This is a genomic window from Streptomyces sp. NPDC059499, assembly GCF_042749285.1.
Classification (GTDB): Bacteria; Actinomycetota; Actinomycetes; order Streptomycetales; family Streptomycetaceae; genus Streptomyces.
Genome location: NZ_JBHYTT010000001.1, coordinates 283,990 through 512,231 on the forward strand (window position 1 = coordinate 283,990; position 228,242 = coordinate 512,231).

Genomic DNA, 228,242 nt, shown 5'->3' on the forward strand with positions numbered 1-228,242 from the left:
CGGGCCGTGCCGCACTCAGCTCCCGTACGAAGGAGGTCAGTTGCGGTGCCGCTTCGGCGGCCCGTCCCGGGGTCAGCGCCCCCGGGCTCACCGTGACCGGTGTCCGGTACCCGAGCCAGGCGACGACGGCCGACCCCTTGCCCAGCTCCCGCAGGAGCGCCTCGGCATCGCGCCGTAAACGCCAGTAGTGGTCGAGGTCGACGCCGGCTCCCGGTACCAGTACGGCGATCCGGCCGGCCCGCGACAGATCCCCGAAGACCTCGGCGCTGCGGCCGCCGTCGCGCCCGTCGAACGCCAGGAAGTGCCGGGCGGACCCGGCCATGTCCCGCAGCGAGGCGGCACGTTGCCGGTCCCCGTTCCGGGCGGCCATGTCCTCGGCGGCCCGGATGCCGTCACGGTTCGCCGCGTACCGCGCCGCCAGCACGCCCGGGGCCGCGGTGCCCAGCGGGCCGAGGGCCGCGGGGGCGGGTGCCGGAACAGCGGCGGGGCGGGCCGCCCCCGACACCGGCAGTGCCACGGACGCGGTGACGAGCGCGGAGAGCAACGCGCGACGCAATCGGCTGCTGCGTGGGCGGGACGCCATGGGTGGTCCTTCCGTACCGGATGTGCCTGATGAATCCGGTACTGAAGTTATGGACCGCCCCGTGTGGTCGGCGTCCCGCTGAGGAGCGCACCTGTCACGTAGTTCTGGAGTACTACGAGTAGGGGGTGCCCCGCCTCCCGAACCCCGCTACGGGCGACGCCGGGGCTTGCCGCGCTTGGCGCCGCCGGACGCGCCCCGGGGGTTCTTGCCCGTCGCCTTGCCGGCTGCGGGCTTGCGCGGTGCGCCGCCCTTCTTCTCCGGGCGCTTGGCCTTCGGCTGCGGGGGTGTCGGGGGGCGGCCCCGGGTGCTGTTCACGGTCCGCCCGCGGACGATCCCGATGAACTCCTCCACCAGGTCGGTGGTCTTTTCCTCCGGCCAGGACAGGGCGATGCGCGACTCCGGAACGTCCGACAGCGGCCGGTAGGTGAGGTCCTTGCGGTGGTGCAGACGGGCCAGCGACTGCGGGACGACGAGCAGCCCCACCCCCGCCGCCACGAGCTCGACGGCGTCCTCCGTCGTCGCGGGGCGCTCGAGCGCGGGACGGCCCGGCGGGCGCTCCCACTCCAGGGTGTCGTCGAGGGGGTGCAGCACGATCTCGTCGGCGAGATCCGCGGCAGACACCTCGTCGACGGCCGCCACCAGATGGTCCTTGGGGACCACGACCACGGTCGTCTCGGTGTAGAGGGGGATCGCGCTGAGATCCGTACGGTCGACCGGCAGGCGCACGAAACCTGCGTCGGCGTCGCCGCCGCGCAGCACACCGGCCGCCTCGGCCGCGGGTACGCCCACGAGGGTCAGCGGTACGCCGGGCAGCCGCTCGTTCCAGATCCGCACCCATTTGGTCGGGGTCACGCCCGGGACGTAGGCGAGCCGGAACGAGGAGGGGGTTTCCGAGCCTGTCACTCCGCCAGGTTACCGGCCGTGGTCGGAGGCGGCGCACATGCTCGATACCCTGGACAGCATGACGTCGCACCAGACCACCCAGACAATGAAGCCCGCCACCGCGGCGAAGAAGCTGGGTGTGTACCTCGAAGCCACCCCCGCCGAGTTCCAGGAGGGCGTCGTCTCGCGCAGCGAGCTGAACGCACTCCAGGCCGATCCGCCCGAGTGGCTGCAGGAGCTGCGGCGCAACGGTCCGCACCCCCGGCCCGTGGTCGCTTCGAAGCTGGGCATCTCCATCGCCGGCCTCGCGCGGGGCGGAGTCACCGAGCCGCTCACCACCGAGCAGATCGACGCGCTCAAGGACGAGAGCCCCGAGTGGCTGCAGAAGGAGCGCGCCACCCAGGCCGAGGTCCGCAAGGAAGCGATCCGCATCAAGGAGAAGAACGCGGCGCGGTCCGAGGAGTCCGGCGACCCGCGTTCCTGACGCGTGCGGGGGCGGTGACGGCCGCCGGGTCCCGAGGCGGTGAGGAACCCGGCCGCCCCGTTCTGCTCCCCGCTCTGCGCCCCGGTGCAGGCCGCGATCGTCGCCGCCGTCGTGGCCGCCACGACCTCCGGGTCCGCGCCCGCCGCGGCGAACGCGGCGCCCCGCCCGTGGCGGAACACCGTCCGGCCGTCGTCCTCCGGCGCGAGCCGCACCTCGACCTCACCGAACCCCGGCTACGGCCCGAACAGCCAGGACACCCGCAGGCGCTCCGGCGGTACGCACCCGAGGATCTCGCCGCCGGCGCTCCCCTCCGGCTGACAGCGGCCGCCGGCCACGGACTCCCCGCGCACCGGCAGGAACCACCGCGCGATCCGCCGGGGCGAGGTCACCGCGTCCCCGACCTCCGCGACCGCCGCCTCGTAGGTGCGCCGCAGCAGCACCGTGCCGGCCCACCGCGCCCCGGCCTGCCGCGTGCCGACCTCGCGGTGCACCCGGTCGATCCCGTCGACGATGCCGCTCATGTCCGCCGACTTCCTCTGCCGGTCCGCCCCCGCTCGTACATGGACAGGACGGCGCTCAAGCTGCACATCTTTGCATAAAAGTGCGGGCCAGCGTATAGTCATGCCATCGACGAGGAGGCATTTCGATGGTGGTACGTGCGGCAGTGGCTGGAGCGAGCGGATACGCCGGCGGGGAACTGCTCCGCCTGCTCCTCACCCACCCACAGGTCGAGATCGGCGCCCTCACCGGCCACTCCAACGCCGGACAGAAGCTCGGCGCCCTGCAGCCGCACCTGAGGCCGCTGGCCGACCGGGTGCTCCAGCCGACCACGGCCGAGGTACTCGCCGGACACGAGGTCGTCTTCCTGGCCCTGCCGCACGGGCAGTCGGCCGCCGTCGCCGAGCAGCTCGGTGACGAGGTGCTCGTCGTCGACATGGGTGCCGACTTCCGGTTGAAGTCTGCTGCCGACTGGGAGAAATTCTACGACTCCCCGCACGCGGGCACCTGGCCGTACGGCCTGCCCGAGCTGCCCGGAGCCCGCAGCGCGCTGGAGGGGTCCAAGCGCATCGCGGTGCCCGGCTGCTACCCGACCGCCGTCTCCCTCGCGCTCTTCCCGGCGTACGCCGCCCAGCTCGCCGAACCGGAGGCCGTCGTCGTCGCCGCCTCCGGCACCTCGGGTGCGGGAAAGGCGGCCAAACCTCACCTCCTGGGCTCCGAGGTCATGGGCAACATGTCCCCGTACGGCGTCGGCGGAGTCCACCGGCACACGCCCGAGATGATCCAGAACCTGAGCGCGGCAGCCGGTGAGCCGGTCACCGTGTCCTTCACGCCGACCCTCGCGCCCATGCCCCGCGGCATCCTCGCCACGTGCAGCGCGAAGGCGAAGCCGGGCGTGAGCGCGGAGTCCCTCCGCGCCGCCTACGAGAAGGCCTTCGCGGACGAGCCGTTCGTCGACCTGCTGCCCGAGGGGCAGTGGCCCTCCACCGCGGCCGTGTACGGATCCAACGCCGTCCAGATCCAGGTCGCCCACGACGAGGCAGCCGGCCGGATCATCGTGATCAGCGCCATCGACAACCTTGCCAAGGGCACCGCGTCCGGAGCCCTGCAGAGCATGAACATCGCACTCGGGCTGCCCGAGGACACAGGTCTTTCCACCATCGGAGTCGCACCGTGAGCGACGCACGCGCAGCCGCCGGGCTGCGGGAGACGACGAGGACCGCGCCGCCGCGCAGCGCCGGCGGAGAAGCGAACGAGGAGATGCAGTGAGCGTCACGGCAGCCAAGGGATTCACGGCGGCGGGCATCGCCGCCGGAATCAAGGAGAGCGGCGGACCGGACCTGGCCCTCGTGGTCAACAACGGGCCCCGCCGCGCCGCCGCGGGCGTCTTCACCTCCAACCGCGTCAGGGCCGCCCCCGTCCTCTGGTCGGAGCAGGTCCTCAAGGGCGGCGAAGTGACCGCCGTCGTCCTCAACTCCGGTGGTGCCAACGCCTGTACCGGCCCCCAGGGCTTCCAGGACACCCACGCGACCGCCGAGAAGACCGCCGAGGTCCTCACCGGTCACAGCGCGGGCGAGATCGCGGTCGCTTCGACCGGACTGATCGGCCTGCTGCTCCCCATGGACAAGCTGCTGCCCGGCATCGAGAAGGCCGCGGCGGCGCTGAGCGAGCACGGCGGTGAGAAGGCCGCCATCGCCATCAAGACGACCGACACCGTGCACAAGACCGCGGTCGCGAACGGCGACGGCTGGACCGTCGGGGGGATGGCCAAGGGCGCCGGCATGCTCGCCCCCGGCCTGGCCACCATGCTGGTTGTCCTGACCACCGACGCCGACGTGGACGCCGCGGGTCTCGACTCCGCGCTGCGCGACGCGACCCGCACCACCTTCGACCGGGTCGACTCCGACGGCTGCATGTCGACCAACGACACCGTGCTGCTGCTCGCCTCGGGCGCGAGCGGAATCACCCCCGGGCAGGCCGAGTTCGCGGCCGCTGTCCAGACCGTGTGCGCCGACCTCGCGCGCCAGTTGATCGGTGACGCCGAGGGCGCTTCCAAGGACATCCGGATCGAGGTCATCAACGCCGCGACCGAGGACGACGCCGTCGAGGTGGGCCGCAGCATCGCCCGCAACAACCTCCTCAAGTGCGCCATCCACGGGGAGGACCCCAACTGGGGCCGTGTCCTGTCCGCCATCGGCACCACGAAGGCCGCCTTCGACCCCGATCAGCTGAACGTCGCGATCAACGACGTGTGGGTCTGCAAGAACGGCTGTGTCGGCGAGGACCGCGACCTCGTCGACATGCGCTACCGGGAGGTCAAGATCACCGCCGACCTCGCCGCCGGCACCGAGACGGCCGTCATCTGGGCCAACGACCTCACCGCCGAGTACGTCCACGAGAACAGCGCGTACAGCTCATGAGTGCCGCGAGGAAGCACACGGCGCTGCCGAAGGCGCAGATCCTCATCGAGGCGCTGCCCTGGCTGACCCGGCACAACGGCAAGACCGTCGTCATCAAGTTCGGCGGCAACGCCATGATCGACGAGGAGCTGAAGGCCGCGTTCGCCCAGGACGTCGTCTTCCTGCGGCACGCCGGTCTCAAGCCCGTCGTCGTGCACGGCGGCGGTCCGCAGATCAGTGCCCAGCTCGACAAGCAGGGCCTGGTCAGTGAGTTCAAGGCCGGTCTCCGCGTCACCACGCCCGAGGCCATGGACGTCGTGCGGATGGTGCTGGCCGGCCAGGTCCAGCGCGAGCTCGTCGGCCTCCTCAACCAGCACGGCCCGCTCGCCGTCGGCATGACCGGCGAGGACGCCCACACCATCACCGCCACCCAGCACCGCCCGATGATCGACGGCGAGTCCGTCGACATCGGCAGGGTCGGCGAGATCACCGCCATAGACACCGGAGCCATCCAGGCGCTGCTGGACGACGGCCGGATCCCGGTCATCTCCTCCATCGCGCGCTCCGCCGAGGACAACCACGTCTACAACGTCAACGCGGACACCGCCGCCGCGGCCCTCGCGGCCGCGCTCAACGCCGAGACGCTGATGGTCCTCACCGATGTCGAGGGCCTCTACGAGGACTGGCCCAACAGCGACGACGTGATCAGCCGGCTCACCGCCACCGAGCTGGAGAAGCTGCTGCCCGATCTCTCCAGCGGCATGGTGCCCAAGATGCAGGGCTGCCTGCACGCCGTACGCAACGGCGTGGAGACCGCCCGCGTCATCGACGGCCGGGTCCAGCACTCGATCCTGCTGGAGATCTTCACCGACGAGGGAATCGGCACGATGGTCGTGCCCGACGCACAGGACGGCGCGCCGGCGGGCCCGCACGACGACGTACACATCGAGCCGCGGCCGCACGCGCAGGGGGAGTCATGAGCAACGAGCAGTTCTCGCAGCGCTGGCAGGCGGCGCTGATGGACAACTACGGAACACCGCAGCTGTCCCTGGTCCGCGGCGCGGGCGCCCGCGTGTGGGACGCCGACGGCACCGAGTACCTCGACTTCGTCGGCGGTATCGCGGTGAACGCCCTCGGCCACGCACACCCGGCCGTCGTCGAGGCCGTCTCCGCCCAGGTCGCCTCGCTCGGCCACGTCTCCAACCTCTTCATCGCCGAACCGCCCATCGCGCTGGCGGAGCGCCTGCTCCAGCTCTTCGGCCGGACGGGCAGGGTCTACTTCTCCAACTCCGGCGCCGAGGCGAACGAGGCCGCCTTCAAGATCGGCCGGCTCACCGGGCGCAGCCACATGGTCGCGACCGACGGCGGATTCCACGGCCGGACCATGGGTGCGCTCGCCCTGACCGGCCAGCCCAAGAAGCGCGAGCCCTTCGTGCCGCTGCCCGGAGACGTCACCCACGTGCCGTACGGCGACGTCGAGGCGCTCCGCGCCGCGGTCACGACCGACACGGCCCTCCTGATCATCGAGCCCATCCAGGGCGAGAACGGTGTCGTCGTACCGCCCAAGGGCTATCTGGAGGCCGCCCGGGAGATCACCCGGGCCACCGGCACGCTGCTGGTCCTGGACGAGGTGCAGACCGGGATCGGCCGCTGCGGCCACTGGTTCGAGTACCAGGCCCACCAGGGCGTCGAGCCCGACCTCGTCACCCTTGCCAAGGGCCTCGGCGGGGGACTGCCGATCGGCGCGACCGTGGCCTTCGGCGCCGCGGCCGACCTGCTGAAGCCCGGCCAGCACGGCACGACGTTCGGCGGCAACCCGGTCGCCTGCGCCGCCGGTCTCGCCGTTCTGGACACCCTCGCCGCCGACGGCGCCCTGGACGACGTGAAGCGGCTCGGCGAGAAGATCAGGGACGGTGTGGAGGGGCTGGGCCACCCGTTGGTCTCCCACGTCCGCGGCTCCGGCCTGCTGTTGGGCATCGTGCTCACGGAGCCCCTCGCACCGCAGGTGCAGAAGGCGGCCCAGGAAGCCGGACTCCTGGTGAACGCTCCCGCCCCCGATGTCGTGCGGCTCATGCCGCCACTGATCATCGGAGACGCCGAGGTGGACGCGTTCCTGCGCATTCTGCCCGGAGCTCTCGACGCGGCCCACGGGGACGGACGATCCGGAGAATGAGGCGACGACGATGACCGAGGCGCAGGAATCCGAGCACGGCGGGCCGTCGGTGCCACAGACCCGCACCGCCCGCCACCGGCGGATCGTGGACATCCTGAACCGGCAGCCGGTGCGCTCACAGAGCCAGCTGGCCAGGCTGCTGGCCGACGACGGGCTGAGCGTCACCCAGGCGACGCTCTCCCGGGACCTGGACGAGCTCGGCGCGGTGAAGATCCGCAACACCGGCGGCGAGCTGATCTACGCGGTGCCCAGCGAGGGCGGCTTCCGTACCCCGCAGGCACCGCTCGGCGGGTCCGCGAAGGAGGAGCGGATGCGCAGGCTCTCCTCCGAGCTGCTCATCTCGGCGGAGGCCTCGGCCAACCTCGTGGTGCTGCGTACGCCGCCGGGCGCCGCCCAGTTCCTCGCCTCGGCCATCGACCAGGCCGAACTCCAGGCGATCCTCGGCACGATCGCGGGTGACGACACGCTGATGCTGATCAGCCGTGACCCGAACGGCGGCCAGGCGCTGGCCGACCACCTGCTGCGGCTCGCCCAGAACGAGCGCTGAGCGACTGCCCGTCAGTAGCGCGTGATCGCGGTCGGGCCGGACTCGGTCCCGACCGCGATGTGCGGACGCCCGGCCGGCTCCGCCCAGGCCAGGATCCGGTCCATGTCGGCGGCCGGAACGGAGACGCAACCGGCTGTCGCGCCCTTGCCGTTGACGTGGAGGAAGATCCCGGCACCCCGGCCCCGTACCGGCCGGTGGTAGTTGAAGCCGATCACGAGCGCACGCGCGTACTGCGTCCCGTACGTCACCAGATGCTCGGCCTCGTCCGCCCGGCAGTCCGCCGACAGCGGCTCCACCCAGCGGTTGTACGCGCGGGACGCGTTGTCCTGGCACCACCACGAGCGCTCGTTGACCAGGCGGTACGGATAGCTGGTCCCGGCCGGGGCGGCAGCGACGCCGAAGGCGTACGGCAGGTCGTACAGGCCGGTGGGCGTGGTGTTCGTGCCCTGCGTACGCGCGGCACCCTCGGTCAGTCCGTTCGCCCCGAAGCGGGCGGGCGCGGAACCCGCACGGACCCATGTGCCCGACCGCCGGTCCCACCACGTGACCGTGCCCGTGGTGGAGTCCGTGTCCGGGGCCTCGGCGGTGATCAGCTGGCTGCCGCCGCCCGTGTCGGCCAGCCGTTCAGGGAGGGGCGCCGGTTCTGCCGGCCGGGCCGCGAGGGACGCCAGCGCCAGCAGAACCGACACGGTCACCAGGGATCTGCGCATGTTCCGGACCGTACGGCCCGCGGCGGCACGGCCCCACCGCGCCTGCGCCGTACGGCCCAGTGCCTCACCCCGCGGGCGCTGCCGGCAGGGCGGGCAGCGGCAGGGGAAGACCCGGCAGCCCGTCGATGCTGGTCGCGATGTGCTCCTTCTTCCCGAAGTACGCGCTCAGGCTGGCGTCGTCCTCGCGTCGGAAGCGGTCGGCGTGCAGGGAGCGGTCCTCGTCGTACGCCATGAAGGGCACCCCGTATCCGCAGCTGTCCCGGATCAGTTCGGCCGTCACCACGATGATGGCGCGCAGCCCGTGCGACGCCGGGTCGACCGAGGGGAAGTGGCCGAGCAGGGCCGGGAACCGCGGATCGTCGCGGAAGACCGGTTCACCGCGGCCGTGCACGCGCACGATGTTCGGTGGCCCTTGGAAGGCGCACCACATCAGCGTGATGCGCCCGTTCTCGCGCAGGTGGGCGACGGTCTCGGCGGTGCTCCCCGCGAAGTCGAGGTAGGCCACCGTCCGTTCGTCGACGACGGCGAACGAACCGCTGACGCCCTTGGGGGAGAGGTTCACCGTGCCGTCGGCGTCCAGTGGGGAGGTGGCCGTGAAGAAGATGTGCTGCTCCTCGATGAAGGTCCGCAGCCGTCCATCGATACGCTCGTACGTTTTTCCCATGGAATGAAGTATCCGTCGTCGGACGCCTGTTCCCCTGGTGTTTCTCACCCACCGGAGCTGAAGGGCGGCAGCGGCTCGTAGCGCGCACGCTGCGCCTCGTGGGCGACCTCGGGGTCCTCGTCGTCCTCCATCGCCGCCAGTACGCGTTTGCGCAGAGCGAGGCTGTGGGCGCAGAGCAGGCGGAGTGCGCAACGCCGCACGTGCTGGGGGCGGCCGGGGGCGACCAAGGAGGCCAGCCACTCCTCCGGGACGAGCAGGACGTACGGGACGAGCGCCTTGAAGGCGGTGCGCACCACCGGCGGATGCGGGTCGTCCATGGCGGCCATCAGCTCGCCGGGGGAGACCGCGTCCAGCATGCGCAGGGCGGCGAGTGCCGCGGCGCGCACCCGGCCCTCCGGATGTGCCGTCAACGGCCGCAGCAGGGCCGTCGCGTCGGGTGCTCCGGACTCGGCCAGGCCGAACAGGGCTCCCGGCGGCAGTCCGGAGGCGGCGCGACCGGCGCACATCTCGTGGTAGAGCTCCCCCGGGTCGCGGCCCTCCAGCCGCAGGACCAGGCGGGCGGCGGAACGCACGCGGGCCGACTGATCGACCAGGCGCGACTCGGCCTCCGGGCCGCGTTCCGCCCGGTGCAGGGCCATCACCGCGGAGGACCGCGTGACGGCCGAGGAAGCGCCGAGCAAGGGGTCCAGGAGCCGCTCCGGATCACCTGCGGTGACCTGCGCGAGCAGCTTGTCGGTGCACCGATGGCGGACGACCCGGTCCGGGGCGGTGAGGATGAGCTCGGTCAGCCCGGCGGGCGTGAGCAGCTCCTCCTCCAGGGCCGCTCGCGCCCCGCGGACCCGGACCTCCGGCGCATGGCTCGCGCAGAGCAGTCCCGGCAGTCCCGGCAGGGGTCCCGCGGCGGCCAGGACCCGGTCAAGGGCCCAGCCGCCGTGCGGGAACAGGGTCAGGTGCAGGGCCAGGGGCATCAGGTCCGAGGGCTCCGCCTCCGACGCCTGCAGGGCCGCACGCATGATCCGGCGGGCCCGCTCCCGTACCCGTACGTGACGGTCGGCGCAGCGGATCAGCAGCAGGGGCAGGAGAGGCGGCTGCCCGGGGGTGAACGCCAGCGCGGCCTCGCGGACCTGCCACCGGCAGTGGCAGAGGGCGATCGCGGTCTCCGCTTCACGGGGCGGGAACTGCGACCAGGTGACGTCCTTGGCCTCCTCGTCCCAGCGGGGTGCGCTCGACCAGTCGACCGTCCCGCGTCCGCCCGTACGACGCTCCCGGGGCAGGGACTCCAGCGGCGGGACCCCGCTCTGCCGCGCGGTCTTCGACCGTATCCGCCGGTCGAGGTCGACCCATGCCTGCGGATCGGTCGTGTCCATTGCCGCGGCCAGGGGCTTGCCCAGCAGGAGCCGGTCCTGCGGGGAGAGGTACAGCGTGGGCGACAGAGGGATCACGTTCCGCATGATCCCAGCCTAGGGATCGCACGCGCCTCCCACCAGCAGCTTTGACAAACCATACAGAGGGCTGCATAGTTATGCCTACCAGTGACTGCACCGCACAGGGCTTCATCGGGATCCTCGGCCTTTCCCGAAGATCGCGGCCACGTGCGACCTCGTCCGATCCCCGAGTCACCCATCGCCTCCCCTCCGTACGCGTGCGGGGAGGCGGTCGCACATCCCACCCTTGCACTTCCCGAGGAGCACGCAGTGAGCAACGGCACCGGCAACAGCGACGTACGCCTCTGGGGCGGCCGTTTCGCCGACGGACCCGCCGAGGCGCTGGCCAAGCTGTCCGCCTCCGTCCACTTCGACTGGCGGCTCGCCCCGTACGACATCGCCGGCTCCCGTGCCCACGCGCGGGTGCTCAACAAGGCCGGTCTGCTCACCGAGGACGAGCTCGACCGCATGATCGCCGGCCTCGACTCGCTCGAAGCCGCCGTCGCCGACGGCTCGTTCACCGGCACCATCGCCGACGAGGACGTCCACACCGCGCTGGAGCGCGGCCTGCTGGAGCGTCTCGGTCCGGACCTCGGCGGCAAGCTGCGGGCCGGCCGGTCACGCAACGACCAGGTCGCCACGCTCTTCCGGATGTACCTGCGCGACCACGCCAGGATCATCGGCGGGCTGATCGCCGGACTCCAGGACGCGCTCGTCGGGCTGGCCGAGGCCCACGCCGACGTGGCCATGCCCGGCCGTACGCACCTGCAGCACGCCCAGCCCGTCCTGTTCGCCCACCACGTCCTGGCGCATGTGCAGCCCCTCATCCGGGACGCCGAGCGGCTGCGGCAGTGGGACGAGCGGACCGCGGTCTCCCCGTACGGCTCCGGCGCGCTGGCCGGATCGTCCCTCGGGCTCGACCCGGAGGCGGTCGCCGCGGACCTCGGCTTCGAGCACGGATCCGTGGCCAACTCCATCGACGGCACCGCGTCCCGGGACTTCGTCGCCGAGTTCGCGTTCATCACCGCGATGATCGGCATCAACCTCTCCCGGATCGCGGAGGAGATCATCATCTGGAACACGAAGGAGTTCTCCTTCGTCACCCTCCACGACGCCTTCTCCACCGGGTCCTCGATCATGCCGCAGAAGAAGAACCCGGACATCGCCGAGCTGGCCCGCGGCAAGTCCGGCCGTCTCATCGGCAATCTGACCGGCCTGATGGCGACCCTCAAGGCCCTCCCGCTCGCGTACAACCGCGACCTGCAGGAGGACAAGGAACCCGTCTTCGACTCCTGCGACCAGCTGGAGGTCCTGCTCCCCGCCTTCACCGGCATGATGGCCACGCTCACCGTCAACCGTGAGCGCATGGAGGAGCTGGCCCCGGCCGGCTTCTCGCTCGCCACGGACATCGCCGAGTGGCTGGTCAAGCAGGGCGTCCCGTTCCGGGTCGCGCACGAGGTCGCGGGCGAGTGCGTCAAGGTGTGCGAGCAGCAGGGCATCGAGCTCGACGAACTGACGGACGAGCAGTTCGCCAAGATCTCCGAGCACCTCACCCCCGAGGTGCGCACGGTACTCGACGTGCCCGGCGCGCTCGCCTCCCGCGACGGCCGCGGCGGCACGGCCCCGTCGGCCGTCGCCGTCCAGCTCGCCGAGGTGAAGGCCGACCTGGCGACGCAGCACGCCTGGGCGACCGCGCGCGGCTGATCCGGCGGCATCGCGGGCTACGTTGGTCGGGCAGGTACATGAAACCGACCAGGAGGAGTCCGCGATGCCCTTCGCCCGCCTGAACCGAGCGACCACCCCGACCGCCCACATCGGGCTGGGCCTGGCCGCCGTCGGCAGGCCCGGTTACATCAATCTGCACCGGGACCGGGACCTGCCCGCGGACCGCAGCGCGGACGCGCTGCGCTCCCGCACCCACGACCTGCTGGACGCCGCCTACGCGCAGGGCGTCCGGTACTTCGACGCGGCCCGCTCCTACGGCCGTTCCGAGGAGTTCCTCGCCGACTGGCTGACCGCCCGGCCCGAGGTGACGGACGTGGTCGTCGGCAGCAAGTGGGGCTACACCTACACCGCCGACTGGCGCGTCGACGCCGAGGCGCACGAGGTCAAGGACCACAGCCTCGCCACGTTCGAACGCCAGCGCGCGGAAACGGCCGGACTGCTCGGCGAACGGCTCGACCTCTACCAGATCCACTCGGTGACCGCCGACAGCCCGGCACTGAGCGACAAGGACCTGCACGCACGCCTGGCCGCGCTGGCCGCGGAGGGCACCACCGTCGGTCTCTCCACCAGCGGTCCCGCCCAGGCCGACGCCATCCGGGCCGCCCTTGCCGTCACGGTGGACGGCGAGCCCCTCTTCGGTACCGTTCAGGCCACGTACAACGCGCTGGAGACCTCAGCGGGGCAGGCGCTCGCCGAGGCGCACGACGCCGGACTCACCGTCATCGTCAAGGAAGCCATGGCCAACGGCAGGCTCGCCGGGACCGAAGCCCCCGCCGTCGTCCAGGAGATCGCCGCCGAGGCCGAACTGGGCGCGGACGCCGCCGCCCTGGCCTTCGTGCTCCACCGGCCGTGGGCGGGCGTCGTCCTGTCGGGAGCGGCCACCGTCACCCAGCTCGCCGGCAACCTGCACGCACCCCTCCTCGACCTGGACGCGGACCGGCTGGACCGGCTCGACGCCCTGGTGGAGGAGCCTGAGGCGTACTGGCGGCACCGCTCCTCGCTGCCCTGGAGCTGAGCCGGCATCACGCCCAGGCGGCGAGTGCGTCGAAGTCCGCCCGCACCAGCCCCACCCGGGGATCGACCGGACGCAGCAGCGCCCGCCCCGGGTGGTGCCCCGCCACCCAGCCCGTGTCGAGGTCCGTGATCTCGTCGTCGACCCAGGCGAACGGCCTCCCGGCCGCGTACTCGACGACGTACCGCGTCTTCCAGTACGTCCCGTCCGCGGTGGCGTCGTGCATCGCGGGCCAGTCGATGTACGGCAGCGGGGGAAGCCCGAGGCGCGGGCCGATCCACTCGTTGGCCTCGTCCCTCCACGTGGTCGCCCAGACGAGCTCGTACCGGTCGGTGAGGGCCAGCAGTTCGTCCCCGTGCCCCGGGTTGATCAGGACCGGCAGCGCCGGCCCCTCCGTCCACCCCGTCGGCCGCATCGTGTACCGCCGGTAGCCCTCCGGCGGTACACGGCGGGACAGCGCCGCGTAAGGATTGAGCGGCCCGTCGATGTCGATCATCAGCAGCGGCTTCATCGCCTCATGGTGCCCGCTGCGACCGTCCGACGGGGCGGGGTGGCGTCAGGAGCTGGGTACCGGCCCTGAACTCGCGGGAGCGGAGGGACAGCGGGCACCTCGACAACTGCATCGATCGTCGGAACTGCCCGAGCATGCCCGTCGACCATGCCGCCGCACCGCGAACTCCGGGAACCCCGCCGGAGCGATCAAGCCTTCGACGGTACCGCTGCCGGGCCCCCCTGCGTCGGTTCCCAGGCTGCCGCGCACAGGGACTCGGACACGGCGGACGTGTAACGGGCGGCGGAGAGCCAGTGGGCGGCGAAACCGTCGGTGTCGGCGGGGAGGAGACGGCCGAAGGGGTCGCGTTCGCGTTGGGCCGCAGAGGCGCACAGGGAGGCGAGAAGGCCGGCGGCCGTGGGCAGGCCCGCCCGGCGGAGACGGCGGGCCTCGGCGGAGACATCACCGAGCATGCCGAGGGCGGCCCGGCCCGCCGGGACAGTCTGTTCGACGCGACGCTCCAGGAGGTGCAGGGGCGAGTGTGCGCCGGCGTTGCCGGGCTCGGGCAGAGCAGGGTGCGTGCGGGCGTCCGGCACGGGAAGGTCGGCGCGACGCAGACGGTCGAAGCCGAGGTCGACCGTGCCCTCACCGGTGGGGTGAGAGCAGGCGAGGAGGGCGAGCCTGGGGTGCAGCGCGGGTACCAGGCGGCCGATGATCCGCAGCCGTGCCCCCGGAGCACCGGCCAGCAGCATCAGGTTGTCCCGGTGGGCCAGCGCGGGGTCGTCGTCGGCGACCGCGAGCCGGACAGGGACGCCGTCGCACCATGCGAGCAGACAGGTGCCGCCCGGCTCCCGTACGGCGCCGCGAAGTTCGACGTCGAGGAAGAGCAGGTCGCTGCCGCCGCCGTCCGGGTCCGCGTAGCGGGAGGTGGACCGCAGGGCCCGGGCGGCCTGCTGGGACGGCGGCGTCTCCCACAGGGCGGCGAGCGGCGGCTCCGTCCACGCCGCGCCCCGGGCGGTGACGGCCTTGACGCCCTTCCCGGCGCCCAGCCGTCCGTCCGGCGAGACTGTCGCCCCCGAGACCGCCAGACCGGCCCGGCCCAGCTCCCGGTGGGTGAGCGCGCTCTCCCCGAGGCGCACGGCCCGGTCGGCCACGCCCAGGGCGCGGCCGACTCCGCCGGGGGCCACGTCGCCGACCGTGCAGAGCCGGCCGCCGGGTCCGGCGACCCAGGTGCGGACGCCGCCGTGTCCCGAGGCGGTGACCACGGGTTCGGTGAACAGGCCGTACAGGCGCAGCGAGCCGTCAGGGCTGTAAGGGCGGCGTGCCCGGCCCCTGACGGCATCCAGCTCCGCCCCGGACGCGGTCCCCACCCGGTGTGCGGTCCCCAGGAGTTCGGCCAGGGCCGTGACGAGCTCGGCGGTGCGGTAGGACGGGTCCCCGGCGCGGGCCGCGCGCAGCAGCGTGACGACGGACAGCGCGGCGCCCGCGGCGCGCGGCAGTTGCTCGAGCCGGGCGGTGTGCGCCGCACGGAGGAGTGAGGCCTGGGCGACGGCGCCCGCCCCGTCGACGCCGGCCTCCAGCACGGCGGCAGCAGCCGACCACAGGGCGTCGGCCGCGGCGCGTTGGGCCGGGCCTGCCACGTCGGGTGCGTGGACGGTGGGGGTGTCGATGCAGTTGTCGGTGCTGGTGCTGGTGCTGGTGCCGGTGTCGTCCGGGTGCGGTGCGAATTCGGCTGCCTCCGGGGCCGGTTGCCCGGCGGGCTCGGGGGCCGAATCCGCCGTGGGGGCGGCGCAGGCGGCGGCCGCGCGGTGGACGCATGCCGGGGCGAGGAGGCAGCCGCAGGTGATGCCGTCCGCCGTCGCCACCACGCCGCCCGGGGCGTGCAGGCGCAGATCGGTCTCGTCGTCGACCGCGATCGTCACGGTGTCCCCGTCGCGGTGCGCCGGGCGGGCTCCGAGCTTGGCGACCGCCGCGTCCAGCCGCTTGCGCAGCCGGGGCGAGAGGTTTTCCACCAAGGTGGCTGTGACCTCCGGCGCGACGGGTGGCAACTGGGCGGCGGTCATGCGGTCTTCTCCCCTATCCAGCGGGCCAGTTCGAGTGGGCTGAGTGCTGCCACGGGCATACCGGCGGCCACGACCTGGCCCGCGACCCCCGTCGAGTAGCGGGGCCGGCCCGCGTCGTCGAGACTTGCGCACCCCAGGACGTGGCAACCCGTGGCCACCAGGGCCCGCACCTCGGCCAGCAGTCCGCCGAGCGGAGCACCCTCCTCGAAGTCGCTGATGACGACGACGAGGGTGCGGGTCGGCACGGTGATCAGGCTGCGCGCGTGCCGCAGCCCGGCGGCGATGTGGGTGCCGCCGCCCACACTCACCTCCAGCAGGAGGGAGAGGGGATCGTGCACATGGCCGGTGAGGTCGACGACCTCCGTGGAGAAGGCGAGGAAGTGGGTACTCAGGGTCGGTACCCCGGCCAGCACGGAAGCGGTCAGCGCGGACCAGATCGTGGACGCCTCCATGGATCCGGAGACGTCGGTCACCAGGATGAGGCGCCAGTCGGCCGACCGGCGGGCGCGGCTGCGGAACACCGGCTTCTCGGGGATCACCTGGACCGTACCGTCGACCGTCCGGCGGGCGGTGGCCAGATTGGCGCGCAGCGTACGTGGCAGGTCCAGCCGACCGCCGGGGCGGCGGGTGGGCCGGGCCAGCATGGTGCCGGTGAGGGCGGGCCGCAACCGGGTGGCGAGCTGCCGGGTCAGTTCCTCGACCAGCCGGCGGACCAGGGGCCGGAGCGCCGCGAGACGCGCCTCGGGGAGCCCGCCGGCGTACCGCAGGACCGTGCGGAGCAGTTCCACGGAGGGAGTGGCGGCCGCCGGGTCGATCTCGGCGAGGACGTCCTGCCGGCCGGTCGCGGCAGCGGTGGCGAGGACCTCCTCGCGGATGCCCGGGCCGAACAGCGCGGCCAGTTCCTCGGACCACTCGCGGGCGCCGGGAAACGACGCCTCGCGGCCGCCGCGCCGGCCGCCCCCCTGACCGGGACCGGGCATACCGCCGCGTGATCCCTCGCCACGTCCCTCGCCGTACAGCTCGTCCAGAGCGGTCGCCAGTCGGGCCGCACCGGACGGAAGTTGATCGGGGCGCCGGCCGAGTACGAGCCGCCACCGGTCGGTGGGCGCGAGGGTCCGCGCGGGGGTGGCTCCGGTGAGGCGGGCTTGCGCCGGTACGGGGACGGCGGGCGTGTCCGCCCCGGTGGAGGGTGTAACGGCGAAGGACGTCGCGGTGGCGGGCGGCGGGAGTGCGGTGGGGTCGTCCGGCTGCGGCGGGAACCGGTCGTCGTGCGCGGGGGACGGTACGGGCAGGCCGAGGCCGGCCAGCAGCTCGCGGGCCGCGAGGTCGGCGGCCGTGCGGGCCGCCAGCGCGGCGGGGTCGTCGGCGTCTAGGTCGTCCACGCGTTCGCCGAGACGCTCCTCGACGGTGTCCAGCAGCCGGTCGCGGGCGGCCGGGCTGAGGGTGTCGAAGCCGCCACGCAGGGCGGGAAGCCGGGTCAGGAACGCGGCGTCGTCGAGCTCGACCACACGGTGCAGCAGCGGGTCCAGGGCGCCGACTGCGACGGTCAGGAGCGGGCCCGCCGCCGTCAGGACACCGGTGAGGCGGGCGGTGAGCGCGGCCCGGGAGGCCCCGTCCACAGCTCCGTCCACCCAGGAGGCGACGCGCGTCCCGAAGACCTCGGCATCCTCGTGGCCCGTGAGCACGCGGACGGCCCCGGCGGCCGCGGCGATCAGCGGGGTGCCCTCGGCGGCCAGCCGGACGAGGGCGTCGGTGAGCCGGATGCCGCCCAGACGGTTGGCGCGCTGGGCCAGTTCCAGCAGGGCGCGGGCGTCGCCGGGCTCCTCGGATCCGGTCAGGCCGTCGACCTGACGGACCGCCGCCGAGGTCAGGAGTTCCGCCGCGTGCGCGATGCGGGCGGCACGGGCGGAAGCGGTGGCGGTGAGGGAGGCGGTGACCTCCGGCCCTTCTGTGGCCTCTGTGGCCTCGGAAGCCGACGGGGCGTCGGGGGCGGCCAGGCCCGGCAGGTGGCCCGCGCCGATACGTTCCAGGAGGTCGAGCCCGGTGAGGATTTCGGGAAGGGTGGCGCTGGAGGGGAGCACGGCCGCCAGCTCCGTGAGCCGTTCGTCGGCCAGGGAGGGGAGTCCGCACTCGGCGGCCTCCGTGAGACCCCGTACGACCTGGGCGGCCGTGGGGCCGCCCTCCGCGCGCTCGGCCGCGTGCCGCTGCCGCAGCACCCCCTCGGCCGCCTGGGCCGGGGTGACACCGCGGGCCCCGGCCGCGGTGAGCATCGCGGCCGTCGCCGGGGTCCACCGCACCTGCCAGCGGGTCGTCAGTCCTGCTGAGCCCGCAGCCCCCGTCACCCCCTGTTCCTGGGCGTACGGGATGCCGCACACCGTCATCCTGCGCAACAGCAGTTCGCGCCGCCCGTCGAGGGTGGAGCGGGCCGGATCCAGCCGGAGGTCGCGCGGCGTCCTCTCGTGCGCGTCCCCCGGGCCGGGGAGCGAGAGCGCCGCGGTCTCGGCCTCAACGGCCGGGCCCAGGCCGCTGCGCGGAGCGGCGGGGGCGGGCCGTCCGGTGCGGGCTCCGACAAGTACACGTTCGAGGGCCTGTGCGACCGCGCGGCCCGTGCCGTAGGTCTCACCGCGCCCGAGCACCGTCTGCACGGCCTCCAGGAGTTCGCCGCGACCGGGGGCGGGCAGGCCGCGCAGGCGCGCCAGGTCCCCGGCGACCCGGACGACCTCCCGGCCGTCCGCCGGTCCGTACGGATGGCCCTGTTCGCGCAGGGCAGCGCAGACACGGACCGCGGTGCGGACCAGCGCCTCGTTCAGCGCGGCCGGGTCCCCGGCGGCGTCCAGGACGATGTGCTGCCACTCCGGGTCCCGGATGCCGGCCGGGTAACCGGACCGTGAGTCCAGAAGCGGGTACGTGTACGGGATCAGGGAGACCGTGCACGCCTCCGTCGAGGCCGCGCCGGTCGCGTGGCCTTCCGCGTCCGGGTCGCGGGGGGCGGCGGATGCGTCCGGCTCGCTCGGGGCAGGTGCCCCGACGGCTCCGGGGGCGGACGGCAGCAGCGCCGGGGTGTGGAACGCTCCCACCACCACGGCGGGCCGCCGCCCGCTCGCCAGAGCCTCGGCGACATGTCCGCGCATACAGGCCTCGCGCACCAGGTCCGTGTCGTCCACGCCGCCCCGTGCCTCGGTCTCGTACCGCAGCGCCCAGCCGGTGAGGAGGGCGGCGCGGCGGAGTGCCTCGGGTGTCGATCCGGGTGCGGGGGCCTCCACCAGCCGGTCCCACAGGTCGTCGCCGTCGCGGCCGGTGAGCCGGGAGCGCAGGGCGTCGGACAGGCCGAGTCCCTCCCCCCGCCCGGGCGCGGAGGCGGTGCCCGGGCGGGGGGAGGGAGCGGGGGTGCCCGGCCCGCCCCGCGCCCAGGCCCGGTCGGCCAGCGGCAGATCGCAGGCCACGGCCGGTACCCCGTTCCGTGCCGCCCAGCGCAGGGCGACCAGTTCGGGAGAGAAGTCTGCGAACGGATAGAAGGCAGGCCCCCGTTCGCCCGCCGCCCCCGTCGTGTCGGCGGACACGGCGGCCAGCGCCACCGGAGCCTCGGTCTCCTCGTGGGCGAGCCAGCCCAGCCAGGGCTGGAACTCGGCGGGCAGTTCGACGAGGAGGACGTCGGGAGCCGCCTCGTCCAGGAGTGCCGGGAGGGCGGCCGCGAGCGAGGGCGCGTGGTGGCGCACCCCGATCAGGAAGGGCAGCCCGGGCCCGGCCGCGGCGAGGGCCGCCACCGCGGCCTCCGGGGTGGTGGGCCCGGCTGCAGTGCCCTGCGGAGCACCGGCGGGTGACACCTCGGTGCCGGGTGGCGCATCAGCAGTGGTCGGCGCCTCGGCGGTGGCTCGCGTGTCCGGGGTGGTCGATGCCTCGATGGTGGCCCGAGGGGGCGCGTCAGCGGTGGTCGGCCGGTTCATCCGTCAGCTCTCCAGCACCGCGCGAAGCTCCCACAGGGCACGCCAGGTGGCCGACCCCTGCTCCGCACGCCGGCGCACCGGCCCGTCCCAGTACCCCAGCAGCCGTGCCGCGTCGGCGGGGTCGTCCTTGCGCACGACGCCGAGCAGATGGCCGGGCAGGAGGGAGAGTACGTCCCGGTCGCCGGGGAAGTAGGCGGTGGCCAGGCCCAGAGATCCCGCGACGGAGACCGCTTCCGCCGTGCTCATCACCGTGGAGGGGCGCTCGACCTCCCAGCCCTCCACGGAACGGCCCTCGCGCAGGTCCCGGAAAGCGGTGACGAGGGCTTCGAGGACGGCGTCGTCCACCTGGTAGGCGGCCCCCGACCGTTCGACGGCGGCGCGCGACTGGCGCCTGACGAGCGCCGTCTCGGCGTCCACGTCCCCGATCGGGCCGACGGTCTCGAAGTTGAAGCGCCGCTTCAGCGCGGCGGACATCTCCGAGACGCCCCTGTCCCGCAGGTTGGCGGTGGCGATGAGGGTGAACCCGGGAGCCGCGTGCACCTGGGAGCCCTCGCCGCCCGCGAGTTCGGGCACCGAGATCCGCCGCTCGGAGAGTAGTGACACGAGCGCGTCCTGGACCTCGGGCAGGCAACGGGTCACCTCCTCGACACGGGCGACGGCGCCCCGGGTCATGGCGGTGAGCACCGGGGAGGGCACCAGAGCCTGCTCGGTGGGGCCCTGGGCGAGCAGCAGCGCGTAGTTCCAGCCGTACTTGAGCTGGTCCTCGGTGGTGCCCGCGGTGCCCTGCACGGTGAGCGCGCTGGTCCCGCAGACACCCGCCGACAGCAGCTCGGAGAGCATGGACTTGGCGGTGCCGGGTTCGCCCACCAGCAGCAGTCCGCGCTCCCCGGCGAGGGTGACCACACACCGTTCGACCAGGGCGCGTTCGCCGACGAACTTCTGATCGATCACCAGGCGGCGCGGCACCCCCTCGCCGGCCTGCGCGGACTTCGGCAGGCCGAGCGCCTCGCCCGCGCTGCCCATCACGAAGGTGACGACGGCGCGCGGGGTGAGCAGCCAGCCGGGCGGACGCGGCCCCGAGTCGTGGGCGGCGAGGAAGGCCAGCTCGATGGCGTACCGGTCCTCGGGCAGGGTGACCTGGCGGTTCTCCGGGCCGGAGGCGCCGACGGGGCGCGGTGCCGGGACCCCGCCCGTGGCGGTGTTCCCGTTGGTGGTCGTGATGTCGCTCGTCATCGGCGGCGGCCCTTCCGGGGTGCGCGGGTGTCCAGTTCTTCGAAGGCGGGGGCGTCGCCGCCCCTGACCCGTGCCCAGGCTGCGGCGAACAACTCGGGCACGGGGATGCCCGGCAGGGTCCGGGCGGACCCTGCCACGGGGTACAGCTGTTCCTTCCAGGTCTCGAGCGGCAGGCCGGGGGTGCCGCGTTCGAGCCAGCCGCAGGGGAGGAACAGGGTGCGGCCGGCACGGGAGCGCTTGGCCTCCACCACGAGGTCGGTGGCGGCGAGCTCCGCCCGGGCCTTCTTGATCCGTGCAGGCTTCCACTCGCTCCAGCGGACGCAGTTGCGGTCCGTCGGGTCGGGCAGGGCGAGCAGCATCAGGTACATGCCGGCGGCGTCGGCGCTCAGCCCGAGGGCCCCGGCGGCCTCGGCCACCAGGTCCGGCACCGCGCGCGTCGGGTCCTGGGCCGGGTGGTGCGGGGTGCCGTCGGGGGCGCCCGCCGAGACCAGGGCCTCGGTCTCCTTGCCCAACAGGGTGCGCAGGGCGAGGAGTTCACCCACCCGGTGCTGCGAGACGATGCCCTCGACCAGGCCGAATGCCGGGTCCTCGGGGCCTTCCAGGAAGGCCGGGCGGATCAGCAGCTTCTCCTGACTGCCGTGGCCTGCTGCGAGGAGCAGCGCCGCACCGACCCGGACCAGGCCGTCGGGCCCCGCACCGCCGGACTCGGGAAGCTGGTGGGCGGCCCTGACCACGGAGCCGATCGAACCACCCGCCTCGGTCCAGTCCAGCCCGAGCTCCAGCACCAGGTCCGGGTCGGCGAGGGCACGGCGCAGGGCCGCGAGCCCGACGGGCAGGTGCGCCCGCAGGGGGTGTCCGTACGGCAGCGTGTAGGCGAGGGTCCGCAGCGCGGTCAGGGCGGAGGAGAGCGAGCCGTACGCACTCACCCGGCGCAGTCCGGCCCGGCCCGTGCCGTCCTCGATGAGGGAGTCCCGGCCCAGCCAGGTCCGGGAGCCCGTGTTGAGGATCGCGTCGACGGCGCCGGGCGTGGTGCCCGACAGGTCGAGGTCCAGTTCTTCGGGGACGCGGACGAGGGAGGCGAGGCGTGCCTGCCAGACCTCGGCGGCGGCCCGGACGTCCGGGCCCGTGGACCACAGCTCGGCCGGGTCGGCGGGCAGCAGCGCCTGGAGCAGGGCCTGACGGTCGGCGCGGGGCAGGGCGTTCAGCCTGGCCTGGGCCGCCTCGAAGGCGCGGGTCTTCGCCCCGAGCAAGGCGAGCGCCTCGGCGCCCGGCTCCTCGACCGCGGCCGACACCAGGACGGCGGACTGGAGGGGACCGATCCCGGTGGCCGTGTGGAAGGCCTCGGCGGCCTCGGGACGCCAGGGTGCCGGGCGCTGTTCCCGTACCAGGGCGGTGAGCCGGGTGAGCCGGTCGAGGGCGATGCCCTGCCGGTGGACGTGCTCGTGGTCCAGGGTGAAGCCGGGGACGGGGCCGAAGACTCCGGTGGGGTCGTGGTCCAGGGCCAGCCAGCGTGCCGCGTCGTTCCGGGCGTTCCGGCCGCGTTCGGCGATGACCACGACGGTGCGGGCACCCTTGCGCAGCACCTGGCCGAGGCGGTGCACGGCGTCGTGGGGTTGCCCCTGCCCGGGTGTTCCGCCGACGTACGGCTCGATGAGTTCCACCTGCCGGACCGTGCCCGCCGGGTTCGCCAGTGGGCCCTCGGCGAGCGTGTCGAGCAGGACCACGAGGCCGGCGCGGTGCTCGGGCGAGGTGGTCGCCGAGGCTGCCCGGTAAGCCAGTTCGGGCAGCTTGTCGAGCAGGGAGATCCAGTCCGGGGACCGACCGGGAACGGTGTACTCGTCCCGCTGCCAGCCGTCCGCGAGGGTGGACGGGACCTTTGAGTACACGGGCGGGCCGAATGCCGGCTTACCGCCGAGGACATGGTTGACGGCGAGGATCTGCCGGATCGCGGTCCATCGGCTTTCCCCGCCCCACCAGCCGTTCATCCGCTCCGAACCCCAGGCGGTGGCGTGCTGCAGGGTCTTGTCGTCGCCGTGCTCGGGCGCGTGATCGAAGAACATGCCCTGGGTGCGCGCGGCGTTCACGGGCGTGGCCGGCTGCACGGGCTTGGGCTGTTCCAGGTACCGGGCGGCGTCGGCGGCGCGGTCCACCGCGCTCCGGACGAGCGCGGTGACGCCCGCGAGGAGCCGCGCGTCGGACACCTCGGGCAGCGCCTCGGCGACGGCCTCCTGGCTCAGTTCGCGCGAGGAGGGACCGGTGTACTCCTCGGCGGCGCGGAACGCCTCCAGGTGCCGGGCGACCGCGGTGGCGACCGCAGTGAAGAGCTCTCCCGCCCGGGAGTCCGTCAGGTTCCGCAGTGTGATGGAGCCCTGCTCGTCCCTCGGCCGCAGGGCGTGCCAGTAGGCAAGGGGAGGGACATAGGGGGTGCCCACGGCGCCGTTCCCGCCGGAAGAACCGGGAGTGACGGACCAGAGACTTCCGCCTGCGCCCTCCGCGTCCGCCGCGTGGGCCGCGACGATTCGCCTGTCGAGACTCATGACGGGGCGTGATCCGCCGGGGAGGGTGAGGGCGCCGAGCGGCACCGGGGAGCTGCCGCCGGGCAGCGGGTGCGGCAGGGTCACCGTGTGGCCGTCGGGGGTGCCCGCGACGGCCCGGTGCCCGTGCGCGGGTGCGGGGGTGCCCGGTTCGGCGACCGTGCGGCGGACCCAGCGGCCGAGGACCGTGCCGTCCGTGCCGAACGGTGTGGTCTCCAGGCCGGGCTGGACGGGCAGCACCTGGCAGTGCTCGGTGAGCAGCCGGGTGCCGTCCCGCACCCCGGAGCGGAGGAAGGCGGGCAGGGAGGCGCGGCCGTGCGTGCCACTGACCGGGTCGTACTCCAGCCACACCCGCTGCGTGCCCTGGTGGCCTTCCCGCCAGTGACCCGTCCCGTCGGACAGGACGGCACGCTGCGCAGGGAGGGAGGTGTCGCCGGCGTGCAGGGCCTTGGCGCCGGTGGCGCGGCCCCCGCCGGGCAGCGGCAGGCAGACCTCGTCCGAGGCGTTGGAACTGCCCCAGCGGGGGACCTGCTCGCCGCCGACGGTGAACACCTCGGCGGGGCGGTGCGACCAGTAGCCGCGCTGCTTGCCGTCCTCCCACCAGATGACCAGCAATTCGCCGTCGACGTAACGGAAGGCAGGCGTCCGCCACTGGTCGACGGTGGCGGGCAGCCGCAGGGTGTGCCGCAGCAGGACGCCTTCCGGGCCGACGACGACGGCCCGTTCGAAGGTGTTCAGGATCAGCGCGGGCCAGGCGCCGGTGACACCGACCCCCTCCGACCGGTTGCGCCGCTGACGCGTGGCGCCGGCCTCCGCGGCCAGTGCGTCGTACGTCTCGTCCAGCGCGGGCCAGCCCAGTTCGTCGAGGACGCCGGTGCGCAGGGTCGAGGCGAGCAGCGGGAGCACGCTGTGGCCCTTGAGGAGCCGCACAGCTTCCGGGGCGACCTCGGTGACCACGGCGCGGTACGCCGACAGCTTGTTGTAGGCGGTGTTCAGCCCCGGGAGCCCTTGTGCGGCCGTGTACTCCTCGGCGCAGGCGGTCAGCCACTCGCGCAGGACCTCGGAGAGCACCGGATGCGCCGCCATCTTCGCCTTGCCGGTGTCGTCCAGACGCTGGTCGTGTCCGCCGCCGAGGTCGCCGACGGTCCGGCTCAGCAGGGCGCGGAAGACCGGGCGTTCGGCGACGGCGGTGAGATCCCGCGCCCCGGGTGCGGTGTCGGTGAGCCACTGGCCGAGCGCGAGGGCGGGGCGCTTCGCGGTGCCCGTGTCCTGGTCGTCCGGCTCGGCGACGGGGACGCCGGAGGACAGCAGGAGGTCGAGGAGGTCCAGGTCGGCGGTGCGCAGCCAGCGGCCCTGGAACACCTCGACGGGGCGCGCGTCGGCGCGCAGCCGGTCCGCCATCCGCGCGGCCAGGCCGAGGGTCTGCGGGCTGCGGCCCGGGGAGGCCTGGTTGCGCCTGCGGTGCGCCTCCCAGCGGGCGAGCCAGTCGGCGGGGGAGACGGACGGGTCACCGGGGGCGGCGGAGCCGGAGGTGCCCGGGAGGGCGGTCAGCAGGTCCTCGGCACCGGATTCGGCCAGCAGTGCGAGCCAGCCGTGTTCGCCGTCCGTGTCTCGGCCGCTCTCGCCGAAGGTCTCCGGGAAGAAGCCGAGGAGCCGGGCGCGCACGGCCGCATCCTGTTGGGCGAGGGTGACGAGCGCGGGGCCGTAGGCCGTCCAGAACGAGGCGGGGGCGCGGACGACTCCCGGGGATCCGAGCAGATCGGCCACCAGCTCGCGCTCGGCGGCCTCGCGGTCCAGCCCGGTGGTCTTGATCAGCGCGCGCACGTCCTGCGGCAGCGCCGCGTAAGGGGGCATGCCCGCGGCACAGCGCTCGACCAGCAGACGGCGGAACTGTGCCCAGGCGTCAAGCGGTGCGAGCCGGGCCACCAGGTCCCGCACGTACTGCCGCAGTGCCTTCACGGTCAGGGCGCCGGCGAAGGCGAACTCCAGGAAGACGGCCCGCTGCCTGTCCTCGTCCACGACCAGCCCGTGCACCCGCTCGGCCTCGCGGGCCTTGCCGAAGAAGGAGGCGGCGTAGCTGGTGTTCTCCGCCTCGAGGAACAGGCGCGCCACCTGCTCGTAGTAGGTGGGGAGGAAGTGGGGGACGGCCCGGCCGAGCCGGGTGCCGAGTGCGTCGAAGCCCTCCTTGGCCGCTCCGGCGCGGGACTTGGCCTGTCGGCCCAGCCGCTCGATGTCCTTGACCAGGGCCAGGGCGTGGTGCCCGTTGGCCGGGTCGTTGACCAGGGCCCAGGCCGGGAAGCCCAGCGTCTCGCGGCGCACTTGGCCCACGACGGGGGCCTCGTCGGTCCGGGCGAGCCCGAGGAACTCCAGGGCCAGGTCCTCGGCTTCGCCGAGCGTGCCGGGCACGAGCCGGACCACCGTGCGGTCGCCGAGGGCGGTGTGCGTGTAGGTGCGGGCGGTCAGCGTGTCGGCGTCGTCCCGGTCGGTGGTACCGGCGGGGAGGACCGCGCCCGCGTCCAGGAGGGCCGCCGCGCGGGCCTCGGTCGCGGGAGCGGAGGTGTCTTCTCCGCGAACCTGGGCGGGGAGGGACACGGCACCCGGTGCTGCCGTGTCCCCTGCCGTCGTGTTCACGTCGTTGTTCGTCGTGGTGGTGCTCATGCCGCCCGCTCCTCGTTCTCCACGTCGCGACCGGCGTAGAGCGCCGCCGCCATGCGCATGCCCTCGGACCACGTGACAGGCCCGATCTCGGCGGCCGTCAAGGCGCGCCCCGCGGGGTCGGTCCAGCCCAGGGAGCCCGTCTCGGTGCCGTACTCGTCGTATCCGTCGTGCTCGCCGATCCAGATGCGGGCCTCGGCGGTGGCGCCGTCCTCGACGACCGGCAAGACCGCGTATCCGCCGCGCGACCGGTACCCGAGCTGGGTGACGCGGCCGTGCAGGAACCGCAGTTCCTTGAACACGCCGCCGGCGTAGGTGTCGACGGAGGTGGTGTTCGGAGCGAGGCCCGGCGGGCGGTGCCACACTTCGCGGAACAGCTGCTCCACGTTCTGGCGCACCCCCAGCTCGACCGCGAACTCCCGCAGCTCGTCGAGGTCGTCGAGCAGGACGGGGTGAGGCACTCTGACGACGTCCGGGGTGATGCGGACCGTGTCGCCGTCCAGGTCGACGAGGCCCAGGCCGCGCGCGGGGTCGACATCGCGCAGGAAGCCGGCGACCCCGCCGTCCGTGCCGGTCACCACCACGTCCCGCAGGGCCGCCTGCCACGCCGGGTCGGGCCAGACCTGTGCGAGGACGGCTGTGGGGACGGGCAGCGAACGCACCATCCACTGCTCGACGTCGGTCAGGCACCGGCGTTCGTGCCGCTCCAGCCACTCGGTCAACTGCCGGAGCCCCACGACCGCGGGGTCGTCCTTCAGTTTGGCCGGGACGGACTTCAGCGGTCGGCCCTTTCCGTTGCGGCACACCACCTTGCCTGCCTCCAGGGCGACTTCGTAGTCGCCTGCCGGTACCCACCCCATGCGCTGTTCTCCCCGTCGTTCCGGACGCCGCCGCCCTGGCGGCACACTGATGAGACCCGTCGACGGCAACGCACCGTGACGAGTGGGAGAGACTCTAGGCGTACCCAGTGACAATCAGTTCGGGTCCCGTCCGCCCGGTCGTACGGCCCGCACCACCGGCGGCGGGAACCGCCGGCAGTACGAGTGGCACGTCTGCCCGATGCCGCCGTCCGACGGGGCGGGGCGGCGTCAGGAGCTCGTGAGGATGACGAGCTGCTGGGTCGCCCGGGTCATGGCGACATAGCGGTCGACCGCTCCTTCGACGCCCTCGCCGAACTCCTCCGGGTCGACGAGGACGACCAGGTCGAACTCGAGCCCCTTCGACAGCTCCGGGGTCAGCGACCGGACACGGGACGTCGAGCGGAACGCCGGATCGCCGATGACGCAGGCGATCCCTTCGGCGTGCTCGGAGAGCCAGGTGTCGAGGACCGCGCCCAGCTCCGAAGCGGATCCGTGCACGACGGGGAGACCGTTGCTGCGGATGGAGGTCGGAACGTTGGCGTCCGGGAGCACGGCCCGGATGACCGGCTCGGCCTCCGCCATGATTTCCTCCGGCGTCCGGTAGTTGATGCTCAGTGAGGCCAGGTTGACCCGGTTGAGCCCGACCCGCTCGAGCCGCTCCTGCCACGACTCCGTGAACCCGTGCCTGGCCTGGGCGCGGTCCCCGACGATGGTGAAGCTGCGGGACGGGCACCGGAGCAGCAGCATCTGCCACTCCGCGTCCGTCAGTTCCTGGGCCTCGTCCACCACGACGTGCGCGAACGGGCCGGCGAGCAGGTCCGGTTCGGTGCCCGGCAGCGCGCTCTCGTCGATCAGGGAGTCCTGCAGGTCCCGGCCCTGCAGCATCCCCAGCGCGCCTTCGCTCTCGTCGATCACCATGTTCTGCAGCATGCTGGTGATGGACTCGGCCCTGCGCTCGCGTTCGTCGGCGACAGCGGCCTCGTTCCGACGCCTGCGCCGCGCCGCCTCGGGGTCCCCGACCCGCTGTCGGGCCGCGTCCAGGATCGGCAGGTCGGACACGGTCCAGGCCTGGGCGTCGGCGCGCTGCAGACGCTTGATGTCATCGGGGCCGAGCCAGGGAGCGCACTTGCGCAGGTAGGCGGGTACCGACCACAGGTCTCCGACGACGTCGGCCGCCTCGAGCAGCGGCCACGCCCGGTCGAAGGCCGTGAGCAGTTCCCTGTTCCGCAGCAGCGACTTGCGCAGCAGGTACTCCGAGCCTTCGCCCTCGTACTTGTCCATCAGGATCGTGAGCAGTTCCTCCCAGACCAGGTCGCGCGCCTCGTTGTGCGGGGCACCGGGTCCTGCCGCTTCGAACGCCACGGCCCAGTCCGCGGCGCTCAGCCGGATGTCGGACCACTGGGTCGTGACCGTCATCCCCTCGGTGGGCGGCTCCTCGTAGAAGCTGACGGCCGTCTCCACCGCCCTCACCAGGTTCGCGGACGACTTCAGGCGGGCCACCTCCGGATCTGTCTCCACGGCCGCTGCGGCTCCCTCGGTGACCAGATCCCGCAGGGTGCAGGTCTGCACGCCCTCCTCCCCGAGGCTGGGCAGGACGTCGGCGACATAGCCGAGGTAGGGCTGGTGCGGACCGACGAACAGGACGCCGCCCCGGCGGTGACCGAGGCGGGGGTCGGAGTAGAGGAGGTAGGCGGAGCGGTGCAGCGCGACGACGGTCTTCCCCGTACCCGGACCGCCGTCGACGACGAGCGCACCACGCGATCCCGCGCGGATGATGGCGTCCTGGTCGGCCTGGATGGTGCCGAGCACGTCCCGCATCTTCGGCGACCGGTTGCTGCCCAGGCCGGCGATGAAGGCGGACTGGTCGTCGAGTGCGGCGTGCCCGGCGAAGCCGTCCGGGGTGAACACCTCGTCCCAGTAGTCGCTGATGCGGCCGCGCGTCCAGCGGTACCTGCGACGGCTCGCCAGCCCCATCGGGTTGCCGTGGGTCGCCCCGAAGAACGGCTCGGCCGCGGGGGAGCGCCAGTCGATCAGTAGCCGGCTTCCCGAGCTGTCCGTCAGGCCGAGGCGTCCGATGTACACCGGCTCGGAGGTGTCCGCGTCGACCATGTGCCCGAGGCACAGGTCCATGCCGAAGCGACGCAGTGTGCGCAGACGGGCGGTCAGCCGGTGGATCTCGGAGTCACGGTCCATGGCCTGCCGGCCCACCCCGCCGGGCGTCCTCCGTTCGGCGGCGAGGCGGTCGGACAGTTCGGCGATCGACTGCTCGAGGCACTCCGCGATGGCCGCGAAGTGCCGCTCGTCGCCGGCGATCAGTGCCGGGTCGGCCTTGGGGGAGAGACGGTCGGGAAGGTCGAATGCGCTGGTGGTCAGCGGGTTCACGGCGTTGGCTCCGATCTGAGGTCGCTTGCAACCGTTGCGCGCAGCAAGGTGCCTGGACCGGCGTGAAGAATCTGGTGTCCGTGGCGGGCGTCGGCCACCAGGGGGTGTTGAGGTCTCGTGCTGTGCTCTGTGCTTCCGGGTTCCGGGCCCGGCGTTCCCGGGTGGCTCACGCGGACATGTGGTGCCGTTCGCCGGCCACCCGTCCGGCCCAGTACGGCCGGGGTACCACCGACGGAGGTGCGCCGACCCGGGCGGCCGCCACCGCGAGTCCCGCCGGCGGTTCGGCACCCCCGCGCGATCCACACGCAGACGACAACACGCGCACGTCGTGGCTCCCTCATTTCCGCAGGTACAGGCTTCGGCGGATGATTCTGCGGCATGACGGGGGCCTTGCCGCAAGGCCCCCCGTGCGCTATATGTTGAGAGTGGAAAGGAGTGGGTACTCCTCTTTTCCCCCCGCCGTCCGCTCCGGACGGACAACCTCCTCGCGAATCCGCGGTGTGCAGCCTACGAGCGTACGCCGGTGCCTCGGCCCAGGAGAAACTCCCGTCGGCCCACGGGTGCGGCCGCGTATCAAGAAGTCGTTCAAGAAGTCGTTCATGATGATCCGTACCGCCGCGGGCTGCGACACGACGCGACCCCAGTGTGAGACATTGGTGTCTCATTTGGGTTAGTGTCGTCTCATGACTCTCGACCGTGAGCAGGTGCTGCGCAGTGCCGCCGCACTGCTGACCCGTAGATCCACCGCCACCATGGACGAGGTCGCCAAGGCCGCAGGCATCGGCCGCGCCACCCTGCACCGCCACTTCGCCGGACGGGACGCGCTGGTCAGGGCGTTGGAGAACCTCGGCATCCAGGAATTCGAGGCCGCGCTCGACGCCGCCGAGCTCGATGAGGGAACCGCCGAGGAAGGCCTGCGACGCCTCGTCGCCGCCGTCGAGCCCGCTGCCGGGCTGCTGTCCTTCCTCGTCAACGAGAACCAGCTCTTCGAGGGCGATCAGGTGAACGAGGGCTGGAACCGGCTCGACGCCCGGGTCTCCGCCTTCTTCAGGCGCGGCCAGGAGCGCGGCGAGTTCCGGATCGACCTCACACCGGCCTGGCTGACCGAGGCCCTGTACGGGCTCATCGGCACCGGCGCGTGGGCCGTACAGGCCGGGCGCGTCGCCGGACAGGACTTCCAGTACATGATCGTCGAGTTGCTGCTCGGCGGAGCACGCCGGAGCGTGGAGAAATGACCAGCAGCGAGCACCGCCCCGGCACCTCGGACGGCCGGTTCCACCCGGGACGGTGGATCGCCCTCGCGGTCCTTGTCCTCGCCGTCCTGCTGGTGGCCGTCGACGCCACCGTCCTCGGCCTCGCCACCCCGTTCCTCAGTGAGGACCTCGAACCGACGGCGACCCAGTTGCTCTGGATCGGCGACGTCTACTCCTTTGTCATCGCCGGACTCCTCGTCTCCATGGGCAGCCTCGGCGACCGCATCGGCCGCAAGAAGCTCCTGCTGACCGGGGCCACCGCCTTCGGCGCGGTCTCCGTGCTCAACGCGTACGCGAACAGCGCCGAGATGATGATCGTGGCCCGGGCGCTGCTGGGTGTCGCGGGAGCCACCCTGATGCCGTCCACGCTCGCCCTGATCCGCAACCTCTTCCACGATCCGCGCGAGCGGAGCTTCGCCATCGGCATCTGGGGTGCCATGGCCTCCGCGGGCGCGGCGGTCGGCCCCGTCATCGGCGGTGTCCTCCTCGAGCACTTCTGGTGGGGCTCGGTCTTCCTGATCAACCTGCCGGTCATGGCGGTCCTCGTGGTCGTGGGAATCAAGATGATCCCGGAGTCGAAGGACCCGGCGCCGGGGCCGTGGGACCTGCCCAGCGTGGGGCTCTCCCTCATCGGCATGGTCGGCGTCGTGTACGCCATCAAGGACCTGGCGGCGCACGGCATCAGCTGGGCCGTCGCTCTCGCAGCCGTGGCCGGTGTGCTCGCCCTCGTCTGGTTCGTACGACGGCAGTTCCGGCTCCCGTCACCCCTGCTGGACATGCGGCTCTTCCACCACCGGGGCTTCTCGGGCGCGGTCCTCGCAGACCTGCTGACCATCCTCGGCCTGTCCGGCCTGGTCTTCTTCCTCTCCCAGTTCCTGCAGCTGGTCCAGGGGCGCAGCCCGCTGGAGGCCGGACTCGCCGAACTGCCCGCGGCGATCGGCGCGGTGACCGCGGGGCTGCTGGCGGGCCGGGCGGCCCGCCGCTTCTCGGTCCGGTCCGTCGTCGCGGGCGGGCTGGGGGCGATCGGGCTGTCGCTCGCGGTCGTCACCCTCATCCACAAGGAGACCGCGTATCCGCTGATCGGAGCTCTGCTCCTGGTGGTCGGCGTCGGCGCCGGATTCTCCTTCACCGTCACCGCCGACGTCATCCTGTCCAGCGTCCCCCATGAACATGCCGGCTCCGCGTCCGCCGTCTCCGAGACGGCGTACGAGCTCGGCGCGGCCCTCGGTATCGCGCTGCTCGGCTCCATCGTCACCAGCGTCTACCAGGGCTTCGCCACACCGGAGGGAGTCCCGGCGGCCACCTCCGCGGCGGCCCACGAATCACTCGGCGGTGCGGTGGATTCGGCCGAGGCACTACCCACCCAGCAGGCGGAGGCACTGGTCTGGGCCGCGCAGGAGGCGTTCGTCAACGGGCTGAGGGTCGCCGCGGGCGTCGGCGCCGCGGTGCTCCTGGCGACCGCCGTATCCGCGTGGTACCTGCTGCGCGGCCAGAAGCTGGAAGAAGGCATCGTGCCGGACAGCACGTCGTAGGGCGTTCACGCCGGCCACAAGGTCCACCCGGGCGGCGGACACACGAAAGGGCCCGTACCCCCGCCATCCGGGGGTACGGGCCCTTTCACGCCGGGCGCGGCCGGATCAGGCGGCCTTGGCCTTCGTTGCGTACATGTCGACGTACTCCTGGCCGGACAGACGCATCACCTCGGCCATCACCGAGTCCGTCACCGCCCGCAGCACGTAGCGGTCGCGGTCCATGCCCTCGTAGCGCGAGAACTCCATCGGCTCTCCGAACCGGACCGTCACCTTGCCCGGGCGGGGCAGCCCGGCGCCGCCCGGCTGCAGCTTGTCCGTGCCGATCATCGCGAACGGCACCACCGGCGCACCCGTCATCAGCGTCAGCCTCGCGATGCCCGTACGGCCCCGGTAGAGGCGGCCGTCGGGGGAGCGGGTGCCCTCCGGGTAGATGGCGAAGGCGTTGCCCCCGTCCAGCACCCGGCGGCCGGTCATGAGGGCGGCGACGCCTCCGCGGCCCCCGTCCCGGTCGACCGGGATCATTCCGCAGCCCGTGAAGAACCAGGCCATCAGCCGGCCCTTGAGGCCCTTGCCGGTGACGTACTCGTCCTTGCCGATGTAGAACACCGGCCGGTCGCAGCAGATCGGCATGATCATCGAGTCGATGAACGTCAGATGGTTGCCCGCGAGAATCACCGGCCCGGTCCCCGGAATGTTCTTGGCGCCTTCCACCTGGGGGCGGAACATCAGGCGCAGGATCGGTCCGAGCACTGCCTTGATGACCGTGAGTCGGGACAACGCATCCTCCGGTGTTGTGGCCGGGCCGGCCGGGTCGGGAGTTTTAAGGGTCTGTGCAGGTGAGGACGATACTCGCGGGTACCCCCGAATCGCACATCGGGTTCACCGAGTGGATACGCAGTGTTGACGTGTGTTTCCGCCATGTTCGTCCACGTGCCGCCCCACCGATGGCGTAGCTGCCTACGATCAAGCCACTCGAGCCTCTCGTACGGATGGGGCCGGGCTCGCGTGCCCCATTACCTCGTCCCCTCGTCGTCGGGCAGCTCCTCCGCCCCACGATCCACGGCACCGGACCCCGGCCCGATCCGGCCTGATCCAAGCGGAAGACCCGGCTCGACAGGTGCCGGACATCACATGCGAGGAGTACACATGACAGAGCGTGCGCAGGGTCCCGGCCGGCGGACACTGCTGGGAGCGGCCGTCCTCGGTACGGCCGCCCTCGGATCGACCGGAGCGGCGAACGCGGCCGAGCACGGCCGGGCCGCACAGGGCGGCGGGCACGGCTCCTACCGGGACCTGCCCGTGCCGACCGTCATCGGCCACCGCGGCGCCAGCGGCTACCGGCCCGAGCACACCCTCGGCTCCTACCAGCTGGCCCTGGACATGGGCGCGCACATCGTCGAGCAGGACCTGGTGCCGACCAAGGACGGCCACCTCGTCTGCCGCCACGAGAACGACATCACCGGCACGACGGACGTGGCGGACCACCCCGAGTTCGCCGGCCGCAGGACCACCAGGACGGTCGACGGGGTCACCCTCACCGGCTGGTTCACCGAGGACTTCACCCTCGCCGAACTGAAGACGCTGCGCGCCAAGGAGCGGATCCCCGGCACCCGCCAGGAGAACACCCTCTACGACGGCCGCTGGGAGATCCCCACCTTCGAGGAGGTCCTGCGCTGGGCCGACCAGGAAGGACGTCGGCGCGGCAAGCCCGTCTGGCTGTACGTCGAGACCAAGCACCCCACGTACTTCCGGAGCCTCGGGCTCGGTCTCGAGGAGCCGCTGGCCCGGCTGCTGCGCCGTCACAACCGGCACCGCGCGCACTCTCCGCTGATCCTGCAGTCCTTCGAGCCGACGTCCGTGCAGCGGCTGTCGAAGCTCGTCGCCACGCCGCGCGTCGTCCTGCTGTCCGGACCGAAGGAGCGGCCCTGGGACTTCGTCGAGGCGGGCGACCCGCGCACCGTCGCCGACCTTGTGAAGCCCGCCGGGCTGACGTGGATCGCGTCCTTCGCGCAGGGCATAGGCCCGACGCTGGACCTGGTCATCCCCAAGGACTCGGCGGGCCGGCTCACCACACCGACCACCCTGGTCCGGGACGCGCACGCGCGCGGCCTGATCCTGCACCCGTACACGATGCGGAACGAGAACTCCTTCCTGCCGGCGGACTTCCGGCGCGGCACGGACCCGAACGCGTACGGCGACGCCTTCGGCGCCCTCCGCACGTACTTCGAGGCCGGCATCGACGGGGTCTTCTCGGACAACCCGGACACCGCGCTGCTCGCGGCGGCCGACTTCGCCGGGGATGCCTCCGGGCACTGACCGCCACCGTCAGCGGCCCGGCCGGGATGCCCCGGTCGGGTGGAGCTCCCCGTGCACGGCAACCGGCTGTGGACGGGGAGCGTTGACGGGGCATGACGCTCCCCGATCAAGCTCCCGCGGCCCGCGGCCCGCTCACCCCGGCCGCCGTCGTCCGGGCCCTGCTCCCGCTGGTGCGCGCGGAGGCGACGGCCGAGGCCCCGGCCGCCGAGATCGATCCGGCGGACCTGGAACAGGCCGTGTGGCTGCGGCTGCTGGAGCGGCCGGCGGGGCAGGGGGCACCCGAGGATCCCGCCCGCTGGGTCCGCGCCGCCGTACGGGCGGAGGTGCGCCGCGCCCGCCGCAGAGCGCGGCGCGAGCGCGCGTACACCGCGGGCGAGCAGCCGGGAGACTGGAGCGGCTGCCCGGAGCGCCTCGCCCTGGGTGCGGACGAACGCCGGGCGCTGCGTGCGGCAGTGGACCGGCTGCCCGGGCGGTGCCCCCGGCTGCTGGCGGCGATGCTCGCTCCCCACGATCCGACCTACCGGGAAATCGCAGGGGAGTTGGGTATGTCACAGGGCAGCTTGGGCCCGATCCGTTCCCGATGCCTTGGATGTCTGCGCAGAATGCTCGCGGCGGAGGTTGTAGCTCCTGAAGTGCGGGGATAGGAGCGTTAGGCAACCGGCGGACCAGGTGAGCGGGAGGCATGCACACATGGGCATGAGCGTGACCATCTCGGCGGCGACAGCACAGGACGTCGAGCAGATCTTCAAGCTTCAGTACCTCTGCTTCCAGAGCGAGGCTGAGCTCTACGGCAACTATCGGATCGACCCACTCATCCAGACCCTCGAATCGGTACGCGGCGAAGTCGCCACGGACCTGGTGTTCGTGGCCCGGCTCGGTGAGGAAGTCGTCGGTTCGGTACGCGGCTTCACCGACGGGGACAGTACGGGCCTCATCGGCAAACTCTGCGTCCACCCCCGGCTCCAGGGGCACGGCCTCGGCGCACGTCTGCTGCGCGCCGCGGAATCGGGCCTGGCCGACGGGCGTTCGGCCAGGCGCTTCCGGCTGCACACCGGCGAGCGCAGCGAGGCGAACCTGCGGCTCTACAGCAAGGCCGGTTACTCCAGGGTGGGCAACGCCACCGGCGAGGACGGCGTCCGTCTGATCCTGCTGGAGAAGGACGCTGCCGCACCGGCCTACGTGGCCAGTGCCTGAAGGACCGCGGCAGGCCTGACCGTCAGGCGATCCGCGCGCGGCGCAGCCAGATCATCCCGGTGACCGGCAGGATCACCGGGATGAACAGGTAGCCCATGCCGAAGTCCGACCACACCGTGGCATCGGGGAACGCGGACGGCTCCAGCAGGGTCCAGGTGCCGATGACCAGCACCCCCGCGAGCTCGGCGGCGCAGCACACCAGCGCCGCCCTGCGCGCCTTCTCCCCGCCCCGCACCAGCGAGTACGTGATGAAGCCGTAGACGACGGCGGCGACGGCGGACAGCACGTAGGCCAGCGGCGCCTTGTCGAAGTCCAGGATCATCTGGACGATCGAGCGGGACGCGGCGGCCACGGTGAACACCCCGTAGAACCAGACCAGTACGCGTCCGGGCCCGGTGCCGAGCTCGAACTGCGGCTTCGGGCCCGCGGGTACGGGGGAGACGCCGGAGTCCCCGGTGCGGTCGGTGTCGGTCACGGTCAGTTTCCCCAGATGTCGTAGAGCCGTACTTCGAGCACGGCCAGCACGACCGCGCCCGCCGCCACCGTCACCGAACCCCAGCGGGTCCGCTCGCTCAGCGACAGGAAGCCCGCCGCGGGCACGGCCGCGAAGGCGCCGATCAGATAGGCGATGAAGATCGTCATGCCCTGGTCGGGCCGCTCACCCCGGGCCAGCTGCACGATCCCCACCAGCAGCTGGGCCAGCGCCAGCACGGAGACCACGGCCATCCCGATGAAGTGCCAGTCCTTCGTGGGCTGGTCCCGGTAGGCGGCGTGACCGCACCAGGCGGCGAGGGCGAGCGCGGTCACGGCGACCGCGACCGTCAGGGCGTCAAGCATGCAGTGAGGGTATTACGGGCTCCCGGCCCCGCTGCGTGCGGCCCCGACCCCCCGGGCGGGCGCCGGCGTCCGGACCGGCACGGCGTCCGGACTTCGTGGCCTTGACCACAGCAGGCGCCCGGCAAGGGCGGGCCGGGCACTGCGGAGGGGGTAGGCGGTACTTCGTATCACCGCAGGTCAGAGCGGTGCTCGCGGGGAACGGGACCGGAGGCCGAGCGTCGCGTACCGACCATCCACGGCTGTCCGCTATCCGGACAGCTGGATCTTCCGGAACGTGACGTCTGTTTTACTTGGGCCCATGACCACGACGAGCTGCCGCATCCCTGCGACCGAGGCGATCACCACGCCCGGTGCTCGTTGTATGTGTCGAATGCGCGCCTTCTGAGGGCCCCCGCCTGAGCCTCGCGCCCCGAAGCGAGACCGAGCCCGCGCCGTCCGTAGCCAACGGATCGAGCCCGCCCGGGCATGTGCCGCGCCCCCGTCCACCGACGGGCCCGGCCGTGCCGAGACTCCCACGGTCGACCACGAGACCACCGAGAACAGTCTCTTCAGACGAATGCCCCGTGCCCGGCGGACACCGCGCCGTGCACTCGACAGTGACGGAACCCCCCTGTGATCACCACTTCGGGCCTCACGAAGGTCTACCAGTCACGCGGCCGTGAGGTCACGGCCCTGGACGGCGTGGACCTCCATGTCCGCGAAGGCGAGGTATACGGCGTCATCGGACAGAGCGGCGCCGGAAAGTCCTCCCTCATCCGCTGCGTCAACCTGCTGGAACGCCCCACCGCCGGCACCGTGACCGTGGCCGGCCAGGACCTCACCGCCCTCGCGGGCCGCGGCAAGCGGGCCGGCAAGGAACTGCGCGAGGCGCGCAGCCGTATCGGCATGGTCTTCCAGCACTTCAACCTGCTGGCCTCACGCACCGTCCTCGGCAACGTCGAGCTGCCCCTGGAGATCCTCGGCGTCTCCGGCCAGACCCGCACCCGCAAGGCACGCGAGCTCCTCGACCTCGTCGGACTCGCCGACAAGGCGAAGGCCTACCCGGGCCAGCTCTCCGGCGGTCAGAAGCAGCGTGTCGGCATCGCCCGCGCCCTGGCCGGCGACCCGAAGGTGCTGCTCTCCGACGAGGCGACCTCCGCCCTCGACCCCGAGACCACCCGCTCCATCCTGCAGCTGCTGCGCGACCTCAACCAGGAGCTCGGCCTCACCGTGCTGCTCATCACGCACGAGATGGACGTCGTCAAGACCATCTGCGACTCGGCCGCGCTGATGAGGAAGGGCCGCATCGTCGAGTCGGGCACCGTCGGCACGCTGCTGGCCACGCCCGGTTCGGAGCTGGCCCACGAGCTCTTCCCCGTGGGGGGCACGGCCTCCGGCCCCGACTGCACGGTCGTCGACGTCACCTTCCACGGCGAGGCCGCGGCCCGGCCGCTGATCTCGCAGCTCTCCCGTACCTACAACGTCGACATCTCGATCCTGGGCGCCGCGATGGACACCGTCGGCGGCCGTCAGATCGGCCGGATGCGCATCGAGCTGCCCGGCCGGTTCGAGGAGAACGTCGTCCCGATCGGCTTCCTCCGGGAGCAGGGCCTCCAGGCCGAGATCGTGGACGGCGGCCCCGTCGGCACCACCACCGTCCCCGCACAGACCCCCGCCCCGCTCACCAAGGAGGTGGCGAAGTGACCTGGTCCGAAATGCAGCCACTGCTCACCCAGGGAACCATCGACACCCTCTACATGGTGCTGTGGTCCGCGGTCGTCACCGTCCTCGGCGGACTGCCGCTCGGCGTTCTGCTGGTCCTCACCGACAAGGGCGGGCTGCTCCAGAACACCGTGGTCAACAAGGTCATCGGCGTGATCGTGAACATCGGCCGCTCGCTGCCCTTCATCATCCTGCTGATCGCCCTGATCCCGTTCACCACCTGGGTCGTCGGCACCTTCATCGGCCCGTCGGCGATGATCGTGCCCCTCGCCGTCGGCGCCATCCCGTTCTTCGCGCGCCTCGTCGAGACGGCGATCCGCGAGGTCGACCACGGGCTCGTCGAAGCCGTCCAGTCGATGGGCGGATCCATCCCCACGATCGTCCGCAAGGTCCTGCTCCCGCAGGCGCTGCCCTCGATCGTCTCCGGTGTGACCACCACAGTCATCGTGCTCATCGGCTACTCCGCGATGGCCGGCGCGGTCGGCGGCGAAGGGCTCGGCTCCAAGGCCGTGACCTACGGATTCCAGCGCTTCGACAACCAGTTCATGCTCATCACCGTCGTGCTGCTGATCGTCATCGTGACCCTGATCCAGCTGATCGGCGACGGAGCCGTACGCCTGCTGGCCCGCCGGGGCCGCACCACCTCCTGACTTCTCCTCCCCAAGAAGCCCGAACTCCTTGTCCGGGCGCACCACCATCACCACCGGAAAGAGGCACTCTTCGTGCGTAAGAACATCAAGATCACCGCTGCAGCCGCCGCCACCGCCGCCCTCGCCTTCGGCCTCAGCGCCTGCGGTACGGACTCCGACCCGGCCGCCAAGGGCGAGACCGGCGCCAACGCCGACACCTCCAAGGCCCTCGTCGTCGCCGCGTCCCCGACGCCGCACGCCGACATCCTGAACTTCGTCAAGGAGAACCTGGCGGACAAGGCGGGCCTCAAGCTGGAGGTCAAGGAGTTCACCGACTACGTCCTGCCGAACACCGCCACGGAGAACGGCCAGGTCGACGCCAACTTCTTCCAGCACAAGCCGTACCTGGACGACTTCAACAAGAAGCAGAAGACGCACATCGTCCCGGTCGTCAACGTTCACCTGGAGCCCCTCGGCCTCTACTCGAACAAGATCAAGGACGTCAAGGACATCAAGGCCGGCCAGACGGTCGCCGTGCCCAACGACACCACCAACGAGGGCCGCGCGCTCCAGCTGCTCGCCGAGAACGGACTGATCACCCTCAAGGACGGCGTCGGCACCAGCGCCAAGCTCAGCGACATCACGGACAAGAAGGGTCTGGAGTTCAAGGAGCTGGAGGCCGCAACCGTGCCCCGCGCCCTGAACGATGTCGACGCCGCCGTCATCAACGGCAACTACGCCATCGAGGCCGACCTGAAGCCGGGCAAGGACTCGCTGGTGCTGGAGAGCGCCGACGACAACCCGTACGCCAACTTCCTCGCCGTCAAGGAAGGAAACGAGAAGGACGCCCGCGTCCAGAAGCTCGTGAAGCTCCTCAACTCCGACGAGGTCAAGAAGTTCATCGAGGACACCTACCAGGGCTCGATCGTCCCCGCCTTCGGGGTGCCCGCCAAGTCCTGACCCTCCGGGGCCACTTGCGTCACGAGCCCCGCACACCCCGCCCGGGGTGTGCGGGGCTCCGCCGTGCGGACCCGGCCATGCACATCAACGGCCCGATGCTGCATGCTGTGCCTTTACACGGTCTTCGGCATGGAGCTGCGCATGAATACCACCTTCCCGTCCATCTCCATCAGCACGGACAGGTTGGTGCTGCGCCCCTTCGACATGGCGGACGTCCCCGCGTACATCGAAATGATGAACGACGAGCTGGTCACCGCCTGGACCGATGCGCCACACCCCTACACCCAGGTCGACGCGGAACGGTGGGTCCGCAGGATCGCCCCCGCCGAGCGCACCCAGGGCAACGGCATCGTCTTCGCCGTCACCGAATTCCTCACCCAGCGCCTCGTCGGCTCCGTCCGGCTCCTCAACACCGACTGGCGCACCCTGGCGACCGAGGTCGGCTACATCACCGCCCCCTGGGCGCGGGGCGAGGGCTACGCCACCGAATCCGTCCTGGCCCTCGCCGAGTGGCTCTTCCGCGACCAGGGCTTCGAGCGCATCGAGCTGCGCACGCCCGCCGACAACACCGCCTCCCAGCAAGTCGCCCAGAAGCTGGGCTGCATCAGCGAGGGAGTGCTGCGCAACGCACGGATAGCGCGCACCCGGACCGAGAACGGCACGGACGGCGGCTGGACGGACATCAGGACCGACCTGATCGTCTGGGGGCTCCTCCCGGAGGATCTCGAAGGCGTCGCCGAGCAGCTGGCCGACGCGGGCGGCTACGGCACCTACAACGACTGGAACTGAGGGCCTCCTCCGGACTCCAGGAAGCCGCTGGCCGGCCCTTGGTACGGACCGGATACGCTCACCCTTGCTCCGCCGCTCCCGCGCAGAGCCCACGCCTGCGACACACCAGGAGACTGACGACGATGGCCGACCGGGTCACGGTGATCGGCTGGGACGGCTCGCCACTGACCAGAGCGGCAACGGCCGCGCTCTCGGCCGCCACGCTCGTCGCCGGAGCCGCACACCATCTGGCGCTCCCCGAGGTCCCCGGGAGCGCCGAACGGATCCGCCTCGGCAGCATCGACCTGGCCGCCCGCAGGATCGCCGGCCACCGCGGCAGCGCCGTGGTCATCGCCGACGGCGATCCCGGCTTCTTCGGGGTCGTACGCACCCTGCGCGCACCCGAGCACGGCCTGGAGGTCGAAGTCGTCCCCGCCGTCTCCTCGGTCGCCGCCGCCTTCGCCCGCGCGGGAATGCCCTGGGACGACGCAGAGGTCGTCGTGGCCCACCCGCGCACCCTGCGCCGCGCGGTCAACGTCTGCCGCGCCCACCACAAGGTCGCCGTCCTCACCTCGCCGGGTGCGGGACCCGCCGAGCTCGCCCTCCTCATGGAAGGCGTCCACCGCACCTTCGTGATCTGCGAGGAACTCGGTACCGAACGCGAACGGGTCACCGTCCTCACCTCCGACAAGACCGCCGACCACACCTGGCGCGACCCGAACGTGGTCATCGTCATCGGCGGCGGGCCCGAGAGTCCCGCCACGGGCGCCTGGATCGCCGGCCGTGAGCCGGTCCCGCCACGGGGAGCCCGTGGCTGGGCCCTGCCGGCCGGCACCTACGGCCCCGTCGGGGCGGAGCCCGGCGAGGGCGAGTCGCCCGGCCTGCGGGCCGCCCAGCTGGCCCGCCTCGGCCCGCGCACCGGCGACCTGGTCTGGGACATCGGCTGCGGCGGCGGCGCCCTCGCGGTGGAGGCCGCCCGCTTCGGCGCGGCGGTCCTGGCCGTGGACAGCGACCCGGACGCCTGCACCCGTACGACGGCGGCGGCCCGGACCTTCCAGGTCCCGGTCCAGGTCGTCCACGGCCGGGCCCCGCACGTTCTCGAACGCCTGCCCGAGCCCGATGTCGTACGGATAGGCGGCGGCGGCGTTCCCGTGGTCACCGCCGTCGCCGCCCGCCGCCCGGAGCGCATCGTCACCCATGCCTCCACCCGGGACGAGGCCGAAGCCCTCGGGGCGGCACTCACGGAGAACGGCTACACCATCGAGTGCGCACTGCTCCAGTCCGTCGAACTCGACACCTCCGACTGGACCGAGCGTGAACGGTCCGTCGTGTTCCTGCTCTCGGCGCTCCGTTCCGACCTCGCCCCCTGAGGTGCTCGCCACGGAGCGCGAGGTAGGCTGACCGATTGTTGTACCGCGCCCGGCCGTTCGTCGCTTCGTTCGTCAATGTCCGGAAAAGTGGCCCGTTTTGGTCCGCGATGTGGTACAGCGAGACCGGGGGACGCGCAACGTGGCGCAGTCCACAGCGAGCCGTGACGGAACTGCGTGTCGCGGCGGCGAACGACCGCGAGAATGTATAGCTCCGCGCGCGTTTCGTGCCGCGCGGCGAGCCCGCTCGTTCTTGTTGACGAGCACCGGCGTGCCGTGGTTCGGGCATCCCGGGCGAAGGGCCGAAGGAGCACTGACGATGGGCGAGGGGTACGCATGACTGACACCGGCCAGATCCCGGGCGAGGGACTGCCGGAGAACGCAGGCATGGTGGCGCAGCCGGGCATCCCCGCTCCGGACGCGTACGCCTACCTCGACCCCTCCGAGCACGCACCCGAGGACGAAGACCTTCTGCTGATGCCCGCGCCCCAGGGCGCCTGGAGCGACGCACCCGCCGCCCCGGCACCGGCGCCCGCGCCGTCGGGTCTGCCCGAGCAGTCGGCAGGGCAGCAGTCCGCCTTCCAGTCGCAGCACCACGCGCATGTGCCGGCGCAGGGTCAGCCCCTGTACGCCGCCGAGGCGCAGACGTCCACGGCCGGCACCCACGAGTCCGGAGGCCGTGACTCCGGCTCCGTCGACCTCAACGGGGTACGGATTCCCGCCCCGGCCCCGGTGCAGACTCCCGTCCAGGTCCCCGTGGCCGCCCAGGCCTCCGCCCCGACGCGGCGCCCACTGCACCGAGGCCCCGCCTCGGGCGACGCTCCCTCCTACGGCGGTTCGCCGAGCGGCGGCGTCGTGCGCTCGCTCGCCGACCGCGGCCCGGCCGGTGCCCCGCAGAGCCCGATGCCCGCACGGCACGCCGGGCCGCCGACGACGGGTCCCGAGTACTTCGACATCCCGGCGGACGACCAGGCCCCGCTGCCCGGCCCGCAGCTGGGCGAGATCCCGCCCCAGCTCGGCGACCCGTGGGGCGCGCAGGCGCCCGAGCAGGCCTTCCGGCCCGAACCCGTCCCTGCCGTTCCCGCAGAACCGGCCGCCCCGGAACCGGCCGCCCCGGAACAAGTGGCCCCGGAACCCGTGGCCGAGGCGGCACCGGAGGTGCCCGCGGAGGCGCAGACCGGGATTGCCGGTCTGCCTGACGGGGGTGCTGAGGGAATTTCCCTCCTGACGCCCCTGGACGCGCCGGTCGAAACTGCCGCAGCCGAGCCCATGGGGCAGTTCGTGCCGGTGGAAGGCTTCCTCCCGACGACTCCGCACCTCGCCCCGACGCCCGCTGCCCCGGCACCCGACCCCGTACTGCCGGAAGCCGTTGCTCTGACGGCCGAGGAGGTCCGGCCCGACGAGGTCGTCGACCGGGAGCCCTTCGCGGTCGCCCCGGCTGCTCCGGTCGCGTTCGAGCCCGAGGCGGCCCCGGAACCCGTGGCGCCGACCGAGCCGGAGCCCACTGCTCCCGTGGTGGCCGTCGACCCCGTACCGGTGGACGCCCCCGAGCCCGAACAGGCGGTCGAGGAGCCGGACGTCGTCGCCCCGGTCGAGCCGGTCACCGTTGCCGAACCGGCCCTCGTGGCGGAACCCGTCGCGCTCGCCGAGCCGGTTGTCGAGCCCGAGCCCGAGCCGGTTGCCGTGCCGGACCCCGAGCCGGCCGCGCTCGTGACGCCGGAACCCGCCGTGGAGTCCGAGCCCGAGCCCGTCGCGGAGCCCGTCCCCGTACCGCAAGCCGAACTTCCCGTGCAGGCCGAGGCCGAACCGGGCACCGGACCGGAGATCATCGAGACTCCCGCCCTGGAGGCCCCCGCCGTGGGTGCTCCGGCCACCGAACTCGCGGGCGGCGCGGCGCCCGAGGCCGTGACGACGGACGCCGAGCCCCGCAGGGCCGAGGGGATGTCCGCGGAAGAGGCTCCCACCGGGGCCGTGGTCGCCGAGTCGGCCCCCGAGCCCGTCGAGCCGTCGCCCGTGACCCCGCCCGCCCCCGGCTACGACGACGCCGAGCGCGAAGCCGTCCTCAAGGTCATCCGCGAACGCCGCGACATCCGCAACGGATTCCGCAGCGACCCCATCCCGCACGAGGTCCTGCTCCGTGTGCTCGAAGCAGCGCACACCGCACCGAGCGTCGGTCACTCCCAGCCCTGGGACTTCGTGGTCATCCGCTCCGCGGAGACCCGCCGGTCGATGCACGAACTGGCCCAGCGCCAGCGGGAGGCGTACGCCAAGTCGCTCCCCAAGGCCAGGGCCAAGCAGTTCAAGGAACTGAAGATCGAGGCCATCCTCGACACTCCGGTGAACATCGTCGTCACCGCGGATCCCACCCGCGGCGGCCGCCACACCCTCGGCCGCCACACCCAGCCGCAGATGGCCCCGTACTCCTCGGCGCTCGCCGTCGAGAACCTGTGGCTGGCCGCCCGCGCCGAGGGCCTCGGAGTCGGCTGGGTCAGCTTCTTCGACGAGCGTGAGATGGTCCGCGCCCTCGGCCTGCCCGATCACCTCGAAGTCGTCGCGTACCTCTGCGTCGGTTACGTCGACGAGTTCCCCGAGGAACCCGAGCTGATGCAGGCGGGCTGGTCCAAGCGCCGCCCGCTGTCCTGGGTCGTGCACGAGGAGACGTACGGCCGCCGTGCCCTGCCGGGGGAGGAGCCGCACGACCTCCTGCAGGACACCATCGCGAGCATCCGCCCGCTGGACGCGAAGGCGCTCGGCGAGGCCTGGGAACGCCAGAAGCGGATGACGAAGCCCGCGGGCGCGCTCGGCATGCTGGAGATCATCTCCGCCCAGCTGTCCGGGCTCTCGCGGATCTGCCCCCCGCCGGTTCCGGAGCCCGCCGCCGTCGCGATCTTCGCCGGTGACCACGGGGTGCACGCCCAGGGCGTCACGGCGTGGCCGCAGGAGGTCACGGGCCAGATGGTCGCCAACTTCCTGGGCGGCGGAGCCGTGTGCAACGCGTTCGCGGCCCAGGTCGGCGCCGAGGTCTGTGTGGTCGACGTCGGAGTCGCCTCCGACCTGCCCTCGACACCCGGCCTCCTTCCCCGGAAGGTACGCCCGGGGACGGCCGACTTCACGACGGGCCCCGCGCTCACCCGCGAGGAGGTCCTCGCGGCGATCGAGGTCGGCATCGAGACCGCGCGGGACCTGGTGGCCGCAGGCAACAAGGGCCTCCTCACCGGTGAGATGGGCATCGCCAACACCACCGCGTCGGCGGCCCTGATCTGCGTGTACACGGGCATGGACCCGGCCGAGGTGACCGGGCGGGGCACCGGGATCAACGACGAGATGCACGCCCGCAAGGTCGATGTGGTCCGGCGCGGCCTGGAGCTGCACCAGCCCGACCCGGCCGACCCGATCGGCGTGCTGGCCGCCGTCGGCGGCCTCGAGCACGCCGCGATGGCGGGCTTCCTGCTGGGTGGCGCTTCGCTCCGCACACCCGTCATCCTCGACGGTGTGAGCGCGGGCGCGGCTGCCCTGGTCGCCCGTGCGATCGCCCCCGAGGCGCTCGCCGCCTGCATCGCCGGACACCGCAGCGCGGAACCGGGCCATGTCGCCGCCCTCAACAAGCTGGGCCTGCGCCCGCTGATCGACCTGGACCTCAGGCTCGGTGAGGGCACGGGCGCCCTGCTCGCACTGCCGATCGTGCAGAGCGCGGCCCGCGCGATGCACGACGTGGCGACGTTCGACTCGGCCGGAGTCACCGAGAAGTAGCGGGCACCGCACCGCGGGAGTACCGGTCCCACCCGGTGGGACCGGTACCGCCTGTGCGGGAACGGCCGGGGAAGGGCGGAGTCCCTTCACCGGCAGGGCGGGCAGGGAACGGGCCCGCCGCGGGCGCCCGGACCGGACCCCGCACCGCCCACCGGCCCCCGCCCCCACCACCCCGTATCGTGGTTCCACACGTCACAGCCACACGTCACAGCCTCATGTCACAGCCGCTCCACCGCCGCAGCGGCCCGCAGCACACCGCACCCTGCGAGGAGCCCGCACCGCCATGGCCGAGCACGACGATCACCCTGCCTACCCCGTCGGACTGCGCCTGACCGGGCGCCGCGTCGTCGTAGTCGGCGGCGGCCAGGTCGCGCAGCGCCGGCTGCCCGCCCTCATCGCGGCCGGCGCCGACATCACCCTGGTCTCCCCGTCCGCCACCCCGTCGGTCGAGGCGATGGCGGACGCCGGTGAGATCCGCTGGGAGCGCCGCCGGTACGAGGACGGCGACCTCGCGGACACCTGGTACGCCCTGGTCGCGTCCAGCGACGCCGCAGCCAACGACGCCGCGTCCGCCGAGGCGGAGCGCACCCGCACCTGGTGCGTCCGCAGCGACGACGCGGAGGCGGCAACCGCCTGGACACCGGCCACCGGCCGCAGCGAGGGCATCACGGTCGCCGTCCTCACCACCACCTCGCAGGGCCGGGACCCGCGCCACTCCGCCGCGGTCCGCGACGCGATCGTCGAGGGCCTGCGCGACGGCACCCTCGCCGCCCCGCACCACCGCACCCGTGCCCCCGGCGTCGCGCTGGTCGGCGGCGGTCCGGGCGACCCCGACCTGATCACGGTCCGGGGCCGGCGCCTCCTGGCCGAGGCCGATGTGGTCATCGCCGACCGGCTCGGTCCCCGCGATCTGCTCGACGAACTCCCGCCGCACGTCGAGGTGATCGACGCGGCGAAGATCCCGTACGGCCGCTACATGGCGCAGGAGGCGATCAACCAGGCGCTGATCGACCACGCCAAGGCGGGCAAGGCCGTCGTCCGGCTCAAGGGGGGCGACCCCTTCGTGTTCGGCCGCGGTATGGAGGAGGCCCAGGCGCTCGCCGCCGAAGGCATCGCCTGCACCGTCGTCCCCGGCATCTCCAGTTCGATCTCCGTACCGGGGGCGGCCGGCATCCCTGTCACGCACCGCGGAGTCGCCCATGAGTTCACCGTGGTCAGCGGGCACGTGGCCCCCGAGGATCCGCGCTCACTGGTCGACTGGGAGGCCCTCGCGCAGCTGCGCGGCACCCTCGTCCTCCTGATGGCCGTCGACAAGATCGGCGCCATCGCCCGTGCGCTCATCTCCCACGGCAAGTCCCCCGACACCCCGGTCGCCCTGGTCCAGGAGGGCACCACGGCCGCTCAGCGCAGGGTCGACGCGACCCTCGCAGACGTCGGGGAGCGGGTCGTCGCGGAGGACGTGCGTCCGCCCGCCGTGATCGTCATCGGCGCCGTCGTCGGCGTCGGTACCGGCCCGGTCACCGGTGGGGAAGCATCGTCCCGTGGCTGAACTCATCACGATCGACGACCCCGACGACCCGCGGCTGAGCGACTACACGGGCCTCACGGACGTCGAACTCCGGCGCCGCCGGGAGCCCGCCGAAGGTCTCTTCATCGCCGAGGGCGAGAAGGTCATCAGACGGGCCGCGGACGCCGGGTACGAGATGCGGTCCATGCTGCTGTCCGCCAAGTGGGTCGACGTGATGCGCGATGTCATCGACGAGGCCCGCGCACCCGTGTACGCGGTCACACCGGAGCTCGCCGAACGCGTCACCGGCTATCACGTGCACCGCGGAGCGCTCGCCTCCATGCAGCGCAAACCGCTTCCCGACGTGAGCTCCCTCCTGGCCCCGGAGTCCGGGAACGTCCGCCGGGTGGCCGTCTTCGAGGACATCGTCGACCACGCCAATCTCGGAGCGGCCTTCCGCAATGCGGCAGCACTCGGCGTCGACGCCGTCCTCCTCACCCCGCGCTGCGCCGACCCCCTGTACCGGCGGGCGGTGAAGGTGTCGATGGGGTCCGTCTTCCTGGTCCCGTGGACCAGGCTCGGTTCATGGCCCGAGGACCTCGACCTGCTCCGCTCGGCCGGCTTCACCACGGCCGCGCTCTGCCTCAGCGACCAGTCGATCACCCTGGACGCCCTGGCCGCACGTCGGTACGAGAGGCTCGCGCTCGTCTTCGGCACCGAGGGGGACGGGCTCACCCCGGCGGCGCTGGCCGCCGCGGACGAACACGTCCGCATCCCCATGGACGCCGGAGTCGACTCGCTCAACGTCGCCGCGGCCTCGGCCGTCGCCTTCTACGCGACGCGTCCCGTCTCCGCCTGACCGGACCGCGCCCCCTGCTGATCCGCGGCCCGGTACGCGTCGTGGGCCGGGGACGGCGTGCCGCCCAGCCCTTGCGAGGGGCCCTGGCAGCCCTGCGCGGCCGCGATCCCCAGCGCCACGAGCAGGGTCACGACGACGAACACGACGAGCCGCTGGCGCAGCAGCCGTGGATTGGCTGGCCGCCGCTTGCCGCCCTTCCCGGCGGAGGTCGTCCGGACCCCGGGGCGGGTGCCCGGACGGCCGTTCGTTCCGGTGGTGCCCTGCGGACGCTTCCCGGAGTGCCCGGTGCCGCGCGCCGCCTGGGGGCGTGAGCCACCGGTACGGGGCGCCGCCGAGCGCGACGACGAGGGACGCCCGGCCGCGGGACGGGGCGCCGGAGTGGGGCCGGCCGCCGCACGCCGGGTGTGCTGCTCGGTGTACGGGCCGTCGAGGAGACCGGTCGGCCGGTCCAGCTCCTGCTCGGCCCGCTGGGCGGGCGGCCTGCGCTCCTGCAGTCCCTGCGCCTCGCGCGCGGCGATCTCCTTGAGCCGCATCGAGAGCTGCAGCGTGCTCGGCCGCTCCTCCGGGTCCTTCGCCAGACAGGCGCGCACCAGCGGAGCGAGCGCGTCGTGCACCTCGAAGAGATGCGGCTCCTCGTGCACCACGCGGTAGAGCATCACCTCGGAACTGCCGTGCCCGAAGGGCGAGTCGGCCATCGCCGCGTACGCCAGGGTGGCGCCCAGCGAGAACACGTCGGTGGCGGGCGTCACCGCGGCGCCCCGCACCTGCTCGGGCGCCAGGAAGCCCGGCGAACCGACGGCCGTCCCGACATGCGTGAGCGTGCTCGCCCCGGTCGCCCACGCGATACCGAAGTCGATGATCCGGGGGCCCTTGGGGGAGAGGAGGATGTTCGACGGCTTCAGGTCACGGTGAACCACCCCGGCCTCGTGCACCGCCACCAGCCCTTCGGACAGCGCCGCACCGATCGAGGCCACCTCGGCCGCCGACAGCGGCCCCTCCTCGACGACCTTGTCGTGCAGCGAAGGCCCCGGGACGTACTGCGTCGCGAACCACGGGCGGTCCGCCTCCAGATCGGCGGCCACCAGACGCGCCGTACAGCCGCCGCGGATCCGGCGGGCGGCGGACACCTCGCGCGCGAAGCGCGAACGGAACTCCTGGTCCTCCGCCAGATCAGGCCGGATCACCTTGAGCGCCACCCGCTGGCCCCTGCGGTCGGAACCCAGATAGACCACACCCATGCCGCCCGCGCCGAGCCGCCGGTGCAGCCTGAACGAGCCGACGACACGCGGGTCCTCGCGCCGGAGCCGCATCATCGCCATCGTCTGCCCATCCCCGCTGCCGGTCCGCCTGACGAGGCACAGCTTACGTACCCGTGGCGCGGCGCGCTCAGAGGCCGCGCCCTCGCCGGCCCATCGATTGTCAGTGCCCGGTGAGAGAATTGAGGAGTGGTCAGGGAGCCGGAGATCCAGGCCCTGTGGCCCGTGCGAGATCTCAAAGGACCGTCGCAGAAGGGGGATTGGATCAATGAAGGGCGATCGCGTGGAGATAGTCGTGGACGCGGGAGACACGACTCGGACGTACGAGGTGGTGGCCTCCAGGGCAGGCCGCCGGGTGGAGACAGCAGTCCGTCGAGGGGTGGTCGAAGTGAGCGAAGTCACCCGAAGTGGATCAGTTGTCCGAACCGCCCGCTTCATGGCGACCAGGGTGCTCGCCCTGGTCGAACAACCGGTACCGAGGGAGGACGATTCCGAGCGTCCCCTCCGGGAAGACCCCAAGGCCTAGCGCCGCGTCTCCACCCAGGGGAGTACACCGAATGCCGACGGCTCATCCTCCGGGAGGCCCGGTATTCGGTACGCGGGCATGACGCCCGAGGGCTTCCGCCTCCCTAATGTTGAAGTCAAGCGGCGGGCGCAGAACTCGTCCCCCGAGGTCGAACGCCCGCCGCTCCGAAACAGGTCAGGAGAGGAACCATGGCGGACACGGCAACGCGGACCATGATCCGCGCACAGGGACGCAGGGCCTACGCCTCGTTCGGTGCACGCCCGTCCGGTACGCGCCACCCCCTGGTGGCGACAGCCATGGTCCTTCCCCTGGCGGCCCTGCTCGTAGTCGTCTTCGGCGGCTGGGACGCAGTGGTCACACAAGCGTCGTCCGTGGGCGTGATGCTGGGGCGCTGAGCGGCGCCCCGGGTCCGGAAGAGCGGTCCGGACCAGGACATCCGGCCAACAACCCCGTGGGGACGGGGGTGCGGCGGACGGCAGCGTTTGTCCGGCCAGCTGGGGAGCTGGCCGGACATCGCGCTGTCCGGACCCCTTCGGGCTGCCGGGCGGCCTCCGGCCGGGCGCCCCGTACGCTCGTCGCCGGGACCGGTCGCAGGGCCGGCCGATCACCGCCGGGGGAGCCGAACCGATGACCACCACCCCTGTCGCACGCGTACTGGGCGACCTCGCCCACGCCGGCGGCCGTGCCTGTGCCGCCGCGTGCGACTGCCCGCCGCCCCGGGTGCTCGCGGACCGGCCCGACGGAACAGTGGTCCGCAGGGGGCCGGTGGTCGCCAAGGCGCACGCCCCGGACACCGACCGGCCGGACCTGGCGGACCGTCTCGCCCTGGCCGCGGCACCGCTCCTCACGGGCGTCCTGCTCCCGCCCCTGCCGGTCCCCGCACCCCGTCAGGCGCCGGAAACCGCGGCGCGCCGCCCGGCGCCGGGCGCGCCCCCGGCTGCCCTCCTCGGGATGACGCCCGACGGCCGCCCCGTCAGCCTCTGGCCGCACGGCGAACCCGTCGACCCCTCGGACCCCGACGCCGCTCCCTGGGAGGAGGCGGGCACCCTCCTGGCCCGGCTGCACCGCACCCCGCCGCCCCATCCGCTGCCGCCCATGCGCGGACCCGCCAAGGCCGCCCGGGCCGTCGCGCGGATGCGTGCCGCCCGGCCCGGCGACCCGGACACCGCTCCGGTCCTCGCCGCCTGGCGCGGCCTGCCCGCCTGGGCCCGTGACGAGGCGCCGTCCACCGGGCTCCGGGCCCGCTTCGTCTGCCACGGAGACCTGCACCTCGGCCAGCTCGTCCGCCACCCGGCCCCGAACGGCCCCTGGTTGCTGATCGACGTCGACGACGCGGGCCTCGGCGACCCCGCCTGGGACCTGGCGCGCCCCGCCGCCTGGTATGCGGCGGGGCTGCTGGACCCCGAGGTCTGGCTGCGCTTCCTGGACGCCTACCGGGCCGCGGGCGGCCCCGCCGTACGCGCCGAGGGGGACCCGTGGCCCGACCTGGACGTCGCCGCGCGCGCGCTCACGGTGCAGACGGCGGCGCTCGCCTTCGCCAAGTCCGCGGCGGAGGGCCGAAGTCCGGATGAGGTGGAACAGTTGATGATCGACGCGTGTGTCCGAATTGCGTCCCTCCCGCCCGAGTTGACACCCGAGCCCTCGTCGTAGGGTGAACCGACTGCCGCCGGGCATGCATTCCGGCGACATCGAAACGACGGTGAGGAGCCGGCCCGATGATCCAGTGTCCCAAGTGCCACGCCCAGATGAACACGTACAACCGCAACGGTGTCCAGATCGAGCAGTGCACCGGCTGCCGCGGCATATTCCTCGACTACGGCGAGCTGGAGTCCCTGACCCGCCTCGAGTCGCAGTGGTCGCAGCAGGCCCCGCCCGCTCCGCCCGCCCCCCAGGCGTACCCCGCCGCCCCGCAGGCGTACCCCGCGGCCCCGGCTCCCGCGTGGGGTGCGCCGCACCAGGGGCACCACGGACACCACCGCCAGAAGAGCTTCGGCCGGATGCTCTTCTCCTCCTGAATCCCTGCGGGGCCCGGGCGCGTTGCGTCCGGGCCCGTCGCGCCGCATTGCATACCGTCGACGAAGTTCGGTTTTGATCTAGTCATGGGCATGATCGCTGCCTAGAGTGCGGGGCCATGAACTTCCTCGACAGGTCCCGAACTGTCGCACCCCCGGGCTGGAGCCGCTGGCTCGTGCCACCCGCCGCGCTCGCCGTACACCTCTCCATCGGACAGGCCTACGCCTGGAGCGTGTTCAAGCCCCCACTCGAATCCGCCCTCGGGCTGTCAGGCACCGGAAGCGCCCTCCCGTTCCAGCTGGGCATCGTGATGCTGGGTCTCTCCGCGGCCTTCGGCGGCACCCTCGTCGAACGCAACGGTCCCCGCTGGGCGATGTTCGTCTCCCTCGTCTGCTTCTCCTCCGGCTTCCTCGTCGCCGCCCTCGGTGCGGCCACCGGCCAGTACTGGCTCGTCGTCCTCGGCTACGGCTTCATCGGCGGGATCGGGCTCGGCATCGGCTACATCTCCCCGGTCTCCACCCTCATCAAGTGGTTCCCCGACCGCCCCGGCATGGCCACGGGCATCGCCATCATGGGCTTCGGCGGCGGTGCCCTCATCGCCTCGCCCTGGTCCACGGGCATGCTCGAGAGCTTCGGTACGGACCGCTCCGGCATCGCGAGCGCCTTCCTCGTCCACGGCGTCGTCTACGCGGCGTTCATGGCGCTCGGCGTCCTCCTGGTGCGGGTGCCGCCGGACGGCTGGCTCCCCGACGGCTGGGAGCCGAAGCAGGAAACCCGCAGGCTCGTCACCAACGCCCAGGTCTCGGCGCGCAACGCCCTGCGCACACCGCAGTTCTGGTGCCTGTGGGTGGTCCTGTGCATGAACGTCACCGCGGGCATCGGCATCCTCGAGAAGGCCGTGCCGATGATCCAGGACTTCTTCACGGACACCTCCACCCCGGTGTCGGTCTCCGCCGCGGCGGGCTTCGTCGCCCTGCTCTCGCTGGCCAACATGGGCGGCCGTCTTCTGTGGTCCTCCACCTCGGACCTGATCGGCCGCAAGAACATGTACCGCGTCTACCTCGGTGTCGGCGCGCTGATGTACGTGATGATCGACCGGCTCGGCAACGACTCCAAGCCGCTCTTCATCTGCTGCGCGCTGGTGATCCTCTCCTTCTACGGAGGAGGGTTCGCGACCGCTCCCGCCTACCTGAGGGACCTCTTCGGCACGTACCAGGTCGGAGCCATCCACGGCCGGCTGCTGACCGCCTGGTCCACGGCGGGCGTACTCGGTCCGCTGATCGTCAACAGGGTCGCCGACGCGGGGGAGCGCGCCGGACACAGCGGACCCAGCCTCTACACGACCTCCCTGACCATCATGATCGGGCTGCTCGTCATCGGCTTCGTCGCCAACGAGTGCATCCGCCCCGTCCATCCGCGCTTCCACGAGACCCCGGAAGGGAGCAGCCCCCGTGTCCACCAGGAGTCGTAAGCCGCTCATGGTCCTCGTCTGGCTCTGGGTCGCCGTGCCCTTCGGCTACGGGCTGTACGAACTGGCCCGCAAGGCCACCCAGCTCTTCACCGGCTGACCGCAGGACAACGACGAAGCCCCCGGTCGTCGAGACGACCGGGGGCTTCGAAACGGTGCGCGATACTGGGATTGAACCAGTGACCTCTTCCGTGTCAGGGAAGCGCTCTCCCGCTGAGCTAATCGCGCAGGGTGACCCTGCGTGTACTGCGTGCGCGATACTGGGATTGAACCAGTGACCTCTTCCGTGTCAGGGAAGCGCTCTCCCGCTGAGCTAATCGCGCGGGGGTCCTTGCGGACCGGTGGACGATACTGGGATTGAACCAGTGACCCCTTCCGTGTCAGGGAAGTGCTCTCCCGCTGAGCTAATCGTCCTTGGAGGTGGAGACGGGATTTGAACCCGTGTAGACGGCTTTGCAGGCCGTTGCCTCGCCTCTCGGCCACTCCACCAGGGATGGGGGTTCGGGAAGATCCCCCACCTTCTGCGAGCGGACGACCAGGTTCGAACTGGCGACCTCAACCTTGGCAAGGTTGCGCTCTACCAACTGAGCTACGTCCGCTTGTCATTCCCGTTCGGCTTGCGCGTCCCGGTGACGTGTTGAACTCTAGCGGATTCCCGGGCCAGCACAAAAACGCGTTTGCGCAGCGTGCTGCGCTGCCTCCGCCCCGCCGCAGGTCACCGTGCACCGTTCTAGACTCACCAGAGTGCACGACCTAGCTCCCATGGCCCGCTTCGGCGGCCTCATCGCCTCAGGCCTGCAGGATGTGACCAGCGATCCTGCGGCTCTCGAATCATCCGGTTTCTGGGCCGTATCCGCCGATTTCGAGGGCCGTCTCGTCTGCGCCCGCTTCTCCACCGTACGGACCGAGCAGGTGCCCCTTCCCGTACCCGGGGCCTGGCGTGGCCCGGCGCCGCAGGACTGGATCTCATCGCTCGACGAGGACGCCTACAAGGCCGGCGTACGGCGGATCCGTGAACACATCGCGGCGGGCGAGGTCTACCAGGCCAACCTCTGCCGGGTCCTGTCCGCACCGCTGCCCGGCCCCGCCGCCGACGTGGACGCCCTCACCGCCCTGCTCGCCCGCGGCAACCCCGCCCCCTACGCGGGGACCATCCGGCTGCCGGCCCAGGGCGTCGAGATAGCCACCGCCTCCCCGGAGCTCTTCCTGAGGCGCGACGGCCGGATCGTCGAGTCCGGGCCGATCAAGGGAACCGGGCGGACCGAGGGCGATCTGCTGGAGAAGGACCACGCCGAGAACGTGATGATCGTCGACCTGGTCCGCAACGACCTGGGCCGGGTCTGTGCGACCGGCAGCGTGAGCGTCCCCGATCTCTGTGTGGTGGAGAAGCACCCCGGACTCGTCCACCTCGTCTCCACCGTGCGCGGCCGGCTGGCCGACGGCGCCGGCTGGCCGGAACTGCTCACCGCCGCGTTTCCGCCCGGATCCGTCACCGGTGCCCCGAAGTCCAGTGCGCTGAGGATCATCGACGCCCTCGAGACAGCGCCGCGCGGTCCGTACTGCGGAGGGATCGGCTGGGTCGACGCGGACAGGGGCACCGCGGAACTGGCCGTCGGCATAAGGACCTTCTGGATCGACCGCACCGACACCGCGCCCGTGCTGCGGTTCGGTACCGGAGCCGGCATCACCTGGGGGTCCGACCCGCAGCGTGAATGGGCGGAGACCGAGCTGAAGGCGTCCCGGCTGCTCGCTGTAGCGTCGGGCGCCTACGAGGAGACAGGAAGGACCGCGTCATGAGGATTTGGGTCAACGGCGAACTCCGGGACGCCGATGACGCACGGGTGTCCGTGCTCGATCACGGACTGACCGTGGGGGACGGCATCTTCGAGACGGTCAGGGTCGCCCACGGCCGCCCCTTCGCGCTGACCCGGCATCTCGACCGGCTGACCCGCTCGGCCCGTGGCCTCGGTCTGTCCGACCCCGACCAGGACGAGGTCCGCCGCGCCGCGGAGGCCGTCATCGCGGCCAACCCCATGGCGCTCGGCCGGCTGCGGATCACGTACACCGGAGGCCTCTCACCCCTCGGTTCCGACCGCGGCGACGCGGGGCCCAGCCTCGTCGTCGCGCTCGGCGAGACGTCACGCCGTCCGGACAGCACAGCCGTGATCACCGTTCCCTGGACGCGCAACGAACGGAGCGCGGTGGCAGGGCTCAAGACCACCTCGTACGCCGAGAACGTCGTCGCCCTCGCACGCGCCCACGAGCGGGGCGCCTCCGAGGCGCTCTTCCCCAACACGGTCGGGCAGCTCTGCGAGGGCACCGGATCCAATGTCTTCGTCGTGCTCGACGGCCGGATCCACACCCCTCCCCTCACCTCCGGATGCCTTGCCGGGATCACCCGCGCACTGGCCGTGGAGTGGACCGGCGCGCAGGAGACGGAACTGCCGCTGGACATCCTCGAAACGGCCGAGGAGATCTTCCTGACCTCCACGCTCCGCGACATCCAGGCCGTCCACCGGGTGGACGGACGGGAGCTGCCGGGCGCGCCGGGGCCGGTGACGGCGAAGGCGATGCGGATCTTCGACGAACGCGCGGGCGACCACCTCGATCCCTGAGCCCGTCCGGCAAAAACAGGTGACGGACCGAGGACGAGCGGATAGAACACCCCTGATGACCACGACCCTCCGGCCGACCGGGCCGATCCAGCAAGGCGCCGACGGCGCACAGGAACGCACGTACGACGTGTGCGACAACGGGCGTCCCGTCGGTTCCGTCGGCGTCTCCACCGATCCGGTGTTCGGCGCGTCGGCCGGGATAATCCGGTCGCTGCGCATCGAGGAACCGCACCGCAGGCGGGGCCGGGGCACCATCGCCGCCCTCGCCGCGGAGGAGGTGCTGCGCAGCTGGGGCTGCACCCAGGTGCGGCTGGTGGCTCCCGCGGACAACGGGGCCGCCCGGGGGCTCGGGGCCGTGCTCGGCTATACCGAGCGCAGCCGGAACATGGTCAAGGAACTCCGGCGGACGGCGCCCGCACTCCCGGACGGCGTCACCGGGCGTCCGATGAGCGGCCAGGAATTCGCCGACTGGGCGAGCACCAGCGTGGAGACGTACGCGCAGAACTGGATCGAGCGCGGCGTCCCTGAGGAGCAGGCCCGGCGGAAGTCCGAGACCGACCACGCCACGAACCTGCCGGACGGTCTGGCCACCGAGGGCATGCACTTCCACGTGCTCGTCCACGGCGGCGACGTCATCGGCCATGTGTGGGTGGCGCGGCACGAGACACCGCAGGGCGAGGCGATGGGATACGTCTTCGACGTCGAGGTCCGCGGAGAGTACCGCGGACACGGGTACGGCCGTGCGCTGATGCACCGTGCCGAGGACATCACGCTCGACTCGGGGCTCGGCAGGCTCGGCCTGCACGTCTTCGCGTCGAACACCCCCGCGCTGCGGCTGTACGAGTCGCTCGGTTACGAGCCGACCCAGTACAACCTGGCCAAGACGTTGTAGGCGGCCCTCCCCACCGGACCGCGCCCCCTCGCCATCGGACCGCGGCCCGTCGCCGCCGGGCGGACCCGACGTCAGCCGCGGTCGGCCAGCAGACGGTCCGCGATCTCCTCGATCCGCTCGCGCAGACCTTCCTGGCTCTTGCCACCGTCCAGCCGCTCGTCACCGATCACATACGTCGGGGTTCCGGTGACCCCGATGGCCTTGCCCTCGGCCTGGTCCGCGTCGACGATCAGCATGTGCCGGCCGTCGATGAGCGCGGTGTCGAACTCCTCGGCGTCCAGCTCCAGTTCACGTGCCACATCGAGCAACACGGGTTCACCGGTACGGGCGAGGTCGGCGGTGCGGGCCAGTACCGCCTCGATGTACGGCCACCCCTTGCCCTGCTCGACGGCCTCCTCGGCCGCCTGGGCAGCGGCGTACGCGTGCTTGTGCTTCTCCAGCGGGAAGTGGCGCAGCCGGATCTCCAGCCGGTCGCCGTAGCGGGCGCGAAGGGCGTGGACATCCGAGAGGGCCTGATGGCAGTCGGGGCACTCGAGCTCGCACCAGATGTCCAGGACGACCGGGGCTGCGGGGGTGGAATCGCTCATGGGATCAGTCTTTCAGGCCGGACCTCCGCTTCCCAATCGGGACCTGGGGAGGACCGCAGCCCTGAAATGTCCCTGATGTGGCCCGGGACCGTGGCCCCAGAGCCGCGACCGGTGCAGGATGGAAGGGACGTTTCCCGATGTGCTGGAGGCACCGATGCTTGCCGAGACCATCTGTTCCGCGGTGTCGGCGGCAGGCCTGGGCATCGCCGCGATCACCGCGTACCGCAAGCGATTCCTCGCGGCGACCAGGATCGCCGCCTACTCGCTGGTGCCTGTCGGCCTCGTGATGACCGGTGTCGTCGAGTGGTTGTCCGACATCGTGTTCAAGCCCAGCGTCTGGCTCGGCTTCGGGCTGCTCGCGCTGGCGTGGCTCCTCTTCATGACCACACGGGCGGTGGAGCGTCGTAGTGGCTCCACCCGCAAGGAACGCAAGGCCGCGCGGGCGGCGTCGCAGGGCGACGCGGTCTCCCCGGCCGCGTCGACACCCTCACTGACGTCCGCGAACACGACGCCCCGCCCGGAGCCCCGAGCGAAGAAGGAGCCGCAGGGGGCCGCCGCGCCGGGCGAGGACTTCAGCGACATCGAGGCGATCCTGAAGAAGCACGGCATCTGACAGGGCGCACCCGGCGCTGTGTGACGCTGCCATGATGGCTGCATTATGAATCGATTCATGGCTGGAGGCGAGCGCGAGCCGCTCGTCTCCGCTTCGCGTATCGGTATATTCGGGGTTGCTCCGATCCGATCTTGACGGTATCCGGGGATGGAGCTAGCGTCCCGAACGGATTGAAACAATTCATTCCTGGGCCGCAGGGCAAGGACGACGGGCCGGCGGATCCAGCCGGATGACGTCGGCAGGACAGGGATACGCCGCGCCGATGCGCGGCGGCCGGACGCATCAGTGGGGCAGGGCAAGTGGGGCGTGTGGCAGGGATCAAGGATGTGGCCCGGCAGGCCGGAGTCTCGGTGGGCACCGTCTCCAACGTGATCAACCGCCCCGAGGCGGTGCTTCCGGACACCCGGGCCCGGGTGCTGGCGGCGATCGAGGAGCTCGGTTACGTACGCAGCGAGTCGGCCAGGCAGCTCAGGGCGGGCCGCAGCCGGATCGTGGCCCTGCTCGTCCTCGACATGGGCAACCCCTTCTTCGTCGACATCGCCCGCGGCGCGGAACGCGCGGCCCGGGACGCCGGCCTCGGCGTGATGGTGTGCAACAGCGGCCAGAGTCCGGAGGAGGAGGCCGAATACCTCGGGCTCTTCGCCGAACAGCGCGTCTGCGGGGTGCTCGTCACCCCGGCCGACGCCACCGGCGGCAACCTCGAGGCGTTCGCCCGCCACCGGATTCCGTACGTGCTCGTGGACAGGGTGGCCCCGGGTGCCGAGACCTGCGCCGTCTCCGTCGACGACGTACGCGGCGGCAGGCTTGCCGTGGGGCACCTCGTCTCGGCGGGGCACCGCTCCGTCGCCTATGTCAGCGGCCCCGGCGACCTGCACCAGATCAGGGACCGCCGTGAGGGCGCCCTCGCCGCCCTCGCGGAGGAGGGACTCGGTCCCGAGGCCCTCGTCGAGATCCCGTCCGACCGCCTGGACGTGGCGGCGGGCCGGGACGCCGGGGCACGGCTGCTCGGCCTCGTACCGCGCCCGACCGCCGTCTTCTGCGCCAACGACCTGCTGGCCCTCGGTGTCCTTCAGTCGCTCTACGCGGCGGGCGTCCGGGTGCCGCAGGACGTCGCCATCGTCGGTTACGACGACATCGAGTTCGCCGCGGCGGCCGCCGTGCCGCTGACCTCGGTCAGGCAGCCCGCCGTGCTCATGGGCAGGATGGCGGCGGAGCTCCTTCTCGAGGAGGCGGACGACGTGGACGGCAGCCATCGGCACCGCAGTGTGGTGCTCCAGCCGGAGCTCGTCGTACGCGCGTCCAGCGCCGCTCCGCGCTGACCCGCGGGCCGTGCCCGGAGCGGGGTCCTCGGGGCGTGGGCGACGGGTGCGAATGTGTGACGGGGGATCGGACGCCGGAGCGAATCCATGCCGTTTGCGGAGGGTGAACTCCCCGTGCGATAAAGCGTGTTGATCGCCAACAGGGGTGCCTCTGCGTCATGATCGCCTCGAGATGGTGGACACATACCGGGGCGAGGCCCCCGCACCCCCTGCCGAAGAGCCGCGTGGCTGCCTCTTCGCGCTGTCCCAGCCACCCCTGATGATCTTTCTGACGGTGATCGGCAGTCTCCTGCTGATGGCCGCGCTGCATGATCTTTTTCTGCTGTGAGCGGGCACCGGCATCCGCGGCCGCCGCTTCGCCCGCCACCCTGCAGGGGCCCGTCAGGCGCGTGCGGCGACGGTCAGCGCGCCGCTTCCCTGCGCCGTGCCCGGTACGCGGCGACATGGAGCCGATTACCGCAGGTGCGGCTGGAGCAGTAGCGGCGCGAGCGGTTGCGGGACAGGTCGACGAACGCGCGCCGGCAGTCCGGCGCCTCGCAGCGGCGCAGCCGCTCCTGCTCGCCCGCCACGACGATGAAGGCCAGAGCCATGCCGCAGTCGGCCGCGAGATGGTCCGAGACGGAGGCGTCCGGCGCGAAGTAGTGGACGTGCCAGTCGTAGCCGTCGTGGTTCGTGAGCTGCGGGGTGGTACCCGCGGCGGCCACCAGCCGGTTGACGAGTTCGGCAGCCGTACGGGCGTCGGGCGCCGCGAACACCTCCGCGAACAGGCTCCGCACGTCCCGTACGGCGCGCAGGTCCTTCTCGCCGAGCTCGCCCACGCCGCTGATGAGATGGCGCTCCGCGAAGTCGTAGAGCGCGTCGACGTCGGGGAGTCCGTCGGCCGGCTCGCTCTCCGGCGCGGTGTTCACCAGATCGACCACCGTGTCGAGGGCGATCCGGGTGTCGTGTGGGATCAGCACGCTTCGCTCCCTGGCCTCCGGCGGGCGGGTGCCCGCCGATGCCGGGTGACTCTACTGGCTCGGCGAAGGCGCCACGGGCCCGGTAGGGGCTTACGGGCGAGCGGGAGGGCCTTTGCAGGTCGGCTGAGCCGCCGAAGCGCGTGACGGCCGTCTGGCGGCCCCGGTGGTCACTCGACGGTCACTCGTGAGTCGCTTCGGTACCTGTGGGGCGTGTGGGGGGCGTGGGGTCGCCAGGACGGGACCGGACCGGACCGTCGGTCGTGGGGGACCGCGTGACCGGGACCGCCGCGTCAGGGGACCGCGGGACCGAAGCCGTCGTGACCGGGAGACGCGCAGCACGGAATCCCGGTGCCCCCGGCGCGCGCCGACGCCGTCGCCGCGGTGGGTTCCGCGGCGGCGGCGTCGGTGTCTGCCGTATGAGGTTGTCCGCGCGACGCCGTCTCCCCGAGTCGGACGGCGTCCCGCAGCTCTCGGCCTGGCTCAGCTCTCGGCCAGGATGTGTGAGAGCTCCGTATCGAGATCGAAGTGACGATGCTCGGTGCCCGGCGGAACCGCGGCGTCGGTCCTCTTCAGGAACGACTCCAGGGCCCTTGCCGGAGCTTCTAGCAGGGCTTCTCCCTCCGGGGAGCTCAGTGCGATGCAGACGACGCCCTGGCCGTGACTACGTGATGGCCAGACACGGACGTCTCCGGTGCCGGTGGGCCGGTGCAGCCCCTCGGCAAGGAGGTCACGGGCGAAAACCCACTCGACCGTCTCCTCCGCTCCGGTGTGGAAGGTGGCGTGCACGGCATAGGGATCGGCCGTGTCATACCGCAGGCCCGCGGGTACAGGCAGTGAGGACTCGCTCGACACAACGAGGCGCAGGTGCAGCTCGCAGCTGACCGTGGTGTTCATAAGCGCCAGGGCCTTTCGCTCAGTGTGCGCTCGGGGATTCGCACGTCGGCGAAATCGACATGCCACCTACGGTGGTGTTGTAAACCCCTCTGACCTATTTGTGATGCTTCGGGCGTGTTGTGGGGCGGTGTGTAACTTTGGGTGATGCGTCCATTCCAGTGACCCACACCGTTCGGGTAGGTTGGGGTTCATGAATGCGGAGAGTGACGAGCGGAGCGAGGTCGCCTCACGGCCGGCCGCGGAGTCCGCGACGGGGGATGCGGCGAAGACCGAGAGGGAGCTGGGCTCTCGGGCGCCGGGGTTCATCAAGGCGTCCCGGCTGTTGCATGTGAGCTGGCAGGTCGGCATTTTCGTCGTGGGCCTCGCGGTGGTCGGAGCGGGCATCGTGATGCTGCCGCTGCCGGGCCCCGGGTGGCTGGTGATCTTCGGAGGCATGGCGATCTGGGCGACGGAGTTCGTCTGGGCGCAGCTCGTCCTGCGCTGGACCCGGCGCAAGGTCACCGAGGCTGCTCAGCGCGCCCTCGATCCCAAGGTGCGGCGGCGCAACATCATCCTCACCACGGTGGGGCTCGTGATCATCGCCGTGCTCGTGGGGATCTACGTCTGGAAGTTCGGGATCACCATGCCGTGGAAGATCGAGCAGTGACCCGTTGATGGTCCGGAGGCGCCGCTGACATGGGGTAATGTTTGCGGTGCGCCGGGGCGATTAGCTCAGTGGGAGAGCGCTTCGTTCACACCGAAGAGGTCACTGGTTCGAACCCAGTATCGCCCACCCCGTACCGATGGCCCGGAAGCTTCACACGAAGCTTCCGGGCCATCGGTGTTTTCGCATGCAGGTGTTCGGCGGGCCGGGCATTCCGCCCCGGTTGTTCGGCGGGCCGGGCGTTCCGCCGATTTTCGTCCGAACCGTTGACGAGCCGGGTGCCGCTCCTTACTTTGACCCAGCAAGCGCTTTCTAAAACGATTCAATGCGATGGTGGGGGCAAGAGATGTCTCGGAACAACGGCATGGACCGGCGGCAGATGCTCAAGCTGGCCGGCCTCTCGGCGGCCGGTCTCGGACTGACCGCAGCCGGTTGCGGCTCGGGCGGAAGCGGCAGTTCCGGGGGTACGGTCACCATCCGGCACTCCTGGTGGGGCGCCGACGACCGGGCGAAGAAGGTTCAGCAGTGCGTCGCCCTCTTCGAGAAGAAGCACCCGAAGATCAAGGTGAAGACGGACTTCCAGCAGTACCCGGACTTCTGGAAGAAGTTCAACACGCAGGCGGCCGGCGGCAACCCCCCGGACGTCATCCAGAACGCCGTGACCTTCCTGCGCAAGTACGAGGCGAAGAACGTCCTCCTCGACCTCCACCCCCAGGTGGAGAAGGGCAACCTCAGCCTCGACGGCTTCCGTTCCGGGCTGGAGAAGTTCGCCGAGGTCGACGGCAAGCTCCTCGGCGTGCCGGTCGGCAGCAACTCGATGGCCCTCGTCATCGACGAGAGGGTCTACGAGAAGGCCGGCATCGCCCCCGAGATCGGCTGGACCTGGGACGACTGGTACGCGGGCCTGCAGAAGATCAAGAACGGCCAGAAGATCGCCGGCGACGCCGGACCGCACGGCGTGATGTACCTGTACGACCTGATACTCCGCCAGAACGGCAAGGCGTTCTTCACCGAGGACGGCATGGGCTTCGGCGAGACCGAACTCCTGCCGTACTGGACCGAGGCGCTGGAGCGGGTCAAGTCGGGTGTCTACGCCGACCCCAAGAAGGTCGAACAGATCAAGCCCGCCTCCGCGACCGCCAAGGGACTCTCCGCCGGAGAGTTCACCTGGGACAACTTCTCCGTCCGCTACAGCGCCGAGGGCAAGAGCAGCTACGGCCTCGCGCCCATCCCCAGCACCGACGGCAAGAAGACCGGCCAGTACCTGGGTTCGCTGATGCTCAGCGGCACGGCGCGCACCAAGCACCCGGCCGAGGTGGCCACCTTCATCGGCTTCATGACCCACGACCCCGCGGTCGCCAGGATCATGGGGTACGACCGCGGCGTACCCGCCACCACCGCCCAGTTCGAGGCCTACCAGCCCACCGACGCCCCCAGCAAGGCGATCGCCGCGTACGAGTCCGCGATCGCCGGCGCGGGCATCCTGGAGCCCATCACACCGCACCCGGCGGGCGCCGACGTGATCGAGGCGGCCTTCCTGCGCATCTCCGCCGACCTCTCCCTGGGCAAGGCCTCGCCGAAGGACTCCGTGAAGCAGTTCTTCTCCGAGGCCAAGACCGCCCTCGCCTCGAACTGAGAGGGGCCGTGGTGACTCACATCCAGACCTCCTCGGGCGCACTCGCGCCCGGGGACGACCGGTCCGCGGAGAAGCGGACCGGTCCCGTGGGAAACGCGCCGCCCGCCGGCCCCGAGCGGGCCGGCAGCCGCGAGAACCTGGCCGGCTACCTGTTCATGTCGCCCTGGATCGCGGGCTTCCTGTTCCTGATCGCCGGGCCCATGGTGTTCTCGCTGTACCTCTCGTTCACCGAGTACAACCTGTTCGAAGCCCCGCGCTGGATCGGCCTGCAGAACTTCACCGACATGTTCGCCGACCCCCGGTGGCGCCAGTCGGTCAAGGTCACCTCCTGGTACGTACTGATCGGCACCCCGGTCAAACTGGCCGCCGCACTCGCCGTCGCGATGCTGCTCGCCCAGAAGCGGTGGGGCCAGTCCTTCTACCGGGCGGCCTTCTACGCCCCGTCCCTGATCGGCGCGAGCGTGTCGGCGGCCATCGTCTGGCGGGCGCTGTTCTCGGACGACGCCCTCGTCGACCGTACGCAGAAGGTGTTCGGCGTCGAGGTGGGCGGCTGGATCGGCGACCCCGGGATGATCATCTATGCGCTGATCGCCCTCACCGTCTGGCAGTTCGGCGCCCCGATGGTCATCTTCCTGGCCGGTCTCAAGCAGGTACCGCGGGAACTGTACGAGGCGGCCGAGGTGGACGGAGCGGGCCCCTGGCGCAGGTTCTTCCACATCACCCTGCCGATGATCTCGCCGGTGCTGTTCTTCAACGTCCTGCTGGAGACCATCCACTCCTTCCAGATCTTCGGCTCCGCCTACATCGTCAGCAACGGCAGCTGCGGACCGGCCGACGCGACGCTCGTCTACACCTGTTACCTGTACGAACAGGGCTTCGTGAACAGCCGGATGGGCTTCGCCTCAGCCATGGGATGGCTGCTGCTCGTCGCGGTGGGCCTGGTCACCGCCGTGCTGTTCTGGTCCCAGAAGCGCTGGGTGCACTACGAGGAGGGCGGCCGATGAGTCTCCTGCACGCAGCCGTACGACGCCGGGGACCCGGCGCGATCGCCTGGCACCTCGGTGCACTCGTCATCCTCGCCGTGGTCCTCTACCCGGTGGTGTGGACGATCGGTGCCTCGTTCAAACCCAGCGCGGACATCATCGGCGCCCTGGACCTGTTCCCGGCCGACCCCATCACGGACAACTACACCAGGCTCACCGAGGGCATCGCCGACATCCCCATCTCGACGTTCTTCCTGAACTCGGCCTACATCGCAGTCGGTTCGGTCATCGGCGTGGTGCTGTCCTGCTCGCTGACGGCGTACGCCTTCGCGAAGGTCCGCTTCGCCGGCCGCAACGTCATGTTCGCCATCATGATCGGCACCCTGCTCCTGCCGTACCACGTGCTGATCATTCCCCAGTACGTGCTGTTCCAGAAGCTGGAACTGATCAACACCTTCACGCCGCTGCTCATCGGCAAGTACCTCGCCACCGACGCCTTCTTCGTCTTCCTGATGGTGCAGTTCATGCGTGGTCTGCCCAAGGAGCTCGACGAGGCCGCGCGGCTCGACGGCTGCGGGCACCTGAGGATCTACTGGTCGATCGTCATGCCGCTCTGCCGGCCCGCGCTCATCACCAGTGCCATCTTCACCTTCATCAACGCCTGGAACGACTTCATGGGGCCCCTGCTCTACCTCAACGAGCCGGACAAGTACACCGTCTCCATGGGGCTGAAGATGTTCATCGACCAGGACGCCGTGGCCGACTACGGCGGCATGATCGCCATGTCGCTGGTCGCCCTGCTGCCCGTGCTGGCCTTCTTCCTGGCCTTCCAGCGCTACCTGATCGACGGCATGGCCACCTCCGGCCTGAAGGGCTGAGGCCGCCGTGACGACGAAGTCCCGCACCGCGGAACGCCGTTCGCGTGTCATGGACCGCTTCGGTCTGTTCTCCGAATGCCTGCTCACCGGCGTGTGGATCGCCGTCGCCGCCCTGCCGCTCCTCACGTTCCCCGCGGCCTTCGCCGCGGGGACCCGGCACCTGCGCCGCCATCTGGCGGGCGAGCAGGGCGGCTTGCGGGAATTCATCGCCGACGTACGCGCCGCCGCCCCCGGCGGCCTGCTCGTCGGCGTGTCCGTGTGGGCGGCCGCAGCCCTGCTGTGGCTCGACCTGTCGGCCGTACGAGCCGGGCTGCCCGGCGGCCCCGTCGTGGGCGCCGTCGGCATCCTCGCCCTGATCGGCTACATGGTCGCGGTCCTGCGCGCCGCCGCGTGCTGGGAGCCCGGCGACAGCTGGCGCTCCCTCCTCGCCGCCGCGGGCCGCCGCACGGTCCGCGACCCGGCCGGCTCCCTCCTGCTCGTCTGCGGGATGGCCGTCGTCGTGCTCTCCGGAGCCCTGGTGCTGCCGCTGGCCGTACCCGTCGTCGGGGCCGTCGCAGCCGCCGCCACCGCCGTAGAGGCACGCCGGCTCGCCCGCTGACCCCCCTCGTACCACCTTCTCGATGTCCCCCGTCCTCACGGAGAGAGGCACAACCATGTCCAGGATGCCCCGCAGAACGCTCCTGAAGGCCGCAGCGGCGGCCGGCGCGGCCGCCCAGGTCAGCTGGACCTTCGGCGCCACCACCGCAACCGCCGTCCCTGGCGTGGACAGGACCAACGAGCCCGTCCCCCTCACCTGGCTCGAGCCCGGCGGCCTCGGGGCCGCCCCCGGGTCGACGCTCGGTGTGCCCTGGCCCAAGGGGCAGTACGCGAAGGACCAGACGTTCGCGCTGGCCACCGAGGACGGCGAGGACGTCCCCGTACAGACCTGGCCGATCGGCTACTGGCCCGACGGCTCGCTCAAATGGACCGCTCACGCGGTCGGCCCCGAGGTCACCGCGAAGAAGTTCGCACTCACCACCGGGACCCCCGCCGCCCCGGAGAACAAGGTCACCGTCACCCGCGCGGGCGGCACCCTCACCGTCTCCACCGGGGTGATCACCGCCAGACTCGGTACCAACGGCTCCGCCCTGGTCAAGTCCGTCACCCGCGGCTCCACCGAAATCGCCCGCAACGGCCGGCTCGTCCTGCTGCGCCAGGGCGAGATCGAGGACGGCGACCAGGGCAACGAGAAGTACGAGCGCTTCGAGAGCGTCATCGAAGCCGCCGAGACCGAGCAGGGCGGCCCCGTCCGTGCCGTCGTCCGCATCGACGGCAAGCACCGCAAGGGCTCCCGCTCCTGGATGCCGTTCTCCGTACGGTTCTACTTCTACGCGGGCGCGGACTCCTTCCGGATGATGCACACCCTCACCTACGACGGCACGCAGGAACCCGGAAAGGCGAGCGGCGACTTCATCCGCGGCCTCGGCGTCCGCTTCGGCGTCCCGATGCGCGACGCCGCCCACGACCGCCACATCCGCATCGGCGGCGACGGCACCGGCCTCCTGCGCGAGGCCGTGAAGGGCATCACCGGTCTGCGCCGCGACCCCGGGGTCGCCGTGCGCGAGGCACAGTTCGCGGGCCGGAAGCTCCCCGACCCCGCCACCTGGGACCAGCGGGTCACCACCCGGCTCCCGTACATCCCCGAGTGGGGCGACTACACGCTCTCCCAGCTCTCCGCCGACGGTTTCGGGCTGCGCAAGCGCACGAGGAAGGGCCACGGGTGGATCCCCGCCGGAGGCGGCACGCGGGCCTCCGGCTTCGGGTACGTCGGCGGGCCGAGCGGCGGATTCTCCTTCGGTCTGCGCGACTTCTGGGAGAAGCACCCCGCCCAGCTCGACATCCGCGACGCCCAGACCGACGAGGCCGAAGTCACCCTCTGGCTCTGGTCACCCGAGGCGCGGCCCATGGACCTGCGCTTCTACCACGACGGCATGGAACAGGACACCTACGCCGAACAGCTCGAAGGCCTCAACATCACCTACGAGGACTACGAGCCCGGCTTCGGCACCCCGTACGGCATCGCGCGGACGAGCGAACTCCTCTTCTGGGCCAACGAGTCCACCCCCGCCGCCGAGACCCTCGCCCGGCAGGTCGACGCCGTACGCACCCCGCCCCAGCTCGCCGCGCCGCCCAAGCAGCTCATCACGGCAAAGGTCTTCGGCGGGCTCTTCGCCGAACCCGACCGGTCCACCGCCGCCAAGTCGAAGATCGAGGACCACCTGGACTTCCTCTTCACGTACTACAAGGACCAGGTGGAGATGCGCCGTTGGTACGGCTTCTGGGACTACGGCGACATCATGCACACCTACGACCCCACCCGCCATCAGTGGTGCTACGACGTCGGCGGCTACGCCTGGGACAACTCCGAGCTCTCGCCCGACCTGTGGCTCTGGTACGCGTACATGCGCTCGGGCCGCGCCGACATCTACCGCTTCGCGGAAGCCATGACCCGGCACACCGGCGAGGTGGACGTCTACCACCTCGGCAAGTGGGCGGGACTCGGCACCCGCCACGGCGTCCAGCACTACGCCGACAGCGCCAAGCAGCAGCGCATCGCGAACACCACCTACCGCCGGATGTTCTACTTCCTCACCGCGGACGAGCGCGTCGGCGACCTCATGCACGCCAATGTCGACTCCGACGAGACCTTCCTCGCCCTGGACCCCATCCGCAAGATCCGCACCGAGCCCTACACCCCCGACCGGCACGCCCTGTCCATCGGCTTCGGCACCGACTGGAGCGGCCTCGTCTCCGCCTGGCTCACCGAGTGGGAGCGCCGCGGCCCCAAGTGGGAGAAGGCCAGGGACCGGGTGCTGTCCACCATGGAGACGATCGCCGCCCAGCCCAACGGCTTCGTCCAGGGCGTCGGTCTGTACGACCTCGACACCGGGAAGTTCGCGATAGCCGAGAAGCCCGCGGTCGGTGTCTCGCACCTGTCGGCCATGTTCGGCCTGGTCGAGCTCAACGCCGAACTCATCGACATGATCGACATGCCGGAGTTCGAGGCGGCATGGATCGACTACTGCCGCTACTTCAACGCCACCAAGGCGGAACAGACCGCCCGCTACGGCAGCAACTTCGGCACCCTGCTGCTGTTCCAGGGCCATTCCCGCCAGGACGCCTACGCCGCCGTACGGACCGGGGACGTCACTCTCGCCACCCGGGCGTGGAAGCAGTTCTACAGCAGCGCCGACACCTGGGACTACAAGGAGACGACCGACTGGAGCACCCACAAGGTCGAGGGACCGACCGGACCCGTACCGGGCAGTGAAGCGGCCTGGGTCAGCACCAACTCCACCGCCCTGTACGGACTCGCGGCGATCCAGAACCTCGCACTCGTCGGGGACAGGATGCCTTAGCCGTCTCGACCCTCAGCGCATCCGGCCGAGGCTCTCCCGCACCCGGCGCGCGTCGCGCAGCCGCTGTTCGTACGTCGCCCCGAGTGCGAGCAGCAGCAGCCCGGCGAGCGCCGGGGGCGCCCAGCGGGGGAGTGCGTCGAAGACCTGGACGACATGCGGGGCCAGCTCGTGGAGCCCGACCAGGGCCAGGACCGAACCGCCGAGCACCAGGGGCGCCTGAAGCCGGAAGCGGGCGCCCGCCAGCGTGACCACGAGCGCCGCCACTCCCAGCAGCAGGGGCCGTAGCCAGTGCGGATCGACCCACGCCACCACGAGGCTCGGCGCCATCGTCATCGAGAGCGCGGGGCCGTACGCCACCCAGGAGGACGCGGCCGGGTCCGTGCGACGGCGCAGGTACCCGACCGCGAACGCGATCGCCGACACCGGCAGGGTGTACGCCTCCGGGTCCGACACCTCCGAAGCCGCGAGCCGCACCCACGCCGCCATCACGAACAGCGCCGCGGCCAGGTGCCCCGCCACCGGCCGGCGGTCCGGCCGCACCGCGGTGCCCGCGGCCAGCACCCCGCACAGCGCCAGCACCAGGGCCAGGAAGGGCGCGTCCGTCACCGCGAGCCCCAGGGCGACCAGCGCCGCGAAGGCCCCGGTGAGCTCCACCGTCAACGCCACCGCGGCCACCCGCAGCCGGGCTCCGAGCAGCACCGTCACCGCGGGAACGACCAGGACCAGAGGAGCCGTGTGCGGCGCGCTCCACCCCAGCGAGGCCCCCACAGCCGAAACAGGCACGATCGCGCACAGGACGGAGGCACCCGCGAGTACCGACCGCATCGCAGCCGCCCCCGAACGGGCCGCCGCACCCGCGAACAGCACCGACAGGCCCACGAACACCGCGTACGTGGCCGGTTCGGCGGCCAGCGCGAGCAGGCCCGCACTCACCGCGCCCACGAGCGCGCACACCAGAGCGGTGAGCGAGAGCGCGCCCGCCCCCTCTCGCACGGCGACCGCCAGCAGCCCCGTCACCAGCAGCAGTTCCACGCCCACCGCCAACGCGTACGGCACGTCCAGCACAGCCGGAAGCGTCAGTGCCGCACACCAGCCCAGGACCATCGCGCCGGCCGCCGAGGCGACACGCCACCCCGGCCGGGGCGAGAGCAGCGTGCCGCGCACCCGGTCCCATCCGGCGTACAGAGCCGTCAACAGGCCCGCCACCAGCACCAGCACCACCGGCGAGGCAGCCGACCCCGGCCACGGCACCGACGGTCCCAGGGCGCCCCGGACGCTCCCCGGCGCCCCGGCCCACACATCGGTCAGCAAGGACACCGGCCCCAGCAGTACAGCCGCCACCGCGGGCAGTGCCCACAGCACCGCACCCGCCGTCACCGCCGCGGACGCCACCAGCACACCCCGGCCCACCGGCTGCGGAACCCGCACACGTACCACCGCCGTCAGCGCCGCACCGCACAGCAGGTACACCACCACCGACCAGTTCCACGGCAGACCCGTACGCAGCACACCGCCCACCGCGGCCACCGCGGCGAGACCTGCCACCACACCCGCGGCAGCGGCCCACTCCTTCGGCGCGCGCCACCCCGCGAACAGCGCCACCACCGCACCGGCCAGCAACAGCGCACCCGGGCCCGCGGCCGCGAGCGGTCCACCGGCCGACACCGACTGGCCCAGGCCGATCAGCATGGAGACCAGCCCGGCCGACGCCGCCCCGACGCCCGCCGTGATCCGCACCGCGAGTCCCCGGCCCCGCAGCGCCACCGCGACATCCGCGGCCGCGGTCACCAGCAGCGCCCATCCGAAGACCCCTGCCTGCGCCCCGGCGGCCCACGCCCCCAGCACCAGCGGCAGCTGCCCCGCCACCACGGCAGCGGGCAGCGGCATCCGCAGCCGTCCCAGCGCCAGCCCGTACGCCGCCCACGACGCGGTCAGCACCGCGGACGCGACCGCCGCGAAGCCGAGCCCGTCCGTGTCCGGCAAGGCCACCGCGTGCAGCGCGTACGCGTCCAGCACCGTCAGCACGAGCGCCAGTGCCGCCAGCGCCTCCGCCGTCGCGGACAGCTTGCGCCGCAGCAGCAGCGCGGGAGCCACGAGCGCGGCCACCGTCACCGTCGCCAGCACCGCCGAACGGCCGGCGATACCCATCTCGCCCCAGCTGAACAGGGTGAACGCGATCGCCGCGATCGTCAGCAGCAGACCACCGAGGACCAGCAGAACGTTCTGCACACCGGACGCACCGGACGTCGGGGCCGCGGGGGCGGCCGGCGGTCCCCAGCCGAACGGCGCGGCGGGAGGACGCGCCGGAGGTGCCGCGAACGGAGGCGGCGCGACCGGCGGGCGCAGCACGCTGAGCAGCCAGGCGCGGCGGTTCAGCAGCTGCAGCCGACGGGCGTCGAGGCGGACAAGTTCCTGGTCGAGGAGCGCCAATTCCTCGGCGGGTGGCGGCACATGTTCCATGGGGGGAGTGTGGCGCCGAACACACGCTCGTACATGCGCTCGGATACTCAGTTCCGGCCGTGAGTAGGTCCGGCACGCGCAGACTGGACCCATGGACTGGAACCACTACCGCTTCACCAGCGTCTGGGACCTGCCCGCCGCTCCCGACACCGTGTACGCGGCCCTGGAAGGAGCCGAGGACTACCCCCGGTGGTGGCCGCAGGTCCGCGAGGTCACTCCCCTCGACGACACCTCCGCCACGACGCGCTTCCGCTCCTTCCTCCCGTACGACCTGGTCGTGACCGTCAGGCAGAGCCGCCGCGAGCCCGCGTCCCGGATCCTCCAGGCCGTCATGACCGGCGATCTCGAGGGCTGGGTCCGCTGGACCGTCACCGCGCACGACGGCGGGAGCCGGGTGCTCTACGAGCAGGAGACCGTCGTCCGCAGGAGGCTGCTGCGCCGCCTCGCCGTGCCCGGACGCCTCGTCTTCCGCGCCAATCACACGCTGATGATGCGCGCCGGACGCCGCGGGCTGGCGGCGTGGCTGCAAGGAGTTTGAACCTAGCCCGCCGGGCCCTGTATGGTTCAACCCGTTCCCGGGCGATTAGCTCAGTGGGAGAGCGCTTCGTTCACACCGAAGAGGTCACTGGTTCGAAACCAGTATCGCCCACCCGGGAAAAGCCGGTCCGTCAGCACCACCGACGGACCGGCTTTCGCGTACCCGGCCAGGATCAGGCCGCCGCCGGCAGCTCCGGACGCAGCGGCCACGCCGGATCCACCGCCTCCGCCTCACCGTTCCTCTCGAACCACGCCTGCAGACCGCGCGCCTGCGCCGCGTGCCACACCGCCTGCAACGAGTGCAGCTCGGCCGGCGACAGCCGCTCCAGCCGGGCGGAGAACCGCCGCCCCACCGCACGCACGAGCTCCAGCGACGCCGCCGCGTCGGCCGCCGCGTCATGCGCCCCGTCCAGCACCACCCCGTACAGCTCGCACAGATCCGTCAGCGTGCGGCGGCCCTTGCGGTAGCGGTCCAGGTGCTTGTCCAGGACACGTGGGTCCAGCACGCACAGGGGTGTGTTCTGCAGATACGTGCCCAGCGACGACGCCCGGTGCCGCTTCAGCTCCCGGTCCAGCAGCGTCAGGTCGAACGGCGCGTTCATCACGACGAGCGGCCGGCCCGTCGCGCACTGCTCGGCCAGCGCCCTCGCTATCTCCTCGACGACCGGTGCGGGCCACCGGCCGTTGCGCTGCAGGTGGTCGTCGGTCAGACCGTGGATCTCGGTGGCCCCGACGGGTACCGGTATCCCCGGATTGACCAGCCAGCGGGTGACGCGAAGACGTCCGCCCGCGGTGTCCTGGACCACGAGGGCGGCCGAAACGATCCGGTCCTCCTCGACGTCCACGCCTGTTGTCTCCGTGTCAAAAGCGGCCAGCGGCCCTTCGAACCAGTGCATCATCCCCGAACTCCTCGCCCCTGCTCGGCAGATGACGGGATTCCTCTGCCCGATTCGGTGATACCCGGGCCCTTTGCCTGATACGCCGTTTGCGGGCCGTCTCCTGCGGTGACAACACAGGAGACGGGAAAGGAAGTTGACCGTCCCGTCAGCGGAGACCGGGCAACCGGTCGGCACATCCCGGAAGGCACACGGAGCCATGGCGCTCGCGCAGCCGAACCCAGGGGGTCCCGCCCGCGCCGAGGACTACGGGGGAGGACCGCCGCCGCAGCGGATGGCACCACCACTGCGCGGCACCCTCGCCACCACCGCCTGCATGGAGACCCTCCAGGTGGGCTACCTGCACGCGGTAGCGGCCGCGGCGGGGTGTTCCCTGTCGCAGCCCTTTCCCGACAACGGCATCGACTGGCACGTCAGCCACGGCGCCCCCGACCACACCGTCGACGACGAAGTGACCATCAAGGTGCAGCTCAAGTGCACCTACCAGATTCCCCCGCACCCACCCGGCGCGGCGTTCTCCTTCACGCTCGACAACGCCCACCTCGTGAAGCTCGCACGGACACCCGTGTCGGTGCACAAGATCCTCGTCGTGATGATCGTGCCCCGCAGCCAGGACGACTGGCTGCGCGCCGGGCACGACCGTCTCGACCTGCGGCACTGCTGCTACTGGACCAACCTGGCCGGCCACGCGGTGACGGGCCGGCACAGGACCACTGTGCGGATCCCGACCTCGCGGATCTTCGACGACCGAGCACTCTGCGAGATCATGGCCCGGGTCGGGGCGGGAGGGAGACCCTGATGCACCGGTCGATGGACGAGCCCGCCGGCGGGACGACGCCGGCGGGCACACGCGCACACCCGTACGCCGAGGACGTGGACCAGGGGCCGGACCCCGCCCTCGTCGACCCGGCCGTACTCGGCACGCTCCTGCGCCGGCACGGATGGCGCCGTCGCGGAGGAGCCGCCGGGCGCTACAGCCGGTGGACCCCGCCCGGTTCCGCCGCCGCGGGCACCAGCCTGCTCGTGCCCGACACCGCCGCCTACCCCGACAGTGAGGACCTGCTCGCCGAAGCCCTCACCGCGCTCGCCCGCAGCGCCGCGCCGTCGGCACGTGACGTCCTGGTCTCCCTCGCCGTGCCCAGCGACGAGATCCGCTGGTGGCGCGATGTCCCCGAGGAGACCGCCGGGGCCGCGGGCTGGACGGAGGCCGAACAACTGCGTACGGCCGCCCGGCAGATCCTGCTCGCCGGAGCACTCGCCGTACGAGGCCTCGCCGGCTACCACGGCGCACGCCACCGCGGGAAGGCGCGGGCGGCCCTGGACGGCACCCTCGTCGGACCCGCCCCGGGAGGCCGCCGGCTCACCGTCTTCGTCCCCGTCGCCTCCGGGCGGGCCGTAGCCGTGCAGCTCTACCAGGCGCTGCACGCCACCAGGGAGGCCGTCGACTACCAGCGCGCCACCGGGGGCATGGAAGCGTTCGACAGCGCCGTCGCGGCGGGGGTCAGCAGGGAGCTGACCGAGGCGGTCGTCGCCCTGGTCCGCGGATCGGAAGGCACCAGGATCACCCTGGACTGGGCACCCGCCGCCGGAACGCCCGAAGGCTGCCCCGCACGGCCGGAGCCCGTCGAGTTCTCCCCGGGAGACCTGCCCGCCCTGCGCCTGGCAGGGGTGCGCTACCTCCAGGACGAGCCGGCCGTCCCGGTACGGATCACCGGGGCCGTCGTGCGGCTGCGCCGTTCCGGGCCCCGCGGCCCGGGCATCGTGCGGCTGCGGGTGCTGGCCGGGGCCGAGGTCGCGCACGTCCGGATCGAACTCGACGAGGAGGCGTACCGGATCGCGGGCCACGCCCACCTCGTCGGCCTGCCGCTGCGGGTCGAGGGCCGGCTGGAGAACCGCGGCGGCTTCCGGCGGCTCACCGGAGCCTCGCAGGTCGCGCCCGTCCAGGTGGACGAGGCCGAGCGGGACCGGCTGATGAAGTCGCTCCAGGAGAACGTCGACTTCTTCGAGGAGGCGTGCACGGGGGACGAGGGATAGCCCCCGGGGTACCCCCGCGGTATCCCTTTCGCGTCCGGGGCCTCCGGCTCGGTACGATTCCTCTTGCGCGCAGAGGAATGCGACGCACCCCCTCAGTCAGGAGAGACCGGTGTCAGACGTCCGTGTGATCATCCAACGCGATTCCGAGCGGGAAGAGCACGTGGTGACGACGGGAACGACGGCCGGCGAGCTCTTCCCCGGACAGCGCACCGTCGTCGCCGCACGGGTCGAGGGGGAGCTCCGGGACCTCGCGTACGAGCTCAAGGACGGCGAAGTCGTCGAGCCCGTCGAGATCTCCTCCGAGGACGGCCTCAACATCCTGCGGCACTCCACCGCGCACGTGATGGCCCAGGCCGTGCAGGAGCTGCACCCCGACGCCAAGCTGGGCATCGGCCCGCCGGTCAAGGACGGCTTCTACTACGACTTCGACGTCGAGAAGCCGTTCACGCCCGAGGACCTCAAGGCCATCGAGAAGAAGATGCAGGAGATCCAGAAGCGGGGTCAGAGGTTCTCCCGCCGGGTGGTCACCGACGAGGCCGCCCGTGAGGAGCTCGCCGACGAGCCGTACAAGCTGGAGCTCATCGGCATCAAGGGCTCGGCCTCCTCGGACGACGGCGCGGACGTCGAGGTGGGCGGCGGCGAGCTGACCATCTACGACAACTTCGACGCCAAGACCGGCGAGCTGTGCTGGAAGGACCTCTGCCGCGGTCCTCACCTGCCCACCACCCGGTTCATCCCGGCGTTCAAGCTGATGCGGAACGCCGCGGCGTACTGGCGGGGCAGCGAGAAGAACCCCATGCTGCAGCGCATCTACGGCACCGCGTGGCCCACCAAGGACGAGCTCAAGGCGCACCTGGAGTTCCTGGAGGAGGCCGCCAAGCGCGACCACCGCAAGCTCGGCAACGAGCTGGACCTCTTCTCCTTCCCCGACGAGATCGGCCCCGGCCTCGCCGTCTTCCACCCCAAGGGCGGCGTCATCCGCCGGGCCATGGAGGACTACTCGCGGCGCCGCCACGAGGAGGAGGGCTACGAGTTCGTCTACAGCCCCCACGCGACCAAGGGCAAGCTCTTCGAGAAGTCCGGCCACCTGGACTGGTACGCCGACGGCATGTACCCGCCCATGCAGCTCGACGACGGGGTGGACTACTACCTCAAGCCGATGAACTGCCCGATGCACAACCTGATCTTCGACGCGCGAGGCCGTTCGTACCGCGAACTTCCGCTGCGGCTCTTCGAGTTCGGCACGGTGTACCGGTACGAGAAGTCGGGTGTCGTCCACGGGCTGACCCGCTCGCGCGGCTTCACCCAGGACGACGCGCACATCTACTGCACCAAGGAGCAGATGGCGGAGGAGCTCGACCGGACGCTCACCTTCGTCCTGAACCTCCTGCGCGACTACGGGCTGACCGACTTCTACCTGGAGCTCTCCACCAAGGACCCGGAGAAGTTCGTCGGCTCCGACGAGGTCTGGGAAGAGGCCACCGAGACGCTGCGCCAGGTCGCCGAGAAGCAGGGCCTGCCCCTGGTCCCGGACCCGGGCGGCGCCGCGTTCTACGGCCCGAAGATCTCGGTGCAGTGCAAGGACGCCATCGGCCGTACCTGGCAGATGTCGACCGTGCAGCTCGACTTCAACCTGCCGGAGCGCTTCGACCTGGAGTACACCGGCCCGGACGGCACCAAGCAGCGCCCGGTCATGATCCACCGCGCGCTGTTCGGCTCCATCGAGCGCTTCTTCGCGGTGCTGCTCGAGCACTACGCGGGCGCGTTCCCGGTATGGCTGGCCCCGGTCCAGGCGGTCGGCATCCCGATCGGTGACACCCACATCCCGTACCTCCAGGAGTTCGCCGCCGAGGCCCGGAAGAAGGGCCTGCGGGTGGAGGTGGACGCTTCTTCGGACCGTATGCAGAAGAAGATCCGCAACCACCAGCGCGCCAAGGTGCCGTTCATGATCATCGTCGGTGACGAGGACATGAACGCCGGCACCGTGTCCTTCCGCTACCGCGACGGTTCGCAGGAGAACGGCATCGCCCGCGACGAAGCGATCGCCAAGCTCGTCGACGTGGTGGAGCGACGCGTCCAGGTGTGATCCCTGTCCGAGAAGAGGCCCCCGGGGAGCTACACGCTCCCCGGGGGCCTCTTCTCGTCCTCCCGGGAGAACACCTGCAGCAGCCACGAGGAGAACGAACCCGTCACCGCACCCAGCAGTGCCAGCCCGCAGGCCATCAGCCCCGCCGCGACGACCCGGCCGCCGAACGTGACCGGCACGGCGTCCCCGTACCCCACCGTCGTGAGCGTCGCGCACGCCCACCACACCGCGTCGCCGAACGTACGGATGCTGGCGTCCGGGGCCGAGTGCTCCAGGTGGTACACGGCGAGCGACGCCGAGAAGCCGAGCAGCACGGTCGTGAGCCCGGCGTAGGAGATCACGCGGGCGTACAGGCTCAGCCGCGGCTCGTCCCTGCGCTTCTGGACCGCCGTGTAGATCTGGACCACACGCAGGGGGCGCAGCAGGGGCAGCACGAGCACCACGGTGTCCAGCCAGTGGGTGCGTACGAAGCGCCGGCCGAGGCCGCTGAGGTGGAGCCGTACGCCGTAGTCCACCGCGAAGAGGAACCAGGTGGCGTAGACGAGGGCGAGGGCGATGTCGCGCCAGGGTTCGCTGTCATGGGGGGCGAGGACCCGGACCGCGTAGCCGGTGAGGAAGACCAGCGCCGCGACGAAGAGCGGGACCTCCGTACGCTGCTCCCATTCCGTCAGCCGGAGGGGGGCGGTGGGGGCGGGGCGGTCGCTCATGGCCTCAGCATTGCGGTGCGCTGCCCGGTCGGGCCCCGGCGACACGCTCCGCCGGGGTGAAGCAATATGCTGACCGGCATGACCAGTGAGCCGGAGCAGCAGATCGGAGTGGGGACGCCCGACGCGTTCCAGCGCCTGTGGACGCCCCACCGGATGGCCTACATCCAGGGTGAGAACAAGCCGAACGGTCCGGGGGCCGAGGACGGCTGTCCGTTCTGCGTGATTCCCTCCAAGTCGGACGAGGACGGGCTCGTCGTCGCGCGCGGCGAGAAGGTCTACGCCGTGCTCAATCTGTACCCGTACAACGGCGGACACCTGATGGTCGTGCCGTACCGCCACGTGGCGGACTACACGGAGCTCGACGGTCCGGAGACGGCCGAACTCGCCGATTTCACCAAGCGGGCGATGGTCGCGCTGCGGGCGGCGTCCGGAGCTCACGGGTTCAACATCGGGATGAACCAGGGTGCGGAGGCCGGGGCGGGCATCGCCGCGCACCTGCACCAGCACGTGGTGCCGCGCTGGGGCGGGGACACCAACTTCATGCCGGTCGTCGCCCACACGAAGGTGCTGCCCCAGCTGCTCGGGGACACCCGGGCGATGCTGGCCGGTGTCTGGCCGGCCGAGCGGCCCGCCGGCTGAGTCTCCGCCCACACGTGCGTGGTCATGCGTCGTAGACGTCGGCCTTCCGCGGTGCCGGGTCCTGGACCAGACCGCTGAGGATCATGGAGCGGTTGTCGAAGCGTTCGGTGTCGACGCCGTTCTCCTGCAGGACCCGCATGGCGGCGGAGTGCACGGACCGCAGGACGGGGGTGGCCGCCCGCATGGCGTCGTCGGCCATGAAGCGGTGACCCCACGGCTTGGCGGCCCAGGCGTGGCGCAGGCCGAAGGGCTCGGGGAGGACGATCTTGCCTCCGAGGTAGTCGAGCAGCGGCGGATACCAGGTGAACGGGGCACGCAGCGCGAGCCTGACGACTTCCTTCGCCTTGACCAGGGGGAGCGTGACCTTGCGGGTCTCCCAGAACTTGACGGCCTTCTTCACCGTCTTCGTCTCGGCCTCCGGCTTGGAGAGGAAGAGGGAGTGGACCGGCCCCAGTGCGTGTCCGGTGACCTCGATCCGCAGGGTCTCGTGGAGCACGGTGACGGTGATCAGCATGGTGATCACCAGCTGGCCGTCCCAGAGGGTGAACTGGACGCCCAGGTAGTGCCGGTCCCCGCTGCCGAACTGCTGGTGGTTGCAGATCCGCTGTATCTCGTGCGGCTTGACCTGGAAGGTGGCGACGTCCTCGCCCGCGGGGCGCGAGACGGAGTCGGCGTTCTCACCGACGGGCGACACGATCCAGTGCTTGACGGAGGGGGTGGGGAAGCCCCCGGTGTTCAGCGGGCCGCGCTCCAGCATCTTGAGCTGGTCGTGGATGACCCTTATCAGGTCCCAGCTGCGGAACTGGTGGATCTCCTTGGCGGGGTCCTTGGGTACGAGCTCCTCGGCGAGCTGCCAGCTGCCCCAGCGGGTGCCCATGCCGAGGATGCCCTTGGGGCCGGCGTAGAAGACCGCGTTGGACTGCTGCTCGGCGGAGAGCTTCTCCAGGCCCTGGCGCAGGGCCTCACGGGCCGTCTCGTTGGGGTTCTTCGGTACGGCTTCGGGGATCTTGGCCCTGACGCCGGTGCCGGAGAGGAGTCCCTCCCAGCGGTCGCGCATGTCCTTGGCGGACGTCTCCGCGATCCGCTTGGCGAGCAGCCAGCCGATGACCGGGGCGACGACCATGGCGCGGAGATAGAGGGCCGGGAGGCCGGTGACCGGCATGGCGACCAGGAAGATGGTGGCGACAACGCCGACGGCGACGAGCAGGACGCCGCCCAGGGACTGGAAGACCTTGTCCTTGGAGTTGTTGAGGGAGTCGCGAAGCCGGAAGGCCAGGACCCACAGGATCAGTCCGGGCAGGAACGCGAAGCCGAAGAGAGCCGTCACCAGAGTCAGCCGGGTGTCGCGTGCCTTGCGCAGTCGGGTGGCGGACAGGCAGTGCTCGACGACGGTCTGCGGGTCGGTGCCGAACGACTGGATGAGCGCCTTGCGGTCGCCCCCGAGCGTGCGTTCCTGGACGGCGCGGGAGAACGCCTCACCGAGATTCGGCTTGAAGTAGTCGGACTTGAAGAGCTTGGAGTCGCCCGGCTTCACCTCGGACTTGTGCCACTCGCTGTTGGCCTTGAGGATCTCCGACACATCGCTGTCGCGGTATGCGGCGGAGGCGAGGGCGTTGGTCGCCACCGCCTGTCCGGCCGAACCCTGGAGAGGGATCTGCGCTCCGGGAGAGAAATCGAATCCGTCGTTGGCCACTCTGCCGCCCCCACTTGACGCCTGGTCTGCTCCTGCGGCTGTTCCCAACTACCGTACGTCGCACACCTTCTGAGCTGGGACCACAGCGTATCGTCCGGATCGCGACGCCGCCCGGCTGTGGGGGCCGGGACGGGGTGGCAGGTGTCAATTCCGGTCAGCTAGGTGCCGTTTGTGCCGTTTTCCTGCTCTTCGCGGATGCGGTCGGCGAGTTGGGGAGGCATGGCCTCGTGCCGGGCGTACGCCCGGTCGAACCGTCCGGTGCCGTGCGACAGGGAGCGTAGATCGACCGCGTACCTGCCGATCTCGATCTCGGGCACCTCGGCGCGTACGAGGGTCTGCTCCCCGGCCGCCTGCTCGGTGCCGACCACCCTGCCGCGCCGGCCGGCGAGATCACTCATCACGGCCCCTACGTAGTCGTCGGGAACCAGCACCCGGACCTCGGCGACCGGTTCGAGGAGCTGGATACGGGTGTCGGTGGCCGCCTCACGCAGTGCGAGGGCGCCGGCGGTCTGGAAAGCGGCGTCGGACGAGTCGACCGAGTGCGACTTCCCGTCGAGCAGGGTGATGCGGACGTCGACGAGCGGGTGCCCCGCCGCGACGCCGCGGGCCGCCTGGGCGCGTACGCCCTTCTCGACGGACGGGATGAACTGGCGCGGCACCGCGCCGCCCACCACCTTGTCGACGAACTCGATGCCCGTACCGGGAGGCAGTGGCTCCACCTCGATCTCGCAGATGGCGTACTGGCCGTGGCCGCCCGACTGCTTGACGTGGCGGCCCAGCCCGACGGTCCGTGACGCGAACGTCTCCCGCAGGGGCACCCGGTGAGGTACGGCGTCGACCTGCACGCCGTACCTGCTGCGCAGCCGCTCCAGCGCGACATCCGCCTGGGCCTCTCCCATGCACCACAGGACGACCTGGCGGGTGTCCTTGTTCTGCTCCAGGCGCAGGGTGGGATCCTCGGCGACGAGCCGGGCCAGGCCCTGGGAGAGCTTGTCCTCGTCGGCCTTGCTGTGCGCGCGGACCGCCAGGGGCAGCAGCGGGTCCGGCATGGTCCACGGCTCCATCAGCAGCGGATCGCCGGGGCCGGAGAGGGTATCCCCGGTCTCGGCACCGCCCAGCTTGGAGACGGACGCGAGGTCTCCGGCGATGCAGTGGTCCAGGGGGCGCTGCTGCTTGCCGAAGGGGGAGGAGAGCGCGCCCACCCGTACGTCCGCGTCGTGGCAGGGGCGCGGCTCGTGCCCCGGGTCGGTGAGGCCGTGGCCGCACACGTGCACCGTGTCGTCGGGGCGCAGGGTGCCGGAGAAGACGCGCACGAGGGAGACGCGTCCGACGTAGGGGTCGGACGCCGTCTTCACCACCTCGGCGACCAAGGGCCCCTGCGGGTCGCAGACCGGTGCGGGCCGCGGGGCGCCCCCGGGGGTGGTGACGGCGGGGAGGGTCCGTTCGAGGGGGGAGGGGAAGCCGCCGGTGATCAGGTCCAGGAGCTCGACCGTGCCGATCCCCTGACGCGCGCCGTCGACGGCCGGGGCCGCGGTGAGGACGGGGTGGAAGGCGCCGCGTGCGACGGCGCGTTCCAGGTCGTCGACGAGCGTCTTGGTGTCGATGTCGCCGCCGGCGAGGTAGTGGTCCATCAAGGTCTCGTCCTCGCTCTCGGCGATGATCCCTTCGATGAGCCGGTTGCGTGCCGCCAGGAGCGGCTCCCGCTCGTCGCCCGCGGGAGGGTTCTCCTTCCGCTCCCCGGAGGAGTAGTCGAAGATCCGCTGCGTGAGCAGTCCGGTGAGACCCGTAAGCGGCGCGTGCCCGTCAGGGGCCTCGGGGCCCTGCACCGGCAGATAGAGGGGAAGCACGGCGTCGGGGTCCTCGCCGCCGAAGAGCCGGCCGCACACCCGGGTCATCTCGTCGAAGGAGGTGCGGGCGGTGTCCAGATGCGTGACGACGATCGCGCGCGGCATCCCGACGGCGGCGCACTCCTCCCAGACCGCGCGGGTGGTGCCCGCGACCGCGTCGGCCTCCTGGGCCGCCGAGATGACGAACAGGGCCGCGTCCGCAGCGCGCAGACCGGCCCTGAGTTCCCCGACGAAATCCGCGTATCCGGGGGTGTCCAGCAGATTGATCTTGTAGCCGCCCCATTCGACGGGGACCAGCGAGAGCTGTACGGAACGTTGTCGGCGTCGTTCGATCTCGTCGTAGTCGGAGACGGTCCCGCCGTCCTCGACCCGGCCGGCCCGGTTGACCGCTCCCGCCGTGAGCGCGAGAGCCTCGACCAGAGTGGTCTTGCCCGAGCCGCTGTGGCCGACCATCACCACGTTCCGTACGGAAGCGGGCCGGTCGGCCGTCGCTGCTCTGCCGGCGGCCCCGGTGTGTGTATGCGTCCTGTCGCCCATGATGCGTTCCTCCCGATCGGTGGGGCTGGGAGGCCCCGGGGAGTAGGGGTCACGGGCAGGAGGAGCCGACGCGGCTCCGGCGGCGCCCGCGTAATTCGAGCTTTCCACTCGGGCCGGGCCGCGTCCATACGTCGCACCCCGACGCCGGTCTCTTCCGGGTGACCCACCGGGACGGGGTGCCCCGCCGTGGGACGGCACGGCTCGTGACTACGATGGGCCAGCCGGTGGCCGAAGTGGCCGCGCGGCCCACCGAACCTCGGGAAGGCCATGCTGAACAAGTACGCGCGTGCATTTTTTACGCGTGTCCTCACACCGTTCGCCGCTCTGCTGCTCCGCCTCGGGGTCAGCCCCGACGCGGTCACTCTCGTCGGCACGGCCGGAGTGATGGCAGGTGCGCTGGTCTTCTTCCCGATGGGGGAGTTCTTCTGGGGCACGATCGTGATCACGGTCTTCGTCTTCTCGGATCTCGTCGACGGCAACATGGCGCGGCAGGCCGGGATCTCCAGCCGGTGGGGCGCGTTCCTGGACTCGACGCTCGACCGGGTCGCGGACGGGGCGATCTTCGCCGGGTTCGCGCTCTGGTACGCGGGCAGCGGTGACGACAACGTGCTGTGTGCGGTCGCGATCTTCTGCCTGGCCAGTGGCCAGGTGGTCTCGTACACCAAGGCCCGCGGTGAGTCGATCGGCCTGCCGGTCGCGGTCAACGGGCTGGTGGAACGCGCCGAACGGCTGGTGATCTCGCTGGTCGCCGCCGGACTGGCCGGCCTGCACGGGTTCGGCGTGCCCGGGATCCAGATCCTGCTGCCGATCGCGCTGTGGATCGTCGCGGTGGGCAGCCTGGTGACCCTCGTCCAGCGGGTGGTGACCGTGCGCCGGGAGTCGGCCGAGGCCGACGCCGAGGCCGCCGCCGCGGGCGGGACCGCGGAACAGGGGAGCGAGGCCGCGCAGTGAGCGGCACCGGATCCGATCTCAAGGGACGGCTCACCGACGGGCTCTACGGGCTCGGCTGGGGCGCGGTCAAGAAGCTGCCCGAACCGGCCGCCCGCGCGCTCTTCCGCACCATCGCCGACCAGGTCTGGAAGCGGCGGGGCAAGTCGGTGCTGCGGCTGGAGTCGAACCTGGCCAGGGTGGTGCCCGACGCGGACCCCGCCCGCCTCGCCGAGCTGTCGAAGGCCGGCATGCGCTCCTACATGCGCTACTGGATGGAGTCCTTCCGGCTGCCGACCTGGAGTCCGCAGCGGATCAGGGACAGCATCAACGTCCGGGACGTCCACCGGCTCACCGAGGGCATGGACGCCGGGAACGGGGTCATCCTCGCGCTCCCGCACCTGGGGAACTGGGACCTGGCGGGCGCCTGGGTCACCACCGACCTGAAGGTGCCGTTCACGACGGTCGCCGAGCGGCTGAAGCCGGAGACCCTGTACGACCGGTTCGTGGCCTACCGCCAGGGCCTGGGCATGGAGGTCCTGCCGCACAACGGAGGGGCCGCCTTCGGGACCCTGGCCAGGCGGCTGCGGTCCGGCGGCCTGATCTGCCTGGTCGCCGACCGCGACCTGTCGGCGTCCGGTGTCGAGGTGAACTTCTTCGGCGACACCGCGCGGATGCCCGCAGGACCCGCGCTGCTGGCCCAGCAGACCGGCGCGCTGCTGCTGCCCGTCACGCTCTGGTACGACGGCACGTCCGTCATGCAGGCGCAGATCCATCCTCCCGTCGGCGCACCCGGGACAGGTACCCGCGCCGAGAACACGTCCTCCATGACACAGGCGCTGGCCGATGCCTTCGCCACCGGGATCGCCGAGCATCCGGAGGACTGGCACATGCTGCAGCGGCTCTGGATCTCCGATCTGGACCCCCAGGGGGAAGCTCCGTGAAGATCGGCATCGTCTGCCCGTACTCCTGGGACGTACCCGGCGGGGTGCAGTTCCACATCCGGGACCTGGCCGAGCACCTGATCCGCCTCGGCCATCACGTCTCGGTGCTGGCGCCCGCCGACGACGAGACGCCGCTGCCGCCGTACGTGGTGTCCGCGGGCCGTGCCGTGCCCGTCCCGTACAACGGCTCGGTGGCCCGGCTGAACTTCGGGTTCCTGTCCGCCGCGCGGGTGCGCCGCTGGCTGCACGACGGCACCTTCGACGTCATCCACATCCACGAGCCCACCTCGCCCTCGCTCGGGCTGCTCGCCTGCTGGGCGGCGCAGGGGCCGATCGTCGCCACGTTCCACACGTCCAACCCCCGCTCCCGGGCCATGATCGCCGCGTACCCGATCCTCCAGCCGGCGCTGGAGAAGATCAGCGCGCGGATCGCGGTGAGCGAGTACGCGCGACGCACCCTGGTCGAGCACCTCGGCGGGGACGCGGTGGTCATCCCCAACGGCGTGGACGTCGGCTTCTTCGCCGGCGCCGAACCGAAGGCCGAGTGGCAGGGCGGCACGCTCGGCTTCATAGGGCGCATCGACGAACCGCGCAAGGGCCTGCCCGTCCTGATGAAGGCTCTTCCCGCGATCCTCGCCGCCCGCCCGGAGACCCGCCTGCTGGTCGCGGGCCGCGGTGACGAGGAGGAGGCGGTCGCCTCACTGCCGAAGGAGATGCGCGAGCGCGTCGAGTTCCTCGGCATGGTGAGCGACGAGGACAAGGCGCGGCTGCTGTGCAGTGTCGATGTGTACGTGGCGCCGAACACCGGCGGTGAGAGCTTCGGCATCATCCTGGTCGAGGCCCTGTCGGCGGGAGCCCCCGTGCTCGCCAGCGACCTCGACGCGTTCGCGCAGGTGCTGGACCAGGGGGCCGCGGGCGACCTCTTCGCCAACGAGGACGCCGACGCGCTCGCAGAGGCCGCGATCCGCCTGCTGGGCGACCCGGAGCGTCGGGCCGGTCTGCGGGAGCGGGGCAGCGCGCACGTGCGCCGCTTCGACTGGGAGACGGTCGGCGCGGACATCCTCGCGGTGTACGAGACGGTCACGGACGGCGCCGCATCGGTGGACACCGACGAACGCACGGGCCTGCGCGCACGGTTCGGGCTGGCCAGGGACTGACGCCGGGGCTCACGGGCCGTTACGGCGCACCGGCGGCCCGGGGGCGCACCCGGCGACGGTAGCCTTGCCGCCCGTGATCGAAACCTTCATCTGGATTGCCGTCGCGCTCCTCGCGATCGGCCTGTACCTCAGCTGGACCGCCGGCCGGCTCGACCGGCTCCACGCCCGTATCGACGCTTCCCGGGCGGCCCTGGACGCCCAGCTGCTGCGCCGTGCCTCGGTCACCCAGGAACTGGCCACCGCCGGGGTGCTGGATCCCGCGGCGTCGATCGTGCTGTACGAGGCGGCGCACGCCGCACGGCAGGCGGAGGAGGAGCAGCGCGAGGTCTCCGAGAGCGAGCTGAGCACCGCGCTGCGGGCCGTGTTCGGCGAGACGGCGCAGGTCGAGGCCCTCAAGGAGTTCCCCGGCGGACAGGACGCGGCGAAGGAACTGGCCGCCGCCGTGCGCCGGGTCCCGATGGCCCGTCGCTTCCACAACGACTCGGTGCGTGCCGCCCGCGCGCTGCGCAGGCACCGCACGGTACGGCTGTTCCGGCTCGCGGGACACGCCCCGTTCCCGCTCGCCTTCGAGATGGACGACGAGCCACCGGTCGCGCTGGCGGACCGGCCCGGCAGCTGAGGCGACGCGCAAAACGGTCCACGGGGTGTCCATTGGCCCTTGCTGTGGACTGGTCCCGCAGCGTTTGCTCGTGCCTGCAGGCTCCTAGTTTCTTTTCACCCCCAGTGAGGTCGATCCGTGTCCACGCTTCCCAGCACCCCGCAGTCCACCGAGTCCCCGGCCACCGGCACCGCCCGAGTCAAGCGCGGCATGGCCGAGCAGCTCAAGGGCGGCGTGATCATGGACGTCGTCGACGCCGAGCAGGCGAAGATCGCCGAGGACGCGGGCGCCGTGGCCGTCATGGCCCTGGAGCGGGTTCCGGCCGACATCCGCAAGGACGGCGGCGTGGCCCGGATGTCCGACCCCAACATGATCGAAGAGATCATCGAGGCCGTCTCCATCCCCGTCATGGCCAAGTCCCGCATCGGCCACTTCGTCGAGGCCCAGGTCCTGCAGTCCCTCGGCGTCGACTACATCGACGAGTCCGAGGTCCTCACCCCGGCCGACGAGGTCAACCACAGCGACAAGTTCGCCTTCACCACCCCCTTCGTCTGTGGTGCCACCAACCTGGGCGAGGCCCTGCGCCGCATCGCCGAGGGCGCCGCGATGATCCGCTCGAAGGGCGAGGCCGGCACCGGCAACGTCGTCGAGGCGGTCCGGCACCTGCGCCAGATCAAGAACGAGATCGCCCGCCTGCGCGGCTTCGACAACAACGAGCTGTACGCCGCCGCCAAGGACCTCCGTGCCCCGTACGAGCTGGTCAAGGAGGTCGCCGAGCTCGGCAAGCTGCCCGTCGTCCTGTTTTCCGCCGGTGGTGTCGCCACCCCCGCGGACGCGGCCCTGATGCGTCAGCTCGGTGCCGAGGGCGTCTTCGTCGGCTCCGGCATCTTCAAGTCCGGCGACCCCGCCAAGCGCGCCGCCGCCATCGTGAAGGCCACCACCTTCTACGACGACCCGAAGATCATCGCGGACGCCTCCCGCAACCTGGGCGAGGCCATGGTCGGCATCAACTGCGACACGCTGCCCGAGGCCGAGCGCTACGCCAACCGTGGCTGGTAACCCACTGATGACCGACAACCCTGTCATCGGAGTCCTGGCTCTCCAGGGCGACGTACGGGAACATCTGATCGCCCTGGCCTCGGCGGACGCCGTGGCCAGGCCGGTCCGGCGTCCCGAGGAGCTCGCCGAGGTCGACGGGCTCGTGATACCCGGTGGCGAGTCCACCACGATGTCCAAGCTGGCCGTCCTGTTCGGCATGCTGGAACCGCTGCGCGAGCGGGTCGCCGCGGGAATGCCGGTCTACGGCACCTGCGCCGGGATGATCCTGCTCGCCGACAAGATCCTGGACCCCCGATCGGGCCAGGAGACGGTCGGTGGCATCGACATGATCGTGCGCCGTAACGCTTTCGGGCGGCAGAACGAGTCGTTCGAAGCCGCCGTCGAGGTGGAAGGGATCGCGGACGGTCCGGTCGAGGGCGTGTTCATCCGCGCGCCCTGGGTCGAGTCGGTCGGGGCGGAGACAGAGGTCATCGCGGAACACGGCGGGCATATTGTCGCTGTACGGCAGGGAAACGCCCTGGCTACGTCATTCCACCCCGAACTGACCGGGGACCACCGGGTCCACGCACTCTTCGTCGACATGGTGCGCGCAGTGTGCTGACTCGATCCCGGTAGGATCTCTCGGGTTCGTTCAGATTTTGGTGACGCGAAGGAGAAGGCAGATGTCCGGCCACTCTAAATGGGCTACGACGAAGCACAAGAAGGCCGTGATTGATGCCAAGCGCGGCAAGCTCTTCGCGAAGCTGATCAAGAACATCGAGGTTGCGGCGCGTTCCGGCGGCGTGGACCCCGAAGGCAACCCGACGCTCGTCGACGCCATCCAGAAGGCGAAGAAGAGCTCCGTCCCGAACAAGAACATCGACTCCGCGGTCAAGCGCGGCGGCGGTCTCGAAGCGGGCGGCGCCGACTACGAGACGATCATGTACGAGGGCTACGGCCCCAACGGTGTCGCGGTGCTCATCGAGTGCCTCACCGACAACCGCAACCGCGCGGCGTCCGACGTACGTGTCGCGATGACCCGCAACGGCGGCTCGATGGCCGACCCCGGGTCCGTCTCGTACCTGTTCAACCGCAAGGGCGTCGTCATCGTCCCGAAGGGCGAGCTGTCCGAGGACGACGTCCTGGGCGCCGTGCTCGACGCGGGCGCCGAGGAGGTCAACGACCTCGGTGAGACCTTCGAGGTCGTCAGCGAGGCCACCGACATGGTCGCGGTCCGCACCGCGCTCCAGGAGGCGGGAATCGACTACGACTCCGCCGAGGCCAACTTCCTGCCCACCATGCAGGTCGACCTCGACGAAGAGGGCGCGCGCAAGATCTTCAAGCTCATCGACGCGCTCGAGGACAGCGACGACGTGCAGAACGTCTTCGCCAACTTCGACGTCTCCGACGAGGTCATGGAGAAGGTCGACGCCTGACATCAGGGCACCCTCCGCGCGAGCGGAGCCGACGGGCCGACGGGGACACACCCCGTCGGCCCGTCGCATTGTCGGTGCGAGCCGATAGCCTGCGGGAACAGTTGACCGATCGGTGAGGGGAGGGGGCGCTCCATGCGTGTTCTGGGCGTGGACCCGGGGCTGACCCGGTGCGGTGTCGGAGTCGTCGACGGTGTGGCGGGCCGGCCGCTGACGATGGTCGGCGTCGGCGTCGTACGCACGCCGGCCGATGCCGAGCTCGGACACCGGCTGGTTGCCATCGAGCAGGGCATCGAGCAGTGGCTCGACGAGCACCGGCCCGAATTCGTCGCTGTGGAGCGGGTGTTCAGCCAGCACAACGTCCGTACGGTGATGGGCACCGCCCAGGCCAGCGCGGTCGCCATGCTCTGCGCGTCCCGCCGGGGCATCCCGGTCGCCCTGCACACCCCCAGTGAGGTCAAGGCGGCCGTCACCGGCTCCGGCCGCGCCGACAAGGCGCAGGTCGGAGCCATGGTGACCCGGCTGCTGCGGCTCGACGCACCGCCCAGACCCGCCGACGCCGCCGACGCACTCGCCCTCGCCATCTGCCACATCTGGCGCGCCCCCGCGCAGAACCGACTGCAGCAGGCCGTCGCCGCCCACCGCACGCTGAAAGGCCGTACCGCATGATCGCCTTCGTCTCCGGCCCGGTGGCCGCCCTCGCCCCGACCACGGCCGTGATCGAGGTCGGCGGCATCGGCATGGCCGTCCACTGCGCCCCCGGCACAATCGCGGGCCTGCGGATCGGCCAGGAGGCGAGGCTCGCCACCTCCCTCGTCGTACGGGAGGACTCGCTTACGCTGTACGGCTTCGCCGACGACGACGAGCGGCAGGTCTTCGAGCTCCTCCAGACCGCCAACGGCGTCGGCCCGCGCCTCGCCCAGGCGATGCTCGCCACCCACAGCCCGGACGCGCTGCGCATCGCCGTCGCCACCGGTGACGAGAAGGCGCTCACCGCCGTCTCCGGGATCGGCAAGAAGGGCGCCCAGAAGCTCCTCCTGGACCTCAAGGACCGGCTCGGCGAGCCGGTCGGGGCGCACATCGGGCAGCAGGGCATCGGCACCGCGGTCAGCTCCTCCTGGCGCGACCAGCTGCAGGCCGCCCTGATCGGCCTCGGCTACGCGACGCGCGAGGCCGACGAGGCCGTGACCGCCGTGGCCCCGCAGGCCGAGGCCGCGATCGCCGGCGGCGCACAGCCGCCCGTACCGCAGCTGCTGCGCGCGGCCCTGCAGACACTCAACCGCGCACGCTGACCCGGGGGCGGACGCCCCGTACGCCGGCCGGAGCACCGCACGGTCCGGCACCGAAACACCCGAGGCGGGACTGACGAGATGAACTGGGACGAGACCGGAACCGACACCGGCGCGACGGACGACCTGCTGGACGACCGGCTGGTCGCCGCCGGTGCGGACGGGGAGGACACCGCGGTCGAGGCCGCACTGCGCCCGAAGGACCTCGACGAGTTCGTCGGCCAGGAGAAGGTACGAGAACAGCTCGACCTGGTGCTCAAGGCCGCCCGCGCCCGTGGCGCCACGGCCGATCACGTCCTGCTCTCCGGCGCCCCGGGCCTCGGCAAGACCACTCTCTCCCTGATCATCGCCGCCGAGATGAACGCCCCGATCCGCATCACCTCCGGCCCCGCCATCCAGCACGCGGGCGATCTGGCGGCGATCCTCTCGTCCCTCCAGGAGGGCGAGGTCCTCTTCCTCGACGAGATCCACCGCATGTCGCGGCCCGCCGAGGAAATGCTCTACATGGCCATGGAGGACTTCCGCGTCGACGTCATCGTCGGCAAGGGGCCCGGTGCCACGGCCATCCCGCTGGAACTGCCCCCCTTCACCCTGGTCGGGGCCACCACCAGGGCCGGACTGCTGCCGCCCCCGCTGCGGGACCGATTCGGCTTCACCGGCCACATGGAGTTCTACGCCCCCACGGAGCTGGAGCGGGTCATCCACCGCTCCGCGGGCCTCCTCGACGTCGCCATAGACACCGAGGGCGCGGCCGAGATCGCCGGACGCTCCCGGGGCACGCCCCGAATCGCCAACCGGCTGCTGCGCCGTGTCCGGGACTACGCGCAGGTCAAGGCCGAGGGCCGGATCGACCGGGACATCGCCGCAGCGGCCCTGCGGGTCTACGAGGTCGACGACCGCGGCCTGGACCGACTGGACCGCGCCGTGCTCGGCGCCCTGCTGAAACTCTTCGGCGGCGGCCCCGTCGGCCTGTCCACCCTCGCCGTGGCGGTGGGGGAGGAGCGCGAGACCGTCGAGGAGGTCGCCGAGCCCTTCCTCGTACGGGAAGGACTGCTCGCGAGGACCCCCCGAGGCCGCGTGGCCACCCCCGCGGCCTGGGCGCACCTCGGCCTCGTACCGCCGCAGCAAGGCGTTAAGGGACAACAGGGCCTGTTCGGGGCGTGATGCGTCACAGGGTTGGCCACCAGGGGAACCACGGTGCCATGCTGGGCGTTGTTCCAATGATGCGGACTCGCTTAGACTCCGCCGATGCCGCCCGTACAGGTCGGTGTACCCACCCCCGTAGATCAGGCCGCATTTCAGCGCGGTCGTGCGAAGGAAGTTCCGTCCCGTGAGTCTCGTGACCCTCCTCCCCTTCATCGTGCTCATCGGGGCCATGTTCCTGATGACCCGGTCCGCCAAGAAGAAGCAGCAGGCGGCTGCGCAGATGCGCAACGACATGCAGCCCGGCACGGGCGTCCGGACGATCGGGGGCATGTACGCCACCGTCAAGGAGATCCAGGACGACACGGTTCTCCTCGAGGTCGCGCCCGGCGTCCACGCCATCTACGCCAAGAACTCGATCGGTGCCGTCCTCGACGACGCGGAGTACAACCGCATCGTCCACGGTGACGACGAGGACCTGAAGGTCGACGGCGCGGTCGTGCCCGACGACGCCTCCTCGCTGACCGCCACCGAGACCGCCGAGGCGGACACGGCCGATGACGCGGACGACGCGAAGATCGACCTGGGCAAGAAGGCCGAGGTCGACGCCGACGGGTCCAAGGACTCCGAGGTCAAGGACGCCAAGGCCGACGGCGAGGGCGACGCGAAGTAGTTCCACGATCCAGGGACGCCGGACACCTGACAGGTGACCGGCGTCCCTCGGACCGTGCGGTCTTCTGCGGGGGCGGGTCCCCACAACACTTCGTGGCCGCTCGGGCGCGTACCCGGCGCGGGGCGGTTGGACAGGGAGAAACGAGAAGGTGGCAGCACCGAAGAAGGGCCGAGGGCCGGCCGGCGGTCAGAGCAGGCCGGGGCGTGCCCTGGCTTTCATTCTGATCGCCATGGTCGCGCTCACCGGCGGGATGTTCTGGTCCGGTCACACCACGCCCAGGCTTGGTATCGACCTGGCGGGCGGCACATCGATCACGCTCAAGGCGAAGAGCCAGCCCGGCAAGCCTGACGCGATCAACGAGACCAACATGAACACCGCGGTCAGCATCATCGAGCGCCGTGTCAATGGTCTGGGTGTCTCCGAGGCCGAGGTCCAGACCCAGGGCAAGTCGAACATCATCGTCAACATCCCCAAGGGCACGAATTCGAAGCAGGCCCGGGATCAGGTCGGTACGACTGCCCAGCTCTACTTCCGTCCCGTGCTCACCGTCGCCGGGGGCGAACCGACGCCGACCGGGTCCGCGAGCCCTTCCGCGAGCGGTTCCGGAAAGCCGAGTGCGAAGGCGAGCGACCCGGAGACTGCTTCCGACTCGAAGACCACGCCTTCGGCGAGCGCCACCACGCAGGGCCGTGCGGTCACCGGCGCCCTGAAGAAGGACGCGACGCCGACCCCCAGCGCCTCGGACGGCGCGAAGACGTCCGAGACCCCTGCGGCGACGCCGGCGCCCGACCCGGCGACCGCCGCGCTGGAGAAGAAGTTCACCGCGCTGGACTGCACCGACCCCGAGGCCCGGGTGGCCGCCGGTGTCGGCGTCAAGCCCGAGGACCCCGCGGTCGCGTGCAGCTCCGAAGGTGACGCGAAGTACCTCCTCGGCCCGGCCGAGGTCTCCGGTACGGACGTCGACGACGCCAAGGCCCAGTTCGACCAGCAGCGCGGCATCTGGCTCGTCTCGATGGAGTTCACCGACAAGGGCTCCAAGAAATTCCAGACGATCACCAAGAAGCTGTCGGCGCAGCAGTCCCCGATGAACCAGTTCGCGATCTCCCTCGACGGTGAGGTCGTCTCCGCACCGCAGGTGAACGAGACCCTCAGCGGCAGCGCCGAGATCTCCGGCAGCTTCACCCAGCAGTCCGCCGAGGACCTGGCCAACGTGCTCTCCTACGGCGCGCTTCCGCTGTCCTTCAGCGAGGACACGGTCACCACGGTCACCGCGGCCCTCGGTGGCGAGCAGCTGGAGGCCGGTCTGATCGCCGGCGCCATCGGCCTGGCCCTGGTCATCATCTACCTGGTGGCCTACTACCGCGGTCTGGCGCTCATCGCGCTCCTCAGCCTCGGGGCGTCCGGCGTCCTGACCTACACGATCATGGCTTTGCTCGGCCCGGCCATCGGCTTCGCGCTGAACCTGCCCGCGGTCTGTGGTGCCATCGTGGCGATCGGTATCACGGCGGACTCGTTCATCGTGTACTTCGAACGCGTCCGTGACGAGATCCGCGAAGGCCGCACGCTGCGTCCCGCGATCGAGAGGGCCTGGCCCCGTGCCCGGCGCACGATCCTGGTCTCCGACTTCGTGTCGTTCCTCGCCGCCGCGGTGCTCTTCCTGGTCACCGTCGGGAAGGTCCAGGGCTTCGCGTTCACGCTCGGCCTGACGACCGTGCTCGACGTCGTCGTGGTGTTCCTCTTCACGAAGCCCCTCATGACGCTGATGGGCCGTACGAAGTTCTTCTCCAGCGGCCATCCCTGGTCCGGGCTGGATCCGAAGCGGCTCGGTGCCAAGCCGCCGCTGCGCCGCTCGCGCCGTGTCAACGCCCCCACCGACCACCCGAAGGAGGCGTGAGATGTCGCGACTCGGCAATCTCGGCGCCCGGCTCTACCGTGGCGAGGTCGGTTACGACTTCATCGGTAACCGCAAGATCTGGTACGGCGTCTCGATCCTGATCACGATCACGGCCGTCCTCGGCCTGGCGGTCAGCGGTCTGAACATGGGCATCGAGTTCAAGGGCGGGGCGGTCTTCACGACCGACACCAAGGCCAAGGTCTCGGTCTCCCAGGCCCACGAGGACGCCGTGGCGGCCTCCGGTCACGAGGCGATCGTCCAGGAACTCGGCGACGGCGGCCTCCGGATCCAGATCACCGAGGTCGACACGGCGCAGGCCGACCGGATCAAGGCCCAGCTCTCCGAGGACCTCGGCATTCCGGAGTCCAAGATCAACGCGGACCTGGTCGGACCCAGCTGGGGTGAGCAGATCGCCAACAAGGCCTGGACCGGCCTCGGCATCTTCATGGTCCTCGTGGTGGTCTACCTCGCCATCGCCTTCGAATGGCGCATGGCCATCGCGGCCCTCGTCGCGTTGATCCATGACATCACCATCACGGTCGGTGTCTACGCCTTGGTCGGCTTCGAGGTCACCCCGGGCACCGTGATCGGTCTGCTGACGATCCTCGGTTACTCCCTCTACGACACCGTCGTCGTCTTCGACAGTCTCAAGGAGGGCCAGAAGGGGATCACGAAGCAGACCCGCTGGACGTACAGCGAGGTCGCCAACCGCTCCATCAACGGCACGCTGGTGCGCTCCATCAACACCACCGTCGTCGCGCTGCTGCCGGTCGCCGGTCTGCTCTTCATCGGTGGCGGCGTCCTCGGCGCCGGCATGCTGAACGACATCTCGCTGTCGCTCTTCGTCGGCCTCGCGGCCGGTGCGTACTCCTCGATCTTCATCGCCACACCGCTGGTCGCCGACCTCAAGGAACGCGAACCGCAGATGAAGGCGCTGAAGAAGCGGATCCTCGCCAAGCGGGCCGCCGCAGCCGCCAAGGGCGAGTCCGTGGAGGACGAGCGGGACGACCGCGCGCAGGAGGACGACGGCTTCCCCGAGGACGCCGCAGCCGCCGGCGCCGTCGTGGGGCAGCGCCAGCAGCCCAGGGGCCACGGGCGGACTCCGGGGAAGCGTCGATGACCAGCACCACCGACTCGACCCGGGAGCTCCTGCTCAGCCGGATCCGCGACGTACCGGACTATCCGAAGCCCGGAGTGGTGTTCAAGGACATCACCCCGCTGCTCGCGGACCCGGTCGCCTTCACGGCGCTCACCGACGCCCTGGCGGACCTGTGCGTACGGTACGGGGCCACCAAGGTCGTCGGCCTCGAGGCGCGCGGTTTCATCCTGGCGGCGCCCGTCGCCGTCAAGGCCGGGCTCGGCTTCGTACCCGTACGCAAGGCCGGGAAGCTGCCCGGTGCCACGCTCGGGCAGGCGTACGAGCTGGAGTACGGCACGGCGGAGATCGAGATCCACGCCGAGGACCTGTCGGCCGACGACCGGATCATGGTCATCGACGACGTCCTGGCCACCGGCGGAACCGCCGAGGCCTCGCTGGAACTGATCCGCCGGGCCGGTGCCCAGGTCGCGGGTGTGGCGGTTCTCATGGAGCTCGGCTTCCTCGTCGGCCGTGCACGTCTCGAGGGAGCCCTGCGCGGCGCCCCGCTGGAGGCGCTGATCACGCTCTGAGCGGCGCTGCGCAGCCGTTATGGCAGCAGCCGGTCACACAGGACGGGCACCCGGGACATCCGGGTGCCCGTTCTGCGTTGTGGCGGGTTCCACGGTCCCCGGGCGAGGACCGGCCCGGGGATCGATACCATGGGCTCTCCGGGTAGCCCGGATCCGCACGAGGAGCGCACTTGCCAGACGAGGCCCAGCCAGTCGCCGCCCCGCAGCCCGACGAGCCCGCTGCGGACCCCGCCACGCCCGAGGAGGCGCAGCGCGCGCAGCAGCCGGAGCCCGGGGAGCGAGAGCCCGCGGACGGCGCGGATCACGACCGGGGCACCGCCTCCGAGGCACCTGCAGCACCTGCGCCGGCGAAGCCGGGCCCTCCTCCCGGGGTGAAGGCGGCGTCCCCGGCGAAGCCGGATGCCGAGCCCGCGCCCTCCGCCGAGCCCGCCGGTTCCGCGCAGGCTGCCCCGAAGACCCCGGCACCGCCGAAGGCTCCCGCACCGCCGACGGCACCCGCTCCGGCCGCGAAGCCCCCGGCCGCGACGCCTCCCGCTTCCGTCGCGAAGCCCCCGGCCGCGAAGCCCCCGGCCAAGCCCGCCGCCACCCCGCCGGCCCCGCCGACCCGCTCCGGTGGTTCCTCCAACCGTGTCCGGGCCAGGCTCGCCCGGCTGGGCGTGCAGCGCTCCAGCCCGTACAACCCGGTCCTCGAACCGCTCCTGCGCACGGTCCGCAGCAACGACCCCAAGATCGAGTCCGCCACTCTGCGGCAGATCGAGAAGGCCTACCAGGTCGCCGAGCGCTGGCACCGCGGGCAGAAGCGCAAGAGCGGCGACCCCTACATCACCCATCCGCTCGCCGTCACGACGATCCTCGCCGAGCTCGGCATGGACCCGGCGACGCTGATGGCCGGACTGCTCCACGACACGGTCGAGGACACCGAGTACGGCCTGGACACGCTGCGCAAGGACTTCGGCGACCAGGTCGCGCTCCTCGTGGACGGCGTCACCAAGCTCGACAAGGTCAAGTTCGGCGAGGCCGCGCAGGCCGAGACCGTACGCAAGATGGTCGTCGCCATGGCCAAGGACCCCAGGGTCCTCGTCATCAAGCTGGCCGACCGCCTGCACAACATGCGCACCATGCGGTACCTCAAGCGGGAGAAGCAGGAGAAGAAGGCCCGCGAGACCCTTGAGATCTACGCGCCCCTGGCTCACCGCCTGGGTATGAACACCATCAAGTGGGAGCTGGAGGACCTCGCCTTCGCGATCCTCTACCCGAAGATGTACGACGAGATCGTCCGCCTCGTCGCCGAGCGCGCGCCCAAGCGCGACGAGTACCTCGCCATAGTGACCGACGAGGTCCAGTCCGACCTGCGCGCCGCCCGGATCAAGGCCACCGTCACCGGACGGCCGAAGCACTACTACAGCGTCTACCAGAAGATGATCGTGCGAGGCCGCGACTTCGCCGAGATCTACGACCTGGTGGGCATCCGCGTCCTCGTCGACACGGTCCGCGACTGCTACGCGGCGCTCGGCACCGTCCACGCGCGATGGAACCCGGTCCCCGGCCGGTTCAAGGACTACATCGCGATGCCGAAGTTCAACATGTACCAGTCACTGCACACCACGGTGATCGGCCCCAGCGGCAAGCCCGTCGAGCTCCAGATCCGTACGTTCGACATGCACCGCCGCGCCGAGTACGGCATCGCCGCGCACTGGAAGTACAAGCAGGAGCCCTCGGCCGGCGCCTCCAAGGTGCGTACCGACGTACCCAAGAACACCGGCCGCGGCCAGGACACCGTCAACGACATGGCGTGGCTGCGCCAGCTCCTGGACTGGCAGAAGGAGACCGAGGACCCCAGCGAGTTCCTGGAGTCCCTGCGCTTCGACCTCTCGCGCAACGAGGTCTTCGTCTTCACACCCAAGGGCGATGTCATAGCGCTCCCCGCGGGTGCGACTCCGGTCGACTTCGCGTACGCCGTCCACACGGAGGTCGGCCACCGGACCATAGGAGCACGGGTCAACGGGCGGCTCGTACCGCTCGAGTCGACGCTCGACAACGGCGACCTGGTGGAGGTCTTCACCTCCAAGGCGGCCGGCGCCGGACCCTCCCGGGACTGGCTCGGGTTCGTCAAGTCGCCGCGGGCGCGCAACAAGATCCGCGCCTGGTTCTCCAAGGAGCGCCGCGACGAGGCGATCGAGCAGGGCAAGGACTCCATCGCGCGGGCCATGCGCAAGCAGAACCTGCCGATCCAGCGGATCCTCACCGGCGACTCCCTGGTCACCCTCGCCCACGAGATGCGGTACCCCGACATCTCGTCGCTGTACGCGGCGATCGGCGAGGGGCATGTCGCGGCGGCCGGAGTCGTCCAGAAGCTGGTCCAGGCGCTCGGCGGCGAGGACGCCGCCAACGAGGACCTCGCGGAGAGCTCGCCGCCCTCGCACGGCCGCAACAAGCGCCGTGCCAAGGCGGATCCGGGTGTGGTCGTCAAGGGCGTCGAGGACGTCTGGGTCAAACTCGCCCGCTGCTGCACCCCCGTGCCCGGTGACCCGATCATCGGTTTCGTGACCCGTGGCAGCGGTGTCTCCGTGCACCGCGCCGACTGCGTCAACGTCGACTCGCTCTCGCAGCAGCCGGAGCGGATCCTCGAGGTCGAGTGGGCGCCGACCCAGTCGTCGGTCTTCCTCGTCGCCATCCAGGTCGAGGCACTGGACCGGTCGAGGCTGCTCTCCGACGTCACGCGGGTCCTGTCCGACCAGCACGTCAACATCCTGTCGGCGGCCGTGCAGACGTCCCGCGACCGGGTGGCCACCTCGCGCTTCACCTTCGAGATGGGCGACCCCAAGCACCTCGGCCACGTCCTGAAGGCCGTACGGGGCGTCGAGGGCGTGTACGACGTCTACCGGGTCACCTCGGCCCGCCGGCCGTAGCGCGGACGCACGAGAGGGGCTCCTGTACGTGACACGTACAGGAGCCCCTCTCGTACGACAGGACCCGGCTCAGCCGCCGAACTCCTCCAGGCCCTTCAGCGCCTGGTCAAGCAGCGCCTGCCGGCCCTCGAGCTCGCGGGACAGCTTGTCCGCCCTCGCGTTGTTGCCCGAGGCGCGCGCCGTGTCGATCTGCGTGCGCAGCTTGTCGACGGCGGCCTGGAGCTGACCGGTCAGACCCTCGGCGCGTGCCCGCGCCTCCGGGTTCGTCCGGCGCCACTCGGACTCCTCGGCCTCCTGGAGCGCCTTCTCCACCGCGTGCATCCGACCCTCGACCTTCGGGCGGGCGTCACGCGGGACGTGGCCGATGGCCTCCCAGCGCTCGTTCACGGAGCGGAACGCGGCCCTGGCCGCCTTCAGATCCGTCACCGGCACCAGCTTCTCGGCCTCGACGGCGAGCTCCTCCTTCAGCTTGAGGTTCTCGCCCTGCTCCGCGTCACGCTCCGCGAAGACGCCGCTGCGCGCCGCGAAGAAGACGTCCTGGGCGCCGCGGAAACGGTTCCACAGATCGTCCTCGGACTCGCGCTGGGCGCGGCCCGCGGCCTTCCACTCGGTCATCAGGTCGCGGTAACGGGCCGCCGTCGTGCCCCAGTCGGTGGAACCGGAGAGCGACTCGGCCTCCGCGACCAGCTTCTCCTTGACCTTGCGGGCATCCTCGCGCTGGGCGTCCAGCGAGGCGAAGTGCGCCTTGCGGCGCTTCGAGAACGCCGAACGGGCATGCGAGAAGCGGTGCCACAGCTCGTCGTCCGACTTGCGGTCGAGTCGCGGCAGACCCTTCCAGGTGTCCACGAGCGCCCGCAGCCGCTCACCCGCGGACCGCCACTGCTCGCTCTGCGCCAGCTCCTCGGCCTCGACGACGAGCGCCTCCTTGGCGTGGCGCGCCTCGTCGGTCTGCTTCGCCTTCTGGACCTTGCGCTCCTCCCGCCGCGAGTCGACGGTCGCGACGAGGGAGTCCAGCCGCTTGCCGAGCGCGGCGAGGTCGCCGACGGCGTGGTGCTCGTCGACCTGCTGACGCAGATGCTCGATCGCCGCCGTCGCGTCCTTCGCCGACAGGTCGGTGGTCTTCACCCGCCGCTCGAGGAGGCCGATCTCGACCACCAGGCCCTCGTACTTGCGCTCGAAATAGGCCAGTGCCTCCTCGGGGGAACCGGCCTGCCACGATCCGACGACCTGCTCGCCCTCGGCCGTACGCACGTATACGGTGCCCGTCTCATCGACACGGCCCCACGGGTCGCTGCTCACAGCGCCTCCTCCACCTGATGCCTACGAGGGGGTTCGCCCCCCGGACATCGTCCACAGTTTCCTGGGGCGGGCAGCGCCCGCCCTGCACAACGCCAATCTAGGCGACCGGCCACCCGGCTGTCCGCACTCAGCGCGGCCGAAATTCTCCGCCCGCGCCGAGTGAACCGGGGCCGGCCGGCCGCCCGGCCGGTCAGGCCTTGTCGACCGTCGCCTTCTCGACCGTGACCGCCTTCTTCGGAGCACCGTCGGCCGCCCCACCGGTGACGCCCGCCGCGGCGATCTTCTTGACAGCCTTCAGACCGGCATCGTCCATGGTGCCGAACGGCGTGTAGCTGGGCGGGAGTTTGGTGTCCTTGTAGACGAGGAAGAACTGGCTGCCGCCGGTTCCCGGCTGGCCGGTGTTCGCCATCGCGACCGAGCCCGCCGGGTACGTGACCGAGCCGTCGTCGCCCGCCTTGCCGAGCGCGGTCAGGTTCTCGTCCGGGATCGTGTAGCCGGGACCGCCCGTTCCGTCTCCCTTGGGGTCACCGCACTGCAGGACGAAAATGCCCTCCGTGGTCAGACGGTGGCACTTGGTGCTGTCGAAGTACCCCTTGTCCGCGAGGGCCTTGAACGAGTTCGTGGTGTGCGGGGTCTTCGCCGCGTCCATCGCGATCGCTATGTCGCCCTGACTCGTCTTCAGCGACATCGAGTACTTCGCTTTTTTGTCGATCTTCATCGCGGGCTCGGGAGCCTTGCTCTCGCTCGCCGAGGGGGAGGCCGACGGGCTCTCGCTCGCCGCCGCGTCCGCGGAGTCCTTCGTGTCGTCGCCGTCCCGGGAGACGTACGCGCCCGCGCCGATGACCGCCACCACGGCCACAGCCGACACGATGATCACGGCAAGGCGCCTGGTCTTCCGGCGCGCTTCCTCCCGGCGCTGCTGCTGCCGCTCGAACTTCTCCCGGGCGAGCTGCCGCCGCCGCTGATCGCTGCTGACCACCGGTTGGTCTCCTTGTACGTCGTGTGATTCGGCCTGGGTTGCCCCGTACCGTATATGGGTTAGCTGTGGAATGAGGAGCGCCGGTAGGCTCTGATCTGCCGCATCCGTCTCCACAGCCCTCTCCCGTCGGACGAACACTAAGGACGATCGTGCTCATTGCCGGGTTCCCCGCCGGGGCCTGGGGGACCAATTGCTACCTGGTCGCCCCCGCCGCAGGCGAGGAGTGCGTGATCATCGACCCGGGCCACCAAGCGGCCCAGGGCGTCGAGGAAGCGCTCAAGAAGCATCGGCTCAAGCCCGTCGCCGTCGTGCTCACCCACGGCCACATCGACCATGTGGCCTCGGTCGTCCCCGTGTGCGGGGCCCATGACGTCCCCGCCTGGATCCACCCCGAGGACCGGTACATGATGAGCGATCCGGAGAAGGCGCTGGGCCGCTCCATCGGGATGCCGCTCATGGGTGAGCTGACCGTGGGCGAACCGGACGACGTCAAGGAGCTGACCGACGGCGCCCTGCTGAAGCTGGCGGGCCTGGAGTTCGGCGTCGCGCACGCGCCCGGCCATACCAAGGGGTCGGTGACGTTCAGGATGCCCGAGGCCGCGGATGTTCCGCAGGTTCTCTTCTCGGGCGACCTGCTCTTCGCCGGCTCCGTCGGACGCACCGACCTGCCCGGCGGCGACCACGCCGAGCTGCTCGAGTCGCTGGCCCGTGTGTGCCTGCCGCTCGACGACTCGACCGTGGTGCTGTCCGGCCACGGCCCCCAGACGACCATCGGCCGCGAGCGCGCCTCCAACCCGTATCTGCACGGCATGGACGCGCCCCGCCGAGGAATGTGACGAGAGAAACTCCTGTGAGTACCTTCCAGGCCCCCAAGGGCACGTACGACCTGATCCCGCCGGACTCCGCGAAGTACCTCGCGGTGCGCGCGGCGATCTCCGCACCCCTGAAGAACTCCGGCTACGGCTACATCGAGACGCCCGGATTCGAGGACGTCGCCCTGTTCGCGCGCGGAGTCGGTGAGTCCACCGACATCGTGTCCAAGGAGATGTACGCCTTCGAGACCAAGGGCGGCGACAAGCTCGCGCTGCGCCCCGAGGGCACCGCCTCGGTGCTGCGCGCCGCGCTGGAGGCCAACCTCCACAAGGCCGGCAACCTCCCCGTAAAGCTCTGGTACTCCGGCTCGTACTACCGCTACGAGCGTCCGCAGAAGGGCCGTTACAGGCACTTCTCGCAGGTCGGCGCGGAAGCCATCGGCACCGAGGACCCGGCGCTGGACGCCGAGTTGATCATCCTGGCCGACCAGGCGTACCGTTCGCTGGGCCTCGCACAGTTCCGGATCCTGCTGAACTCGCTGGGCGACAAGGAGTGCCGCCCCGTCTACCGGGAGGCGCTCCAGACGTTCCTGCGCGACCTCGACCTGGACGAGGAGACCCGCCGACGCATCGAGATCAACCCGCTCCGGGTCCTCGACGACAAGCGGCCCGACGTACAGAAGCAGCTGACCGGCGCACCCAAGCTGCGCGACTACCTGTGCGACGCCTGCAAGGCGTACCACGAGGAGGTCCGCGATCTGCTGACGGCGGCCGGAGTGGTGTACGAGGACGACGAGAAGCTGGTCCGAGGCCTCGACTACTACACGCGTACGACTTTCGAGTTCGTCCACGACGGTCTGGGCTCCCAGTCCGCGGTGGGCGGCGGCGGCCGCTACGACGGACTGTCCGAGATGATCGGCGGCCCCGCGCTGCCGTCCGTCGGCTGGGCGCTCGGTGTGGACCGTACGGTGCTCGCACTGGAGGCGGAGGGCATCGAGCTCGCCGTCCCCCCCACCACCAGCGTGTACGCGGTACCGCTCGGCGAGGAGGCCCGTCGGGTGCTCTTCGGCCTGGTCACCGAGTTGCGCCGGGCAGGTGTCGCCACCGACTTCGCGTTCGGCGGCCGGGGCCTCAAGGGTGCGATGAAGAGCGCGAACCGCTCCGGCGCCCGCTTCACGATCGTGGCCGGTGAGCGCGACCTCGCCGAGGGCACGGTCCAGCTCAAGGACATGGAGTCGGGCGAGCAGCAGGCGGTGGCGCTCGACGCGCTCGTGGCCGAGGTGCGGAACAGGCTGGCCTGATCGGCCGGGTCCGCCCGAGTTCACCTGTGCCCGCCCGGTTCTCCCGGGCGGGCACAGGCGCGTCCGGCGCCGGCAGTGCCACCGGACGGGGCCGGGCCCGGAGAAGGTCGGCCGGACTGTCTCTCCCGTCGTCAACTCGGTAAGAGCCGATTCATCCTGCCGGACGTCGTCGATCCGGGAGCGCCACCGGCGGCCCGCGGCGGCCGTATCGGCCCCCGGGCACACGGGCCGTCGCGCCGTCGCGGCCGCGGCGACCTCACGGGATCCCGACACGGGTGCGCCACCCGGCACCGTTCGGTCCAGGGAGCCCGAGCACCGCTACGGCACGGATCCGCAGGTGGACGCCGTCCGCGGCGGTCGGCCACCCCGTGTCGCCTGCGCAGTCCGCGCACGTCGTCCGCCCGATCCGTCATGCGGTGGAGGACCTTCCGCAGCCCCGCATTCCGGGCCCAGTCCTGGCACACCTTTATGTCCATCGAACGGTTGGCCGTGCCGGCGGTGCGGCACAATGACCAAGCCCGGCCGGCTACTCAGTGATGGAACGGCGATATGACGATGGCAGCGGTAGACCACCCCTCCTCCCGGCAGGACGAGGACAACGGCGCGAAGACCTTCGGCGGCAGTCGCGCGCTCGCGCTGCTGCTGGTGATCACCGGCGCGGCCGGGCTGCTCGCCGCCTGGGTGATCACGATCGACAAGTTCAAGCTGCTCGAGGACCCCAGCTTCACTCCGGGCTGCAGCCTGAACCCGGTCGTCGCCTGCGGCAACATCATGAAGAGCGAGCAGGCGGCGGCGTTCGGCTTCCCCAACCCGATGCTCGGAATCGCCACCTACTCGGTGGTCATCGGCATCGGCATGGCGCTCCTGGCCGGCGCCCGCTTCCGCAGCTGGTACTGGCTCGGCCTGAACGCGGGCACGCTGTTCGGCGTCGGATTCTGCACCTGGCTCCAGTACCAGTCGCTCTACAACATCAACTCGCTCTGCCTGTGGTGCTGCCTGGCCTGGGTCGCCACGATCTTCATGTTCTGCTACGTCACCACGCACAACATCAAGCACGGCATCCTGCCCGCCCCCGCCTGGCTGCGGAACACCCTCACCGAATTCCACTGGGTGCCGCCGGTGCTCTGGATCGGGATCATCGGCATGCTGATCCTGACCCGCTGGTGGGACTTCTGGACCAGCTGACGCAGCCTGCGGTCCTGTCAGTGGGGTGACATAGGCTGCGGAGCGTGGAGCCCGACCTCTTTACCGCAGCAGCCGAAGAACGCCAGGAGAAGGACCCGTCCAGCAGCCCCCTCGCTGTCCGGATGCGCCCTCGTACGCTCGACGAGGTCGTGGGCCAGCAGCATCTGCTCAAGCAGGGCTCGCCCCTGCGCCGACTCGTCGGCGAAGGCAGCGGGGGACCGGCAGGCCCCTCCTCGGTGATCCTCTGGGGGCCGCCGGGCACCGGTAAGACGACCCTGGCGTACGTGGTCAGCAAGGCCACCAACAAGCGCTTCGTCGAGCTCTCCGCGATCACCGCGGGTGTCAAGGAGGTCCGGGCCGTCATCGAGGGCGCGCGCCGCGCCACCGGGGGCTTCGGCAAGGAGACGGTCCTCTTCCTCGACGAGATCCACCGCTTCTCCAAGGCGCAGCAGGACTCCCTGCTCCCCGCCGTGGAGAACCGATGGGTGACCCTGATCGCCGCCACCACGGAGAATCCGTACTTCTCGATCATCTCCCCGCTGCTGTCGCGCTCCCTGCTGCTGACCCTGGAGCCGCTCACCGACGAGGATCTGCGCGCCCTCCTGCGCCGGGCCCTGTCCGACGAGCGGGGACTGGGCGGAGCCGTCACCCTGACCGACGACGCGGAGGCGCATCTCCTGCGGATCGCGGGCGGTGACGCCCGGCGCGCCCTGACCGCGCTGGAGGCGGCGGCGGGAGCGGCCCTCGCCAAGCACGAGCCGGACATCACGCTCACGACGCTCGAGGAGACCGTCGACCGGGCGGCCGTGAAGTACGACCGTGACGGCGACCAGCACTACGACGTGGCGAGCGCCCTGATCAAGTCCATCCGCGGCTCCGACGTGGATGCGGCCCTGCACTACCTCGCCCGCATGATCGAGGCGGGTGAGGACCCCCGGTTCATCGCCCGGCGGCTGATGATCTCCGCGAGTGAGGACATCGGGCTCGCCGATCCGACAGCGCTGCCCACCGCGGTGGCAGCGGCCCAGGCGGTGGCCATGATCGGTTTTCCCGAGGCCGCCCTCACCCTCAGCCACGCCACGATCGCGCTGGCTCTCGCCCCGAAGTCCAACGCGGCCACCCTGGCGATCTCGGCGGCGCAGGAGGATGTGCGCAGAGGCCTCGCAGGCCCGGTTCCCGCCCATCTGCGCGACGGCCACTACAAGGGTGCCGCCAAGCTGGGCCACGCCCAGGGCTATGTCTACCCGCACGACGTCCCCGGCGGGATCGCCGCACAGGAGTACGCCCCGGAGGCGGTCCGAGGCAAGCGCTACTACGAACCCACGCGCTACGGCGCGGAGGCGCGGTACGCGGACGTGGCGGACCGGGTCCGTGAGCGGCTCGGTCGCGGCGAACCGGGCGGCGGCACCGCGTCGTCGTGACCGTGAGCGGCCCGACGCGGCTCCCGGGGCGGCTCAGCAGGACGCCGCTTCGAAGAGCGTGTACATGGCGCGGCGCAGCTCGCTGACATCGCGGACGGGGTCCGGGAACTCGAAGCGTGCGTCGAAGCAGTCCCCGCCGTCCTCGACGAACCGGACCCGGAGACCGAAGCGGTCGAGCGCGACCGGGACGGGGGTCAGCCGAGCCGAGCGGGTGTCGGCGGTCCGTTCGCCGAGCAGCGTGGACAAGGTCTCCATCTGTTCGCCATGGGCCGCGTGCAGATGCTGGAGCAGCTCTGCCTCGTGGCCGACGAGCGGATCGGCGTGCGCGTCGCGCAATGCCTCGGGCTCGATGTCCTCCGCGCCCCACAGGTCGTCGACGGCCGCCTCCCCGACCTCCAGCCTGAGCATCATCCGGCCGGGCTCGGCCAGGCCCGGTACGCAGGTCAGCCAGCCGGCGATCCGGGCACGGCCGCGGATCCGGTGCGGGACCGAGACCGGTGCGACATCGGTGATCTCCAGTACGGCGGTGAGCTCGTCACCCTGGGCGTGTGTCGCGGCCCGCACGACCGGTGAGTCGGCGGGGAACCGGAGGAACAGATCCCCGTCGGGGCCGATGTACCTGGAGTCCGGCACCATGAGGTCGGGAGGGATCACATCCAGCCCCGGTACGAGCAGTGCCGCGGAGCAGGTACTCTGTACGAGAGAACGTGTGCGCTCGGCTGCTGACGGCAGCCGAGTGATTTCAAGCCCGCTGGGACGCGGCTGACCACGATCAGATCGGCCTTCCGTCGTAGCAGCACCTTCTGGTGTGCTGCCGCTGTCTGTGCTGTCCGTGACGTGAGTGGTGTTCCCAGGGCGAGACATGCGATCTCCTTGAGTAAGGTAAGCCTTACCTAACTTAACCTACAACGGAGGTCTGGAGAACGTGCCTAACCAGTCGCGTCCCAAGGTCAAGAAGTCGCGTGCCCTCGGCATCGCCCTGACGCCGAAGGCTGTCAAGTACTTCGAAGCCCGCCCCTACCCGCCGGGCGAGCACGGCCGTGGCCGCAAGCAGAACTCGGACTACAAGGTCCGTCTGCTCGAGAAGCAGCGTCTGCGCGCGCAGTACGACATCAGCGAGCGCCAGATGGCGCGTGCCTACGACCGCGCCAAGAAGGCCGAAGGCAAGACGGGCGAGGCGCTGGTCGTCGAGCTCGAGCGCCGTCTCGACGCCCTGGTCCTGCGTTCGGGCATCGCCCGCACCATCTACCAGGCCCGCCAGATGGTCGTCCACGGCCACATCGAGGTCAACGGTGGCAAGGTCGACAAGCCGTCCTTCCGCGTGCGCCCCGACGACGTCGTGCAGGTCCGCGAGCGCAGCCGCACCAAGGTCCCCTTCCAGGTGGCCCGCGAGGGTGGTTACGACACCGACGGTGAGACCCCGCGCTACCTCCAGGTGAACCTGAAGGCCCTGGCCTTCCGCCTGGACCGTGACCCGAACCGCAAGGAAATTCCGGTCATCTGCGACGAGCAGCTCGTCGTCGAGTACTACGCCCGCTGATCCAGGCGTAGCTACCTCACAGCTCGGGCCCGCCCCTCCCTGTTGTCCGGGAGGCGGCGGGCCTTCGTGTTTCCCCGGGCGCCGCCACACCGCGCGCGCCCTCCCCGCCCGGACGGACGTGGGCCTCCTCGCCGAGCGCCCGTGCCACCGCGGCCTTCGTGTCCAGCCGGCTTCCCGAGCGCCGCTCCGCCTCGTACCGCACATCGCCGAGCACGTTGCGGGCCCGTGCCTCGCAGTCGGCGCGCGGCCTGCCGTAGTACGCCGAGCCGAACAGAGGAAGACCCACCGAGGGCCAGACCCGGTCCGCGGCGCCCTGCAGCACGGCGGCCTCCGCGGCGTCGCCCTCGACGGCGGTCAGCAGGGCCATCAGCTCCAGTGAGAGAACCGTTCCGAGCAGGTCGTGGAACGTGTGCGCGATGGACAGTGCTTCGCCGAGCATCTGCCGCGCCCGCGTCGTGCGCCCCCGCTGCAGAGCCGCATAGGCCAGTACGTACAGGGCGTAGGCGAGAGCCCAGCGCTCCCCGTGGTCCTCGCAGATCTCGCGGACCTCGTCACAGATCTCCGCCGCCCCGTCCAGATCCCCGCCGAAGGCCACGGCCATCGCCAGCTCGATCTGGGCCATCAGCACATTGCTGTTCAGCTCACCGATCTCCCGGTAGCGCGCCAGGGCCTCGCGCAGCAGCTCCTCGGCGCGGACCAGATCGTCCGTGACGATCGCCAGGCAGCCGGTGCGGTGCACCGCGTAGGCCACCGCGGATGCGTCCCCCGAGCGCTCGCCCTCCTCCCGGCACTCCTGGAGGGCCGAGACCGCGCCGATCGCGTCGCCCTGCAGCACCGCCACATAACCCAGCACCCACAGGGCCTTCAGCCGCGACGGATCGTAGGGCGACTCCTCCTCCAGGACGTGGTCCAGCCAGTGGCGCCCCTCCGAGAGCCGGCCGCAGCCCGCCCAGTAGAACCAGAGGGTGCCCGCCAGGTACTGGGCGAGGTGGACCTCGTCGGGGCTCTCCATCGAGCACTCCATCGCCCGGCGCAGATTGGGCAGCTCGCTGTCGATGCGGGCGGCCGCCGCGGCCTGCCGGGGGCTGAACCAGTCGAGCTCGCACCAGGTGGCGAGCCCCAGGAACCAGTCCCGGTGCCGGCGGCGCAGCCGTTCGGTGTCACCGGTCGCGCCCAGCCACTCGGCGCCGTACTCCCGCACGGTGTCCAGCAGTCGGTACCGGCTGCCCACCGGCGAGTCCTCCCGCAGTACGACGGACTGCGCGAGCAGCTCGTCCAGGACGTCGAGCACCGAGTCGGCCGGCAGGTCGGGACCGCTGCAGATGTACTCGACGGCCTCCAGGTCGAACTGACCGGCGAACACCGAGAGCCGCGCCCACAACAGGCGCTGTTCCGGGGCGCACAGTTCGTGGCTCCAGCCGATGGCCGTACGCAGGGTCTGATGGCGTGGCAACGCGCTCCGGCTGCCCCCGGTCAGCAGCCGGAAGCGGTCGTCCAGCCGTTGGAGCACCTGCTCCACGGACAGGGCCCGCAGCCGCCCGGCGGCCAGTTCGAGCGCGAGCGGAATGCCGTCGAGGCGCCGGCACAGCTCACGTGCGGACTCCTGGTTGCCGGCGGTCAGCCGGAACCCCGGCTGTACGGCCCGGGCGCGGTGGGCGAAGAGCTCCATGGCGTCCTCGTCCGCCATCGGCGGAAGCGTGAAGGTGACCTCGCCGTCCACGCGCAAGGGGCGGCGTCCGGCGGCGAGGATCTGCAGGCGCGGCGCCCTGCGCAGCAGTTCGCCCACCAGCTCGGCGCATGAATCGGTGAGATGTTCGAAGCCGTCGATCACGAGTAGAAGTTGACGTTCGGCGCAGTGTTCCACCAGCGTGGTGCGTGGCGGCCTCTTGGTGTGATCGGTGAGGCCCAGGGCGTCGACCAGCGCGTGTTCGAGCAGCGCCGGATCATGGATGGCCGACAGCTCGGCGATCCACACCCCGTCGCAGTACCGTTTCTCCATGAGTGCCGCGATCCGGACGGCACAGCGGGTCTTGCCGACCCCGGCCACCCCGGCGACCGTGACCAGTCTGGCCTCGTCCAGCAGCAGCCCGAGCCGGGCCAGCTCGTCCTCGCGTCCCACGAATGTGTTCAGTTCGGCAGGGAGGTTTCCGTGGACGGCGGCGGGCGAGGGTTCGGCGTCGTCGGGTGCGGGGGAGGGGCGCTGAGGGCGTCGCATGAAACACGCAGAGTACTGGCACGTAAGCTCTCCGTACAATCTCCCCGCCCCCGGGCTCGCGCCGCCCGCCCGTAATGCGGTACAGGGCCTGACGCCCGGCGCGATAGGGTCGAGGGACGAGGACCGGCTGTGGTGGCAGCACACGGGCCGACCCGAGACAGGCAGAGACAAGCCCCGGCCGGGGCAATCGACGAGCAGGGAGCGGTGCACTGTGTCCGGTGGAGAGGTGGCCGGGATCCTGGTGGCCGTCTTCTGGGCGATCCTGGTTTCGTTCCTCGCCGTGGTGCTGGTGAGGCTGGCCCAGACGCTCAGGGCGACCACCAAGCTGGTGGCGGACGTGACCGAGCAGGCGGTTCCGCTGCTCGCCGACGCCTCCGCGACCCTGCGCTCCGCGCAGACCCAGCTCGACAAGGTCGACGCCATCGCGAGCGACGTGCAGGAGGTCACCTCCAACGCCTCCGCGCTCTCCACCACCGTCGCGTCGACGTTCGGCGGGCCCCTCGTGAAGGTCGCCGCGTTCGGCTACGGCGTACGCCAGGCGCTCGGCCGCCGGACCGCTCCGGAACCGGAGCCGGCCCCCCGGACCTCCCGCCGCACCGTGATCGTCGGCCGTACCGTGCCGTCCGCCCGCAGCAGGAAGCGGAACGGACGCAGCTCCCGTGGACAGAAGGACTGACGCAGCGATGTTCCGCCGTACGTTCTGGTTCACCGCCGGCGCAGCCGCCGGCGTCTGGGCCACCACCAAGGTCAACCGCAAGATCAGGCAGCTGACTCCCGAGAGCCTCGCGGCGCAGGCCGCCGACAAGGCGATCGAGGCGGGTCACAAGCTGAAGGACTTCGCTCTCGACGTGCGCGAGGGCATGGTCCGGCGCGAGGCCGAACTGGGCGGGGCGCTGGGCCTCGACGCACCTGTCGACCCCGAACTCCCGGTACGCGCCCACTACGCAGTCGAAGCGGCCGACCCGGGCCGCGACGCCACCTACCGCAAGCTCCCCTACAACTCGAACAACCGGAATGAGGACCACTAATGGAGTCGGCTGAAATTCGCCGCCGCTGGCTGAGCTTCTTCGAGGAGCGCGGTCACACCGTCGTGCCTTCGGCGTCGCTCATCGCGGACGACCCGACTCTGCTGCTGGTCCCCGCGGGCATGGTCCCCTTCAAGCCGTACTTCCTCGGCGAGGTCAAGCCGCCCGCCCCGCGCGTCACCAGCGTCCAGAAGTGCGTCCGCACGCCGGACATCGAAGAGGTCGGCAAGACCACCCGGCACGGCACGTTCTTCCAGATGTGCGGCAACTTCTCCTTCGGGGACTACTTCAAGGAAGGGGCCATCCAGTACGCCTGGGAGGCCCTGACCAACTCCGTCGAGGACGGCGGCTTCGGCCTCGACCCCGAGCGTCTGTGGATCACCGTCTACCTGGACGACGACGAGGCCGAGCAGATCTGGCGCGAGAAGATCGGCGTTCCGGCCGAGCGCATCCAGCGCCTGGGCAAGAAGGACAACTTCTGGTCCATGGGCGTCCCCGGTCCCTGCGGCCCGTGCTCCGAGATCAACTACGACCGCGGCCCGGAGTTCGGCGTCGAGGGCGGCCCCGCCGTCAACGACGAGCGCTACGTGGAGATCTGGAACCTGGTCTTCATGCAGTACGAGCGGGGCGCCGGCGACGGCAAGGAGGACTTCCCGATCCTCGGCGACCTGCCGTCGCAGAACATCGACACCGGTCTCGGCCTCGAGCGCCTCGCCATGATCCTGCAGGGCGTACAGAACATGTACGAGACCGACACCCTGCGCGTCGTCATGGACAAGGCCACCGAGCTCACCGGCGTGCGCTACGGAGCCGAGCGGGGCTCGGACGTCTCCCTGCGCGTCGTCGCCGACCACATCCGTACGTCGGTGATGCTCATCGGCGACGGCGTCACCCCCGGCAACGAGGGCCGCGGCTACGTGCTGCGCCGCATCATGCGCCGCGCCATCCGTAACATGCGGCTCATGGGCGCCACCGGACCGGTCGCCCGCGACCTGGTCGACGTCGTGATCGACACGATGGGCGAGCAGTACCCGGAGCTCATCACCGACCGCAAGCGCATCGAGACCGTCGCCCTGTCCGAGGAAGCCGCCTTCCTCAAGGCCCTCAAGGGCGGCACGAACATCCTCGAGACCGCCGTCACGGAGACCAAGGCCGCCGGCGGCCAGGTCCTCGCCGGCGACAAGGCGTTCCTGCTCCACGACACCTGGGGCTTCCCGATCGACCTCACGCTGGAGATGGCCGCCGAACAGGGACTCTCCGTCGACGAGGAGGGCTTCCGCCGCCTGATGCAGGAGCAGCGGGACAAGGCCAAGGCCGACGCCCGCGCCAAGAAGACCGGTCACGCCGACCTGTCCGCCTACCGCGAGGTCGCCGACAGGTCCGGCGCCACCGAGTTCACCGGCTACACCTCCATCGAGGGCGAGTCGACGATCGTCGGTCTCCTCGTCGACGGTGTCCCCTCGCCGGCCGCCACCGAGGGCGACGAGGTCGAGGTCGTCCTGGACCGCACCCCGTTCTACGCCGAGGGCGGTGGCCAGATCGCCGACCAGGGGCGGATCCGGCTCGACACCGGCGCCGTCATCGAGGTCCGCGACGTGCAGAAGCCGGTCCCCGGCGTCCACGTGCACAAGGGCGTCGTCCAGGTCGGTGAGGTGACGGTCGGTGCCTCCGTGTACGCCGCCATCGACAACACGCGCCGCCGCGCCATCGCCCGCGCCCACAGCGCCACGCACCTCACGCACCAGGCGCTGCGCGACGCTCTCGGCCCGACGGCCGCCCAGGCCGGTTCGGAGAACTCGCCCGGCCGCTTCCGCTTCGACTTCGGCTCGCCCGCCGCCGTACCCAGCACGGTCCTCACCGACGTCGAGCAGAGGATCAACGAGGTCCTCTCGCGGGAGCTCGACGTCCAGGCGGACGTCATGTCGATCGACGAGGCCAAGAAGCAGGGCGCCATCGCCGAGTTCGGCGAGAAGTACGGCGAGCGGGTCCGGGTCGTCACCATCGGCGACTTCTCCAAGGAGCTGTGCGGCGGTACGCACGTCCACAACACCTCCCAGCTGGGCCTGGTGAAGCTCCTCGGCGAATCGTCGATCGGTTCCGGTGTCCGCCGTATCGAGGCCCTGGTCGGTGTCGACGCGTACAACTTCCTCGCCAAGGAGCACACGGTCGTCGCCCAGCTCCAGGAACTGGTCAAGGGCCGGTCCGAGGAGCTCCCGGAGAAGATCGCCGGCATGCTCGGCAAGCTGAAGGACGCCGAGAAGGAGATCGAGAAGTTCCGCGCGGAGAAGGTCCTGGCCGCCGCCGCCGGGCTGGTCGACTCGGCCAAGGACGTACGGGGCGTCGCCCTGGTCACCGGACAGGTCCCGGACGGCACCTCGGCCGACGACCTGCGCAAGCTCGTGCTGGACGTGCGTGGACGCATCCAGGGCGGCCGGCCGGCCGTCGTGGCCCTGTTCACCACGGCCAACGGACGTCCGCTGACCGTGATCGCCACCAACGAGGCCGCACGCGAGCGCGGTCTCAAGGCCGGTGACCTGGTCCGTACCGCCGCCAAGACCCTCGGTGGCGGTGGCGGCGGCAAGCCGGACGTCGCCCAGGGCGGAGGCCAGAACCCGGACGCCATCGGTGACGCCGTCGCCGCTGTCGAACGCCTCGTCACCGAGACGGCGTGACACCGGAGATGACGCAGATGCGCCGTGGACGTCGACTCGCCATCGACGTCGGTGACGCCCGTATCGGGGTCGCCTCGTGCGACCCCGACGGGATCCTCGCCACGCCGGTGGAGACCGTGCCGGGACGCGACGTCCCGGCCGCCCACCGGCGGCTCGGCCAGATCGTCGAGGAGTACGAACCGATCGAGGTCATCGTCGGTCTGCCCCGCTCACTGGGCGGCGGCGAAGGTCCCGCTGCGGCGAAGGTCCGGGCCTTCGCCCAGGTGTTCGCCCGCTCGGTCGCACCCATTCCGGTGCGATTGGTGGACGAGAGGATGACCACAGTGACGGCCACCCAGGGGCTCCGCGCTTCGGGCGTGAAGTCCAAGAAGGGCCGGTCTGTCATCGACCAGGCTGCCGCTGTGGTGATCCTTCAGAACGCTCTGGAGTCCGAACGGTCCTCGGGGCAGGCTCCAGGCGAGGGCGTCGAAGTGGTTGTCTGATCGCGATACGGTAACGTTCCGCGCGATGCGTCGGTGTTCGAACAAACACCGCACAGCGAAGCGAAGAGACGGAACGTCGTCTCGCGGCTCAAGGGGATCGATGACTGAGTATGGCCGGGGCCCCGGCTCCGAACCGTGGCACCCCGAGGACCCCTTGTACGGGGACCAGGGGTGGGAAGGCGGCCGGCAGGCTGCCCACGGCCAGGGCCAGTACGACAGCCAGCAGCAGCCCTATGCGCAGGACCCGTACGCCCAGCAGCAGCCTCAGCAGGGTTACCCGCAGGACCCATATACCCAGCAGCAGGACCCGTACGCGCACCAGCAGGACCCGTATGCCCAGCAGCACCCCCAGCAGGGCTACCCGCAGGATCCGTACGCCCAGCAGCCCCAGCAGCCCCAGCAGCCCCAGTACAACGGCGGCTGGGACACGGGCCAGCACGCCGCGATGCCGTACGAGCCGCAGCCCCAGCCGCCGTACGGCAACGCCCCGGGCGGCTACGGCGAGCAGGCCGACTACTACGGCACGGCCGAGGCCTACCCCCCGCCGCAGCCCCCGGGCCGCCGCGAGCAGGCGCCCGAGCCCCAGCAGCATCAGCAGCCTCAGCGGCAGAACCCGGACTGGGATCCGGATGAGCCTCAGGAGGAGACGCATCCTTTCTTCACGGGTGCGGACGAGCCCGACGAGGGCCGCGATTCCCGGAACCCCCGCGACTCCCGGGACGGTGACGACTACGACGACGAGCCGCGCGAGCCCCGCCGGGGCAAGGGCAAGAAGAAGAGCCGCAGCGGCTGCGCCTGCCTGGTCGTCTCCCTGATCCTCGTGGGCGGCCTCGGCGGAGCCACCTACTTCGGCTACACGTACTACAAGAGCCAGTTCGGCGAGGCCCCCGATTTCGCGGGCAGCGGTTCGGGCGAGGTCGAGGTGGAGATCCCGGAAGGCGCTCTCGGGGCGGAGATCGCGAACATTCTGAAGAAGGCGGGCGTCGTGAAGTCGGCCGACGCCTTCATTTCTGCTCAGAACGGGAATCCCAAGGGGAAATCCATTCAGGCCGGCGTCTATCTCCTGAAGAAGGAGATGTCTGCGGACAATGCCGTGAACCTGATGCTCGACCGGAAGAGCCAGAACCCCTTCATCGTTCCCGAGGGCCGGACCAGCCGGGAGATCTACGCTCTCATCGACACGCGGATCGGTGCGAAGGAAGGTTCCACCGCGAAGGTGGCCGAGACCAAGGGCGAAAGTTTCGACCTGCCCGAGTGGGCACCGGACGATCCGGACATCAAGGATCCTCTGGAGGGTTTCCTCTATCCCGCCGCCTATCCCGTCAGCAAGGGGGCGAAGCCCGAGGACGTCCTCAAGAAGATGGTCGCCCGGGCGAACAAGGAATACGAAAAGGTCGACCTCGAGGCCACTGCGGAAAAACTCGGCCTCAAAGGTCCCTGGCAGCTCATCACGGTCGCGAGCCTCGTCCAGGCCGAAGGCAAGCACAAAGAGGACTTCGACAAGGTCTCAAGGGTTGTCTACAACCGTCTCAAGCCCGACAACACCGAGACGTACGGTCTGCTCGACTTCGACTCGACGGTCAATTACGTCAGGAAGGAGAGCACGCTGGACATCGGCGCGGTCGATGATCTGCGCAAGCTCGACGACCCGTACAACACGTACCACGTCAAGGGTCTGCCGGCGGGGCCGATCAACAACCCCGGGGCCGAAGCGCTGAATTCGGCGGCCAAGCCTGCCCCCGGCCCCTGGTACTACTTCGTGTCGATCAGCGAGGACAAGACGGTGTTCGCGGTGACGAACGAGGAGCACGAGCGGAACCGTCAGAAGTACGAGGACCAGAAGGCCGGCGAGTGAGCACTCCCAGACGCGCCGCCGTACTCGGCTCGCCGATCGCCCATTCGCTCTCCCCGGCCCTGCACCGGGCCGCGTACACGGAACTCGGCCTCGACACCTGGTCGTACGACCGGTTCGACGTGGACGAGGCGGCACTCCCCGGGTTCGTCGCGGGACTGGACGCCTCCTGGGCGGGACTCTCCCTGACCATGCCGCTCAAGCGGGCGATCATCCCGCTGCTCGACGAGATCAGCGCGACGGCCGCCTCGGTCGAGGCGGTCAACACTGTCGTGCTCACCGAGGACGGCCGCCTGACCGGCGACAACACCGACATCCCCGGGATGATCGCCGCACTGCACGAACGCGGAGTCGAGAAGGTGGAGTCCGCCGCCGTCCTCGGCGCCGGAGCGACCGCGTCCTCGGCCGTCGCCGCACTCGCCGCGATCTGTACCGGACCGGTCACCGTCTACGTCCGCAGCAGGGAACGCGGAGACGAGATGCGCGGCTGGGGCGACCGCCTCGGCGTCGATGTCCGGGTCGCCGACTGGGCGTCGGCGGAGCAGGCCCTGCGGGCCCCGCTGGTCATCGCCACCACCCCCGCCGGCACCACGGACGCTCTGGCGGACGCGGTACCGGATGCCCCGGGCACACTTTTCGACGTGCTCTACGAGCCGTGGCCGACCGCGCTCGCCGCCCGCTGGTCAGCGGCGGAAGGGACCGTCGTCGCGGGCCTCGATCTTCTCGTCCATCAGGCCGTCCTCCAGGTGGAGCAGATGACCGGACGAAGCCCCGGCCCGCTGGCCGCGATGCGCGCGGCGGGCGAGGAAGCCCTCGCGGCTCGCGAGCACTGACGGCCCCGTCGCACGGTGAAACGGTCCGTCTGCTGGACCGGCGGGTGGTTCGCGCCCCCGGGCGTGGGAGGATCGGGGTGGCGGGCCAGGGCCGCGCACCCGGTCGCGCCGTTGCAGTTTTCAGGCGCGAGCATGAGGAGCACCGTTGAGCAGGTTGCGCTGGCTGACCGCGGGAGAGTCGCACGGCCCCGCACTGGTGGCGACGCTGGAGGGTCTTCCCGCCGGCATTCCCGTCACCACGGAGATGGTGGCGGACGCGCTCGCCCGGCGACGGCTCGGTTACGGGCGTGGCGCTCGGATGAAGTTCGAGAAGGACGAGGTCACCTTCCTCGGCGGCGTCCGGCACGGTCTGACCATGGGTTCGCCCGTCGCCGTGATGGTGGGCAACACCGAGTGGCCCAAGTGGGAGCAGGTCATGTCGGCCGACCCGGTCGACCCCGACGTACTGGCCGCGCAGGCCCGTAACGCCCCGCTGACCCGGCCCCGGCCCGGTCACGCAGACCTCGCCGGGATGCAGAAGTACGGCTTCGACGAGGCCCGGCCGATCCTGGAGCGCGCCAGCGCCCGGGAGACCGCGGCCCGTGTCGCGCTCGGCGCCGTCGCCCGCTCCTACCTCAAGGAGACCGCGGGCATCGAGATCGTCTCCCACGTCGTCGAGCTGGCCGCGGCCAAGGCGCCCTACGGCGTCTACCCCAAGCCGTCCGACGTCGAGCGGCTCGACGCCGACCCCGTCCGTTGCCTGGACGCCGACGCGTCGAAGGCGATGGTCGCGGAGATCGACCAGGCCCACAAGGACGGCGACACCCTCGGTGGAGTCGTCGAGGTGCTCGCCTACGGCGTGCCCGTCGGTCTCGGTTCGCACGTGCACTGGGACCGTCGGCTCGACGCCCGGCTCGCCGCCGCGCTGATGGGCATCCAGGCCATCAAGGGCGTCGAGGTCGGCGACGGCTTCGACCTGGCCCGGGTGCCGGGCTCCAAGGCGCACGACGAGATCGTGGCCACCGCGGACGGGATCAGGCGCACCTCCGGCCGCGCCGGCGGCACCGAGGGCGGCCTGACCACGGGTGAGCTGCTGCGGGTCCGGGCCGCGATGAAGCCGATCGCCACGGTGCCCCGCGCGCTCGCCACCGTCGACGTCGTCACCGGTGAGGCGGCCCAGGCCCACCACCAGCGCTCCGACGTCTGCGCCGTCCCGGCCGCCGGGATCGTCGCCGAGGCGATGGTCGCGCTGGTCCTGGCCGACGCGGTCGCGGAGAAGTTCGGCGGCGACAGCGTCGCGGAGACCCACCGCAACGTGCAGTCGTACCTCTCCCACCTGCAGATCCGGTGAGCGGCCCGCTGATCGTCCTCGTCGGCCCCATGGGGGTCGGCAAGTCCACGGTGGGCGAGCTGCTCGCCGAGCGCCTCGGCACGACCTACCGGGACACCGACGCGGATGTCGTCGCCACGGCGGGCAAGGCGATCTCCGAGATCTTCATCGACGAGGGCGAGGAGCACTTCCGGGCGCTGGAACGGCAGGCGGTACGGGACGCCATGGCCCAGCACCAGGGCGTTCTCTCCCTCGGCGGCGGAACGGTGCTCGACGGGACGACGCGTGAGCTGCTCGCGGGCCACCCCGTCGTCTACCTGTCGATGGACGTGGACGAGGCCGTCAAGCGGGTCGGGCTGAACACCGCCCGGCCCCTGCTCGCCGTCAACCCGCGACGGCAGTGGCGCGAGCTGATGGAGGCCAGGCGCCATCTCTACGAAGAGGTGGCCCGCTCCGTCGTCGCCACCGACGAACGCACCCCCGAAGAGGTCGCCCAGGCGGTCCTCGACGCACTGGAACTGCCGGAGCGCACGGGCGAGTCCCCGCTGTCCGGCCGGGAGAACACACGTATGACCGAGCAGGGCACCACGCGCATCCAGATCGCCGGCACGGCGGGCACCGACCCGTACGAGGTGCTCGTCGGCCGCCAGCTCCTCGGCGAGCTGGCGAACCTCATCGGCGACCGCGCCAGGAGAGTCGCCGTCCTGCACCCCGAAGCGCTCGCCGAGACCGGTGAGGCGGTCCGCCAGGACCTGGCCGACCAGGGCTACGAGGCCATCGCGATCCAGCTGCCGAACGCCGAGGAGGCCAAGACCGTCGAGGTCGCGGCCTACTGCTGGAAGGCACTCGGCCAGACCGGCTTCACCCGCACGGACGTCATCGTCGGTGTCGGCGGCGGCGCCACCACCGACGTGGCGGGCTTCGTCGCCGCCACCTGGCTGCGCGGGGTCCGCTGGATCGCCGTGCCGACGACGGTGCTCGCCATGGTCGACGCCGCCGTCGGCGGCAAGACCGGTATCAACACCGCCGAGGGCAAGAACCTCGTCGGCGCCTTCCACCCGCCCGCGGGAGTGCTCTGCGACCTCGCCGCGCTCGACTCGCTGCCGGTCAACGACTACGTCTCCGGCATGGCCGAGATCATCAAGGCCGGCTTCATCGCCGACCCGGTCATCCTCGACCTCGTCGAGGCCGACCCGCAGGGCGCCCGTACGCCCGCAGGACCGCACACCGCCGAGCTGATCGAGCGTTCCATCCGGGTCAAGGCCGAGGTCGTCTCCAGCGACCTCAAGGAGTCCGGACTCCGGGAGATCCTCAACTACGGGCACACCCTGGCCCACGCCATCGAGAAGAACGAGCGCTACAAGTGGCGCCACGGCGCCGCCGTCTCGATCGGCATGGTCTTCGCCGCCGAACTGGGCCGGCTCGCCGGACGCCTCGACGACGCCACCGCCGACCGGCACCGCGCCGTCCTGGAGTCCGTCGGACTGCCGCTCACCTACCGCGGCGACCAGTGGCCCAAGCTCCTGGAGAACATGAAGGTCGACAAGAAGTCGCGCGGCGACCTGCTGCGCTTCATCGTCCTGGACGGCATCGGGAAGCCCACCGTGCTCGAGGGACCCGACCCGGCGGTCCTCCTCGCCGCCTACGGGGAGGTCTCCGCATGACCACCCGCAGGGTCCTCGTGCTCAACGGCCCGAATCTCGGACGGCTCGGCTCCCGCGAGCCCGACGTGTACGGGGCGACGTCGTACGCGGGTCTCGTCGACACCTGCCGCACCGTCGGCAAGGAGCTCGGCTTCGACGTCGACGTGCGCGAGACCAACGACGAGGGCGAACTGATCCGCTGGCTCCACGAGGCAGCCGACGGATCGATTCCGGTCGTTCTCAACCCGGGCGCTTTCACCCACTACTCGTACGGCATGCGCGACGCGGCCGCCCAGCGCACCGCTCCGCTGATCGAGGTGCACATCTCGAATCCGTACGCACGGGAGGAATTCCGCCACACATCGGTGGTCGCCCCGGTGGCCACCGGCACCGTGGCCGGATTCGGTATCGGCTCCTACCGGCTCGCCCTGCGCGCCCTGTCCGACGAGCTGACGGCCTGACGGACTGTCAACGGGCACTTCGTGCCTCCCTGGGCCGTTCACTCGGTGGCGGCCCAGGAAGGTACGGTTGCCGTCGACCAGCGCCAGTTGCCTGCACGAGACGGAGTGGCACCGGATGCAGCACGCAGTGGGGGCCCCGCTGCCGCCGCCCCACGGTCCCGGAAACGGGCCGTGGACGCAGGAGGCCCAGCACCCCGGCCACCCCGGTCCGCCGGGGCCGCCGCCGATACCTCCCGCCCCCCAGGGGCAGGGCTGGACCGGCCCCGCACCCCAGCACGCCCCTGCCCCTCCCTCGCGGGAGACCACCGGGCACATCCAGCTCCCACCGGGCGGGCCCGTTCCGCTGCCCGCGCCGCCCGCCGAGGCCGGCACCGGTACCGCGACCCTGGCCGTGCTGCTGATCGGCCCGGCGGGGGCCGGCAAGACGACGGTCGCCAAACTCTGGGCGGGCCGCCGCCGCGTTCCGACCGCGCACGTCTCCCTCGACGACGTCCGCGAATGGGTCTGCTCGGGTTTCGCCGACCCGCAGGCCGGTTGGAACGACCACTCCGAGGCGCAGTACCGGCTGGCGCGCCGCACCTGCGGCTTCGCCGCCCGTAACTTCCTGGCCAACGGCATCTCGTGCATCCTCGACGACGCGGTCTTCCCCGACCGGCCCGTCGTCGGCCTGGGGGGCTGGAAACGCCATGTCGGCCCGGGCCTGCTGCCCGTCGTCCTCCTGCCCGGCCTGGAGGTCGTCCTGGAGCGCAACGCGGCCCGCAGCGGCAACCGGCGCCTCTCCGACGAGGAAGTCGCCCGGATCCACGGCCGGATGGCCGGCTGGTACGGCTCCGGCCTGCCGATCATCGACAACTCCACGTACGACGTCGAGACCACCGCCAGGGTCCTGGACGACGTGCTCGCCCGCTCCATAGCCAGCCCGCCGACCTGGTAGCCGCGGGTACCGCGCCCCGGTCGGATGCGCTGACCGGGCGGCCCGCCGCCCGCGCTCGTAGGCTCGGAACATGTCAGAGGTGTACGCCGTCCGACGTGGGCTGCTCCGCGACCGGTACGCCGGCGCCGGATCCGCTGCGGCCCTGGTCTCCCGCCCCGCCAACGTCCGCTATCTCGCGGGCGGGGCCCCGCCCGGCGCCGTACTGCTGCTCGGCCCCGGACAGGACGTCCTGCTCTGCCCCCGTGCCCCGACGGGCGACCCCGCCCACGGGCGCCCCGACGAACAACTGCGGCTGACGGTGCTGCCCGCGCCCGATGGGGACCCCGTCGTCGCCGCCGCTGATCTGGCCCTCTCCCTCGACGCGGACTCCCTCGCCGTGGAGGAGCACGACCTCACCGTCGCCCGGCACCGAGCCATGGGTTCCGTCGCTCCCCGCCTCCGCCTGGCCGACCTCGGCTTCACCGTGGAGCAGCTGCGGGTCGTCAAGGACGAGGAGGAGATCGCCTGTCTGCGGATCGCCGCCGAGATCACCGACCAGGCACTCGGAGAGCTCCTCGAATCCATCCTGGTGGGCCGTACCGAGCGGCACCTCGCCCTGGAGCTGGAGCGCCGCCTGGTGGACCACGGAGCGGACGGCCCCGCCTTCTCCACTTCCGTCGGAACCGGCCCCAATTCCGGCCAGGGACGTCACAGGCCCTCGGACCGGAGGGTGGAGGAAGGCGATTTTCTCTCCGTCTGCCTGGGCGCGAACTATCGCGGCTACCGGTGCGAGATCGGGCGGACGTTCGTCATCGGGACCGCTCCCGCCGCATGGCAGATCGAGCTGTACGACCTTGTTTTCGCCGCTCAGCGGGCCGGGCGGGAGGCTCTCGTGCCCGGTGCCGCCTACCGTGACGTGGATCACGCCGCCCGTCATCTGCTGGACTCGGCGGGTCACACGGAGGGCCTCCAGGCATGGACCGGGCACGGGGTGGGGCTCGAAATCGACGAGGACCCGCAGCTGGCACCGACAGCCATGGGTAAACTGGACGCTTGTGTGCCGGTCACCGTCGAACCGGGGGTCCACCTCCCGGGCCGGGGCGGTGTCCGGATCGATGACACGCTCGTCGTGCGCCCCGAGGCGGACGGCGGACCCGAGCTACTCACCATTACGACCAAGGAGCTGCTCGCGCTCTAGCGCGCATCCTTTGTCGTCCACCAGCTTCAGTCCAGGAGATTCCGCAACCGTGGCTTCCACGAACGACCTCAAGAACGGCCTGGTGCTCAAGCTCGACGGAGGCCAGCTCTGGTCCGTCGTCGAGTTCCAGCACGTCAAGCCCGGCAAGGGCCCGGCTTTCGTGCGTACCAAGCTCAAGAACGTGCTCTCCGGCAAGGTCGTCGACAAGACGTTCAACGCCGGCGTGAAGGTCGAGACGGCCACCATTGACCGCCGAGACATGCAGTTCTCGTACATGGACGGCGAGTACTTCGTCTTCATGGACATGAACACGTACGACCAGCTGATGGTCGACCGCAAGGCTGTCGGCGACGCCGCCAACTTCCTGATCGAGGGCTTCACCGCCTCGGTCGCGCAGCACGAGGGCGAGGTGCTCTACGTCGAGCTGCCGGCCGCGGTCGAGCTGACGATCCAGCACACCGACCCGGGCGTCCAGGGCGACCGCTCCACCGGTGGCAGCAAGCCCGCCACCCTGGAGACGGGCTACGAGATCGGCGTCCCGCTCTTCATCACCACCGGCGAGAAGATCAAGGTCGACACCCGTACGGGCGACTACCTCGGCCGGGTGAACAGCTAACCGTGGCTGCCCGGAACAAGGCCCGCAAGCGCGCCTTCCAGATCCTCTTCGAGGCCGACCAGCGCGGTGAGTCCGTGCAGACGGTCCTCGCGGACTGGGTTCGGCTCTCGCGGACCGACGACCGTCAGCCGCCGGTCGGCGAATTCACCATGGAGCTCGTCGAGGGGTACGCGCAGTACGCGGACCGTATCGACGACCTCATCATCACCTATGCCGTGGACTGGGAGATCGACCGCATGCCGGTCGTCGACCGGAGCATCCTCAGGCTCGGCGCGTACGAGCTGATCTGGATGGACTCGACCCCGGATGCCGTGGTGATCGATGAGGCGGTCCAGCTCGCCAAGGAGTTCTCCACGGACGACTCGCCGTCCTTCGTGAACGGCCTGCTGGCCCGTTTCAAGGATCTCAAGCCGAACCTCCGCCGGGAGCAGTAGCCCGGCGGCGTTCAGCCGAACGAAGGGCCCATGGCGCGAGCTGTGGGCCCTTCGGCGTGCCCGGCACCTGCCCGTCCGGGAAACGGACCGCGAAGCGAAAAGGCCCCGGGAAACGGAAACGCCGGGCCGGCGGGGTGCCCGAGGGCCCTCGCCTACCCGGCGGTACGTTTCTGCTGCGGCTGTCAGCCCTCGTCGTGGGCCACTGCGCGGCGCGCGTCGGCGTCCAGAACGCCCCAGCTGATCAGCTGCTCCGTGAGCACGGACGGCGACTGGTCGTAGATCACGGCCAGAGTGCGCAGATCGTCCTGGCGGATCGAGAGCACCTTGCCGTTGTAGTCGCCGCGCTGGCTCTGGATCGTCGCCGCGTAACGCTGCAGCGGCCCGGCCTTCTCCGGCGGGACGTGGGCGAGGCGCTCCAGGTCGAGGACGAGCTTCGGCGGCGGCTCGGCAGCACCGCCGGGCGTCGTGCCGGGCAGGAGCTCCTGCACTGGGACGCCATAGAAATCCGCCAGCTCGGCAAGGCGCTGCACGGTCACGGCGCGGTCGCCGCGCTCGTACGAACCGACCACCACGGCCTTCCAGCGGCCCTGCGACTTCTCCTCCACGCCGTGGAGGGAGAGGCCCTGCTGGGTGCGGATGGCGCGGAGCTTGGCCCCGAGCTGTTTTGCGTATTCGCTGGACATAAGGCTCCCCGGACGCTGGAACATTCTGCGGCTCCGCCGCGTGGCTGGTAACTCACTGTGAGGTTACGCAGCGTTACTTGGATGCGTCAAGCTGAAAGGTCCGGACTGCCACCTCCCGGGGGCGGGGTCGGGGCTCGCACAAGCCCTGGTAACGTGGATGACGCAATTTCGACGTCCTTTAACGTCCGTCCAGTGAGGCGGAGAAGGAGGTCCGTTTCTTATGGACGCACAGCATGACGACCACGGCAATGCGGCACGCCCCGTTCTCGAGGCTCCCGACATCGCCCGGGTACTGACCCGAATCGCCCACGAGATCGTCGAACGCGCCAAGGGCGCCGACGACGTGGTGCTCCTCGGCATCCCGACGCGGGGGGTCTACCTCGCCTCCCGGCTCGCCGGGAAACTCGAAGAGATCACCGGCCGGAAGACGCCGGTCGGATCGCTCGACATCACGATGTACCGCGACGACCTGAGGATGCGCCCCGCGCGCGCCCTGGCCCGCACGGAGATCCCCGGTGAGGGCATCGAGGGCAGGCTCGTCGTCCTGGTCGACGACGTGCTCTTCTCCGGCCGCACGATCCGCGCCGCACTCGACGCGCTCGGCGACATCGGCCGTCCACGCGCCGTGCAGCTCGCGGTCCTCGTCGACCGCGGCCACCGCGAACTCCCGATCCGTGCCGACTACGTCGGCAAGAACCTCCCCACGTCGCTGCGGGAGACGGTCAAGGTCCAGCTCGCCGAGGAGGACGGCCGCGACGCCGTGCTGCTCGGCGTCAAGCAGACCGTCCCGGCGGGCGAGCAGTAGCTCCGCGCCCCGTACGCCGCTCCAGTGGCCGTACGGCAGCTTCCGCACGCCCGCATGCCTGATCCCTCCACCATCCACGGAGAACCCCAGATGAAGCGTCACCTCATCTCGGCCGCAGATCTCACCCGCGACGACGCCGTCCTGATCCTCGACACCGCCGAGGAAATGGCCCGGGTCGCGGACCGGCCGATCAAGAAGCTCCCCACCCTGCGCGGCCGTACCGTCGTCAACCTCTTCTTCGAGGACTCGACGCGCACCCGCATCTCGTTCGAGGCCGCCGCCAAGCGGCTGTCCGCCGACGTCATCAACTTCTCCGCGAAGGGCTCGTCCGTCTCCAAGGGCGAGTCCCTCAAGGACACCGCCCTGACCCTGGAGGCGATGGGCGCCGACGCCGTCGTCATCCGGCACGGCGCCTCGGGGGCTCCGTACCGCCTCGCGACATCCGGCTGGATCGACGGGGCCGTCGTCAACGCGGGCGACGGCACGCACGAGCACCCCACCCAGGCACTGCTGGACGCCTTCACGATGCGCCGCAGGCTGGTCGGAGCCGACGCGGGGCTCGGCCGGGACCTCGAGGGCCGCCGCATCACGATCGTCGGCGACATCCTGCACAGCCGGGTCGCCCGCTCCAACGTCCACCTGCTGACCACGCTCGGCGCGCACGTCACCCTGGTGGCCCCGCCCACCCTGGTGCCGGTCGGTGTCGAGCAGTGGCCCTGCGACGTCAGCTACAGCCTCGACGAGGTGCTGCCGAAGTCCGACGCGGTGATGATGCTCCGTGTGCAGCGCGAACGGATGAACGCCGCGTACTTCCCGACCGAGCGCGAGTACTCGCGCCGCTACGGTCTGGACGGCCTGCGCATGGCGCGCATGCCCGAGCACGCCATCGTCATGCACCCCGGCCCGATGGTCCGCGGCATGGAGATCACCGCCGACGTCGCCGACTCCGACCGCTGCACGGTCGTCGAGCAGGTCGCCAACGGCGTGTCGATCCGCATGGCCGTGCTCTACCTGCTGCTCGGCGGCTCCGAGCCCGCCGCTCCCGCCGTTCACACCCGTACCGAGGAGAACAAGTAACCATGAGCAAGATCCTTATCCGCGGTGCGAAGGTCCTCGGCGGCGAGCCCCAGGACGTCCTCATCGACGGCGAGACCATCTCCGCGGTCGGCACCGGCCTCGACGCCGGCGACGCCACCGTGATCGAGGCCGCGGGCCGGGTCCTGCTGCCCGGCCTCGTCGACCTGCACACGCACCTGCGCGAGCCCGGCCGCGAGGACTCCGAGACGGTGCTCACCGGCACCCGGGCCGCCGCCGTCGGCGGCTTCACGGCCGTCCACGCCATGGCCAACACCTTCCCGGTCGCCGACACCGCCGGCGTCGTCGAGCAGGTCTGGCGGCTCGGCAAGGAGTCCGGCTACTGCGACGTGCAGCCCATCGGCGCCGTCACCGTCGGCCTGGAGGGCAAGCAGCTCGCCGAGCTCGGAGCCATGCACGACTCCGCCGCCGGAGTGAAGGTCTTCTCCGACGACGGCAAGTGCGTCGACGACGCGGTGATCATGCGACGCGCCCTGGAGTACGTGAAGGCCTTCGACGGTGTCGTCGCCCAGCACGCCCAGGAGCCCCGCCTCACCGAGGGCGCCCAGATGAACGAGGGCATCGTCTCGGCCGAGCTCGGTCTCGGCGGCTGGCCCGCCGTCGCCGAGGAGTCGATCATCGCCCGCGACGTACTGCTCGCCGCCCACGTCGACTCCCGGGTGCACATCTGCCACCTCTCGACCGCCGGCTCCGTGGAGATCGTCCGCTGGGCCAAGTCCAAGGGCTGGAACGTCACCGCCGAGGTCACCCCGCACCACCTGCTCCTCACCGACGAGCTCGTACGGTCGTACAACCCCATCTACAAGGTGAACCCGCCGCTGCGCACCGAGGCCGACGTGATGGCCCTGCGCGAGGCGCTCGCCGACGGAACGATCGACTGCGTCGCCACCGACCACGCCCCGCACCCGCACGAGGACAAGGACTGCGAGTGGGCCGCCGCCGCCATGGGGATGGTGGGCCTGGAGACCGCGCTGTCCGTGGTCCAGCAGACGATGGTGGACACCGGTCTCATCGACTGGGCGGGCGTCGCCGACCGCATGTCGTTCCGTCCCGCGGTCATCGGCCGGCTCGAAGGACACGGCCGGCCCGTCTCGGCGGGTGAGCCCGCCAACCTCACCCTGGTCGATCCGGCATACCGTGGAGCCGTGGACCCCGCGGGCTTCGCGTCCCGCAGCCGCAACACTCCGTACGAGGGTCGCGAGCTGCCGGGCCGAGTGACCCACACCTTCCTGCGGGGCCGTGCCACGGTCGTCGACGGGAAGCTCGCGTGACAACACTCAACCCCAGTTATCAGCTGTACCGGCTGGCCGCCGAGCAGAAGTCGGCGGAGGTGACCGACTGGTCCGCCCGCATCAGCTGGGTTCTCGGACTGGTCGTCTTCATCGCCTTCGTCTACTGGCTGATGCGCCAGGGATGGAAGTGGCGCGGGAGCCTCCAGTCCGACCTGCCCGGGCTCGCCACGGCCCCCGAAGGATTCGCGGACGCCGAGAAGCTGCTCACGCTGACCGGCCGCTACCACGCGTCGACGACCGCGGGACAGTGGCTCGACCGGATCGTCGCCCACGGCCTCGGCACCCGCAGCCGGGTGGAACTCACCCTCACGGAGCAGGGCCTGGACGTCGTACGCCCCGGTGCGGCCGACTTCTTCGTCCCCGCCGCGGCACTGCGCGAGGCCCGGCTGGACAAGGCACTCGCCGGCAAGGTCCTCCCCGAGGGCGGCCTCCTGGTCATCACCTGGGCGCTCGGCGACAAGCTGATCGACTCCGGATTCCGCTCCGACCACGCGGCCGAGCACCCGGCCTGGGTCGATGCCGTCAACCACCTCACCAGCACTACGGAAGGCACCGCACGATGACGATCTCCACCCGGGGAGCCGACAAAGCTCCCGCCGTACTCGTCCTGGAGGACGGCCGCTCCTTCCGCGGCCGCGCCTACGGGGCCGTGGGGGAGACCTTCGGCGAGGCGGTGTTCTCCACCGGCATGACCGGCTACCAGGAAACGCTGACCGATCCCTCGTACCACCGCCAGGTCGTCGTGATGACCGCCCCGCACATCGGCAACACCGGTGTGAACGACGACGACCCCGAGTCGAAGCAGATCTGGGTGGCCGGATACGTCGTCCGCGACCCCGCCCGCAAGCCCTCCAACTGGCGCTCCCGGCGCTCGCTGGACGAGGAGCTCGTCAGCCAGGGCATCGTCGGCATCAGCGGTATCGACACCCGTGCGCTGACCCGCCACCTCCGCGAGCGCGGCGCGATGCGCGTCGGCATCTTCTCCGGGAACGCCGTCCAGGACGAGGGCATACTGCTCGCCAAGGTGCGCCAGGCGCCCGAGATGAGCGGCGCCGACCTCTCCGCCGAGGTCGCCACCAAGGAGACGTACGTCGTCCCCGCGATCGGCACCAAGAAGTTCACGGTCGCCGCGATCGACCTCGGCATCAAGGGCATGACCCCGCACCGCATGGCCGAGCGCGGCATCGAGGTGCACGTCCTGCCCGCCACCGCCACCCTCGACGAGGTGTACGCGGTGAAGCCCGACGGAGTCTTCTTCTCCAACGGCCCCGGCGACCCGTCCACCGCAGACCACCCGGTCTCCGTCATGCAGGGCGTCCTGGAGCGGAAGACCCCGCTCTTCGGCATCTGCTTCGGCAACCAGATCCTGGGCCGCGCACTCGGCTTCGGCACGTACAAGCTGAAGTACGGCCACCGCGGCATCAACCAGCCCGTGCAGGACCGCACGACCGGCAAGGTCGAGGTCACCGCGCACAACCACGGCTTCGCCGTCGACGCCCCCCTCGACAAGGTCTCCGACACCGAGTTCGGCCGCGCCGAGGTCTCCCACGTCTGCCTGAACGACCAGGTCGTCGAAGGCCTCCAGCTCCTGGACCGGCCCGCCTTCAGTGTCCAGTACCACCCCGAAGCAGCCGCAGGCCCGCACGACGCCGCGTACCTCTTCGACCGTTTCGTTTCCCTGATGGAGGGCCAGCGTGCCTAAGCGCTCCGATATCCAGTCCGTCCTGGTCATCGGCTCCGGCCCGATCGTCATCGGGCAGGCCGCCGAATTCGACTACTCCGGCACCCAGGCCTGCCGCGTCCTCAAGGCCGAGGGCCTGCGCGTCATCCTGGTCAACTCCAACCCGGCCACGATCATGACCGACCCGGAGATCGCCGACGCCACGTACGTCGAGCCGATCACCCCCGAGTTCGTCGAGAAGATCATCGCCAAGGAGCGCCCCGACGCGCTGCTCCCGACGCTGGGCGGCCAGACCGCGCTCAACACGGCGATCTCCATGCACGAGAACGGTGTCCTGGAGAAGTACGGCGTCGAGCTCATCGGCGCCAACGTCGAGGCCATCAACAAGGGCGAGGACCGCGACCTCTTCAAGGGTGTCGTCGAAGCCGTCAAGGCGAAGATCGGTTACGGCGAGTCCGCCCGCTCCGTCATCTGCCACACCATGGACGACATCATCGAGGGCGTCGACACCCTCGGCGGCTACCCCGTCGTCGTCCGCCCCTCCTTCACCATGGGCGGCGCCGGCTCGGGCTTCGCCCACGACGAGGAGGAGCTGCGCCGCATCGCCGGTCAGGGCCTCACGCTCTCGCCGACCACCGAGGTGCTCCTGGAGGAGTCCATCCTGGGCTGGAAGGAGTACGAGCTGGAGCTGATGCGCGACAAGAACGACAACGTCGTGGTCGTCTGCTCCATCGAGAACTTCGACCCGATGGGCGTCCACACCGGTGACTCGATCACCGTCGCCCCCTCGATGACCCTCACCGACCGCGAGTACCAGCGGCTGCGCGACATCGGCATCGCGATCATCCGCGAGGTCGGCGTCGACACCGGCGGCTGCAACATCCAGTTCGCCATCGACCCGACCGACGGCCGGGTCATCGTGATCGAGATGAACCCGCGCGTCTCCCGCTCCTCGGCGCTCGCCTCGAAGGCCACCGGCTTCCCGATCGCCAAGATCGCCGCCAAGCTGGCCGTCGGCTACACGCTCGACGAGATCCCCAACGACATCACCGAGAAGACGCCGGCCTCCTTCGAGCCGACCCTCGACTACGTCGTCGTGAAGGCCCCGCGCTTCGCATTCGAGAAGTTCCCCTCCGCCGACTCCACCCTCACCACCACCATGAAGTCGGTGGGCGAGGCCATGGCGATCGGCCGCAACTTCACCGAGGCGCTCCAGAAGGCCCTGCGCTCCCTGGAGAAGAAGGGCTCGCAGTTCGCCTTCACCGGCGATCCCGGCGACAAGGACGAGCTGCTCGCCGAGGCGGTCCGCCCCACCGACGGCCGCATCAACACCGTCATGCAGGCGATCCGCGCCGGCGCCACCCAGGAAGAGGTCTTCGAGTTCACGAAGATCGACCCCTGGTTCGTCGACCAGCTCTTCCTGATCAAGGAGATCGCCGACGAGCTCGCCGCCGCCGAGCGCCTCGACACCGAGCTGCTCGCCGAGGCCAAGCGGCACGGCTTCTCCGACGCCCAGATCGGCGAGATCCGCGGCCTGCGCGAGGACGTCGTGCGCGAGGTACGGCACGCCCTGGGCATCCGCCCGGTCTACAAGACGGTCGACACCTGCGCCGCGGAATTCGCCGCCAACACGCCCTACTTCTACTCCTCGTACGACGAGGAGAGCGAGGTCGCGCCCCGCACCAAGCCCGCGGTGATCATCCTGGGCTCCGGTCCGAACCGCATCGGCCAGGGCATCGAGTTCGACTACTCCTGCGTCCACGCCTCCTTCGCACTGAGCGACGCGGGCTACGAGACCGTGATGGTCAACTGCAACCCGGAGACCGTCTCCACGGACTACGACACCTCCGACCGGCTGTACTTCGAGCCGCTCACCCTCGAGGACGTCCTGGAGATCGTGCACGCCGAGTCCCTCGCGGGCCCGATCGCCGGTGTCATCGTCCAGCTCGGCGGCCAGACCCCGCTCGGCCTGTCGCAGGCGCTCAAGGACAACGGCGTGCCGATCGTGGGCACCTCCCCGGAGGCCATCCACGCCGCCGAGGACCGCGGTGCCTTCGGCCGGGTACTCGCCGAGGCCGGTCTGCCCGCCCCGAAGCACGGCACGGCGACCACCTTCTCCGAGGCCAAGGCCATCGCCGACGAGATCGGCTACCCCGTCCTCGTACGCCCGTCGTACGTGCTCGGCGGCCGTGGCATGGAGATCGTGTACGACGAGGCGCGCCTCTCCTCGTACATCGCCGAGTCCACCGAGATCAGCCCCACCCGGCCGGTCCTGGTCGACCGCTTCCTCGACGACGCGATCGAGATCGACGTCGACGCGCTCTACGACGGCACCGAGCTGTACCTCGGCGGCGTCATGGAGCACATCGAGGAGGCCGGCATCCACTCCGGCGACTCCGCCTGCGCACTGCCCCCGATCACGCTCGGCGGCTTCGACATCAAGCGTCTGCGGGCCTCGACCGAGGGCATCGCGAAGGGCGTCGGCGTACGCGGCCTGATCAACATCCAGTTCGCGCTCTCCGGCGACATCCTCTACGTACTCGAAGCCAACCCGCGCGCCTCGCGGACCGTCCCCTTCACCTCGAAGGCCACCGCGGTCCCGCTCGCGAAGGCCGCCGCCCGCATCTCGCTGGGCGCGACCGTCGCCGAGCTGCGCGAGGAGGGCCTGCTGCCGAAGCACGGCGACGGCGGCACCCTGCCGCTCGACGCGCCGATCTCCGTCAAGGAGGCCGTCATGCCGTGGTCGCGCTTCCGCGACATCCACGGCCGCGGCGTCGACACGGTCCTCGGCCCGGAGATGCGCTCCACCGGTGAGGTCATGGGCATCGACTCGGCCTTCGGCACGGCGTACGCCAAGTCGCAGGCCGGCGCGTACGGCCCGCTGCCCACCAAGGGCCGCGCCTTCATCTCCGTCGCCAACCGCGACAAGCGCTCGATGATCTTCCCGGCCCGCGAACTCGTCGCCCACGGCTTCGAGCTGATGGCCACGTCCGGCACGGCCGAGGTGCTCAAGCGCAACGGCATCAACGCCACCGTCGTGCGCAAGCAGTCCGAGGGCGAGGGCCCGAACGGCGAGAAGACCATCGTCCAGCTGATCCACGACGGCCAGGTCGACCTCATCGTCAACACGCCGTACGGAACGGGCGGCAGGCTCGACGGCTACGAGATCCGCACCGCGGCCGTCGCCCGGTCGGTGCCGTGCCTCACCACGGTCCAGGCGCTCGCCGCCGCCGTCCAGGGCATCGACGCGCTCAACCACGGCGACGTCGGCGTACGTTCCCTCCAGGAACACGCGGAACATCTGACCGCGGCCCGCGACTAGGAAGCCAGCAGGGGGACACCGGCAACGGTGTCCCCCTCTTCATGAGGACTGTGTGATGTACAAACTCTTCTTCCGGCTGGTCTTCAAGCGGATGGACCCGGAGCAGGCCCACTACCTGGCCTTCCGCTGGATCCGCCTCGCGGCCCGCGTCCCCGGCCTGCGGACCTTCGTCGCCGCCGCGCTCGCCCCCCGCTACGAGGAACTGCGTACCGAGGCCCTCGGGCTGAGGATGCACGGCCCGTTCGGGCTCGCCGCCGGCTTCGACAAGAACGCGATCGCGATCGACGGCATGTCGATGCTCGGGTTCGACCACATCGAGATCGGCACGGTCACCGGTGAACCGCAGCCCGGCAACCCGAAGCAGCGCCTCTTCCGGCTCGTCGCGGACCGTGCCCTGATCAACCGCATGGGCTTCAACAACGAGGGTTCCGCGGCCGTCGCCGAACGCCTGGCCGCCCGCAGGCCCGTCTTCCGTACGACGGTCGGCGTCAACATCGGCAAGACCAAGGTGGTCCCCGAGGCCGAGGCGGTGGGGGACTACGTCAAGTCCACCGAGCGGCTCGCCGCCCACGCCGACTACCTCGTCGTCAACGTCTCCTCGCCCAACACCCCCGGCCTGCGCAACCTCCAGGCCACCGAGGCGCTCCGGCCGCTGCTCGCCGCGGTGCGCGAGGCCGCCGACCGTACGGTCACGGACCGCCGGGTCCCGCTGCTCGTCAAGATCGCCCCCGACCTGGCGGACGACGACGTCGACGCGGTCGCGGACCTCGCCGTCGAGCTCGGTCTGGACGGCATCATCGCCACCAACACCACCATCGCCCGCGACAGCCTCGGACTGAAGTCCCCCGCGTCGCTGGTCAAGGAGACCGGCGGACTCTCCGGCGCACCCCTCAAGGAGCGCTCCCTGGAGGTCCTGAGCCGCCTGTACGCCCGTGTGGGGACCCGGATCACCCTCGTCGGTGTCGGGGGCGTCGAGAACGCCGAGGACGCCTGGCAGCGCATCCTCGCCGGTGCCACGCTCGTCCAGGGCTACAGCGCCTTCATCTACGAGGGCCCGTTCTACGCCCGGTCGGTCCACAAGGGCCTGGCCGCCCGCCTGGCCGCCTCCCCGTACGCCACCCTCGCCGAAGCCGTCGGCGCCTCGACACGGAAGGTCATGCAGTGACCCTCGAACCCTTCGGCGCCCGCCTGCGCCGCGCCATGGACACCCGCGGACCGCTCTGCGTGGGCATCGACCCGCACGCCTCGCTCCTCACCTCCTGGGGCCTGAACGACGACATCGCCGGCCTGGAGCGCTTCACCCGTACGGTCGTCGAGGCACTGGCAGACCGGGTCGCCGTGCTCAAGCCGCAGTCGGCGTTCTTCGAGCGCTTCGGCTCGCGCGGCATCGCCGTCCTGGAGAAGGCCGTCGAGGAGGCGCGCGCCGCCGGGGCCCTGGTGCTCATGGACGCCAAGCGCGGGGACATCGGCTCCACCATGGGCGCCTACGCGGCCACGTACCTCGACAAGGACTCGCCGCTGTTCTCCGACGCGGTCACCGTCTCGCCGTACCTCGGCTTCGGCTCGCTGCGCCCGGCGCTCGACGCAGCCGCGATCTCCGGCTCCGGCGTCTTCGTCCTCGCCCTCACCTCCAACCCGGAGGGCGCCGAGGTCCAGCGCGCCACCGCCGCGGACGGCCGGCCGCTGGCCCAGCTGATGCTCGACCACATGGCCGCCGAGAACGAGGGCGCGGCGCCGCTCGGCTCCGTCGGGGCGGTCGTCGGTGCCACGCTCGGGGACGCGGGTGTGAATCTGGCGATCAACGGTCCGCTGCTGGCTCCCGGCATCGGCGCCCAGGGTGCCACTCCCGCGGATCTGCCCGGTGTGTTCGGCGCCTCGGTGGGCAATGTGGTGCCGAGCGTGAGCCGGGGCGTGCTGCGCCACGGACCGGACGCGTCAGGGCTGCGCGAAGCCGCCGGTCGGTTCGCGGACGAGGTCCGCGCAGCCGTCTCGGATGGCTGACCATGCCACGTAACAGCGCGTTGGCGGAATCCTGACCAGAAATCCGGGTTGTTATGACGGAAATGTCCCGGTCGGCTGAGGCTGACCAGGACTTTTCGTCTGTTCTCGCTGACTCAGGCGGCCGTGGCCGCTAGTCTCCGTCGAGAGCCAACGAGCACAGGTTGTTCGTTGCTCACCGGCTGTGGGGCTTTCACGTTCCTCACCGGTCCGTATCCGACAGATCGACATCCGAGGTGACGTAGGCGTGGCTCTTCCGCCCCTTACCCCTGAACAGCGCGCAGCCGCGCTCGAAAAGGCCGCCGCGGCTCGCCGGGAGCGGGCCGAGGTCAAGAATCGACTCAAGCACTCCGGCGCCTCGCTCCACGAGGTCATCAAGACGGGCCAGGAGAACGACGTCATCGGCAAGATGAAGGTCTCCGCCCTGCTGGAGTCCCTGCCGGGCGTGGGCAAGGTCCGCGCCAAGCAGATCATGGAGCGGCTCGGCATCTCCGAGAGCCGCCGGGTCCGGGGTCTTGGCTCCAACCAGATCGCATCTTTGGAGCGTGAGTTCGGCGGCAGCGCCGCCTGACGTTCTCAGGCACTCCTGAGAAGCGGGATAATCGCTCCATGGCTGCAACATCCCGGGGGAACTCCCCCGTACCCCCGGACGTACGTCCGCGGCTGACCGTGCTCTCCGGCCCCTCAGGGGTCGGCAAGAGCACGGTCGTCGCTCATATGCGCAAGGTTCACCCCGAGGTCTGGCTCTCGGTGTCGGCCACGACCCGCAAACCGCGCCCCGGCGAACGCAACGGCGTCCACTACTTCTTCGTGGACACCGAAGAGTTCGACAAGCTGATCGCCAACGGCGAGCTGCTGGAGTGGGCGGAGTTCGCGGGCAACCGCTACGGCACCCCGCGCAGGGCCGTGCTGGAGCGCCTCGAGGCCGGCGAACCGGTGCTGCTGGAGATCGATCTGCAGGGCGCCCGGCTGGTCCGCCAGTCGATGCCCGACGCGCAGCTGGTCTTCCTGGCGCCGCCGAGCTGGGACGAGCTGGTCCGCCGGCTCACCGGCCGCGGGACGGAGTCGCCCGACGTGATCGAGCGCCGTCTCACGGCGGCGAAGGTCGAGCTTGCCGCCGAGGCGGAGTTCGATACGACACTTGTCAACACCTCGGTCGAGGACGTGGCACGTGAGCTGCTAACGTTGATGCTGCAGGCTTCCGGCCTCCGCGGCATCGACGACTGACCTCGTCGGCCCCGCGGACGCAGAGCATCACCACTGCGGAACCAGCATGATCAAAGATCTCTTTGATCTCTATCCCCTTCGGAAGGCAGAGAGTGTCCTCTTCCATCACCACGCCCGAGGGCATCATCAACCCGCCGATTGATGAGCTCCTCGAGGCCACCGACTCGAAGTACAGCCTCGTGATCTACGCGGCCAAGCGCGCGCGCCAGATCAACGCGTACTACTCGCAGCTCGGTGAAGGCCTCCTCGAGTACGTCGGTCCGCTCGTCGACACCCACGTGCACGAGAAGCCGCTCTCGATCGCGCTCCGCGAGATCAACGCGGGCCTGCTGACCTCCGAGGCCATCGAGGGCCCCGCGCAGTAGGCAGGAAACGCACCTTCACCACAGGCCCGGCGGTCACCACCGCCGGGCCTGTGGTGTGTCCGGGGCCGGGCCCGCCGAGGGCCGTCCCACGCGGTGAGGCAGCATGGAGTGCGTACGTCCCCCGGCTGCGGGCAGCCGGGTGCGCATCGGTTGCGCGGAGAAACGAGTGCGGGGAGACGCAGTGGACAAGCCGAAGGTCGTCCTGGGGGTCAGCGGTGGCATCGCCGCCTACAAGGCGTGCGAACTGCTGCGCCGGCTGACCGAGTCCGGTCATGACGTCAGGGTCGTGCCGACCGGGGCGTCGCTGAACTTCGTCGGGGCCGCCACCTGGTCGGCGCTCTCCGGCAACCCCGTGTCCAGCGAGGTCTGGGACAGCGTGCACGAGGTGCCGCACGTCCGGATCGGGCAGGCGGCCGACCTCGTCGTGGTCGCACCCGCCACCGCCGACATGCTCGCCAAGGCCGCCCACGGCCTCGCCGACGACCTCCTCACCAACACGCTCCTCACCGCCCGCTGTCCGGTCGTCTTCGCACCGGCGATGCACACCGAGATGTGGGAGCACCCGGCCACGCAGGAGAACGTGGCCACACTGCGCCGCCGCGGCGCCGTCGTCATCGAGCCCGCTGTCGGCCGCCTCACCGGCGTCGACACCGGCAAGGGCCGGCTGCCGGACCCGGGGGAGATCTTCGAGGTCTGCCGCCGCGTCCTGACCCGGGGCCCTGCCGAGCCCGACCTCGCCGGCCGGCACGTGGTCATCAGCGCCGGCGGCACCCGGGAGCCCCTCGACCCGGTCCGCTACCTCGGCAACCGCTCCTCCGGCAAGCAGGGCTACGCGCTGGCGCGCACCGCTGTCGCCCGCGGCGCCCGGGTGACGCTGATCGAGGCGAACACCGGACTGCCCGACCCCGCGGGCGCCGACGTCCTGCGCGCCGGAACCGCCCTGCAGCTGCGCGAGGCCGTGCTGAAGGCGGCGGCCGACGCCGATGTGGTGGTGATGGCCGCGGCGGTCGCCGACTTCCGTCCCGCGGACTACGCCGCGGGCAAGATCAAGAAGAAGGATGGCCAGGAGCCGGCGCCCCTGGTCCTCGTCCGAAATCCCGACATCCTCGCCGAGGTCGCCGCGGACAGGGCCCGCCCCGGCCAGGTCGTCGTCGGTTTCGCCGCGGAGACCGACAACGTCCTCGCCAACGGCCGCGAGAAGCTCCGCCGCAAGGGCTGCGACCTGCTCGTGGTCAACGAGGTGGGGGAGCGCAAGACGTTCGGGTCCGAGGAGAACGAAGCGGTGGTGCTCTCGGCGGACGGCGGCGAGACGGCTGTGCCGTACGGGCCGAAAGAAGCACTCGCCGACACGGTCTGGGACCTGGTGGCGGCACGCTTGGGCTAGATTGCGTAATTGCCGCTCCGGCGGGATGGAAGCTCAAGAAATTCGGTCATTTCTCACACCCGGAAGGAGTGATTGTCGTACTGGCGTCAACAGTGCCGCAGGTCACAGAGCTCCCAAGGGGCGAGACGCGTGGCCCATTCACCGGAAGCGACCGATAAACTGGTCGACGGAACGTGCCGGGCGCAGCTCCCGGAGGTCCATCAATGATCAGCCAGCAGCCGCTGCAACCCCAGGGAGCGATGTGTCCCGCCGTCTCTTCACCTCGGAGTCCGTTACCGAGGGCCACCCCGACAAGATCGCTGACCAGATCAGCGACACGATTCTCGACGCGCTCCTGCGTGAGGACCCTTCCTCGCGCGTCGCCGTCGAGACCTTGATCACCACTGGTCTGGTGCATGTCGCGGGTGAGGTCACGACCAAGGCCTACGCCGACATTCCCAACCTCGTGCGCAACAAGGTGCTGGAGATCGGCTACGACTCCTCCAAGAAGGGCTTCGACGGAGCCTCCTGCGGCGTGTCCGTGTCCATCGGAGCGCAGTCCCCGGACATCGCCCAGGGTGTCGACACGGCGTACGAGAAGCGCGTCGAGGGCGACGAGGACGAGCTCGACAAGCAGGGCGCCGGCGACCAGGGCCTCATGTTCGGCTACGCCTGCGACGAGACGCCCGAGCTGATGCCGCTCCCGATCCACGTGGCGCACCGGCTCTCCCGCCGGCTGTCCGAGGTCCGCAAGAACGGGACCATCCCGTACCTGCGTCCCGACGGCAAGACCCAGGTCACCATCGAGTACGACGGTGACAAGGCCGTTCGCCTCGACACGGTCGTCGTCTCCTCGCAGCACGCGTCCGACATCGACCTGGACTCGCTCCTGGCGCCCGACATCCGTGAGTTCGTCGTCGAGCACGTCCTGGCGCAGCTCATCGAGGACGGCATCAAGCTGGACACCGAGGGCTACCGGCTCCTGGTGAACCCGACCGGCCGCTTCGAGATCGGCGGTCCGATGGGTGACGCCGGTCTGACCGGCCGCAAGATCATCATCGACACGTACGGCGGCATGGCCCGCCACGGCGGCGGTGCCTTCTCCGGCAAGGACCCGTCCAAGGTCGACCGCTCGGCGGCGTACGCCATGCGCTGGGTCGCCAAGAACGTCGTCGCGGCCGGCCTCGCCGCCCGCTGCGAGGTCCAGGTCGCGTACGCGATCGGCAAGGCCGAGCCGGTGGGGCTGTTCGTCGAGACGTTCGGCACCGCCACCGTCGAGACGGAGAAGATCGAGCACGCGATCGGCGAGGTCTTCGACCTCCGTCCGGCCGCGATCATCCGCGACCTCGACCTGCTCCGCCCGATCTACGCCCAGACCGCCGCGTACGGCCACTTCGGCCGTGAGCTGCCCGACTTCACCTGGGAGCGCACCGACCGCGTGGACGCGCTGCGCACGGCGGCGGGGCTCTAGCCCGGCCGACTTCAGCCCGTACTCCGGGGCCCGGATGCCGTACACGGTGTCCGGGCCCCGGTGCGTGCGCCGCGGGAGGCGCGACCGGTGTCAGCGGCGTCTGGTAGGAATTTGGCTGTGAGCAGCGAAGACGAGCGGTCCGACGAGCCCGAGGCCGGGGCACCGGAGCAGCTTGCGCTCATCCGGGAGACGGTGCGCCGGGCCAAGGTGCCGAGGGCCAAGCCCCGCACCTGGCGGGGCGCGGCGCTCGCCGAGGAGCTGCCGGTCGCCCGGGTCCTGGTGAACAAGGGCGCGCTGCACCTCGATCAGTATTTCGACTATGCCGTCCCGGAGGAGCTCGACGCCGAGGCGCAGCCCGGCGTCCGCGTGCGGGTGCGGTTCGGGGCCGGGGGGCGCCAGGTCCGCGGCGGGCGGCGCGAGGGCGGTGGGCTGATCGACGGATTCCTGATCGAGCGGCGTGCCGAGTCGGACTATCAGGGTGCCCTGGCGGCGCTCGCCTACGTCGTCTCGCCCGAGCCGGTGCTCGGCCCCGAGCTGCTCGCGCTCTCGCGGGCCGTCGCCGACCGGTACGCGGGCAGCCTCGCCGATGTGCTGCAGCTCGCCGTGCCGCCCAGGAACGGCCGGGCGGAGTCCAAGGCGTCACCCGCGCCGCTGCCACCGCCCCCGGCACCGGCCCCCGGGACCTGGGAGCGGTACGCACAGGGGCCCGCGTTCCTCGGCGCACTGGCCGAGGGCGGTGCGCCCAGAGCCGTCTGGACGGCACTGCCCGGGCCCCACTGGCCCGAGGAGATCGCCAGGGCCGTCGCCGCCACGCTGGCCTCGGGACGCGGCGCACTCGTCGTCGTACCCGACGGGCGGACCGCGGGCCGTGTGGACGCCGCACTCACCGAGGTGATGGGGGAGGGGCGGCACGCGCTGCTGACCGCCGACTCGGGGCCCGAGAAGCGCTACCGGGAGTGGCTCGCCGTCCGGCGCGGTTCGGTGCGGGCGGTGGTCGGGACCAGGGCCGCCATGTTCGCCCCCGTCGCCGATCTGGGCCTGGTGGCCGTCTGGGACGACGGGGACTCGAGTCACAGCGACGACAACGCACCGTTCCCGCACGTCCGGGAGGTCCTGGAGCTGAGGGCGGCGCACGGCCGGTGCGCGTTCCTCCTGGGCGGTACCAACTGCACCGTGGAGGCCGCCCAACTGGTCGAGAGCGGCTGGGCGCTGCCGCTGCGCGCGGACCGGGAGCAGCTGCGCATCGCGGCGCCCCTGGTGCGTACGGTCGGCGACGGTGAGCTCGCGAGGGACGGGGCGGCCCGTTCCGCCCGGCTGCCCAGCCTCGCCTGGCAGACCGTACGGGACGGGCTGCGCAGCGGTCCCGTGCTGATCCAGGTGCCGCGCCGCGGCTACGCACCCCGGCTGGCCTGCGAACGCTGCCGCGAACCCGCGCGGTGCGGGCACTGCGCCGGGCCGCTGGAGGCCCCGGACCAGCAGGATCTCAACTGCGCCTGGTGCGGACGCGCCGAGACGGCCTGGCGCTGCGCCGCCTGCGGCAGCGGGCGGCTGCGGGCGCAGATCGTCGGTGCCCGGCGGACCGCCGAGGAGCTGGGCCGGGCGTTTCCCGCCGTCCCGGTGCGGACGTCGGGCCGGGACCATGTGCTGGACTCCGTACCGGACCAGCCCGCCCTGGTGGTCAGCACGCCCGGGGCCGAACCCGTGGCGGAGGGCGGCTACGCCGCCGCGCTGCTGCTGGACGGCTGGGCGATGGTCGGCCGGCCGGACCTGCGGGCCGGAGAGGAGGCACTGCGGCGCTGGACGGCCGCGGCCTCACTGGTGCGGGGACAGCCTGAGGGGGGCACGGTGGTGATCGTCGCCGAGCCGACCCTGCGGCCCGTCCAGGCACTCGTGCGCTGGGACCCCGTCGGCCATGCCCGCCGCGAACTCGCGGAACGGGCCGAGCTCGGCTTCCCCCCGGTGTCCCGGATGGCTTCGGTGACCGGACCGCCGGAGGCGATCGCCGCGTACCTGGCCGCCGTGGAGCTGCCGTCGGAGGCGGAGATCCTCGGACCGGTACCGCTGCCGGGGGCCGTCTCCGGCAGGCCCCGGAGGCAGGGGGACGCACCGCCGGGCGAGACCTGGGAACGGGCACTGGTCAGGGTTCCGCCAGGGCGCGGGGCGGCGCTCGCGGCCGCCCTGAAGGCTGCTCAGGCTGCGCGGACGGCCCGCGGGACCGGAGATCCCGTACGGATCAGGATCGACCCGCCGGACATCGGCTGACGAGGCCGTACGGCCCCGCCGCCATGGCCGCCGCCCCGTCGCGCGGACGCGATGAGGGCGGAGGAGGCGCTCCGGTCAGCCGTTGCGGGGGCCGGGGAAGGCGCCGGGTCGCAGCTCCTCGCGCGGCGCGGGGCGGTCCGCCGACGGCTGCGGCGGCATGGAACGGGCCGCGGGCACCGCGGGCAGCACGGGGGAGGGACCGGGCGGCGCGGGCAGCGGACGGGGTGCGGACTCGGGGGCGACCTCGGCGGTACCAGGCTGCGGGGTGTTCCGCCGCGCACCGTAACGGCGGTGCACCGCCTGCTTGGTGACCCCGAGAGCCGAGCCCACCGCGTCCCACGAGAAGCCCAGCGAGCGGTCGAAGTCCACCGCCGCCGTGACCAGCGTCTCGACGCTGTCCCGCAGTTCCTGAGCCAGCCGGACGGTGGGCGCCGGGGCCCTGCCGTAGACGACGAAGCCCGCGGACGGGCCGGAGCGGCGCGGACGGTAGACATTGCCCAGCTGCGCAGTGAGGGTGCGCAGCGCGTCCACCTGCCGCCGGACCCGCTCGATGTCCCGCACCAGCAGGTGCAGACTGGCACGCGCCTGGGCGTCGTGGGTTGCATGGTCGGCCATGAACAAGCCTCTCGAACCGGCGTTGAAGGGGATCGGACCGCATTGCGGCGGCCCACTTCGGTCAATCTCTCTTGACCAACGCCTCACCCGGCCATGTGGTCACGCATCAGGGGCGTATGCGCATATGCGCGGGGCGCACGGGCGTGCGTACGCCCCCCGGTGGCCGGGTCCGGGGGCCGCCCCGTCGTCCCGGGTGTGCGCCCGTCGGGGACGACGGGACAGCCCCTAGACTGGTGTGCTGCTCGCCACACCGTACGTTTCGGCCCGAGAGGCAGTCCGCCACCCATGAAGCTCGTCTTCGCAGGCACCCCCGAGGTTGCTGTCCCCGCCCTGGACGCCCTGATCGCCTCCGGCCGCCATGAGGTGGCCGCCGTCGTCACCCGTCCCGACGCACCCGCCGGGCGGGGCCGCCGCCTCGTCGCCAGCCCGGTGGCCGAGCGCGCCGAGGAAGCGGGGATCGAGGTGCTCAAGCCGGTGCGCCCGCGCGACGAGGCATTCCTGGCGCGGCTGCGGGAGATCGCCCCGGACTGCTGCCCCGTGGTGGCCTACGGTGCGCTGCTGCCCAGGACGGCCCTCGACGTGCCCGCCCGCGGCTGGGTCAATCTGCACTTCTCGCTCCTGCCGGCCTGGCGGGGCGCCGCACCGGTGCAGCACGCGGTGATGGCCGGTGACGAGGTGACCGGCGCGTCGACCTTCCTGATCGAGGAGGGCCTGGACTCCGGACCGGTGTACGGCGTCCTGACCGAGGAGGTGCGGCCCACGGACACCAGCGGTGACCTGCTCACCCGGCTGGCCTTCGCCGGCGCAGGGCTGCTCGCCGCGACCATGGACGGCATCGAGGACGGCACCCTGCACGCCGTACCGCAGCCCGCCGAGGGCATCACCCTCGCGCCCAAGCTCACCGTCGAGGACGCCCAGGTGCAGTGGTCCGCACCCGCACTGCGGGTCGACCGGATCGTGCGCGGCTGCACCCCGGCCCCCGGCGCGTGGACCCTCTTCAGGGGCGAGCGGCTCAAGCTGGTCCAGGCGGCGCCCGTCCTGGACCGCGCCGACCTGGCGCCGGGCGAGCTGTCCGTGGGCAAGAACAACGTGTACGTGGGCACCGGGTCGCACGCCGTGGAGCTCCTCTGGGTCCAGCCCCAGGGCAAGAAGCCGATGAAGGCCGCCGACTGGGCGCGCGGTGTGCGCATCGTCCCGGGCGAGCTCCTGGGACTCTGACGACGGACGCCGCCCGCGTCCCCGGGGCCCGGGCACCCGCCCGCGCCTCCCGGGGCCTGCGCCGCCGCCCGCGCCCGGTGCCCGGGCGGCGACGTACGCTGGGTGGGTTCGCCACTCTCACCATCAGCGGAGCACCTTTCACGTGAACGACCAGCAGCGTCGCCGTCCCGCCAAGCCGCACCGCCGCCCGCAGAAGGACCCGGTCCGGTTCCTCGCCTTCGAAGCGCTCAGGGCCGTCGACGAACGCGACGCGTACGCCAACCTCGTCCTGCCCCCGCTGCTGAAGAAGGCACGCGCCAAGGGCGACTTCGACGGACGGGACGCCGCGCTCGCGACCGAGCTGGTCTACGGGACCCTGCGCCGCCAGGGCACGTACGACGCGATCGTCGCCGCCTGCATCGACCGGCCGCTGCGCGAGGTCGACCCGCCCGTGCTGGACGTGCTCAACATGGGCGTGCACCAGCTGCTCGGCACCCGCATCCCGACCCACGCGGCCGTTTCCGCCAGCGTGGAGCTGGCCCGCGTCGTGCTGGGTGAAGGGCGTGCCAAGTTCGTCAACGCCGTGCTGCGCAAGGTCTCGGCGCACGACCTCGACACCTGGGTGGAGCGCGTCGCGCCGTCGTACGACGAGGATGCCGAGCAGCACCTCTCGGTCGTCCACTCCCATCCGCGGTGGATCGTCTCCGCGCTGTGGGACGCCCTGGGCGGTGGCCGCGCCGGGATCGAGGACCTCCTCGAAGCCGACAACGAACGCCCCGAGGTGACGCTCGTCGCCCGCCCCGGCCGCTCCACCACCGACGAGCTGCTGGCCGCCCTGGGCGAGGAGAGCGGACTCCCGGGCCGCTGGTCCCCCTACGCCGTACGGATGGCCGAGGGCGGCGAGCCCGGCGCGCTGACCGCGGTCCAGGACGGCAGCGCGGGTGTGCAGGACGAGGGCAGCCAGCTCGTCGCCACCGCCCTCGCCAACGCGCCCGTGGAGGGCAGTGACACACGGTGGCTCGACGGCTGCGCCGGACCCGGCGGCAAGGCGGCCCTGCTGGCCGCACTCGCTGCCGGACGCGGCGCGGCACTGCTCGCCGCCGAGAAGCAGCCGCACCGCGCCCGGCTCGTCGAGCGGGCACTGGCCGGCAACCCGGGCCCGTACCAGGTGGTCACCGCGGACGGCACCCGGCCGCCCTGGCAGCCGGGCACCTTCGACCGGATCCTGATGGACGTACCGTGCTCGGGCCTCGGGGCGCTGCGCCGCCGCCCGGAATCCCGGTGGCGTCGCCGCGCGGAGGACCTGGAGAGCTTCGCGCCGCTCCAACGGGGCCTGCTGCGCGAGGCGTTGAAGGCCGTCCGGATCGGCGGGGTCGTCGGCTACGCGACCTGCTCGCCGCATCTGGCCGAGACCCGGATCGTCGTCGAGGACGTGCTCAAGGGGCGCGGCGGAGCGCCGGTCGAGGCGGAGTGGGTGGATGCCCGCCCCCTGATGCCGGGAGTACCGGCGCTGGGCGACGGTCCCGACGTCCAGTTGTGGCCGCATCTGCACGGCACGGACGCGATGTATCTGGCGCTGCTGCGACGTACGGGGTGACCCCTGGCCCGTAGGCCGGGCGAAAAGCCGGGATTGTGCGAACCGTAATGATCCCGTGAGGCTTTGGGGGGCACCGAGGCGGGGAAGTGGCGCGGAACATGGCAGGCTTGGTGCATGGCCCAGATCAACCCCAGCATCCTGTCCGCCGACTTCGCGCGACTCGCCGACGAGGCGAAGGCCGTCGAAGGCGCCGACTGGCTCCATGTCGATGTGATGGACAACCACTTTGTGCCCAACCTGACGCTCGGCGTGCCGATCGTGGAGGCGCTGAGCAAGGCCACGGACACTCCGCTGGACTGCCATCTGATGATCGAGGACGCGGACCGCTGGGCACCGCAGTACGTCGAGGCGGGCGCAGGCTCCGTCACCTTCCACGCGGAGGCGGCGGCGGCGCCCGTACGGCTGGCGCGGGAGATCAGGGCCAAGGGGGCGCGCGCCTCGATGGCACTCAAGCCCGCGACCCCGATCGAGCCGTACGAGGACCTGCTCCCCGAGCTCGACATGCTGCTGATCATGACGGTGGAGCCGGGCTTCGGGGGCCAGTCCTTCCTGGACATCATGCTGCCGAAGATCCGGCGCACCCGGGACCTGATCTCCAAGCACGGCCTCGAGCTCTGGCTCCAGGTCGACGGCGGCGTCTCCGCCACCACCATCGAGCGCTGCGCGGAGGCCGGAGCCGATGTCTTCGTCGCCGGATCCGCGGTCTACGGGGCGCAGGACCCGGCCCAGGCCGTACGTGCCCTGCGTGAGCAGGCGGACGCAGCCACTGCCGCGGCGCCCTGGGCGTGCGGCCACTGAACAAAGGGCAGATGAACGCGGCCCGACGGGCCGGATCAAGGATCGCCGGATCTGACAGGATGACGGTGTATCGGGCGTGTGAACAGCAGTGAGGAGATCGCGGTGTCTGGCATCTCGGCGGGTCGGTCAGCCATGCGGATGGGACCCGCGGAGCTGGTTCAGGCGGCGGCCATGGCCCGTCGGTTCTACCTCGAGGGAAAGTCGAAGATCCAGATCGCCGAGGAGTTCGGCGTCAGCCGCTTCAAGGTGGCCCGGGTTCTGGAGACGGCCCTCGAGCGTGATCTCGTACGGATCGAGATCCGGGTACCGGCCGAGCTGGACGCGGAGCGCTCCGACGCGCTCCGGGCCCGCTACGGGTTGCGCCACGCGGTCGTCGTCGAGTCCCCGGCGGACGAGCAGGACGACGCAGCCGACCCGGAGAACCTGGGCGAGGTCGCGGCCGAACTGCTCGGCGAGCTGGTGAACGAGGGCGATGTGCTGGGCCTGGCCTGGGGCCGCTCCACGATCCACATGGCCGCGGCGCTCGACCGGCTGCCGCCCTGCACGGTCGTGCAGCTGACCGGGGTCTACGACGCGGGGACGGCCGAGCGCGGATCGGTCGAGGCGGTCCGCCGCGCGGCCCAGGTGTCCGGCGGCGAGGCGCATCCGATCTACGCGCCGATGCTCCTGCCCGATCCGGCGACGGCGGCGGCCCTGCGCCACCAGACGGGTATCGCCCGCGCCTTCGAGTACTTCGACAAGGTGACGGTCGCCGCGGTCTCCATCGGTTCCTGGGAGCCGGGCATCTCCACCGTCCACGACATGCTCTCGGACGAGGAGCGGGCGCACTACGCCTCGCTCGGTGTCGCGGCCGAGATGTCCGCGCACCTCTTCGACTCCGACGGACGGCGCGTCGGCCGGGACCTGGGCGAGCGGTGCATCACCGTGGAGGCGGACCGGCTGCGCCGGATCCCCGAGGTGGTCGCCATCGCCGGCGGTCAGCGCAAGGCGGCGGCGATCGGCGCGGTGCTCCGCTCGGGCCTGGTCACCAGCCTGGTGACGGACACGGCCGCGGCCGACTACCTGCTGACGGAGTCCGCCGCCGGACAGCGCCCCGCCCTGGAGCGCGCCGACCCCGACGACTGACGGCCACGGAACACGACGGAGGCCGGGCACCGCACAGGTGCCCGGCCTCCGTCGTCTACCGGCTCCGCTGCCCGTCGGACGCGCTCGATCCCGCCGGGTCCACGGCCACGCCGAGGACGGTCTCCTCCAGGTACTCCGCGGGTTCCGCGTACTGGCTGACGTCCGCCGGGTTGTAGCGGGGGGTCCGCCGGGACCAGTCCAGATTGCCGCGCATCCAGCTCCTCATCCCGTCGAGATAGGGGACGAGCAGCCCGGACAGCTGCGGATACATGTCGAGCAGCTCGTCCTCGGCCGTGAGGAAGCGCTCGGTCTCGGTGGCTATCTCGGCGCCCACGTGGTCGAGGGCCTGCTGTTCCCCGTAGCCCCGGTGGTGGCGTACCAGATGGACGAGATTGTGGATCTCGCCGAGCACCTGCTCCTTCTCGAAGGAGTACACGTCGTTCGCCCAGCACACGACGTTGCAGGAGGCTTCCAGGGCAGTGATGAACCGGGGGTCGTTGTGGACCGACTCGGGCGCCTCGATGCCCGCCACGATCTCTATCAGGTCCATGCACACATGGATCGCCCCCGTGTGCCGGCGCTGGGCCACGTAGGTCTCCTCGGCCGGCACGACGCCGTCGGCCCGGTTCCCCGCCTCCCAGGTGGTGGCGGTCATCAGGTACGTCATGAGGTGCCAGGCGAAACGCGTGCGCCAGTGCGGGGCCGCCTGCGGAATCGTACGTTCCCACAGATCGGCCAGGGCGACGACGGCGGCGGGCGGCTCCTCGCCCGGCAGCGGGCCGGGAGCCGTTCCCTCCACCACGGAACGCATCCGTGCCACGACGTCACGTACCCGTTCGGGGCTGCGGCCCAGATGGCCGTCGTCCAGCTGGTCGTCGACGAGGAAGAGCCAGACGAACCAGTCGGCGACCAGGTCGAGGTGCTCGCTGCCCGCCGTCGGGTAGACCATGCCGACGAACGCGCCGAAGTCGGCCTGCTCGAACCGGCGTCTCGCGGACTCCCGGTGCACCAGACCGGTGCGGCGCGTCCACGCGGCGATATGTTCGCGGGTGTGCCCTACATGCGGGTTCGTCCGCTCAGGGAACGGGCAGTAGATGTCGGGCAGTTCGCTCTCCACAGACGGATCCGCATCCTCTCCGGCCACAGACGTGACGAGTTTCCCCGCGCTCTCGTGCACGGTGTCGCGGTCACCCCCGAGACCTGCGGATTTGAAGCTACCTGACCCCCTGTCACCCGGTCCAGGGATCGTGATCACGAATGGTTGGAAGGCCTTCGGGTAGGGTCTGCGAGTAAGGCAGGTTCCACTTGCCCGGCCCCCCGGAGCACCTCTTTGGAGGAACTCACGAACGCGGGGGTCCATTGCTGTGTCTTCGTGGAAACGACCTGCACCGTTTCGTATGAAAAAATGAGTGTTATGCGTTTTCTTGAGCCCGGCACCGGTCGCTACACGGCGTCCCCCTCGGTCCCCTACGACCTCACGTACGACGATGTCTTCATGGTCCCCGGCCGCTCGGCGGTCGGTTCCCGGCAGGCCGTGGACCTCTCCTCGCCCGACGGCACCGGCACCACCATCCCGCTCGTCGTCGCGAACATGACCGCGATCGCGGGGCGCCGGATGGCGGAGACGATCGCCCGCCGCGGTGGGCTGGTCGTCATCCCCCAGGACATCCCGATCGAGGTGGTCACCGATGTCATCAGCTGGGTCAAGACGCGCCACCTCGTGCTCGACACCCCGATCGAGCTGTCTCCCGGCCAGACCGTTGCCGACGCCCTGTCCCTGCTGCACAAGCGGGCCCACGGAGCGGGCGTCGTCGTCGACGCGGAGCGCAGGCCGGTCGGTGTCGTCACCGACCACGACCTGACCGGTGTCGACCGCTTCACGCAGCTGTCCGAGGTCATGTCCAAGGACCTGGTGCTGCTCGACGCGGACATCGACCCGCGCGACGCCTTCGGCAAGCTCGACGGCGCCAACCGCAAGCTCGCCCCCGCGGTCGACGCGGACGGCAGGCTCGTCGGCATCCTCACCCGCAAGGCCGCGCTGCGCGCGACGCTGTACACCCCGGCGACGGACTCCGAGGGCAGGCTGCGCATCGCCGCGGCCGTCGGAATCAACGGCGATGTCGCGGGCAAGGCCAAGCAGCTCCTCGACGCGGGCGTCGACACGCTCGTCGTCGACACCGCGCACGGCCACCAGGAGTCCATGATCAGCGCGGTCGCGGCGGTGCGGGCGCTCGACCCGCGCGTGCCGATCGTGGCGGGCAACGTCGTCGCCGCCGAAGGCGTGCGCGACCTGATCGAGGCCGGCGCGGACATCATCAAGGTCGGGGTCGGCCCCGGCGCCATGTGCACCACCCGGATGATGACCGGTGTGGGCAGGCCCCAGTTCTCCGCCGTGCTCGAGTGCGCGGCCGAGGCCCGCAAGCACGGCAAGCACGTCTGGGCGGACGGAGGCGTCCGCCACCCGCGCGACGTCGCCATGGCGCTCGCCGCCGGTGCGTCCAACGTGATGATCGGATCCTGGTTCGCCGGCACGTACGAGTCGCCCGGTGACCTCCAGCAGTCCGCGGACGGCCGTTACTACAAGGAGTCCTTCGGGATGGCCTCCGCACGCGCGGTGAAGAACCGCACGTCGGAGGAGTCCGCCTACGGCCGGGCTCGCAAGAGCCTGTTCGAGGAGGGCATCTCCACCTCGCGGATGTTCCTGGACCCGGCGCGCCCCGGTGTGGAGGACCTGATCGACTCGATCATCGCCGGCGTCCGCTCGTCCTGCACCTACGCGGGTGCGGCCTCGCTCGAGGAGTTCGCCGAGAAGGCCATCGTGGGTGTGCAGAGCGCCGCCGGCTACGCGGAGGGCAAGCCGCTGCACGCCAGCTGGAGTTGACCGAGCGGTCCACGCATCACTGGTGCCCCTCCCGGGTGTTCGTACCGGGAGGGGCACCAGTGCGTTCAGGCGTCGTTACGTGACTGAATAGGACCGCTTCTAGTCGACTGTCGGGCATTATTGACCATCTTCAACTCTGTTGAATTGTAAGTAATATGAGTCGCAATCAGCTGCCCGCCTCTCTGCGGTAAGGGATCTCATGTCCTTCTTCACTGACCTGGCCCACCAGTACATCGACGGCGAGTGGAGGCCGGGGAAGGGGTCCTGGGACATCATCGACTTCAACCCGTACAACGGTGACAAGCTCGCGGCCATCACCGTCGCCACGGCGGCCGAGGTCGACCAGGCCTACCGCGCGGCCGAGCGGGCCCAGCAGGAATGGGCGGACACCAACCCGTACACCCGCCGGGCGGTCCTGGAGAAGGCACTGCGGATCGTCGAGGAGCGCGAGCCCGAGATCGCCGATGCGATCGTCGCGGAGCTCGGCGGCACCCGGCTGAAGGCCGCGTTCGAACTGCACCTCGCCAAGGAGTTCCTGCGCGAGGCCGTCCAGCTCGCGCTGCGCCCGTCCGGACAGATCCTCCCCTCGCCGACCGAGGGCAAGGAGAACCGTGTCTACCGCGTGCCCGTCGGCGTCGTGGGCGTCATCAGCCCCTTCAACTTCCCCTTCCTGCTGTCGCTCAAGTCGGTCGCGCCCGCCCTGGCCCTCGGCAACGCCGTGGTCCTCAAGCCCCACCAGAACACGCCGATCTGCGGTGGCACGCTCCTGGCCAAGGTGTTCGAGGACGCCGGTCTGCCCGCCGGGCTGCTGAACGTCGTGGTCACCGACATCGCCGAGATCGGCGACGCGCTGCTCGAGCACCCCGTCCCGAGGCTCATCTCCTTCACCGGTTCCGACAAGGTGGGCCGCCACGTCGCGACGGTGTGCGCGGCCAACTTCAAGCAGTCCGTACTCGAACTCGGCGGCAACAGCGCGCTGATCGTCCTGGACGACGCCGATGTGGACTACGCCGTCGACGCGGCCGTCTTCAGCCGGTACGTGCACCAGGGCCAGGTCTGCATGGCGGCCAACCGGATCCTGATCGACCGCGCCGTCGAGAAGGAGTTCACCGAGAAGTTCGTCGCCAAGGTCGCCTCCCTGCGCGTCGGGGACCCGGCCGACCCCTCGACCCAGATCGGCCCGCTGATCAATTCCTCGCAGGCCGAAGCGGTGACCAAGATCGTCGACCAGACCGTGGAGGCCGGCGCGACGGCCCTGCTGCACGGCCGGGCCGAGGGCAACCTGGTGAGCCCCTCCGTACTGACCGCGATAGCCGCCGATTCCCCCGTCCTGCAGCAGGAGATCTTCGGGCCCGTCGCCCTCCTCGTGCCCTTCGACGGCGAGGACGAGGCCGTCCGGATCGCCAACGACACCCCGTACGGGCTGAGCGGCGCGGTGCACACGGGAAACATCGAACGCGGCGTACGAGTGGGGCAGCGCATCCGCACCGGCATGATCCACATCAACGACGGCACGGTCCACGACGAGCCCATCGTCCCCTTCGGCGGCGAGAAGGCCTCGGGCCTGGGGCGGCTGAACGGCGACTCGACGATCGAGGCGTTCACCACCCAGAAGTGGATCTCGGTGCAGCACGGCCGCTCGCAGTTCCCCTTCTGACCGGCCGCCCTCTGCGGTGAACGCGCCCCGCCCGGGCGCGCATGGTCTACTTCGGGGGCGGCCCGTGCCGCCCCCGAATCCGTCCGTCGCAGAGAAGTGATCCCTCTGAAGTGCGCCTGAACGACCTCGACGAACGCATCGTCCACGCCCTTGCCGAAGACGCCCGGCGCAGTTACGCCGACATCGGCGCGATCATCGGACTGTCCGCCCCCGCCGTGAAACGCCGCGTGGACCGGCTGCGTGCCGAGGGCGCCATCACCGGCTTCACCGTGCGGGTGGACCCGGCGGCGCTCGGCTGGCACACCGAGGGCTTCATCGAGATCTACTGCAGCCGCAACACCGCACCGGAAGCGATCAAGCAGGGCCTCGCCCGCTATCCGGAGATCGCGTCCGCGTCCACCGTCACGGGGGACGCCGACGCGATCGTGCAGGTCTTCGCCGCCGACATGCGGCACTTCGAGCAGGTGCTCGAGCGCATCGCGGGCGAGCCGTACGTGGAGCGCACCAAGTCGGTGCTCGTCCTCTCCCCGCTGCTGCGGCGGTACGCCTCGGGCTCTCCCGCCTGAGGCCGCGCGGGGGCCCCGCCCCCGCGCGTACGAGACCGAAATCACCCTTCTGACCTGCGTGGACGCCGTACGCAACGAATCGCCGCAGCAGCCCCGTCCGACGCAATGAATCGATGGTGGGTGCGCAACATTCGCGCCTTGTCCGGCCCGATCGGCGCCCCGTACCTTCAATACGTCTCCCCGTACTCCGCCCGCACCGCCCGAGGTCAGCCATGCCGCCGCTGCGTACCGCCCTGCTCCAGAGCTCCGGACGACCCGGCTCCGTGGACGAGAACATCAAGGTGCTCGACGAGGCCGCAGGACGCGCCGCCGAAGCCGGTGCCCGACTGCTCGTGTGCCCGGAACTCTTCCTCACCGGATACGCCGTCGGCGACGCCGTCCCCACGCTCGCCGAACCCGCGGACGGACCGGGGGCACGCGCGGTCGCCGAGCTCTGCGCGCGGCACGGCATCGCCGTCCTGTACGGCTACCCGGAGCGCGCCGGCGAGCTGATCTTCAACGCGGCGCAGCTCATCGGCCCGGACGGCAGCGCCCTCGCGAACTACCGCAAGACCCACCTGTTCGGCAGCTTCGAGCAGAAGTGGTTCACCCCCGGCGAGCAGGCCGTGGTGCAGGCGGACCTCGACGGCGTCCGGATCGGCGTGCTGATCTGCTACGACGTCGAGTTCCCGGAGAACGTCCGGGCGCACGCTCTGGCGGGGACCGGTCTGCTGCTGGTGCCGACCGCGCAGATGCACCCCTTCCAGTTCGTCGCCGAGTCGGTGGTCCCGGTCCGTGCCTTCGAGAGCCAGATGTACGTCGCGTACGTCAACAGGACCGGTCCGGAGGGCGAGTTCGAGTTCGTCGGGCTGAGCTGTCTGGCAGGTCCCGACGGCACCGTGCGGACCCGCGCCGGCCGCGGTGAGGAGCTCGTCGTCGGTGAGGTGGACCCCGGGTTCCTCGACGCCTCGCGTGCGGCCAACCCGTATCTGAAGGACCGCCGTCCCGGTCTGTACGACTCCCTCGTCTGACCCGCGCCGCCCTCCCTCCTCGTCCCCCTTCTCACCTGTGCAAGGAGTCCGTACCCCATGACGTCCACGGTGCCCAACGCCGTCCAGCACACCGACGCGCAGCCGCCGATCACCATGTTCGGTCCGGACTTCCCCTACGCGTACGACGACTTCCTCGCGCACCCGGCGGGCATCGGCCAGATACCGGCGACCGAGCACGGGTCCGAGGTCGCCGTCATCGGCGGTGGCCTCTCCGGCATCATCGCCGCGTACGAACTGATGAAGATGGGGCTGCGGCCCGTCGTCTACGAGGCGGACCAGATCGGTGGCCGGCTGCGTACGGTCGGCTTCGAGGGCTGCGACCCCTCGCTGACCGCCGAGATGGGCGCCATGCGCTTCCCGCCCTCGTCCACGGCGCTGCAGCACTACATCGACCTGGTGGGCCTGGAGACCGAGCCGTTCCCCAACCCGCTCTCCGCGGCCACTCCGTCGACCGTCGTCGACCTCAAGGGCGAGTCCCACTACGCCGAGACCATCGCCGATCTGCCGCAGGTCTACCGCGATGTGATGGACGCCTGGAACGCGTGCCTGGAGGAGGGCGCCGACTTCTCCGACATGAACAGCGCCATGCGCGAGCGCGATGTCCCGCGCATCCGGGAGATCTGGGCGAAGCTCGTCGAGAAGCTCGACAACCAGACCTTCTACGGTTTCCTCTGCGCCTCGGACGCCTTCAAGTCCTTCCGGCACCGTGAGATCTTCGGCCAGGTCGGCTTCGGGACCGGCGGCTGGGACACCGACTTCCCCAACTCCATCCTGGAGATCCTCCGCGTCGTCTACACCGAGGCCGACGACCACCACCGCGGGATCGTCGGGGGCAGCCAGCAGCTGCCGCTGCGCCTGTGGGACCGCGAACCGCGCAAGATCGTCCACTGGCCGCTCGGTACGTCGCTGGCCTCCCTGCACGACGGGCAGCCGCGCCCCGCGGTGACCCGTCTGGACCGCACCGCGGGCAACCGGATCACCGTCACGGACGCCACCGGCGACATCCGCTCCTACCGGGCGGCGGTCTTCACCGGGCAGTCCTGGCTGCTGCTCTCCAAGATCGCCTGCGACGACGCGCTCTTCCCGATCGACCACTGGACGGCGATGGAGCGCACCCACTACATGGAGTCGTCCAAACTGTTCGTGCCCGTCGACCGGCCGTTCTGGCTGGACAAGGACGAAACGACCGGCCGCGACACCATGTCGATGACGCTCACGGACCGGATGACCCGGGGCACGTACCTCCTGGACGACGGTCCCGGCAAGCCGGCCGTCATCTGCCTCTCCTACACGTGGTGCGACGACAGCCTGAAGTGGCTGCCGCTCTCCCCGAAGGAGCGCATGGACGTCATGCTCAAGTCGCTCGGCGAGATCTATCCCAAGGTCGACATCCGCAAGCACATCATCGGCAACCCCGTCACCGTCTCCTGGGAGAACGAGCCCTACTTCATGGGCGCGTTCAAGGCCAACCTGCCGGGCCACTACCGCTACCAGCGGCGCCTGTTCACCCACTTCATGCAGGACCGGCTGCCCTCGGACAAGCGGGGCCTGTTCCTGGCCGGCGACGACATCTCGTGGACGGCCGGCTGGGCCGAGGGCGCCGTGCAGACCGCGCTCAACGCCGTTTGGGGTGTGATGGCCCAGTTCGGCGGCGCCACGGACGCGACGAACCCCGGCCCGGGCGACGTCTTCGACGAGATCGCACCGGTCGAGCTTCCGGAGGACTGAGACCGGGCACCGGCCGGGGTCCGTCGGCGCGGACCCCGGCCCGGCCGTCAGCGCAGGCGTTCCAGGGCGTCGGCGGTCACCGTGTGGAGCAGGGGCTGCCCGGCGAGCAACCGCAGCACCTCTCCGACGGCGCTCGCCCCGAGACGCTGCCTGCCCTCCACGCTGCCCGCGGCCCGATGCGGGGTCAGCAGCACGTTCGGCAGGGCGCGGAAGGGGTGGTCCTCCGGGAGCGGCTCCGCGTCGAACACGTCGATCGCCGCGTCCAGCCGCCCCGACGCCAGCTCCGCGAGCAGGGCCTTCTCGTCGACCAGCCAGGCCCGGGCCGTGTTCACCAGGCCCGCGCCGTCCGGCATCAGCGCCAGCTGGGCGGCACCGAGCATCCGGTGCGTCCGCTCGGTCACCGGGGCGTGCACGGCGACGATTCTGCTCCGCGTCAGCAGCTCCTCCAGCGGCACGGACTCCACCCCGAGCGCCACCGCGTCCGCGTCGGACAGGAACGGGTCGGTGACCCGGACCCGCGCCCCCATCGCTTGCACCATCGCGATGTACGCGCGACCGGTGCGGGACGCGCCGATCACCCCGATGTCGCTGCCGTGGATCTCGTGCGACGGGGGCGCCTGGACGGCCTCGGCCCACGGGGCGCCGCCGTGCAGGGCATGATCGAAGCGGTGGATGCGGTGCAGCAGGGACAGGGTGAAGGCGAGGGCCACCTCGGCCACCGGCCGCGCCATCTCGTGCCCCGCCTGCGTGACACGGATGCCGCGCCGGAACACCTCCTCGTCGACGTACGGGGCGACGGCCGAGCCCGTGTGCGCGACGAGCTCCAACCGGTCCGCGGAGTCGAGGAGCCGGGCGTCGACGCGCGGACTGCGCCACGAGGTGATGAGTGCCCGTGCGCCGGGGAGGGCCGCGGCCAGCGCCGTACGGTCCCGGTGGTCGTCCAGAACGGTCAGCTCGGCCGCCGCGTCCAACTGCTGCCAGACCTCGGAGGTGAAGAACTCGGCGCGCAGGTGCGGGGGTACGGAGACGACCACGCGGGGGCGTGAGGCCGGATCGGACATGATGAGCTCCGCGGGGAAGAGGTCGGGGGACACCCCAGGGTATGACCCGCCGTCCGGGTGAACCGGATCAGCGGCACGGGGTGAGCAGAATCCGTCCCACCAGTCCGATTCCCGCATCCGTACGAGCCCTGAACTCCTCGGCCAGCAGCGGTACTCCACGCAGTCGCCACAGCATCCGCGCCGCCGACCACGCGGCCTCACGGGCTCTCTCCAGGCTCCAGGAACCCGCCAGATGCGTGAGTGGGTCGGCGACCTCCAGCAGATCGGGACCCGGCATCAGTTCTTCGCGGATCTGCTCCTCCAGCATCACGAGGAGATCTCCCACCCGGTCGAACTCCTCCTCCAGGTCCGCCGGAGCGCAGTCGAGCGTACGGCAGGTGTCCACCACGGCCACCGCGAGATCGTGACCGATGTGCGCATTGATACCGGCAAGTGCGAACTGCAGCGGGCGTACGCCGGGATGGCGCCGGAGCTGGAACAGCGGACGCCAGCAGGCGGGCGGCCGACCACCCGCGGCGGCGGTGTCGACAGCGGTCAGATAGTGCTCGGCGAACCGCACATCCAGGGCGGACACGGTGTCACGGTCCGGGAAGGAACCGCCCTCGATCCGCCCGCCGACGGCCTCCGTGACCGTCAGATAGACCTGGTTGAACACGGCTACGCCGTCTCCCGGCGGCCAGTGGGAGCGGAGCGTGCGCATCCGCTCGATCACCGTGCCCACATCGGCCACCGCACCGTCCACTCGTGGGCAGGAGGTGCCGACCGGGTCTGCGAACTGCTCGAACTGGGCCATGCGGGCAGCGTCCCAGCCGTAGGCTCGCCACGGCGCAGACCGGCCGGAGGTTCATCGGAACGGACGAACGCGGGGCGCCGGGGGAGAGGAACGAACAGTGTCGGGCGCACGCGCACAACGCAGGACCGAGACCAGACAGCGGAGGCGTACCGCACGCCGGCACGTCATGGCCTTCGCCGCATCGGCCGTCGTCGCCGTCGGTACGGCGACCGGTGTGATCACCGCAGCCGCGGGGGAGGGCGAGCGGACGACCGCCCGTCCCGACACGACCGCGTCGCCGGTCCTGGAACCGCTGCCCGCGGTGCCCAGCGCTTCACCGGCCACCGTGTCCCCCTCCGCCTCGCCGCGTCCTTCCCGGACGGGCGTGAAGAGAGCCGCTCCGGCGCCGTCGCAGAAGAAGCCACCGCAGCGAACCGCCACGGCCGCCGGGCTCTACCGCCACTCGGAGTCGCAGGTCCTGGACTGGGTCCGCGGCCACCGGGACGATCCGCGCCGTCCGCTCATCGAGTCCCGGATCGCGGCGCAGCCGGCCGCGGTCTGGTTCGCGGCCTACAACCCGTCAGCGGTGACCGCCCAGGTCCGCGCCGTGACGTCGGGCGCCGCCGCCGCGGGCCGCACCCCCGTGCTCGTGCCCTACGCGATTCCCGACCGGGACTGCGGCGGAGCCTCCGAAGGAGGGGCGCCGGGACTCGCGGCGTACGACGCGTGGATGGGTGAATTCGCCGAAGGGCTGGGCAGCGGGCCGGTGATCGTGATCCTGGAGCCGGACGCGATCGCGCTCTCGGACTGCCTCTCCGCGGGGCAGCGCGCAGCCCGCTTCGCGTCGCTGGCCAGGGCGGGCCGTACCCTGCACGCCGCGAACCCGCGGGCCAGGGTCTACTTCGACGGCGGGCACTCGGGCTGGCACGCCGCCGCCAAACAGGCGGCCGCGCTCAAGGAGGCCGGAGCCGCGACCAGCGGGGACGGCATCTTCACCAACGTGTCGAACTTCCACAGCACGGCGGACGAAGCGGCCTACGCCCGCCGGGTACTGGCCGCCCTCGGCGGCCCGGCCCGCCTCGGCGCGGTCATCGACACCAGCCGCAACGGCAACGGGGCGCCGCAGGCCGGTGACTGGTGCGACCCGGGAGGCAGGGCCCTCGGCCGGACCCCGACGACGAGGACCGGCGAGTCCCGGATCGACGCCTACCTGTGGGTGAAGCTGCCGGGGGAGTCCGACGGCTGCAAGGGCGCGGCAGGATCCTTCACCCCGGACTACGCCTACGCCCTGGCCACCGGCTGAGCCTCAGGGCTTGGGCGATTCCTCGTCGTAGGAGGAGGTGCCCGAGTCCAGAAGGGGCGCCTGGGTCCTGAGGTGGGCGGGGGCGAAGGCCCGGAGCACGTGGTAACCGGTGATCACGACGATGGTGCCGAGCGCGATACCGCTCAGTTCGAAGTCGTCGGAGATCTTCAGGCTGACCCCACCGATGCCGATGATGATGCCCGCCGCGGCCGGCACGAGATTCAGCGGATTGCGGAGATCGACCTTGGCGTTCGTCCAGATCTGGGCACCCAGGAGGCCGATCATGCCGTACAGGATGACGGTGATGCCGCCGAGTACACCGCCGGGGATCGCGGCGACGACCGCCCCGAACTTGGGGCACAGTCCGAAGAGCAGCGCGAAGCACGCGGCGGCCCAGTAGGCGGCCGTGGAGTAGACGCGGGTCGCGGCCATCACGCCGATGTTCTCGGAGTATGTGGTGTTCGGCGGGCCGCCCACGGCGGTGGACAGCATCGACGCGGCGCCGTCGGCCGCGATCGCCGTGCCCAGCTTGTCGTCGAGCGATTCACCGGTCATCTCGCCGACGGCCTTCACGTGCCCCGCGTTCTCGGCGATCAGGGCGATCACGACGGGCAGCGCGACCAGGATCGCCGACCATTCGAAGCTCGGCGCGTGGAAGGACGGGAGCCCGACCCAGTCGGCGTCGCCCACCGCGGACAGGTTCAGCCGCCAGTGGTCGACGGACTCGGCGCCGCCGGCCGGTGAGTGGATCCTCCCGAAGACCCGGTCGAGCACCCAGGACAGGACGTAGCCGAAGACGAGCCCGAGGAAGATCGCGATACGGGAGAGGAAGCCGCGCAGGCAGACCACGGCCAGTCCGGTGAACAGCATGACGAGCAGAGCCGTCCACTGGTCCTGCGGCCAGTACGTCGACGCGGTGACCGGGGCGAGGTTGAAACCGATCAGCATGACGACGGCGCCGGTCACCACCGGAGGCATGGCCGCGTGGATGATCCGCGCGCCGAACCGCTGCACGGCGAGCCCCGCCACGAACAGCACGGCACCGACCACGAGAACCGCGCCGGTGACGGTGGCACTGCTGCCCCCGGCGGCCCGGATCGTCGCGGCGACCCCCACGAAGGAAAGCGAGCAGCCCAGGTAGCTGGGGACCCTGCCACGCGTCGCCAGCAGGAAGATGGCGGTCGCGACACCGGACATCATGATGGCGAGGTTCGGGTCCAGGCCCATCAGGACGGGCGCCACGAACGACGCACCGAACATCGCCACCACGTGCTGGGCGCCGAGTCCGAAGGTCCGGGGCCAGGTGAGCCGTTCGTCGGGGCGGACCACGGCCCCCGGTTCGGGGGACTTCCCGTCGCCGTGCAAGGTCCAGCGCACGCCGAGGCCCATGGTCGCTCCTGTCTTCTGTGTGCGGTGTTCACCCGCGGAGATGATCAGCGTCATGTTAGTTCCGCCGTGCCCCGGTCACCGTGCCCGTCCCGGTGCCGGGGTGCATCGACGGCTCGACGGGTCCCATCCGTGAATCGTGTGCGAAGCATTGTCAGCCCGAACAGCCGCGCCTAGGCTCGCACGGTCCTTCTCATGAACAGTGTTCACATACCTGAAGTTGAGGAGTGCTCGATGAACGGAAGACGCCGTCTACGCCTGGGTGTGCTGCTCGCCACGGTGACCGCGCTGGGCGCCGCGCTCGTGCCCACCGCCTCACCGGCCGAGGCCGGTGAGCGGGGCGACCGTCCGCACGCCGCGCCGCCCGGGACCGTGGTGATCGACGGTCGGCGCATGCAGCGGACCAAGGAGCGGCTCGACCGAGGCGATCCGGCGCTCCGCCGGGCCGTCGAGAAGCTCACCGCGCAGGCGGACGGCTGGCTCGGCCAGGGCCCGTGGACGGTGGTCGACAAGCCCGCACCGGCCCCCGGCGGGGATGTCCACGACTACCTGAGCCAGGCCCCCTACTGGTGGCCGTCCCAGCCGCGCACCGAGGAGAACCCCTGGGGCTGCCCGTACGTCCAGCGTGACGGCGAGCGCAACCCCGAGGTCGACACCGGCACCGACCGCCCCGACGTCGGCAAGGTCTTCAACTCGGTCACCGCACTCAGCCTGGCCTGGTACTACACGGGCCGCGAGCAGTACGCCGAGCATGCCGGGGACATCCTGCGCACCTGGTTCCTCGACCCGGCGACGCGGATGAACCCGAACCTCGACCACGGGCAGTTCATCCCCTGCAAGTACGACGGCCGGGCCATCGGGATCATCGACTTCTCGCAGCAGTACACCAGCGTGCTCGACGCCGTCGCCCTGCTCGACGCCGGCGCACCCGGCTGGTCCTCGGGCGACCGGACCGCCATGCGCGCGTGGAACACCGACTTCCTGGACTGGCTGGTGAACTCGGAGTTCGGCAAGCAGGAATCCGCCGCGAAGAACAACCACGGCACCTTCCAGGACATGCAGATCGCCGGACTGGCCCTCGCCACCGGCGACCGCGAACTCGCCCGCAGAACCGTCCTGGACGCGCGGGCCCTGCGGATCGACCCGCAGATCGCCGAGGACGGGAGCCAGCCCCAGGAGCTCGCACGGACCAGGAGCTGGCACTACTCGACCTTCGACCTGGTCGCCTACACCCGGCTCGCCGCCATCGGCAGGCAGGTCGGGGTGGACCTCTGGGACTACGAAGGGCCGCAGGGGCAGAGCCTGTTCAGGGCCGTGCGCTATCTGCTGCCCCCCGCGACAGGGGCCGCACCCTGGCCGCACCCCGAGCTCGAGTTCCACCGGTACGCGGCGAGCGACATCGTGCACGCGGCCGCGGACGCGGGCGACCGGCAGGCCCGGGCGGCGGTTCCCCGCTTGGAGACTCCCCCCGGCGGTGACCTGTGGGCCCTGCGCCCCGCCGCCGAGCAGCTCGACTCGATCGCCGGCTGACCGGCGGCGTACGGACCCCGTGCCGTCCGCGGGGCCCGTACGCCGTGCGGTGTCACGTGCCGGTGGTGCTCCCGGACGGTGCGGGCGCGGGTGCCGCGTCGGGCGCGCCGCTCTCCGCCACCTTGCGATCGCCCGCCCTCAGCACCCCGGCGCCCAGCACCAGTCCGAATGCCAGCACCGTCACGAGACCGAACGACACCAGCAGCGACGTCGCCTCCGCCAGGGAGCCGATCGCGGACGGGGCGATGAGCCCCGAGGTGTACGTGATGGTGGCGACGCCCGCGATGGCCCGGCTCGGGTTGTCCCCGCTGCGCCCGGCCGCGGCGAACGCCAGCGGTACGACGACCGCGACGCCCAGCCCCAGCAGGCCGAAGCCGCACAGCGCCAGCGCCGCGTTCGGCGCCAGGACCACCAGCAGCCCGCCGACGGTGGCCAGGACGCCGCCGACCCGTACGGTCCGCACCGCGCCGAACCGGTCGACGACACGGTCGCCGGCGATCCGGGCGATCGCCATCATCAGGGCGAACGCGGTCGTGGACGCCGCGGCGAGCCCGGCCGAACTGCCCATGATGTCCTTGAGGTAGACCGCCGACCAGTCCAGGCTCGCCCCTTCGGCGAACACGGCGCAGAAGCCCACCGCACCGATGACCAGCGCGGACTTCGGCGGCAGGGTGAAGCGCGGCGGCGGCTCCTCGTCCGGCTCGCTGCGCAGGTCGAGCACGTGCCGGCACGCGATCAGGCCGAGCACGGTGAGCACGAGCGCTGCCAGGGTGTGATGGAGCCGGGCATCGGCGCCGATGTGCGCGGCGACCGTGCCGGCCGCGGAGCCGACCAGCGCGCCCACGCTCCACCACCCGTGCAGCCCGGACATGATCGACTTGTCGAGCCGGTTCTCCACCTCGACGCCGAGCGCGTTCATGGCGACGTCCGACATCCCGGCGGTCGCCCCGTACACGAAGAGCGCCGCGCAGAGCGTGAACAGGTTCGGGGCCATGGCCGGAAGGACGAGTGCCAGCGTCCAGAGCGCCAGCAGCCCGCGCAGGGCCGTCCGTGCGCCGAACCGGTGACTGACCCGGCCGGCCAGCGGCATGGCCAGTGACGCGCCGATGGCCGGGAAGGCGAGGGCGAGGCCGAGCTGTCCGGCGCTCACCGAGGCATGGTCCTGGATCCAGGGGACCCGGGTCGCGAAGCTGCCGGTCACCGCTCCGTGCACGGCGAAGACCGCGGCGACCGCGTACCTGGCCCGCCTGACCTGCTCCATGCCGAAAACCCGGACCGTTGGATCCATCGTCATACGCCGTGCCCTCCCCGGAGAATCCTCGTCGACCGGCCACTCGGGTGCCGTCGGCGCGGTGCGGCACGTAAACTATCAGGAACCCTGCCTGATAAATAGCCCGCCGCGGCGGACCACCGGCAGCGATCTGGAAGGATCCCGGCATGCCCGCATCCCCCAGCACGGCCCGGGCCATCAACGACCGGCTCGCCCTGCGACTGCTCCAGCAGGACGGCCCGCTGACGGCCACTCAGCTCAAGACCCTGACCGGACTGTCCCGTCCCACGGTCGCCGACCTGGTCGAACGACTGCAGGACGCCGGCCTGGTCAGGGTCGTCGGCGAGAGCGGATCGGACCGCCGGGGTCCCAATGCCCGGCTGTACGGGATCGTGGCCGACCGCGCGCACCTGGCCGCTCTCGACGTACGCACCGACAGCGTCGCCGTGGTCGTGGCCGATCTGCTGGGTGTCACGCTCGCCGAGGCCACCCTGCCGATCGGCAGCGACACCGCGACCGAGCCCGCGGTGGAACAGGCGGTCGCGCTGCTGGAGCGCACCGCCCGCGACGCGGGAACGGCGCCGCTCCACAGCGTCGGCATCGGGGCCCCGGGCCTCATCGATCCCGTTTCCGGCGAGCTCCGCGACACGACAGGGCTCCCCGCCTGGCACCGCGGGCTGGTCAAGGTGCTCCAGCAGCGGCTGCCCGCGACGGTCCTCGTGGAGAACGAGACCAACCTGGCCGCCGTCGCCGAACACCGCATCGGCGCCGCACGCGACCGCGACACCTTCGTCCTGCTCTGGCTCGGCCACGGCATCGGAGCCGCCGTCATGCTGGACGGGAAGCTGCGCCGCGGTGCCTCCGGCGGGGCGGGCGAGATCGGATTCCTGCCGGTACCCGGCACCGGCGGGGTGCCCTCGGCACACAACTGCGACGGCGGATACCACTCGCTGGCCGGTTCCGTCGCGGTCTGTGAGCTGGCGGCCGACCACGGCATCAAGGCGCAGGGCCCCGCCGGCGAGGGGGAGCAGGAGCAGTACCTCGCCGCCGCGTCCGTCGTCCGTGCCGCGCTGGCCGCGGACGGCCCGGAGGGTGACGCGTTCCTGGCGGCGCTCGCCGACCGGATCGCGCTCGGGGCCGCAGCCGTCGTCTCGGTGCTCGACCCCGGCTGCCTCGTCCTGGCCGGCGAGGTCGGCAGGGCCGGCGGCGACACGCTCGCCGCACGGGTCGAGGAACGGCTCGCCCGCATGTCGCCCCTGCCCACAGAGGTCAGGGCGGGGGAGCTGGGCGGCAGCGCAGTCCTGCGGGGCGCGGTGCTCGCCGCCCGCGAGGCCGCGCAGGAGGCCCTGTTCGCTCCAGGTGGCGCCCAGTAGCTGTCTGTGATCCACCCCACAGTGCGCACCCGCATGGCCGAAGTCCAGCCGTGGCAGAATGTGTTCTGTACCAGTAGCAGCGCACTCCGGGGTCGGTGTAATTCCGAACCGGCGGTTATAGTCCGCGACCCGTCCGCATCCAGCGGCCGGTTGACCAGGTGAGATTCCTGGACCGACGGTGAAAGTCCGGATGGGAGGCAGTGCGCGGCGGTCCGTCACAGGTACGCCGCTTCGGGCGGATGCGTTCCGGGATCTTCCGGGACCACGCATCCGTGCCCCCGGCTCGGCGTTCCCCTGTTGCGTTCCGCTTCATCTGTCGTCATCGACAGGCCCCGGAGTCCGTGCCCGAAGAGGCAGGAGGACCCGGTGGCCACCGCAGCCGATATCACCGCCATGCGGCGAGCGATCACGCTCGCGTCCCGCGGACTCGGCTCCACCAGCCCCAACCCGGTCGTCGGGTGCGTGATTCTCGACGCCGCCGGACAGCCGGCCGGCGAGGGATTCCACCGGCGCGCCGGTGGGCCGCACGCCGAGATCCACGCCCTGCGCGAGGCCGGCGAGCAGGCCAGGGGCGGCACCGCCTACGTCACCCTCGAACCCTGCAACCACACCGGACGCACGGGCCCCTGCGCGCAGGCGCTCGTGGCAGCCGGTGTCGAGCGGGTGGTGTACGCCGTCGGCGACCCGAACCCGCAGGCCACCGGCGGCGCCGACACCCTGCGTGCCGCCGGGATCGAGGTGGAGCAGGGCCTCCTCGCCGAAGAGGCCGAGGCGGGTAACGCCGCCTGGCTGACCTCCGTGCGGCTCGGCCGCCCGTACGTCCTGTGGAAGTACGCGGCGACCCTCGACGGCCGGATCGCCGCCGCGGACGCCACGAGCCGCTGGATCACCTCCGCCGAGTCCCGCGCCGACGTCCACCGGCTGCGCGCCGAGGCCGACGCCGTCGTGGTCGGTTCCGGCACGGCCCGCACCGACGACCCCCAGCTCGCGGTACGCGGCGTCGAAGGCGCCGACCAGCCGCTCCGGGTCGTCGTCGACACAGGCGCCACCGCCGTACGACCCGGCTCCCGGGTGCTCGACGGCACGGCACCCACCCTGATCGCGGTCGCCGGCGACGCCGACACCGCGCACCTCCCCGAAGACACCGTGCTCCGGCTGCCCCGCGCCGCCACCGGCCCGGGCCTGGACATCCCGTCCCTGCTCACGGCCCTGCACGGGCGCGGTATCCGCTCCGTACTCCTCGAAGGCGGACCGGTCCTCGCCGGTTCCTTCGTCGCCGCGGGAGCAGTCGACAAGGTCGTCGGCTATCTCGCTCCGGTCCTCCTCGGCGCGGGCCCCGCAGCCCTCGCCGACGCCGGAATCTCCACCATCTCCCAGGCGTTGCGCCTCGACGTGACCGAGACCGTCCGTATCGGCCCCGATCTGCGCATCACCGCCGTCCCCGTCCCTGCTCGGAAGGGAAACTGAGTGTTCACCGGAATTGTCGAAGAACTGGGTGAGGTCACCGCCGTCGAGAAACTCGGCGACGCCTCCCGCTTCCGACTGCGCGGCCCCGTCGTCACCGAAGGCGCCAAGCACGGCGACTCCATCGCCGTCAACGGCGTCTGCCTCACCGTCGTGGACCTCGGCGAACACGAGTTCACCGCCGATGTGATGGCCGAGACGCTGAACCGCTCCAGCCTCGGAGCACTCGAGACCGGCTCCCGGGTCAACCTCGAGCGCCCCATGGCACTCGGCGGCCGGCTCGGCGGACACATCGTCCAGGGCCACGTCGACGGCACGGGCCGCATCATCGAGCGCACGATCTCCGAGAACTGGGAGATCGTGAAGATCTCCCTGCCCGCCGATCTCACCCGCTACGTGGTGGAGAAGGGCTCGATCACCGTCGACGGCGTGAGCCTGACCGTCGTCGACGCGGGTCCCGACTACTTCACCATCAGCCTCATCCCCACCACCCTCGCGCTGACCACATTGGGTGTGAAGGAGACCGGCGACCCGGTCAACCTCGAAGTGGACGTCATCGCGAAGTACGTCGAGCGGCTGCTCGGCGGGAACGCGCCGGAATCCGGAGGGCCGGCCGCATGAGCGCCCTGGACTGGCTGAACTCGGAGGCGTTCACCGCCTTCGGCCAGCACATCATCTGGTCGGACCTGATCGGCAACACGATCGGTCTGATAGCCCTGGCCCTGGGCTGGCTCCGCTCGGTCTGGACCTGGCCCGCCCAGCTCCTGTCCGGCGTCGTCCTGATCGCCGCCAACGTCTCCGTGCAGCAGGCGGGCAGCGTGGGCAAGCAGCTGATCGTCGTCGCCGTCGCCGTGTGGGGCTGGCAGCAGTGGACCCGCGGCAGGCAGCAGGCCCAGGACGGATCCATCGCCGTGCGCTTCGCCACCTGGCGCGAGCGTGCGTACCTGGCGGGCGGCGCCGCGGTCGGCACCCTCGCGGTCGGCGGCCTGTTCACCGCCTTCCCCTCGCTCTCCTGGAGCCCGTGGGCGGACGCGTACATCTTCGCCGGCACGCTCGTCGCGATGCTGGCGCAGGCCCGCGGCATGGTCGAGTTCTGGTTCGCGTGGCTGCTCGTCGACCTCGTCGGCGTACCGCTCAACTTCCACAGCGGGCTCGCCTTCTCCGGTCTCATCTACGTCGTCTACGGCGCCCTCGTCCTGTGGGGCATGCGCGACTGGTGGCTGCGTACGCGGTCACCCGCTCTGGAAGGAGCCACGGCATGACTGCCCAGCCCACCTGGTTGCACGACCGTACGGCCGAGGACCTGTCCCTCGACCCCGTGGAGCAGGCGATCCGCGACATCGCCGCCGGCCGGCCCGTCGTGGTCGTCGACGACGAGGACCGCGAGAACGAGGGCGACCTCGTCATCGCCGCCGAGAAGGCGACCCCCGAGATCGTCGCGTTCATGATGAGCGAGTGCCGTGGGCTGATCTGCGCGCCCATGGAGAACGACGAGCTGGAACGGCTCGAACTCCCGCAGATGGTCGACAACAACACCGAGTCGATGAAGACCGCCTTCACCGTCTCCGTCGACGCCTCGGCCGCCCACGGTGTGACCACCGGGATCTCCGCCGCCGACCGGGCCACCACGCTGCGGATGCTGGCGGGCGGCAAAGCGGGCCCCGGCGACTTCGTCCGGCCCGGTCACATCTTCCCGCTGCGCGCCCGCTCCGGCGGTGTCCTCGTCCGCAACGGCCACACCGAGGCCGCGGTGGACCTCGCCCGGCTCGCCGGGCTGCGCCCCGCAGGCGCCATCGTCGAGATCGCCGGCGAGGACGGGGTGATGCTCAGGCTGCCCGAACTCGTCCCGTTCGCACGCAAGCACGGACTGACGATCATCTCCATCGAGGACCTGATCGCCTACCGGCGCAGCTCGGAACCGACCGTCCGCCGTGAGGCCGAGGTGCGGCTGCCGACCACGTTCGGCGCGTTCACCGCCTTCGGCTACCGCTCCACCGTCGACGGCGTCGAGCACGTGGCACTCGTCCACGGGGACATCGGCGACGGCCAGGACGTCCTCGTCCGGGTCCACTCCGAGTGCCTGACGGGGGACATCTTCCAGTCCCAGCGCTGCGACTGCGGCCCCCAGCTGCACGCGTCCATGGAACGCATCACGACCGAGGGCCGCGGCATCGTCGTCTATCTGCGCGGTCACGAGGGACGCGGTATCGGACTGCTGTCCAAGCTGCGCGCGTACGAACTCCAGGAGCGGGGCTCCGACACCCTCGACGCCAATCTCGAGCTCGGCCTGCCGGCCGATGCCAGGGACTACGCGGCGGGTGCCCAGATCCTCGAGGACCTCGGCGTCCGCACGCTCCGGCTGATGACCAACAACCCCGACAAGACCGCCGCGCTCGTACGGCACGGGCTCGGGGTCACCGGGCGGGAACCCATGCCCGTCCAGGCCGGCGAACACAATCTGCGGTACCTGCGCACCAAGCGGGACCGCATGGGACACGACCTGCCCTGGCTCGACGCGACCACCGCGTCGACCTGCGGCAACCAGTAAGCACAGACGAACAGTAGGAGAGACATGAGCGGCAAGGGTGCACCCGAACTGTCCGTACGCAACTGCGGTGACCTGCGGGTGGCGGTGATCGCCGCCCAGTGGCACGAGAAGGTCATGGACGGACTCGTCGACGGGGCCCTGCGCGCCCTGCACGACCTGGGCATCGACGAACCGACCCTGCTGCGGGTCCCCGGCAGCTTCGAGCTCCCGGTGGTCGCCAAGGTCCTCGCGGGACGCGGTTACGACGCGATCGTCGCCCTCGGAGTGATCATCCGCGGTGGCACCCCCCACTTCGAGTACGTGTCCCAGGGCGTCACCAACGGACTCACCCAGGTCACCGTCGACACCGGCGTCCCCGTCGGCTTCGGCGTCCTCACCTGCGACACCGAGGAGCAGGCACTGGACCGGGCCGGACTCGAGGGTTCCAACGAGGACAAGGGGCACGAAGCGGTCACCGCTGCCGTCGCCACCGCGGCCACGCTGCGCACCGTCAGCGAACCCTGGCGCTGAGAGAGGGTCCGGGACCCCGTATTCTAAGGACCATCATGGCGAACAAAACCTTCGAAGAGCTCTTCGCCGAGCTGCAGCTCAAGGCCGCCAACGGCGACCCCTCCACCTCCCGCACCGCCGAACTGGTGGACAAGGGTGTGCATGCCATCGGCAAGAAGGTCGTCGAGGAGGCCGCCGAGGTCTGGATGGCCGCCGAGTACGAGGGCAAGGAAGCCGCCGCCGAGGAGATCTCGCAGCTGCTGTACCACGTCCAGGTGATGATGGTCGCCCGCGGAATCTCCCTCGACGACGTCTACGCCCACCTCTGAGCACGCCCCCGCACGTTCCCGGAACTCCCTCCGCACAAAGGAAACCTGACCTCATGCTGCGCATCGCCGTCCCCAACAAGGGTGCAATCTCCGGGCCTGCGATGGCGATGCTCCATGAGGCGGGCTACCAGCAGCGCAAGGAGTCGAAGGAACTCGTCCTGGTCGACCCCACGAACGAGGTGGAGTTCTTCTACCTGCGGCCGCGCGACATCGCGATCTACGTCAGCTCCGGCCGCCTGGACATCGGCATCACCGGCCGCGACCTGCTGCTGGACTCCGGTGCCGACGCCGAGGAGATCCTCCAGCTCGGCTTCGCCCGTTCCACCTTCCGTTATGCCACGAAGCCCGGCACGGCCACCGGCCCGCAGGACTTCGACGGCATGACGGTCGCCACCTCCTACGAGGGCATCGTCGCCAAGCACCTCGCCGAAGTGGGTGTCAAGGCCTCGGTCGTGCACCTCGACGGCGCGGTCGAGACGGCCATCGAGCTCGGTGTCGCCCAGATCATCGCCGATGTGGTGGAGACCGGCACCAGCATGCGCAACGCCGGTCTGGAAGTCATCGGCGAGCCGATCATGTCCTCGGAAGCGGTCGTGATCCGCCGCAGGGGCGCCCCCGCCGACGAGCCCAAGGTGGAGCAGTTCCTGCGCCGCCTGCAGGGCGTCCTGGTCGCACGCAGCTACGTGATGATGGACTACGACTGCCGCGTCGAGCACCTGGAGCGCGCCGTCGCCCTCACCCCGGGCCTCGAGTCGCCGACCATCTCCCCGCTGCACCACGAGGGCTGGGTGGCCGTCCGCTCCATGGTCGCCGCCAAGGAGGCGCAGCGGATCATGGACGACCTGTACGAGCTCGGCGCCCGCGCCATCCTCACGACGGCCATCCACGCCTGCCGCCTCTGACGGCCCGGACCGACCAGCGCACACCGAAGGACGACAGTCTCATGTCCGCCCCCGCGTCCCGGACCGAACTCCCCGCTCTCCCGGTCACCTTCAGGCCCACCCTCACCCGGGTGGTCCTGCTGACCGTGGGGGTGGCCATGTTCGTCGTCATCACCGTCGTCGCCCTGATCCTCGAACACCTGAGCCCGGGGGAGCGGACCAGCTTCGTGTTCGTCGCGCTGCTCTTCCTCGGTGTGCTCGCCCTGCTCAGCAGGCCGAAGATCGTCGCCGACGAGGCCGGGGTCAGGGTGGTCAACATCACCCGGACCCGCCGACTGGCCTGGGCGGAGATCCTGCGCGTCAATCTGCGGGCGGGTGACCCCTGGGTCTTCCTCGACCTGAGCGACGGCACCAGCATGCCCGCCCTGGGCATCCAGCCCGGAATCGCCAGGGAACAGGCCATTCGTGACGCACGGACACTCCGCGCGCTCGTGGAATTCCACGGCACCGGAGCGGACGACGCCACGGAGAACGTCTGAGCCCCCTGCCCCGAAGAGCCGCATCTTGATTACTCTGGGGGGCGGTGGCGCCCTGAGCGCCCCGCCCCGCACCAGAGGCCCACGGGCCTGCGGGGCATTCCTGCGACCCAAGGAGTGACTCCCTCCAGCAATGGACGGATCGTCCGGTAGTACCTGCGCCGCCCTCTCCCCGGAGGCGGCGGCATGACAACCCCCCTGCTGCTTCTCAGCGCGGCATTCCTTCTCATCCTCGCCAACGGATTCTTCGTGGCAGCCGAATTCGGGCTCGTCACGGTGGACCGGCCGGACGCCGAGCGCGCCGCCGCCGAAGGCGACCGCCGGGCCCGCACCGTCGTCGCGGCCCTGCGTGAACTCTCCTTCCAGCTCTCCGGCACCCAGCTCGGCATCACCATCACCTCGCTGGTCGTCGGCATGCTGGCCGAACCCGCACTCGCCCAGCTGCTCGCCGGACCGCTCACCGCCACCGGACTGCCCGCAGGGGCCGTCCCCGGTGTGAGCGTCGTGATCGGCATGCTGATCGCCTCCGCCGTCCAGATGGTCATCGGCGAGCTCGTACCGAAGAACTGGGCGGTCTCCCGACCGCTCCAGGTCGCCCGGTTCGTCGCCGGTCCCCAGCACCGGTTCGCCACCCTCCTGAGGCCGGTGATCACCGTGCTGAACACCGTGGCCAACCGACTGGTCCGGCTGCTGGGCGTCGAGCCCACCGACGAGCTGGCCTCCGCGCGCACCCCCGGCGAACTGGTCTCGCTCGCCCGCCACTCGGCCGAGGCCGGCACCCTGGAGCAGGACACCGCCGATCTCTTCGTGCGGACCCTGTCGCTTGCCGGGCTCACCGCGCAGCACGTGATGACCCCGCGGGTGAAGGTCAGCGCCCTGCAGTCGTCGGCGACCGCCGCGGACGTCCTCAACCTCACCCGGGCCACCGGGCTCTCCCGCTTTCCCGTCTACCGGGACCGCATCGACGAGGTCGTGGGGATGGTGCACCTCAAGGACGCCCTCGCCGTCCCCGCCCAGGACCGGCTCCGGACCCCGGCGGGCCGGATCGCCGTACCGCCGCTCCTGGTACCGGAGACGCTGCCCGTCGAACAGCTGCTCCGGCAACTGCGCAACGAGCAGCCGATCGCCGTCGTGGTCGACGAGTACGGGGGCACCGCCGGTGTCGTCACCCTCGAGGACATCATCGAGGAACTCGTCGGCGAGGTGAGGGACGAGCACGACGCGGAAGGCGCCGACCGCCCCGAGCTGACGTCCGTCGTCACCGACGACGGGCATTCCGGCTGGGACGTGGAGGGAAGCTGCCGGGTACTGACCCTGCTGCGGATAGGCCTCGACGTGCCCGAAGGGCCGTACGAGACCGTGGCAGGACTGGTCGCCGACCTGCTGGGACGCATTCCCGCTCCCGGTGACCGGGCCGAGCTGCCCGGCTGGCGGATCTCCGTCCGCCAGGTCGGCCACTACCGCGCCGAGCAGGTGCGCTTCGTGCGGCTGGCAGGCGCGGCCGAACCGGTGGCGCAGGAGCCCGTCCGCGCGCTGGCGGAGGCTGTGCGATGAGTCTCGTCCAATTGATCTTCGCGGGGCTCCTGGTGCTGGCGAACGGCTTCTTCGTCGGCGCCGAATTCGCTCTGGTGTCCGTGCGTCGCAGTCAGATCGAACCCCTGGCCGCCAACGGGTCGAGCAGGGCGGGACAGGTGCTGTACGGCCTGGAGAACCTGCCGCAGATGATGGCCGCCGCACAGTTCGGCATCACGGTCTGCTCGCTCACCCTCGGCGCCGTCGCCGAGCCGACCGTCGCCCACCTCCTGGAGCCGGTCTTCCACGCGGCGCACATGCCCGAGGGGCTCATCCACCCCCTCGGCTACGCTCTGGCCCTGGTCTCTGTGATCTTCCTCCATCTCGTCATCGGCGAGATGGTCCCGAAGAACCTGGCCATGGCCGCTCCCGAGAAGACCGCGATGTGGCTCAGCCCCGGACTGGTCGGCTTCGCCCGGCTCTGCCGGCCGGTCACCTCGGCGCTCGGAGCGTGTGCCCGGCTCGTCCTCCGGCTCTTCAAGGTCGAGCCGAAGGACGAGGTCGAGTCCGTCTTCACCAGCGAACAGCTCAACCGGCTGGTGGAGGACTCCGGACAGGCCGGACTGCTCGAACCCGAGGCGCAGGAACGGCTCGGGGACGCACTGGAGCTGGGCAGCCGGCCCGTCACCGACGTGCTGCTCGACCGGGCTTCCCTGGTGACGGTGGATCCGTCCGTCACCCCGCGCCAGGTCGAGGAGCTGACCGTACGGACCGGCTTCTCGCGCTTTCCCGTCCGTGCGGAGGGCGGCGGCCCCTTCATGGGCTATCTGCACGTCAAGGACGTCCTCGAGCTGGAGGACGGCGAGCGGGCCGTCCCGCAGCAGATCTGGCGCCCGATGGCGACCGTGCGGGCGGAACTCCCGCTGGACGACGCCCTGACCGTGATGCGCCGTGCCGCGACGCATCTGGCCCAGGTCGCCGACGCCACGGGCAAGGTGCTCGGCCTGGTCGCCATGGAGGACGTCCTGGAAAAGCTCGTGGGTGAGGTCCGGGACCCGGCGCACCGCGTCTCGGTGCCCCGCCGCACGGTGAAGGTGCCGACGGACCACAAGGCCCTGGCCCCACTGGGCTGACGGGTCGGTGACCACCCAACAGAATCGGATCGGGGGGGGGGGGGGGGGCGGCCCCCCCCCCCCCTTCCGCATGCTCACTGTCCCAGCAGACCGTTCCCCGGGCGCTCGCCCGGCGGCTGGTCCCCGCCATCGGGGTCCTTGGTCGCGCTGGGATCGTCGCTCGGCGTCCCCGAGGGCGACTCGCTCGGCGGCCAGCTCGGCGTCGCCTCCTCGCTCGGTGTCCCGCTCGGCGTCTCGGTGGGCTCCTCGGTCTCCTCGGAGGGGGTCTCCTCCGGGGTCTCCGTCTCCGACGGAGTGGCCGAGGGGCGCTCGGTCACGGCCGTCTCACCGCGCTCCACACCCTCCAGGTCGAAGGTGGCGTCCGAGCCGCCGCCCAGTGCGCCGAGGGTGTAGTCCGCCCAGATCTTCGCGGGGAATCCGCCACCGTTGGCGCGGCCGGAGTTGGCCGTACCGGTCAGGGTGACCTGACCGCCGCCTTCCTTGGTGGACTCGCCGTACAGGGCCACGACCGTCGAGAGCTCCGGTGTGTAGGCCGCGAACCAGGCGGCCTTGTTGTTCTCCGAGGTACCCGTCTTGCCCGCCGCGTCGTAGGCCGAGGTGTTGGCCTCGCGGCCGGAGCCGATGTCGACGACCTCGGTGAGCGCCTTGGTCACCGTGTCGGCGGACGCCCGGCTGATCACCTGCTCGCCGGTGCCGTCGACCGGCTCCATGGTGCGGTCACGGTGCTTCGCGGACTTGACGATGGTCGGCGTGACCTTCTTGCCGTGGTTGTCGAGGGTGGCGTACACCCCGGCCATGTCCCAGGTCGAGGCGTTCATGGTGCCGAGGGTGATCGCGGGGGCCACGGGGAAGTTCTTGTCCGGTACGCCCATGGCCAGCGCGGTCTTCTTCACGGCGCTCGGGGTGACGTCCACGACCATCTGCGCGAAGACGGAGTTGATCGACTTGTCCATCGCCGTCTGGACGGTGGGGTTGTCGTAGCTGATGTCGTCCTCGTTCTGCGGACTGAACGGGATGTCGCTGCCCTCGACGGGGCGCTTGCTGGTGCCGTCGTAGACCGTGTCGAGACCGATCACGTCGCCGTCCTGGGTCTTCGACCCGTTCTCCAGCGCGGAGGCGAGCACCAGCGGCTTGAAGGTGGACGCGGGCTGGTAGTCCTGCCGCGTGGCGTTGGACAGCCAGTGCTCGGTGGCGCCGACACCGCCGTAGAGCGCGAGGACCTTGCCCGTCTTCGGGTCCACGGAGGTGGCACCGGCCTGGACGGTCGCGTCGGTCTTGTTGCCCTTGCGGTCGAGCTTGCTCTCCAGCTGGCGGTCGACCGACTTCTCGAGCTGCTTCTGCTTCTTCTTGTCGACGTTGAGGGTGATCGTCCAGCCGCCGGCCTCGCGCATCTCCTCGGTGATGCCCTGGCGCTCCATCTCCTGGTTGGCCGCCTCGACGAGGTAGCCGGCCTGCCCGTCCATGCCGGGGGCGGCCTTGGGGGACTTCGGGACGGGGAACGTCAGCTTGTCGCGCTCGGCCTGGTCGAGCCAGCCCTCGTCGACCATGTTGTTCAGGGTGTAGGCCCAGCGCTCCTTGACGAGCTTCTTGCCGGTCGGCGAGGCGACCGCCCAGTCGTACTGGCTGGGGGCCTGGAGCAGAGCCGCGAGATAGGCGCCCTGGGAGACGTCGAGATCCTTGGCGTCGACACGGTAGTAGGCCTGCGCCGCCGCCTGGATGCCGCTCGCGCCGCGTCCGTAGTACACGGTGTTGAGGTATCCGGCGAGGATGTCGTTCTTCTTCATGCGCTGGTCGACCTTGAGCGAGATCACCAGCTCCTTGAGCTTGCGGGTGACCGTCTGGTCCTGCGTGAGGTAGTAGTTCTTCACGTACTGCTGGGTGATCGTCGAGCCACCCTGCTTGCCCTTGCCGGAGAGCGTGTTGAGCACGCCGCGCGTGGTGCCCTTGAGGTCGACACCCTGGTCCCGGTAGAAGGACTTGTTCTCGGCGGCGACGAAGGCGTGCTGGACCTTCTTGGGCACGACGGCGAGGTCCACGATCTCCCGGTTGACGCCGGTGCCGGTACGGGCCAGGAGCGTGCCGTCGCTGTACTTGTAGACGTTGCTCTGCTTCTCGGCCTGGGCGTTGGCCGCCGGTACGTCCACGTACATGTAGAGCGCCACGAAGGCACCCATCACAAGCAGGCAGAGTCCGAAGAACGTGCCCAGCAACTTCCGCCAGGTGAAGAGTCCGCGTATGCCGCCGCTCCTCCCGGCCCGGCGCGCTCCCCGCCCCTGAGCTCGTCGCGCATCCGCTCGACCCATTGCTGTGGTGCTCCTGTTCCTCTGCTCGTTCTGCTCCGGTCAGACCAATCAGCTAACACCGAAAGCACGGACAAATGGCAAGCGATCCGGTCTTTTCCGGACGTGACAATCAGCACCTGTCACAAAGGAACCGACTCACGAGGGGGGCACAAGGTTGCGACGTCGGATAATGTGAAATCACATTGCTAGCACGGCATTGAGCCGTACGAATCGGGGGACCCATGTCCGCACCGCACGACCGTCCCGACTCCGCCGTCCCCGCCGCCGACCTGACGCCGGACGCGCCCGAGATGCCCGCCCCCCAGGTCAGGGAGACCACGGCGCACTCCATCCCCGGCGGCGTCGGGCTGCTCCTGACCGTCCTCGGGGTGTTCGTCGGCGTCGGCCTGGCCATCGCCGGCGGCGTTCTCGGCGCCAACGGGCACAACGGCATCGGCATCCCGCTCTTCATCCTGGGTGTGCTGCTCGTCATCGCCTCGTTCTTCTGCATGAGCGGTGTGAAAATGGTCGCTCCGGGCGAGGCCAGGGTCATCCAGCTCTTCGGCCGGTACGTCGGCACGATCCGCTCGGACGGTCTGCGCTGGATCAACCCGCTGACCTCCAGCCGCAAGATCTCCACCCGGGTCCGCAACCACGAGACGGCCGTCCTGAAGGTCAACGACGCGTACGGCAACCCGATCGAGCTCGCCGCGATCGTCGTCTGGAAGGTCGAGGACACCGCGCAGGCACTGTTCGAGGTGGACGACTTCCTGGAGTTCGTCGCCACACAGACCGAGGCGGCCGTGCGGCACATCGCGATCGAGTACCCGTACGACGCCCACGACGAGGGCGGCCTCTCGCTCCGCGGCAACGCGGAGGAGATCACCGAGAAGCTCGCCGTGGAGCTCACCGCGCGGGTCCAGGCGGCGGGCGTGCTGATCATCGAGTCGCGCTTCAGCCATCTCGCGTACGCCCCCGAGATCGCCTCCGCGATGCTCCAGCGGCAGCAGGCGGGCGCGGTCGTAGCGGCCCGCCAGATGATCGTCGAGGGAGCGGTGGGCATGGTCGAGATGGCCCTGACCCGCATCGCCGAACAGGACATCGTCGAGCTCGACTCCGAGCGCAAGGCGGCGATGGTCAGCAACCTGATGGTGGTGCTGTGCGGTGACCGTGCGGCGCAGCCGGTCCTGAACACCGGCACGCTCTACCAGTGACGGACGACGCCTCGACCCCTGCCGCCCGGCGGCCGCAGCGCAAGCAGATGCTGCTGCGGCTGGATCCCGCGGTGCACGACGCGCTGGCCCGCTGGGCCTCGGACGAGCTGCGCAGCGCGAACGCGCAGATCGAGTTCCTGCTGCGGCGGGCGCTCGCGGAGGCGGGGCGGCTGCCGGGCGGTGCGGCACCGATCCCCCGCCGGGGGCGCCCGCCGAATGCGCCGCCCCCGGAGCCGGGCGCCCCGGAGTGACCTCGCACCCGTGTCAGGGGCTCCGCCCCCGAACCCCCGCGCCTCAATCTCCGGCGGGGCTTGAATGTGCGGGCAGGGCCCCCGGGGTGGTCCCCACCCCGGGACTCGTATACACGCGAGGTATACACCCCATGTAGAGTGCCGCCATGTCAATCGGTCACACCCTTCTCGGGCTCCTCGAAGCCGGTCCCCGCCACGGCTACGACCTCAAGCGCGCCTTCGACGACAAGTTCGGCCACGACCGGCCCCTCCACTACGGCCAGGTCTACGCGACCATGTCCCGGCTGCTGAAGAACGGCCTCGTGGAGGTCGACGGCGTCGAGTCCGACGGCGGGCCCGAGCGCAAGCGCTACGCCATCACCGACGCCGGCATCACTGACGTCGCCACCTGGCTGGCGCAGCCGGAGAAGCCGGAGCCGTATCTCCAGTCGACCCTCTACACGAAGGTCGTCCTGGCCCTGCTCACCGGCCGCAGCGCCGCCGAGCTGCTGGACGCGCAGCGCTCGGAGCACCTGCGGCTGATGCGCATCCTCACCGACCGCAAGCGCAAGGGCGACCTCGCCGACCAGTTGATCTGCGACCACGCGCTCTTCCACCTCGAAGCGGACCTGCGCTGGCTGGAGCTGACCGCGGCACGCCTCCACCAGCTCGCCGAGGTCGTGGCCCCGTGACTCCTGCCGGCTCCCTGCTCGTCGCCCGCGACCTGCGCAAGACCTACGGTTCGACGGCCGCGCTCGACGGGGCCTCGTTCTCCGTCCACCCCGGTGAGGTCGTCGCCGTCATGGGCCCCTCCGGCTCCGGCAAGTCGACCCTCCTGCACTGCCTCGCGGGGATCATCACACCCGACTCCGGCTCCGTCACCTACGCGGGCCGGGAACTCTCGGAGATGCCGGACGCGCAGCGAAGCGCCCTGCGGCGCAGCGATTTCGGCTTCGTGTTCCAGTTCGGCCAGCTGGTCCCCGAGCTGACCTGCGTGGAGAACGTCGCCCTGCCGCTCCGGCTGAACGGCACCCGCCGCAAGGAGGCCGAGCGCATGGCCCTGCGGTGGATGGAGCGACTGGAGGTCGACGACCTGGTCGCCCAGCGCCCCGGCGAGGTCTCCGGCGGTCAGGGCCAGCGCGTCGCCGTGGCCCGTGCCCTCGTCGCCTCGCCCAAGGTGGTCTTCGCGGACGAGCCGACGGGAGCGCTGGACTCGCTCAACGGCGAGCGCATCATGGAACTGCTCACCGAGTGCGCCCGGACGGCCGGCACGGCCGTCGTCCTCGTGACGCACGAGGCGCGCGTCGCCGCGTACTCGGACCGCGACATCGTCGTGCGCGACGGCCGCTCCCGCGATGCGGAGTACGCCGTATGACCTGGCTGCGTGATCTCGGCCTCGGCATACGCTTCGCCGCCGCGGGCGGGCGCGAGGGCTGGGCGCGGACCGCGCTCACGGCCGCGGGCGTCGGCCTCGGCGTGGCGATGCTGCTGATCGCCTCGTCCGTGCCGCACCTGCTGGATCAGCGTTCCGTGCGCGACCGGGCCCGCGAGGAGGCCCCGGTGTCGCGCAACGCGGACGTCCCGAGGTCGGACACCACGGTCCTGCGGGTCAGTGCGGCAACCGAGTTCCGCGGCCGCACGGTCGACGGCTTCCTGATGCGCGCGGAGGGCGCCCGGCCGGCCGTTCCTCCCGGGGTCACGGCCTTCCCCGGGCCGCGCGAGATGGCGGCCTCACCCGCTCTCCGGGATCTGCTGGCCTCGCCCGAGGGCGCGCTCCTCAAGGAGCGGCTGCCCTACCGGATCACCTCGACGATCTCCGACGCGGGCCTGCTCTCTCCGAACGAGCTGTACTTCTACGTGGGCAGTGACACCCTGACTCCCGCCAACGGCGGTCACCGACTGGCCGGTTACGGCGACGGCGCCACCGGCGAGCCGCTCCCGCCCGTCCTGGTCGTCCTCGTGATCATGATCTGCGTGGTGCTGCTGGCACCCGTCGCGATCTTCATCGCCACGGCGGCGCGGTTCGGTGGCGAACGCCGTGACCGTCGGCTCGCCGCCCTCCGCCTGGTCGGTACGGACATCCCCACGACCCGCCGCATCGCGGCCGGCGAAGCGCTGTTCGGTTCCGTGCTCGGCCTGCTGGCCGGGGCGGTGTTCTTCCTCGTGGGCCGGAGGTTCGTCGGCTCCGTCGAGGTGTGGGACCACAGCGCCTTCCCGTCCGACCTGACACCGGCGGCCTGGTCGGCGGCCCTGGTCGCCCTCGCCGTACCGCTGTGCGCCGTGCTCGTCACGCTGACCGCCATGCGCTCGGTGGTCGTCGAGCCGCTGGGGGTCGTACGCCACACCGGCAGCCGCGGACGCCGTCTCTGGTGGCGTCTGCTGATGCCGGTCCTGGGACTGGCCGTGCTGGGACTGACGGGAAGAGTCGACGACTTCACACCCGTCGACCCGTACCCGATCGCGGCCGGCGCCGTACTGGTGCTGGTCGGACTGGCACTGCTGCTGCCCTGGCTGATCGAGGCCTGCGTGAAGAGGCTGCGCGGGGGGCCGCTCCCCTGGCAGCTCGCCGTCCGCCGGCTCCAGTTGAACAGCGGGGCGGCCACCCGCGCGGTCAGTGGCATCACCGTGGCCGTCGCCGGGGCGGTGGCCCTGCAGATGCTGTTCGCCGCGGTCGGCGACGAGTTCGAGGCGATGACGGGCCAGGACCCGTCGCGCGCCCAGTTCCACACCTTCTCGGAGACGGTCACCGGGCAGGCCGCCGCCCGGACCATCGAGGCGTTCCGGTCCACCGAGGGGGTGGACCGCGTCATCGGCACGGTCGAGACGTACGTGACCAAGCCGGGGACGTACAAGGAGGACGAGGTCACTCCCACCACCTCGCTCAGCATCGGCGACTGCGCCACCCTGAAGGAGCTCGCCGAGATCGGTTCCTGCAAGGAGGGCGACGTCTTCGTCGTCCACCCCAGGGGCGACAAGGAGATGAGCGACTGGGTCGACGAGACGGCGCGCAAGGGCGAGGAGATCGAGCTCGACCCCACCTCCGACCCGAAGCCGGGGGCAGAGTCCGCGCGCTGGACCCTGCCCGCCGACGCCCGGACCGTCACCGCCCGCGCCGACCCGCTGGGCGAAGAACAGTGGGGGATCATGGCGACGGTCGGGGCCATCGACCCGCGCACCCTGCCGAACGCCCAGACGATCGCGCAGATCAAGGTCGACGAGGGCGTGAAGGACGTCTCCGAGTACGTGCGGAACACGGCGGCCCGGATCGACCCCGCGATGCGGGTCGCGACCCTGACCTCGGTGACGCGCGATCGCCAGTACGCGAGCGTGCAGACCGGCCTGCGGTTCGGCGCCGCGGCGACACTGCTGCTCATCGCCGCCTCCATGCTGGTCTCCCAGCTGGAGCAGCTCAGGGAGCGCAAGCGGCTGCTGTCGGTCCTGGTCGCCTTCGGTACCAGCCGCGTCACCCTCGGCTGGTCGGTGCTCTGGCAGACGGCGGTACCGGTGGTCATCGGCCTCCTGGTCGCGACCGCGGGCGGCCTCGGGCTCGGCGCCGTGATGACGTGGATGCTGGCCAAGACCGTGACGCAGTGGTGGCTGTTCCTGCCGATGGCGGGTGCGGGCGGGGCCCTCGTCGTGGCCGTGACCCTGCTGTCGCTCCCCCTGCTGTGGCGCCTGATGCGCCCGGACGGCCTGCGGACGGAGTGATGCCGGAGTGGGCGCGCCGGGGGGCGCGCTCACTCCTCTGCGGGCACCCGTACCGGAAGGGTCACCAGGGCCTCCCGCAGTGCCGCCGCGAACTCCTCGAACTCCTCCTGGCGCGCCGTCCCCGTGCGGATCGCCAGGGCGACCCGCCGGGAGGGGGCGGGATCCACGAAGTACCCCGTGGTCAGCGCCTCGTTGCGGCCGGTCTCCACCGTCACCGCCGTGCGGGGCAGCAGCGTCACCCCGAGACCCCCCGCGACGAGCTGCACCAGCGTGGAGAGCCCCGCGGCGGTCGTCGTCACCGGCGCCCCGTCCGTGCGCCCCGCCTCGCGGCAGATGTCCAGGGCCTGATCGCGCAGGCAGTGCCCCTCGTCGAGGAGCAGCAGCGGCAGATCACGCAACGCCTCCCGAGGGATGTCCGTGCGCCCGCCCAGCTGGTGCTCCTGCTCCATGACGAGCACGAAGTCCTCGTCGAAAAGGGGAAGTTCGGTGACCCCGGGCACCCCGAGCGGGACGGCGAGCAGCAGCAGGTCCAGCCGTCCCGCCGCCAGCCCCTCCAGCAGCGAGGATGTCTGCTCCTCGTGCACCTGGAGGTCCAGCTCCGGGTAACGCTCATGGACGAGCCGCAGCACCGCGGGCAGCAGGTACGGCGCGACGGTCGGGATCACGCCGAGCCGGAGCACCCCGGTGAACGGTGCCCGCACCGCCTCCGCCTCCTCCATCAGCTCGCCCACGGCCTCCAGCACCGCGCCGGCCCGTACCGCGAGCCGCTCCCCGGCGGGCGAGAGCAGCACCTTGCGCGTCGTACGCTCGATGAGCTGGACACCCAGTGCCACCTCCAGCGCGGACACGGCTCCGGAGAGTGCGGGCTGACTCATCCCGATTGCTGCCGCAGCGTCCCGGAAGTGCAGATGCTCCGCGACGGCCGCGAAGGCGCGCAGCTGCGAGAGGCTGGGCTGTTTGGCCCTCATACCCTGATTTACGTACGCCACTGATAGGTACCTCCGATCATCACGACCGAGTGTAGCTATTTCCGCGATCAATGCACCCTGTGCCAAGGTGGAGATCGTCCAACCCCCAGGAACGCCCCCAAAAAGGGAATTCCTATGCTTCAAGGAGTGCGCGTGCTCACTGTCGGTGACAAGTTCCCCCAGTTCGACCTGACCGCTTGTGTGTCGTTGGAGACCGGCAAGGAGTTCGAGCAGATCAACCACAAGACCTACGAGGGTCAGTGGAAGATCGTCTTCGCGTGGCCGAAGGACTTCACCTTCGTGTGCCCCACCGAGATCGCCGCCTTCGGCAAGCTGAACGAGGAGTTCGCCGACCGCGACGCCCAGATCCTCGGCTTCTCCGGTGACTCCGAGTTCGTGCACCACGCCTGGCGCAAGGACCACCCGGACCTGACCGACCTGCCCTTCCCGATGCTGGCCGACTCGAAGCACGAGCTCATGCGTGACCTCGGCATCGAGGGCGAGGACGGCTTCGCCCAGCGCGCCGTCTTCATCGTCGACCAGAACAACGAGATCCAGTTCACGATGGTGACCGCCGGTTCCGTGGGCCGTAACCCCAAGGAGGTCCTGCGGGTCCTCGACGCCCTGCAGACCGACGAGCTCTGCCCCTGCAACTGGACCAAGGGCGAGAACACCCTCGACCCGGTCGCGCTCCTCTCGGGCGAGTGAGCTGATACCCACATGGCACTCGACGAACTGAAGTCGGCGATACCGGACTTCGCCAAGGACCTGAAGCTGAACCTCGGCTCGGTCATCGGCAACAGCGAGCTCCCGAAGCAGCAGCTCTGGGGCACCGTCCTCGCCTGCGCGATCGCCTCGCGCTCACCGAAGGTGCTGCGCGAGCTCGAGCCGGAGGCGAAGGCCAACCTCTCCGCCGAGGCGTACACCGCGGCGAAGTCGGCTGCCGCCGTCATGGCGATGAACAACGTCTTCTACCGCACCCGGCACCTGCTGTCGGACCCCGAGTACGGGAACCTCCGTGCGGGCCTGCGGATGAACGTCATCGGCAATCCGGGCGTGGAGAAGGTCGACTTCGAGCTGTGGTCGCTCGCCGTCTCCGCGATCAACGGCTGCGGCCAGTGCCTGGACTCCCACGAGCAGGTGCTGCGCAAGGCCGGCGTGGACCGTGAGACCATTCAGGAAGCCGTAAAGATCGCTTCGGTGATCCAGGCTGTCGGCGTGACCCTCGATGCCGAGGCCGTGCTCGCCGAGTAACACCCGCAGTACCCCTGTACGAGAAGGGCCCCGAGGACGACCGACCGTCCCCGGGGCCCTTCTTATGTCTCCGTACGCCCTACTGCTTCCCGGGCTCGCCCTGCGTGTCCGTCCCGTCGTCGTCGGCGGGTACCTCCCGGGCCTGCCCCGCCCCGGGTGCCTCCGTCGGCGCCACCCCGATCGCCGTCGCGCCGTGTGGCTGCGGTGAGTGGCGCAGGGCGTCCTCCCGCCCGTACGCCCGCAGGTAGCCGACCACGGTATTGGTCACGGCGACCAGCGGTACGGCGACGACCGCGCCGCCGATGCCGGCGATCATGCCGCCGGCCGCGACCGAGAGGACGACGGCCAGCGGGTGGACGCGCACCGCGCGGCCGAGGATGAACGGCTGCAGGATGTGGCCCTCGATCTGCTGCACGGCCAGCACCACGATCAGCACCATCAGCGCGGTGAACACGCCCTGGGTGACGAGTGCGACGACCACGGCGAGTGCCCCGGAGATCACGGCGCCGACCAGCGGGATGAAGGCGAAGAGGAAGATGAAGACGGCCAGCGGCACCGCCATGGGCACATCGAGGAAGTAGATCCCGAGGCCGATGAAGATCGCGTCGATCAGGGCGACGATCACCGTGCCCCGTACATAGGCGGTCAGCGTGCGCCAGGCGCGGGGTCCGGCACCGGCGACGCCCGGCCGGGCCTGGGCGGGTACCAGCTTGAGCACCCACTGCCAGATGCGCTTCCCGTCGTACAGCAGGAAGAGCGTCGAGAACATCGCCAGCAGAATCCCGGTGAGGACCTCCACCATCACGGTGACGCCCTGCAGTCCCGCCGAGGTGATCTCCTCGGTGTTGGTGCCGACGGTGTCGCTGAGGTTCTTCGCGATGTCGTTGATCTGCGACTCGGTGACGTGGAACGGGCTGTCCAGGAGCCAGCGCTTCAGCTCGTCGATGCCGTCGCGCACCCTGTCGGACAGCGTGTCGAGGTTGTCCATCACCTGCCACACGACGAACCAGCCGACCAGGCCCATGACGACGAAGCCGAGTACGGCGGTGACGGCGGTGGCGAGACCGCGCGGCAGTCCGAGCCGCTTCAGCCGCACGACGGTCGGCTGCAGCATGGCGGTCACGAGCAGTGCGGCGACGAAGGCAAGGACGACCAGCTGTACGGCACTGATGATCCGCATCAGTACCCAGAGGGTGCCCGCGAGCACCAGGAGCCGCCAGCCGGCCTCGGCCGCGACGCGCATCCCCCAGGGGATGGCCGCCACCGGATCGGGCCTGGCGGCCACGGAGGGAGCGTACGCGGGCGGGCGCGGCACCTGCTCGGCGGCAGCGGCGGAGGCGGCAACGGTGGAGAGGGTCGAGGAGGACACGGAATCGGCGTCGGCCCGCCGTTCGTCCTCGGCGCGCCGTTCTTCCAGGCGCGTCCCGATCTGCGTCAGTTCGGCGCCCAGACGCCCGAGCCAGCCCGGAAGTTTTGACATGAACTTTCCCTTTCCCCCGCTTGCTCCCATCACTCCCCCGGAGCTGTTCGGATCGACCGTACACGCGTGAAGCCCCGCACCGTATGACGGTGCGGGGCTTCACGAGGTTGAGCGCGGAACCTCGCGGGGGTTCCTAGTACCAGTGGTTGGCCTGCCAGAACGACCAGGCCGCACACGGGCTGCCGTAGCGGTCGCTGTTCATGTAGCTGAGGCCCCACTTGATCTGGGTGGCCGGGTTGGTCTGCCAGTCGGCGCCCGCGGACGCCATCTTGGAGCCGGGCAGGGCCTGCATGATGCCGTAGGCGCCCGAGGACGGGTTGGTCGCCTTGTAGTTCCAGCCCGACTCTTTCTCCACGATGTTGCTGAAGCACTGGAACTGGTCGGCCGGCATCATCTGGCGGGCCATCGCCTGGACTTCGGCCACGCTGTAGGAGCCCTGCGCGGAGAACGACGAGGCGTCGCGGACGTCGGAGCGGCTCGCGCGGTCGGCTTCCGCCTTCGCCTCGCGCTCCTCCTCCAGCTTGTCCTCGGCCGCCTGCTTCTTCGACTTGGCGTCCTTGGCGGCCTGGATGCGGGCCGTTTCCTCAGCAGACTTCTTCGCCGCCGCGTCGGCAGCGGAGGCCTGTGCGTCGGCCTGCTGCGTCAACGAAGCGGTCTGAACCTGGGCCTGCTGGCCCGCGGGAATGTCTGCGAGCAGCGTGGTGTCGGCTGCGGCAGCCTCGAAGTTGTCATCAGCAGCGGGAGTGCTGCCCGACGCAACGCCGACGACGGCGCCTACGGTGGTAACCGCGGTGGCAGATGCCACGGCGAACCCCCGGACCGAGATCCGGCTCACATGGTGTCCTTCCAGCATCGCCCGCTTAGGTGACCTCGCGGGCGCAATCGTGCCCTTGACGCTGGCCTCCCTACTGCATGGGTCACGGGAGGCACGGGCCCGGTGGGCAACTTCCTTGCGGAAGTGCCGCGTGGTGCTCGCGGGCGGCATACGGACGGCGACTGTTGAGTTGTGTGGTGCGTGGCACCTTCGGAGGTGCCTGAGTGCCGTATGCGGGGCCTGACGGAAGCAAGACTCTGCCGGACGGACACGGGGCGTTGCAATTCTGTGTTGCGTGTTAAAGGTCACACCCCGTTTGGAGCAAGTGTTTTACGGAAATGACGGCGCAACACGAAGCCGCCCGGCTAAGCTCCTTGGCTCGCCGGGCGGCATCTTTGGGACTTCCGGTGTCAGATCCGGCCTTCCTCCAGCATTTCGGTCACCAGTGCGGCGATCTGCGAACGCTCGGATCGGGTGAGCGTGACGTGCGCGAAGAGCGGATGCCCCTTCAGCTTCTCGACCACGGCGACGACTCCGTCGTACCGGCCGACCCTGAGGTTGTCCCGCTGGGCCACGTCATGAGTGAGCACGACGCGGGAATTCGTCCCGATACGGGACAACACGGTCAGCAGGACATTCCGTTCGAGCGACTGCGCCTCGTCCACGATCACGAACGCGTCGTGGAGCGAACGGCCCCGGATGTGGGTGAGCGGCAGGATCTCCAGCATCCCGCGACCCAGCACCTCTTCGATGACCTCGCGCCCGGCGACCGCCGACAGCGTGTCGAAGACGGCCTGCGCCCAGGGGCTCATCTTCTCGGACTCACTGCCGGGGAGATAGCCGAGCTCCTGACCGCCGACCGCGTACAACGGCCGGAAGACCATCACCTTCTGGTGCTGCCTGCGCTCGAGCACGGCTTCCAGGCCCGCGCAGAGAGCCAGCGCCGACTTGCCGGTGCCCGCCCTGCCTCCCATCGAGACGATGCCGACGTCCGGGTCGAGGAGCAGATCGAGCGCGATGCGCTGCTCGGCGCTGCGGCCGTGGATGCCGAAGGCCTCCCGGTCGCCGCGCACGAGGCGCACATTGCCCTCGGCGGTGACCCTGCCCAGGGCCTTGCCGCGCTCGGACTGGAGGACGAGCCCCGTATGTACGGGGAAGTCGGCCGCCTCGGGGACGTACAGCGTCTCCTCCGTGAACAGCAGATCGACCTGTTCGGCGGAGAGCGACAGCTCGGACATCCCTGTCCAGCCGGAGTCGGTGATGGCGAGCTCGGCGCGGTACTCCTCGGCCAGGAGGCCGACCGATGACGCCTTGATCCTGAGCGGCAGGTCCTTGGAGACGACGGTGACGTCGTACCCCTCGGCCTGCAAATTGCGCGCTACCGCGAGAATCCGTGAGTCGTTGTCCCCCAACCGGTAGCCGGCGGGCAGTACACCGGGGTCGGAATGGTTGAGTTCGACGCGGAGCGTCCCGCCCAGATCCCCGAGGGGGATCGGGGCATCCAGCCGGCCGTACCGGACGCGGAAGTCGTCCAGCAGGCGCAGGGCCTGCCGGGCGAAGTAGCCGAGTTCGGGGTGGTGCCGTTTGGCCTCCAGCTCCGTGACCACGACGATCGGCAGCACTACTTCGTGCTCGTCGAAGCGGGACATGGCGTTGGGGTCGGCCAGCAGGACGCTGGTGTCGAGAACATAGGTGCGCCTGTCGGGCATGCGGCGCTTAGTGCTGGTCACCACGGAAGGACGTACCCCCTCGGACGAGGTCGGGGAGTGCGACGGACGTCGCGGAACTTCCCAAAGGGAGAGGACGGACCGGGTTCGGACCCCTTGCGCGGGCCGAACACCGGCCCTCCGCGTCGGCCGCACGATGTGCGGTCCTTCGTGTGCAAAGGGCCTCCCGGGCGAGCGGACTGGGCTCCGCTCACTTGGCTGCGACATCCGCCTGGTTGTGACTGGATATCGACCTGACAGGGGTATTCCCTCGAACACGCGAAGCCATGCGCGTGGGGTGGACCAGGGACGGCCCGGGTTCGGCCGGGAGCCCGTAGCCGCTTTTGTCCTCAATCTCCCCGAACTCCGTCCGGGGGTACGCCGACAGGCCCGATGTGCCGCGTCGGCGCCCGTGGCTCAGGGGGTGTCAGGCGCCGTAGCGGCGGTGGCGGGCCGCGTAGTCGCGCAGGGCGCGGAGGAAGTCGACCTTGCGGAAGGCCGGCCAGAACACCTCGCAGAAGTAGTACTCCGAATGAGCGCTCTGCCAGAGCATGAAGCCGGACAGGCGCTGCTCGCCACTGGTCCGGATCACCAGGTCCGGGTCGGGCTGTCCACGGGTGTAGAGGTGCTCGGAGATGAGGTCCGTGGAGACGACCTCCGCGAGCTCCTCGAAGGTCGTGCCCTTGGCGGAGTGGTCCAGCAGCAGGGACCGCACGGCGTCCGCGATCTCCTGGCGTCCGCCGTAGCCGACCGCGACATTGACGATTATCCCGTCGATACCGGCGGTGGCCTCCTCCGCCTCCTTGAGGACGGTCTGGGTCCGCGCCGGCAGCAGGTCGAGGGTGCCGACGTGGTGGACACGCCACCGCCCGTCGGCCGCCAGGTTGCGCACGGTGTTCTCGATGATGCCGAGCAGCGGGATGAGCTCCGCCTCGGGCCGGTCGAAGTTGTCCGTGGAGAGCAGCCAGAGCGTGACGACCTCGACCTCGGTCTCACTGCACCAGCCGAGCAGCTCGGAGATCTTGTCCGCGCCCGCCTGGTGCCCCTGCACGGCGGAGCCGCCCGAGGCCTTCGCCCAGCGCCGGTTGCCGTCGAGGATGACTCCGATGTGCTTGGGCACCTGCGCGTGATCCAGGCGGCCTTCCACCCGGCGTGCGTAGAGCCCGTACACCAGGTCGCGCAAGTTCACTGAGTTCACCCTCTCGGTTCCGTACGGGCCGACGGCCCGTCCTCCCCGTTGCCGGGGGTCCGGGGCGGTCCCCGGGGGGAATCCCGCACAGTCCGCACATCACACTCTCGCGCCGCGCGTCGGCATTTCCCGAAGCCGCCACATTACTGCGCACGAGTGGTAAGGGCCCAACCCGGTCTGTCACAAGTCCGTGATAAGGAGAGAAACGTGACTGATTCCCTCCCCCATATCGCCGCCGAGTCGCGCTACGACTCCATGGAGTACCGCCGCACGGGCCGCAGCGGCCTCAAGCTCCCCGCCGTCTCACTGGGCCTGTGGCACAACTTCGGCGACGACCGCAGCCTCGGCTCCCAGCGGGCCATCCTCCGCCGCGCCTTCGACCTGGGCGTGACCCACTTCGACCTGGCCAACAACTACGGTCCGCCGCCCGGCTCCGCCGAGCTCAACTTCGGCAAGCTCTTCCGGCAGGACTTCGCCCCGTACCGGGACGAGCTGATCATCTCCACCAAGGCCGGTTACGAGATGCATCCGGGCCCGTACGGGGAGTGGGGGTCCCGCAAGTACCTGCTGTCCTCGCTCGACGCCTCGCTCGCGCGGATGCGGCTCGACTACGTCGACATCTTCTACTCCCACCGCTTCGACCCCGACACACCGCTCGAGGAGACGATGGGGGCGCTCGCCTCCGCCGTACGCCAGGGCAAGGCGCTGTACGCGGGCGTCTCCTCGTACAACGCCGCACAGACCGCCGAGGCGGCCCGGCTGCTCCGGGAGATGGGCGTGCCCGCCCTGATCCACCAGCCGTCCTACTCGATGGTGAACCGCTGGGTGGAGGCCGACGGGCTGCTCGACACGCTGGAGACGGCCGGCATGGGCTGCATCTCCTTCGCGCCGCTCGCCCAGGGGCTGCTCACGGGCAAGTACCTCAAGGGCATCCCGGAGGGGTCGCGCGCCTCGCAGGGCAAGTCCCTGGACCCGGGCCTTCTCTCCGACGAGATGGTGCGCCGCCTGCGCGGGCTGAACGACATCGCCGTGCGCCGCGGCCAGTCCCTCGCCCAGCTGGCGTTGAACTGGGTGCTGCGCGACAGCCGCATGACGTCGGCCCTCATCGGCGCGTCGAGTGTGAAGCAGCTGGAGGAGAACGTGGCCGCGCTCGGCGCACCGGCACTCTCCGCGGACGAGCTGAAGGAGATCGACACCTTCGCGGTGGACACCGCGAGCACCAATATCTGGGCCAACCGGGGCTGAGGAGCCGGTCCGGACACCACACCGGTACCGCTTCTGCACAGGAGCCACAGGGGCCACACAGCCCGGCCACAAAAAAACGGGCCGGTCCGTGGGGGGGGGTTACGGACCGGCCCGAGGGGGGGTTTCCACCATAACCCTTCGTAAGTGATGCTGCGTGCCACGCCACTCCATAATTACTCTCCGAGTTCGCCGGACTCCGCTGCGGGCACGGGTTCCGGCCACCCGAAAGCTCCGCGCACCAGCCGTACAGGACCGGAACTGTCCTGTTGACGTCCTAGGTTCGGTCCATGACGACACGCGCCCGCACCGCGACCGTGACCTGGCCCGAGGCGAATGCCCGGCGGCTGGCCCGGCAGTCCCTGACCGAGGACGCCGGCCGCTCCCCGGGCACCCCTTCCTCCGTGCCCGCGCCCTTCTCCTCGCCCGCGGAGGCCGTCGCCGCCATGCTCGGCGCGCACGCCCAGGTGCTGTCCGCCGCCGAACTCTCGGTCGGCCTGCGTACGGCGGGGTCGACCCGGGCCGATGTGCGCTCGGCGCTGTGGACCGACCGGACCCTCGTCAAGACGTTCGGGCCGCGCGGCACGGTGCACCTGCTGCCCGCCGCCGACCTCCCGCTCTGGACCGGGGCCCTCTCCGCCGTACCGGCCGGCACGAGTCCGTTCCCGAAGGGCGCCAGGATGACGCCGGACCAGGTCGAGGCCGTCGTGGCGGCGGTGTCCGACGCGCTGACCGGGACCGAGCTGACGATCGACGAGCTCTCCGAGGAGGTCGTGGCCCGCACCGGACCCTGGGCCGGGGACCTGGTCATGCCCGGGTTCCAGGACATGTGGCCGCGCTGGCGTCAGGTACTGCACCTGGCCGGTCACCGGGGCGCCCTGTGCTACGCCCCGAACCGGGGCCGCAGGGCCACGTACACCAACCCCGGCCACGTGCCCCTGCCCGGACCCGAGGCGCTGGCCCTGCTCGTGCGGCGCTACCTGTACGCGTACGGTCCCGCCACCCCCGCCCACTTCGCCCGGTGGCTCGCCGCGCCGCGCGGCTGGGCCGGACAGCTCTTCGACACCCTGGCCGGGGACGGCACGATCGAGGAGGTGGCCTTCGAGGACAGCGGGACCGCCTGGGTGGCGGCGGGCGACACCGATTTCCCGGCGGCCCCTGCGCGCGGTGTGCGTCTGCTCCCCTACTTCGACGCGTTCACGATCGCCTCCTTCCCCCGTGAGCGGCTCTTCCCCGGCGCGGCGTACGAGCGCGCGCTCGCGGGCGGGCAGGCGGGCAACTTCCCGGTGCTGCTCGTGGACGGCACGGTCGCAGGTGTCTGGCACCAGCGCCGCTCGGGGAAGCGGATCGCCGTGACGGTGGAGCCGCTGTCCGTCCTCGGCGCCGCACACCTTCGGGCGCTGGAGGAGCAGGTGGAGCGGGTGGGCGCCGTACTGGAGGGCAGGCCCGAGCTGACGGTGGGCAAGGTGACGGTGGGCCCGCACGCGTAGAGGGCCCCGCGTCGCGTCGGCTCAGCTGTGGACGAAGCGGATCGCGACCGTGTCCCCGCCGGTGACCACGAAGTCACCGTTCTCGCACCGGATGACGGCCTCGTGCACCTCGCCGTGCCCGTCCCGGCGCTCCTGCGTTCCGAGGACCGTCCAGGCTCCTCCGTACGGCGGCGGGGGCAGCTGGCTCAGCGGCGCGAACTGCCACTGCCCCGCGGGCACGCACCAGTCGGGAAGTCCGGGCCAGGTGCCCGAAGTGATCCGCAGCGTCCGGTCGGAGGCACAGGTCATGAGGACCGACTGCCCGCCGTCGAGGAGGAATCCGACGGCTTCCGGCTCTCCGGCGCGCCCTTCGGGGCGGTAGAACAGGCCGTGGACCGCGGTGATCCGCGCGCCCGTGAGCCAGTCGGCGTTGCCGTGACGCGGCCGGCCGACGGGTTGGCGGATCTCTTCGCCGGGCGTATCCCTTCCCACCGTCATGACCTGCTCCTTCGTTGTGCGCTCAACCACCAGGGTCGCACTACCCATGGGTAGGACGGAGGAGCGGGTGCTGCCGTTGCGTCCGGCGGCCCGGGAAACCGTCTTCAGCGTATGCCCGTTGGCGCTACCTCGGCTTACGGGCCTCGATCAGGAACCGGGCGCTGTACGCGACGAAGGGCCCCTCGGTCTCGATGAGCCGGTGCAGGGAGCGCAGTTGGGGCAGATAGGCCTCCACGGTGAATCCCGGCACCATCCAGATCACCTTCCGCAGGAAGTAGACGACGGCGCCGATGTCGAAGAACTCGGTGCGCAGCCGCTCCACGCGCAGGTCGACCACGTCGAGCCCCGCGGCCTCGGCGTCGGCCCGCGCCCGCAGGGGGTCACGGCCACCGCGTACCTCGGGGGGCTGCGGACCGAGGAAGTACTCGACGAGCTCGAAGACGCTTGCGGGGCCCACCTGTTGCGAGAAGTACGTGCCACCGGGTGCCAGCACCCGGGCGATCTCGTCCCACCATGTGGTCACCGGGTGCCTGCTGACCACCAGGTCGAAGGCGTGGTCGCCGAAGGGCAGCGGCGGCTCGTCGGCGTCCGCGACGACGACGGCTCCGCGCGGGTGCAGCAGGGCGGTGGCGCGGGCGATGTTCGGGGGCCAGGACTCGGTGGCCACGGTGAGCGGCGGCAGTCGGGGTGCGGAGGCGAGGACCTCCCCGCCTCCGGTCTGGATGTCGAGCGCGGCCCGCGCCCGCCCCAGCCGGTCCGCCATGGCCCGTGCGTACCCCCACGAGGGACGTTCCTCGGTGGCCCTGCCGTCGAGCCAGGAGAAGTCCCAGCCGTCGACGGACACGGCGGCGGCCTCGGCCACCAGGGCGTCGAAACGTGCGTCGGAGTTCTCGGACCCGGCAGTTGGGGACTGTTCACTCATGCGGGGATCGTGTCAGCCGGGTGCGGCGTACGCGACCGAGATTCGGGGGGGCGGGCCGGGTCAGGCTGCCAGTCCGCCGAACAGCAGCCCCAGCAGCGCGCCCGCGATCATGAACGGGCCGAAGGGGATGCCCGTCTTGCGTCCGGCCCGTCGCAGCAGCATCAGGCCGAGGCCGTACAGCGCCCCGAGCAGGAACCCGGCGAAGCCTCCCGCGAACAGCACCGCCCACCCGTACCAGCCGAGCGTGACCCCCAGCGCCAGGGCCAGCTTCACGTCGCCGAAGCCCATGCCGTTCGGGTTGATCAGGAACAGCAGGAAGTAGAAGCCGCCGAGCGCCGCTCCGCCGAGCAGGGCCGAGGTCCAGGAACCGGCGTGCTCGGGCAGCAGGGAAACGGCCCCGAGGAGCAGGGCGGCGGCGCCGGCCAGCGGCAGCGTCAGCCGGTCGGGCAGCCGGTGGACCCGGCGGTCGATGACGGCGAGGAGCACGGTGACGGGGGCCAGTAGCAGCCAGACGGCGAGCTCGGGCCGGGGGCCGGTGGCGGCGGCGAGGGCGACGCACGCGAGGACGGTGACGAGGGGGGCGAGGAGCGCGGGGGCGTAGCGGTGCCGTCCGGCCGGCGGTGCGGTGTGCGGGGCCGCGCCTGCCGGGAGCGCGGGGACGGCCACGGCGCAGGTCGCGCACCGGGTCGAGCCGAGCCAGCCGCGGCCCGGTCCGGTGAGCGCGTGCCCGGCCGGGCACGCGACCCGCCAGGGCTCCTCCGGCTCGACGGAGAACCGGTAGGCGGCGCGCGGGAGGAGCAGTCCGGTGGCGGCGCCCCAGAGGGCGGCGACCGCAATCAGTGTGGCGTCCACGACGCCGACCCTAATCCGGCGGCACGGCAGGGGTCTTGGGCCCTGGGGCCCACCGGTGACCGATCCGGACCCAGATCGGGGCTCCGGCCGCTACGGTCGGTGCCCATGGGGAAATGGCGCAATGGCGACGGAATGCTGACGGTCGGTACGGGTGCGGGGACGCAGGAGGTGCCGCTGAGGATCGCGGCGTCCTACCGGGCGCGGATGCGGGGGCTGCTGGGTGCGGAGGGCGTCGACGGGGCGCTCCTGATCACGCCGTGCGGGAGTGTGCACACCTTCCGGATGCGGTTCACGATCGATGTGGCCTATCTGGACCGGAAGTTCAACGTCCTGGCGGTCCGCACCATGAAGCCGGGCCGCCTCGGCCTGCCCCGGCCGCGCGCCCGCCATGTGGTGGAGTCGGAGGCGGGCGCGATGGAGAAGTGGGGACTGCGGCCGGGCGCGCGGGTCCAGGTGACCGCCGCGAGGCCGTAGTCGGGCGGGGCGTTCCGCGGAAGGGCTCGGAGGCCTTCCGCCGGGCTCCTTGCCGCACCCGCCGTGACGACCTTGCCGGACCTGCGGGCCGCTCCTACCCTGAGCGTCTGGTCGTCGACAGGGGGGAGCGGCCGTGGCCCGAGTACCGTCCGACGCGGAGATACTCGAGGCGGTGGAGGCGTACGCGGGCCGCCGTGGGGTCTCCGCACGCCTGGCCGATCCCGGTGCCGCCGCCGTCACCTGGCAGGTCCTCCTGGACTTCCGCATCGTCCGGTCCGTCGAGGAGCGCGGCGAGCGCCCGATGCGGGAGCCCGGCAGCCGCAAGGAACCGGCCGGCCGGCCGACGTACACCTCCATCGAGTCCTACCGGGTCGCCCCGCCCGACGATCCGGAGCGGCACGACGCCTGGCGGCTGGTGCGCCGGGGCTCGCTCGGTGAGGAGCGGTGCGAGAAGTGCAAGGGCGGAACGAACTCCTGCGGGGCGTGCGGCGGGCGCGGCGTCCGCGACTGCCCCCGGTTCGTCGACTGCCCCGTCTGCCAGGGCGGCCCGGACGCCTGCTGGGAGTGCGAGGGGACAGGGCGCCGACGCGTCGGCAGGCCCGCGCACCCGGGCGCCGCGGCCCCCTCGGCCCACCGGGTCCTCTGCACGCGCTGCCGGACCTCGAAGGTGGCCTGCCCCAAGTGCGGCGGCCGGCGCCAACTGGACTGCACCGACTGCAAGAAGACGGGCTCCGTGCAGTGCGGTACGTGCGAGGGCACCAAGCGCGTCATCCACCAGGAGTGCGAGGGCACCGGCCGTTTCACGGTGTGGACCGAGGGTTACATCAACCAGAGCCCCCGCCGGGAGAAGGAGCGGCGGCTCGGCAGACTGGATCTGAGACGCACGACCGGGAACGCGGGCCGGTGGCAGGAGACCGTGCTCCGCGGCGCGGCCGACGAACTCCCGGACGACCTGGACGAGGCCGACCGGACCCTGATCGACCCGCTCCTGGCCCTGCGGAAGGACGAGGTCGCCCGCCGTGCGACGCTCCGCCGCCTCCCGCTGGCCCATGTCCGCGTCCACGCGGACCCGCACCGCGACTACTACGCGTTTCCGTCCCACACGGGTATCGAGGTCACATCCCGCCCGACGAGGGAACGCGTCCGCAACGTCGCCGCGATCGCCGCCGCCGCACTGGTCCTGGTGGCCCTGTTCGCGGCGCTGGGGATGGCGGTGCTGCGCTGACGCGGCCCTTCGCCCTCCGGGGCTCAGGGGCTCAGGGGCTCAGGGGCTCAGGGGCTCAGGGGCTCAGGGGCTCAGGGGCTCAGGGGAGCTTGGCCGCCTGTGCGGTGACGAGTGCGGCCGGTACCTCGGGTGTCCTGGCCGACGTGAAGTTGGCGGCGTAGAAGGTGACGACCGTGGATCCGGTCCGTACGAGCTGGAAGACCAGCGGCACGCCTTCCCCCTCGATGCTGCCCGTCACCTGGTAGGCGAGCGACTCCTGCCCCGCCTTGGGCGCGGGCAGCGCCTTGACCTCGGTGTACGTGGACGGTCCGTCGTCGCTCGTCGTCCGGAAGCCGCCCGCGCATGCCTTCACCGCGTCGCGGACCGAGCTGAGCAGCTGCTCCGCCTCACCGGGTGCGTGTGAGGTCAGGATCTCGGTGACGACCGTCTGGTCGTCCTGGCCCTCTTCGGAGACGTCCATGGCCGTGCGGAAGACGGTGGCGGCCGGGGCGGGTTCGGGCGATCCGTTGATGATCGAGGCGATCGGCCGGCAGGCCGCGTCCTCGGACCGCTCGGTGCCGCGTTCGTCGCCGCCCGGCATCTTGGCGAAGTCGTAGTCCGGCAGCTCGCCGTTCACCAGGGCCACCTTGGTGAGCTCGGCCTCCGTGAGCGTCTTGCCGTTGCTGGTGGGCCTGGGTCCGGGAGCGGATCCGGTGTCGGTGCCCGGGGCCGGAGAGGCGCTCGTCTTCCCGCTCGCCTGCCCGGTGGCCTTCCCGCTGTCCTTGCGCCCGTCCTTGTCCGCGCTGTCGCCCGGCCCGCACGCGACAGCCGTGAGACACAGGACGGTCGCTGTGGCCGCCATGACAGTCGTCCGTACCTTCATCGTTCAACGCTCCTGACCGACAGTGCACCCGGAGCCTGCACGCTAACAACCGGGCGGCCGCGGGCGCGTGGGCCCGTGGGCCCAATGGCGGGCCGGGAAGCGGGAGGCGGTGGACACCGCCGTGGTCAGGGCGGTCCCGAGCCGAGCAGCGTCCACGCCCCGTAGGCGGCCGAGGCCAGGGCGAGCACGCCGACGGCCGTGGCCGTACGGGCCGTCGTACGCAGCCTCAGCAGCGCGACGGCGGGCGGCAGGAGCAGCGGGAACGCCGGCATCATCAGGCGCGGCCGGGACCCGAAGTACCCGGAGCCGATCAGCGAGATGACGACGACGGCGATCCCGTACACAAGGACGGGAAGCGGCTGCCGCTGCCGTACACACAGGACGACCAGCCATCCCAGCAGTCCGAGCGCCGCGCACAGTCCGAGCGCGGCGGGCAGCGGCAGGCCGACGATGAAGGAGGCCAGCGCCCGGCCTCCGTCGATGCTGTTGCCCCAGGCCGCCTGGACCTCGAAGTACGCGAACGGGCTGTCCTCCCGCGCGGCGACGAACACCACGTACGCGAGCCAGCCCAGCGGTGCGAGGCAGACGCCCGCCAGCATGCGCGCGTTCCTTCGCAGGAGGCCCTCCCGGCCACCCGGCGCCCGGTACTCCCGCACGAGGACGGCCAGGGCCGTGACCCCCAGCGCGGCCACGAGCGCGGCCGCCGTGGGCCGGGTCAGCCCCGCCAGGACGCACAGTCCGCCCGCCAGGATCCAGCGGTCCCTGAGCACGGCGTACAGCGCCCAGGCGGCGAGCGCGGTGAAGAGCGTCTCGGTGTACGCCATCGACTGCACGAACGCGGTGGGATACGCGCCCCACAGCGCAGCGAGCACCACCCCGGTCCGCCGCCCGTTCAGTCGCGCCCCGACGGCGAAGATCCCCCAGGCGGCCAGCAGCCCCGCGGCCCAGGCGACCGTGATCCCCGCTCCCCGGACGGTGAGCGGGGTCACCTCCGCGATGGCGCGTTCCAGTGCCGGCAGGAGCGGGAAGAAGGCCAGGTCGGAGTGGATGCTGCCGTCGGGAAGGGTGACGGTGTAGCGGTAACCGTGCTCGGCGATCCGCTGGTACCAGACGGAGTCCCAGCGACCGCCGAGCAGCTTCAGCGCGTCCTTGCCCGCATGGGAGGCGGCGCCCCAGAAGACGACGAGCCCGATGACCCGTACGCCCGCGTAGGCCCCGAGGGCGGGGGCTGCGGCCTTGAACGCCGCCGCGGCGCGGCGGCGGACGGCGTGCCGGTACGGAGGCGGCACCGGCGGCCGGTCGCTGGTCAGGTTGTCGTGCATGCGGCCGATTATGGGCAGGGCGCCCGCCCTCTTCCCAATCGCCGGCGCCGCCGCTGCCTCCGGGCCCGCGTCACCGGACGGGAATGCTCCTCAGCGGTCCCGGGGCAGCCCGGCCCTGGACCGGGACGTCGCAGGGCTCATCGGTCACACGCACGGCGGCCGGCTGCGGACTCCGCCGCGTGCCTGCGGATCCTCTTCGTCCTGCCGTGCTCGGCAAGCACGTCCAGGACGTGACCGTCCCCGTCCGTTCCCGCCTGCGCCGCACGGAGCTGCAGCCAGTCCGACCATGCCTCGACATCGTCGGCGCCGAACGAGCGCTCACCCCGGGCCAGGGAGTCGAGCACCGCCAGTTCGTTCGAGCGCCGCTCGGCGTAGCCACGGACTTCGGGACGCAGCGCGTCGACCCAGCGCCGACGCTCGTCGGCGGGGACCTTCTCGAGCATCATCACCACGGCCGAGGACGCGAGCGGCAGGTCGGTCTCGGCCCTCACCGCCGCCAGCAGGAGCTCCGCCGCCTCGGGCTGCCCTGCGGCACTGCGGTAGAGATCCCAGCGGGCGTGACCGTCCGTCCACCGGTCTCCGTCGACCGGTCCGGGGCGGTCGGCCGCCCCGGCTGCGCCGACCATCCGGTTCAGCGCGCTCACGTGTGTCGGCAGACGGTCCACTACAGCTCGGCCCCGCCCCGGGTGCCGAGGCCCCGGCCGACCAGCGGGGCGACGGTGCGGATCAGCTTCAGCTGGGTCGAGCGCAGGACACGTACCGTGGTGTCGTCGGGCCAGCCGGTCGTGGTCGACCACTCGTAGCCCGAGCCGACCACATCACTGGCGAAGGCGAGCTCCGTCGCGAGCAGGGCCCGCGCCCAGTCCATCGGTTCCAGGGCCTCCCTCTCGGCGAGGGCTCTTCGTATCCACAGGCCCCGGCGGTTCAGGTCCTCCGTACCGTCGAAGCCCATGGCCACGGCGAACTCCTCCGTGCAGCGTGCGGGGCCGCTCCACTCGATCAGGCCCTGCTGGAGGAGCCGGGACTCCTCGTCGGTCAGGGTCAGTTGCTCAGCAGTGGGCATCTCCGTCGTCACCTTCCGGTTGCGGCCCGCCCCGGCGCCGTGGGGGTGCGCCGGGACGGGCGTCGATCATCTGCCGCGACGACGCTATTTTCTGGACGGGCGCCCGTCTTGGGCCCACGGACCCAACTCGGCCCGCTCAGCCGGACGGGCCGTCCTCCGTGATCGGTTCGACCCGCGCCCCGGGCAGCTGGTCGATCCGTTCCTCGACGGCGTCCACGGTGAGAGGAGGCCACTCCTCGTCGCCCCCGGCCTCCTCCAGCACCCGAGCCCGGGTACGCGATCCGTCCGGCGCGACGGCCCAGTAGGCCGACGGGCGGACCCCTTGCGCCGGATGGAGCACGACGGTGCCCAGGCGGGCCGCCAGACGCGACGCGGCCTCGGGCTCGGCCGGCGGCACGGACACCGCATCCGGTGCCACGTACACGTCCCAGTACAGCGCCAGGTCACCGGTGAGGCCCCGGCAACCGCACAGAACCCGAGCATCCCATGCGCGCTCCGCCGTCGCGGCCTCCTCGTCGGCGACGTCCACATCCGCAGCCGCCACCCCGACCACGTCGGCCAGTGCTGCCGCCATGGCGTCGGGCGTGGGCCGGTGGACGGTCAGGAAGGTGTACCGGGCGGTCAATCGCCCTCCAGGTGGAGTTCCGTGGAGGGGTCGTCCCGGCAGATCCTGGCGAGGCGGCCGACCTCGTCCAGGGCCGCGCGCTGCGGTGCCCCGGTGGTACCTCGGCGGGTTCCGTCGATCTCGGTGAGCAGCTGCTCCATCTCGGCGGCGGTCAGAACCAGCGTTCCGTAGAGGTCGACCCTGGACAGCATCGGCAGGGCGCTCCCGTCGCAGAGCCGGGCGAAGGTGTCCGCGTCGTCCACGAACACGTCGACCTGGGTCAGCCGGCGCCGTCTGGGACTTGTGCCGGGCTGGTCCACCCGCTTCAGCACTGCGTCGACACCCATGGTCGCCGGCCTCGTCTCTCTCGTCTCGCTGCTGTTGTGCTGCTGCTGTCGCTGCTGCCAGGACACCGTCACGACGCCGGCCTACGGCGCCGCGGACGGGAACGCGGTGATGAGCTTCCCATCGCGCACGACCACCCGGATGTAGTACTGGGGGTCTCCCGCAGCAGTCTTCCCGATCGCTGAGGGGAACTTGTGGTAGTAGGTTCCGTCGCGTGTCTCACCGTTGAGCGCCCTCTTGATCATCTTCTCGATCTTCGGCTTGCTCGTGGTGTTGAACTTGCTCTTGTTCGGGTACTTCGACCGATTCACGTGCCGGTCCCAGATGTGGTCCCATCGCCCCTTCGAGATCGGGACGCCGCAATCGGTGTTGTGGACCAGGACCGCCTCGGAACCGGCCACCACGTAGTACGTGTGGATGCCCGAGACCGTGAGGTCGTGCGTGGTCCGCGGCTCCGTGTGGCGGGAGACGGAGGCCACCGCGAGCGCCGTACCGTCCGCCGTACGCAGCCGCGCCCCCGGCCGGACGTCTCCGGCGTCGAGCCACCGCCGCTGGTCGAGGTTCCAGAACGGGTGGGTGTCGGTGGCCGTGACGACCGCGGGCCCCGTGGGTGTACGGAACGTCAGCCGGGTGAAGTGCTTGTCGTCGTGGGTGGTGATCAGCCGTTCGACCTCACGGGGCCCGGACAGTCCGGTGTCCGGGTCCGTCGCGTACACCATGGAGCCGACGGTGACCTTCTCGATCCCGGTGCGGCGCCCGTCCGCGAGCAGGACCGGCGTTCCCGGAGGGAAGCTGTGGGCGGCCGGGCACGTGGTCGGCTTGTCGTCCGGCTTGTCGTCCGCCTTTTCCTCGGGCTTCTTCGGGGGGTCCTTCTTCTCCGTGTCGAGCTTCTTCTTCGCGTCGGCGAGCTTCTTCTCCGCGTCCTGGACCTTCTTACGGTTCTTGATCAGACCCGTCAGTCCGTCATACAGATCCCCACCGTGCTTCTTGAGCTTCTTGACCAGCTCAACGGCCTTCTTCCACTTCCACGGCGCCCCGTACTTCGCCGCGAGCTTCCCGACCGCACCACCCACGAGACTCAGCAACACATTGATCAACGTCTCGGTGCACGCACCCATATCACCCTTGGTGACACAGTCCAGCGCATCCGTGATCCCCAACTCCTCAGCAAGGATCTTCGCCAGTTCCTTGGCCGCCTCGACGGCCTTGTCGGAATTGGTCTTCTCCTCCTTCTGAGCGTCCTGCAGCTCCTTCAACGCGGCGTCGTAATCGATCTGGGACTGCGACTTCGGAGAACCGTCGTCCGACGCCGGCACCCCGTCACCCGGCCCGCCGGTATCGCCACCCTGGGCCTCGGTCCCGTCACCACCACCGCAGTTGCCGCCACCCGTCACCTGACAGACAGCCGTACCGAACCGCTCCGCCAGCTGAGGGCCCATCCCCGTCGCCAACAAGGCGCCCACGATGGCCACCACGACAACGACCAGGCCGACGTACTCGATCGCACCCTGACCCCGCTGCGACCGACGCAGACCCGCAAGACGCGCATCCGTACGCGGCACAGACCTCCGCGACCAACGGCGCAAGCGACGACGCACAACCCCCAGAACTGGCATGCATGAGACGCTAACCACCGGACATACGAGGCGTCTTGGGCCCATGGACCCAACTCTGCCCACCGGGAGAAGGGGTGGCTCGGACGGCCCGGAAGAGGTTTTTCCGGCGGCGCAGCCGACGAGACGTCAGACGCTGAGGACGGCGTTCCCGAACACCCGCCACGGCGACTGCTCCACCGACTCAAGGTCCGCCAGCTGCGGGTGCCGGTACGCGATGCCCTCCCGTACGGCAAGGACGTCGGGCCACCCGTCGAGACCGGCCGTACCCTCGACGACCACACCGTCCCAGTCCGTCCCCGCGGTCGCACCCTCGCGGTCGACGACGAAGCCGATGCAGAGCACGGACGCCCGCCCGACCGTCAGCCTGATCGCCCGTACGGTCTTCTCCAGCTCCTCCGGAGGCAGCCCTCCGAGGTCGAACTCGGCGACGGCCACCCCCGGTCCCGCCCGACGGATGCGCATCAGGACGTCCAGGTCATGACTCGCCCACAGCCGCACACCGATCCCGTCCAGTCGCTCCAGTCCGGCGATGGAGAGCAGCTGCTCCCTGGAGACCGGCGACCGGGTCCCGCCGGGCACCGGCGATGAGGGGTCCCGGCTGTCGAGCACGATGCGCCCGGTGACCGGATGGGCCGGCCGGAGCCCCGCTGCTTCGAGATCGCCGAGCAGCGTCCCGGCATCGACCCGGGTCCAGCCCAGGTGGTACGAGTGGAAGAACCCGGCACCCATGGAACGCCTCACCCCATCGCAGCGTGAACACTTCGCTTCGGCGCCGGCCAACCGGCTCACCGGCGAGAGTATTCAGCCGCCGAGGCCCTGCGCGTAGGCCCAGGGACCCACCTCCCGGCCCAATCCGGAACCGCCGGTCCCCGACGTGTCCGGCACTCCCGAGCCCGCACTCAGCCGAAGGCGGCCCGGTTCACCGTCAGGAACTCGGCGAAGGTGCGCGGTTCGCGGCCGGTGAGGTTCTTGACCTCGGGCGTCGTCGCGGCCAGGGATCCGGTGCCCACATCGGCCCAGAGGTGGGCGACGTCGCGGGCGAACCGTGCCGGCACGCCCTGCTCCTGGAGCCTGCCCACCATGTCGTCGCCGCTGAGGCCGACCACGTGGACAGGCTTGGCGAGGGCGCTGGAGAGCTGCTCTGCGATCTCGGCCATCGTGAGCGCTTCGGGGCCGGTCAGCACGAAACTCCGGCCCGAGCCCGCTGATTCGGCCAGCAGGGCGGCCGCGCAGGCGGCGATGTCGTAGCAGTCGATGTACGAGACGGGCGCGTCGGCCGCCGGGGCGATGAGGCTCCCGTTGTCACTGAAGGTGCCCGCTCCGGTGATGAAGTTCTGCATGAAGCCGCTGGGCTGGAGGAGTGTCCACTCGACACCTGATGCCTTCAGGTGCTGCTCGATGTCCCAGTGCGCGCCCTCCGCGAGTCTGCCGCCCTGGTGAGCGTGCCAGACCGAGATCTTGACGATCTTCCCGACGCCGGCACGCGCGGCCCTGTCGATGACTGCCTTCTGCTGGGCGACCATGGGCTGCTCCGCCCCCTCCGCGGTGGGGACCGCGCCCGCACCGTTGAGCAGGACCTGGTCGACGGCAGTGAGCGCCGCGTCGATCGACTCCGGGTCGTCGAAGTCGCCGACGACGTACGGGCAGCCGAGCGTGCGGCCCTTGTCGGCGTCCCGGACGAGGGCTTTGAACGGGACCTGGAGTTCCTGTAGTTGCGGGACCAGGTGCCTGCCGATGGATCCGGTGGCTCCGGTGAGCAGGATCATGTGAAGCCCTTCCTCTAAGGTGAGGGGTCCTCGGAATGATAAGTCGAGGCACCCTCAACTTGGCAAGGGGCAGATGGATGAGCGACGCCCGAACGCGCCGGCCACGCGCCGACGCACAGCGGAACCACGACCGGATCCTGACGGCGGCGGACGAGGTGTTCAGCGAGCAGGGCACCGGCGCCTCGCTGGAGAGGATCGCCCGTCAGGCCGGCGTCGCGATCGGAACCCTGTACGGGCACTTCCCGAACAGGCGCGCCCTGTGCGCGGCCCTGCTGCGCGAACGACACAAGACGCTGTTCGAGTTCGGTGATCAGCTGCCTCGGCGGGGCTCGGCGCCGGAGGCGCTCGCGGGGTGGATGAGGGCCGTCGCGGTCCACGCGGCGGCGTACCGGGGGCTTGCCGCACTCCTGATGGCGAGCCTCGACGACGAGGCCTCGGAGCTGCACGAAGCGTGCGAGCGGATGGCCGCGATCACGGAGGCCCTGCTGCGCTCCGCCCGCGAGGTGGGCGCGGTCCGCGATGACGTCACGGCGGCGGACGTGCACGCACTGATGAACGCCGCCGCCTGGATGCGTGAGCAGGTACAGGTGGACACGGCCGAGCACGTGCTGGACATCATGATCAACGGCCTGCGAGCCGGCCATGAGCCGGTGAAGCACTGAGCCGCGGGTCCCGGACGCCTGCCCCTACGGGCGGTCCGCGCCTTCGCCCAGGACGCCGCGCGGGAGCTCAGTCGACGGGCCGGACGCCCGCCCGAGGCGTCTGCTGGGCCAGGACAGCGGTCGCGCGTTCCAGGAGTTCGCACAGCGCCGCATGATCGGCGGGCGAGAACGAGTCGGTGAGTGCGCGCTCAAGGATGACCACCTCCTGATAGGCGCGGTCCAGCAGCACCTGACCGTCGTCGGTCAGGGTGGCGATCTGCACCTTGGCGTGCACCGGCGACGCCTCCCGGCCGATGAGGCCCTTGGTCTCCATATTGGCCAGCACGCTGCCCATGCTCTGCTGCGTCACCCCGCAGGAACGGGCCAGCTGCGCGCCGGACATGCCGCCCTCACGGGAGAGCGCCAGCAGCACGGTGTACTGCGTCATCGCCAGTCCGTGGGTACGCAGGACCGCCTCATGGTGCGCCATCAGGGCCTGCTCCGCCCGCCGGATCCGGGTGCAGAGGTACTCCTCGACCGGGGTGTCCACCATGCGCTCCCCACTCCAATAACAGATTCATGGGTTGACTAAGGAACCTTATATACATACGGTTCGACTATAAGGATACTGAGTCGACGCAAGGAGCTGTAACTGTGAAGGCAGTCGTCCTCGACACCGATGACCAGTACCGGGTCACCGACCTCGACGAGCCCGCCCCCGGCCCCGGCGAAGTCGCCATCCGCGTCGCCTACGCCGGGGTCCAGTGGGGGGACACCATGGTCCGGGCCGGCCACTTCCCCGTACCCCGTCCCTTCGTCCCCGGCTTCGAGGCGTCCGGACACATCACCGCCGTCGGCGAGGGCGTCGACGCAAGCCGCGTGGGCCGAGCCGTCACCACGCTGGTCACGGGAGGCGCCTACGCCGAGGTGGTCGTGGCACCGGCCGTCCTCACGCTGGACACCGGCGGGGTCCCGCTCCGGTCGGCCGCAGGTGTCGGCTGGGGCACTCCGACCGCCTACGACCTGATCCACACGGCCGCCCGCGTGCGGCCCGGCGAGAGCGTACTGATCCACGCCGCCGCCGGCGGGGTCGGCACCCTCGCCGCACAGTTCGCCGCGATGGCCGGGGCAGCCCGGATCGTCGGCGTCGTCAGCAGCGCGGCAAGGGCCGACTACGCCGCGCAGTTCGGCTACCACCAACTCCTGATGCGTGAGGAGTTCCCGGCCCGGCTCGGCAACGAACGATTCGACGTGATTCTCGACCCCGTCGGCGGCCCGACCCGCCGCACCAACCTGGCGCATCTCGCAGCGCACGGCCGCCTGGCCGCCTACGGCAACCTCAGCACCTTCGACCCGGTCCTGGCCGACGCCAACGACCTCCTGATGCAGGGCAAGTCGCTCGTGACCTACAACAGCAACCTGCTCAGCCGGACGCACCCCGAGCGACTCTCCGACAGTGCCCGCCGCGCACTCGACCTTGTCGCCGGAGGCCAGGTGCGCGTGGACATCACCGCCGAGTACGACCTGGCGGACCTGGCCACCGCAGTCCAACAGCTCGCCGACGGCACCACCCTCGGCAAGAGCATCATCCGCATCGCCTGACACGCACGAACACCGAGGCACGGTCGCACCCGTCGCACCCCGCAGGGCGGGAAGGACGCGGGGGGGGCAACGTCAGGTGGCTGCCCGCCACCACGACCGGCCATCAGCAGTGCCTGCTGGGTGCTTCCGGTAAGCCGCGACCTACCTGTCGGCCTTGTCCAGGCGCCAGGCAACCATTCCTGTGGCCCCCGGCATCCCCTCGGTTTCGATCCCGACTTCGGCCGCCGCGCCTGTGACGGGCAGGCGAACGGGGACGCCGTCGCAATTCACGGTCCGGCGGACAGGGTTGTCCAGGGCTACGGACAACGACATCACGCCCTGCCCGGCGCAGGCGACTGCCAACTCGTAGGAGCGCCCTCGTACCAGCTCCGGTTCGGTGTGGAATCCGTCGCTGACACGTTCAAGGCCCGCCTCGACAAACAGGGGGTCGCTGTCGCTGATCTCCTCCGTACCGAGGGTCTCCTCGAGCTGCCTACCGAGTCTCACCTCAGCGCGGGCGGATGCTTCGGAGGGCTGCGTCCGCTGTTCCCCCGGACTGCTTTCCGACGCGCTCGGCCCTGTTGGCCCGCTGGAGTCGCTGGTGCACCCTGCGGAAAGAGCAACGGACACCACGGAGACACAGCAGAGGGCAAGGCGGCGCCCCGATCGGCGCAGTTGCGGCGTCATGAACTCGTCGCCCCGTATCGCCAACCGATCTCCTTGGTCAGAAGCTTGGCAGTGCCATCCAGCTCCCGCGGGCCTCTGCAGTCACGGGAATCTCAAACGAATCACGTGCTTGGCGGACGCGGCTCACGGTCGATCCTCTCTGCGCCGGCCAACAGCTTCGGATGCAACCGGCGTCCGGCACTGAACAGCTCGATGCCCAGAAGTCGTCCGTGCGAGTCGTAGTCGAGTATCGCCGTGTCGTCCTCGGCAGGTACCTGCCGGACAGCCTCTCCTGGGGCGATGCTGTCGACAAGGTAGATGTACGCCATGTCCGCGATTGCGTCGTACTCGACCCGCATGACTGACCTTCCCCGCAGATCTCCGACCTGTAGTGCCAGGCCCTGGTCTTCCGGAGAGCGTACTGGCGTCGACGATCGCCAGGACAAGCCCTAACGCACCACGCGGTGGCGGAGGTAGACGACCCCCGCGCCGAGAGTGCGGGTCTCCACGAGTTCGAGATCCACCCGGCGCTCGCTCCGGGGGAAGAAGGGAATGCCACCGCCGACCAGCACGGGGTGGACCACGGCCCGGTACTCGTCGATCAGACCCGACGCGGCGACCTCGGCGGCGAGGGTCGCGCCGCCGATCGCGATGTCGCCCTCCCCCGGCTCGGCTCGCAACCGCTCGATCTCCTCCGCCAGTCCGCCGGAGATCAGGCGGGCATTGCCCTGCACCGTCGACAGCGTCGTGGAGAAGACCACCTTGGGGAGCGGATTCCAGAGCGCGATCCACTCGCGATCCGCATCGCTGAGTGACGCATCCTGTTCAGCGGTCTCCCAGTACAGCATCGTCTCGTACAGCTTTCGCCCCAGAATGTGGACGCCGACCTCCCGAATCTCGTCGATCCAGAAGCGGAAGACTTCGTCGTCGGGCTCCGTAAAGTCGAAGCCGCCGTCCGGCCCGACGATGTAGCCGTCGAGTGAGACGCCCATCGAATAGGTCACTCTGCGCATCAGAAGTCCTCCTGGGGAACGGGTTCGACAGTATGACCGCCGAACACCGCAGAACTCATCGCGGCTCGCGGGGTCCTCTGAGCCGAGTCCTGGGGCACATGAGATGACACCTCAGAAGGTGAAATCCTTGGGAGCTCCTTCGCCTACGCGACCGTCTACCGCCTCGCGAAGGATGTCCGCGTGGCCGGTGTGCCGCGCGTACTCCTCGATCATGTCCAGGAGCATGTCGCGGACGGTGGGTGTGCGTCCGTCAGGCCAAGTGAAGGACGCAGGTCCGTCGAGCCCTCGCTCCTTGATGACCTCGGCTACGAGTTCACGCGACCGCTCGACTGCCGCGTGCCACACGGCGTAGAGGTCACCGGGCGGGTCCAGCGCCCCGGTCCGCCACTCCCAGTCCGGGTCGGCGTCGAAGTCCACCGCGTCCCAAGGGGCTCCGTACTCACGGCCGGCAAGCTTGACGGCCAGCCAGTCCGCCTCGACCAGGGCCACGTGCTTGACGAGGCCACCGAGCGTCATCGCGCTGGCAGCCGTGGTGGCGCGCAGGGCCTTCTCGTCGAGTCCCGACGTCTTCCAGGCGAAGGTCCGGCGGTTGCGCTCGAGAACCGAGCGCAGAGACTCCGCCTCAGCGAGGGCCGCAGGCCGGGCAGGGAGGGGAGTTGACTCGCTCATGACCAGCAGCATAGGCGTAGCTGCCCCGCAACGGCATCGCACCGATGTCGTGCCGAGGAGGAGCCGCACCGGCCGGCCCGTACTGCTGAGCGGACGGAGCTGTCCGGTCTTCGGCCCGACACGAGACGTCGTCCACGACGCACTGTTGCTCCACTCCGTTCGCGGCCTGCGCCCCGCCGAACTCCTGACGGCCGAACGGCTTGAGTGGCCGCGGTCGAGGCTCTGGAGGTCGCAACCACCGACTACGGGGTGCTGCCCAAGCAGAGGGCGGCGAGCTGCGGGAGTCGGCGCCGCATCTCATTGGGGTCATCGAAATCGAAGTCCTCGCCCATGTCTACGGAGGCTTCGTCGGAACTGGCACGTGAGGCGCTGTACTCGTTCCACGCCTCGTAGAAGTCCTCTCCATCGCCCGCGACACGCTCGAACGCGTAACTGGCCGCATAGTTGACGGCCTCGTCGAATACGGCCTCGTCCCTGTACGCCTCCGCAGCAGCCATCACGGCCGGGTGCCCCGCAAGGACGTCCGGGAAAGCCGCTGCCCTCTCGTACCATTCGCGGCCCATCCCGATGAGTCCGGCGCGGAAGTCCATGAAGCTGTCGTCCGAGCAGCCACCGCCGATGAGGTAGGCGGCTGCCCACACGTCCCAGCGGTACACGGCTTCACGGGCCTCGTCGAAGCGTTCCTGGTAGCGGAGGATGTCGTCCTTGGTACGGGTGGCCAGCTCATCGACCAGGGCTTCGGCGAAGGGTTTGTCTGCCGCGGAGGCAGAACGAGCGGCCTCGATGACGGTCCAGAACTGCGAGGTGTCCATGGCTGGGAACTCTGCCAGCCGGGTACGACAACGACCCTTCGGTGCCGAACGGGTCACGGCGGCGGCACAGGTGCCGCCGCCGTGAAGTTCTCGCTGTGCCCAACAGGTCAGCTCTGCGAACCCTCGGCGCGGAGGAAGGAGACCTCCACCCGGCGGTTCTTCTTACGGCCCTCTTCCGTGCTGTTGTCGGCAATCGGGTACTGCTCGCCGTAGCCACGGATCTCGAAGGTGATACCGGATCCGGACAGCGACGTCTCCAGGACGTTGTGCACGGCTTCCGCACGCTGCTTGGAGAGGACGTCTCCGTGCGCGGAGGAACCCAGGTTGTCGGTGAAGCCGAAGACACGGACCTTCTTAGCGTCCTGCTTCTTGATCTCGGCAGCGATCGCGTTGATGCGCCCGTTGGCCGCGGAACTCAGCTTGGCACTGTCCTTGCCGAAGAGGACCTCGGCCTGGAGCGCGAACTTGATGTCGGTGTTGGTGTCCTCGCGACGCTCGTCGCCACCCAGGTCTTCGACGACGGATTTGATGTCGAGAACCTTGGGTGCGGCAAGCGTGGCACCATCCGGCAGCTTCAGATCCGTGTCGTTCGGATCGACCTTGACCGGTGCCTCTGCCGAGGCGGAGGGGTACGGGCTGTCGTCGGCGGATGCCTGCGGCACCCCCGCAACTCCGAACGCGACTACCCCGACGAGCACGGTCATCGCCACGCGGGATCGAGCCCGCTGGGTAGTGGTGATCGCGGCACTCATTAGGAGATCTCAATCGACGCGGTAGTGAATCCTGGGAACTGAAGGTCCACCGTGGTGGTCGTCTGGGCAGGTGCGGGGAACTGGGCGAAGAAGGGGAGGCTCTTGCCTGCGTCGATTCCGGAGTCGTAACTGGTCGTCGTGAGCGGTCGGTTGTCCGTGTCGCGCAGCACGTAGTAGCGCTTCTTCTCCTGAGAATCCACAAGAGTCATCGCAGCCAGGGAGGGCCCTGTACGCGCGACGGCCTCTTCCGTTCCGCTCCACTGAACCGGTGTGACGACCCGGCCTCCCGTCGTGTTCTTGAACTCGCCGGTCAGGGTGAGGAAACCACCGCTGTCCCGCTTGGCGACATGCACGATCAGGTCAATGCCCTTGTCGCCCTTCACAGTTACAAGGACCTTGCTGGTGTCCGGCAGTGTTTCCCCACCGGCGCTGCCTGTTTCCTTCTCCTTGGTCGGCGCAGAGGAAGTCGAGGACTTTTCGCCCTTCGCATTCTTTCCGTCGTCGCCTCCGCAGGCAGCCATGGTCAGAGTCAGGGTTGCAGCCAACAGGGCTGCGGCGCCGGCTCGGCGCACATCCCTCACGTACCGAATACTCATTGATCCAGATCCTTTGCGGTCATTTCGAGGTCAGTCCTCGGCCAGTCGAACGGTGAAGAGCACGGCCATGTCAGGCATGAGCGCCAGGTCCTTGGGGTCGATCACCCACACCCTGGTGTCACAGAAGAGCGTGCCTGGGGACGGCGAGGACAGGTCCGGGTTCGGGACGAATTTGCAGCGGGGTTCGACGACGGCCGTTGACGTGACCTGCGCGCGCTTCCCCTCGGTACCCGGAACCAGGTTCGCGCTCATCCCCTTGTTCGACTCAACACCGACCCGGAATCCCCAGCGGCCGTCAAAGAGCATGCGGCACTCGACGCTGGTGGCGTCGTTCTGTCCAGCGAACCTGGACGCCTGTCCACAACCGTTGTGAGTGCCGGGAAAGGGGGTGTTGAACACAAGGGTGAGGTAGGCCCTGTCCAGGATGTGGGCCCGCAGGTCCACCTCTTCCAGACTGCGGGATTCCTGGGCTGCCGCCAACGCAGAGGCATCCGCCGCAGTCTGTGCGCCGTTGCGCCTGACATCCGCTTCACCGAACGCAAAGAAGATCAACGCAAGGAAGAGCAGGCCGACCACCGCTGTGATGTACAGCGGTGCGGCCTGCCCTGCCTCGGACTCCATCCGACGGGTCACCCGTTGAGAACCGAGTCGATCTTCTCCTTGAACTTGCCGGAGATCGTCTCGCCCATCTTGGTCTGCAGCAGGGCCACGACGATCGCCACGACGAGGATCGTGATGCCCACGTACTCGATGGCGCCCTGACCCTTGTCGCTGCGGCGCTTCATCGCCTTGACGGCCGTGTTCGCCCAGGTGTTGACGTAGACCTGCGTGGTGGTGGCGGCCTTCAGAGTGATGTTCGACATGGTGTTCCCCTCCCAGTTCGGCCGACCGGAGATCGGCCGACGCTGCTGCGTAAGTTGTCGTGCCGTCCGCGCTTCCGGCTTCCTCCTGGCCGGTCTCGCTTTCGACATGAGAAACGTACGTCGGGGCAACACCCACTCGCATGGGCCTCAGGGCCCAACTCCGGGCCCACTCCTCGGGTTGGGCCTTCGGGCCCATCATCTGCTCAGACATGCCTCGTCGACCCCCCGGACGACATGCGGTGCCAGAAGGCGATGGCCTCGCCCCGGCTGCCGGCATTCAACTTCGCGAAGATGCGGTTGATGTGGTTCTTGACGGTCTTCTGGCTGATGAAGCAGGTGGCCGCGATCTGCTGATTGGTCATGCCTGAGGCAATCAGATCCATCACTTCCACCTCCCGTTCACTCAGCTCGGCGATCATCCCCTGAGGCACCACTGCGGGAACCCCTGTAGAAGAATGTGCCACAGATGGTTGCGCAAGCGAAGCCCCTTGCGAGATCTGAGACGCGCCCAACTCGCCCTGACCTACGCCCACCTGCGGATTCTGACCCACGCTGGATGCCGGCGAGCCCGACACACCGTGTGCGGATGCAGATACTTGTCCGGGTGGAGCGGCGGGTCGGTAGCCGGGTCCGTCGAATGCGGTGCCCAGACCTTCGGGGAGTGGCCGGCCGCCCTGCCCCTGTGCGCCTCCTTCCCGTACCGATTCCAGCAGTGCGCTGGATGCGGAGTACGTGAAGTGGGCCCGCCCTTCCTTGGTGTCGCGGACGGCGGCGACCAGCTGGTCAGCCGTGAACTCACCGTGCACGAGGTAGCCGCCTGCCCCCAGTCGCAGAGCTTCGTGGACGATCGAGCTCTCGCGGCTGTACGTCATCATCAGGACCGGGGCCAGGCGTACCAGGTGGGGCAGGGCCGAGATGCCGTCGACGCCCGGCATCCGTACGTCCAGCAGAACGACGTCCGGGCGGTGCTGCACCGCCATCTCGTAGGCCTGGCGTCCGTCTCCCGCCTCGGCGACCACGTCGATGTCCTCACGGCCCTGCAGGAGAACCGTCAGCCCTGCACGTACGACCGGATTGTCGTCGGCGACGACGACCCTCAGGGGCAGCGGCGCGGGCATGGCGTCCGGCAGGGGAAAACCCGGGAAGTCTCCGGATGCCGCGGGTGTGGGGACACCGGAGGTTGGGGTGGAACTGAGCGGGCTGGGGTGCGAGGACGTGTGCTGCGAGACATGCGGGTGCTGTGTCCACTGCTCTCCGGAGCTGCGGGAGATCTCGTCCGGCATGGTGCGGCCTCCTCTCTCAAGGGTGGGGACTGTGATGTAACTGTGTTTCTGTGAACGTCAGTTGCGGGTTCATGGGTGTTGGCCGGGCACCTGCCCGAGCGGAGGTCGGTACTCCGGGGTACTGGGGAGTGCGGGGGGTGCCAGATCCATCGCGGCGAGCGAGAGGTCCAGGCGCACCTCGGTCCCCCGTGCAGCGCGGCCTCGGCCGATGCGGATGCGAGCGCCGATGGACGCGGCCCGCTCGACCATGCCGACCAGGCCGAAGTGTCCGGCCTTCCTCAGGTCGGCCAGCGAGGTTCCCGAGGGCAGGCCCTCGCCGTCGTCGTACACGCTGATGCGCACCACATCGCGGACCAGGCCGGCGGAGACGTCCACATAGCTGGGGCGCGCGTGGCGCTGGGCGTTCTCCATGGCCTCGGTCGCAATCGTGAGTGCGTGCCTCGCCACCGCATGCGGAATGAGCGGAACGGGCCCCTCACTCAGTCGGTGGAAGGCTGCCTTGACGCCGTGGCGGCGTGCGAAGTCCCGTGTGCGCGCCTCCAGTTCGTCGAGGACGTCCACTCCACCGTCCAGGCCGGACTCCCTACGGAGGTCGGAGAGCAACTCACGGGACTCGGCTGCGGCTCGTCGGGCGGATCGCGCGACGAGCTCCGCCTGGTGCTTGACCGTGAGCGGGTCCATGCGGTCCGCCGTGCTGGCCAGTCCTTCCGCCGCGAGAGCGAGACCGTGGAGGGTCTTGGCAACGGAGTCGTGCATCTCACGGGCGAGACGGGCCCGCTCCTCCTCCACCGCGCCGTTGACCGCGAGACGGGCCCGGGTGTCCGTCAGCGCCTGGGAGGCCGCGCCGAACCGGAGCAGCAGACCCCGCAGGGTGCTGCCGACGGCGCCGGCCATGATGCAGAGTCCTACTGCCAGGAGCGCCGAGGCGTCGGCTTCGACCTTCTCGCTCACTCCGTACGCAGCAGCCAGCAGCAGCGACTGAAGCGCTGCGAAGATCGCACCGCCACGCCACCCGTAGACCAGGCCGGCAAGGAGAGGGGTGCAGACCGTGACGTATGTGAGGGTGGAGCCCGGGGTGGCGGCGAAGAGCAGCAGGGCGCCGAACACCATGTCCGCCGCGAGCAGGGACGGGTGGCGGAGCAGGATGGGGCCGAAGCGTTCCCAGTCCCGCATCAGCGCGTACGACACCATCACGGTGACGAGTACGGCAGCTCCCACCAGCAGACTGCCGAGCCCGTCCTCGACACCATCCAGTGCGAAGGGCGTGGCCAGGGCGGTCATGGCGAGCCTGAATCCGAACAGCTGACGGCACAGCGCCTGCAGTGCGTTCACCTGAATGGGCAGTGCCGGTACGTGGCCGGGTGTGCTCTCCGCAGTGGTCGCGTCGGGTCCGCCCGTGAGTGCCGGTGCGGTCTGTCGTGGGCCCATGAGCCTTTCACCTCCTCATCAGGTGCCGGGCGTGCTGTCTGCGTTCTGTGTGGTCAGGTACCGAAGACATCTCCGACGCTGACGTCGGCCGCGTAGTAGAAGCCGACAGCGATGAGGATCATCGTTCCGGGCAGCATGAAGCTGGTGACGATCAGCGTGGCCTTCGGTACTGCCTTGGATGCCTTGCGCCGGGCGTTCTGGGCATCCGTGCGGCGCATGTCGTTGGCGATCTGGATCAGCGTGTCCACGATGGGTGCGCCGAGCTCCTCGCCCTGCTGGAGAGCGGATACGAACATCGAGACCTGCTCCGACTCGTTGCGCTTGCGCAGCTGGTCGAAGGCCTCACGCCGGCTCACACCCATGTCCATCTGGCGCAGTGTGATGCGGAGTTCGTCGGCCCATGGCCCCGAGTACTTCTCGGAGACCCGCTCCAGCGCCTGCCGGAAGCCGAGGCCTGCGGATACGACAACCGCGAGCACATCGAGAAAGTCGGGAAGGGTGCGATCAATATCGTCCTTGCGCCTGCTCACTGCGGCCCGGATGATCACGTCGGTCCAGAAGAAGCCGTAGACAACCATGAGAACGGCAAGTACCACCTGACCGTTCATCAGCATGGCCAGGCCGGCGATGCCCCCCAAGCCACCGTAGACCGCTCGCCGTGCCGCGTAGCGGTCGACTGTCATGCCGCCGGGGTTTCCCGCCATGTCCAGCTTGCGGCGGACCTTGTCGACCCTCTTCGGCCCCATCATGCGCAGAACCCGGGGTGCGTACCGCATGCCCATGCGGTCAACGGCGGAACCGGTGACTGTCGCGCGGCTGGCGCCGACCTCCAGTGCAATGGCCAGGTCGCCGGGCAGCTTGGCGTCCGCCCGGTACATGCGGATGCCTTGGAAGGCTCCGTAAACGGCGAGTCCGAAGACGGCCGCGATCAGCAGATCCATGGTGTGTGTCCTCCTCCTAGTTCTTCAGGGCCGTCAGATTCAGATACGGACTCGGGTGAGCCGGTTGATGAGGAAGAAGCCCAGGCCGTAGAGGCCTGCGGCGATCAGCACCGCGATCCGGCCGGGTGTCGCAGCCGTCATGTCGTCGAGCGCCCCGGCCCGCATGCCGTTGATGATCAGCAGGAAGCCCATCCCGAGGACGGGGACGGCGACGGCTGTCACCTTCACCTGTGAAAGGAGCGTGGTCACTTCTCGCCTGGTCTCCTTGCGCTCCTCCAGCGTCTCCGTGAGGTTGCGCAGCGACGAGACGATCGTGCCGCCGGCCCGGTTGGAAAGGATCAAGGTGGAGACCAGGACGGTCAGCTCACGGGAAGGCAGCCGTTCGACGAGTTCGTTGAGCGCGTCGTCGAGGGTGTGGCCCACGGCCAGCCGGTCGGCCACCCGCCGAAGCTCCTCCCGCGCCGGGTCGTCGAGCTCCTCGACCGCCATCCCGATCGCGGTACGCAGGGCGAGCCCGGCCTGGGTCGCGTTGGCCAGGACCCGGGTGAGCTCGGGCAGCTGGTTGATGAACGCCTCGGTGCGCTTGGCCCGCTGGTAGTTGAGGAAGGCGTTGCCGCCCCACAGCCCGATGAGGGCGGCGAGGAGTCCGAAGAACGGCGCGAAGATCGACCCGACGACGAAGTAGAGGCCCAGCAGCGCGGCCACCACGTAGACGGCGTACTCGCCCGGCGTCAGATCCAGGCCCGTCGCCGAGATCTTGCGCTCGATGCGCTTACCGAGGCTCGTCGTCCGGAGACGCCTGTCGATCCCGCGGAAGCGCCGGACGCGCCCGCCGATCGTGACCTGCCCGGTCTGGGACATGCGGTCGAACAGGACCTGCCGCTGCGCCTTGCCCGCCGAGTAGCCATGCACGCCGAGGACGGCGAACAGACCGGCGAGCAGAGTGACTCCGATCGTCAGGAGCGGAAGATTATCCATGTCGGGCGGGGACCTTCTCAGTGAGCGGCGGACAGGGACGGGGACAGCAGGAGCAAGGGTCAGGCGGCGGATTTGCGCATGACCAGCTGCTCTTCCGACTGGGCGACACCGAACGCGGCCGGGATGGCCTCGCTGGTCATGTAGAAGCGCTCGGCGACCCGGCGCGGCAGCGGGTAGTACTCGAACTTTCCGACGACGCGTCCGTCGGCGCCGATCGGCTGGGCTGCGAAGCGGCAGACCGAGACGATGCGGTAGTCCTCGCGGCCGTGGGAGTCGACGACGGCGATCTCCGTGATGCGGCGGGAGCCGTCGGCGTGACGGGTCAGCTGCACGATTACATCGACGGCACTGTTGATCTGGTCGTGGATCGCCACGAACGGGATCTCGACCTCGGACATGGAGCTCAGCGTCTGCAGACGCATCAGCGCGTCCTCGGCGTTGTTCGCGTGGACGGTGGCGAGCGAGCCGTCGTGACCGGTGGACATGGCCTGGAGCATGTCGAGGGTCTCTCCGCCACGGACCTCACCGACGATGATGCGGTCGGGGCGCATACGCAACGAGTTGCGGACGAGGTCGCGGATGGTGATCTGGCCCTTGCCCTCCACGTTCGAGGGGCGGCTCTCCAGCGTGATCACGTGGGTCTGCTGGAGCTGGAGCTCGGCGGAGTCCTCGATGGTGACGATGCGCTCGCCGTTCGGGATCAGGCCGGAGAGTGCGTTGAGCAGGGTGGTCTTTCCGGTACCGGTGGCTCCGGAGACGATCACGTTGAACTTCGCGCGGACGAGTCCGGCGAGCAGGACGAGCATGTGCTCGTCGAGCGAGCCGAGGCCGATCATCTCCTGGAGCGTGAACGCCCGGGGGAATCGGCGGATGGTGAGGATCGGGCCCTTGAGGGAGAGCGGCGGGATGATCACGTTGACACGCTCGCCGGAGGGCAGCCGGGCGTCCACCATGGGGTTCGCCTCGTCCACACGGCGGTTGACCGTGGAGACGATGCGCTCGATGGTCTGCATCAGCTGGTCGTTGGACGAGAAGCGCATGGGGAGGAGTTCGAGTCGGCCGCCTCGTTCCACGTACACCTGCTCAGGACCGTTGACCATGATCTCGCTGATGGACGCGTCCTCGAGCAAGGGCTCCAGGATGCCGAGGCCGAGGGCTTCGTCGACGACCCGGCGGATGAGCTGCGAGCGCTCCGTGGAGGAGAGGACGGGTCCCTCACGGCTGATGATGTGGCCCAGGACGCGCTCCAGGCGCGCCCTGCGCTCGGCCGCCGCGAGGGCGGACATCTCGGCGAGGTCGATCTCCTCCAGAAGCTTGGCGCGGTAGATCCCGACCAGCTGGCTCTCCTCGCTCAGCCCGTTCGTCGGTTCGGGACTGGTGATGCGCGCCCGCAGACTCATGTTCTCAACTCCCTCGTGTGGTGCGGTGGTCAGTCACGCGGCATGGTGGCGCTCTTGGTGACCGATCCGAAGTCGAGCAGCGGGAGCAGGGCGGGGATCTCGACCTTCGTCGTGACAGTGATCTCGTCGCCGCTCATGGAGGGCGTGAACGTGGCCCCGTCCTCGAGCCAGCCGCTCATCGAGGCCCGGCCCGCCTGCTCGTACTTCCAGGCCTGGTTGTCGTACGAGGCCACCCGTGCCGCCGCTCGCGAGGCGGTGCCGGCCTGCTGGGCGGCGTACACGGCGATACCCAGCTGCACCGCGGCGATGGCAACGATCAGGAGGAGGACGAGGACACCCACGTACTCGATGGCTGCCTGGCCTCGCTGCCGCGGCACGGTCTTCCGGGTCAGCTCCGTCACGGACTGACGCCGCAGTATGTGCGTCACCACGGTCCTGGCCTCTCCACATTGGCTGCGGCCTCACCCGTCAGCGTCATCGGCAGGTTGAAGGCGCCGGGGAAGAACAGCGGCACCTTGACGTCGACCGTGGCTTTCACCAGGTCACCGCCAGGGGTCACACCGCAGTCGAAGTCAGCGACCCAGGCACTGGGCAGGTCCTCCCGTCCGGCCTTCTCGCAGGCCACCTTCCGGCTTCCGTACGTGGACGTGGCCGCGGTGACCGCCTTGTCGGCCGCGTTGCCCGCCAGCATGAACGTGTAGCCGATCACGGCGCCCTGCCAGAGCAGGGCCAGCGTGACCAGGATCAGCGGGAGTGTGCCCGTGAACTCGATCGCGGTCTGTCCCCGGTCACTCCGGAGTCCAGCCCGGAGCCCGCCCCGGCGGCCCGCCACGCCACACGGAGCCGCGTCACCCGGCGGCTCCGGTACGCCGGGTATGAGGTGTTCGGCTGCGCCTCCTGGGCCTGTGACAGGTCCCGTTCCTGGAAGTCTCATGGTTCAACTGTCCCCCTCGGTCGCATCGTCTCGCTCGTCACTTCACACGTCCGCGCCGGCCACCGATGGCACCTCGGTCACCCTTGAACTTGCCTTGCTTGTCCGGGATTTCTGCGTTCTTGACCAGTCCCAGATCTCCCGCGAGCCCCCACAGTGCCTGCTTCACCGTGGACTTGGCCTCCAAATCCTGCATTCGGCCCGCGTCCACGACCGCCTGCAGTTCCTTGAAGTTCGCGGGGACGACGATCCGGGCCACCTTCGTGGCCGTGATCTTCTCGATCAGTGGCGGCTGGATCTCCGTGTTGCGGGTGTAGCGGTTGACGACCGTGATCGTCTCCTCCGCCTTGCGGATCTGCAGCCGGTCCCAGAGCCGGACCATGCGTTTGGCGGCCCGGACCGTCACCACGTCGGGCGTGGTCACCAGCAGGGTCCGGTCCGCCATTTCGATCGCTGCGGCGTTGGCGGTGTTCATGTGCGTACCGCAGTCGATGATCACCACTTCGAAGCGGTGCCTCAGTGCGCTGATGGTCTGGCGTACGACCCGGTCGCTGACCTCCTCGCCCCGCTCCCCCTCTCCCGGAGCGAGCAGCAGCCCGATTCCGGTGTCGTGGTTGAACAGGGCGTCCTGGAGCACGCGGGGCGAGATGTCCTGGATGGTGGAGAGGTCGACGATCGACCTGCGGAACTGGACGTCGAGGTACGAGGCCACGTCGCCGGACTGCAGGTCCAGGTCGGCCAGTGCGACGGTGTGCCCGGACGCCTTGGCCGCGAGGGCGAGCTGGACCGCGGTGACCGTCGTGCCGACGCCGCCCTTGGCTCCGCTGACGGTGACGACCGTGCCGCCCGGGCCGGTGAAGACGTCCGCTCCCTGGCCCAGGTGCCGGCGGACGCCCACGGACCAGGCCGCTGCGGCCTGTACTCGCTGGGCCAGTTCCTCGTACGAGATCGGCAGACCGACCAGGCCTCGCGCACCGGAGTCCATGGCGGCCGAGTAGAGCCCCGGGCTCGCGTCGGTGGTGACCAGCACGACCCCGACCGCCGGGAAGCGGAGGGCCACCTCCCGGATCAGCTCGAGCGCTGGAACCGGACCGATCCGCTCATGTACCAGCACGACCTCGGGCAGCTCGTCCAGGGACTCGCCGGCCAGCCTTGCCAGGGTGTCGAGCAATGAGGTCGAGTCACCCAGAGGCCCGGCCGGCTCCGCGTCGGGGAGCTGGCTGAGCAGTGTGGTGATGGATCGGGCGGCGTCGGCCTCACCGACGGCCGGGAGGATTCTGGTGCTCATCCGGCCCTCACTTGTTCTTGTCTTCGTCGAGGTTGTAGCTGCCCTCGCCCGGACGGAGCGTGGTCGGGCTGTTCTCCGGGAGGAGGGCGAGACGTACGTGCTCGGCGAAGGACTCGGCGTAGGCGACGCGCTGGGCGTCCGTGGTGTTGAGGGCGAAGGTGATCGGCACCGCCTCGCTCGGACCGCTGTTGCGGTCGTCCCGCTTCGGGTCCAGGGCGGTCAGTTCACCCACGTCGATGACCTTGGCGTTGGGCACGATGACGCGCGAGGTGGCCTTGTCGCCCTGGCTCTCGGCGGCGAAGGTCGCGAAGATGTTGACGAGGTTGCCGGGGCGGATCTTGCCTGCGACACCGGTCGCGGCGTCGATCATGATGGCTATCTCCTGCTCCCCGTTCTCCACCCTCGGGCGCTTGACGAGCATGTCGTCCTGGAGGAGGGAGCCCTTGCGCAGCTGGGTGACGGCGATCTTGCCGTTGATGATCGCGAGGTCGGTGACCGCGTTCTCGGACAGCCAGCGCTTGGGCATCTCGACCTTCTCGAACTGCCCCGGTTCAAGTGCCGTGTACGGGGCCACATCCGTTTTCACCTGGTAGGCAGTCACCTCCGGACCGACCTTCGAGTTGACGTCGCTGATCACCGAGAGCACACCGGCGAAGGCGCCGAAGGCACAGAGGACCGACAGGAGCAGAAGGATGACGCCGCGGCGTTGCCGTGAGTTCATGAGCGGAGCAACCTCGTTGGGAGACGTGGGCCGATGAGCGGGCAGATGGGCGGAGCGGATTCGTGCCGTTTCGGATCATGAGGCGGAGCGGAGCGGAGCGATCGGGCGGCCGTGTCGTACGGGCGTGGGGACCCGGAGCCATTCGGTCCGGTGGTGCCGTCCGACAGTGCTGTTCCGGCTGCCGCGAGAGCACAGCGGGGACGCACGGTGTTCTACGACCCTTGGCGCATGGGTGTTCCTTGGTTCAGGACACCGGAAGCGCGCGTTTGGTTCTCCTGCGGCTTCAGTGGCGCCGAGCACAACCCACAGCGGTCGCCGATGAGTTCATTTCCGCACCAGGTGCAGACCTCCCTGCGGACCGAGGAAACCAGCTGGTAGATGACCGAGATATCGGGCAGGAAAGCAGCGAATTCGATCATCTTCGACGTGCCCCACCAGCCCGGTGAATCCGAGGGCAGCGCGACTTCGTGCACGGCCTGGACCTGCCAGGCCGGTGCGATCGTGGCGGTCACCCAGTCCGACTGCAGCTGGCCCTTGGCGACCAGCAGGTGGGTACCGAACTCGGGGCCGGCCAGCTCTCCCGCACCGATCTTGATCAGCTGGGGGTTCGGGTTGGCGAGCACCCCGAACTGCGATCCGGGTACCCATGACTTGGCATGGGCCTTCAGGCTGACGGGGACCCGGTCGAGCTTGGTGACGGAGTTGAGGAGGGCGCCGGCGTGGATGTAGTGGGCGAGCAGCCTGGCGGCGGATGCCACCACTCCGGCGCTGAAGTCGCAGATGGACAACTGCCGCAGCTGCCGCACGAGGACGGCCAGCCCGAGGGGCGGGAGATCCACCTTGAGCAGGGCGATCCGGTCGCTCTCGAGCATGTTGCGGATGGTGTGCATCCGCCGTTCGTGCGCGGTCGCGATGTTGGCCGGATAGACGGCGATGACATAGCCGTGCTGATCGAGCAGCACCTGCATGTCCACCAGCGCCTGGTCCAACGCCTGGTCACCGGGCGCCTGCAGGAGCGCCGCGGGCGGCGTCTGCTGGTCGGTCGGCGGTAGGACCAGGTCGGCACTGGTCACTGCTATTGCGGTCGGCACGCTGTTCCCCGTTCGGCTCCGGCCGCCGCGTACCGCCGGCCGCAATCGCTCCCTGCTCCGTGCTCCTGATCCAGCACTTTATCCACGTACCCGGATGCAGAGAACACCTTTCGGCTCTCAGTAACTCACTCCACAGGAGTTCCCCACAGGGCCCTCGTACCCAAATCGGGAGATGTGACCAGTCGTTAAATTCCGTACCAGCGAAAGGTTTAATTGCGTACTTCATGATGAGGCGTGATCAACTCCCTGTTGTCGCACGTCAGCACGGTGTGAGCGCTTCCCGTTCGGTCGCGGGACGCGGAATCCGGGCCCAGATCGCACTCTGGGCCCGGATTGGGGCCCCAGGACCCACGCCCGCCACCTGCTTCGCTCCGTAGTCTCCGGTTCCTGCCGGCGGTGGCTGCCGGGTGCGAAGGGAGCTCCTCGAATGGATCAGATCGGGCGAATACCGTCGCTTTCCGGGCGCCGGGGCAACAGGAGCTGGTACGGCCTGCCGCTCGACGACCGCGGCGCCACCGCGACGGAGTACGTCGGCATGGTCGTGGTCGTGACCTCGATCATCGGCGCGCTCACCGCGACCCAGCTCGGCGGTCGCATCGCCGAGCGGTTCAAGTGCGCCGTCACCTTCGGGGAGTGCGGCAGCGGCGGCGAGAACGAGGCGGCTCCCAAGACGGACGCCGACTACGAGCCACCGCTCTGTCAGCTCTCCTCCATCTCCGACAAGGCCGGGGCGAAGGCCAAGGTCCTGTTCATCGAATGGGGCGAGGAGTACGGCTTCCAGCAGCAGACCTTCCAGTCGAAGACCGACATGAACGGTGACGGCAAGGTCGACGAGAACGACCAGCAGGTCACCATGACCTTCACCGACGCCGCCTCCATCGCCGCCAAGAAGGACTGGAAGCCGGGTGCCAAGGTCGGCAAGTTCGGTTCGGACAAGGTGGAGCTCGGAGCCGGTCTCAAGGTCACCAACGGAGACACCTGGGTCTTCAAGAGCGAGGAGGAGGCCAAGTCCTTCCGCGACGACATCGAACTGCTCAAGACGTACGAGCTGAGCAACCGGCACGCCAACGCCCAGGGGGCCGGCCTCGGCAACAGCCTCCTCTACCTCTTCGGCAAGGGGCCCATGGCCGAGGAGGAGAAGCTCCGCAAGAGCATCGACGAGAAGCTGGGCGACCGGCACATCAGCTACGGCAAGGTCGGCTTCGAGGCCAGTGCCGCCGCGGGTATCAAGATCGGCGCGGGCGACGACAAGAAGCTGAGCGCGGCCCTGGGCGGCAACTTCAAGTTCTCGCCCGAGGTGACCTGGACGGACAACAACTTCAAGGGCACCAAGGCGTACACGTACTCCGCGGCGATCGAGTACGGCACCAAGGCCTCCTACGAAGCCGGCCCGATCAGCGGGGAAGCCGGCGCCTCCACCACGCAGACCGGTGCCATCACCGTCACCCACGACAAGGAGACCGGTGAGCTGCTGCGCATCGACATGACGCGGACGGTGGAGAAGGGCAGCGTGAAGGACGGCGTCAAGGTCGGCGGCGACAACGGCAAGTCCGGCACCGACAAGCGCGGCGGCAGCGGAGGTGTCAAGGGCGGTGACTCGGAGACGGGCATCGAGGTGGTCACCAACTCGGTGGTGCTGAAGCCGGGGCCGGAGGGTGACGCCGACCGGAAGATCGCACAGGAGTGGCTGAACGGGAACGGCAAGTACGGCATGCCCTTCAGCTACATGTTCAGCGACCACGCGCCGACGTCGCGGCCGGGCGCCGACGACCCGTTCGGGCAGCTGCTCTTCGACAACGGGCTCTCGAGCCGGACGACGTACACCGGCCAGACCGAGGCCGCGGAGTACGGCTTCGAGCTGAACCTGGGCCTCAGCGTCGGCTTCTCGGTGTCCACCGAGAAGAAGGAGGAGATGCTCAACGACGCGGAGTTCCTCGGGGCACCCAACGGAGGCAGCCGGAGCTATGTGCCGTACAGCTACTGTGCGAACTGATCACGGCCGACAGGAGCAGCCAGCCATGAACAGCAGCGGAATCAAGCAGGACAGGACACCTCGCGGCGGACGTACCCGGCGCGGAGTGGTCGCCGGGGGCCTGGTCCTCGCCCTGGGCGTGTTCGCCGTCGGATGCGGTGACGACGCCGCCACCGGTACGACACCGCAGGGGTGGGGCAAGCTCACCACCCCGGCCGTCTCGGTGGCGCACCCGGCCGCCTTCAAGGCGCAGAGCGATGCCGAGCGCAGCAAGTTCAACGCCGCCGGGGCCCGGCTGACGGAGGACGGCCGGACGGTCGGCACCATCACCGTGCAGCTGGACTTCACCAATGCCGATTCGGTGGAGGAGGCGGCGATCGGCGCCGAGGCGGGTATCGCGCTCGGGGCGACGCTCAAGAAGCAGTCGGACGTCACCGTCAAGGGACCCGAGGAGGTGCGGGAGGCCAAGCGTGTCGAGTTCGAGTTCACCTCCGGCGGCGAGGACGGGACCCCCGCGAAGGGCACCCGCGTCAAGGGTGTGATCATCACGGGCCTGGACTCGGAGAAGAAGACGTACGCGGTCCGTATCGATGCCGCCAAGGGCACGCTGGCCGCATCCGACCTGGACCGGATCATCGAAAGCATCACGGTGAAGTAGGCCCTTCGATGCTCCTCACCGGCCGATACGGAGGCACACCCGCATGACTCGCTACAGCTACCCCGGGACCCCCACCCACCGGGACGACGGACGCGGGGCAGCCGTCTTCGCGCTGGCCCGCGCCTGGGCTGCCGGCATCGTCGTGCTCGTCGTCACCGAGTACGTGCAGGCCACCGTCGTGTACGAGCACGTGGCCACCCCGGAACGGATGGAGACCTTCGGCGGCCGTCTGCTGCTGATCCATATACCCAACGCGATCTGCCTCGCCCTGGCCGCGTGGGCGGCGGCCCGGGTGCACCGCGAGCCCTTCCGCCACTCGCTGCCGCAGCACGTGACCGCTGCCATCGCCGTGCCCGTCGTGGCGCAGCTGCTGAACATGGCGGTGCAGTGGGAGCAGATGGCCGCGGAGGGGCTGTTCATGTCGAACGCCGTACTGGCTGTGGGGTGTGTGAGCGGATACATGGCGGCACGGCTGCAGGACGACGCCTGAAACGCCTCGTTCAGTGTGCGGGTTGTGACGAGCTGCCGCCAGAGGTCTTGACAACTTGATTGGTCTGGACCAGTTTATGGCCAGCGGTGGCCACCGTTTCGCGCCAGCACCCCCAACTCCCCCACCGGAGGCAGCAAGTGGAACGCTCCGCAGGCAGCAGACACAGAAGAGGCCGTTCCCGGGCCTTCCTCGGCGGGGCGGTCGCCGCCCTCGCGGCCGGGGCCCTGACCGTCACCGGGCTCGTCAGCAGCGCGGAGGCGGCCGACGTCAACGTCGCCAAGAACGCCGGATTCGAGTCCGGGCTCTCCAACTGGACCTGTTCCGCCGGGAGCGGCAGCACCGTCTCCTCGCCCGTCCACGGCGGTGCGTCCGCCCTCAAGGGCACCCCGGCCGGCCAGGACCACGCCAAGTGCACGCAGACCGTGGCGGTGAAGCCCAACTCCACGTACTCGCTGAGCTCCTGGGTGCAGGGCAGTTACGCCTACCTCGGTGCGAGCGGCACCGGGACGACGGACGTCTCCACCTGGTCGCCCGGGTCCAGTTCCTGGACGCAGCTCAGGACCAGCTTCACGACCGGCGCCTCCACCACGTCGGTGACCGTCTACACCCACGGCTGGTACGGCCAGGCGGCCTACTTCGTGGACGACGTGGAGGTGACCGGGCCCGACGGCGGCGGCGGCACGGACCCCGAACCGGCGATTCCCGGCACCCCCGCCGGCCTGACCGTCGGTGCGACGACGTCCTCCTCCGTGTCCCTGTCCTGGAACCCGGTCTCCGGCGCCACCGGCTACACCGTCTACCGGGGCGGGACGAAGGCGACCACCTCCACCGGCACCTCGGCAACGGTGACCGGGCTGGCCGCGGACACCGCGTACCAGTTCTCCGTCAGCGCCACCAACTCCGCCGGTGAGTCGGTCAAGTCCGCGGCGGTCAGCGGCCGTACGGCCAAGGCCGACGGTCCCGGCCCCGTGACCTCCGTGCCCAAGCACGCGGTGACCGGCTACTGGCAGAACTTCAACAACGGCGCGACCGTCCAGAAGCTCAGCGACGTACCCGCGAACTACGACATCATCGCCGTCTCCTTCGCGGACGCCACGGCCACGCCCGGTGCCGTCACCTTCAACCTGGACTCGGCGGGCCTGAACGGCTACACCGTGGCCCAGTTCAAGGCCGACATCAAGGCCAAGCAGAGCGCGGGGAAGAACGTCATCATCTCCATCGGCGGTGAGAAGGGGACGGTCGCGGTCAACAGCGACGCCTCCGCCACCGCGTTCGCCGACTCGGTGTACGCGCTCATCCAGGAGTACGGCTTCAACGGGGTCGACATCGACCTCGAGAACGGCCTCAACTCGACCTACATGACGAAGGCACTGCGCTCCCTGTCGTCGAAGGCGGGCTCCGGTCTCGTCATCACGATGGCGCCGCAGACCATCGACATGCAGTCGACGTCCGGTGAGTACTTCAAGACGGCGCTCAACATCAAGGACATCCTGACCGTCGTCAACATGCAGTACTACAACAGCGGTTCGATGCTGGGCTGCGACGGCAAGGTGTACTCGCAGGGCTCGGTGGACTTCCTCACCGCGCTCGCCTGCATCCAGCTGGAGGGCGGCCTCGCCCCGTCGCAGGTCGGCCTCGGCGTCCCGGCGTCCACCCGCGGTGCGGGCAGCGGCTACGTCGCCCCGTCCATCGTGAACGCGGCCCTGGACTGCCTCGCCAAGGGAACGAGCTGCGGTTCCTTCAAGCCGTCCCGGACCTACCCGGACCTGCGCGGTGCGATGACCTGGTCCACGAACTGGGACGCCACGGCGGGCAACGCCTGGTCGAACGCGGTCGGCCCGCACGTCCACGGGCTCCCGTAGCCGGACCGGACCTTCGAGCCAGCAGCGCCGCCGCTCCCCCGGCGGCGCTGCTGCGTTCCCGCGGACACCTACGGCGCTGTCACCAGGGCAGGTCGCGCACCTGCTGGACGCACAGCACGACGAACAGCAGGCCTGCCGCGCCCAGCATTCCGTTGCTGAGCCAGCCGTTGCGCCATTCCCTGGGCGTACGCGAGGAGTTGAGCAGCATCAGCAGGGTCAGGGCCAGGAACGGCATGAAGAAGGCCCCGAGCACTCCGTAGCCGATGACCAGGCCGAACGGCTCGTCCAGCCAGAGCAGGGACATCGGCGGGAAGGTCAGCCAGAGCAGGTACGCGCGGAAGGGTACGGACCGCTCCTGGCGGCCGATCGTCTCGCTGCCCGCCCTCTCCGGGTCCTCGCTGCGGCGGCCGGCCCGCGCCCTCTCGACGAAGTCGGCGAACATCAGGCTCACGCCGTGCCAGACGCCGATGAGCGAGGAGAACGAGGTGGCGAAGAAGCCGACGAGGAACAGCTTCGCGGTGGTCGCCCCGAAGCGGTCCTGAAGGATCTGGCCGAGGTCGATCAGCCCCCGGTCGCCCTTCGTGAGGGCGATCTGCGAGGAGTGCAGCAGTTCGACGCCGACGATCAGCATGGCGACGACGAAGATGCCGGTGGTGATGTAGGCGGCCCGGTTGTCGAGCCGCATCACCTTCATCCAGGAGGAGTTGCTCCAGCCCTTGGCGTTCACCCAGTAGCCGTACGCCGCCATGGTGATGGTGCCGCCGACCCCGCCGATCAGTCCGAGCGTGTAGATCAGCGAGCCGTCCGGGAGCACGGGCAGGAGTCCCGCGAAGGAGGCGCCCACATCCGGCACCACCCGGATCGCGACGTAGACCACGACGACGAACATGACGCCGATCAGGACCGTCATGACCTTCTCGAAGACGGCGTACTGGTTGAACCAGACGAAGACCAGGCCGATCAGCCCGGTGATGATCGCCCAGGTCTTCAGCCCCGGCCCGTCGGGGAACATCGCCACGATGGGCAGGGCGCTGGAGGACATGGCCGTCGCGCCGTACACGAAGCCCCAGATGACCACGTAGATCGCGAAGTAGACCGTGGTCCACCCGCCGATGCTGCGCCAGCCCTCGAAGAGGGTGCGGCCGGTGGCGAGGTGCCACCGGCCCACCGCTTCGGCCAGCGAGATCTTGACGAGGCAGCCGATGACGGCCGCCCACATGAGGGTGTAGCCGAACTTGCTCCCCGCGATGAGCGTCGCGACGAGGTCCCCGGCGCCGACGCCGGTGGCCGCGACGACGATGCCGGGCCCGATGTACTTCCAACTGGATTTACGGGGACGGGAGTCGGGTTCCCCGGTTCCTGATCCTGCGACGGGTCCCGGTCCCGTCCCTGATCCTGACTCTGTGGTTCCGCTTGTGTCCACCATGCCGATCAACGAATCGCAAAGAGGCAGATCGCACAAGGGGGCGCGTGGCACCTTCCGCACCTTCCGCACCGGGGTCCCGGTGCGGCCCTGGGCGCCTCGGGACAGCCGAAAGGGCGCCCGGCCTGGAACTTCGGGCCGGGCGCCCGTTCGCCGGGGCGTACGCGTCGGGGCGTGCGCGTCAGGACGCGGAGGCGCTGTTCACCGCGGGTGTGCCGGCCAGGATCGTCTCCTCCACCGCTTCGTACCGCATGCGCTGGTCGGCCGGATCGCTCTCGTAGAGCACCGTGCCGAGCCAGCCCGCGAGGAAGCCCAGCGGGGCCGAGAGGATGCCCGAGGTGGTGAACGGGAACCAGTTGAAGTCCTGGTCCGGGAAGATCGCCTGGGGCGATCCGGACACCAGGTTGCTGCCGGTCATGAGGATGAACGCGGAGGCGCTGCCCACGATGAGGGTGCAGAGCAGTCCCGTACGGGAGTAGCGGCGCCAGAAGAGGCTGTAGATGAGGGCCGGTGCGACCGCGGACGCGCCGATGCAGAACGACAGGGTGAGCAGTGCCTGAAGGTTCAGATGCCGTGCCCCGGCGGCGATCGCGATCGCCACGAGCCCGACGACCGCCGCGGCGGTCCGGGCGATGGCCATCTCCGCGGAGTCCTTCAGTTGCGTCTTGCGGCGCAGCCCGTGCGTGATGAGGTCGTGCGCCAGGGTGTTGGCGCAGGCGAGGGTGATCCCGGCGACCGAGGCCAGCAGGGTGAGGAAGATGGCTGTCGCCACGGCCGTGAACAGCAGTGTCTCGAAGGTCGTCTGTTCCGTGCCCATGACGGCCTGGCTGACCATGAGGAACGCTGTCTTGCCCTGCGGGTCGCCGGCGACGATCCCCTGGTGGCCGACGATCGCCGCCGCGCCGAAGCCGATGACGCTGATCAGCAGACAGGTCACGACGACGGTCGACACGGCCCAGGACATCGAGCGCCGCACGGCTGCCGCGCTGCGTGCGGTGAACATGCGCATGGTGATCTGCGGCAGCACCGCGGCGCCGAGCACGACCGTCAACTGGGTGCTGATCATGTCGAGTTCGTTGCCGCCGAACTGCAGACCGGAGGCGAGATAGGCGTCTCCCGCCCCGCTGCCGCGCTTGGCGGCCTCCAGCAGGGAGGGCAGGCTGAAGTCGAAGCGGTTGAGGATGAGCGTGGCGATCGCGAGGGACGCGCCGAGCAGGACGACGGTCTTGACGATCTGGATGAAGGCGGTGCCCTTCATGCCGCCGATCGCCGCGTACGCGATCATCAGCAGGCCCAGGAACACGATCGCCCCGGTCTTGAATCCGTCGGCGTCGAAGCCGAGGACGACGGAGAGGAGATCGCCGGCGCCCGCGAGCTGGAAGATCACCAGCGGCAGCAGTGCGGTCAGGGTGACCGCGGCCGTGGTGATCCGCACGGCGGGGCCGGGGAGCCGCCGGGTGAAGACGTCGCCGATCGTGAACCGACCGGCGTTACGCAGCGGTTCGGCGAGCAGGAACATCATCAGGACCAGCGAGAGCACGGTGCTCAGGACGAGCGTGACGCCGTCGTAGCCGACGAGCGCGATGATGCCGATGGTGCCGAGCACGGTGCCGGCGGAGATGTAGTCGCCGGCGATCGCGAGGCCGCTCTGCACGGGGGAGAGCGAGCGGTAGCCGGTGTAGAAATCGCCCAGGTCGTCACGATCGGGGCCGGTTATCACGCACAGCAGCAGCGTGACGGTGATGACCGCGATGAGCGCCATCAGCGACATGGTCTGGGCCTCGGAGCTGAAGCTGGTCATGCGCGCGCACCTCCGGTGGGCTGCTGCCACACGGGGCGTCCGGAGCGGCTCTGGTGTTCGGGCCGGGGCGCGGCCGCCGCGGCCGCCTGCTCGGCGCGTTCGCGGATCGCCGCGGCGAGCGGGTCGACGTGGTTGCGCGCGCTCCGTTCGTACAGCGCGATCGCAGCCAGCGCCACGGGCAGCTGGAGGAGCCCCAGGACCAGACCGGTGGTGAGATCACCGGTGATGTTGCTGGTCATCAACGAGGGGGCGTAGCCGGACAGGAAAAGGAAGATGACGAAGTAGCCGAGCGCGGTGAAGGTGGCGACGCGGCGGAGCCGGCGGTAGGCCGATCCGAGCCGGTCCAGATCATCGCGATCCTCGGTGGCGGCGGACGGCTGCGGCTGCGACTGCGGGGACGCGTCCCAGGGCTGCTGCGCCGAGTCCCAGCCCTGCGGCGAGGAGTCCCACGCTCGCGGGGACGAGTCCCAGGCTGCCTGTGGATCGGTGTCCCAGGACGGCGATTCACCCTGCCATGACTGCGACGCCGCCTCTTGGCGGTGCCGCCCGGCATTCCGGTGCTGGGGTACGGGTGGTGGGCCGGGGAAAGGCTGGTGGTACGACATCGATCTTGCTCCTTGCGCCCCAGGGAACGGGCGGGTGGCGCTGGTGGTCCGCGTACGTTACTCATGGGTATATCCATTGCGTAAGGGGTTTCCGACCGCTTGGTATGTCGGTTCGGTGACGATCCTGTGCGCGTGGCGACGGAACCCGCGGTAACCCCGGTCGTGGATCTTCCCGCAGGTCACAGGTGTGTCTCGTGTCGCCCTTGGGGCCGGGCAGGCCGCTCGGCACGACCGGTCCGGCGAATGCGCAGGGCAGGCCGACGATGTGGTCGGGGGGATGCCCTCGGCTGTCCCCGGGTCACCGCCGGCCAGGACGAACAGGGCCCTGGCCGACATGTTCCGGTCTGCGCGGTGGTCCGGACGAAACGTCCTAGATCACGAGGCTCAATGCGGCGGCGACCACGAAGCCGGCGACCGACAGGACCGTCTCCAGGACCGTCCATGACTTCAGGGTGTCGCGCTCCGAAATGCCGAAGTACTTCGAGACCATCCAGAACCCGCCGTCGTTGACGTGCGAGGCGAAGATGGAGCCCGCGGAGATCGCCATGATGATCAGCGCGAGGTGCGCCTGCGACATGTCCTGGCCCTCGACCAGCGGGACGACGATGCCCGCCGTGGTGACGATCGCGACCGTGGCCGAGCCCTGGGCGACCCGCAGCACCACGGAGATCAGCCAGGCGAGCAGGATGACCGGGAGGCCGACGTCGTTGAAGGTGTCGGCGAGCGCGTCCGCGATACCGCTCGCCTTGAGCACGGCGCCGAAGATCCCGCCCGCGCCGACGACCAGCAGGATGTTGCCGACCGGCTTCAGCGAGGACGTGGAGACCGATTCGAGGGACTTGCGGGACCAGCCGCGCCGGATGCCCAGCAGGTAGTACGCGAGGAACAGCGCGATGGTCAGCGCGACGAACGGGCTGCCGAAGAACTCGATGACGGAGCGCAGGGTGGAGGGGTCCAGCGCGATGGAGGAGAACGTCGCGGCGAGGATCAGCACCAGAGGGGCGCAGATGATCGCGAGTACGGTGCCGAGCGCGACGGGCTCCTCCCGGGGGGTGACCCCACTGGCGCGCTGCTCGGCGGCGACGGCGGCCTTGGCCTCCTCGGCGGCCTCCACCATGTCCTGCGGGACCTCGACGAAAATGCGCTTGCCGATCCAGGCGGCGTAGACCCAGGCGGCGAGGACGGACGGGATGCCGACGACGGCGCCCATGAGGATGACCCAGCCGAGGGAGACGTCGAAGAGTCCGGCCGCGGCCACCGGTCCGGGGTGCGGCGGCAGGAACGCGTGGGTCATGGAGAGGCCGGCCAGCAGCGGCATCGCGTACAGCAGGATCGACTTGCCCGAGCGCTTCGCCGCGGCGTACACGATCGGCGCCAGGACGAAGATGCCGACGTCGAAGAAGACCGGGATACCGAAGATGAGACCGGTGAGGCCCATGGCGAGGGGGGCGCGCTTCTCGCCGAAGAGGTTGAGCAGGCGGGTGCTCAGCACCTCGGCGCCGCCGGAGACCTCCAGGATCGCGCCGAGCATGGTGCCGAGGCCGATGATGATCGCGACATGGCCGAGGATGCCGCCCATGCCGGCTTCGATGACGGAGACGGCTGCGGACTTCTGGACCGTGCCGAAGAGTTCGGTGACGGAGAGACCGGCACCCAGGCCGACGGCTATGGAGACGGCGAGCAGCGCGACGAACGGCTGCAGCCTGACCTTGATGATCAGGAGGAGCAGGAGCGCGATTCCGAGGGCGGCGACGGTCAGCAGACCGGGCGTGCCGCCGATCAGGAGCAGCAGTCCACCGGTGTGCGGGGGTATCTCGGCCGGCGCCGGTGGGGCAGCGAGCAGCATGTTCGGTCAACTCCGGGGGGTAACAGGGGGGTCCTTCGGGGCAGGGGGGAGCGCGGCACGGCGCTCCCGTGCGAAAGGGGACGGGGCGCCGGGCCGTGATGCGGGGTGGGGCGGTGGGGGGGAAGCGGGTCAGCCGAGTACGGCGAGGGCGTCGATCTCGATGAGGAGTCCCGCGGGGAGGCCGACGTAGACCGTCGTGCGGGCGGAGGCGGGGGCCTTGAGCCCCTGCTCCTCGAAGTACGCGTTGTAGATCGCGTTCATCTCGGCGAAGTGGTCCACGTCCGTGAGGTAGACGCGCATCATCATCACGTCGTCCCAGCTCGCGCCGCCCTCCTCCAGGATCGCCTTGACGTTGGCGAAGGTCTGCAGGGTCTGCTCGCGCAGCGTCGGGCCGGCGGGGGTGGGTGCCTGACCCTCGACGGCGGGCAGGAAGCCGACCTGTCCGGCGACCTGGAGGATGTTGCCCTTCTTCACGCCGTGCGAGAACTTCGCGGGCGGGGTGGTGTGGGTGCTGGGGGTGAGCGCGGTCTTCTCGGTCATGACGGTTCAGGCTTTCTTGGTGGGGG

The 228,242-nt window shown here is 70.6% G+C and carries 209 protein-coding genes, 7 tRNA genes and 1 riboswitch (2 of these 217 only partly in view); of the genes, 131 read left to right on the forward strand and 85 right to left on the reverse strand.

The window, feature by feature from the left end; translation table 11 throughout:
• Both ACFW9O_RS01310 and ACFW9O_RS01315 read right to left on the reverse strand, forming a co-directional pair.
• A protein-coding gene (locus tag ACFW9O_RS01310; protein ID WP_384603745.1) for an alpha/beta hydrolase crosses the window boundary here: on the reverse strand, positions 1-583 show its 5' portion. It extends 374 nt beyond the left edge of the window; only the first 583 of its 957 coding nucleotides appear in the window; it begins with the start codon at positions 581-583; its stop codon lies off the left edge, out of view.
• Between the two features lie 147 nt (positions 584-730).
• Positions 731-1,486, reverse strand: a complete 756-nt coding sequence (locus tag ACFW9O_RS01315; protein WP_384603746.1) for a LysR family transcriptional regulator substrate-binding protein — start codon at positions 1,484-1,486, stop codon at positions 731-733.
• Positions 1,487-1,544: 58 nt separating this feature from the next.
• Between ACFW9O_RS01315 and ACFW9O_RS01320 the strand changes: the two genes are divergently transcribed.
• Positions 1,545-1,949: a DUF5997 family protein gene (locus tag ACFW9O_RS01320; protein ID WP_384603748.1), complete on the forward strand. Its 405-nt coding sequence runs from the start codon at positions 1,545-1,547 to the stop codon at positions 1,947-1,949.
• A 233-nt stretch (positions 1,950-2,182) separates the two neighbouring features.
• Here ACFW9O_RS01320 and ACFW9O_RS01325 read toward each other — a convergent pair whose 3' ends face one another.
• Positions 2,183-2,470 carry a hypothetical protein gene (locus ACFW9O_RS01325; protein WP_384603751.1) on the reverse strand — a complete coding sequence of 96 codons (288 nt, stop codon included), beginning with the start codon at positions 2,468-2,470 and terminating at the stop codon, positions 2,183-2,185.
• 125 nt (positions 2,471-2,595) lie between these two features.
• Here ACFW9O_RS01325 and argC point away from each other — a divergent pair, with 125 nt between their 5' ends.
• From argC to ACFW9O_RS01350, 5 genes are all read left to right on the forward strand, one after another.
• Entirely contained in the window at positions 2,596-3,624 is a 1,029-nt protein-coding gene (gene argC / locus ACFW9O_RS01330; RefSeq protein WP_384603753.1) for an N-acetyl-gamma-glutamyl-phosphate reductase, read from the forward strand.
• 88 nt (positions 3,625-3,712) lie between these two features.
• Positions 3,713-4,867, forward strand: a complete 1,155-nt coding sequence (gene argJ, locus ACFW9O_RS01335; protein ID WP_384603755.1) for a bifunctional glutamate N-acetyltransferase/amino-acid acetyltransferase ArgJ — start codon at positions 3,713-3,715, stop codon at positions 4,865-4,867.
• Entirely contained in the window at positions 4,864-5,826 is a 963-nt protein-coding gene (argB, locus tag ACFW9O_RS01340; RefSeq protein ID WP_351170670.1) for an acetylglutamate kinase, read from the forward strand. Before argJ ends, argB begins: the two co-directional genes overlap by 4 nt.
• Positions 5,823-7,019 carry an acetylornithine transaminase gene (locus ACFW9O_RS01345; RefSeq protein ID WP_384603758.1) on the forward strand — a complete coding sequence of 399 codons (1,197 nt, stop codon included), beginning with the start codon at positions 5,823-5,825 and terminating at the stop codon, positions 7,017-7,019. Before argB ends, ACFW9O_RS01345 begins: the two co-directional genes overlap by 4 nt.
• 10 nt (positions 7,020-7,029) lie before the next feature.
• Positions 7,030-7,566 (forward strand): arginine repressor, encoded by a 537-nt coding sequence (locus tag ACFW9O_RS01350; RefSeq protein ID WP_329212851.1) that lies wholly within the window; start codon positions 7,030-7,032, stop codon positions 7,564-7,566.
• An 11-nt stretch (positions 7,567-7,577) separates the two neighbouring features.
• Here ACFW9O_RS01350 and ACFW9O_RS01355 read toward each other — a convergent pair whose 3' ends face one another.
• The 3 genes from ACFW9O_RS01355 to ACFW9O_RS01365 all read right to left on the reverse strand — a co-directional run bounded on the left by ACFW9O_RS01355 (position 7,578) and on the right by ACFW9O_RS01365 (position 10,391).
• A complete protein-coding gene (locus tag ACFW9O_RS01355) occupies positions 7,578-8,276 on the reverse strand; it encodes a L,D-transpeptidase (protein WP_384603761.1) in 699 nt (232 codons plus the stop codon).
• A 64-nt stretch (positions 8,277-8,340) separates the two neighbouring features.
• A complete protein-coding gene (locus tag ACFW9O_RS01360) occupies positions 8,341-8,940 on the reverse strand; it encodes a pyridoxamine 5'-phosphate oxidase family protein (protein WP_384603764.1) in 600 nt (199 codons plus the stop codon).
• Positions 8,941-8,984: 44 nt separating this feature from the next.
• Positions 8,985-10,391, reverse strand: a complete 1,407-nt coding sequence (locus tag ACFW9O_RS01365; RefSeq protein ID WP_384603766.1) for a hypothetical protein — start codon at positions 10,389-10,391, stop codon at positions 8,985-8,987.
• Between the two features lie 243 nt (positions 10,392-10,634).
• On the opposite strand from ACFW9O_RS01365, the gene argH reads away from it, so the two are divergent.
• Together argH and ACFW9O_RS01375 are read left to right on the forward strand one after the other, a co-directional pair.
• Complete coding sequence (gene argH, locus ACFW9O_RS01370) at positions 10,635-12,068, forward strand: argininosuccinate lyase (protein ID WP_351170685.1); 1,434 nt, start codon at positions 10,635-10,637, stop codon at positions 12,066-12,068.
• Between the two features lie 64 nt (positions 12,069-12,132).
• Complete coding sequence (locus tag ACFW9O_RS01375; protein ID WP_384603768.1) at positions 12,133-13,104, forward strand: aldo/keto reductase; 972 nt, start codon at positions 12,133-12,135, stop codon at positions 13,102-13,104.
• 7 nt (positions 13,105-13,111) lie between these two features.
• Here the strand turns inward: ACFW9O_RS01375 and ACFW9O_RS01380 are convergent, their stop codons facing one another.
• The 7 genes from ACFW9O_RS01380 to helR form a co-directional block, all read right to left on the reverse strand.
• Complete coding sequence (locus tag ACFW9O_RS01380) at positions 13,112-13,612, reverse strand: hypothetical protein (protein WP_384603770.1); 501 nt, start codon at positions 13,610-13,612, stop codon at positions 13,112-13,114.
• Between the two features lie 188 nt (positions 13,613-13,800).
• Entirely contained in the window at positions 13,801-15,654 is a 1,854-nt protein-coding gene (locus ACFW9O_RS01385; protein WP_384603772.1) for a hypothetical protein, read from the reverse strand.
• The gene (locus tag ACFW9O_RS01390) at positions 15,651-19,598 is read right to left on the reverse strand and encodes a DUF5682 family protein (RefSeq protein WP_384603774.1); all 3,948 of its coding nucleotides are present in this window, start codon (positions 19,596-19,598) and stop codon (positions 15,651-15,653) included. The genes ACFW9O_RS01385 and ACFW9O_RS01390 overlap by 4 nt, the downstream gene beginning before the upstream one ends.
• Positions 19,599-19,601: 3 nt before the next feature.
• Positions 19,602-20,831, reverse strand: a complete 1,230-nt coding sequence (locus ACFW9O_RS01395; RefSeq protein ID WP_384603775.1) for an AAA family ATPase — start codon at positions 20,829-20,831, stop codon at positions 19,602-19,604.
• On the reverse strand, positions 20,828-26,023 hold the full coding sequence (locus tag ACFW9O_RS01400; protein WP_384603778.1) for a hypothetical protein: 5,196 nt from the start codon (positions 26,021-26,023) through the stop codon (positions 20,828-20,830). The genes ACFW9O_RS01395 and ACFW9O_RS01400 overlap by 4 nt, the downstream gene beginning before the upstream one ends.
• Positions 26,020-26,880, reverse strand: coding sequence for a DUF4132 domain-containing protein (locus ACFW9O_RS01405; RefSeq protein WP_384603781.1), 861 nt, complete (start codon positions 26,878-26,880; stop codon positions 26,020-26,022). The genes ACFW9O_RS01400 and ACFW9O_RS01405 overlap by 4 nt, the downstream gene beginning before the upstream one ends.
• Before the next feature lie 228 nt (positions 26,881-27,108).
• Positions 27,109-29,262, reverse strand: a complete 2,154-nt coding sequence (gene helR / locus ACFW9O_RS01410; RefSeq protein ID WP_384603784.1) for an RNA polymerase recycling motor ATPase HelR — start codon at positions 29,260-29,262, stop codon at positions 27,109-27,111.
• A gap of 683 nt (positions 29,263-29,945) precedes the next feature.
• Here helR and ACFW9O_RS01415 point away from each other — a divergent pair.
• Positions 29,946-30,497 (forward strand): helix-turn-helix domain-containing protein, encoded by a 552-nt coding sequence (locus ACFW9O_RS01415; RefSeq protein ID WP_351170711.1) that lies wholly within the window; start codon positions 29,946-29,948, stop codon positions 30,495-30,497.
• On the forward strand, positions 30,494-32,047 hold the full coding sequence (locus ACFW9O_RS01420; protein ID WP_384603786.1) for an MFS transporter: 1,554 nt from the start codon (positions 30,494-30,496) through the stop codon (positions 32,045-32,047). The genes ACFW9O_RS01415 and ACFW9O_RS01420 overlap by 4 nt, the downstream gene beginning before the upstream one ends.
• A gap of 105 nt (positions 32,048-32,152) precedes the next feature.
• Here ACFW9O_RS01420 and ACFW9O_RS01425 read toward each other — a convergent pair whose 3' ends face one another.
• Complete coding sequence (locus tag ACFW9O_RS01425; RefSeq protein WP_329212861.1) at positions 32,153-32,824, reverse strand: lysophospholipid acyltransferase family protein; 672 nt, start codon at positions 32,822-32,824, stop codon at positions 32,153-32,155.
• Positions 32,825-33,193: 369 nt separating this feature from the next.
• Here ACFW9O_RS01425 and ACFW9O_RS01430 point away from each other — a divergent pair, with 369 nt between their 5' ends.
• The 3 genes from ACFW9O_RS01430 to ACFW9O_RS01440 all read left to right on the forward strand — a co-directional run bounded on the left by ACFW9O_RS01430 (position 33,194) and on the right by ACFW9O_RS01440 (position 35,557).
• Positions 33,194-34,363, forward strand: coding sequence for a glycerophosphodiester phosphodiesterase (locus ACFW9O_RS01430; protein ID WP_384603791.1), 1,170 nt, complete (start codon positions 33,194-33,196; stop codon positions 34,361-34,363).
• A 92-nt stretch (positions 34,364-34,455) separates the two neighbouring features.
• Entirely contained in the window at positions 34,456-35,007 is a 552-nt protein-coding gene (locus ACFW9O_RS01435; protein ID WP_351170719.1) for a sigma-70 family RNA polymerase sigma factor, read from the forward strand.
• Positions 35,008-35,053: 46 nt separating this feature from the next.
• Complete coding sequence (locus ACFW9O_RS01440) at positions 35,054-35,557, forward strand: GNAT family N-acetyltransferase (protein WP_351170721.1); 504 nt, start codon at positions 35,054-35,056, stop codon at positions 35,555-35,557.
• Between the two features lie 22 nt (positions 35,558-35,579).
• On the opposite strand, the gene ACFW9O_RS01445 is transcribed toward ACFW9O_RS01440, so the two are convergent.
• Positions 35,580-36,032, reverse strand: a complete 453-nt coding sequence (locus ACFW9O_RS01445) for a hypothetical protein (RefSeq protein ID WP_351170723.1) — start codon at positions 36,030-36,032, stop codon at positions 35,580-35,582.
• A 2-nt stretch (positions 36,033-36,034) separates the two neighbouring features.
• Entirely contained in the window at positions 36,035-36,394 is a 360-nt protein-coding gene (locus ACFW9O_RS01450; RefSeq protein WP_351170725.1) for a hypothetical protein, read from the reverse strand.
• Between the two features lie 612 nt (positions 36,395-37,006).
• Here ACFW9O_RS01450 and ACFW9O_RS01455 point away from each other — a divergent pair.
• From ACFW9O_RS01455 to ACFW9O_RS01490, 8 genes are all read left to right on the forward strand, one after another.
• Positions 37,007-38,077 (forward strand): methionine ABC transporter ATP-binding protein, encoded by a 1,071-nt coding sequence (locus ACFW9O_RS01455; RefSeq protein WP_384603795.1) that lies wholly within the window; start codon positions 37,007-37,009, stop codon positions 38,075-38,077.
• Positions 38,074-38,745 (forward strand): methionine ABC transporter permease, encoded by a 672-nt coding sequence (locus tag ACFW9O_RS01460; RefSeq protein ID WP_329212868.1) that lies wholly within the window; start codon positions 38,074-38,076, stop codon positions 38,743-38,745. Before ACFW9O_RS01455 ends, ACFW9O_RS01460 begins: the two co-directional genes overlap by 4 nt.
• 72 nt (positions 38,746-38,817) lie before the next feature.
• Positions 38,818-39,684 (forward strand): MetQ/NlpA family ABC transporter substrate-binding protein, encoded by an 867-nt coding sequence (locus ACFW9O_RS01465; protein WP_384603799.1) that lies wholly within the window; start codon positions 38,818-38,820, stop codon positions 39,682-39,684.
• Between the two features lie 102 nt (positions 39,685-39,786).
• The gene (locus tag ACFW9O_RS01470; protein WP_351180463.1) at positions 39,787-40,473 is read left to right on the forward strand and encodes a GNAT family N-acetyltransferase; all 687 of its coding nucleotides are present in this window, start codon (positions 39,787-39,789) and stop codon (positions 40,471-40,473) included.
• A gap of 122 nt (positions 40,474-40,595) precedes the next feature.
• Entirely contained in the window at positions 40,596-41,822 is a 1,227-nt protein-coding gene (gene cbiE / locus ACFW9O_RS01475) for a precorrin-6y C5,15-methyltransferase (decarboxylating) subunit CbiE (protein ID WP_351180460.1), read from the forward strand.
• A 333-nt stretch (positions 41,823-42,155) separates the two neighbouring features.
• On the forward strand, positions 42,156-45,569 hold the full coding sequence (cobT, locus tag ACFW9O_RS01480) for a nicotinate-nucleotide--dimethylbenzimidazole phosphoribosyltransferase (protein WP_384603802.1): 3,414 nt from the start codon (positions 42,156-42,158) through the stop codon (positions 45,567-45,569).
• 283 nt (positions 45,570-45,852) lie between these two features.
• Positions 45,853-47,118, forward strand: a complete 1,266-nt coding sequence (gene cobA / locus ACFW9O_RS01485) for a uroporphyrinogen-III C-methyltransferase (protein ID WP_384603805.1) — start codon at positions 45,853-45,855, stop codon at positions 47,116-47,118.
• Entirely contained in the window at positions 47,111-47,935 is an 825-nt protein-coding gene (locus ACFW9O_RS01490) for a TrmH family RNA methyltransferase (RefSeq protein ID WP_384603808.1), read from the forward strand. The genes cobA and ACFW9O_RS01490 overlap by 8 nt, the downstream gene beginning before the upstream one ends.
• On the opposite strand, the gene ACFW9O_RS01495 is transcribed toward ACFW9O_RS01490, so the two are convergent.
• On the reverse strand, positions 47,908-49,254 hold the full coding sequence (locus ACFW9O_RS01495) for a serine/threonine-protein kinase (protein WP_384603811.1): 1,347 nt from the start codon (positions 49,252-49,254) through the stop codon (positions 47,908-47,910). The two genes, ACFW9O_RS01490 and ACFW9O_RS01495, sit on opposite strands and share 28 nt — an antisense overlap.
• A gap of 205 nt (positions 49,255-49,459) precedes the next feature.
• Here ACFW9O_RS01495 and ACFW9O_RS01500 point away from each other — a divergent pair, with 205 nt between their 5' ends.
• The 5 genes from ACFW9O_RS01500 to ACFW9O_RS01520 all read left to right on the forward strand — a co-directional run bounded on the left by ACFW9O_RS01500 (position 49,460) and on the right by ACFW9O_RS01520 (position 53,201).
• On the forward strand, positions 49,460-49,717 hold the full coding sequence (locus ACFW9O_RS01500; protein WP_329212876.1) for a hypothetical protein: 258 nt from the start codon (positions 49,460-49,462) through the stop codon (positions 49,715-49,717).
• A gap of 188 nt (positions 49,718-49,905) precedes the next feature.
• The gene (locus tag ACFW9O_RS01505) at positions 49,906-50,112 is read left to right on the forward strand and encodes a hypothetical protein (RefSeq protein ID WP_329212877.1); all 207 of its coding nucleotides are present in this window, start codon (positions 49,906-49,908) and stop codon (positions 50,110-50,112) included.
• 232 nt (positions 50,113-50,344) lie between these two features.
• Complete coding sequence (locus ACFW9O_RS01510; RefSeq protein WP_384603814.1) at positions 50,345-51,367, forward strand: phosphotransferase; 1,023 nt, start codon at positions 50,345-50,347, stop codon at positions 51,365-51,367.
• A gap of 65 nt (positions 51,368-51,432) precedes the next feature.
• The gene (locus tag ACFW9O_RS01515) at positions 51,433-51,732 is read left to right on the forward strand and encodes a zf-TFIIB domain-containing protein (RefSeq protein WP_351180772.1); all 300 of its coding nucleotides are present in this window, start codon (positions 51,433-51,435) and stop codon (positions 51,730-51,732) included.
• A gap of 116 nt (positions 51,733-51,848) precedes the next feature.
• The gene (locus ACFW9O_RS01520) at positions 51,849-53,201 is read left to right on the forward strand and encodes an OFA family MFS transporter (protein ID WP_384603817.1); all 1,353 of its coding nucleotides are present in this window, start codon (positions 51,849-51,851) and stop codon (positions 53,199-53,201) included.
• Between the two features lie 153 nt (positions 53,202-53,354).
• On the opposite strand, the gene ACFW9O_RS01525 is transcribed toward ACFW9O_RS01520, so the two are convergent.
• The 5 genes from ACFW9O_RS01525 to ACFW9O_RS01545 form a co-directional block, all read right to left on the reverse strand.
• Positions 53,355-53,426: transfer RNA gene (locus ACFW9O_RS01525), tRNA-Val, on the reverse strand.
• A 23-nt stretch (positions 53,427-53,449) separates the two neighbouring features.
• A tRNA-Val gene (locus tag ACFW9O_RS01530) sits at positions 53,450-53,521 on the reverse strand.
• A gap of 19 nt (positions 53,522-53,540) precedes the next feature.
• Positions 53,541-53,612 (reverse strand) — tRNA-Val (locus ACFW9O_RS01535).
• 1 nt (position 53,613) lies between these two features.
• Positions 53,614-53,687: transfer RNA gene (locus ACFW9O_RS01540), tRNA-Cys, on the reverse strand.
• Between the two features lie 37 nt (positions 53,688-53,724).
• Positions 53,725-53,797: transfer RNA gene (locus ACFW9O_RS01545), tRNA-Gly, on the reverse strand.
• Positions 53,798-53,960: 163 nt separating this feature from the next.
• Between ACFW9O_RS01545 and ACFW9O_RS01550 the strand changes: the two genes are divergently transcribed.
• The 3 genes from ACFW9O_RS01550 to ACFW9O_RS01560 are packed head-to-tail and all read left to right on the forward strand — an operon-like array spanning position 53,961 to position 56,705.
• Positions 53,961-54,995, forward strand: coding sequence for a chorismate-binding protein (locus tag ACFW9O_RS01550; protein ID WP_384605212.1), 1,035 nt, complete (start codon positions 53,961-53,963; stop codon positions 54,993-54,995).
• Positions 54,992-55,813 (forward strand): aminotransferase class IV, encoded by an 822-nt coding sequence (locus tag ACFW9O_RS01555; RefSeq protein ID WP_384603819.1) that lies wholly within the window; start codon positions 54,992-54,994, stop codon positions 55,811-55,813. The genes ACFW9O_RS01550 and ACFW9O_RS01555 overlap by 4 nt, the downstream gene beginning before the upstream one ends.
• 55 nt (positions 55,814-55,868) lie before the next feature.
• Positions 55,869-56,705: a GNAT family N-acetyltransferase gene (locus ACFW9O_RS01560; RefSeq protein WP_384603821.1), complete on the forward strand. Its 837-nt coding sequence runs from the start codon at positions 55,869-55,871 to the stop codon at positions 56,703-56,705.
• A 71-nt stretch (positions 56,706-56,776) separates the two neighbouring features.
• Here ACFW9O_RS01560 and ACFW9O_RS01565 read toward each other — a convergent pair whose 3' ends face one another.
• Positions 56,777-57,292, reverse strand: coding sequence for a DsbA family protein (locus tag ACFW9O_RS01565; RefSeq protein ID WP_351180760.1), 516 nt, complete (start codon positions 57,290-57,292; stop codon positions 56,777-56,779).
• A gap of 154 nt (positions 57,293-57,446) precedes the next feature.
• On the opposite strand from ACFW9O_RS01565, the gene ACFW9O_RS01570 reads away from it, so the two are divergent.
• The 3 genes from ACFW9O_RS01570 to ACFW9O_RS01580 all read left to right on the forward strand — a co-directional run bounded on the left by ACFW9O_RS01570 (position 57,447) and on the right by ACFW9O_RS01580 (position 59,552).
• Positions 57,447-57,905: a hypothetical protein gene (locus tag ACFW9O_RS01570; protein ID WP_384603825.1), complete on the forward strand. Its 459-nt coding sequence runs from the start codon at positions 57,447-57,449 to the stop codon at positions 57,903-57,905.
• Positions 57,906-58,204: 299 nt separating this feature from the next.
• On the forward strand, positions 58,205-59,224 hold the full coding sequence (locus ACFW9O_RS01575) for a LacI family DNA-binding transcriptional regulator (protein ID WP_384603827.1): 1,020 nt from the start codon (positions 58,205-58,207) through the stop codon (positions 59,222-59,224).
• A 172-nt stretch (positions 59,225-59,396) separates the two neighbouring features.
• Positions 59,397-59,552, forward strand: coding sequence for a hypothetical protein (locus ACFW9O_RS01580; protein WP_351180752.1), 156 nt, complete (start codon positions 59,397-59,399; stop codon positions 59,550-59,552).
• A gap of 73 nt (positions 59,553-59,625) precedes the next feature.
• On the opposite strand, the gene ACFW9O_RS01585 is transcribed toward ACFW9O_RS01580, so the two are convergent.
• Positions 59,626-60,183 (reverse strand): CGNR zinc finger domain-containing protein, encoded by a 558-nt coding sequence (locus ACFW9O_RS01585; RefSeq protein WP_351180749.1) that lies wholly within the window; start codon positions 60,181-60,183, stop codon positions 59,626-59,628.
• A gap of 480 nt (positions 60,184-60,663) precedes the next feature.
• The gene (locus tag ACFW9O_RS01590; RefSeq protein ID WP_003959770.1) at positions 60,664-61,077 is read right to left on the reverse strand and encodes an SsgA family sporulation/cell division regulator; all 414 of its coding nucleotides are present in this window, start codon (positions 61,075-61,077) and stop codon (positions 60,664-60,666) included.
• Between the two features lie 190 nt (positions 61,078-61,267).
• On the opposite strand from ACFW9O_RS01590, the gene ACFW9O_RS01595 reads away from it, so the two are divergent.
• The 7 genes from ACFW9O_RS01595 (at position 61,268) to ACFW9O_RS01625 (ending at position 68,615) form a co-directional block, all read left to right on the forward strand.
• Positions 61,268-61,723: a TIGR02611 family protein gene (locus ACFW9O_RS01595; RefSeq protein ID WP_351180745.1), complete on the forward strand. Its 456-nt coding sequence runs from the start codon at positions 61,268-61,270 to the stop codon at positions 61,721-61,723.
• A gap of 54 nt (positions 61,724-61,777) precedes the next feature.
• Positions 61,778-61,849 (forward strand) — tRNA-Val (locus ACFW9O_RS01600).
• Between the two features lie 217 nt (positions 61,850-62,066).
• Complete coding sequence (locus tag ACFW9O_RS01605; protein WP_351182253.1) at positions 62,067-63,356, forward strand: extracellular solute-binding protein; 1,290 nt, start codon at positions 62,067-62,069, stop codon at positions 63,354-63,356.
• Positions 63,357-63,367: 11 nt separating this feature from the next.
• Complete coding sequence (locus tag ACFW9O_RS01610; RefSeq protein WP_384603832.1) at positions 63,368-64,360, forward strand: carbohydrate ABC transporter permease; 993 nt, start codon at positions 63,368-63,370, stop codon at positions 64,358-64,360.
• The gene (locus tag ACFW9O_RS01615) at positions 64,357-65,217 is read left to right on the forward strand and encodes a carbohydrate ABC transporter permease (RefSeq protein WP_384603834.1); all 861 of its coding nucleotides are present in this window, start codon (positions 64,357-64,359) and stop codon (positions 65,215-65,217) included. Before ACFW9O_RS01610 ends, ACFW9O_RS01615 begins: the two co-directional genes overlap by 4 nt.
• 49 nt (positions 65,218-65,266) lie before the next feature.
• Complete coding sequence (locus ACFW9O_RS01620; RefSeq protein WP_384605215.1) at positions 65,267-65,815, forward strand: hypothetical protein; 549 nt, start codon at positions 65,267-65,269, stop codon at positions 65,813-65,815.
• 55 nt (positions 65,816-65,870) lie between these two features.
• Complete coding sequence (locus ACFW9O_RS01625) at positions 65,871-68,615, forward strand: Tat pathway signal sequence domain protein (protein ID WP_384603837.1); 2,745 nt, start codon at positions 65,871-65,873, stop codon at positions 68,613-68,615.
• A gap of 12 nt (positions 68,616-68,627) precedes the next feature.
• Here ACFW9O_RS01625 and ACFW9O_RS01630 read toward each other — a convergent pair whose 3' ends face one another.
• Positions 68,628-71,075: an SCO7613 C-terminal domain-containing membrane protein gene (locus tag ACFW9O_RS01630; protein ID WP_384603840.1), complete on the reverse strand. Its 2,448-nt coding sequence runs from the start codon at positions 71,073-71,075 to the stop codon at positions 68,628-68,630.
• A gap of 91 nt (positions 71,076-71,166) precedes the next feature.
• Between ACFW9O_RS01630 and ACFW9O_RS01635 the strand changes: the two genes are divergently transcribed.
• Together ACFW9O_RS01635 and ACFW9O_RS01640 are read left to right on the forward strand one after the other, a co-directional pair.
• Entirely contained in the window at positions 71,167-71,613 is a 447-nt protein-coding gene (locus tag ACFW9O_RS01635; protein WP_384603843.1) for an SRPBCC family protein, read from the forward strand.
• Between the two features lie 39 nt (positions 71,614-71,652).
• Positions 71,653-71,724 (forward strand) — tRNA-Val (locus ACFW9O_RS01640).
• 61 nt (positions 71,725-71,785) lie between these two features.
• Here the strand turns inward: ACFW9O_RS01640 and ACFW9O_RS01645 are convergent.
• Positions 71,786-72,511: a 3'-5' exonuclease gene (locus tag ACFW9O_RS01645; RefSeq protein ID WP_384603846.1), complete on the reverse strand. Its 726-nt coding sequence runs from the start codon at positions 72,509-72,511 to the stop codon at positions 71,786-71,788.
• Between the two features lie 196 nt (positions 72,512-72,707).
• Between ACFW9O_RS01645 and ACFW9O_RS01650 the strand changes: the two genes are divergently transcribed.
• The 3 genes from ACFW9O_RS01650 to thrS all read left to right on the forward strand — a co-directional run bounded on the left by ACFW9O_RS01650 (position 72,708) and on the right by thrS (position 76,628).
• Positions 72,708-73,307, forward strand: coding sequence for a DUF4365 domain-containing protein (locus tag ACFW9O_RS01650; RefSeq protein ID WP_351180506.1), 600 nt, complete (start codon positions 72,708-72,710; stop codon positions 73,305-73,307).
• Complete coding sequence (locus ACFW9O_RS01655; RefSeq protein WP_384603849.1) at positions 73,307-74,542, forward strand: hypothetical protein; 1,236 nt, start codon at positions 73,307-73,309, stop codon at positions 74,540-74,542. The genes ACFW9O_RS01650 and ACFW9O_RS01655 overlap by 1 nt, the downstream gene beginning before the upstream one ends.
• 109 nt (positions 74,543-74,651) lie before the next feature.
• Positions 74,652-76,628: a threonine--tRNA ligase gene (thrS, locus tag ACFW9O_RS01660; protein ID WP_351180501.1), complete on the forward strand. Its 1,977-nt coding sequence runs from the start codon at positions 74,652-74,654 to the stop codon at positions 76,626-76,628.
• A 29-nt stretch (positions 76,629-76,657) separates the two neighbouring features.
• On the opposite strand, the gene ACFW9O_RS01665 is transcribed toward thrS, so the two are convergent.
• Positions 76,658-77,335, reverse strand: coding sequence for a potassium channel family protein (locus ACFW9O_RS01665; RefSeq protein WP_384603851.1), 678 nt, complete (start codon positions 77,333-77,335; stop codon positions 76,658-76,660).
• 66 nt (positions 77,336-77,401) lie between these two features.
• Between ACFW9O_RS01665 and ACFW9O_RS01670 the strand changes: the two genes are divergently transcribed.
• Positions 77,402-77,974, forward strand: coding sequence for an HIT family protein (locus ACFW9O_RS01670; RefSeq protein ID WP_384603854.1), 573 nt, complete (start codon positions 77,402-77,404; stop codon positions 77,972-77,974).
• Between the two features lie 22 nt (positions 77,975-77,996).
• Here the strand turns inward: ACFW9O_RS01670 and ACFW9O_RS01675 are convergent, their stop codons facing one another.
• Together ACFW9O_RS01675 and ACFW9O_RS01680 are read right to left on the reverse strand one after the other, a co-directional pair.
• On the reverse strand, positions 77,997-79,667 hold the full coding sequence (locus ACFW9O_RS01675; protein ID WP_384603857.1) for a hypothetical protein: 1,671 nt from the start codon (positions 79,665-79,667) through the stop codon (positions 77,997-77,999).
• A 158-nt stretch (positions 79,668-79,825) separates the two neighbouring features.
• Positions 79,826-82,051: an elongation factor G-like protein EF-G2 gene (locus ACFW9O_RS01680; RefSeq protein WP_384603859.1), complete on the reverse strand. Its 2,226-nt coding sequence runs from the start codon at positions 82,049-82,051 to the stop codon at positions 79,826-79,828.
• 267 nt (positions 82,052-82,318) lie between these two features.
• Here ACFW9O_RS01680 and pgsA point away from each other — a divergent pair, with 267 nt between their 5' ends.
• The 15 genes from pgsA (at position 82,319) to ACFW9O_RS01755 (ending at position 97,724) form a co-directional block, all read left to right on the forward strand.
• Positions 82,319-83,002, forward strand: a complete 684-nt coding sequence (pgsA, locus tag ACFW9O_RS01685; protein WP_384603862.1) for a phosphatidylinositol phosphate synthase — start codon at positions 82,319-82,321, stop codon at positions 83,000-83,002.
• Positions 82,999-83,922 carry a phosphatidylinositol mannoside acyltransferase gene (locus tag ACFW9O_RS01690; RefSeq protein ID WP_384603865.1) on the forward strand — a complete coding sequence of 308 codons (924 nt, stop codon included), beginning with the start codon at positions 82,999-83,001 and terminating at the stop codon, positions 83,920-83,922. Before pgsA ends, ACFW9O_RS01690 begins: the two co-directional genes overlap by 4 nt.
• A complete protein-coding gene (locus ACFW9O_RS01695; RefSeq protein WP_351180860.1) occupies positions 83,919-85,079 on the forward strand; it encodes a glycosyltransferase family 4 protein in 1,161 nt (386 codons plus the stop codon). The genes ACFW9O_RS01690 and ACFW9O_RS01695 overlap by 4 nt, the downstream gene beginning before the upstream one ends.
• Before the next feature lie 73 nt (positions 85,080-85,152).
• On the forward strand, positions 85,153-85,698 hold the full coding sequence (locus ACFW9O_RS01700; RefSeq protein WP_329212905.1) for a hypothetical protein: 546 nt from the start codon (positions 85,153-85,155) through the stop codon (positions 85,696-85,698).
• A 117-nt stretch (positions 85,699-85,815) separates the two neighbouring features.
• Positions 85,816-86,736 carry a pyridoxal 5'-phosphate synthase lyase subunit PdxS gene (pdxS, locus tag ACFW9O_RS01705; RefSeq protein ID WP_351180863.1) on the forward strand — a complete coding sequence of 307 codons (921 nt, stop codon included), beginning with the start codon at positions 85,816-85,818 and terminating at the stop codon, positions 86,734-86,736.
• 7 nt (positions 86,737-86,743) lie between these two features.
• Positions 86,744-87,337 (forward strand): pyridoxal 5'-phosphate synthase glutaminase subunit PdxT, encoded by a 594-nt coding sequence (gene pdxT, locus ACFW9O_RS01710; protein WP_351180866.1) that lies wholly within the window; start codon positions 86,744-86,746, stop codon positions 87,335-87,337.
• Between the two features lie 61 nt (positions 87,338-87,398).
• Complete coding sequence (locus ACFW9O_RS01715; protein WP_266929230.1) at positions 87,399-88,151, forward strand: YebC/PmpR family DNA-binding transcriptional regulator; 753 nt, start codon at positions 87,399-87,401, stop codon at positions 88,149-88,151.
• A 132-nt stretch (positions 88,152-88,283) separates the two neighbouring features.
• The gene (ruvC, locus tag ACFW9O_RS01720) at positions 88,284-88,817 is read left to right on the forward strand and encodes a crossover junction endodeoxyribonuclease RuvC (protein ID WP_384603871.1); all 534 of its coding nucleotides are present in this window, start codon (positions 88,284-88,286) and stop codon (positions 88,815-88,817) included.
• Positions 88,814-89,440: a Holliday junction branch migration protein RuvA gene (ruvA, locus tag ACFW9O_RS01725; protein WP_384603873.1), complete on the forward strand. Its 627-nt coding sequence runs from the start codon at positions 88,814-88,816 to the stop codon at positions 89,438-89,440. Before ruvC ends, ruvA begins: the two co-directional genes overlap by 4 nt.
• A gap of 78 nt (positions 89,441-89,518) precedes the next feature.
• Positions 89,519-90,601, forward strand: a complete 1,083-nt coding sequence (ruvB, locus tag ACFW9O_RS01730; protein WP_351180896.1) for a Holliday junction branch migration DNA helicase RuvB — start codon at positions 89,519-89,521, stop codon at positions 90,599-90,601.
• Positions 90,602-90,767: 166 nt separating this feature from the next.
• Entirely contained in the window at positions 90,768-91,253 is a 486-nt protein-coding gene (gene yajC / locus ACFW9O_RS01735; RefSeq protein ID WP_384603876.1) for a preprotein translocase subunit YajC, read from the forward strand.
• A gap of 148 nt (positions 91,254-91,401) precedes the next feature.
• Entirely contained in the window at positions 91,402-93,147 is a 1,746-nt protein-coding gene (gene secD / locus ACFW9O_RS01740; RefSeq protein ID WP_384603878.1) for a protein translocase subunit SecD, read from the forward strand.
• A 1-nt stretch (position 93,148) separates the two neighbouring features.
• Positions 93,149-94,267, forward strand: a complete 1,119-nt coding sequence (gene secF / locus ACFW9O_RS01745) for a protein translocase subunit SecF (RefSeq protein ID WP_384603881.1) — start codon at positions 93,149-93,151, stop codon at positions 94,265-94,267.
• Positions 94,264-94,815: an adenine phosphoribosyltransferase gene (locus ACFW9O_RS01750; RefSeq protein WP_384603882.1), complete on the forward strand. Its 552-nt coding sequence runs from the start codon at positions 94,264-94,266 to the stop codon at positions 94,813-94,815. The genes secF and ACFW9O_RS01750 overlap by 4 nt, the downstream gene beginning before the upstream one ends.
• A 170-nt stretch (positions 94,816-94,985) precedes the next feature.
• On the forward strand, positions 94,986-97,724 hold the full coding sequence (locus ACFW9O_RS01755) for a RelA/SpoT family protein (protein ID WP_384603885.1): 2,739 nt from the start codon (positions 94,986-94,988) through the stop codon (positions 97,722-97,724).
• A gap of 69 nt (positions 97,725-97,793) precedes the next feature.
• Here the strand turns inward: ACFW9O_RS01755 and ACFW9O_RS01760 are convergent, their stop codons facing one another.
• Both ACFW9O_RS01760 and ACFW9O_RS01765 read right to left on the reverse strand, forming a co-directional pair.
• Positions 97,794-99,023 carry a DUF349 domain-containing protein gene (locus tag ACFW9O_RS01760; protein ID WP_384603888.1) on the reverse strand — a complete coding sequence of 410 codons (1,230 nt, stop codon included), beginning with the start codon at positions 99,021-99,023 and terminating at the stop codon, positions 97,794-97,796.
• A gap of 190 nt (positions 99,024-99,213) precedes the next feature.
• Complete coding sequence (locus ACFW9O_RS01765) at positions 99,214-100,002, reverse strand: peptidylprolyl isomerase (protein WP_384603891.1); 789 nt, start codon at positions 100,000-100,002, stop codon at positions 99,214-99,216.
• 149 nt (positions 100,003-100,151) lie between these two features.
• On the opposite strand from ACFW9O_RS01765, the gene ACFW9O_RS01770 reads away from it, so the two are divergent.
• The 4 genes from ACFW9O_RS01770 (at position 100,152) to ACFW9O_RS01785 (ending at position 104,721) form a co-directional block, all read left to right on the forward strand.
• Entirely contained in the window at positions 100,152-100,838 is a 687-nt protein-coding gene (locus tag ACFW9O_RS01770; protein ID WP_329212919.1) for an MBL fold metallo-hydrolase, read from the forward strand.
• Positions 100,839-100,852: 14 nt separating this feature from the next.
• A complete protein-coding gene (hisS, locus tag ACFW9O_RS01775; protein ID WP_351182044.1) occupies positions 100,853-102,115 on the forward strand; it encodes a histidine--tRNA ligase in 1,263 nt (420 codons plus the stop codon).
• A gap of 549 nt (positions 102,116-102,664) precedes the next feature.
• Complete coding sequence (locus ACFW9O_RS01780) at positions 102,665-103,300, forward strand: vitamin K epoxide reductase family protein (protein WP_329212921.1); 636 nt, start codon at positions 102,665-102,667, stop codon at positions 103,298-103,300.
• 44 nt (positions 103,301-103,344) lie between these two features.
• Positions 103,345-104,721, forward strand: coding sequence for a replication-associated recombination protein A (locus tag ACFW9O_RS01785; RefSeq protein WP_351172532.1), 1,377 nt, complete (start codon positions 103,345-103,347; stop codon positions 104,719-104,721).
• Positions 104,722-104,754: 33 nt separating this feature from the next.
• Here ACFW9O_RS01785 and ACFW9O_RS01790 read toward each other — a convergent pair whose 3' ends face one another.
• Positions 104,755-105,453, reverse strand: a complete 699-nt coding sequence (locus ACFW9O_RS01790) for a DUF2470 domain-containing protein (RefSeq protein ID WP_384605218.1) — start codon at positions 105,451-105,453, stop codon at positions 104,755-104,757.
• Positions 105,454-105,646: 193 nt separating this feature from the next.
• On the opposite strand from ACFW9O_RS01790, the gene rpsD reads away from it, so the two are divergent.
• A complete protein-coding gene (gene rpsD / locus ACFW9O_RS01795; RefSeq protein ID WP_015607373.1) occupies positions 105,647-106,261 on the forward strand; it encodes a 30S ribosomal protein S4 in 615 nt (204 codons plus the stop codon).
• Positions 106,262-106,277: 16 nt separating this feature from the next.
• Here the strand turns inward: rpsD and ACFW9O_RS01800 are convergent, their stop codons facing one another.
• Entirely contained in the window at positions 106,278-108,476 is a 2,199-nt protein-coding gene (locus ACFW9O_RS01800) for an ATP-binding protein (RefSeq protein ID WP_384603896.1), read from the reverse strand.
• 226 nt (positions 108,477-108,702) lie between these two features.
• Here ACFW9O_RS01800 and ACFW9O_RS01805 point away from each other — a divergent pair, with 226 nt between their 5' ends.
• The 13 genes from ACFW9O_RS01805 (at position 108,703) to nusB (ending at position 121,914) form a co-directional block, all read left to right on the forward strand.
• Complete coding sequence (locus ACFW9O_RS01805) at positions 108,703-109,152, forward strand: DUF948 domain-containing protein (protein ID WP_329215452.1); 450 nt, start codon at positions 108,703-108,705, stop codon at positions 109,150-109,152.
• 7 nt (positions 109,153-109,159) lie between these two features.
• Positions 109,160-109,504: a DUF6167 family protein gene (locus ACFW9O_RS01810; RefSeq protein WP_351172539.1), complete on the forward strand. Its 345-nt coding sequence runs from the start codon at positions 109,160-109,162 to the stop codon at positions 109,502-109,504.
• On the forward strand, positions 109,504-112,173 hold the full coding sequence (alaS, locus tag ACFW9O_RS01815) for an alanine--tRNA ligase (protein ID WP_384603899.1): 2,670 nt from the start codon (positions 109,504-109,506) through the stop codon (positions 112,171-112,173). The genes ACFW9O_RS01810 and alaS overlap by 1 nt, the downstream gene beginning before the upstream one ends.
• An 8-nt stretch (positions 112,174-112,181) precedes the next feature.
• A complete protein-coding gene (gene ruvX, locus ACFW9O_RS01820) occupies positions 112,182-112,655 on the forward strand; it encodes a Holliday junction resolvase RuvX (RefSeq protein ID WP_351172620.1) in 474 nt (157 codons plus the stop codon).
• 100 nt (positions 112,656-112,755) lie between these two features.
• The gene (gene mltG / locus ACFW9O_RS01825) at positions 112,756-114,510 is read left to right on the forward strand and encodes an endolytic transglycosylase MltG (protein ID WP_384603901.1); all 1,755 of its coding nucleotides are present in this window, start codon (positions 112,756-112,758) and stop codon (positions 114,508-114,510) included.
• The gene (locus ACFW9O_RS01830) at positions 114,507-115,340 is read left to right on the forward strand and encodes a shikimate dehydrogenase (RefSeq protein WP_384603903.1); all 834 of its coding nucleotides are present in this window, start codon (positions 114,507-114,509) and stop codon (positions 115,338-115,340) included. Before mltG ends, ACFW9O_RS01830 begins: the two co-directional genes overlap by 4 nt.
• A gap of 145 nt (positions 115,341-115,485) precedes the next feature.
• Positions 115,486-116,670, forward strand: coding sequence for a chorismate synthase (aroC, locus tag ACFW9O_RS01835; RefSeq protein WP_384603905.1), 1,185 nt, complete (start codon positions 115,486-115,488; stop codon positions 116,668-116,670).
• Complete coding sequence (gene aroB, locus ACFW9O_RS01840) at positions 116,667-118,313, forward strand: 3-dehydroquinate synthase (RefSeq protein WP_384603907.1); 1,647 nt, start codon at positions 116,667-116,669, stop codon at positions 118,311-118,313. The genes aroC and aroB overlap by 4 nt, the downstream gene beginning before the upstream one ends.
• A complete protein-coding gene (gene aroQ / locus ACFW9O_RS01845; protein WP_351172557.1) occupies positions 118,310-118,753 on the forward strand; it encodes a type II 3-dehydroquinate dehydratase in 444 nt (147 codons plus the stop codon). The genes aroB and aroQ overlap by 4 nt, the downstream gene beginning before the upstream one ends.
• Before the next feature lie 115 nt (positions 118,754-118,868).
• Positions 118,869-119,687, forward strand: coding sequence for a Pro-rich N-terminal domain-containing protein (locus ACFW9O_RS01850; protein WP_384603910.1), 819 nt, complete (start codon positions 118,869-118,871; stop codon positions 119,685-119,687).
• 70 nt (positions 119,688-119,757) lie between these two features.
• A complete protein-coding gene (locus ACFW9O_RS01855; protein ID WP_384603912.1) occupies positions 119,758-120,864 on the forward strand; it encodes an aminopeptidase P family protein in 1,107 nt (368 codons plus the stop codon).
• Positions 120,865-120,913: 49 nt separating this feature from the next.
• Positions 120,914-121,480 carry an elongation factor P gene (gene efp / locus ACFW9O_RS01860; RefSeq protein WP_031097761.1) on the forward strand — a complete coding sequence of 189 codons (567 nt, stop codon included), beginning with the start codon at positions 120,914-120,916 and terminating at the stop codon, positions 121,478-121,480.
• A 2-nt stretch (positions 121,481-121,482) separates the two neighbouring features.
• Positions 121,483-121,914: a transcription antitermination factor NusB gene (nusB, locus tag ACFW9O_RS01865; RefSeq protein ID WP_351172566.1), complete on the forward strand. Its 432-nt coding sequence runs from the start codon at positions 121,483-121,485 to the stop codon at positions 121,912-121,914.
• A 182-nt stretch (positions 121,915-122,096) separates the two neighbouring features.
• Here the strand turns inward: nusB and bldD are convergent, their stop codons facing one another.
• On the reverse strand, positions 122,097-122,597 hold the full coding sequence (gene bldD, locus ACFW9O_RS01870; protein WP_014157378.1) for a transcriptional regulator BldD: 501 nt from the start codon (positions 122,595-122,597) through the stop codon (positions 122,097-122,099).
• A gap of 220 nt (positions 122,598-122,817) precedes the next feature.
• Between bldD and pyrR the strand changes: the two genes are divergently transcribed.
• From pyrR to ACFW9O_RS01940, 14 genes are all read left to right on the forward strand, one after another.
• Positions 122,818-123,402: a bifunctional pyr operon transcriptional regulator/uracil phosphoribosyltransferase PyrR gene (pyrR, locus tag ACFW9O_RS01875; RefSeq protein WP_329212938.1), complete on the forward strand. Its 585-nt coding sequence runs from the start codon at positions 122,818-122,820 to the stop codon at positions 123,400-123,402.
• A 90-nt stretch (positions 123,403-123,492) separates the two neighbouring features.
• Positions 123,493-124,479 (forward strand): aspartate carbamoyltransferase catalytic subunit, encoded by a 987-nt coding sequence (locus ACFW9O_RS01880; protein ID WP_329212940.1) that lies wholly within the window; start codon positions 123,493-123,495, stop codon positions 124,477-124,479.
• Positions 124,480-124,481: 2 nt separating this feature from the next.
• Positions 124,482-125,768, forward strand: coding sequence for a dihydroorotase (locus ACFW9O_RS01885; RefSeq protein ID WP_384603918.1), 1,287 nt, complete (start codon positions 124,482-124,484; stop codon positions 125,766-125,768).
• The gene (locus ACFW9O_RS01890; protein ID WP_384603921.1) at positions 125,765-126,352 is read left to right on the forward strand and encodes a hypothetical protein; all 588 of its coding nucleotides are present in this window, start codon (positions 125,765-125,767) and stop codon (positions 126,350-126,352) included. Before ACFW9O_RS01885 ends, ACFW9O_RS01890 begins: the two co-directional genes overlap by 4 nt.
• Entirely contained in the window at positions 126,349-127,491 is a 1,143-nt protein-coding gene (gene carA / locus ACFW9O_RS01895; protein WP_384603923.1) for a glutamine-hydrolyzing carbamoyl-phosphate synthase small subunit, read from the forward strand. The genes ACFW9O_RS01890 and carA overlap by 4 nt, the downstream gene beginning before the upstream one ends.
• A complete protein-coding gene (carB, locus tag ACFW9O_RS01900; protein WP_384603926.1) occupies positions 127,484-130,792 on the forward strand; it encodes a carbamoyl-phosphate synthase large subunit in 3,309 nt (1,102 codons plus the stop codon). The genes carA and carB overlap by 8 nt, the downstream gene beginning before the upstream one ends.
• Before the next feature lie 55 nt (positions 130,793-130,847).
• Positions 130,848-131,957, forward strand: coding sequence for a quinone-dependent dihydroorotate dehydrogenase (locus tag ACFW9O_RS01905; RefSeq protein WP_351172583.1), 1,110 nt, complete (start codon positions 130,848-130,850; stop codon positions 131,955-131,957).
• The gene (pyrF, locus tag ACFW9O_RS01910; RefSeq protein WP_356415400.1) at positions 131,954-132,793 is read left to right on the forward strand and encodes an orotidine-5'-phosphate decarboxylase; all 840 of its coding nucleotides are present in this window, start codon (positions 131,954-131,956) and stop codon (positions 132,791-132,793) included. Before ACFW9O_RS01905 ends, pyrF begins: the two co-directional genes overlap by 4 nt.
• 244 nt (positions 132,794-133,037) lie before the next feature.
• Positions 133,038-133,361 (forward strand): integration host factor, encoded by a 324-nt coding sequence (locus ACFW9O_RS01915; RefSeq protein WP_328909038.1) that lies wholly within the window; start codon positions 133,038-133,040, stop codon positions 133,359-133,361.
• Positions 133,362-133,399: 38 nt separating this feature from the next.
• Complete coding sequence (gene gmk / locus ACFW9O_RS01920; RefSeq protein WP_384603928.1) at positions 133,400-134,017, forward strand: guanylate kinase; 618 nt, start codon at positions 133,400-133,402, stop codon at positions 134,015-134,017.
• Positions 134,018-134,109: 92 nt separating this feature from the next.
• Complete coding sequence (rpoZ, locus tag ACFW9O_RS01925) at positions 134,110-134,382, forward strand: DNA-directed RNA polymerase subunit omega (protein ID WP_003970369.1); 273 nt, start codon at positions 134,110-134,112, stop codon at positions 134,380-134,382.
• 181 nt (positions 134,383-134,563) lie between these two features.
• A complete protein-coding gene (coaBC, locus tag ACFW9O_RS01930; protein WP_384603931.1) occupies positions 134,564-135,766 on the forward strand; it encodes a bifunctional phosphopantothenoylcysteine decarboxylase/phosphopantothenate--cysteine ligase CoaBC in 1,203 nt (400 codons plus the stop codon).
• A gap of 241 nt (positions 135,767-136,007) precedes the next feature.
• Complete coding sequence (gene metK, locus ACFW9O_RS01935; protein ID WP_351172598.1) at positions 136,008-137,216, forward strand: methionine adenosyltransferase; 1,209 nt, start codon at positions 136,008-136,010, stop codon at positions 137,214-137,216.
• Between the two features lie 117 nt (positions 137,217-137,333).
• Positions 137,334-139,478 carry a primosomal protein N' gene (locus ACFW9O_RS01940; protein ID WP_351172601.1) on the forward strand — a complete coding sequence of 715 codons (2,145 nt, stop codon included), beginning with the start codon at positions 137,334-137,336 and terminating at the stop codon, positions 139,476-139,478.
• Between the two features lie 75 nt (positions 139,479-139,553).
• On the opposite strand, the gene ACFW9O_RS01945 is transcribed toward ACFW9O_RS01940, so the two are convergent.
• Positions 139,554-140,093: a hypothetical protein gene (locus tag ACFW9O_RS01945; RefSeq protein WP_384603934.1), complete on the reverse strand. Its 540-nt coding sequence runs from the start codon at positions 140,091-140,093 to the stop codon at positions 139,554-139,556.
• A gap of 285 nt (positions 140,094-140,378) precedes the next feature.
• On the opposite strand from ACFW9O_RS01945, the gene fmt reads away from it, so the two are divergent.
• From fmt to ACFW9O_RS01965, 4 genes are all read left to right on the forward strand, one after another.
• Positions 140,379-141,311, forward strand: coding sequence for a methionyl-tRNA formyltransferase (gene fmt, locus ACFW9O_RS01950; RefSeq protein ID WP_351172607.1), 933 nt, complete (start codon positions 140,379-140,381; stop codon positions 141,309-141,311).
• A gap of 142 nt (positions 141,312-141,453) precedes the next feature.
• A complete protein-coding gene (locus ACFW9O_RS01955; protein WP_351172610.1) occupies positions 141,454-142,887 on the forward strand; it encodes a transcription antitermination factor NusB in 1,434 nt (477 codons plus the stop codon).
• Between the two features lie 114 nt (positions 142,888-143,001).
• Positions 143,002-143,685: a ribulose-phosphate 3-epimerase gene (rpe, locus tag ACFW9O_RS01960; RefSeq protein ID WP_351172613.1), complete on the forward strand. Its 684-nt coding sequence runs from the start codon at positions 143,002-143,004 to the stop codon at positions 143,683-143,685.
• Between the two features lie 138 nt (positions 143,686-143,823).
• Entirely contained in the window at positions 143,824-144,810 is a 987-nt protein-coding gene (locus ACFW9O_RS01965; RefSeq protein WP_329215455.1) for a sugar-binding domain-containing protein, read from the forward strand.
• Positions 144,811-144,865: 55 nt separating this feature from the next.
• Here ACFW9O_RS01965 and ACFW9O_RS01970 read toward each other — a convergent pair whose 3' ends face one another.
• On the reverse strand, positions 144,866-145,927 hold the full coding sequence (locus ACFW9O_RS01970; RefSeq protein ID WP_384603939.1) for a terpene cyclase: 1,062 nt from the start codon (positions 145,925-145,927) through the stop codon (positions 144,866-144,868).
• Positions 145,928-146,224: 297 nt separating this feature from the next.
• Here ACFW9O_RS01970 and ACFW9O_RS01975 point away from each other — a divergent pair, with 297 nt between their 5' ends.
• The 5 genes from ACFW9O_RS01975 to ACFW9O_RS01995 all read left to right on the forward strand — a co-directional run bounded on the left by ACFW9O_RS01975 (position 146,225) and on the right by ACFW9O_RS01995 (position 152,673).
• Positions 146,225-147,691 carry a GuaB1 family IMP dehydrogenase-related protein gene (locus tag ACFW9O_RS01975; RefSeq protein ID WP_384603942.1) on the forward strand — a complete coding sequence of 489 codons (1,467 nt, stop codon included), beginning with the start codon at positions 146,225-146,227 and terminating at the stop codon, positions 147,689-147,691.
• A 199-nt stretch (positions 147,692-147,890) separates the two neighbouring features.
• Positions 147,891-149,348: an aldehyde dehydrogenase family protein gene (locus ACFW9O_RS01980; protein WP_351176126.1), complete on the forward strand. Its 1,458-nt coding sequence runs from the start codon at positions 147,891-147,893 to the stop codon at positions 149,346-149,348.
• A gap of 110 nt (positions 149,349-149,458) precedes the next feature.
• On the forward strand, positions 149,459-149,914 hold the full coding sequence (locus ACFW9O_RS01985; RefSeq protein WP_329212983.1) for an Lrp/AsnC family transcriptional regulator: 456 nt from the start codon (positions 149,459-149,461) through the stop codon (positions 149,912-149,914).
• 212 nt (positions 149,915-150,126) lie between these two features.
• The gene (locus ACFW9O_RS01990) at positions 150,127-150,924 is read left to right on the forward strand and encodes a carbon-nitrogen hydrolase family protein (RefSeq protein ID WP_384603946.1); all 798 of its coding nucleotides are present in this window, start codon (positions 150,127-150,129) and stop codon (positions 150,922-150,924) included.
• Positions 150,925-150,981: 57 nt separating this feature from the next.
• Complete coding sequence (locus ACFW9O_RS01995) at positions 150,982-152,673, forward strand: NAD(P)/FAD-dependent oxidoreductase (RefSeq protein WP_351176130.1); 1,692 nt, start codon at positions 150,982-150,984, stop codon at positions 152,671-152,673.
• A gap of 47 nt (positions 152,674-152,720) precedes the next feature.
• Here ACFW9O_RS01995 and ACFW9O_RS02000 read toward each other — a convergent pair whose 3' ends face one another.
• Both ACFW9O_RS02000 and ACFW9O_RS02005 read right to left on the reverse strand, forming a co-directional pair.
• On the reverse strand, positions 152,721-153,734 hold the full coding sequence (locus ACFW9O_RS02000; protein WP_384603949.1) for a hydroxyacid dehydrogenase: 1,014 nt from the start codon (positions 153,732-153,734) through the stop codon (positions 152,721-152,723).
• A 67-nt stretch (positions 153,735-153,801) separates the two neighbouring features.
• Positions 153,802-154,527 (reverse strand): DUF5995 family protein, encoded by a 726-nt coding sequence (locus ACFW9O_RS02005; RefSeq protein WP_384603952.1) that lies wholly within the window; start codon positions 154,525-154,527, stop codon positions 153,802-153,804.
• Positions 154,528-154,693: 166 nt separating this feature from the next.
• Between ACFW9O_RS02005 and ACFW9O_RS02010 the strand changes: the two genes are divergently transcribed.
• Complete coding sequence (locus ACFW9O_RS02010; RefSeq protein ID WP_384603955.1) at positions 154,694-155,809, forward strand: glycoside hydrolase family 6 protein; 1,116 nt, start codon at positions 154,694-154,696, stop codon at positions 155,807-155,809.
• Between the two features lie 3 nt (positions 155,810-155,812).
• Here the strand turns inward: ACFW9O_RS02010 and ACFW9O_RS02015 are convergent, their stop codons facing one another.
• A complete protein-coding gene (locus ACFW9O_RS02015; protein ID WP_384605221.1) occupies positions 155,813-157,198 on the reverse strand; it encodes a uracil-xanthine permease family protein in 1,386 nt (461 codons plus the stop codon).
• A gap of 231 nt (positions 157,199-157,429) precedes the next feature.
• Here ACFW9O_RS02015 and ACFW9O_RS02020 point away from each other — a divergent pair, with 231 nt between their 5' ends.
• The gene (locus tag ACFW9O_RS02020; protein ID WP_384603958.1) at positions 157,430-158,725 is read left to right on the forward strand and encodes an alginate lyase family protein; all 1,296 of its coding nucleotides are present in this window, start codon (positions 157,430-157,432) and stop codon (positions 158,723-158,725) included.
• A 52-nt stretch (positions 158,726-158,777) separates the two neighbouring features.
• Here ACFW9O_RS02020 and ACFW9O_RS02025 read toward each other — a convergent pair whose 3' ends face one another.
• Entirely contained in the window at positions 158,778-160,019 is a 1,242-nt protein-coding gene (locus ACFW9O_RS02025) for an MFS transporter (protein WP_384603961.1), read from the reverse strand.
• Positions 160,020-160,162: 143 nt separating this feature from the next.
• Between ACFW9O_RS02025 and ACFW9O_RS02030 the strand changes: the two genes are divergently transcribed.
• The 11 genes from ACFW9O_RS02030 (at position 160,163) to ACFW9O_RS02080 (ending at position 170,260) form a co-directional block, all read left to right on the forward strand.
• Complete coding sequence (locus tag ACFW9O_RS02030; RefSeq protein ID WP_384603964.1) at positions 160,163-161,368, forward strand: ROK family transcriptional regulator; 1,206 nt, start codon at positions 160,163-160,165, stop codon at positions 161,366-161,368.
• A 77-nt stretch (positions 161,369-161,445) separates the two neighbouring features.
• A riboswitch (FMN riboswitch) is annotated at positions 161,446-161,576 on the forward strand.
• Positions 161,577-161,734: 158 nt separating this feature from the next.
• On the forward strand, positions 161,735-162,835 hold the full coding sequence (gene ribD / locus ACFW9O_RS02035; protein ID WP_351176142.1) for a bifunctional diaminohydroxyphosphoribosylaminopyrimidine deaminase/5-amino-6-(5-phosphoribosylamino)uracil reductase RibD: 1,101 nt from the start codon (positions 161,735-161,737) through the stop codon (positions 162,833-162,835).
• Positions 162,836-163,453: a riboflavin synthase gene (locus tag ACFW9O_RS02040; protein WP_384603967.1), complete on the forward strand. Its 618-nt coding sequence runs from the start codon at positions 162,836-162,838 to the stop codon at positions 163,451-163,453.
• A complete protein-coding gene (locus ACFW9O_RS02045) occupies positions 163,450-164,094 on the forward strand; it encodes a nicotinamide mononucleotide transporter family protein (RefSeq protein WP_351176146.1) in 645 nt (214 codons plus the stop codon). The genes ACFW9O_RS02040 and ACFW9O_RS02045 overlap by 4 nt, the downstream gene beginning before the upstream one ends.
• Complete coding sequence (locus ACFW9O_RS02050; RefSeq protein WP_351176148.1) at positions 164,091-165,380, forward strand: bifunctional 3,4-dihydroxy-2-butanone-4-phosphate synthase/GTP cyclohydrolase II; 1,290 nt, start codon at positions 164,091-164,093, stop codon at positions 165,378-165,380. Before ACFW9O_RS02045 ends, ACFW9O_RS02050 begins: the two co-directional genes overlap by 4 nt.
• 24 nt (positions 165,381-165,404) lie before the next feature.
• Positions 165,405-165,890, forward strand: a complete 486-nt coding sequence (ribH, locus tag ACFW9O_RS02055) for a 6,7-dimethyl-8-ribityllumazine synthase (protein WP_307128077.1) — start codon at positions 165,405-165,407, stop codon at positions 165,888-165,890.
• Positions 165,891-165,925: 35 nt separating this feature from the next.
• Positions 165,926-166,198 (forward strand): phosphoribosyl-ATP diphosphatase, encoded by a 273-nt coding sequence (locus ACFW9O_RS02060; RefSeq protein WP_056787177.1) that lies wholly within the window; start codon positions 165,926-165,928, stop codon positions 166,196-166,198.
• Between the two features lie 53 nt (positions 166,199-166,251).
• Positions 166,252-167,100, forward strand: coding sequence for an ATP phosphoribosyltransferase (gene hisG, locus ACFW9O_RS02065; RefSeq protein WP_384603972.1), 849 nt, complete (start codon positions 166,252-166,254; stop codon positions 167,098-167,100).
• 41 nt (positions 167,101-167,141) lie between these two features.
• A complete protein-coding gene (locus ACFW9O_RS02070; RefSeq protein WP_351176152.1) occupies positions 167,142-167,618 on the forward strand; it encodes a PH domain-containing protein in 477 nt (158 codons plus the stop codon).
• Between the two features lie 183 nt (positions 167,619-167,801).
• Positions 167,802-169,169 carry a hemolysin family protein gene (locus ACFW9O_RS02075; RefSeq protein ID WP_384603975.1) on the forward strand — a complete coding sequence of 456 codons (1,368 nt, stop codon included), beginning with the start codon at positions 167,802-167,804 and terminating at the stop codon, positions 169,167-169,169.
• Positions 169,166-170,260 carry a hemolysin family protein gene (locus ACFW9O_RS02080; RefSeq protein ID WP_384603977.1) on the forward strand — a complete coding sequence of 365 codons (1,095 nt, stop codon included), beginning with the start codon at positions 169,166-169,168 and terminating at the stop codon, positions 170,258-170,260. Before ACFW9O_RS02075 ends, ACFW9O_RS02080 begins: the two co-directional genes overlap by 4 nt.
• Positions 170,261-170,334: 74 nt before the next feature.
• Here ACFW9O_RS02080 and ACFW9O_RS02085 read toward each other — a convergent pair whose 3' ends face one another.
• Positions 170,335-172,563, reverse strand: a complete 2,229-nt coding sequence (locus ACFW9O_RS02085; RefSeq protein WP_384603980.1) for a transglycosylase domain-containing protein — start codon at positions 172,561-172,563, stop codon at positions 170,335-170,337.
• Between the two features lie 221 nt (positions 172,564-172,784).
• Here ACFW9O_RS02085 and ACFW9O_RS02090 point away from each other — a divergent pair, with 221 nt between their 5' ends.
• The 5 genes from ACFW9O_RS02090 to ACFW9O_RS02110 all read left to right on the forward strand — a co-directional run bounded on the left by ACFW9O_RS02090 (position 172,785) and on the right by ACFW9O_RS02110 (position 177,694).
• Positions 172,785-173,756: an SPFH domain-containing protein gene (locus ACFW9O_RS02090; protein WP_384603983.1), complete on the forward strand. Its 972-nt coding sequence runs from the start codon at positions 172,785-172,787 to the stop codon at positions 173,754-173,756.
• A gap of 47 nt (positions 173,757-173,803) precedes the next feature.
• On the forward strand, positions 173,804-174,007 hold the full coding sequence (locus tag ACFW9O_RS02095) for a hypothetical protein (RefSeq protein ID WP_384605224.1): 204 nt from the start codon (positions 173,804-173,806) through the stop codon (positions 174,005-174,007).
• A gap of 146 nt (positions 174,008-174,153) precedes the next feature.
• Entirely contained in the window at positions 174,154-174,678 is a 525-nt protein-coding gene (locus ACFW9O_RS02100; protein WP_351180573.1) for a PadR family transcriptional regulator, read from the forward strand.
• On the forward strand, positions 174,675-175,361 hold the full coding sequence (locus ACFW9O_RS02105; RefSeq protein WP_384603986.1) for an ABC transporter ATP-binding protein: 687 nt from the start codon (positions 174,675-174,677) through the stop codon (positions 175,359-175,361). The genes ACFW9O_RS02100 and ACFW9O_RS02105 overlap by 4 nt, the downstream gene beginning before the upstream one ends.
• Positions 175,358-177,694 (forward strand): FtsX-like permease family protein, encoded by a 2,337-nt coding sequence (locus ACFW9O_RS02110; protein ID WP_384603989.1) that lies wholly within the window; start codon positions 175,358-175,360, stop codon positions 177,692-177,694. The genes ACFW9O_RS02105 and ACFW9O_RS02110 overlap by 4 nt, the downstream gene beginning before the upstream one ends.
• A gap of 29 nt (positions 177,695-177,723) precedes the next feature.
• Here ACFW9O_RS02110 and ACFW9O_RS02115 read toward each other — a convergent pair whose 3' ends face one another.
• Positions 177,724-178,683 carry a hydrogen peroxide-inducible genes activator gene (locus ACFW9O_RS02115; RefSeq protein WP_384603991.1) on the reverse strand — a complete coding sequence of 320 codons (960 nt, stop codon included), beginning with the start codon at positions 178,681-178,683 and terminating at the stop codon, positions 177,724-177,726.
• Between the two features lie 132 nt (positions 178,684-178,815).
• On the opposite strand from ACFW9O_RS02115, the gene ACFW9O_RS02120 reads away from it, so the two are divergent.
• On the forward strand, positions 178,816-179,370 hold the full coding sequence (locus tag ACFW9O_RS02120; RefSeq protein WP_329207840.1) for a peroxiredoxin: 555 nt from the start codon (positions 178,816-178,818) through the stop codon (positions 179,368-179,370).
• A 12-nt stretch (positions 179,371-179,382) separates the two neighbouring features.
• Entirely contained in the window at positions 179,383-179,916 is a 534-nt protein-coding gene (locus ACFW9O_RS02125; protein ID WP_384603995.1) for an alkyl hydroperoxide reductase, read from the forward strand.
• A gap of 79 nt (positions 179,917-179,995) precedes the next feature.
• Here the strand turns inward: ACFW9O_RS02125 and ACFW9O_RS02130 are convergent, their stop codons facing one another.
• The 4 genes from ACFW9O_RS02130 to ACFW9O_RS02145 form a co-directional block, all read right to left on the reverse strand.
• Positions 179,996-181,396 (reverse strand): AI-2E family transporter, encoded by a 1,401-nt coding sequence (locus tag ACFW9O_RS02130; RefSeq protein ID WP_384603998.1) that lies wholly within the window; start codon positions 181,394-181,396, stop codon positions 179,996-179,998.
• A 133-nt stretch (positions 181,397-181,529) separates the two neighbouring features.
• Positions 181,530-182,231, reverse strand: coding sequence for a transglycosylase SLT domain-containing protein (locus tag ACFW9O_RS02135; protein ID WP_351167502.1), 702 nt, complete (start codon positions 182,229-182,231; stop codon positions 181,530-181,532).
• 389 nt (positions 182,232-182,620) lie between these two features.
• Positions 182,621-183,943: a PhoH family protein gene (locus ACFW9O_RS02140; RefSeq protein ID WP_384604001.1), complete on the reverse strand. Its 1,323-nt coding sequence runs from the start codon at positions 183,941-183,943 to the stop codon at positions 182,621-182,623.
• A 400-nt stretch (positions 183,944-184,343) separates the two neighbouring features.
• Positions 184,344-185,105 (reverse strand): isoprenyl transferase, encoded by a 762-nt coding sequence (locus ACFW9O_RS02145; protein ID WP_329207846.1) that lies wholly within the window; start codon positions 185,103-185,105, stop codon positions 184,344-184,346.
• Positions 185,106-185,312: 207 nt separating this feature from the next.
• On the opposite strand from ACFW9O_RS02145, the gene mgrA reads away from it, so the two are divergent.
• Both mgrA and ACFW9O_RS02155 read left to right on the forward strand, forming a co-directional pair.
• A complete protein-coding gene (mgrA, locus tag ACFW9O_RS02150; RefSeq protein ID WP_384604002.1) occupies positions 185,313-186,350 on the forward strand; it encodes an L-glyceraldehyde 3-phosphate reductase in 1,038 nt (345 codons plus the stop codon).
• Between the two features lie 287 nt (positions 186,351-186,637).
• On the forward strand, positions 186,638-187,837 hold the full coding sequence (locus ACFW9O_RS02155; RefSeq protein ID WP_384604005.1) for a winged helix DNA-binding domain-containing protein: 1,200 nt from the start codon (positions 186,638-186,640) through the stop codon (positions 187,835-187,837).
• Between the two features lie 21 nt (positions 187,838-187,858).
• On the opposite strand, the gene ACFW9O_RS02160 is transcribed toward ACFW9O_RS02155, so the two are convergent.
• From ACFW9O_RS02160 to ACFW9O_RS02170, 3 genes are all read right to left on the reverse strand, one after another.
• Positions 187,859-188,314 carry a hypothetical protein gene (locus tag ACFW9O_RS02160; RefSeq protein ID WP_351167493.1) on the reverse strand — a complete coding sequence of 152 codons (456 nt, stop codon included), beginning with the start codon at positions 188,312-188,314 and terminating at the stop codon, positions 187,859-187,861.
• 124 nt (positions 188,315-188,438) lie between these two features.
• Positions 188,439-189,236, reverse strand: a complete 798-nt coding sequence (locus tag ACFW9O_RS02165; RefSeq protein WP_384604009.1) for a class I SAM-dependent methyltransferase — start codon at positions 189,234-189,236, stop codon at positions 188,439-188,441.
• Positions 189,237-189,296: 60 nt separating this feature from the next.
• Positions 189,297-190,088, reverse strand: a complete 792-nt coding sequence (locus ACFW9O_RS02170) for a prepilin peptidase (RefSeq protein WP_384604012.1) — start codon at positions 190,086-190,088, stop codon at positions 189,297-189,299.
• 105 nt (positions 190,089-190,193) lie between these two features.
• Here ACFW9O_RS02170 and ACFW9O_RS02175 point away from each other — a divergent pair, with 105 nt between their 5' ends.
• Both ACFW9O_RS02175 and ACFW9O_RS02180 read left to right on the forward strand, forming a co-directional pair.
• A complete protein-coding gene (locus tag ACFW9O_RS02175; RefSeq protein ID WP_384604015.1) occupies positions 190,194-190,562 on the forward strand; it encodes a DUF192 domain-containing protein in 369 nt (122 codons plus the stop codon).
• 133 nt (positions 190,563-190,695) lie between these two features.
• Positions 190,696-191,787, forward strand: a complete 1,092-nt coding sequence (locus ACFW9O_RS02180) for a hypothetical protein (RefSeq protein WP_384604017.1) — start codon at positions 190,696-190,698, stop codon at positions 191,785-191,787.
• A 79-nt stretch (positions 191,788-191,866) separates the two neighbouring features.
• Here ACFW9O_RS02180 and ACFW9O_RS02185 read toward each other — a convergent pair whose 3' ends face one another.
• The 9 genes from ACFW9O_RS02185 to ACFW9O_RS02225 all read right to left on the reverse strand — a co-directional run bounded on the left by ACFW9O_RS02185 (position 191,867) and on the right by ACFW9O_RS02225 (position 199,365).
• Positions 191,867-192,649 carry a hypothetical protein gene (locus ACFW9O_RS02185; RefSeq protein ID WP_384604020.1) on the reverse strand — a complete coding sequence of 261 codons (783 nt, stop codon included), beginning with the start codon at positions 192,647-192,649 and terminating at the stop codon, positions 191,867-191,869.
• Positions 192,650-192,774: 125 nt separating this feature from the next.
• Positions 192,775-193,971 (reverse strand): hypothetical protein, encoded by a 1,197-nt coding sequence (locus ACFW9O_RS02190; protein ID WP_384604023.1) that lies wholly within the window; start codon positions 193,969-193,971, stop codon positions 192,775-192,777.
• Between the two features lie 137 nt (positions 193,972-194,108).
• The gene (locus tag ACFW9O_RS02195; RefSeq protein ID WP_384604025.1) at positions 194,109-194,615 is read right to left on the reverse strand and encodes a hypothetical protein; all 507 of its coding nucleotides are present in this window, start codon (positions 194,613-194,615) and stop codon (positions 194,109-194,111) included.
• Positions 194,616-194,635: 20 nt separating this feature from the next.
• Positions 194,636-195,034: a hypothetical protein gene (locus ACFW9O_RS02200; protein WP_384604028.1), complete on the reverse strand. Its 399-nt coding sequence runs from the start codon at positions 195,032-195,034 to the stop codon at positions 194,636-194,638.
• A gap of 136 nt (positions 195,035-195,170) precedes the next feature.
• A complete protein-coding gene (locus ACFW9O_RS02205; protein WP_384604031.1) occupies positions 195,171-195,659 on the reverse strand; it encodes a hypothetical protein in 489 nt (162 codons plus the stop codon).
• On the reverse strand, positions 195,656-196,057 hold the full coding sequence (locus tag ACFW9O_RS02210) for a hypothetical protein (RefSeq protein ID WP_384604034.1): 402 nt from the start codon (positions 196,055-196,057) through the stop codon (positions 195,656-195,658). Before ACFW9O_RS02210 ends, ACFW9O_RS02205 begins: the two co-directional genes overlap by 4 nt.
• Positions 196,058-196,066: 9 nt before the next feature.
• On the reverse strand, positions 196,067-197,545 hold the full coding sequence (locus ACFW9O_RS02215; RefSeq protein ID WP_384604037.1) for a Hint domain-containing protein: 1,479 nt from the start codon (positions 197,543-197,545) through the stop codon (positions 196,067-196,069).
• A gap of 180 nt (positions 197,546-197,725) precedes the next feature.
• Entirely contained in the window at positions 197,726-198,328 is a 603-nt protein-coding gene (locus ACFW9O_RS02220) for a hypothetical protein (protein WP_384605227.1), read from the reverse strand.
• Positions 198,329-198,498: 170 nt separating this feature from the next.
• Entirely contained in the window at positions 198,499-199,365 is an 867-nt protein-coding gene (locus ACFW9O_RS02225) for an NAD(P)H-binding protein (protein ID WP_384604039.1), read from the reverse strand.
• Between the two features lie 77 nt (positions 199,366-199,442).
• On the opposite strand from ACFW9O_RS02225, the gene ACFW9O_RS02230 reads away from it, so the two are divergent.
• Positions 199,443-200,027: a TetR/AcrR family transcriptional regulator gene (locus ACFW9O_RS02230; RefSeq protein ID WP_384604041.1), complete on the forward strand. Its 585-nt coding sequence runs from the start codon at positions 199,443-199,445 to the stop codon at positions 200,025-200,027.
• Positions 200,028-200,094: 67 nt separating this feature from the next.
• On the opposite strand, the gene ACFW9O_RS02235 is transcribed toward ACFW9O_RS02230, so the two are convergent.
• Positions 200,095-200,559 (reverse strand): MarR family winged helix-turn-helix transcriptional regulator, encoded by a 465-nt coding sequence (locus tag ACFW9O_RS02235; RefSeq protein WP_384604043.1) that lies wholly within the window; start codon positions 200,557-200,559, stop codon positions 200,095-200,097.
• A gap of 101 nt (positions 200,560-200,660) precedes the next feature.
• Here ACFW9O_RS02235 and ACFW9O_RS02240 point away from each other — a divergent pair, with 101 nt between their 5' ends.
• On the forward strand, positions 200,661-201,608 hold the full coding sequence (locus ACFW9O_RS02240; RefSeq protein WP_384604046.1) for a zinc-binding alcohol dehydrogenase family protein: 948 nt from the start codon (positions 200,661-200,663) through the stop codon (positions 201,606-201,608).
• A 141-nt stretch (positions 201,609-201,749) separates the two neighbouring features.
• Here the strand turns inward: ACFW9O_RS02240 and ACFW9O_RS02245 are convergent, their stop codons facing one another.
• The 19 genes from ACFW9O_RS02245 to ACFW9O_RS02335 form a co-directional block, all read right to left on the reverse strand.
• Positions 201,750-202,094, reverse strand: coding sequence for a hypothetical protein (locus ACFW9O_RS02245; RefSeq protein WP_384604047.1), 345 nt, complete (start codon positions 202,092-202,094; stop codon positions 201,750-201,752).
• A 281-nt stretch (positions 202,095-202,375) separates the two neighbouring features.
• Positions 202,376-202,612 carry a DUF2283 domain-containing protein gene (locus ACFW9O_RS02250; protein ID WP_384604050.1) on the reverse strand — a complete coding sequence of 79 codons (237 nt, stop codon included), beginning with the start codon at positions 202,610-202,612 and terminating at the stop codon, positions 202,376-202,378.
• A 90-nt stretch (positions 202,613-202,702) separates the two neighbouring features.
• A complete protein-coding gene (locus tag ACFW9O_RS02255) occupies positions 202,703-203,266 on the reverse strand; it encodes a dihydrofolate reductase family protein (RefSeq protein ID WP_384604051.1) in 564 nt (187 codons plus the stop codon).
• A 111-nt stretch (positions 203,267-203,377) separates the two neighbouring features.
• Positions 203,378-203,935 carry a DinB family protein gene (locus ACFW9O_RS02260; RefSeq protein WP_384604054.1) on the reverse strand — a complete coding sequence of 186 codons (558 nt, stop codon included), beginning with the start codon at positions 203,933-203,935 and terminating at the stop codon, positions 203,378-203,380.
• Between the two features lie 242 nt (positions 203,936-204,177).
• Positions 204,178-204,747: a DUF4240 domain-containing protein gene (locus ACFW9O_RS02265; protein WP_384604056.1), complete on the reverse strand. Its 570-nt coding sequence runs from the start codon at positions 204,745-204,747 to the stop codon at positions 204,178-204,180.
• A gap of 107 nt (positions 204,748-204,854) precedes the next feature.
• Entirely contained in the window at positions 204,855-205,499 is a 645-nt protein-coding gene (locus tag ACFW9O_RS02270; protein WP_384604059.1) for an OmpA family protein, read from the reverse strand.
• Entirely contained in the window at positions 205,499-206,095 is a 597-nt protein-coding gene (locus ACFW9O_RS02275; RefSeq protein WP_384604062.1) for a hypothetical protein, read from the reverse strand. Before ACFW9O_RS02275 ends, ACFW9O_RS02270 begins: the two co-directional genes overlap by 1 nt.
• A gap of 30 nt (positions 206,096-206,125) precedes the next feature.
• Entirely contained in the window at positions 206,126-206,716 is a 591-nt protein-coding gene (locus ACFW9O_RS02280; protein WP_384604064.1) for a pilus assembly protein TadG-related protein, read from the reverse strand.
• An 8-nt stretch (positions 206,717-206,724) separates the two neighbouring features.
• Positions 206,725-206,958: a hypothetical protein gene (locus tag ACFW9O_RS02285; RefSeq protein ID WP_351167447.1), complete on the reverse strand. Its 234-nt coding sequence runs from the start codon at positions 206,956-206,958 to the stop codon at positions 206,725-206,727.
• Between the two features lie 203 nt (positions 206,959-207,161).
• Positions 207,162-208,241 (reverse strand): response regulator, encoded by a 1,080-nt coding sequence (locus ACFW9O_RS02290; protein WP_384604067.1) that lies wholly within the window; start codon positions 208,239-208,241, stop codon positions 207,162-207,164.
• Positions 208,242-208,310: 69 nt separating this feature from the next.
• Positions 208,311-209,669: a sensor histidine kinase gene (locus ACFW9O_RS02295; protein WP_384604070.1), complete on the reverse strand. Its 1,359-nt coding sequence runs from the start codon at positions 209,667-209,669 to the stop codon at positions 208,311-208,313.
• A gap of 53 nt (positions 209,670-209,722) precedes the next feature.
• A complete protein-coding gene (locus tag ACFW9O_RS02300; RefSeq protein WP_384604073.1) occupies positions 209,723-210,610 on the reverse strand; it encodes a DUF5936 domain-containing protein in 888 nt (295 codons plus the stop codon).
• 39 nt (positions 210,611-210,649) lie between these two features.
• Positions 210,650-211,588: a type II secretion system F family protein gene (locus ACFW9O_RS02305; RefSeq protein ID WP_384604076.1), complete on the reverse strand. Its 939-nt coding sequence runs from the start codon at positions 211,586-211,588 to the stop codon at positions 210,650-210,652.
• Between the two features lie 59 nt (positions 211,589-211,647).
• Complete coding sequence (locus tag ACFW9O_RS02310) at positions 211,648-212,988, reverse strand: CpaF family protein (RefSeq protein ID WP_384604078.1); 1,341 nt, start codon at positions 212,986-212,988, stop codon at positions 211,648-211,650.
• Positions 212,989-213,017: 29 nt separating this feature from the next.
• Positions 213,018-213,419, reverse strand: coding sequence for a TadE/TadG family type IV pilus assembly protein (locus ACFW9O_RS02315; protein WP_384604081.1), 402 nt, complete (start codon positions 213,417-213,419; stop codon positions 213,018-213,020).
• Positions 213,413-213,922, reverse strand: coding sequence for a pilus assembly protein (locus ACFW9O_RS02320; RefSeq protein WP_384604084.1), 510 nt, complete (start codon positions 213,920-213,922; stop codon positions 213,413-213,415). Before ACFW9O_RS02320 ends, ACFW9O_RS02315 begins: the two co-directional genes overlap by 7 nt.
• A 37-nt stretch (positions 213,923-213,959) precedes the next feature.
• Positions 213,960-215,207, reverse strand: a complete 1,248-nt coding sequence (locus ACFW9O_RS02325; RefSeq protein ID WP_384604086.1) for a CpaE family protein — start codon at positions 215,205-215,207, stop codon at positions 213,960-213,962.
• A 7-nt stretch (positions 215,208-215,214) separates the two neighbouring features.
• A complete protein-coding gene (gene cpaB, locus ACFW9O_RS02330; protein WP_351167429.1) occupies positions 215,215-215,928 on the reverse strand; it encodes a Flp pilus assembly protein CpaB in 714 nt (237 codons plus the stop codon).
• Positions 215,929-216,140: 212 nt separating this feature from the next.
• Complete coding sequence (locus ACFW9O_RS02335; RefSeq protein ID WP_384605229.1) at positions 216,141-217,001, reverse strand: hypothetical protein; 861 nt, start codon at positions 216,999-217,001, stop codon at positions 216,141-216,143.
• A gap of 445 nt (positions 217,002-217,446) precedes the next feature.
• On the opposite strand from ACFW9O_RS02335, the gene ACFW9O_RS02340 reads away from it, so the two are divergent.
• The 4 genes from ACFW9O_RS02340 to ACFW9O_RS02355 all read left to right on the forward strand — a co-directional run bounded on the left by ACFW9O_RS02340 (position 217,447) and on the right by ACFW9O_RS02355 (position 222,001).
• Entirely contained in the window at positions 217,447-219,012 is a 1,566-nt protein-coding gene (locus ACFW9O_RS02340; protein WP_351167427.1) for a hypothetical protein, read from the forward strand.
• A gap of 25 nt (positions 219,013-219,037) precedes the next feature.
• A complete protein-coding gene (locus ACFW9O_RS02345; RefSeq protein ID WP_384604089.1) occupies positions 219,038-219,649 on the forward strand; it encodes a hypothetical protein in 612 nt (203 codons plus the stop codon).
• A gap of 43 nt (positions 219,650-219,692) precedes the next feature.
• Complete coding sequence (locus ACFW9O_RS02350) at positions 219,693-220,139, forward strand: hypothetical protein (RefSeq protein WP_351167424.1); 447 nt, start codon at positions 219,693-219,695, stop codon at positions 220,137-220,139.
• Between the two features lie 137 nt (positions 220,140-220,276).
• Positions 220,277-222,001, forward strand: a complete 1,725-nt coding sequence (locus tag ACFW9O_RS02355; protein ID WP_384604092.1) for a chitinase — start codon at positions 220,277-220,279, stop codon at positions 221,999-222,001.
• 79 nt (positions 222,002-222,080) lie between these two features.
• On the opposite strand, the gene ACFW9O_RS02360 is transcribed toward ACFW9O_RS02355, so the two are convergent.
• The 6 genes from ACFW9O_RS02360 to ACFW9O_RS02385 form a co-directional block, all read right to left on the reverse strand.
• A complete protein-coding gene (locus tag ACFW9O_RS02360) occupies positions 222,081-223,427 on the reverse strand; it encodes an Nramp family divalent metal transporter (RefSeq protein ID WP_384604095.1) in 1,347 nt (448 codons plus the stop codon).
• Positions 223,428-223,605: 178 nt separating this feature from the next.
• Entirely contained in the window at positions 223,606-225,225 is a 1,620-nt protein-coding gene (locus tag ACFW9O_RS02365; RefSeq protein WP_384604097.1) for a cation acetate symporter, read from the reverse strand.
• On the reverse strand, positions 225,222-225,830 hold the full coding sequence (locus tag ACFW9O_RS02370; protein WP_384604100.1) for a DUF485 domain-containing protein: 609 nt from the start codon (positions 225,828-225,830) through the stop codon (positions 225,222-225,224). The genes ACFW9O_RS02365 and ACFW9O_RS02370 overlap by 4 nt, the downstream gene beginning before the upstream one ends.
• Positions 225,831-226,200: 370 nt before the next feature.
• Positions 226,201-227,676, reverse strand: coding sequence for a GntP family permease (locus ACFW9O_RS02375; RefSeq protein ID WP_384604103.1), 1,476 nt, complete (start codon positions 227,674-227,676; stop codon positions 226,201-226,203).
• Positions 227,677-227,805: 129 nt separating this feature from the next.
• Positions 227,806-228,216: a RidA family protein gene (locus tag ACFW9O_RS02380; RefSeq protein WP_384604106.1), complete on the reverse strand. Its 411-nt coding sequence runs from the start codon at positions 228,214-228,216 to the stop codon at positions 227,806-227,808.
• 6 nt (positions 228,217-228,222) lie between these two features.
• Positions 228,223-228,242: the 3' end of an IclR family transcriptional regulator gene (locus ACFW9O_RS02385; RefSeq protein WP_384604109.1), read on the reverse strand. It continues 739 nt past the right edge of the window; only the last 20 of its 759 coding nucleotides appear in the window; its start codon lies beyond the right edge, outside the window; the stop codon is at positions 228,223-228,225.

What these genes read in the sequence shown, in the direction of transcription:
- pdxT (WP_351180866.1), top strand. Translation starts at nt 86,744, where the DNA reads ATGACCGACAACCCTGTCATCGGAGTCCTGGCTCTCCAGGGCGACGTA.
- ACFW9O_RS02370 (WP_384604100.1), bottom strand. Translation starts at nt 225,830, where the DNA reads ATGTCGTACCACCAGCCTTTCCCCGGCCCACCACCCGTACCCCAGCAC.
- ACFW9O_RS02155 (WP_384604005.1), top strand. Translation starts at nt 186,638, where the DNA reads ATGACGACACGCGCCCGCACCGCGACCGTGACCTGGCCCGAGGCGAAT.
- ACFW9O_RS01670 (WP_384603854.1), top strand. Translation starts at nt 77,402, where the DNA reads ATGCTGACCGGCATGACCAGTGAGCCGGAGCAGCAGATCGGAGTGGGG.
- ACFW9O_RS02235 (WP_384604043.1), bottom strand. Translation starts at nt 200,559, where the DNA reads ATGGTGGACACCCCGGTCGAGGAGTACCTCTGCACCCGGATCCGGCGG.
- ACFW9O_RS02295 (WP_384604070.1), bottom strand. Translation starts at nt 209,669, where the DNA reads ATGGGCCCACGACAGACCGCACCGGCACTCACGGGCGGACCCGACGCG.
- aroQ (WP_351172557.1), top strand. Translation starts at nt 118,310, where the DNA reads ATGACCACCCGCAGGGTCCTCGTGCTCAACGGCCCGAATCTCGGACGG.
- ACFW9O_RS02095 (WP_384605224.1), top strand. Translation starts at nt 173,804, where the DNA reads ATGCTGCTGCGGCTGGATCCCGCGGTGCACGACGCGCTGGCCCGCTGG.
- ACFW9O_RS01420 (WP_384603786.1), top strand. Translation starts at nt 30,494, where the DNA reads ATGACCAGCAGCGAGCACCGCCCCGGCACCTCGGACGGCCGGTTCCAC.
- ACFW9O_RS01470 (WP_351180463.1), top strand. Translation starts at nt 39,787, where the DNA reads ATGCTGTGCCTTTACACGGTCTTCGGCATGGAGCTGCGCATGAATACC.
- ACFW9O_RS01415 (WP_351170711.1), top strand. Translation starts at nt 29,946, where the DNA reads ATGACTCTCGACCGTGAGCAGGTGCTGCGCAGTGCCGCCGCACTGCTG.
- ACFW9O_RS01435 (WP_351170719.1), top strand. Translation starts at nt 34,456, where the DNA reads ATGACGCTCCCCGATCAAGCTCCCGCGGCCCGCGGCCCGCTCACCCCG.
- ACFW9O_RS02165 (WP_384604009.1), bottom strand. Translation starts at nt 189,236, where the DNA reads ATGAGTGAACAGTCCCCAACTGCCGGGTCCGAGAACTCCGACGCACGT.
- ACFW9O_RS02365 (WP_384604097.1), bottom strand. Translation starts at nt 225,225, where the DNA reads ATGACCAGCTTCAGCTCCGAGGCCCAGACCATGTCGCTGATGGCGCTC.
- ACFW9O_RS01550 (WP_384605212.1), top strand. Translation starts at nt 53,961, where the DNA reads ATGGCCCGCTTCGGCGGCCTCATCGCCTCAGGCCTGCAGGATGTGACC.
- hisG (WP_384603972.1), top strand. Translation starts at nt 166,252, where the DNA reads ATGCTGCGCATCGCCGTCCCCAACAAGGGTGCAATCTCCGGGCCTGCG.
- ACFW9O_RS01615 (WP_384603834.1), top strand. Translation starts at nt 64,357, where the DNA reads ATGAGTCTCCTGCACGCAGCCGTACGACGCCGGGGACCCGGCGCGATC.
- ACFW9O_RS01390 (WP_384603774.1), bottom strand. Translation starts at nt 19,598, where the DNA reads ATGAACCGGCCGACCACCGCTGACGCGCCCCCTCGGGCCACCATCGAG.
- ACFW9O_RS01995 (WP_351176130.1), top strand. Translation starts at nt 150,982, where the DNA reads ATGACGTCCACGGTGCCCAACGCCGTCCAGCACACCGACGCGCAGCCG.
- ACFW9O_RS01505 (WP_329212877.1), top strand. Translation starts at nt 49,906, where the DNA reads ATGGCGGACACGGCAACGCGGACCATGATCCGCGCACAGGGACGCAGG.
- ACFW9O_RS02375 (WP_384604103.1), bottom strand. Translation starts at nt 227,676, where the DNA reads ATGCTGCTCGCTGCCCCACCGGCGCCGGCCGAGATACCCCCGCACACC.
- ACFW9O_RS01450 (WP_351170725.1), bottom strand. Translation starts at nt 36,394, where the DNA reads ATGCTTGACGCCCTGACGGTCGCGGTCGCCGTGACCGCGCTCGCCCTC.
- ACFW9O_RS01650 (WP_351180506.1), top strand. Translation starts at nt 72,708, where the DNA reads ATGGCGCTCGCGCAGCCGAACCCAGGGGGTCCCGCCCGCGCCGAGGAC.
- ACFW9O_RS02325 (WP_384604086.1), bottom strand. Translation starts at nt 215,207, where the DNA reads ATGAGCACCAGAATCCTCCCGGCCGTCGGTGAGGCCGACGCCGCCCGA.
- argB (WP_351170670.1), top strand. Translation starts at nt 4,864, where the DNA reads ATGAGTGCCGCGAGGAAGCACACGGCGCTGCCGAAGGCGCAGATCCTC.
- ACFW9O_RS01400 (WP_384603778.1), bottom strand. Translation starts at nt 26,023, where the DNA reads ATGAGCACCACCACGACGAACAACGACGTGAACACGACGGCAGGGGAC.
- ACFW9O_RS02175 (WP_384604015.1), top strand. Translation starts at nt 190,194, where the DNA reads ATGGGGAAATGGCGCAATGGCGACGGAATGCTGACGGTCGGTACGGGT.
- ACFW9O_RS01715 (WP_266929230.1), top strand. Translation starts at nt 87,399, where the DNA reads ATGTCCGGCCACTCTAAATGGGCTACGACGAAGCACAAGAAGGCCGTG.
- ACFW9O_RS01625 (WP_384603837.1), top strand. Translation starts at nt 65,871, where the DNA reads ATGTCCAGGATGCCCCGCAGAACGCTCCTGAAGGCCGCAGCGGCGGCC.
- ACFW9O_RS01855 (WP_384603912.1), top strand. Translation starts at nt 119,758, where the DNA reads ATGTCAGAGGTGTACGCCGTCCGACGTGGGCTGCTCCGCGACCGGTAC.
- ACFW9O_RS02005 (WP_384603952.1), bottom strand. Translation starts at nt 154,527, where the DNA reads ATGGCCCAGTTCGAGCAGTTCGCAGACCCGGTCGGCACCTCCTGCCCA.
- ACFW9O_RS01655 (WP_384603849.1), top strand. Translation starts at nt 73,307, where the DNA reads ATGCACCGGTCGATGGACGAGCCCGCCGGCGGGACGACGCCGGCGGGC.
- cobA (WP_384603805.1), top strand. Translation starts at nt 45,853, where the DNA reads ATGGCCGAGCACGACGATCACCCTGCCTACCCCGTCGGACTGCGCCTG.
- ACFW9O_RS01975 (WP_384603942.1), top strand. Translation starts at nt 146,225, where the DNA reads ATGCGTTTTCTTGAGCCCGGCACCGGTCGCTACACGGCGTCCCCCTCG.
- ACFW9O_RS01810 (WP_351172539.1), top strand. Translation starts at nt 109,160, where the DNA reads ATGTTCCGCCGTACGTTCTGGTTCACCGCCGGCGCAGCCGCCGGCGTC.
- ACFW9O_RS01570 (WP_384603825.1), top strand. Translation starts at nt 57,447, where the DNA reads ATGCTTGCCGAGACCATCTGTTCCGCGGTGTCGGCGGCAGGCCTGGGC.
- ACFW9O_RS01965 (WP_329215455.1), top strand. Translation starts at nt 143,824, where the DNA reads ATGGGACCCGCGGAGCTGGTTCAGGCGGCGGCCATGGCCCGTCGGTTC.
- ACFW9O_RS01605 (WP_351182253.1), top strand. Translation starts at nt 62,067, where the DNA reads ATGTCTCGGAACAACGGCATGGACCGGCGGCAGATGCTCAAGCTGGCC.
- ACFW9O_RS01885 (WP_384603918.1), top strand. Translation starts at nt 124,482, where the DNA reads ATGAGCAAGATCCTTATCCGCGGTGCGAAGGTCCTCGGCGGCGAGCCC.
- ACFW9O_RS02000 (WP_384603949.1), bottom strand. Translation starts at nt 153,734, where the DNA reads ATGTCCGATCCGGCCTCACGCCCCCGCGTGGTCGTCTCCGTACCCCCG.
- bldD (WP_014157378.1), bottom strand. Translation starts at nt 122,597, where the DNA reads ATGTCCAGCGAATACGCAAAACAGCTCGGGGCCAAGCTCCGCGCCATC.
- ACFW9O_RS01345 (WP_384603758.1), top strand. Translation starts at nt 5,823, where the DNA reads ATGAGCAACGAGCAGTTCTCGCAGCGCTGGCAGGCGGCGCTGATGGAC.
- ACFW9O_RS02345 (WP_384604089.1), top strand. Translation starts at nt 219,038, where the DNA reads ATGAACAGCAGCGGAATCAAGCAGGACAGGACACCTCGCGGCGGACGT.
- ACFW9O_RS02310 (WP_384604078.1), bottom strand. Translation starts at nt 212,988, where the DNA reads ATGAGTCTGCGGGCGCGCATCACCAGTCCCGAACCGACGAACGGGCTG.
- rpe (WP_351172613.1), top strand. Translation starts at nt 143,002, where the DNA reads ATGGCCCAGATCAACCCCAGCATCCTGTCCGCCGACTTCGCGCGACTC.
- ACFW9O_RS01750 (WP_384603882.1), top strand. Translation starts at nt 94,264, where the DNA reads ATGACCAGCACCACCGACTCGACCCGGGAGCTCCTGCTCAGCCGGATC.
- ACFW9O_RS02220 (WP_384605227.1), bottom strand. Translation starts at nt 198,328, where the DNA reads ATGGGTGCCGGGTTCTTCCACTCGTACCACCTGGGCTGGACCCGGGTC.
- ACFW9O_RS02160 (WP_351167493.1), bottom strand. Translation starts at nt 188,314, where the DNA reads ATGACGGTGGGAAGGGATACGCCCGGCGAAGAGATCCGCCAACCCGTC.
- ACFW9O_RS01350 (WP_329212851.1), top strand. Translation starts at nt 7,030, where the DNA reads ATGACCGAGGCGCAGGAATCCGAGCACGGCGGGCCGTCGGTGCCACAG.
- ACFW9O_RS01520 (WP_384603817.1), top strand. Translation starts at nt 51,849, where the DNA reads ATGAACTTCCTCGACAGGTCCCGAACTGTCGCACCCCCGGGCTGGAGC.
- ACFW9O_RS01405 (WP_384603781.1), bottom strand. Translation starts at nt 26,880, where the DNA reads ATGGGGTGGGTACCGGCAGGCGACTACGAAGTCGCCCTGGAGGCAGGC.
- ACFW9O_RS01515 (WP_351180772.1), top strand. Translation starts at nt 51,433, where the DNA reads ATGATCCAGTGTCCCAAGTGCCACGCCCAGATGAACACGTACAACCGC.
- cpaB (WP_351167429.1), bottom strand. Translation starts at nt 215,928, where the DNA reads ATGAACTCACGGCAACGCCGCGGCGTCATCCTTCTGCTCCTGTCGGTC.
- ACFW9O_RS01440 (WP_351170721.1), top strand. Translation starts at nt 35,054, where the DNA reads ATGGGCATGAGCGTGACCATCTCGGCGGCGACAGCACAGGACGTCGAG.
- pyrR (WP_329212938.1), top strand. Translation starts at nt 122,818, where the DNA reads ATGGACGCACAGCATGACGACCACGGCAATGCGGCACGCCCCGTTCTC.
- ACFW9O_RS01595 (WP_351180745.1), top strand. Translation starts at nt 61,268, where the DNA reads ATGAATGCGGAGAGTGACGAGCGGAGCGAGGTCGCCTCACGGCCGGCC.
- cobT (WP_384603802.1), top strand. Translation starts at nt 42,156, where the DNA reads ATGACTGACACCGGCCAGATCCCGGGCGAGGGACTGCCGGAGAACGCA.
- ACFW9O_RS02320 (WP_384604084.1), bottom strand. Translation starts at nt 213,922, where the DNA reads ATGAGACTTCCAGGAACGGGACCTGTCACAGGCCCAGGAGGCGCAGCC.
- ACFW9O_RS01945 (WP_384603934.1), bottom strand. Translation starts at nt 140,093, where the DNA reads ATGGCCGACCATGCAACCCACGACGCCCAGGCGCGTGCCAGTCTGCAC.
- ACFW9O_RS02360 (WP_384604095.1), bottom strand. Translation starts at nt 223,427, where the DNA reads ATGGTGGACACAAGCGGAACCACAGAGTCAGGATCAGGGACGGGACCG.
- ACFW9O_RS02380 (WP_384604106.1), bottom strand. Translation starts at nt 228,216, where the DNA reads ATGACCGAGAAGACCGCGCTCACCCCCAGCACCCACACCACCCCGCCC.
- ACFW9O_RS02080 (WP_384603977.1), top strand. Translation starts at nt 169,166, where the DNA reads ATGAGTCTCGTCCAATTGATCTTCGCGGGGCTCCTGGTGCTGGCGAAC.
- ACFW9O_RS02060 (WP_056787177.1), top strand. Translation starts at nt 165,926, where the DNA reads ATGGCGAACAAAACCTTCGAAGAGCTCTTCGCCGAGCTGCAGCTCAAG.
- ACFW9O_RS01635 (WP_384603843.1), top strand. Translation starts at nt 71,167, where the DNA reads ATGGACTGGAACCACTACCGCTTCACCAGCGTCTGGGACCTGCCCGCC.
- ACFW9O_RS02285 (WP_351167447.1), bottom strand. Translation starts at nt 206,958, where the DNA reads ATGTCGAACATCACTCTGAAGGCCGCCACCACCACGCAGGTCTACGTC.
- ACFW9O_RS01580 (WP_351180752.1), top strand. Translation starts at nt 59,397, where the DNA reads ATGGTGGACACATACCGGGGCGAGGCCCCCGCACCCCCTGCCGAAGAG.
- ACFW9O_RS02030 (WP_384603964.1), top strand. Translation starts at nt 160,163, where the DNA reads ATGCCCGCATCCCCCAGCACGGCCCGGGCCATCAACGACCGGCTCGCC.
- ACFW9O_RS01320 (WP_384603748.1), top strand. Translation starts at nt 1,545, where the DNA reads ATGACGTCGCACCAGACCACCCAGACAATGAAGCCCGCCACCGCGGCG.
- ACFW9O_RS02275 (WP_384604062.1), bottom strand. Translation starts at nt 206,095, where the DNA reads ATGAGTATTCGGTACGTGAGGGATGTGCGCCGAGCCGGCGCCGCAGCC.
- ACFW9O_RS01980 (WP_351176126.1), top strand. Translation starts at nt 147,891, where the DNA reads ATGTCCTTCTTCACTGACCTGGCCCACCAGTACATCGACGGCGAGTGG.
- ACFW9O_RS01555 (WP_384603819.1), top strand. Translation starts at nt 54,992, where the DNA reads ATGAGGATTTGGGTCAACGGCGAACTCCGGGACGCCGATGACGCACGG.
- ACFW9O_RS02270 (WP_384604059.1), bottom strand. Translation starts at nt 205,499, where the DNA reads ATGAGTGCCGCGATCACCACTACCCAGCGGGCTCGATCCCGCGTGGCG.
- ruvA (WP_384603873.1), top strand. Translation starts at nt 88,814, where the DNA reads ATGATCGCCTTCGTCTCCGGCCCGGTGGCCGCCCTCGCCCCGACCACG.
- ACFW9O_RS01510 (WP_384603814.1), top strand. Translation starts at nt 50,345, where the DNA reads ATGACCACCACCCCTGTCGCACGCGTACTGGGCGACCTCGCCCACGCC.
- ACFW9O_RS01395 (WP_384603775.1), bottom strand. Translation starts at nt 20,831, where the DNA reads ATGACGAGCGACATCACGACCACCAACGGGAACACCGCCACGGGCGGG.
- ACFW9O_RS02305 (WP_384604076.1), bottom strand. Translation starts at nt 211,588, where the DNA reads ATGGATAATCTTCCGCTCCTGACGATCGGAGTCACTCTGCTCGCCGGT.
- ACFW9O_RS02050 (WP_351176148.1), top strand. Translation starts at nt 164,091, where the DNA reads ATGACTGCCCAGCCCACCTGGTTGCACGACCGTACGGCCGAGGACCTG.
- ACFW9O_RS01365 (WP_384603766.1), bottom strand. Translation starts at nt 10,391, where the DNA reads ATGCGGAACGTGATCCCTCTGTCGCCCACGCTGTACCTCTCCCCGCAG.
- ACFW9O_RS02230 (WP_384604041.1), top strand. Translation starts at nt 199,443, where the DNA reads ATGAGCGACGCCCGAACGCGCCGGCCACGCGCCGACGCACAGCGGAAC.
- ruvB (WP_351180896.1), top strand. Translation starts at nt 89,519, where the DNA reads ATGAACTGGGACGAGACCGGAACCGACACCGGCGCGACGGACGACCTG.
- gmk (WP_384603928.1), top strand. Translation starts at nt 133,400, where the DNA reads ATGGCTGCAACATCCCGGGGGAACTCCCCCGTACCCCCGGACGTACGT.
- ACFW9O_RS02045 (WP_351176146.1), top strand. Translation starts at nt 163,450, where the DNA reads ATGAGCGCCCTGGACTGGCTGAACTCGGAGGCGTTCACCGCCTTCGGC.
- ACFW9O_RS02020 (WP_384603958.1), top strand. Translation starts at nt 157,430, where the DNA reads ATGAACGGAAGACGCCGTCTACGCCTGGGTGTGCTGCTCGCCACGGTG.
- ribH (WP_307128077.1), top strand. Translation starts at nt 165,405, where the DNA reads ATGAGCGGCAAGGGTGCACCCGAACTGTCCGTACGCAACTGCGGTGAC.
- argC (WP_384603753.1), top strand. Translation starts at nt 2,596, where the DNA reads ATGGTGGTACGTGCGGCAGTGGCTGGAGCGAGCGGATACGCCGGCGGG.
- ACFW9O_RS02340 (WP_351167427.1), top strand. Translation starts at nt 217,447, where the DNA reads ATGGATCAGATCGGGCGAATACCGTCGCTTTCCGGGCGCCGGGGCAAC.
- mltG (WP_384603901.1), top strand. Translation starts at nt 112,756, where the DNA reads ATGACTGAGTATGGCCGGGGCCCCGGCTCCGAACCGTGGCACCCCGAG.
- ACFW9O_RS02015 (WP_384605221.1), bottom strand. Translation starts at nt 157,198, where the DNA reads ATGGGCCTCGGCGTGCGCTGGACCTTGCACGGCGACGGGAAGTCCCCC.
- ACFW9O_RS01780 (WP_329212921.1), top strand. Translation starts at nt 102,665, where the DNA reads ATGACGATGGCAGCGGTAGACCACCCCTCCTCCCGGCAGGACGAGGAC.
- ACFW9O_RS02125 (WP_384603995.1), top strand. Translation starts at nt 179,383, where the DNA reads ATGGCACTCGACGAACTGAAGTCGGCGATACCGGACTTCGCCAAGGAC.
- cbiE (WP_351180460.1), top strand. Translation starts at nt 40,596, where the DNA reads ATGGCCGACCGGGTCACGGTGATCGGCTGGGACGGCTCGCCACTGACC.
- ACFW9O_RS01620 (WP_384605215.1), top strand. Translation starts at nt 65,267, where the DNA reads ATGGACCGCTTCGGTCTGTTCTCCGAATGCCTGCTCACCGGCGTGTGG.
- ACFW9O_RS01380 (WP_384603770.1), bottom strand. Translation starts at nt 13,612, where the DNA reads ATGAAGCCGCTGCTGATGATCGACATCGACGGGCCGCTCAATCCTTAC.
- ACFW9O_RS01680 (WP_384603859.1), bottom strand. Translation starts at nt 82,051, where the DNA reads ATGGGCGACAGGACGCATACACACACCGGGGCCGCCGGCAGAGCAGCG.
- ACFW9O_RS02265 (WP_384604056.1), bottom strand. Translation starts at nt 204,747, where the DNA reads ATGGACACCTCGCAGTTCTGGACCGTCATCGAGGCCGCTCGTTCTGCC.
- secF (WP_384603881.1), top strand. Translation starts at nt 93,149, where the DNA reads ATGTCGCGACTCGGCAATCTCGGCGCCCGGCTCTACCGTGGCGAGGTC.
- ACFW9O_RS02085 (WP_384603980.1), bottom strand. Translation starts at nt 172,563, where the DNA reads ATGGGTCGAGCGGATGCGCGACGAGCTCAGGGGCGGGGAGCGCGCCGG.
- alaS (WP_384603899.1), top strand. Translation starts at nt 109,504, where the DNA reads ATGGAGTCGGCTGAAATTCGCCGCCGCTGGCTGAGCTTCTTCGAGGAG.
- ACFW9O_RS01850 (WP_384603910.1), top strand. Translation starts at nt 118,869, where the DNA reads ATGCAGCACGCAGTGGGGGCCCCGCTGCCGCCGCCCCACGGTCCCGGA.
- ACFW9O_RS02260 (WP_384604054.1), bottom strand. Translation starts at nt 203,935, where the DNA reads ATGAGCGAGTCAACTCCCCTCCCTGCCCGGCCTGCGGCCCTCGCTGAG.
- ACFW9O_RS01375 (WP_384603768.1), top strand. Translation starts at nt 12,133, where the DNA reads ATGCCCTTCGCCCGCCTGAACCGAGCGACCACCCCGACCGCCCACATC.
- ACFW9O_RS01590 (WP_003959770.1), bottom strand. Translation starts at nt 61,077, where the DNA reads ATGAACACCACGGTCAGCTGCGAGCTGCACCTGCGCCTCGTTGTGTCG.
- ACFW9O_RS02255 (WP_384604051.1), bottom strand. Translation starts at nt 203,266, where the DNA reads ATGCGCAGAGTGACCTATTCGATGGGCGTCTCACTCGACGGCTACATC.
- ruvC (WP_384603871.1), top strand. Translation starts at nt 88,284, where the DNA reads ATGCGTGTTCTGGGCGTGGACCCGGGGCTGACCCGGTGCGGTGTCGGA.
- ACFW9O_RS02350 (WP_351167424.1), top strand. Translation starts at nt 219,693, where the DNA reads ATGACTCGCTACAGCTACCCCGGGACCCCCACCCACCGGGACGACGGA.
- ACFW9O_RS01565 (WP_351180760.1), bottom strand. Translation starts at nt 57,292, where the DNA reads ATGAGCGATTCCACCCCCGCAGCCCCGGTCGTCCTGGACATCTGGTGC.
- ACFW9O_RS01630 (WP_384603840.1), bottom strand. Translation starts at nt 71,075, where the DNA reads ATGGAACATGTGCCGCCACCCGCCGAGGAATTGGCGCTCCTCGACCAG.
- ACFW9O_RS01430 (WP_384603791.1), top strand. Translation starts at nt 33,194, where the DNA reads ATGACAGAGCGTGCGCAGGGTCCCGGCCGGCGGACACTGCTGGGAGCG.
- ACFW9O_RS02300 (WP_384604073.1), bottom strand. Translation starts at nt 210,610, where the DNA reads ATGGATCTGCTGATCGCGGCCGTCTTCGGACTCGCCGTTTACGGAGCC.
- ACFW9O_RS02070 (WP_351176152.1), top strand. Translation starts at nt 167,142, where the DNA reads ATGTCCGCCCCCGCGTCCCGGACCGAACTCCCCGCTCTCCCGGTCACC.
- pgsA (WP_384603862.1), top strand. Translation starts at nt 82,319, where the DNA reads ATGCTGAACAAGTACGCGCGTGCATTTTTTACGCGTGTCCTCACACCG.
- ACFW9O_RS01500 (WP_329212876.1), top strand. Translation starts at nt 49,460, where the DNA reads ATGAAGGGCGATCGCGTGGAGATAGTCGTGGACGCGGGAGACACGACT.
- fmt (WP_351172607.1), top strand. Translation starts at nt 140,379, where the DNA reads ATGAAGCTCGTCTTCGCAGGCACCCCCGAGGTTGCTGTCCCCGCCCTG.
- ACFW9O_RS02075 (WP_384603975.1), top strand. Translation starts at nt 167,802, where the DNA reads ATGACAACCCCCCTGCTGCTTCTCAGCGCGGCATTCCTTCTCATCCTC.
- ACFW9O_RS01990 (WP_384603946.1), top strand. Translation starts at nt 150,127, where the DNA reads ATGCCGCCGCTGCGTACCGCCCTGCTCCAGAGCTCCGGACGACCCGGC.
- ACFW9O_RS01800 (WP_384603896.1), bottom strand. Translation starts at nt 108,476, where the DNA reads ATGCGACGCCCTCAGCGCCCCTCCCCCGCACCCGACGACGCCGAACCC.
- carA (WP_384603923.1), top strand. Translation starts at nt 126,349, where the DNA reads ATGACGATCTCCACCCGGGGAGCCGACAAAGCTCCCGCCGTACTCGTC.
- ACFW9O_RS02290 (WP_384604067.1), bottom strand. Translation starts at nt 208,241, where the DNA reads ATGCCGGACGAGATCTCCCGCAGCTCCGGAGAGCAGTGGACACAGCAC.
- ACFW9O_RS02110 (WP_384603989.1), top strand. Translation starts at nt 175,358, where the DNA reads ATGACCTGGCTGCGTGATCTCGGCCTCGGCATACGCTTCGCCGCCGCG.
- ACFW9O_RS01360 (WP_384603764.1), bottom strand. Translation starts at nt 8,940, where the DNA reads ATGGGAAAAACGTACGAGCGTATCGATGGACGGCTGCGGACCTTCATC.
- ACFW9O_RS02280 (WP_384604064.1), bottom strand. Translation starts at nt 206,716, where the DNA reads ATGGAGTCCGAGGCAGGGCAGGCCGCACCGCTGTACATCACAGCGGTG.
- ACFW9O_RS01905 (WP_351172583.1), top strand. Translation starts at nt 130,848, where the DNA reads ATGTACAAACTCTTCTTCCGGCTGGTCTTCAAGCGGATGGACCCGGAG.
- ACFW9O_RS01665 (WP_384603851.1), bottom strand. Translation starts at nt 77,335, where the DNA reads ATGAGCGACCGCCCCGCCCCCACCGCCCCCCTCCGGCTGACGGAATGG.
- ruvX (WP_351172620.1), top strand. Translation starts at nt 112,182, where the DNA reads ATGACGCAGATGCGCCGTGGACGTCGACTCGCCATCGACGTCGGTGAC.
- ACFW9O_RS02250 (WP_384604050.1), bottom strand. Translation starts at nt 202,612, where the DNA reads ATGCGGGTCGAGTACGACGCAATCGCGGACATGGCGTACATCTACCTT.
- ACFW9O_RS02010 (WP_384603955.1), top strand. Translation starts at nt 154,694, where the DNA reads ATGGCCTTCGCCGCATCGGCCGTCGTCGCCGTCGGTACGGCGACCGGT.
- ACFW9O_RS01385 (WP_384603772.1), bottom strand. Translation starts at nt 15,654, where the DNA reads ATGACCGCCGCCCAGTTGCCACCCGTCGCGCCGGAGGTCACAGCCACC.
- ACFW9O_RS01645 (WP_384603846.1), bottom strand. Translation starts at nt 72,511, where the DNA reads ATGATGCACTGGTTCGAAGGGCCGCTGGCCGCTTTTGACACGGAGACA.
- ACFW9O_RS02100 (WP_351180573.1), top strand. Translation starts at nt 174,154, where the DNA reads ATGTCAATCGGTCACACCCTTCTCGGGCTCCTCGAAGCCGGTCCCCGC.
- ACFW9O_RS02200 (WP_384604028.1), bottom strand. Translation starts at nt 195,034, where the DNA reads ATGCCCACTGCTGAGCAACTGACCCTGACCGACGAGGAGTCCCGGCTC.
- ACFW9O_RS02185 (WP_384604020.1), bottom strand. Translation starts at nt 192,649, where the DNA reads ATGAAGGTACGGACGACTGTCATGGCGGCCACAGCGACCGTCCTGTGT.
- ACFW9O_RS01325 (WP_384603751.1), bottom strand. Translation starts at nt 2,470, where the DNA reads ATGAGCGGCATCGTCGACGGGATCGACCGGGTGCACCGCGAGGTCGGC.
- ACFW9O_RS01355 (WP_384603761.1), bottom strand. Translation starts at nt 8,276, where the DNA reads ATGCGCAGATCCCTGGTGACCGTGTCGGTTCTGCTGGCGCTGGCGTCC.
- ACFW9O_RS01880 (WP_329212940.1), top strand. Translation starts at nt 123,493, where the DNA reads ATGAAGCGTCACCTCATCTCGGCCGCAGATCTCACCCGCGACGACGCC.
- ACFW9O_RS02090 (WP_384603983.1), top strand. Translation starts at nt 172,785, where the DNA reads ATGTCCGCACCGCACGACCGTCCCGACTCCGCCGTCCCCGCCGCCGAC.
- ACFW9O_RS02130 (WP_384603998.1), bottom strand. Translation starts at nt 181,396, where the DNA reads ATGTCAAAACTTCCGGGCTGGCTCGGGCGTCTGGGCGCCGAACTGACG.
- ACFW9O_RS02025 (WP_384603961.1), bottom strand. Translation starts at nt 160,019, where the DNA reads ATGACGATGGATCCAACGGTCCGGGTTTTCGGCATGGAGCAGGTCAGG.
- ACFW9O_RS01560 (WP_384603821.1), top strand. Translation starts at nt 55,869, where the DNA reads ATGACCACGACCCTCCGGCCGACCGGGCCGATCCAGCAAGGCGCCGAC.
- ACFW9O_RS01495 (WP_384603811.1), bottom strand. Translation starts at nt 49,254, where the DNA reads ATGGCGATGATGCGGCTCCGGCGCGAGGACCCGCGTGTCGTCGGCTCG.
- ACFW9O_RS02225 (WP_384604039.1), bottom strand. Translation starts at nt 199,365, where the DNA reads ATGATCCTGCTCACCGGAGCCACCGGATCCATCGGCAGGCACCTGGTC.
- ACFW9O_RS02190 (WP_384604023.1), bottom strand. Translation starts at nt 193,971, where the DNA reads ATGCACGACAACCTGACCAGCGACCGGCCGCCGGTGCCGCCTCCGTAC.